Annotated in this window: 193 protein-coding genes and 2 pseudogenes (1 of these 195 cut by a window edge); 102 read left to right on the top strand and 93 right to left on the bottom strand. The window is 70.3% G+C overall.

What is annotated here, in order from left to right; translation table 11 throughout:
• Nucleotides 1-33 precede the first annotated feature (33 nt).
• Nucleotides 34-475 (bottom strand): annotated as a pseudogene (locus AB0I69_RS14420) (DJ-1/PfpI family protein); the annotation flags it as partial.
• Nucleotides 476-525: 50 nt separating this feature from the next.
• Here AB0I69_RS14420 and AB0I69_RS14415 point away from each other — a divergent pair.
• The 3 genes from AB0I69_RS14415 to AB0I69_RS14405 all read left to right on the top strand — a co-directional run bounded on the left by AB0I69_RS14415 (nucleotide 526) and on the right by AB0I69_RS14405 (nucleotide 4,629).
• Entirely contained in the window at nucleotides 526-1,395 is an 870-nt protein-coding gene (locus tag AB0I69_RS14415) for a hypothetical protein (protein ID WP_363095937.1), read from the top strand.
• Nucleotides 1,396-1,488: 93 nt separating this feature from the next.
• Nucleotides 1,489-3,882: a Tex family protein gene (locus AB0I69_RS14410; protein ID WP_363095936.1), complete on the top strand. Its 2,394-nt coding sequence runs from the start codon at nucleotides 1,489-1,491 to the stop codon at nucleotides 3,880-3,882.
• Between the two features lie 159 nt (nucleotides 3,883-4,041).
• On the top strand, nucleotides 4,042-4,629 hold the full coding sequence (locus AB0I69_RS14405; protein ID WP_363095935.1) for a DinB family protein: 588 nt from the start codon (nucleotides 4,042-4,044) through the stop codon (nucleotides 4,627-4,629).
• On the opposite strand, the gene AB0I69_RS14400 is transcribed toward AB0I69_RS14405, so the two are convergent.
• Nucleotides 4,626-6,269, bottom strand: a complete 1,644-nt coding sequence (locus tag AB0I69_RS14400) for an ABC-F family ATP-binding cassette domain-containing protein (RefSeq protein ID WP_363095934.1) — start codon at nucleotides 6,267-6,269, stop codon at nucleotides 4,626-4,628. The two genes, AB0I69_RS14405 and AB0I69_RS14400, sit on opposite strands and share 4 nt — an antisense overlap.
• A gap of 48 nt (nucleotides 6,270-6,317) precedes the next feature.
• The gene (locus tag AB0I69_RS14395) at nucleotides 6,318-7,343 is read right to left on the bottom strand and encodes an oxidoreductase (RefSeq protein ID WP_363095933.1); all 1,026 of its coding nucleotides are present in this window, start codon (nucleotides 7,341-7,343) and stop codon (nucleotides 6,318-6,320) included.
• 66 nt (nucleotides 7,344-7,409) lie between these two features.
• Between AB0I69_RS14395 and AB0I69_RS14390 the strand changes: the two genes are divergently transcribed.
• Complete coding sequence (locus tag AB0I69_RS14390) at nucleotides 7,410-8,363, top strand: FAD-dependent oxidoreductase (RefSeq protein WP_363095932.1); 954 nt, start codon at nucleotides 7,410-7,412, stop codon at nucleotides 8,361-8,363.
• A 112-nt stretch (nucleotides 8,364-8,475) separates the two neighbouring features.
• Here AB0I69_RS14390 and AB0I69_RS14385 read toward each other — a convergent pair whose 3' ends face one another.
• Nucleotides 8,476-10,425 carry a Xaa-Pro dipeptidyl-peptidase gene (locus tag AB0I69_RS14385; protein WP_363095931.1) on the bottom strand — a complete coding sequence of 650 codons (1,950 nt, stop codon included), beginning with the start codon at nucleotides 10,423-10,425 and terminating at the stop codon, nucleotides 8,476-8,478.
• Between the two features lie 193 nt (nucleotides 10,426-10,618).
• Between AB0I69_RS14385 and AB0I69_RS14380 the strand changes: the two genes are divergently transcribed.
• Complete coding sequence (locus AB0I69_RS14380; RefSeq protein ID WP_363095930.1) at nucleotides 10,619-12,112, top strand: M1 family metallopeptidase; 1,494 nt, start codon at nucleotides 10,619-10,621, stop codon at nucleotides 12,110-12,112.
• Nucleotides 12,113-12,234: 122 nt separating this feature from the next.
• Here the strand turns inward: AB0I69_RS14380 and AB0I69_RS14375 are convergent, their stop codons facing one another.
• The gene (locus tag AB0I69_RS14375; protein WP_363095929.1) at nucleotides 12,235-12,597 is read right to left on the bottom strand and encodes an Appr-1-p processing protein; all 363 of its coding nucleotides are present in this window, start codon (nucleotides 12,595-12,597) and stop codon (nucleotides 12,235-12,237) included.
• Between the two features lie 80 nt (nucleotides 12,598-12,677).
• On the opposite strand from AB0I69_RS14375, the gene AB0I69_RS14370 reads away from it, so the two are divergent.
• Entirely contained in the window at nucleotides 12,678-13,409 is a 732-nt protein-coding gene (locus AB0I69_RS14370; RefSeq protein WP_363095928.1) for a MerR family transcriptional regulator, read from the top strand.
• On the opposite strand, the gene AB0I69_RS14365 is transcribed toward AB0I69_RS14370, so the two are convergent.
• Entirely contained in the window at nucleotides 13,395-14,120 is a 726-nt protein-coding gene (locus tag AB0I69_RS14365) for an SDR family oxidoreductase (protein WP_363095927.1), read from the bottom strand. The two genes, AB0I69_RS14370 and AB0I69_RS14365, sit on opposite strands and share 15 nt — an antisense overlap.
• Nucleotides 14,121-14,255: 135 nt before the next feature.
• Here AB0I69_RS14365 and AB0I69_RS14360 point away from each other — a divergent pair, with 135 nt between their 5' ends.
• The 3 genes from AB0I69_RS14360 (at nucleotide 14,256) to AB0I69_RS14350 (ending at nucleotide 17,939) form a co-directional block, all read left to right on the top strand.
• The gene (locus AB0I69_RS14360; protein ID WP_363095926.1) at nucleotides 14,256-15,326 is read left to right on the top strand and encodes an ABC transporter permease; all 1,071 of its coding nucleotides are present in this window, start codon (nucleotides 14,256-14,258) and stop codon (nucleotides 15,324-15,326) included.
• Between the two features lie 68 nt (nucleotides 15,327-15,394).
• Entirely contained in the window at nucleotides 15,395-16,462 is a 1,068-nt protein-coding gene (locus AB0I69_RS14355) for a sugar ABC transporter substrate-binding protein (RefSeq protein WP_363095925.1), read from the top strand.
• A gap of 1 nt (nucleotide 16,463) precedes the next feature.
• A complete protein-coding gene (locus AB0I69_RS14350) occupies nucleotides 16,464-17,939 on the top strand; it encodes a sugar ABC transporter ATP-binding protein (protein ID WP_363095924.1) in 1,476 nt (491 codons plus the stop codon).
• Nucleotides 17,940-17,954: 15 nt separating this feature from the next.
• Here the strand turns inward: AB0I69_RS14350 and AB0I69_RS14345 are convergent, their stop codons facing one another.
• From AB0I69_RS14345 to AB0I69_RS14325, 5 genes are all read right to left on the bottom strand, one after another.
• Nucleotides 17,955-18,695: an IclR family transcriptional regulator gene (locus AB0I69_RS14345; RefSeq protein WP_363095923.1), complete on the bottom strand. Its 741-nt coding sequence runs from the start codon at nucleotides 18,693-18,695 to the stop codon at nucleotides 17,955-17,957.
• Between the two features lie 97 nt (nucleotides 18,696-18,792).
• A complete protein-coding gene (locus AB0I69_RS14340) occupies nucleotides 18,793-20,424 on the bottom strand; it encodes a thiamine pyrophosphate-binding protein (protein ID WP_363095922.1) in 1,632 nt (543 codons plus the stop codon).
• A gap of 97 nt (nucleotides 20,425-20,521) precedes the next feature.
• Nucleotides 20,522-22,699 (bottom strand): 3-hydroxyacyl-CoA dehydrogenase NAD-binding domain-containing protein, encoded by a 2,178-nt coding sequence (locus tag AB0I69_RS14335; protein WP_363095921.1) that lies wholly within the window; start codon nucleotides 22,697-22,699, stop codon nucleotides 20,522-20,524.
• A 98-nt stretch (nucleotides 22,700-22,797) separates the two neighbouring features.
• The gene (locus tag AB0I69_RS14330) at nucleotides 22,798-24,012 is read right to left on the bottom strand and encodes an acetyl-CoA C-acetyltransferase (RefSeq protein ID WP_363095920.1); all 1,215 of its coding nucleotides are present in this window, start codon (nucleotides 24,010-24,012) and stop codon (nucleotides 22,798-22,800) included.
• 24 nt (nucleotides 24,013-24,036) lie between these two features.
• Nucleotides 24,037-25,206 carry a CaiB/BaiF CoA-transferase family protein gene (locus tag AB0I69_RS14325; RefSeq protein WP_363095919.1) on the bottom strand — a complete coding sequence of 390 codons (1,170 nt, stop codon included), beginning with the start codon at nucleotides 25,204-25,206 and terminating at the stop codon, nucleotides 24,037-24,039.
• Between the two features lie 316 nt (nucleotides 25,207-25,522).
• Between AB0I69_RS14325 and AB0I69_RS14320 the strand changes: the two genes are divergently transcribed.
• Nucleotides 25,523-26,701, top strand: a complete 1,179-nt coding sequence (locus AB0I69_RS14320; protein ID WP_363095918.1) for a saccharopine dehydrogenase NADP-binding domain-containing protein — start codon at nucleotides 25,523-25,525, stop codon at nucleotides 26,699-26,701.
• Nucleotides 26,702-27,023: 322 nt separating this feature from the next.
• Here the strand turns inward: AB0I69_RS14320 and AB0I69_RS14315 are convergent, their stop codons facing one another.
• The 3 genes from AB0I69_RS14315 to AB0I69_RS14305 form a co-directional block, all read right to left on the bottom strand.
• On the bottom strand, nucleotides 27,024-27,161 hold the full coding sequence (locus tag AB0I69_RS14315) for a hypothetical protein (protein ID WP_199824137.1): 138 nt from the start codon (nucleotides 27,159-27,161) through the stop codon (nucleotides 27,024-27,026).
• Nucleotides 27,162-27,248: 87 nt separating this feature from the next.
• The gene (locus tag AB0I69_RS14310; RefSeq protein WP_363095917.1) at nucleotides 27,249-27,938 is read right to left on the bottom strand and encodes an endonuclease V; all 690 of its coding nucleotides are present in this window, start codon (nucleotides 27,936-27,938) and stop codon (nucleotides 27,249-27,251) included.
• 83 nt (nucleotides 27,939-28,021) lie between these two features.
• Nucleotides 28,022-29,116, bottom strand: a complete 1,095-nt coding sequence (locus AB0I69_RS14305; RefSeq protein ID WP_363095916.1) for an oxidoreductase — start codon at nucleotides 29,114-29,116, stop codon at nucleotides 28,022-28,024.
• 240 nt (nucleotides 29,117-29,356) lie between these two features.
• Here AB0I69_RS14305 and AB0I69_RS14300 point away from each other — a divergent pair, with 240 nt between their 5' ends.
• Nucleotides 29,357-29,773 carry an SsgA family sporulation/cell division regulator gene (locus tag AB0I69_RS14300; RefSeq protein WP_363095915.1) on the top strand — a complete coding sequence of 139 codons (417 nt, stop codon included), beginning with the start codon at nucleotides 29,357-29,359 and terminating at the stop codon, nucleotides 29,771-29,773.
• 1 nt (nucleotide 29,774) lies between these two features.
• Here the strand turns inward: AB0I69_RS14300 and AB0I69_RS14295 are convergent, their stop codons facing one another.
• Nucleotides 29,775-30,608 (bottom strand): isocitrate lyase/phosphoenolpyruvate mutase family protein, encoded by an 834-nt coding sequence (locus AB0I69_RS14295; RefSeq protein WP_363095914.1) that lies wholly within the window; start codon nucleotides 30,606-30,608, stop codon nucleotides 29,775-29,777.
• Nucleotides 30,609-30,946: 338 nt separating this feature from the next.
• On the opposite strand from AB0I69_RS14295, the gene AB0I69_RS14290 reads away from it, so the two are divergent.
• The 3 genes from AB0I69_RS14290 (at nucleotide 30,947) to AB0I69_RS14280 (ending at nucleotide 34,671) form a co-directional block, all read left to right on the top strand.
• The gene (locus tag AB0I69_RS14290; RefSeq protein ID WP_363096144.1) at nucleotides 30,947-32,569 is read left to right on the top strand and encodes an ABC-F family ATP-binding cassette domain-containing protein; all 1,623 of its coding nucleotides are present in this window, start codon (nucleotides 30,947-30,949) and stop codon (nucleotides 32,567-32,569) included.
• Nucleotides 32,570-32,704: 135 nt separating this feature from the next.
• Entirely contained in the window at nucleotides 32,705-33,481 is a 777-nt protein-coding gene (ddaH, locus tag AB0I69_RS14285; protein WP_363095913.1) for a dimethylargininase, read from the top strand.
• 215 nt (nucleotides 33,482-33,696) lie between these two features.
• Nucleotides 33,697-34,671: an acyl-ACP desaturase gene (locus AB0I69_RS14280; protein ID WP_033281713.1), complete on the top strand. Its 975-nt coding sequence runs from the start codon at nucleotides 33,697-33,699 to the stop codon at nucleotides 34,669-34,671.
• Nucleotides 34,672-34,742: 71 nt separating this feature from the next.
• On the opposite strand, the gene AB0I69_RS14275 is transcribed toward AB0I69_RS14280, so the two are convergent.
• On the bottom strand, nucleotides 34,743-34,991 hold the full coding sequence (locus AB0I69_RS14275; protein WP_363095912.1) for a WhiB family transcriptional regulator: 249 nt from the start codon (nucleotides 34,989-34,991) through the stop codon (nucleotides 34,743-34,745).
• A gap of 273 nt (nucleotides 34,992-35,264) precedes the next feature.
• On the opposite strand from AB0I69_RS14275, the gene AB0I69_RS14270 reads away from it, so the two are divergent.
• Nucleotides 35,265-36,056 (top strand): VOC family protein, encoded by a 792-nt coding sequence (locus AB0I69_RS14270; RefSeq protein WP_363096143.1) that lies wholly within the window; start codon nucleotides 35,265-35,267, stop codon nucleotides 36,054-36,056.
• A gap of 25 nt (nucleotides 36,057-36,081) precedes the next feature.
• On the opposite strand, the gene AB0I69_RS14265 is transcribed toward AB0I69_RS14270, so the two are convergent.
• The 3 genes from AB0I69_RS14265 to ligD all read right to left on the bottom strand — a co-directional run bounded on the left by AB0I69_RS14265 (nucleotide 36,082) and on the right by ligD (nucleotide 39,235).
• The gene (locus AB0I69_RS14265) at nucleotides 36,082-37,128 is read right to left on the bottom strand and encodes a LacI family DNA-binding transcriptional regulator (RefSeq protein WP_363095911.1); all 1,047 of its coding nucleotides are present in this window, start codon (nucleotides 37,126-37,128) and stop codon (nucleotides 36,082-36,084) included.
• Nucleotides 37,129-37,236: 108 nt separating this feature from the next.
• A complete protein-coding gene (locus AB0I69_RS14260; protein WP_363095910.1) occupies nucleotides 37,237-38,166 on the bottom strand; it encodes an ornithine cyclodeaminase family protein in 930 nt (309 codons plus the stop codon).
• A gap of 4 nt (nucleotides 38,167-38,170) precedes the next feature.
• On the bottom strand, nucleotides 38,171-39,235 hold the full coding sequence (gene ligD, locus AB0I69_RS14255; RefSeq protein ID WP_363095909.1) for a non-homologous end-joining DNA ligase: 1,065 nt from the start codon (nucleotides 39,233-39,235) through the stop codon (nucleotides 38,171-38,173).
• A 75-nt stretch (nucleotides 39,236-39,310) separates the two neighbouring features.
• Between ligD and AB0I69_RS14250 the strand changes: the two genes are divergently transcribed.
• Together AB0I69_RS14250 and AB0I69_RS14245 are read left to right on the top strand one after the other, a co-directional pair.
• Complete coding sequence (locus tag AB0I69_RS14250; protein WP_363095908.1) at nucleotides 39,311-40,390, top strand: ATP-dependent DNA ligase; 1,080 nt, start codon at nucleotides 39,311-39,313, stop codon at nucleotides 40,388-40,390.
• A gap of 127 nt (nucleotides 40,391-40,517) precedes the next feature.
• On the top strand, nucleotides 40,518-41,513 hold the full coding sequence (locus AB0I69_RS14245) for a DUF3048 domain-containing protein (RefSeq protein WP_363095907.1): 996 nt from the start codon (nucleotides 40,518-40,520) through the stop codon (nucleotides 41,511-41,513).
• Nucleotides 41,514-41,530: 17 nt separating this feature from the next.
• Here the strand turns inward: AB0I69_RS14245 and AB0I69_RS14240 are convergent, their stop codons facing one another.
• A complete protein-coding gene (locus tag AB0I69_RS14240; protein WP_363095906.1) occupies nucleotides 41,531-41,995 on the bottom strand; it encodes a MarR family transcriptional regulator in 465 nt (154 codons plus the stop codon).
• 210 nt (nucleotides 41,996-42,205) lie between these two features.
• On the opposite strand from AB0I69_RS14240, the gene AB0I69_RS14235 reads away from it, so the two are divergent.
• The 8 genes from AB0I69_RS14235 (at nucleotide 42,206) to AB0I69_RS14200 (ending at nucleotide 49,516) form a co-directional block, all read left to right on the top strand.
• On the top strand, nucleotides 42,206-42,967 hold the full coding sequence (locus tag AB0I69_RS14235; protein WP_363095905.1) for a CoA transferase subunit A: 762 nt from the start codon (nucleotides 42,206-42,208) through the stop codon (nucleotides 42,965-42,967).
• The gene (locus tag AB0I69_RS14230) at nucleotides 42,967-43,611 is read left to right on the top strand and encodes a CoA transferase subunit B (protein ID WP_363095904.1); all 645 of its coding nucleotides are present in this window, start codon (nucleotides 42,967-42,969) and stop codon (nucleotides 43,609-43,611) included. Before AB0I69_RS14235 ends, AB0I69_RS14230 begins: the two co-directional genes overlap by 1 nt.
• Nucleotides 43,608-44,810, top strand: coding sequence for a thiolase family protein (locus AB0I69_RS14225; RefSeq protein WP_363095903.1), 1,203 nt, complete (start codon nucleotides 43,608-43,610; stop codon nucleotides 44,808-44,810). Before AB0I69_RS14230 ends, AB0I69_RS14225 begins: the two co-directional genes overlap by 4 nt.
• A gap of 8 nt (nucleotides 44,811-44,818) precedes the next feature.
• Nucleotides 44,819-45,592, top strand: a complete 774-nt coding sequence (gene pcaH / locus AB0I69_RS14220; protein WP_363095902.1) for a protocatechuate 3,4-dioxygenase subunit beta — start codon at nucleotides 44,819-44,821, stop codon at nucleotides 45,590-45,592.
• A 6-nt stretch (nucleotides 45,593-45,598) separates the two neighbouring features.
• Nucleotides 45,599-46,204, top strand: coding sequence for a protocatechuate 3,4-dioxygenase subunit alpha (gene pcaG, locus AB0I69_RS14215; protein ID WP_363095901.1), 606 nt, complete (start codon nucleotides 45,599-45,601; stop codon nucleotides 46,202-46,204).
• Complete coding sequence (pcaB, locus tag AB0I69_RS14210) at nucleotides 46,201-47,535, top strand: 3-carboxy-cis,cis-muconate cycloisomerase (protein ID WP_363095900.1); 1,335 nt, start codon at nucleotides 46,201-46,203, stop codon at nucleotides 47,533-47,535. Before pcaG ends, pcaB begins: the two co-directional genes overlap by 4 nt.
• On the top strand, nucleotides 47,532-48,650 hold the full coding sequence (pcaD, locus tag AB0I69_RS14205) for a 3-oxoadipate enol-lactonase (protein WP_363095899.1): 1,119 nt from the start codon (nucleotides 47,532-47,534) through the stop codon (nucleotides 48,648-48,650). The genes pcaB and pcaD overlap by 4 nt, the downstream gene beginning before the upstream one ends.
• A gap of 74 nt (nucleotides 48,651-48,724) precedes the next feature.
• Complete coding sequence (locus tag AB0I69_RS14200; RefSeq protein WP_363095898.1) at nucleotides 48,725-49,516, top strand: SDR family NAD(P)-dependent oxidoreductase; 792 nt, start codon at nucleotides 48,725-48,727, stop codon at nucleotides 49,514-49,516.
• 64 nt (nucleotides 49,517-49,580) lie between these two features.
• Here the strand turns inward: AB0I69_RS14200 and AB0I69_RS14195 are convergent, their stop codons facing one another.
• Nucleotides 49,581-52,265 (bottom strand): AAA family ATPase, encoded by a 2,685-nt coding sequence (locus AB0I69_RS14195; protein ID WP_363095897.1) that lies wholly within the window; start codon nucleotides 52,263-52,265, stop codon nucleotides 49,581-49,583.
• A gap of 158 nt (nucleotides 52,266-52,423) precedes the next feature.
• On the opposite strand from AB0I69_RS14195, the gene AB0I69_RS14190 reads away from it, so the two are divergent.
• The 3 genes from AB0I69_RS14190 to AB0I69_RS14180 all read left to right on the top strand — a co-directional run bounded on the left by AB0I69_RS14190 (nucleotide 52,424) and on the right by AB0I69_RS14180 (nucleotide 56,103).
• A complete protein-coding gene (locus AB0I69_RS14190) occupies nucleotides 52,424-53,800 on the top strand; it encodes an MFS transporter (RefSeq protein WP_363095896.1) in 1,377 nt (458 codons plus the stop codon).
• Nucleotides 53,721-54,875 carry an anhydro-N-acetylmuramic acid kinase gene (locus AB0I69_RS14185; protein WP_363095895.1) on the top strand — a complete coding sequence of 385 codons (1,155 nt, stop codon included), beginning with the start codon at nucleotides 53,721-53,723 and terminating at the stop codon, nucleotides 54,873-54,875. The genes AB0I69_RS14190 and AB0I69_RS14185 overlap by 80 nt, the downstream gene beginning before the upstream one ends.
• A 190-nt stretch (nucleotides 54,876-55,065) precedes the next feature.
• On the top strand, nucleotides 55,066-56,103 hold the full coding sequence (locus AB0I69_RS14180; protein ID WP_363095894.1) for a DUF2510 domain-containing protein: 1,038 nt from the start codon (nucleotides 55,066-55,068) through the stop codon (nucleotides 56,101-56,103).
• A gap of 286 nt (nucleotides 56,104-56,389) precedes the next feature.
• Here AB0I69_RS14180 and AB0I69_RS14175 read toward each other — a convergent pair whose 3' ends face one another.
• Nucleotides 56,390-57,049, bottom strand: coding sequence for a TetR/AcrR family transcriptional regulator C-terminal ligand-binding domain-containing protein (locus AB0I69_RS14175; RefSeq protein ID WP_363095893.1), 660 nt, complete (start codon nucleotides 57,047-57,049; stop codon nucleotides 56,390-56,392).
• Nucleotides 57,050-57,273: 224 nt separating this feature from the next.
• Here AB0I69_RS14175 and AB0I69_RS14170 point away from each other — a divergent pair, with 224 nt between their 5' ends.
• Both AB0I69_RS14170 and AB0I69_RS14165 read left to right on the top strand, forming a co-directional pair.
• Entirely contained in the window at nucleotides 57,274-58,071 is a 798-nt protein-coding gene (locus tag AB0I69_RS14170) for a phosphatase PAP2 family protein (protein ID WP_363095892.1), read from the top strand.
• Nucleotides 58,068-59,033: a hypothetical protein gene (locus AB0I69_RS14165; protein ID WP_363095891.1), complete on the top strand. Its 966-nt coding sequence runs from the start codon at nucleotides 58,068-58,070 to the stop codon at nucleotides 59,031-59,033. The genes AB0I69_RS14170 and AB0I69_RS14165 overlap by 4 nt, the downstream gene beginning before the upstream one ends.
• Before the next feature lie 6 nt (nucleotides 59,034-59,039).
• Here AB0I69_RS14165 and AB0I69_RS14160 read toward each other — a convergent pair whose 3' ends face one another.
• The 6 genes from AB0I69_RS14160 to AB0I69_RS14135 form a co-directional block, all read right to left on the bottom strand.
• Nucleotides 59,040-59,885 carry a phospholipid scramblase-related protein gene (locus AB0I69_RS14160; protein WP_363095890.1) on the bottom strand — a complete coding sequence of 282 codons (846 nt, stop codon included), beginning with the start codon at nucleotides 59,883-59,885 and terminating at the stop codon, nucleotides 59,040-59,042.
• A gap of 52 nt (nucleotides 59,886-59,937) precedes the next feature.
• The gene (locus AB0I69_RS14155; RefSeq protein ID WP_363095889.1) at nucleotides 59,938-61,992 is read right to left on the bottom strand and encodes a phosphocholine-specific phospholipase C; all 2,055 of its coding nucleotides are present in this window, start codon (nucleotides 61,990-61,992) and stop codon (nucleotides 59,938-59,940) included.
• 158 nt (nucleotides 61,993-62,150) lie between these two features.
• Entirely contained in the window at nucleotides 62,151-63,389 is a 1,239-nt protein-coding gene (locus AB0I69_RS14150) for an ABC transporter permease (protein ID WP_363095888.1), read from the bottom strand.
• Complete coding sequence (locus AB0I69_RS14145; RefSeq protein ID WP_363096142.1) at nucleotides 63,386-64,072, bottom strand: ABC transporter ATP-binding protein; 687 nt, start codon at nucleotides 64,070-64,072, stop codon at nucleotides 63,386-63,388. The genes AB0I69_RS14150 and AB0I69_RS14145 overlap by 4 nt, the downstream gene beginning before the upstream one ends.
• A 35-nt stretch (nucleotides 64,073-64,107) precedes the next feature.
• Entirely contained in the window at nucleotides 64,108-65,322 is a 1,215-nt protein-coding gene (locus AB0I69_RS14140) for a hypothetical protein (RefSeq protein ID WP_363095886.1), read from the bottom strand.
• Nucleotides 65,319-65,894 carry a hypothetical protein gene (locus AB0I69_RS14135; protein ID WP_363095885.1) on the bottom strand — a complete coding sequence of 192 codons (576 nt, stop codon included), beginning with the start codon at nucleotides 65,892-65,894 and terminating at the stop codon, nucleotides 65,319-65,321. Before AB0I69_RS14135 ends, AB0I69_RS14140 begins: the two co-directional genes overlap by 4 nt.
• Nucleotides 65,895-65,985: 91 nt before the next feature.
• Between AB0I69_RS14135 and AB0I69_RS14130 the strand changes: the two genes are divergently transcribed.
• Both AB0I69_RS14130 and AB0I69_RS14125 read left to right on the top strand, forming a co-directional pair.
• A complete protein-coding gene (locus tag AB0I69_RS14130) occupies nucleotides 65,986-66,684 on the top strand; it encodes a response regulator transcription factor (protein ID WP_363095884.1) in 699 nt (232 codons plus the stop codon).
• Between the two features lie 109 nt (nucleotides 66,685-66,793).
• Nucleotides 66,794-68,488: a HAMP domain-containing sensor histidine kinase gene (locus AB0I69_RS14125; RefSeq protein WP_363096141.1), complete on the top strand. Its 1,695-nt coding sequence runs from the start codon at nucleotides 66,794-66,796 to the stop codon at nucleotides 68,486-68,488.
• Between the two features lies 1 nt (nucleotide 68,489).
• Here the strand turns inward: AB0I69_RS14125 and AB0I69_RS14120 are convergent, their stop codons facing one another.
• From AB0I69_RS14120 to AB0I69_RS14110, 3 genes are all read right to left on the bottom strand, one after another.
• Nucleotides 68,490-69,548 carry an NAD(+)/NADH kinase gene (locus AB0I69_RS14120; RefSeq protein ID WP_363095883.1) on the bottom strand — a complete coding sequence of 353 codons (1,059 nt, stop codon included), beginning with the start codon at nucleotides 69,546-69,548 and terminating at the stop codon, nucleotides 68,490-68,492.
• Nucleotides 69,549-69,576: 28 nt separating this feature from the next.
• Entirely contained in the window at nucleotides 69,577-70,542 is a 966-nt protein-coding gene (locus AB0I69_RS14115; protein ID WP_363095882.1) for an NADP-dependent oxidoreductase, read from the bottom strand.
• A 90-nt stretch (nucleotides 70,543-70,632) separates the two neighbouring features.
• Nucleotides 70,633-71,481 (bottom strand): helix-turn-helix transcriptional regulator, encoded by an 849-nt coding sequence (locus AB0I69_RS14110; protein ID WP_363095881.1) that lies wholly within the window; start codon nucleotides 71,479-71,481, stop codon nucleotides 70,633-70,635.
• 193 nt (nucleotides 71,482-71,674) lie between these two features.
• On the opposite strand from AB0I69_RS14110, the gene AB0I69_RS14105 reads away from it, so the two are divergent.
• Nucleotides 71,675-72,553: a helix-turn-helix transcriptional regulator gene (locus AB0I69_RS14105; RefSeq protein ID WP_363095880.1), complete on the top strand. Its 879-nt coding sequence runs from the start codon at nucleotides 71,675-71,677 to the stop codon at nucleotides 72,551-72,553.
• A gap of 12 nt (nucleotides 72,554-72,565) precedes the next feature.
• On the opposite strand, the gene AB0I69_RS14100 is transcribed toward AB0I69_RS14105, so the two are convergent.
• Nucleotides 72,566-73,030, bottom strand: coding sequence for a MarR family winged helix-turn-helix transcriptional regulator (locus AB0I69_RS14100; protein ID WP_363095879.1), 465 nt, complete (start codon nucleotides 73,028-73,030; stop codon nucleotides 72,566-72,568).
• Nucleotides 73,031-73,205: 175 nt separating this feature from the next.
• Here AB0I69_RS14100 and AB0I69_RS14095 point away from each other — a divergent pair, with 175 nt between their 5' ends.
• The 3 genes from AB0I69_RS14095 to AB0I69_RS14085 all read left to right on the top strand — a co-directional run bounded on the left by AB0I69_RS14095 (nucleotide 73,206) and on the right by AB0I69_RS14085 (nucleotide 75,568).
• The gene (locus AB0I69_RS14095; protein ID WP_363095878.1) at nucleotides 73,206-74,048 is read left to right on the top strand and encodes an SDR family NAD(P)-dependent oxidoreductase; all 843 of its coding nucleotides are present in this window, start codon (nucleotides 73,206-73,208) and stop codon (nucleotides 74,046-74,048) included.
• A 42-nt stretch (nucleotides 74,049-74,090) separates the two neighbouring features.
• Complete coding sequence (locus AB0I69_RS14090) at nucleotides 74,091-74,873, top strand: SDR family oxidoreductase (RefSeq protein WP_363095877.1); 783 nt, start codon at nucleotides 74,091-74,093, stop codon at nucleotides 74,871-74,873.
• A 143-nt stretch (nucleotides 74,874-75,016) separates the two neighbouring features.
• A complete protein-coding gene (locus tag AB0I69_RS14085; RefSeq protein WP_363095876.1) occupies nucleotides 75,017-75,568 on the top strand; it encodes a dinucleotide-binding protein in 552 nt (183 codons plus the stop codon).
• Between the two features lie 22 nt (nucleotides 75,569-75,590).
• Here AB0I69_RS14085 and AB0I69_RS14080 read toward each other — a convergent pair whose 3' ends face one another.
• Entirely contained in the window at nucleotides 75,591-76,430 is an 840-nt protein-coding gene (locus AB0I69_RS14080; protein WP_363095875.1) for a GntR family transcriptional regulator, read from the bottom strand.
• Nucleotides 76,431-76,711: 281 nt separating this feature from the next.
• Between AB0I69_RS14080 and AB0I69_RS14075 the strand changes: the two genes are divergently transcribed.
• The 9 genes from AB0I69_RS14075 to AB0I69_RS14035 all read left to right on the top strand — a co-directional run bounded on the left by AB0I69_RS14075 (nucleotide 76,712) and on the right by AB0I69_RS14035 (nucleotide 87,259).
• Complete coding sequence (locus tag AB0I69_RS14075; protein WP_363096140.1) at nucleotides 76,712-77,968, top strand: extracellular solute-binding protein; 1,257 nt, start codon at nucleotides 76,712-76,714, stop codon at nucleotides 77,966-77,968.
• Between the two features lie 29 nt (nucleotides 77,969-77,997).
• Complete coding sequence (locus AB0I69_RS14070) at nucleotides 77,998-78,987, top strand: sugar ABC transporter permease (protein WP_363095874.1); 990 nt, start codon at nucleotides 77,998-78,000, stop codon at nucleotides 78,985-78,987.
• Nucleotides 78,984-79,823 carry a carbohydrate ABC transporter permease gene (locus tag AB0I69_RS14065; protein ID WP_363095873.1) on the top strand — a complete coding sequence of 280 codons (840 nt, stop codon included), beginning with the start codon at nucleotides 78,984-78,986 and terminating at the stop codon, nucleotides 79,821-79,823. Before AB0I69_RS14070 ends, AB0I69_RS14065 begins: the two co-directional genes overlap by 4 nt.
• Before the next feature lie 43 nt (nucleotides 79,824-79,866).
• A complete protein-coding gene (locus AB0I69_RS14060; protein WP_363095872.1) occupies nucleotides 79,867-81,399 on the top strand; it encodes a beta-N-acetylhexosaminidase in 1,533 nt (510 codons plus the stop codon).
• An 88-nt stretch (nucleotides 81,400-81,487) separates the two neighbouring features.
• Nucleotides 81,488-82,915: a cellulose binding domain-containing protein gene (locus AB0I69_RS14055; protein WP_363095871.1), complete on the top strand. Its 1,428-nt coding sequence runs from the start codon at nucleotides 81,488-81,490 to the stop codon at nucleotides 82,913-82,915.
• 76 nt (nucleotides 82,916-82,991) lie between these two features.
• Nucleotides 82,992-83,657 (top strand): response regulator transcription factor, encoded by a 666-nt coding sequence (locus tag AB0I69_RS14050; RefSeq protein WP_363095870.1) that lies wholly within the window; start codon nucleotides 82,992-82,994, stop codon nucleotides 83,655-83,657.
• Entirely contained in the window at nucleotides 83,654-84,940 is a 1,287-nt protein-coding gene (locus AB0I69_RS14045) for a HAMP domain-containing sensor histidine kinase (RefSeq protein ID WP_363095869.1), read from the top strand. Before AB0I69_RS14050 ends, AB0I69_RS14045 begins: the two co-directional genes overlap by 4 nt.
• Entirely contained in the window at nucleotides 84,937-86,859 is a 1,923-nt protein-coding gene (locus AB0I69_RS14040) for a glycoside hydrolase family 9 protein (RefSeq protein ID WP_363095868.1), read from the top strand. Before AB0I69_RS14045 ends, AB0I69_RS14040 begins: the two co-directional genes overlap by 4 nt.
• 64 nt (nucleotides 86,860-86,923) lie before the next feature.
• A complete protein-coding gene (locus AB0I69_RS14035; protein ID WP_363095867.1) occupies nucleotides 86,924-87,259 on the top strand; it encodes a hypothetical protein in 336 nt (111 codons plus the stop codon).
• A gap of 54 nt (nucleotides 87,260-87,313) precedes the next feature.
• Here AB0I69_RS14035 and AB0I69_RS14030 read toward each other — a convergent pair whose 3' ends face one another.
• The gene (locus AB0I69_RS14030; RefSeq protein WP_363095866.1) at nucleotides 87,314-90,196 is read right to left on the bottom strand and encodes an alpha-L-rhamnosidase; all 2,883 of its coding nucleotides are present in this window, start codon (nucleotides 90,194-90,196) and stop codon (nucleotides 87,314-87,316) included.
• A gap of 342 nt (nucleotides 90,197-90,538) precedes the next feature.
• On the opposite strand from AB0I69_RS14030, the gene AB0I69_RS14025 reads away from it, so the two are divergent.
• Nucleotides 90,539-92,416: a glycoside hydrolase family 76 protein gene (locus AB0I69_RS14025; RefSeq protein WP_363095865.1), complete on the top strand. Its 1,878-nt coding sequence runs from the start codon at nucleotides 90,539-90,541 to the stop codon at nucleotides 92,414-92,416.
• An 88-nt stretch (nucleotides 92,417-92,504) separates the two neighbouring features.
• Nucleotides 92,505-93,149 carry an Atu4866 domain-containing protein gene (locus AB0I69_RS14020; RefSeq protein ID WP_363095864.1) on the top strand — a complete coding sequence of 215 codons (645 nt, stop codon included), beginning with the start codon at nucleotides 92,505-92,507 and terminating at the stop codon, nucleotides 93,147-93,149.
• Nucleotides 93,150-93,153: 4 nt separating this feature from the next.
• Here the strand turns inward: AB0I69_RS14020 and AB0I69_RS14015 are convergent, their stop codons facing one another.
• Genes AB0I69_RS14015 through AB0I69_RS13995 form a run of 5 tightly spaced genes read right to left on the bottom strand, consistent with a single transcriptional unit; the run spans nucleotide 93,154 to nucleotide 98,689 of the window.
• Nucleotides 93,154-94,149: a BadF/BadG/BcrA/BcrD ATPase family protein gene (locus AB0I69_RS14015; RefSeq protein WP_363095863.1), complete on the bottom strand. Its 996-nt coding sequence runs from the start codon at nucleotides 94,147-94,149 to the stop codon at nucleotides 93,154-93,156.
• A complete protein-coding gene (locus AB0I69_RS14010) occupies nucleotides 94,149-95,396 on the bottom strand; it encodes a 6-phospho-beta-glucosidase (RefSeq protein WP_363095862.1) in 1,248 nt (415 codons plus the stop codon). Before AB0I69_RS14010 ends, AB0I69_RS14015 begins: the two co-directional genes overlap by 1 nt.
• Complete coding sequence (locus AB0I69_RS14005) at nucleotides 95,393-96,295, bottom strand: carbohydrate ABC transporter permease (protein ID WP_363095861.1); 903 nt, start codon at nucleotides 96,293-96,295, stop codon at nucleotides 95,393-95,395. The genes AB0I69_RS14010 and AB0I69_RS14005 overlap by 4 nt, the downstream gene beginning before the upstream one ends.
• A gap of 40 nt (nucleotides 96,296-96,335) precedes the next feature.
• On the bottom strand, nucleotides 96,336-97,298 hold the full coding sequence (locus AB0I69_RS14000; protein ID WP_363095860.1) for a sugar ABC transporter permease: 963 nt from the start codon (nucleotides 97,296-97,298) through the stop codon (nucleotides 96,336-96,338).
• 5 nt (nucleotides 97,299-97,303) lie between these two features.
• Entirely contained in the window at nucleotides 97,304-98,689 is a 1,386-nt protein-coding gene (locus tag AB0I69_RS13995) for an ABC transporter substrate-binding protein (protein WP_363095859.1), read from the bottom strand.
• Between the two features lie 169 nt (nucleotides 98,690-98,858).
• Between AB0I69_RS13995 and AB0I69_RS13990 the strand changes: the two genes are divergently transcribed.
• Together AB0I69_RS13990 and AB0I69_RS13985 are read left to right on the top strand one after the other, a co-directional pair.
• Nucleotides 98,859-99,686: a GntR family transcriptional regulator gene (locus AB0I69_RS13990; protein ID WP_363095858.1), complete on the top strand. Its 828-nt coding sequence runs from the start codon at nucleotides 98,859-98,861 to the stop codon at nucleotides 99,684-99,686.
• Between the two features lie 81 nt (nucleotides 99,687-99,767).
• The gene (locus tag AB0I69_RS13985; protein ID WP_363095857.1) at nucleotides 99,768-100,841 is read left to right on the top strand and encodes a glycosyl hydrolase family 18 protein; all 1,074 of its coding nucleotides are present in this window, start codon (nucleotides 99,768-99,770) and stop codon (nucleotides 100,839-100,841) included.
• 90 nt (nucleotides 100,842-100,931) lie between these two features.
• On the opposite strand, the gene AB0I69_RS13980 is transcribed toward AB0I69_RS13985, so the two are convergent.
• The 5 genes from AB0I69_RS13980 to AB0I69_RS13960 form a co-directional block, all read right to left on the bottom strand.
• Entirely contained in the window at nucleotides 100,932-102,323 is a 1,392-nt protein-coding gene (locus AB0I69_RS13980) for an amidohydrolase family protein (protein ID WP_363095856.1), read from the bottom strand.
• A gap of 61 nt (nucleotides 102,324-102,384) precedes the next feature.
• Nucleotides 102,385-103,932 (bottom strand): Na+/H+ antiporter, encoded by a 1,548-nt coding sequence (locus tag AB0I69_RS13975; protein ID WP_363095855.1) that lies wholly within the window; start codon nucleotides 103,930-103,932, stop codon nucleotides 102,385-102,387.
• Nucleotides 103,933-103,944: 12 nt separating this feature from the next.
• A complete protein-coding gene (locus tag AB0I69_RS13970) occupies nucleotides 103,945-104,193 on the bottom strand; it encodes an Atu4866 domain-containing protein (RefSeq protein ID WP_360073063.1) in 249 nt (82 codons plus the stop codon).
• 77 nt (nucleotides 104,194-104,270) lie between these two features.
• A complete protein-coding gene (locus AB0I69_RS13965) occupies nucleotides 104,271-105,911 on the bottom strand; it encodes an MFS transporter (RefSeq protein ID WP_363095854.1) in 1,641 nt (546 codons plus the stop codon).
• Nucleotides 105,912-106,038: 127 nt separating this feature from the next.
• Entirely contained in the window at nucleotides 106,039-107,937 is a 1,899-nt protein-coding gene (locus AB0I69_RS13960; protein WP_363096139.1) for an amidohydrolase, read from the bottom strand.
• 139 nt (nucleotides 107,938-108,076) lie between these two features.
• Between AB0I69_RS13960 and AB0I69_RS13955 the strand changes: the two genes are divergently transcribed.
• From AB0I69_RS13955 to AB0I69_RS13945, 3 genes are all read left to right on the top strand, one after another.
• On the top strand, nucleotides 108,077-109,015 hold the full coding sequence (locus tag AB0I69_RS13955; RefSeq protein ID WP_363095853.1) for a LysR family transcriptional regulator: 939 nt from the start codon (nucleotides 108,077-108,079) through the stop codon (nucleotides 109,013-109,015).
• Between the two features lie 171 nt (nucleotides 109,016-109,186).
• Nucleotides 109,187-109,924 (top strand): YoaK family protein, encoded by a 738-nt coding sequence (locus tag AB0I69_RS13950; RefSeq protein ID WP_363095852.1) that lies wholly within the window; start codon nucleotides 109,187-109,189, stop codon nucleotides 109,922-109,924.
• Nucleotides 109,921-110,709, top strand: coding sequence for an aquaporin (locus tag AB0I69_RS13945; protein WP_363095851.1), 789 nt, complete (start codon nucleotides 109,921-109,923; stop codon nucleotides 110,707-110,709). Before AB0I69_RS13950 ends, AB0I69_RS13945 begins: the two co-directional genes overlap by 4 nt.
• Before the next feature lie 44 nt (nucleotides 110,710-110,753).
• On the opposite strand, the gene AB0I69_RS13940 is transcribed toward AB0I69_RS13945, so the two are convergent.
• Nucleotides 110,754-111,467, bottom strand: coding sequence for a class I SAM-dependent methyltransferase (locus tag AB0I69_RS13940; RefSeq protein WP_363095850.1), 714 nt, complete (start codon nucleotides 111,465-111,467; stop codon nucleotides 110,754-110,756).
• Nucleotides 111,468-111,493: 26 nt separating this feature from the next.
• Nucleotides 111,494-111,982: a TetR family transcriptional regulator gene (locus tag AB0I69_RS13935; protein WP_363096138.1), complete on the bottom strand. Its 489-nt coding sequence runs from the start codon at nucleotides 111,980-111,982 to the stop codon at nucleotides 111,494-111,496.
• 194 nt (nucleotides 111,983-112,176) lie between these two features.
• Here AB0I69_RS13935 and AB0I69_RS13930 point away from each other — a divergent pair, with 194 nt between their 5' ends.
• Both AB0I69_RS13930 and AB0I69_RS13925 read left to right on the top strand, forming a co-directional pair.
• Nucleotides 112,177-113,619, top strand: a complete 1,443-nt coding sequence (locus AB0I69_RS13930; RefSeq protein ID WP_363095849.1) for an aldehyde dehydrogenase — start codon at nucleotides 112,177-112,179, stop codon at nucleotides 113,617-113,619.
• Between the two features lie 121 nt (nucleotides 113,620-113,740).
• Complete coding sequence (locus AB0I69_RS13925; RefSeq protein WP_363095848.1) at nucleotides 113,741-114,931, top strand: winged helix DNA-binding domain-containing protein; 1,191 nt, start codon at nucleotides 113,741-113,743, stop codon at nucleotides 114,929-114,931.
• Between the two features lie 81 nt (nucleotides 114,932-115,012).
• On the opposite strand, the gene AB0I69_RS13920 is transcribed toward AB0I69_RS13925, so the two are convergent.
• From AB0I69_RS13920 to AB0I69_RS13910, 3 genes are all read right to left on the bottom strand, one after another.
• Nucleotides 115,013-115,669 (bottom strand): DUF6417 family protein, encoded by a 657-nt coding sequence (locus AB0I69_RS13920; protein ID WP_363095847.1) that lies wholly within the window; start codon nucleotides 115,667-115,669, stop codon nucleotides 115,013-115,015.
• A 226-nt stretch (nucleotides 115,670-115,895) separates the two neighbouring features.
• Entirely contained in the window at nucleotides 115,896-117,545 is a 1,650-nt protein-coding gene (locus AB0I69_RS13915; protein ID WP_363095846.1) for an alkaline phosphatase family protein, read from the bottom strand.
• 390 nt (nucleotides 117,546-117,935) lie between these two features.
• Entirely contained in the window at nucleotides 117,936-118,844 is a 909-nt protein-coding gene (locus AB0I69_RS13910; RefSeq protein ID WP_363095845.1) for a hypothetical protein, read from the bottom strand.
• 434 nt (nucleotides 118,845-119,278) lie between these two features.
• On the opposite strand from AB0I69_RS13910, the pseudogene AB0I69_RS13905 reads away from it, so the two are divergent.
• Nucleotides 119,279-119,475, top strand: a pseudogene (locus AB0I69_RS13905) (transposase); the annotation flags it as partial.
• 25 nt (nucleotides 119,476-119,500) lie between these two features.
• Here the strand turns inward: AB0I69_RS13905 and AB0I69_RS13900 are convergent.
• Nucleotides 119,501-120,175 (bottom strand): ankyrin repeat domain-containing protein, encoded by a 675-nt coding sequence (locus tag AB0I69_RS13900; protein WP_363095844.1) that lies wholly within the window; start codon nucleotides 120,173-120,175, stop codon nucleotides 119,501-119,503.
• Between the two features lie 515 nt (nucleotides 120,176-120,690).
• On the opposite strand from AB0I69_RS13900, the gene AB0I69_RS13895 reads away from it, so the two are divergent.
• Genes AB0I69_RS13895 through AB0I69_RS13885 form a run of 3 tightly spaced genes read left to right on the top strand, consistent with a single transcriptional unit; the run spans nucleotide 120,691 to nucleotide 122,881 of the window.
• Nucleotides 120,691-121,755, top strand: a complete 1,065-nt coding sequence (locus AB0I69_RS13895) for an aromatic ring-hydroxylating dioxygenase subunit alpha (protein ID WP_363095843.1) — start codon at nucleotides 120,691-120,693, stop codon at nucleotides 121,753-121,755.
• A complete protein-coding gene (locus AB0I69_RS13890; protein ID WP_363095842.1) occupies nucleotides 121,752-121,949 on the top strand; it encodes a hypothetical protein in 198 nt (65 codons plus the stop codon). The genes AB0I69_RS13895 and AB0I69_RS13890 overlap by 4 nt, the downstream gene beginning before the upstream one ends.
• Nucleotides 121,946-122,881 carry a PDR/VanB family oxidoreductase gene (locus AB0I69_RS13885; protein ID WP_363095841.1) on the top strand — a complete coding sequence of 312 codons (936 nt, stop codon included), beginning with the start codon at nucleotides 121,946-121,948 and terminating at the stop codon, nucleotides 122,879-122,881. The genes AB0I69_RS13890 and AB0I69_RS13885 overlap by 4 nt, the downstream gene beginning before the upstream one ends.
• Here the strand turns inward: AB0I69_RS13885 and AB0I69_RS13880 are convergent.
• Nucleotides 122,832-123,647 carry an IclR family transcriptional regulator C-terminal domain-containing protein gene (locus tag AB0I69_RS13880; protein WP_363095840.1) on the bottom strand — a complete coding sequence of 272 codons (816 nt, stop codon included), beginning with the start codon at nucleotides 123,645-123,647 and terminating at the stop codon, nucleotides 122,832-122,834. The two genes, AB0I69_RS13885 and AB0I69_RS13880, sit on opposite strands and share 50 nt — an antisense overlap.
• A gap of 198 nt (nucleotides 123,648-123,845) precedes the next feature.
• Here AB0I69_RS13880 and AB0I69_RS13875 point away from each other — a divergent pair, with 198 nt between their 5' ends.
• The 4 genes from AB0I69_RS13875 to AB0I69_RS13860 are packed head-to-tail and all read left to right on the top strand — an operon-like array spanning nucleotide 123,846 to nucleotide 127,208.
• Nucleotides 123,846-124,814: an ABC transporter substrate-binding protein gene (locus AB0I69_RS13875; RefSeq protein WP_363095839.1), complete on the top strand. Its 969-nt coding sequence runs from the start codon at nucleotides 123,846-123,848 to the stop codon at nucleotides 124,812-124,814.
• Nucleotides 124,811-125,584 carry an ABC transporter permease gene (locus AB0I69_RS13870; RefSeq protein WP_363095838.1) on the top strand — a complete coding sequence of 258 codons (774 nt, stop codon included), beginning with the start codon at nucleotides 124,811-124,813 and terminating at the stop codon, nucleotides 125,582-125,584. Before AB0I69_RS13875 ends, AB0I69_RS13870 begins: the two co-directional genes overlap by 4 nt.
• Nucleotides 125,581-126,360: an ABC transporter permease subunit gene (locus AB0I69_RS13865; RefSeq protein ID WP_363095837.1), complete on the top strand. Its 780-nt coding sequence runs from the start codon at nucleotides 125,581-125,583 to the stop codon at nucleotides 126,358-126,360. Before AB0I69_RS13870 ends, AB0I69_RS13865 begins: the two co-directional genes overlap by 4 nt.
• Before the next feature lie 20 nt (nucleotides 126,361-126,380).
• On the top strand, nucleotides 126,381-127,208 hold the full coding sequence (locus AB0I69_RS13860) for an ABC transporter ATP-binding protein (RefSeq protein WP_363095836.1): 828 nt from the start codon (nucleotides 126,381-126,383) through the stop codon (nucleotides 127,206-127,208).
• Here the strand turns inward: AB0I69_RS13860 and AB0I69_RS13855 are convergent.
• From AB0I69_RS13855 to AB0I69_RS13800, 12 genes are all read right to left on the bottom strand, one after another.
• On the bottom strand, nucleotides 127,177-129,357 hold the full coding sequence (locus AB0I69_RS13855) for a discoidin domain-containing protein (protein ID WP_363095835.1): 2,181 nt from the start codon (nucleotides 129,355-129,357) through the stop codon (nucleotides 127,177-127,179). The genes AB0I69_RS13860 and AB0I69_RS13855 overlap by 32 nt on opposite strands.
• Before the next feature lie 142 nt (nucleotides 129,358-129,499).
• Nucleotides 129,500-131,101: a glycoside hydrolase family 13 protein gene (locus AB0I69_RS13850; protein ID WP_363095834.1), complete on the bottom strand. Its 1,602-nt coding sequence runs from the start codon at nucleotides 131,099-131,101 to the stop codon at nucleotides 129,500-129,502.
• 40 nt (nucleotides 131,102-131,141) lie between these two features.
• Entirely contained in the window at nucleotides 131,142-132,017 is an 876-nt protein-coding gene (locus AB0I69_RS13845; RefSeq protein ID WP_363095833.1) for a carbohydrate ABC transporter permease, read from the bottom strand.
• A complete protein-coding gene (locus tag AB0I69_RS13840; RefSeq protein ID WP_363095832.1) occupies nucleotides 132,014-132,970 on the bottom strand; it encodes a sugar ABC transporter permease in 957 nt (318 codons plus the stop codon). The genes AB0I69_RS13845 and AB0I69_RS13840 overlap by 4 nt, the downstream gene beginning before the upstream one ends.
• 4 nt (nucleotides 132,971-132,974) lie before the next feature.
• Entirely contained in the window at nucleotides 132,975-134,321 is a 1,347-nt protein-coding gene (locus AB0I69_RS13835) for an extracellular solute-binding protein (RefSeq protein WP_363095831.1), read from the bottom strand.
• A 110-nt stretch (nucleotides 134,322-134,431) separates the two neighbouring features.
• The gene (locus AB0I69_RS13830; RefSeq protein ID WP_363095830.1) at nucleotides 134,432-135,430 is read right to left on the bottom strand and encodes a LacI family DNA-binding transcriptional regulator; all 999 of its coding nucleotides are present in this window, start codon (nucleotides 135,428-135,430) and stop codon (nucleotides 134,432-134,434) included.
• Nucleotides 135,431-135,511: 81 nt separating this feature from the next.
• The gene (locus tag AB0I69_RS13825) at nucleotides 135,512-136,207 is read right to left on the bottom strand and encodes a GntR family transcriptional regulator (RefSeq protein ID WP_363095829.1); all 696 of its coding nucleotides are present in this window, start codon (nucleotides 136,205-136,207) and stop codon (nucleotides 135,512-135,514) included.
• Nucleotides 136,208-136,280: 73 nt separating this feature from the next.
• Nucleotides 136,281-137,282, bottom strand: a complete 1,002-nt coding sequence (locus tag AB0I69_RS13820) for a proline racemase family protein (protein ID WP_363095828.1) — start codon at nucleotides 137,280-137,282, stop codon at nucleotides 136,281-136,283.
• A gap of 51 nt (nucleotides 137,283-137,333) precedes the next feature.
• Complete coding sequence (locus tag AB0I69_RS13815; RefSeq protein ID WP_363095827.1) at nucleotides 137,334-138,230, bottom strand: dihydrodipicolinate synthase family protein; 897 nt, start codon at nucleotides 138,228-138,230, stop codon at nucleotides 137,334-137,336.
• Nucleotides 138,231-138,304: 74 nt separating this feature from the next.
• Nucleotides 138,305-139,744, bottom strand: coding sequence for an FAD-dependent oxidoreductase (locus AB0I69_RS13810; RefSeq protein WP_363095826.1), 1,440 nt, complete (start codon nucleotides 139,742-139,744; stop codon nucleotides 138,305-138,307).
• Complete coding sequence (locus AB0I69_RS13805) at nucleotides 139,737-140,039, bottom strand: (2Fe-2S)-binding protein (protein ID WP_363095825.1); 303 nt, start codon at nucleotides 140,037-140,039, stop codon at nucleotides 139,737-139,739. The genes AB0I69_RS13810 and AB0I69_RS13805 overlap by 8 nt, the downstream gene beginning before the upstream one ends.
• Entirely contained in the window at nucleotides 140,036-141,190 is a 1,155-nt protein-coding gene (locus AB0I69_RS13800) for an FAD-binding oxidoreductase (protein WP_363095824.1), read from the bottom strand. The genes AB0I69_RS13805 and AB0I69_RS13800 overlap by 4 nt, the downstream gene beginning before the upstream one ends.
• A gap of 48 nt (nucleotides 141,191-141,238) precedes the next feature.
• On the opposite strand from AB0I69_RS13800, the gene AB0I69_RS13795 reads away from it, so the two are divergent.
• A complete protein-coding gene (locus AB0I69_RS13795) occupies nucleotides 141,239-142,681 on the top strand; it encodes an aminopeptidase P family protein (RefSeq protein WP_363095823.1) in 1,443 nt (480 codons plus the stop codon).
• Between the two features lie 41 nt (nucleotides 142,682-142,722).
• Here AB0I69_RS13795 and AB0I69_RS13790 read toward each other — a convergent pair whose 3' ends face one another.
• From AB0I69_RS13790 to AB0I69_RS13775, 4 genes are read right to left on the bottom strand one after another with little or no spacing between them, the layout of a single operon-like run.
• Nucleotides 142,723-143,538: an ABC transporter permease gene (locus tag AB0I69_RS13790; protein WP_318020019.1), complete on the bottom strand. Its 816-nt coding sequence runs from the start codon at nucleotides 143,536-143,538 to the stop codon at nucleotides 142,723-142,725.
• A gap of 36 nt (nucleotides 143,539-143,574) precedes the next feature.
• Nucleotides 143,575-144,438: an ABC transporter permease gene (locus tag AB0I69_RS13785; protein WP_033281641.1), complete on the bottom strand. Its 864-nt coding sequence runs from the start codon at nucleotides 144,436-144,438 to the stop codon at nucleotides 143,575-143,577.
• Between the two features lie 3 nt (nucleotides 144,439-144,441).
• Entirely contained in the window at nucleotides 144,442-145,635 is a 1,194-nt protein-coding gene (locus AB0I69_RS13780; protein WP_363095822.1) for an ABC transporter substrate-binding protein, read from the bottom strand.
• Nucleotides 145,636-145,679: 44 nt separating this feature from the next.
• Complete coding sequence (locus tag AB0I69_RS13775) at nucleotides 145,680-146,717, bottom strand: ABC transporter ATP-binding protein (protein ID WP_363095821.1); 1,038 nt, start codon at nucleotides 146,715-146,717, stop codon at nucleotides 145,680-145,682.
• Nucleotides 146,718-146,848: 131 nt separating this feature from the next.
• On the opposite strand from AB0I69_RS13775, the gene AB0I69_RS13770 reads away from it, so the two are divergent.
• A complete protein-coding gene (locus AB0I69_RS13770; protein WP_363096137.1) occupies nucleotides 146,849-147,574 on the top strand; it encodes a GntR family transcriptional regulator in 726 nt (241 codons plus the stop codon).
• Nucleotides 147,575-147,613: 39 nt separating this feature from the next.
• Nucleotides 147,614-148,375: a cache domain-containing protein gene (locus AB0I69_RS13765; RefSeq protein WP_363095820.1), complete on the top strand. Its 762-nt coding sequence runs from the start codon at nucleotides 147,614-147,616 to the stop codon at nucleotides 148,373-148,375.
• Between the two features lie 53 nt (nucleotides 148,376-148,428).
• Here the strand turns inward: AB0I69_RS13765 and AB0I69_RS13760 are convergent, their stop codons facing one another.
• On the bottom strand, nucleotides 148,429-149,091 hold the full coding sequence (locus AB0I69_RS13760) for a hypothetical protein (protein WP_363095819.1): 663 nt from the start codon (nucleotides 149,089-149,091) through the stop codon (nucleotides 148,429-148,431).
• Between the two features lie 224 nt (nucleotides 149,092-149,315).
• On the opposite strand from AB0I69_RS13760, the gene AB0I69_RS13755 reads away from it, so the two are divergent.
• On the top strand, nucleotides 149,316-149,972 hold the full coding sequence (locus AB0I69_RS13755; protein ID WP_363095818.1) for a helix-turn-helix transcriptional regulator: 657 nt from the start codon (nucleotides 149,316-149,318) through the stop codon (nucleotides 149,970-149,972).
• 33 nt (nucleotides 149,973-150,005) lie between these two features.
• On the opposite strand, the gene AB0I69_RS13750 is transcribed toward AB0I69_RS13755, so the two are convergent.
• Nucleotides 150,006-151,031, bottom strand: a complete 1,026-nt coding sequence (locus AB0I69_RS13750; RefSeq protein ID WP_363095817.1) for an alpha/beta fold hydrolase — start codon at nucleotides 151,029-151,031, stop codon at nucleotides 150,006-150,008.
• A gap of 218 nt (nucleotides 151,032-151,249) precedes the next feature.
• Between AB0I69_RS13750 and AB0I69_RS13745 the strand changes: the two genes are divergently transcribed.
• Nucleotides 151,250-151,477, top strand: coding sequence for a hypothetical protein (locus AB0I69_RS13745; protein WP_363095816.1), 228 nt, complete (start codon nucleotides 151,250-151,252; stop codon nucleotides 151,475-151,477).
• 6 nt (nucleotides 151,478-151,483) lie between these two features.
• On the opposite strand, the gene AB0I69_RS13740 is transcribed toward AB0I69_RS13745, so the two are convergent.
• Nucleotides 151,484-152,164: a 4'-phosphopantetheinyl transferase superfamily protein gene (locus AB0I69_RS13740; protein ID WP_363095815.1), complete on the bottom strand. Its 681-nt coding sequence runs from the start codon at nucleotides 152,162-152,164 to the stop codon at nucleotides 151,484-151,486.
• Complete coding sequence (locus AB0I69_RS13735; RefSeq protein ID WP_363095814.1) at nucleotides 152,112-153,020, bottom strand: metallophosphoesterase; 909 nt, start codon at nucleotides 153,018-153,020, stop codon at nucleotides 152,112-152,114. Before AB0I69_RS13735 ends, AB0I69_RS13740 begins: the two co-directional genes overlap by 53 nt.
• A 303-nt stretch (nucleotides 153,021-153,323) precedes the next feature.
• On the opposite strand from AB0I69_RS13735, the gene AB0I69_RS13730 reads away from it, so the two are divergent.
• From AB0I69_RS13730 to AB0I69_RS13720, 3 genes are all read left to right on the top strand, one after another.
• On the top strand, nucleotides 153,324-154,478 hold the full coding sequence (locus AB0I69_RS13730) for an ATP-grasp domain-containing protein (RefSeq protein WP_363095813.1): 1,155 nt from the start codon (nucleotides 153,324-153,326) through the stop codon (nucleotides 154,476-154,478).
• Between the two features lie 153 nt (nucleotides 154,479-154,631).
• Nucleotides 154,632-156,317, top strand: a complete 1,686-nt coding sequence (locus AB0I69_RS13725; RefSeq protein WP_363095812.1) for a carbohydrate binding domain-containing protein — start codon at nucleotides 154,632-154,634, stop codon at nucleotides 156,315-156,317.
• A gap of 138 nt (nucleotides 156,318-156,455) precedes the next feature.
• Nucleotides 156,456-157,193 carry a hypothetical protein gene (locus AB0I69_RS13720; protein ID WP_363095811.1) on the top strand — a complete coding sequence of 246 codons (738 nt, stop codon included), beginning with the start codon at nucleotides 156,456-156,458 and terminating at the stop codon, nucleotides 157,191-157,193.
• 7 nt (nucleotides 157,194-157,200) lie between these two features.
• Here the strand turns inward: AB0I69_RS13720 and AB0I69_RS13715 are convergent, their stop codons facing one another.
• The 4 genes from AB0I69_RS13715 to AB0I69_RS13700 all read right to left on the bottom strand — a co-directional run bounded on the left by AB0I69_RS13715 (nucleotide 157,201) and on the right by AB0I69_RS13700 (nucleotide 163,802).
• Nucleotides 157,201-158,451, bottom strand: a complete 1,251-nt coding sequence (locus AB0I69_RS13715; protein ID WP_363095810.1) for an alpha-L-fucosidase — start codon at nucleotides 158,449-158,451, stop codon at nucleotides 157,201-157,203.
• 90 nt (nucleotides 158,452-158,541) lie between these two features.
• Complete coding sequence (locus AB0I69_RS13710; protein ID WP_363095809.1) at nucleotides 158,542-161,601, bottom strand: glycoside hydrolase family 38 C-terminal domain-containing protein; 3,060 nt, start codon at nucleotides 161,599-161,601, stop codon at nucleotides 158,542-158,544.
• A gap of 102 nt (nucleotides 161,602-161,703) precedes the next feature.
• Entirely contained in the window at nucleotides 161,704-163,041 is a 1,338-nt protein-coding gene (locus AB0I69_RS13705; protein ID WP_363095808.1) for a 6-phospho-beta-glucosidase, read from the bottom strand.
• Complete coding sequence (locus tag AB0I69_RS13700) at nucleotides 163,038-163,802, bottom strand: DeoR/GlpR family DNA-binding transcription regulator (protein WP_019058991.1); 765 nt, start codon at nucleotides 163,800-163,802, stop codon at nucleotides 163,038-163,040. The genes AB0I69_RS13705 and AB0I69_RS13700 overlap by 4 nt, the downstream gene beginning before the upstream one ends.
• 150 nt (nucleotides 163,803-163,952) lie before the next feature.
• Between AB0I69_RS13700 and AB0I69_RS13695 the strand changes: the two genes are divergently transcribed.
• The 8 genes from AB0I69_RS13695 to AB0I69_RS13660 all read left to right on the top strand — a co-directional run bounded on the left by AB0I69_RS13695 (nucleotide 163,953) and on the right by AB0I69_RS13660 (nucleotide 175,561).
• Nucleotides 163,953-164,966, top strand: coding sequence for a carbohydrate kinase family protein (locus AB0I69_RS13695; RefSeq protein WP_363095807.1), 1,014 nt, complete (start codon nucleotides 163,953-163,955; stop codon nucleotides 164,964-164,966).
• 98 nt (nucleotides 164,967-165,064) lie between these two features.
• On the top strand, nucleotides 165,065-166,351 hold the full coding sequence (locus AB0I69_RS13690) for an extracellular solute-binding protein (protein WP_363095806.1): 1,287 nt from the start codon (nucleotides 165,065-165,067) through the stop codon (nucleotides 166,349-166,351).
• Nucleotides 166,351-167,310 (top strand): sugar ABC transporter permease, encoded by a 960-nt coding sequence (locus AB0I69_RS13685; RefSeq protein ID WP_363095805.1) that lies wholly within the window; start codon nucleotides 166,351-166,353, stop codon nucleotides 167,308-167,310. Before AB0I69_RS13690 ends, AB0I69_RS13685 begins: the two co-directional genes overlap by 1 nt.
• 13 nt (nucleotides 167,311-167,323) lie before the next feature.
• Nucleotides 167,324-168,187 carry a carbohydrate ABC transporter permease gene (locus AB0I69_RS13680; protein WP_363095804.1) on the top strand — a complete coding sequence of 288 codons (864 nt, stop codon included), beginning with the start codon at nucleotides 167,324-167,326 and terminating at the stop codon, nucleotides 168,185-168,187.
• The gene (locus tag AB0I69_RS13675; protein WP_363095803.1) at nucleotides 168,187-171,108 is read left to right on the top strand and encodes a glycoside hydrolase family 2 TIM barrel-domain containing protein; all 2,922 of its coding nucleotides are present in this window, start codon (nucleotides 168,187-168,189) and stop codon (nucleotides 171,106-171,108) included. Before AB0I69_RS13680 ends, AB0I69_RS13675 begins: the two co-directional genes overlap by 1 nt.
• Nucleotides 171,109-171,160: 52 nt before the next feature.
• Nucleotides 171,161-173,002, top strand: a complete 1,842-nt coding sequence (locus AB0I69_RS13670) for a LamG-like jellyroll fold domain-containing protein (protein WP_363095802.1) — start codon at nucleotides 171,161-171,163, stop codon at nucleotides 173,000-173,002.
• Nucleotides 173,003-173,045: 43 nt separating this feature from the next.
• Entirely contained in the window at nucleotides 173,046-174,719 is a 1,674-nt protein-coding gene (locus AB0I69_RS13665) for a PHP domain-containing protein (RefSeq protein ID WP_363095801.1), read from the top strand.
• Entirely contained in the window at nucleotides 174,719-175,561 is an 843-nt protein-coding gene (locus AB0I69_RS13660; RefSeq protein ID WP_363095800.1) for a hypothetical protein, read from the top strand. The genes AB0I69_RS13665 and AB0I69_RS13660 overlap by 1 nt, the downstream gene beginning before the upstream one ends.
• 49 nt (nucleotides 175,562-175,610) lie before the next feature.
• On the opposite strand, the gene AB0I69_RS13655 is transcribed toward AB0I69_RS13660, so the two are convergent.
• Genes AB0I69_RS13655 through AB0I69_RS13640 form a run of 4 tightly spaced genes read right to left on the bottom strand, consistent with a single transcriptional unit; the run spans nucleotide 175,611 to nucleotide 179,404 of the window.
• Nucleotides 175,611-176,066, bottom strand: a complete 456-nt coding sequence (locus AB0I69_RS13655; RefSeq protein WP_363095799.1) for a MaoC family dehydratase — start codon at nucleotides 176,064-176,066, stop codon at nucleotides 175,611-175,613.
• 14 nt (nucleotides 176,067-176,080) lie between these two features.
• Nucleotides 176,081-177,607, bottom strand: coding sequence for a long-chain fatty acid--CoA ligase (locus AB0I69_RS13650; RefSeq protein ID WP_363095798.1), 1,527 nt, complete (start codon nucleotides 177,605-177,607; stop codon nucleotides 176,081-176,083).
• A gap of 10 nt (nucleotides 177,608-177,617) precedes the next feature.
• Complete coding sequence (locus tag AB0I69_RS13645; RefSeq protein WP_363095797.1) at nucleotides 177,618-178,487, bottom strand: amidohydrolase family protein; 870 nt, start codon at nucleotides 178,485-178,487, stop codon at nucleotides 177,618-177,620.
• Nucleotides 178,487-179,404 (bottom strand): SDR family oxidoreductase, encoded by a 918-nt coding sequence (locus tag AB0I69_RS13640; RefSeq protein ID WP_363095796.1) that lies wholly within the window; start codon nucleotides 179,402-179,404, stop codon nucleotides 178,487-178,489. The genes AB0I69_RS13645 and AB0I69_RS13640 overlap by 1 nt, the downstream gene beginning before the upstream one ends.
• A gap of 251 nt (nucleotides 179,405-179,655) precedes the next feature.
• On the opposite strand from AB0I69_RS13640, the gene AB0I69_RS13635 reads away from it, so the two are divergent.
• The 4 genes from AB0I69_RS13635 (at nucleotide 179,656) to AB0I69_RS13620 (ending at nucleotide 182,898) form a co-directional block, all read left to right on the top strand.
• Entirely contained in the window at nucleotides 179,656-180,081 is a 426-nt protein-coding gene (locus AB0I69_RS13635; protein ID WP_363096136.1) for a MarR family transcriptional regulator, read from the top strand.
• A 23-nt stretch (nucleotides 180,082-180,104) separates the two neighbouring features.
• Nucleotides 180,105-180,932, top strand: a complete 828-nt coding sequence (locus tag AB0I69_RS13630) for an IclR family transcriptional regulator (RefSeq protein WP_363095795.1) — start codon at nucleotides 180,105-180,107, stop codon at nucleotides 180,930-180,932.
• 98 nt (nucleotides 180,933-181,030) lie between these two features.
• Nucleotides 181,031-182,233, top strand: a complete 1,203-nt coding sequence (locus AB0I69_RS13625; RefSeq protein WP_363095794.1) for a sensor histidine kinase — start codon at nucleotides 181,031-181,033, stop codon at nucleotides 182,231-182,233.
• Nucleotides 182,230-182,898, top strand: coding sequence for a response regulator transcription factor (locus AB0I69_RS13620; RefSeq protein WP_363095793.1), 669 nt, complete (start codon nucleotides 182,230-182,232; stop codon nucleotides 182,896-182,898). Before AB0I69_RS13625 ends, AB0I69_RS13620 begins: the two co-directional genes overlap by 4 nt.
• On the opposite strand, the gene AB0I69_RS13615 is transcribed toward AB0I69_RS13620, so the two are convergent.
• On the bottom strand, nucleotides 182,895-183,623 hold the full coding sequence (locus AB0I69_RS13615) for a TetR/AcrR family transcriptional regulator (RefSeq protein WP_363095792.1): 729 nt from the start codon (nucleotides 183,621-183,623) through the stop codon (nucleotides 182,895-182,897). The two genes, AB0I69_RS13620 and AB0I69_RS13615, sit on opposite strands and share 4 nt — an antisense overlap.
• 135 nt (nucleotides 183,624-183,758) lie before the next feature.
• On the opposite strand from AB0I69_RS13615, the gene AB0I69_RS13610 reads away from it, so the two are divergent.
• The gene (locus AB0I69_RS13610; RefSeq protein ID WP_363095791.1) at nucleotides 183,759-184,460 is read left to right on the top strand and encodes an NAD(P)H-binding protein; all 702 of its coding nucleotides are present in this window, start codon (nucleotides 183,759-183,761) and stop codon (nucleotides 184,458-184,460) included.
• 265 nt (nucleotides 184,461-184,725) lie between these two features.
• Nucleotides 184,726-186,825, top strand: a complete 2,100-nt coding sequence (locus tag AB0I69_RS13605; protein WP_363095790.1) for an MMPL family transporter — start codon at nucleotides 184,726-184,728, stop codon at nucleotides 186,823-186,825.
• Nucleotides 186,826-186,830: 5 nt separating this feature from the next.
• On the opposite strand, the gene AB0I69_RS13600 is transcribed toward AB0I69_RS13605, so the two are convergent.
• A complete protein-coding gene (locus AB0I69_RS13600) occupies nucleotides 186,831-187,040 on the bottom strand; it encodes a hypothetical protein (protein WP_363095789.1) in 210 nt (69 codons plus the stop codon).
• Between the two features lie 60 nt (nucleotides 187,041-187,100).
• Nucleotides 187,101-188,615, bottom strand: coding sequence for a ferric reductase-like transmembrane domain-containing protein (locus AB0I69_RS13595; protein ID WP_363095788.1), 1,515 nt, complete (start codon nucleotides 188,613-188,615; stop codon nucleotides 187,101-187,103).
• Nucleotides 188,616-188,873: 258 nt separating this feature from the next.
• Between AB0I69_RS13595 and AB0I69_RS13590 the strand changes: the two genes are divergently transcribed.
• Together AB0I69_RS13590 and AB0I69_RS13585 are read left to right on the top strand one after the other, a co-directional pair.
• Nucleotides 188,874-189,569, top strand: a complete 696-nt coding sequence (locus tag AB0I69_RS13590; protein ID WP_363095787.1) for a response regulator transcription factor — start codon at nucleotides 188,874-188,876, stop codon at nucleotides 189,567-189,569.
• Nucleotides 189,570-189,954: 385 nt separating this feature from the next.
• Complete coding sequence (locus AB0I69_RS13585) at nucleotides 189,955-191,349, top strand: HAMP domain-containing sensor histidine kinase (RefSeq protein ID WP_363095786.1); 1,395 nt, start codon at nucleotides 189,955-189,957, stop codon at nucleotides 191,347-191,349.
• A gap of 75 nt (nucleotides 191,350-191,424) precedes the next feature.
• Here AB0I69_RS13585 and AB0I69_RS13580 read toward each other — a convergent pair whose 3' ends face one another.
• Nucleotides 191,425-194,088 (bottom strand): FAD/NAD(P)-binding protein, encoded by a 2,664-nt coding sequence (locus AB0I69_RS13580; protein ID WP_363095785.1) that lies wholly within the window; start codon nucleotides 194,086-194,088, stop codon nucleotides 191,425-191,427.
• 341 nt (nucleotides 194,089-194,429) lie between these two features.
• Between AB0I69_RS13580 and AB0I69_RS13575 the strand changes: the two genes are divergently transcribed.
• Nucleotides 194,430-195,677: an Ig-like domain-containing protein gene (locus tag AB0I69_RS13575; RefSeq protein WP_363095784.1), complete on the top strand. Its 1,248-nt coding sequence runs from the start codon at nucleotides 194,430-194,432 to the stop codon at nucleotides 195,675-195,677.
• Between the two features lie 191 nt (nucleotides 195,678-195,868).
• Nucleotides 195,869-197,272: a glycoside hydrolase family 16 protein gene (locus AB0I69_RS13570; RefSeq protein ID WP_363095783.1), complete on the top strand. Its 1,404-nt coding sequence runs from the start codon at nucleotides 195,869-195,871 to the stop codon at nucleotides 197,270-197,272.
• Nucleotides 197,273-197,300: 28 nt separating this feature from the next.
• Here AB0I69_RS13570 and AB0I69_RS13565 read toward each other — a convergent pair whose 3' ends face one another.
• Nucleotides 197,301-198,410, bottom strand: coding sequence for a hypothetical protein (locus tag AB0I69_RS13565; protein WP_363095782.1), 1,110 nt, complete (start codon nucleotides 198,408-198,410; stop codon nucleotides 197,301-197,303).
• 3 nt (nucleotides 198,411-198,413) lie between these two features.
• Nucleotides 198,414-199,313, bottom strand: coding sequence for an AraC family transcriptional regulator (locus tag AB0I69_RS13560; RefSeq protein WP_363095781.1), 900 nt, complete (start codon nucleotides 199,311-199,313; stop codon nucleotides 198,414-198,416).
• Between the two features lie 146 nt (nucleotides 199,314-199,459).
• Between AB0I69_RS13560 and tkt the strand changes: the two genes are divergently transcribed.
• From tkt to AB0I69_RS13520, 8 genes are all read left to right on the top strand, one after another.
• A complete protein-coding gene (gene tkt / locus AB0I69_RS13555; RefSeq protein WP_363095780.1) occupies nucleotides 199,460-201,535 on the top strand; it encodes a transketolase in 2,076 nt (691 codons plus the stop codon).
• A gap of 19 nt (nucleotides 201,536-201,554) precedes the next feature.
• The gene (gene tal, locus AB0I69_RS13550; RefSeq protein WP_363095779.1) at nucleotides 201,555-202,700 is read left to right on the top strand and encodes a transaldolase; all 1,146 of its coding nucleotides are present in this window, start codon (nucleotides 201,555-201,557) and stop codon (nucleotides 202,698-202,700) included.
• Nucleotides 202,697-204,298, top strand: coding sequence for a glucose-6-phosphate dehydrogenase (gene zwf, locus AB0I69_RS13545; RefSeq protein ID WP_363095778.1), 1,602 nt, complete (start codon nucleotides 202,697-202,699; stop codon nucleotides 204,296-204,298). The genes tal and zwf overlap by 4 nt, the downstream gene beginning before the upstream one ends.
• Nucleotides 204,295-205,230: a glucose-6-phosphate dehydrogenase assembly protein OpcA gene (gene opcA / locus AB0I69_RS13540; RefSeq protein WP_363095777.1), complete on the top strand. Its 936-nt coding sequence runs from the start codon at nucleotides 204,295-204,297 to the stop codon at nucleotides 205,228-205,230. Before zwf ends, opcA begins: the two co-directional genes overlap by 4 nt.
• A complete protein-coding gene (gene pgi, locus AB0I69_RS13535; RefSeq protein ID WP_363095776.1) occupies nucleotides 205,223-206,890 on the top strand; it encodes a glucose-6-phosphate isomerase in 1,668 nt (555 codons plus the stop codon). The genes opcA and pgi overlap by 8 nt, the downstream gene beginning before the upstream one ends.
• 1 nt (nucleotide 206,891) lies before the next feature.
• Nucleotides 206,892-207,767: a phosphogluconate dehydrogenase (NAD(+)-dependent, decarboxylating) gene (gene gnd, locus AB0I69_RS13530; protein ID WP_363095775.1), complete on the top strand. Its 876-nt coding sequence runs from the start codon at nucleotides 206,892-206,894 to the stop codon at nucleotides 207,765-207,767.
• A gap of 7 nt (nucleotides 207,768-207,774) precedes the next feature.
• Complete coding sequence (locus tag AB0I69_RS13525) at nucleotides 207,775-208,362, top strand: histidine phosphatase family protein (protein ID WP_363095774.1); 588 nt, start codon at nucleotides 207,775-207,777, stop codon at nucleotides 208,360-208,362.
• 100 nt (nucleotides 208,363-208,462) lie between these two features.
• A complete protein-coding gene (locus tag AB0I69_RS13520) occupies nucleotides 208,463-209,926 on the top strand; it encodes a membrane-associated oxidoreductase (protein ID WP_363095773.1) in 1,464 nt (487 codons plus the stop codon).
• On the opposite strand, the gene AB0I69_RS13515 is transcribed toward AB0I69_RS13520, so the two are convergent.
• Together AB0I69_RS13515 and AB0I69_RS13510 are read right to left on the bottom strand one after the other, a co-directional pair.
• Entirely contained in the window at nucleotides 209,913-211,712 is a 1,800-nt protein-coding gene (locus tag AB0I69_RS13515; RefSeq protein WP_363095772.1) for a TIM barrel protein, read from the bottom strand. The genes AB0I69_RS13520 and AB0I69_RS13515 overlap by 14 nt on opposite strands.
• A 32-nt stretch (nucleotides 211,713-211,744) precedes the next feature.
• Nucleotides 211,745-212,647, bottom strand: a complete 903-nt coding sequence (locus AB0I69_RS13510; protein ID WP_363095771.1) for a shikimate dehydrogenase — start codon at nucleotides 212,645-212,647, stop codon at nucleotides 211,745-211,747.
• 168 nt (nucleotides 212,648-212,815) lie between these two features.
• Here AB0I69_RS13510 and AB0I69_RS13505 point away from each other — a divergent pair, with 168 nt between their 5' ends.
• The 3 genes from AB0I69_RS13505 to AB0I69_RS13495 all read left to right on the top strand — a co-directional run bounded on the left by AB0I69_RS13505 (nucleotide 212,816) and on the right by AB0I69_RS13495 (nucleotide 217,020).
• Nucleotides 212,816-213,481 (top strand): TetR/AcrR family transcriptional regulator, encoded by a 666-nt coding sequence (locus AB0I69_RS13505; protein WP_363095770.1) that lies wholly within the window; start codon nucleotides 212,816-212,818, stop codon nucleotides 213,479-213,481.
• Nucleotides 213,482-213,678: 197 nt separating this feature from the next.
• Nucleotides 213,679-215,019, top strand: coding sequence for an MFS transporter (locus tag AB0I69_RS13500; RefSeq protein ID WP_363095769.1), 1,341 nt, complete (start codon nucleotides 213,679-213,681; stop codon nucleotides 215,017-215,019).
• Between the two features lie 714 nt (nucleotides 215,020-215,733).
• Nucleotides 215,734-217,020 carry a hypothetical protein gene (locus AB0I69_RS13495; protein WP_363095768.1) on the top strand — a complete coding sequence of 429 codons (1,287 nt, stop codon included), beginning with the start codon at nucleotides 215,734-215,736 and terminating at the stop codon, nucleotides 217,018-217,020.
• Here the strand turns inward: AB0I69_RS13495 and AB0I69_RS13490 are convergent.
• Both AB0I69_RS13490 and AB0I69_RS13485 read right to left on the bottom strand, forming a co-directional pair.
• A complete protein-coding gene (locus AB0I69_RS13490; RefSeq protein ID WP_363095767.1) occupies nucleotides 217,017-219,083 on the bottom strand; it encodes a tetratricopeptide repeat protein in 2,067 nt (688 codons plus the stop codon). The two genes, AB0I69_RS13495 and AB0I69_RS13490, sit on opposite strands and share 4 nt — an antisense overlap.
• A gap of 122 nt (nucleotides 219,084-219,205) precedes the next feature.
• Nucleotides 219,206-219,655, bottom strand: coding sequence for a PPOX class F420-dependent oxidoreductase (locus tag AB0I69_RS13485; RefSeq protein ID WP_363095766.1), 450 nt, complete (start codon nucleotides 219,653-219,655; stop codon nucleotides 219,206-219,208).
• 92 nt (nucleotides 219,656-219,747) lie between these two features.
• Between AB0I69_RS13485 and AB0I69_RS13480 the strand changes: the two genes are divergently transcribed.
• From AB0I69_RS13480 to AB0I69_RS13470, 3 genes are all read left to right on the top strand, one after another.
• Nucleotides 219,748-220,335: a TetR/AcrR family transcriptional regulator gene (locus tag AB0I69_RS13480; protein WP_363095765.1), complete on the top strand. Its 588-nt coding sequence runs from the start codon at nucleotides 219,748-219,750 to the stop codon at nucleotides 220,333-220,335.
• 23 nt (nucleotides 220,336-220,358) lie between these two features.
• Entirely contained in the window at nucleotides 220,359-221,711 is a 1,353-nt protein-coding gene (locus AB0I69_RS13475; RefSeq protein ID WP_363096135.1) for an MFS transporter, read from the top strand.
• Between the two features lie 65 nt (nucleotides 221,712-221,776).
• Complete coding sequence (locus AB0I69_RS13470; RefSeq protein ID WP_363095764.1) at nucleotides 221,777-223,006, top strand: serine hydrolase domain-containing protein; 1,230 nt, start codon at nucleotides 221,777-221,779, stop codon at nucleotides 223,004-223,006.
• A gap of 25 nt (nucleotides 223,007-223,031) precedes the next feature.
• On the opposite strand, the gene AB0I69_RS13465 is transcribed toward AB0I69_RS13470, so the two are convergent.
• The 4 genes in view from AB0I69_RS13465 to AB0I69_RS13450 are tightly spaced (each overlapping or abutting the next) and all read right to left on the bottom strand, a layout consistent with a single transcriptional unit that may run on beyond the window.
• Nucleotides 223,032-224,180, bottom strand: coding sequence for a saccharopine dehydrogenase family protein (locus tag AB0I69_RS13465; protein ID WP_363095763.1), 1,149 nt, complete (start codon nucleotides 224,178-224,180; stop codon nucleotides 223,032-223,034).
• Nucleotides 224,173-225,252 (bottom strand): saccharopine dehydrogenase, encoded by a 1,080-nt coding sequence (locus AB0I69_RS13460; RefSeq protein ID WP_363095762.1) that lies wholly within the window; start codon nucleotides 225,250-225,252, stop codon nucleotides 224,173-224,175. The genes AB0I69_RS13465 and AB0I69_RS13460 overlap by 8 nt, the downstream gene beginning before the upstream one ends.
• The gene (locus AB0I69_RS13455; RefSeq protein ID WP_363095761.1) at nucleotides 225,249-226,394 is read right to left on the bottom strand and encodes an FAD-binding oxidoreductase; all 1,146 of its coding nucleotides are present in this window, start codon (nucleotides 226,392-226,394) and stop codon (nucleotides 225,249-225,251) included. The genes AB0I69_RS13460 and AB0I69_RS13455 overlap by 4 nt, the downstream gene beginning before the upstream one ends.
• A protein-coding gene (locus AB0I69_RS13450; RefSeq protein WP_363095760.1) for an ornithine cyclodeaminase family protein crosses the window boundary here: on the bottom strand, nucleotides 226,391-226,917 show its 3' portion. Its footprint extends 445 nt past the window's final position; 527 of the gene's 972 nt are visible here — the last part of the coding sequence; its start codon lies off the right edge, out of view; its stop codon occupies nucleotides 226,391-226,393. The genes AB0I69_RS13455 and AB0I69_RS13450 overlap by 4 nt, the downstream gene beginning before the upstream one ends.

The raw sequence follows: 226,917 nt of genomic DNA, 5'->3' as shown, positions 1-226,917 counted from the left end.
GACCTGGGCGTGTTCGTCGCCCGCGATCCGGCCGAGCAGGGTGAGGCCCATGTCGATGCCGGAGGAGACATCGGCCGCGGTGGAGACGGGCCCGTCACGGACGTAGATCGGGTCGGGGTCGACCGTCACGGTGGGGTGGTCGCGGGCGAGTTTGGCGCAGTACGCCCAGCAGGTGGTGGCCCGGCGACAGTCCAGGAGGCCCGCCTCGGCGAGCAGGATCGCCCCGGTGCACACGGAGACCAGCCGCTCGGCGCGCGGCCCGTACGCGCGCAGCCAGTCGGTCACGCGCGGGTCCGGGGCGCGGGTCCCCGGGCCGCCGTCCAGGGAGGCCGTACGGATGCGACAGGTCCCCGGGGCCGGTGACGTCGAGGCTCTGGACGTCGTCGAACAGGACCACCAGCACGGTTCGCGTGCCGTCGATTCTTCGCGTTCCTCGTGACGGCCGCAATGACGGGCACCCCACCTTTCCTGCCATCCCGTGCCCACCCCTGGAGACCGTACCGACCAGTCGGTAACGTGGTCGTCATGACTACTGCCGCCGTCGATCCCCGTGCCGGGCGCCGCTGCCACAACGCGCTCAACTCCCTGCACGCCACGCTCTACTTCTCGCCCGACCTGGGGCGGGAACTGTCGGCTCTCGGAGTCAGGGACTCCAAGGCCGTCAACTTCGCCGTACGCGCGGCGGCGATGGGACCGGTCGGTCCTGGCACGGTGACGGCGACCTTCTACAACTACAAGTACGAACTCGTGGCCCGACATGTACCCGCCGTGTGGGAGACCGTCTCCCCGGAGCAGGTCCTGCACGCACGCGCGCGTGCCGTCGACGCCACCCTGCGCCGCCTGCTGGGCGACGACGTGGTGGCGTCGGAGGAGATGGCCGAGGCGGCACGGCTGGCCCTGCGGGCCGCCGAGGCGTGCACACGCTCCGCCCGGCCCCTGTATGCCGCCTACGCCGATCTGCCGGTCCCCGATGAGCCGCATCTGGCGTACTTCCACGCGGCCACGCTGCTGCGCGAGCACCGCGGCGACGGTCATCTGGCCGTCCTGATGTCCGCCGAACTCGACGGTCTGGAGGCCGTGGTCACCCACACCGCGACCGGCAAGGGCATGACCCCGAAGTGGGTGTTCGGCACGCGCGGATGGAACCAGGAGGAGTGGGACGCCGCATCGGGACGACTCCGGGAGCGCGGGCTGCTCGACGGGGACGGCGAGTTGACGGAGGCGGGCATCGCGCTGCGCGCCGGGATCGAGGCGGAGACCGACCGGCTGGACCGGGCGCCGTACCAGCACCTGGGGGCCGAAGGCGTCGTACGACTGACCGAATTGGCGACCGGCTTCGCGCGGCGCGCACTCGCCGCCGGGGCGTTTCCGCGGGATCTGGTCGGCAAGGCCTAGGGATCGGACCCGCAGGACAGCGCCCTGATCCCCGACTGTCGGTGTCACCTGCCACAATTGCCGCGCAACCTCAGTGGAGAAGGCGGTACGGGCGTGACGACACCCCTCGTAGGGTCCATCGAAGGCAGGATCGCCGAGGAGCTCGGCGTACGGGAGCGGCAGGTGAAGGCTGCCGTCGAGCTGCTCGACGGCGGTTCGACGGTGCCCTTCATCGCCCGCTACCGCAAGGAAGCGACCGAGATGCTCGACGATGCGCAGCTGCGCACGCTTGAGGAACGGTTGCGTTATCTGCGGGAGCTGGAGGAGCGGCGGACCGCGATCCTCGAATCGGTGCGTGAGCAGGGCAAGCTCACCGAGGAGTTGGAGGCGCAGATCCGGGCCGCCGAGACCAAGGCGCGCCTTGAGGACATCTACCTGCCCTTCAAGCCCAAGCGGCGGACGAAGGCCCAGATCGCGCGTGAGGCCGGCCTGGAGCCGCTCGCGGAGGGGCTGTTGGGCGACCCGTCCGTGGAACCGCTGGCCGCGGCTGCCGCGTTCGTCGACGCCGACAAGGGTGTCGCCGATCCACAGGCCGCCCTGGACGGTGCCCGGGCGATCCTCACCGAGCGGTTCTCCGAGGACGCCGACCTGATCGGCGAGCTGCGTGAGCGGATGTGGGGGCGCGGGCGCCTCGCCGCGAAGGTGCGGGACGGCAAGGAGGAGGCGGGCGCCAAGTTCGCCGACTACTTCGACTTCTCTGAGCCGTTCACCGCGCTGCCCTCGCACCGCATCCTCGCGATGCTGCGCGGCGAGAAGGAGGACGTCCTCGATCTCGTCCTGGAGCCCGAGGAGGCCACCGAGGGGCCTTCTTCCTACGAGGGGATGGTCGCCCACCGCTTCCAGGTCCTCGACCGCGGCCGGCCCGGCGACAAGTGGCTTCAGGACACGGTCCGTTGGGCCTGGCGCACCCGCATTCTCGTGCACCTCGGCATCGACCTGCGGCTGCGGTTGCGCACGGCGGCCGAGGACGAGGCGGTCAACGTCTTCGCCTCGAACCTGCGTGACCTGCTGCTCGCCGCCCCGGCCGGCACGCGCGCGACGCTGGGCCTCGACCCCGGTTTCCGTACGGGGGTGAAGGTCGCCGTCGTCGACGCCACCGGCAAGGTCGTGGCCACGGACGTGATCTACCCGCACGTCCCGGCCAACAAGTGGGACGACGCCCTCGCCAAGCTGGCCCGCCTCTCCGCCCAGCACTCGGTCGAGCTGGTCGCGATCGGCAACGGCACGGCGTCCCGCGAGACCGACAAGCTCGCCGGTGAACTCATCACCAAGCACCCGGAGTTGAACCTCACCAAGGTGATGGTGTCCGAGGCCGGCGCGTCCGTGTACTCGGCGTCCGCGTTCGCCTCGGCGGAACTGCCCGACATGGACGTGTCGTTGCGCGGAGCCGTCTCCATCGCGCGCCGACTCCAGGACCCTCTTGCGGAGTTGGTGAAGATCGACCCCAAGTCGATCGGTGTCGGCCAGTACCAGCACGACCTGTCCGAGGTGAAGCTGTCGCGTTCGCTGGACGCGGTGGTCGAGGACTGTGTGAACGGCGTCGGTGTCGACGTCAACACGGCCTCCGCGCCGCTGCTTTCACGCGTCTCCGGCATCACCTCCGGCCTCGCCGAGAACATCGTGTCGCACCGTGACGCCAACGGCCCGTTCAAGTCGCGCACCCAGCTGAAGAACGTCGCTCGGCTCGGCCCGAAGGCGTACGAGCAGTGTGCGGGCTTCCTCCGCATCCGGGGTGGCGACGACCCGCTCGACTCGTCCAGCGTGCACCCCGAGGCGTACCCGGTGGTGCGGCGGATGGTGAAGACGGCGGGCAGCGAGGTGGCCTCGCTGATCGGCAACACGTCGGTGCTGCGCTCGCTGAAGCCGACCGAGTTCGTGGACGAGACGTTCGGTCTGCCGACGGTGACCGACATCCTGAAGGAGCTGGAGAAGCCGGGGCGCGACCCGCGGCCCGCGTTCAAGACGGCCACCTTCAAGGACGGCGTCGAGAAGATCTCCGACCTGGCGCCCGGGATGGTCCTGGAGGGTGTCGTCACGAACGTCGCCGCGTTCGGGGCGTTCATCGACGTCGGTGTCCACCAGGACGGTCTTGCGCATGTCTCCGCGCTGTCGAAGACGTTCGTCAAGGATCCGCGGGACGTGGTGAAGCCGGGTGACATCGTCAAGGTGAAGGTCCTCGACGTCGACATCCCGCGCAAGCGGATCTCGCTGACGCTGCGGCTGGACGACGAGGCGGCGGCCTCCGGCGGGGAGCGGGGACAGCAGGGTGGGGGTGCCCAGCGCGGGCAGCGGAGCGGAGGGCGTCCTCCTCAGCAGCGCCAGCAGCAGCGGCAGGGCGGCCAGGGTGGTGGGTCGCGGCAGGCGGCTCCGCCGCCGGGTAACAGTGCGATGGCTGATGCTCTGCGGAAGGCGGGATTGTTGGACCCGGGGAGGAAGGGCAAGCGCTGACGGCTTCGCCGGTCAGGTGGTGGGGAGCTGCGGGCCGGTGGGGGCTGGTCGCGCCCACGCGGCGGAGCCGCATATCGACTCAGCCCCGCGCCCCTGGGGTATGAACGCTGAGCAGCGAAAATGGGTGGACGTCGATCATCTCGCCGACAGACTGGGGGCATGATCTCACCGGACTTCAAAGCCGACCTGCGCGTCTTTCTGCAGGACTCCCGTGACGCACTGTTGTGGAAGCTCGAAGGGCTGTCGGAGTACGACATCCGGCGGCCGATGACGCCGACCGGTACCAATCTGCTGGGGCTGGTCAAGCATCTGGCCGGGGCCGAGGCGTTCTACTTCGGGACGGTGTTCGGGCGGCCGGTCGACGCGCCGGAGTTGTGGATCGCGGGGGACGCCGAGCCGAACGCGGATCTGTGGGCGACGCCGGGCGAGACGCGTGAGCAGATCGTCGGGGACTACCGGCGGGTGTGCGCGCACTCGGACGCGACGATCGAGGCGCTGCCGCTGGACACGGTCGGCCGGATTCCCGGTGAGCGGGGCAACGACATCACCCTGCACCGCACGCTCGTCCACATGATCTACGAAACATCCCGGCACGTCGGCCACGCCGATGTCGTACGAGAACTCGTCGACGGGTCGGTGGGACAGCGGGCCGGGGGCGACAACATGGCCCCCGGCGACGCGAGTTGGTGGGCGGAGCACCGGGACCGGGTGGAGCGGGCGGCGAAGGAAGCCGAGCGCGGTCTCTAGCGTTGCTCCGTCACCTTCCCGTCCGCCACCCCCAACCGCCGCGTCACCTGCACCGCGTCCAGCATCCGGCGGTCATGCGTGACCAACAACAGCGTGCCCTCGTAGGCATCGAGCGCCGACTCCAACTGCTCAATTGCCGGCAGGTCCAGGTGGTTCGTCGGCTCGTCCAGGACCAGGAGGTTCACCCCGCGGCCTTGGAGAAGGGCCAGCGCAGAACGGGTTCGCTCACCCGGGGACAGGGTCCCCGCCGGACGCATCACGTGGTGCGCCTTGAGCCCGAACTTGGCCAGCAGTGTGCGGACTTCGGCGGGCTCGGTGTCCGGTACCGCCGCGCAGAACGCGTCGAGCAGGGACTCCGTGCCGTGGAACAGCTGCCGGGCCTGGTCGACCTCGCCGACCAGGACACCCGAGCCGAGCGAAACCTGTCCCGCGTCCAATGGGATACGGCCGAGCAGCGCGCCCAGGAGGGTCGACTTGCCCGCGCCGTTCGCGCCGGTCACGGCGACCCGGTCCGCCCAGTCGATCTGCAGGGACACGGGGCCGAAGCTGAAGTCGCCCCGCCGTACCTCCGCGTCCCGCAGGGTCGCGACGACCGCGCCGGAGCGGGGCGCGGACGCGATCTCCATGCGCAGTTCCCACTCCTTGCGGGGCTCCTCGACGACATCGAGGCGTTCGATCATGCGCTGGGTCTGGCGGGCCTTCGCCGCCTGCTTCTCGCTGGCCTCGCTGCGGAACTTGCGGCCGATCTTGTCGTTGTCGTTGTTCGCCTTGCGGCGGGCGTTCTTGACGCCCTTGTCCATCCAGCCGCGCTGCATCTGCGCGCGGTCCTGGAGCGCGGAGCGCTTGTCGGCGTACTCCTCGAAGTCGTCGCGGGCGTGCCGGCGGGCCACGTCCCGTTCCTCCAGGTAGGCCTCGTAGCCGCCGCCGTAGAGGTTGATCTCCCCCTGGGCCAGGTCGAGTTCGAGGACCTTGGTGACCGTGCGGGTGAGGAACTCCCGGTCGTGCGACACGACGACCGTGCCGGCGCGCAGGCCGGAGACGAAGCGTTCGAGGCGCTCCAGGCCGTCGAGGTCCAGGTCGTTGGTGGGCTCGTCGAGCAGGAAGACGTCGTAGCGGGAGAGCAGCAGCGAAGCCAGGCCCGCTCTCGCCGCCTGGCCGCCGGACAGGGACGTCATCGGCTGGTCGAGGTCGATCGCCAGGCCGAGGGTGTCGGCGATCTCCTCGGCTCGCTCGTCGAGGTCGGCGCCGCCGAGGTCGAGCCAGCGTTCCAGGCTCGTCGAGTAGGCGTCGTCGGCGCCGGGAGCGCCGTCCACCAGTGCCTGGGTGGCCTCGTCCATCGTGCGTTGCGCCTCGGCGACTCCCGTGCGGCGCGCCAGGAACTCGCGCACGCTCTCGCCCGGGCGCCGCTCCGGCTCCTGCGGGAGGTGTCCTACGGTCGCGGCCGGCGGGGAGAGACGCAGCTCGCCCTCCTCGGGGGCCAGCAGCCCGGCGAGCATCCGGAGCAGGGTGGACTTGCCCGCGCCGTTGGCACCGACAAGACCGATCACATCGCCGGGGGCGACGACGAGGTCGAGCCCGGTGAAGAGGGCGCGGTCGCCGTGTCCGGCGGCGAGATTCTTGGCGACGAGAGTGGCAGTCATCAGACCGCCGATCCTAATCGGTCCCCTTCCCCGCCCGCGCCGCGGTATTCAGCGCGCCATCGCCTCCACCAGCACGCTCCCCGTGGTGCGGGCCACGACGAAGGACTCGCCCTTCACCGCCTTCGCGTCCAGGGCGATGCGGTGGCGGCCGGGTTCCAGGACGCCGTCGAAGACCTCCTGGGTGTGGCTGCGGTAGAGGCGGTCGAGACGGTACGCCGTCACGCGCACCCGGCACGGGGAGGTGACCTCGATGCCCGCCTCGCCGTCGGCGGCGACCAGGCGGGTCAGGCGGTGCTGCTCGGCGGGGCGGCGGTCCAGGGCGTGCTCGATCTGGGCGACGAGGAGCGGGACGATGGGGGCGAGGCCGTCGACGTGGGCCACCTCCACCCCGGCGCGGTCGAAGGCGGCCCGTACAGCGGCACGCTCCTCCTGGGTGACGGCCCGGCCGAAGGCCACGGCGCCGTAGCCGCGCAGTTCGTCGGCGGGGACGTGGGTAGCGTCGCCGGTGATGTCGGCGCCGATGCCGATGGCGCGGAGGGCTGCGGCGAGCTTGGCCAGGACGGCGACGCGGGCGCCGATCAGCAGGACGCGGCGTTTGGCGGCCGGGGTCTCGGCGCTGTCGATGAGGGAGTCGAGTGCCGCGCGGTACTCGGCTCCGGCGAAGCGGAAGGGCCCAATGCCGTGGTAGCCGTTGCGCTCCAGGTCGGCGTGCCCGTCGGTCTGCCAGGCGAAGTCCCGCCAGATGTAGTCGGTGCCGTCCCGCTGGATGACTGCGGTGACGGCGCCGCAGGCCAGGTCCGCGCACTCGGGGCAGCCGTAGATGATGTGGCGTCCGCCCTCCAGCGGTGCGTCCGCCTCCAGGAGGAGGCTGCGGACCTGTGCGGTGAAGATCGCGGGTGGGACGTCGGAGGCGAGTGGGGAGACGGCGTCGAGGTCGGTGAGCTGGAACAGCAGCGGACGTCCGTCGACGATGAAGTCGACGAAGTCGCGGTGCACCTGGTAGCCACCGTCCGCCAGGACTTCACCGGCACGCATCGCCGGTGCCAGGCCGAAGGTCGCGTATTCGGCAGACATGGTGTGAGTATCCCCAGAGCGATGGACATATGAGCACTGCATGACATATTCCGCTAACGTCCCGGCATGGAGAGCAACGGGCGTGGCGAAGTGATCGTGGTCGGCGGGGGCATCATCGGGTTGACGACGGCCGTCGTGCTGGCCGAGCGCGGCGCCCGTGTCCGGGTGTGGACGCGGGAGCCCGTCGAGCTGACGACCTCGGCGGTTGCGGGCGGGCTGTGGTGGCCGTACCGAATAGAGCCGGAGGCGCTCGTCGGCGAGTGGGCGCTCCAATCGCTCGTCGTGTACGAGGAGTTGGCGGCGTGGCCCGAGGAGACGGGCGTACGCATGGTCGAGGGTGTACAGGGTGAGACGCGGCTGGACGAGCTGGGGCCGTGGGCGGCCCGGGTGCCGGGGCTGCGGGCGGCGCGGGCCGAGGAGTACGCGGGCGGCGGGCTGTGGGCGCGGTTGCCGCTGATCGACATGTCGACCCATCTGCCGTGGCTGCGGGAGCGGTTCCTGAAAGCGGGCGGGACGGTTGAGGAGCGGTCGGTGACGGATCTCTGGGAGGTTCCGGCGGCCGTCGTGGTCAACTGCACGGGGCTGGACTCCCTGGACCTGGTGCCGGATCCCCTGATGCGGCCCGTGCGCGGTCAGCTGGTCATCGTGGAGAACCCGGGGATCACGACATGGCTGACGTCGGTCAACCACGCGGCGGACACGTCCACGTACTTCCTCCCGCAGCCGGGTGGGCTGATCCTCGGCGGTACGGCCGAGGAGGACGCCTGGTCGATGACACCCGACCCCGCGACCGCCGAGGCGATCATCGCCCGGTGCGCGGCGATCCGGCCGGAGATCGCCGGGGCGCGGGTGCTGGAGCACCGGGTGGGGTTGCGGCCGACGCGGCCCTCGGTGCGCCTGGAGCGTGAAGTACGGCGCGACGGGCGGGTGTTGGTGCACAACTACGGTCACGGTGGCGCGGGGATAACGGCGGCGTGGGGGTGCGCGCGGGAGGCGGCGGCGCTGGCGGGGGTGGCCTGACCGATCGCCGGCGCAAGCTCCGGCCGAGTCCTGTACGAGATGTCGGCGATCGGCGTGCTCGGGGTGGGGCGGCGGAGCGCACTCGCGCCGCCGCCCCACCCGGAGCCGGTGATCAGTTGCCGGGGACCCGCTGCGCGGTGCGCGGTGCGCGTACGCCGTCGAGGGTCTCGGCCGTGGGTGTCGTGGACCTGCTGCCCGCCGTGGCCTTCGCGAACGCCGACGCACCGCCGACGAGCGGGAGTTGGGCCGAGGTGCGGGACAGGTTCAGGCTGAGGGTCGGGGTCGTGGACGGCGGGTCGATGAGGTCCTTGTCCGTGCCCGCGACGATCAGGGCGAGGCGGTGGCCCGCCGGGACGACATGGTCGGTCGCGGCCAGGTCGAGGGTGATGGTGTACGCCTTGCCCGGGGTGAGCGGTACGCCCTTGAGGTCGGAGGCGTAGTTGCCGAGGTCGGCCCAGCCGCGGCTGAAGACGGTGTAGTCGACTGCCGTCGTCTTGGCCTGAGTTGCCAGGAAGCAGGCGCTGTCGCCCGCCGTGCTGTCGCCCCAGCAGGTGCGGTTGGTGAGCGTGGTGATGCCTTCGGCCGAGTCGGCGTAGTCACGGATGGTGTCGGGGCCCAAGTCCACCAGGACGGCGGAGAGATGGGCCGTGGACGTGGTGGGCGTCGCGGTGATCGTCACCTTCGAGGAACCCGACAGCCGCAGGTCTTTGGTGAGGGGCCCGGTGACGAAACCGGCCTTGTCCGCAGTCGACTTGTCGATCGCGGCTGCCCAGTCCGTCTCGCTCTCCTGCGGGTTGTCCGTGAACGTCTCGGTGCCCGCGCCCGTGCCGAGGCCGAGGGTGCCGACGCCCGCCTGTGTGCCCTGCGCCGGGTGGAGGGTGGTGGTCGCGGTGCCGCTCGGCGGCCAGGTCGCCGACGTCACCCACTGGTCCGGGTGGCGCTCGACGTCGGCCATCGGCTGCCGGTCGATTCCGTTGTCGTAGCCGAGGAGTTCGTGGTCGAACCAGCGGTGCAGGGTGTCGACCCAGGCGCCGCGCCGGTAGTCGAAGGGGTCGACGTGGCCGGTCTGGGAGAGCCAGATCTTGCGGTCGACGCCGTTCTTGGCGAGGGCGTCCCACCACTGGCCGAAGTTCTTGGTGCGGACGTTGAGGTCCTGCATGCCGTGCACGAGGAACACACTGGCCCTGACCTTGCTCGCGTCCTTCACGTAGTCGCGTTCGGTCCAGAACGGCGTCCAGTCGCCGGTGCGCGGAGCCCCGTCGACGATCCTCTGCTGGACGGCGGCGCACTTGGCCTGCGCGTCGGCGCTCTCGACCACGTTGGACAGCCAGTCGGGGCCGGAGTCGTAGAGCGGGGCGCCCTTGGCGAAGTAGTAGTCGTACCAGGAGGAGATGGCGCTGATCGGGACGATCGTCTTCAGGCCCTTCACGCCGGTGGCGGCGACGCCGTTGGCGATGGTGCCGTCCCAGCTCTTGCCGATCATTCCGGTCTTGCCGTTGGTCCAACTCGCTTGCGAGGAGACGTTTCCGGTGCGGGTGGTGTACGCCTTCGCGCGTCCGTTCAGCCAGTCGACGACGGCCTTCGCGGACTGGATGTCGGAGCGACCGCCGACGTCGACGCAGCCGTCGGAGCGGTTGGTGCCGGCGAGGTCGACGCCGACGAAGGCGTAGCCGCGGGGCACGAAGTAGTTGTCGTAGAACAGCGGCATCTGGACAACGTTGCCGCTCGCGTCGTACGTCTTCAGCTGGCTCTCGTTGCCGCGTCCGCAGCAGGAGTAGTAGGGGCTGGCGTCCATGATGACGGGTACTTTTCGGCCCTGTCGGGCGGGTTCGCTCGGCCGGACGATGTCGACGGCCACCCGGTCCGCCTTCCCGTCTCCGTCGCCGTCGAGTCCGGTGTCCACCCAGACGGCCTCGCGGATGGCGTTCGCGTAGGAGTAGACGGGTTGGCTTTCCTGCGGGGCGCTCTGGGCCACTGCCGGGGTGAGGAAGGTGGCCAGGAGGGCGGCAATGGCCGCCGTCGCGAGCGATCTCCAGATCGTGAAGCGCGTGCGTTTCGGCATGCGCGGACGGTACATCGGTCAACTCCCGTGCAGGAAGGGGCACTCGGCGGCTCGTGACGGCCGAATGGCGATCGTGTGACAGGAGGTGCCGTGGACAGGCGTGGGAACACAGGGGGTGAATAGGCTCCGTACAGACTTCGTGGACCCCCACGGCTCCCCGGCTTCTCGTGGAGCCCTACGACTTGGAGTTCTCGTGCACCGCAGACTCATCGCGCCGGGCGCACTCGCGGCAGCCTCCGTCCTGCTGGCGATCCCGGCATCGGCGGCAAGCTACTCCCCCGGCGCTCCGGGCATCGGAGACCCCTATTACCCGTTCTACGGCAACGGCGGATACGACGTCTCGCACTACGACCTCAGGCTTCAATACCAGCCCGCGACGGACGAGTTGGCGGGCACAGCGACGATCCTCGCGAAGACCACGCAGGATCTGTCCCGCTTCAACCTCGACTTTCTGCTGGACGTGAGCGAGATCCGGGTCAACGGCGCCGCGGCGACGTTCGCGACCTCCGGCCAGCACGAGCTGGAGATCACCCCGAAGACTCTGCTGCCGAAGGGCACGCCGATCACGGTCGTGGTCCGCTACAGCGGGGTGCCGTCCACGAAGAGCGCGTACGGCTTCAACACCTGGCACCGCACCCCGGACGGCGCGGTCGCGGCGGACGAGCCCGAGTCCGCGTGGTGGTGGTTCCCGAGCAACGACCACCCGAGCGACAAGGCGACCTACGACGTGTCGGTGGCGGTGCCCAACGGCACCCAGGCCATCTCCAACGGCACGCTCCAGTCGACGAGTTCGCAGCTCGGCTGGACCCGCTACAACTGGCGCCAGAACAAGCCGCAGGCCACCTATCTGGCCACGCTCGCGCTCGGCAAGTTCGACATCACGACCAGCACCTCGGAGGGTGGCGTCCCTGTCATCAACGCGTACAGCAAGGATCTCGGCGACAACGACGGCTCCGCGCGGGCGAGCGTCGAACGCACCGGGGAGATCGTCGACTGGCTGAGCGGCTACTTCGGGCCGTATCCCTTCAGCAGCGCCGGCGGGTACGTGCCCAACACGACCACCGGGTATGCGCTGGAGACCCAGACTCGCGTCTACTACAGCCAGAAGCAGTTCGCGAACGGCGCCAACACCTCTGTCGTCGTACATGAGTTGGCGCACCAGTGGTACGGCGACGACGTGTCGCTGAAGGGCTGGAAGGACATCTGGATCAACGAGGGCTTCGCGCGGTACGCGCAGTGGCTGTGGTCCGAGCACGAGGGCGAGGGCACGACACAGCAACTCGCCGACTACGTCTACGCCTCGCACCCGGCGGACGACGCGTTCTGGACGATCGCGCCGGGTGACCCCGGTCCGGAGAACCAGTTCGAGCTTCCGGTCTACGACCGGGGCGCGTTGGCCATCCAGGCGTTGCGGAACGAGATCGGTGACGATGCGTTCTTCGCCGTTCTGAAGGGGTGGCCGAAGGAGCACGCGTACGGCAACGCGTCTGTCGCGGACTTCCGGGCTTACGCCGAGCAGGTGTCGGGGAAGTCGCTTTCCGCGCTCTTCGACACGTGGCTGTTCCAGCCCACGAAGCCGGCGGCTCCGGCGGCGCGGAGCGCGTCGATCGCGAGGGCCGGTGCGGGTGTGGCTCCGGTGCAGCCGAAGTCTTGGAAGAAGATCGCGGCTACGAACGACGTGCACTGAGCGTCTGCCGGGTTCGGTGGTGTGGGGGCTGCGGGTCCGTGGTGGCTGGTCGCGCAGTTCCCCGCGCCCCTAAAGGGGCGCTCTCCCGGCCGCGTGGGCGTGGCGGCTCATGAACCTCCCTCTCAGTCTCCGTGGTCGTACACCGTCACCGCGATCCCCCGCCGCACCAGCCGCTCGGTGATGAGCGGTTCGACCCGTGACCACTTGCCGCCCGCGAGGCCGCACCCTATGCGGGGCAGGTGGACGGAGGCGTCGAGTTCGGCGGCCCTGTCGGCCAGGTGCGACAGGGCCGTGTCGATCGCCTCGTAGCGCACGGGGACGCCCTTGCTGCCCGTGCGTATCCCGCGCTGGCCGATCATGTTGGCGACCCACACGCACGAAGCCCTTCCCCAGCCCCCGATGTCGTTGCAGACATGCGCGATCACCTTGACGCCCTTGACCGACGGAACGGTCGCGTCACCCCGGACATAGTTGATCCCCGACATGGCATCCACCGTAGGCGGCACCACTGACAACGGCCTTCCGGTGGTTTCACAGTGTTGGTGAGACAGCGATACTGCTGCACATGACGACCGACACCGGGGAGCCGACGCTCACGATCGACGAACTCGCGGCGCGGGCCGGTACCACGGTCCGCACAGTCCGGTTCTACGGCACCAAGGGGCTGCTTCCGCCGCCGGTGATCGGAGCGCGGCGGGTCGGGCACTACGGGCAGGAACACCTGTCCCGGCTCGCGCTGATCGAGGAGTTGCAGCACCAGGGCATGACGCTGGCCGCGATCGAGCGCTATCTGGAGCAGTTGCCGCCTGACCTCAGCGCGCACGACCTCGCGATCCACCGTGCGGTGGTGGCGTCGTGGGCGCCGGACGGCACGGAGACCCTGGACCGGCGGGAATTGGACCGGCGGGCGGGCCGGGCGCTGAGCGAGGAGGACGTGGAGCGGCTCGTCGCGATGAACGTGGTCGGGCTCGACGGTGCCTCGTACCGTGTCGACTCCGGTCTGCTGCGGCTCGGCGTGCGACTGCTCGACGTACCGGTGTCGCAGGAGGCGATCCTCGCGTCGCGGAACGTACTGATCGAGCACTCCCGTGCGGCGGCCCACGAGTTGTCGCAGGTGTTCCGCGGGGAGGTCTCCCAACGTGCGGCCCAGGACGTGAAGTCGCTGTCCGCGCACATGCAACCCCTCGTGGTGCAGGCCCTCCTGACGGCCTTTCAGCGGTCGCTGCGCGAGGAACTCCGCGAGTGGCTCAAGGAGCCGGAGGAGTCGGAGGAGTTGCGGGAGTCAGAGGAAGGCTGAGCCGCCCGACACGTTCAGCGTCTGCCCGGTCAGGAATCCGCTGCCCTCGTCGACCACGTACAGCAGGGTCGAGACGAGGTCGCACGGCCGCTGTGTCCTTGGCACCACCTGCTGGTCCCGTACGTGCTCGAAGCCGCCGTCCGCGCCGACCGTCCGCTCGGCCGTCGCGGTGCGCACCATGCTGGGCGCGATCGCGTTGACGGTGATGTCGTACGGTCCGAGCGCCGCGGCGAGTGACCTGGTGAAGCCGATGAGGCCCATCTTCGAGGCGACGTACGGCACCATCGTGGGCGGTGCGGTGAGGACGGCCGCCGAGACGATGTTGACGATACGGCCCCGGCCGGCGGCCTTCAGATACGGCAGGGCGGCGCGGGTCAGCAGGAACGGCGCCTCCAGGTTGACGCGCATGACCCGGCGCCACTCCTCGGGTGTGATCTCCTCGAAGGGGCGTGCCGGGTAGACGCCGGCGTTGTTGACCAGGACGTGCAGGGTGCCGAACCGGTCGATGACGTGTTCCAACGCCCCCTGGATCTGGTCCTCGTCGGTGACGTCGCCGATCAACTCCACGTAGTCCAGGACCTTTTCGGCGGTCTCCGGCTGCGGGACGAGGTCGAGTCCGGCGACCCGGTAGCCGCGCCCGGCGAGCGCGACGGCGAACTCCTGTCCGAGGCCCTGTGCCGCTCCGGTCACCAGGGCGGTACGCGTCTCCATGGGGCGAGTGTGACGACCCGTCAGGCGTCCGGCAAGAGCACATTCCACTCGCTGAAACGCCTCGGTTGCCGCTCACGCCCGGTGGGCCCACCCTGCGTGACGACCCCAGCACCAGCCGTACGGGAGCCGTGCCCGATGACCGAGACCGAGCGTGCCGTGGACGACGCCGAGCGCGCCCGCGAACAGGGCGGCGGGCAGGGCCGGTTGACGCGCTGGTGGCGTCGACTCACGCCGTCTGCGCTTGGGTTGGAGCCGGTGCCGCGTCGGTGGGTCCGGGACGAGTTCGGTGTGCTGCTCGTGCTGGGGTTGCTGATCGCCGGAATCGGCATCCCCTACCCGGACTTCCTCGGCACGAACAACCTCCTCTCCACCGCCCACAACTCCGTCTACATCTCGCTGATGGCGTGCGGCATGGTCTTCGCGCTGTCGATGCGCGAGGTCGATCTGTCCGTGGGCGGGACCTACGCGATGTGCCTGGTAGTCGGGGCGTTGTTGATCCGGGACGGCACCGCGCCCTGGCTGGCGGTGCCGGTGATGCTCGTCACCGGGATCGTGCTGGGGGTGTTCAACGCGCTGGTGACGACGCTGCTGGCGCTGCCGTCGTTCATCGTCACGCTGGGCACGTTGATGCTCTTCCGGGGTGTGGGGCTGGCGTTGGCGGACGGCAAGCAGATCACCGATCTCCCGCTGAACGACTCGTTCTTCACGTTCGCGGGCGGTGATCCGGGCGGGGTGCCGTTCGCGCTGTGGGTGCTGCTCGCCGTGATCGTCGTGCTGTCGGTCGTGCTGTCCCGGACGCGCTTCGGGGCCCGGGTGCGGGCGATCGGGTCCAACCCCGACGCCGCCGCGTTCAGCGGCATCCCGGTCGTCCGCACCCGTATCCAGGCGCTGGCCCTGTCCGGCCTGACCACGGCCTGCGCCGCCTCGCTCGCGCTCGCGTTCTACGGCGCCGGCGATCCGACTCTGGGCCAGGGCTACGAGTTGCAGGCGATCGCCGCGTGCATCATCGGCGGCACTCCGCTGGCCGGGGGCCGCGGCTCGGTGGTCGGCGCGGTGGCCGGGGCGATGATTCTGTCGGTCGTCGCCTCCGGCCTGGTGTTCTTCGAAGTGCCCATCAACTGGACGTCGTTCGCGACCGGCGGGGTGATCCTCGTCGCCGTCGCGGCCGACAGCGCGCTGCGCCGCACCGGACGCCGTCGCAGGTGAAGTCCTCCCCCGTCGTCCATGTCCCCCGTGGTCAAGTCCCCCTGTGGTCCAGCCTTTTGGAGGCCGTGATGCACTCCCGTTCGCGTACCTGGTCCGCGGCGCTCGGCGCCCTGGTCCTGCTGGCCACCGCAGGCTGCGGCAGCGGCGGAGGCTCCGGCGGCAAGAACGGCAAGCTGGAGATGGGGATTTCGGTCGCCAACATCTCCCTGAACTTCGCCCACGAGATGGTGCTGGGCGCGCAGAGCGCGGCGAGCCACGCGGGGAAGGTCGACTTCAAGGCCGTAGGGCCGCCCAACACGGACGGGCCCGCCGAGGTGCAGCTGTTCCAGAACCTCACCGCCGTCGCCAAGGACGGCATCGTGCTGGAGAACCTCGATCCGCCGATCTTCACCCGGCCCGCCGCACGCGCCGTCGACCAGGGCGTCCCGATCGTCGCCCTGGACACCTCCCCCACCGACGGCAGCAAGGTCAACTTCTATGTGGGCAACGACAATTACGCGCTCGGCGAGCTGATGGCGAAGGAGGCGCTGAAGCGGCTCGGCAGCAACCCGAAGGGGCAGGTCGTGATCGGAGTGCCCAACCCGGGGACGCCCGTGCTCGACAACCGCGCGAAGGGGATCTCCGACACGTTCAAGAAGGAGGCGCCCGGCGTCAAGATCCTCGGCCCCTTCCAGACGTACAGCGATCCCGGCCAGAACTACAGCTCCTGGTCGGCGCAGGTGAACGCGCACCCGGACGCGCTGGCCTTCCTCGGTGTCGGTGACGCCGACAGTTACAACCTCGCCAAGATCAAGAAGGCGGAGAACGGCAAGTGGCTGACGGCCGGCTTCGACGTCGACCCGAAGACTCTGGACGCCGTGAAGGACGGCTCCAACTTCGTCACCATCGACCCGCAGCACTTCCTGAAGGGCTATCTGTCCACGGCGATGCTGATCGCGGCCGTGCGCGACAAGAAGGGCAAGCTGCCGGACGGTTGGTTCCTGTCCCCCGGCGGGGTCGTCGACTCCTCGAACATCGACGAGATCATCGCCCGGCAGAAGTCGGCGCAGGCGGCGTACGACTGGTACAAGCCGACGATCGACAAGCTGCTCGGCGACCAGGCGGCCAACCTCAAGCCCTTGAAGGACGCGCGCTGAGATGGCTCACGACGACATCCTCGTGGCGGAGGAGCTGGTCAAGTCCTACGGCGGGGTACGGGCGTTGGACGGCGCGTCGATCCGGCTGCGCGGTGGCGAGGTGCACGCGCTGGTCGGTGAGAACGGTGCCGGGAAGTCCACGCTGGTGCGCATCCTGTCGGGGACGCTGGCCGCGGACGCGGGGACGGTGCGGTCGGCCAGGGACGCCCGGATCGCCGTCGTCTCCCAGGAGTTGAGCCTCTTCCCGGACCTCACCGTGCGCGAGAACCTCTTCCCGCACCACCCGCCCCTGCGTCTGGGCCTGTTGGACCGGAGCGCCATGGACCGAGCGGCCCGGCCGGTCCTCGCCGAACTCGGCCTGGAAGTGGACCCCCGCACCGAACTGGGCGAACTCCCCCTCGCGGATCAGCAGTTGACGGAGATCGCCCGGGCTCTGCTACGACGCCCCAAGCTGCTGATCCTCGACGAGCCCACGTCGGCACTCCCTGCCGCCGCCGTCGACCGCCTCGAAGGCGTCCTGCGCACGCTGACGGACCGGGGCATCGCCGTCCTGTACGTCTCCCACTTCCTGGACGAGGTGATGCGCTTCGCGCAGCGCGTGACGGTGCTGCGGGACGGGCGGGTCGCGCTGGCGGGTGCGGAGCGGGCCGAGGTCGATGTGCCGGAACTGGTGTCGGCGATGCTGGGCGGCCGGCCGGAGCAACCACCGCGCCGGGCCCGGTCCTTGGCCGCCGACCGGCCGCCGCCCGTGGTGCTGTCCGAGGTGAACGTGGACGGGCGGCTGACCGACGTGACCTTCACCGTGCGGGCGGGTGAGGTGGTCGGGGTCGCCGGGCTGCAAGGGGCGGGCCATCTCGACGCGTTGGCGGTCGTGTGCGGGCGTACGGCGATCTCCTCGGGCCGGGTCGATGTCGGCGGCCGGGGTCTGCCGCGCTCGTTGCGAGGCGCGGTGCGCGCGGGCGTCGCCTTTGTGCCGAGCGATCGCAAACGGTACGGGCTGATGGTGGACCGTACGGTGTGGGAGAACACCACGGCGGTCAGCTGGCTGGCGCTGGGCCGGGGCGGGATCGCCCCCGCCCGCTCCGAACTGGTGCGCCGCACGGCCGAGTTGACCGGGCGGCTGCGGCTGCGCGGCGGGCCGTACGACCAGGTCGCCCGGTTGTCCGGCGGCAACCAGCAGAAGGTCGTCTTCGCCAAGTGGCTGGCGACCGAACCGAAGATCGTCGTCCTGGACGATCCGACCCGGGGTGTCGACGTCGGCGTACGCGCCGAAATGCACCGCATCGTGGGCGAGTTGGCGGCGGGCGGTGCGGCCGTCCTGGTCGCGTCGACCGACCTCGCGGAGCTGACGGAGATCTGTGACCGGGTGCTGGTGTTCGTGCGCGGGCGGGTCACCGAGGAGGTGCGTGGAGAGCGGTTGACGGAGCACGGGCTGGCGGTGGCGATGCAGCGGCCGGAGGTGGCGGCGTCAGAGTGACAGGCTCCGCGGGCGTCAGACTGACAGGCTCCGCGTGATCGCCCGCGCCGCCGCGCACAGCCGTGCCCCGATGCGGTCCACGTCCAAGCGGCGCGTACCGCCCGTGACGGAGATCGCGGCGATCGGGCGGGGGCCGAAGTCATGGGCGTAGACGGGGGCCGCAACGGCGGAGATGCCGATCTCGGCCTCCTCCAGGTTGACGCCGTAGCCGCGGGCCCGGGTGCGGGCGAGGTCGCGGGCGAGCTGGCCGGGGAGGACCAGGGTGCGCGGCGTGAGGCGGGGCAGGGTGCGGTGGGGCGGGCGTGGGTCCTGGGCGAGGAAGACCTTGCCGGTGGCGGTGCAGTGGGCGGGGAGGCGGCCTCCGGTGCGGGAGACGATCGGGGTGGCGCGGTGGCCGGTGATCTTCTCCAGGAAGAGGGTGTCGGTGCCGTCCGGGACGGCCAGGTGCACGTTCTCGTGGGTCGCCTCGTGCAGATCTCCCAGGTAGGGCAGCGCCACGTCCCGCAACTCCCGTACGGAAGGCGACGATTGGCCGAGGACGAAGAGAGCGAGCCCGATGCGGTAACTGCCCTCGGCGGTGCGGTCCACCAGGCCGAGACGGACCAGTTCGCCGATCAACCGGTGCGCCGTGGGCTTGGGCAGCCCTGTGCGCAGGGCCAGTTCGGCGAGGGAGAGCGCGGTCCCGGCGTCGCCGCAGGCGCGGAGCAGCAACACCCCGCGTGCGAGCACCGACTTCGGCAGCGGCCCGTCCGTCATGGACCGATGGTGGTCGCTCGCGGGCGCGGGTGACAAGGTGTGGGTGACGGTGAGTCAGGAACCGCAACCGAAGCGGTACCTCCACGAGGTCGCCGCGTCACGACGTCCGCAGCGGTACGTCCACCAGCATCGGGCGGGACAACTCGCCCACCCCGGCGACCAGTTCCCCCAGGTGTTCCGCGCTGTCCGCCCGCACCGCGTCGACCCCGAAGAATTGTGCCGCCCGCGTGAAGTCCAGTGCCCCCAGTTCGGTGCCGGGGCAGACACCCCGGCCGCCCATGGCCCCGTAGGTGTCCTGAAGCGTGCGGTAACTGCCGTTGCCCATCACCACGAACAGCACCGGCACTTGCTGCCGCGCCGCGCTCCACAGGCCCTGGAGTCCGAACAGTGCGCAGCCGTCCCCGAGGACCGAGACGACCGGCCGCCGGGGTTCGGCGAGCGAGCGGCCGACGGCGGCGCCGATGCCCCAGCCCAGTCCGCCGCCGACGGTGTGGGTGTAGCTGCCGGGGCGGTCGAGGCGTAGCAGCCGACGGAGCAACAGGCCCACGGTGATGGCCTCTTCGACGACCACGGCGTCCGGCGGCAGACCTCGCGCGACGGCGTGAGCGGCGGCCCAGGGTGCGAGCGGTGCCGCCGAGTAGGCGGCGCGGGCCGCGGACTCGGCGCGGTTGCGTTCGGCGGTGTGCCGTTCGCCGGCGCGCAGCATGCGGGCCTTGGCGGTGTGGTCGGGCACCTGCTCACGCAGCAGTTCGGCGAGCCGCTGGAGCGAGGGTGCGAGCGAGCCGACGAGCCCGAGGTCGGCGGGGAAGTTGCGGCCGACCTCGTCGGCGTCCGAGTCGAGTTGGACGACGGTGATACCGGGCGGCAGGGCGGGCCCGGGGCTGTAGTGGTGGGGCGTGAAGGCGTGGGCTCCGACGATCAGGACGGTGTCGTACGAGGCGAGGGCGGCCCGGATCGCGTCGTGGCGGGGTGGCAGCATCCCGGCGTAAAGGGGGTGCGTGGCAGGGAAGTTGAGGCAGTCGGCCATCGGCTGGTGGTGGACGGTCGCGCCGCAGGCCTCCGCCGTGCGGACGAGCTCGGCCACCGCGTCCTCGCGGCCCACTCCGTCCCCGGCGACGATCACGGGGCGCGCGGCGCGGCCGAGCAATACGGCAGCCCGGTCGAGTCCGGCGGCGGGAGTCGGCCTGGGCGATGCGGTGCGGGCGGGGACCTCGATCTCGGTGTCCTCGGCGAGCAGGTCCATGGGGAGGGACAGGAACACCGGCCCGGCAGGCGGCCGTTGGGAAAGGGCGAAGGCGCGGCGCAGGGCGAGGGGCAGGTCGCGGGCGTGCTGGATGTCGTACGTCGCCTTCACCGCGGGGGTCGCGAGGCCGAGCAGGTCGCCGGAGAGCATGGGGTCCTGCTGGAGGTGGCGGCGGTCCTGCTGGCCGGCCGTGACGACGAGCGGGGTGCGTGAACGGCGGGCGTTGAGGAGGCCGATGAGGCCGTTGGCGAGTCCGGCGGCGATGTGCAGGCTGACGAAGGCGGGGCGGCCGGTACCGCGCGCGTAGCCGTCGGCCATGGAGACGACGGCGCCCTCGTGGACGCCGAGGACGTACTCGGGGGCGTCCTCGGTCGCCGACAGGGCGGCCAGGAACGGGAGTTCGGTGGTGCCGGGGTTGCCGAAGATCCGGTCCACGCCCTCGCCGCGCAGGATGTCGAGGAAGGCGAGGGCGGGACGGTGACCCATGGGGGCTCCTCGGGGGACAGGACCGGTGACCGGTTCGCCGGTCAGCGTCGGGGTCCCGTCCCCCGAGGGCAAGGGCAGCGTGTCGCTCAGCGATACGTCAGCGCGCGTCGGTGAACCGCAGCCCCTTCTCGGCCTTCTCTACGAGCAGCGCGGGCGGCGTGAACCGCTCCCCGTAGCGCTCGGCGAGCGCACGCGCGCGTGCCACGAAGCCGGGCAGGCCGCCCTCGTAGCCGTTGATGTACTGGAGGACACCGCCGGTCCAACCGGGGAAGCCGATCCCGAAGATGGACCCGATGTTGGCGTCGGCGACGGACGTCAACACGCCTTCCTCAAGGAGCTTGACCGTGTCGAGCGCCTCGGAGAAGAGCATGCGTTCCTGCATGTCCACGAAGGGGATCTCGGCGCCCTCATGCGTGAAGTGCTCGCGCAGGCCCGGCCACAGCCCGGCGCGCTTGCCGTCGTCGCCGTAGTCGTAGAAGCCAGCGCCGCCGCTGCGGCCGGTGCGGCCGAACTCGTCGACCATGCGGTCGATGACGGCCTCGGCGGGGTGCCCCGGCCAGGTGCCGCCCGCTTCCTCGACGGCCCGCTTGGACTCGTTGCGGATCTTGCGCGGGAGGGTGAGCGTCAACTCGTCCATCAGGGAAAGGACCTTGGCCGGGTAGCCGGCCTGCGCGGCGGCCTGCTCGATAGACGCGGGTTCGATGCCCTCGCCGACCATCGCGACGCCCTCGTTGATGAACTGGCCGATCACGCGTGAGGTGAAGAAGCCGCGCGAGTCGTTGACGACGATCGGCGTCTTCTTGATCTGCCGGACCAGGTCGAAGGCGCGGGCAAGGGCCTCGTCGCCGGTGCGCTCGCCCCTGATGATCTCGACGAGGGGCATCTTGTCGACCGGCGAGAAGAAGTGCAGCCCGATGAAGTCGACCTGTCGCTCGACGCCTTCGGCGAGGGCGGTGATGGGGAGGGTGGAGGTGTTGGAGCAGAGCAGCGCGTCGGGTTCGACGATGTGCTGGATCTCCTGGAACACCTTGTGCTTGAGCGAGGTGTCCTCGAAGACGGCCTCGATCACCGCGTCGCAGCCCGCGAGTTGGTGCGGGTCGGCGGTGGGGGTGATGCGGGCGAGCAGCGCGTCCGCCTTCTCCTGGGTCGTACGTCCGCGGGAGACGGCCTTGGCGCAGAGCTTCTCGGAGTAGGCCTTGCCCTTGGTCGCCGCCTCCGCGGTCACGTCCTTCAGGACGACGTCGATGCCCGCGCGGGCGCACGAGTAGGCGATGCCGGCGCCCATCATCCCGGCGCCGAGGACGGCGACCTTGCGGACCGGGCGCGATGCGATGCCCTTGGGGCGGTTGGCACCGGAGTTGACGGCCTGGAGGTCGAAGAAGAACGCCTGGATCATGTTCTTCGAGGTCTGCCCTGCCGCCAGCTCCACGAAGTAGCGGGCCTCGATGACCTGCGCGGTCTCGAAGTCGACCTGGGCGCCCTCGACGGCGGCGGCGAGGATGTTGCGCGGGGCCGGGTAGGGCGCACCGTTGGTCTGCTTGCGCAGGGAGGCCGGGAAGGCGGGCAGGTTGGCCGCGAACTTGGGGTTGGCCGGGGTGCCGCCCGGGATGCGGTAGCCGGGCTTGTCCCAGGGCTGCTGCGACTGCGGGTTGGCGTCGATGAAGGCGCGGGCCTTGGCGATCAACTCGTCCGGGGTGGCGGCCACTTCGTGGACGAGGCCGTTCTCCTGGGCGCGGCGCGGACTGTACTGGGTGCCCTGAAGCAGCACCTTCAGCAGCGCGTCGGTGATGCCCAACAGCCGTACCGTACGGACGACTCCGCCGCCTCCGGGGAGCAGGCCGAGGGTGACCTCGGGGCAGCCGATCTTCGAGCCGGGCGCGTCGAGGGCGACCCGGTGGTGGCAGGCGAGGGCGAGTTCGTAACCGCCGCCCAGGGCCGCGCCGTTGATCGCGGCGACGACCGGCTTGCCGAGGGTCTCGATACGGCGCAGGTTGCGCTTGATCGCGAGACCGCCGTCGAGCAACTCCTGCGCGGTGTCCGGGGTGACGCGGATGAGGTCGCGCAGGTCGCCGCCCGCGAAGAACGTCTTCTTGGCGGAGGTGACGATGATGCCGCGGATGGAGTCCTGCTCGGCCTCCAGGCGCTCGGTGATGGCGGCGAGGGAATCGCGGAAGGCCGCGTTCATGGTGTTCGCGGACTGGTCGGGGTCGTCGAGGACGAGGGTGACGACGCCGGTGTCGTCCTGTTCCCAGCGGATGGTGGTGCTCTCGGTCATGAGGGGTTCTCCGTAGAAGTCTCTGGTCGCCGCGGAAGCCTCGGGTGGCCGCGGAAATCCCTGCTCGCAGCAGCGATCTCCGATGGCCGCCGGGGTCTTCAGAGGCGCTCGACGATCGTCGCGATGCCCATGCCGCCGCCGACGCACAGCGTGGCGAGGCCGTAGCGCTTGTCCTGGCGCTCCAGTTCGTCGACGAGCGTGCCGAGGATGATCGCGCCGGTGGCGCCGAGCGGATGGCCGAGCGCGATGGCGCCGCCGTTGACGTTGACCTTGTCCAGGGACAGGCCCATGTCCCGCACGAAGCGCAGGACGACCGCGGCGAAGGCCTCGTTGATCTCGACGAGGTCGATGTCGTCGATGGTCAGCCCGGCCTTGGCGAGGGCCTTGCGGGTGGCGGGCGCGGGCCCGGTGAGCATGATGGTCGGCTCGGAGCCGGAGACGGCGGCGGAGACGATCCGCGCGCGCGGGGTGAGGCCGTAGCGGTCGCCGACCTCCTTCGAGCCGATGGCGACGAGCGAGGCGCCGTCGACGATGCCGGAGGAGTTGCCCGCGTGGTGGACGTGGTCGATCTTCTCCACCCAGTGGTACTTCTGCAGGGCCACGGCGTCGAAGCCGCCGAGTTCGCCGATGTCCGCGAAAGACGGCTTCAGCCGGGCGAGGGAGTCGGCGGTGGTACCGGGCCGCAGGTGCTCGTCTTGGTCGAGGACGACGAGACCGCTGCGGTCGCGGACCGGGACGACGGACCGCTCGAAGCGGCCCTCCTTCCAGGCGGTGGCCGCCCGCTCCTGCGAGAGCGCCGCGTACTCGTCCACATCGCGCCGCGAGAATCCCTCGATGGTGGCGATCAGGTCGGCGCCGATGCCCTGGGGCACGAAGTTGACGGCTAGGTTCGTCATCGGGTCGTTGAACCAGGCGCCGCCGTCCGAGGCCATCGGCACCCGTGACATGGACTCGACGCCACCGGCGAGGACGAGGTCCTCCCAGCCCGAACGCACCTTGGCGGCGGCCATGTTGACGGCCTCCAGACCCGAGGCACAGAAGCGGTTCTCCTGTACGCCGGCCACCGTGTCCGGCAGTCCGGCGGCCACGGCCGCGATCCGGGCGATGTCGGAACCCTGGTCGCCGACCGGGCCGACGACACCGAGCACGATGTCGTCGATCGCGGCCGGGTTCAGGTCCGGGAAGCGGTCACGGAGTTCGTGGATGAGTCCGACGACCAGGTCGATGGGCTTCGTCCCGTGCAGGGATCCGTTGGCCTTGCCGCGCCCACGCGGGGTGCGGATCGCGTCGTAGACATACGCTTCGGTGCTCACTGCCAAGCCTTTCGATGAGGGTGTTCAAAGACTCGCCGAGGGGTTTCCTGGCTGAGGGTCGTCAACGGCGTCGAGAAGTCCGGGGAGATCCCAGTCCCGGGCCACCTCGTAGGCGTCCGCGCCGGGCCGGGCGGGCCCGCCGCGCACCGAGGTGGGCGTCGCGGAGAACCGGGGTGCGGGGGCGGGTTGGGTGATCCCGCCGTGCTCGGTGAACGTCCCGCGCGCGGCGAGGTGCGGATGGTGCGGGGCCTCGCGCAGCGACAGCACGGGCGCCACGCACGCGTCCGTGCCCGCGAAGACGGCGGTCCACTCGTCTCGCGTACGGCTCCGGAAGCGGGCCGCGACCGCCTCGCGCAGCTCGCCCCAGCGGGTCCAGTCCCGGCGGGCGTCGGCGAAGTCCGCGAGGCCGAGCAGGTCCACGAACTCGTCGTAGAACTGCGGCTCCAGGGCGCCCACCGCCATGTGCTTCCCGTCGGCGGTCTCGTAGGTGCCGTAGTACGGGCAGCCGCCGTCGAGGAGGTTGGCGGCGCGCCGGTCCTGCCAGCCGCCGGCGGCGAGCATGCCGTGGATCATCGCGGAGAGGTGGGCGGTGCCGTCGACGATGGCCGCGTCGACGACCTGGCCGGTGCCTGTCACGCGCGCGTGGTGCAGGGCGGCGAGGACGCCGACGACGAGGTAGAGCGAGCCGCCCGCGTAGTCGCCGAGCAGGTTGGCGGGGGCGGGCGGGGGCTCTCCGGGGCTGCCGATCATGCCGAGGGTGCCGGTGAGCGCGATGTACGCGATGTCGTGCCCGGCGCGCTGGGCGAGGGGGCCGTCCTGGCCCCAGCCGGTCATCCGGCCGTAGACGAGCCGGGGGTTGCGGGCGTGGCAGGGCCCGGGGCCCACGCCGAGGCGCTCGGTGACGCCGGGGCGGTTGCCCTCGATCAGGATGTCGGCGCGTTCGACCAGGTCGAGCACGCGCGCGGGGCCGTCCGGCGCCTTCAGGTCGACGAGGACCGAGCGCTTGTTGCGGTTGGTGATGTCGTACTCCGGGTTGACGCCGAGTGCGACGCCGCCGGGCCGGTCGACGCGGACGACGTCGGCGCCGAGGTCTGCGAGGAGCATGGCCGCGAAGGGGCCGGGGCCGATCCCGGCCAGCTCGATCACGCGCACGCCGGAGAGCGGGCCGTGCCCGGGCGTCGTTGCCGCTGTCATCCAGCCCCCACATGTGACACAACTGATGTAACACCGATGATGCTAAGAACGTGTTCCACTCGACACAAGGCCTGGGCGAGCAAGCGCTTAGCCAAGTTACCCGCCGTCAACCGCGACCGGCCGCGTCCGGCTCCGCCTCCACCCCGTCGCACAGCAGCCCGGCGGCCCGAGGGCGAACTCGCGTACTTTCGCCCACTTCTTCAGGGCGTTCCTGGGCACGGCCACCTGATACCTCCGGGCTCGTCGTCGGGCACCGCACTCTTCACGCTAGCCTCAGCCACCGACAGCGGCGCGGGCTGCGGGACCCAGGAGTGTCATGAGCAGGCTGAACAGGACAGACCGTCCCTACGACATCGTGCTCTTCGGAGCCACGGGCTTCGTAGGCGTGCTCACCGCGGAGTACCTCGCCGCGCACGCACCCGTGGGCCTGCGCTGGGCGATCGCCGGCCGGGACGAGCTGAAACTGAAGCGGCTGCGCGAACGACTGCCCGGCGGCACGGCGGTGGGCGTCCTGCGGGCCGACGTGTCCGACCCGGCCTCCCTGCGCGAACTCGCCGAGCACGCGCGCGTGGTGGCCACGACGGTCGGCCCGTACGTCAGCTACGGCGAGGACCTCGTCGCCGCCTGCGCGGACACCGGCACCGACTATCTCGACCTCAGCGGTGAGCCGGAGTTCGTCGACCTGACGTACGTCCGCCACGACGCACGCGCGCGTGAGACCGGCGCAAGGCTGGTGCACTCCGCGGGCTTCGACTCGGTTCCGCACGACCTGGGCGCGTACTTCACCGTCCAGCAGCTGCCGGAAGGGGTGCCCCTGACGGTGGACGGCTTCGTGACCGCCGACGCGATGTTCTCCGGCGGTACGTTCGCCACGGCACTGACCCAGCTCGGGCGCGGCCGGCATGTGCTGTCCGCGGCCCGGGAGCGGCGCCGCCACGAACCACGGCTGGTGGGCCGCCGGGCCGACGCGCCCATGGGGGCACCGCGGTTCGCCGGGGAGATCGGCTCCTGGGCGGTGCCCCTGCCGACCATCGACCCGCAGGTCGTCCGACGATCCGCGAAGGCCCTGGACCGCTACGGCCCCGACTTCCGCTACCGCCACTACGCGGCCGTACGACACCTCCCCGTGGCCCTCGGCGGGATCACGGCGGTCGGCGCACTGGCCACGGCCGCCCAACTCCCGCCCGCCCGGCGCTGGTTGTCGGACCGCCTCAAGCCGGGCGACGGGCCGAGCCCGGAGAAGCGCGCGAAGAGCTGGTTCTCCGTGAAGTTCGTGGGCGAGGGCGGCGGCCGACGGGTCTTCACGGAGGTCGCGGGCGGCGACCCCGGCTACGACGAGACGGCGAAGATGTTCGCCGAAGCGGCCCTCTCCCTCGCCCTCGACGAACTCCCGCCGACAGCAGGGCAGGTGACGACGGCGGTGGCGATGGGCGACGCCCTCATCGAACGGCTCCGCACCGCCGGCATCACGTTCCGGGTGGCGGCGAGCCGGTGAGCGTGTCGGAGCCGCGGGTCACGATGGACTCCATGGACTACATGGAGACGCCGAACACCGACTGGATCACCATCGCGGCCCGCACCGTGAACTGGGCGCACTGATCGGGGAGTTCAAGGAGCTCCACAGTGTGCGCTATCCTGGATCTTGAGCCGGTCGCCGGAATTCCCGGAGTCTGGTCGCGCGTTGGTGGTCCAAGGAAAGACGTCCCGCTTCCTGCGGGGAGATGCAGGTGCAAGGCCTGCCCGGCGCTCAAGTCCGAGCCCCACACCGCTACTTGCGGGGTGGGGCTCGACCGTTTCCCGCACCGCCGCCCCCGACCTCACGGCCACAGCGTGTAGATCATGCCGCCTATCCAGGCGAGGCCCGCCGCCACGGACAGGACGAGCGCGATGGTCACGGCGCGCTCGACGGGCTGGCTCGGGTGGGCAACGGGCTTGGGGGAACGGTGCGTTGTCATGCGGCACAGCCTGCCGATCATCCGGACCCGGCCACATCCGTACACGTACTCAGATCAGGTACTCAGAACACGACCCGCCACAGACACTCAGGCGGTCGCCTCGCGCAGCGCCCGCCGGCACAGCGCGTCCGCCCTGCGCGTGGTCTCCGGGAGGCGGTACCGCGGGGTCAACGCGAGGGTGTGGGCGCAGGCGTTGTCAAGGGTCACCCGGTGCCCCACGGAGACGAACACCGGCTTCACCGCGTCCCGGGTGCGCAGCGCGCGGCCGACCTCGTCGGCGTCCGCACGGAGCGGGGACGCGGAGCCGCGCGGGGTGCCCGGGTCGTCGTAGGTGAAGGTGAAGGGGTTCTTGGCGACGCCGATCGTGGGCAGGCCGGTGAGGACGCCCAGGTGGCTCGCGAGGCCGAAGCGGCGGGGGTGGGCGAGGCCGTAGCCGTCGCACACGACCAGGCCCGGCGGGCAGGGCAGGGCTTCCAACGCGGCCAGCACCGTGGGGATTTCACGGAAGGCGAGCAGACCCGGCACGTACGGGAAGGAGACCCGGCCGACGGCCGTGGCCTCGGCGACGACATTCAGTGTCGCCGCGTCCAGCACGACCGCCGCGGCCACCACCACGTCCCGCTCGTCGTCGTAGGCGACGTCAACTCCGGTGACGTGCCCCGCCCTTGGCGGCGGCCCCGGTTCGTCGGTCACCACCCGTTCCCGCAACTCGTCCTGGACGGCGCGGGCTTGCTCCTCGGTCGCGGGCCAGCCCGCGGGAATACGTACGGTCGTCATCGTGGTGCCGAGCGTACGGGGATCTTGCGGAACGCGAAAAACGGCGGGGACAATGATGGCCCCCGCCCCCTCCCCCTGCCTCCTCAGTCCTCCAACCGCGCCACGCGCCCCTTCTCCCCCGCGGCCCAGCAGCCCAGGTCGGCCGCGCAGTCCACGGTGTCGTACGAGCCGGTGTCGACCGTCTTCCAGGTGCGGCCGGCGTCGGTCGTGAGGTCGGTGCCCGTGGGGCCGACCGCGAGGGCGGTGGTGCGGCTGCGGGGCAGCCAGGTGACGCCGGAGCGGTAGGCGGGCGGCGGGATCGTGGCGGAGTGCCAGGTGCGACCGCCGTCTCCGGTCACGGCCGCCGCCAGCGGTGACGGCCGGCCGGCGGTGTAGTCGCCGCCGACCGCGAGGCCGTGCGTACGGTCGCGGAAGGCGAGAGCGAACACTCCGCGCGCGGGGTCACCGGCCGGGACGGGCGTGTCGGTCGCCGTCCAGGTGAGGCCTCGGTCGGCGGAGTGCAGGACACGCGCGCGTGCACCCCCGCCGGTGGCCAGCCAGACATCCCTCGGCCCGGAACTCACCAGACACTGGCCGCTCGCCGCGAACCCCGCCTCGCCGTCGAGCGCGGCCGGCATCCCGGTGTTGGGCAGCACCTTCCAGGAACGGCCGCCGTCGCCGGTCGACAGGATGCGGAACCTGCCGTCCACCGGGTCGCTCATCGCGAGGCCGTGCCGGCTGTCGAAGAAAGTCATGCAGTCGTAGAAGGCGTTCGCGTCGGTGTTGCGGAAGGACTCCGTCCAGGTCGCCCCCGCGTCGTCGGTGCGGTAGACGCGGGACGCCTCCCCCTCCCCGATCGCCAGCACCACCGCGCGCCGCGCGTCGAACGCCTCGATGTCCCGGAACTGCAGGTCGGCCGCGCCGGGCGGCGAGACGTTCCGCCAGCTCGCCCCGCCGTCGGTGGTGCGCAGCACCGTGCCCGCGGTCCCGGCCACCCACGCGGTGTTCCGGCTCACGGCCGACAGCCCCCGGAACCGCACCTCCGCGGCCCCGCTGTCCTTGAGCTCCCAGTGCGGAGCCCGGTACGCCGTGTCCCGCGCCTGCGCCGGTACGGCGGTCAGCACCGCCAGCGCCGCCCCGCACATCACCCCAGCCGCCAGCCTGCGGTACGTACGTCCCACCTGTCGCGTCTTCCCCATGCGCCTCATGGCGGGCGAAGCTAGCCCACTCCCCCGGGGCCGTCCAGATGCCAATGCCCACCATGAGCGCATATGGGCGGCGGTGACAGAGGTCACTCGAAATCGGTGTGCACGGATGGGGTGGTTCCGACGTCTCTTCCAGTGCGGACCCATCCACTCGGGGGTCCGTTCCGGAGTCTTTTCGGGAGTCCGTCCGGTCGTCAAGCAGTCCGCACCGCCGTCACACAAGGGAGCAAGGCGTTGTCCATCGTCATCGAGCAGCCCGTAGAGGCCCGTCTCGTCGCCGCCGCACCGCGGATGCCGAGCATTCCCGCCACCCTGCACTACGACCGACGGGACCCCTTCGCCGTCCGGATGACCTTCCCGGCGCCGGCCACCCTGGAGGGCGTCGAGGTCTGCTGGACCTTCGCCCGGGAACTCCTCGCGGCCGGTCTGCACGGCGCCGAGGGCCATGGCGACGTGCGGGTGCGGCCGTACGGCTTCGACCGCACCGTCCTGGAGTTCCACGCCCCCGAGGGCACCGCCGTCGTGCATGTCCACTCGTCCGAGGTGCGCCGCTTCCTGCAGGCCACCGGCGAGCTGGTGCCCGTCGGTCTCGAACACCTCCAGCTCGACCTCGACCACGACCTCGCCGAGCTGATGCGGGACGCCTGCTGAGCTAGTTCCCCCGCGCCAGCAGGGAGTTGAGCTCGCCGTAGCCGAGCCCTCCCGTCTGCGCGCCGTAGGTACCCGTGTCCAGCAGCTCCCGCGCGGCACGGCGGACCACGGCGTACGCGGCCAGCGCGACGCTGGAGCCCGCGCTCACGCGCGCGACGCCCAGCGCGGCCAGTTCGGCGACCGGCGGTGCGCCGGGGCCGACCAGCACATTGAGCGGCGCGTCGATCCCGTCGGCGAGTTCCTTGACCGTCCCCGGCTCGACGGCCCCGGGGACGAAGATGCCGTCGGCGCCCGCGGCCCGGAACGCGGCGGCCCGCTCCAGGGTCGCGTCCACTCCCCCGGCTCCCCGCAGATACGTGTCGATGCGGGCGTTGATGAACAGCGGCACGCCCTCCGCGTCGGCGGCCGCACGAGCGGCGGCAATGCGCTCGACCTGCTCGACGACGGGCCGCAGGACGCCCTCACCGCCGTAGAGCGCGTCCTCGATGTTCACCCCCACCGCGCCCGCGGCGAGCACCGCGCGGACCGTGTCGGCGACGCCCTCCGGATCCTTCGCGAAGCCGCTCTCGATGTCGGCGCTCACCGGTACGGCGACGGTCGCGGTGATGCGGACGAGCGCCTCCAGGGCCCGCTCGCGGTCCAACTGGTCCCCGTCCGGGACGCCGAGGGCCCAGGCGAGCCCCGCGCTGGTGGTCGCCACGGCGGACGCGCCCGCGTCCTCGACGATGCGGGCGCTCGCGGCGTCCCAAGCGTTCGGGAGGACGAGCGGACGCCCCGGCACATGCAGCGCGCGGAAGGCCAGAGCCCGGTCACGGAGGGTGTTCTGGTTCGTCATACGCCCCACTCAAGCAGCCGCGGGCGCGCCCTGGCTGGCAGGAATCCGACATCGGCGTGAGGGGCGCGGGCTGCCGTTTAATGCGTTGACAGCCCCCCGAGACCGTTCGTAGCGTTGCCCTTGCTTCTGTTGCCGTCGATCGGAGTAGGACGTTGCTCGTCTGAGGTTCTGAGACACCGCGTCACACACCCCTGAGGTGTGTCCGCCGTGTACGACCTCGGCGTCCGAGCCGTCCTCCGGAACAGGGCCTTTCCCCTCTGCCCCGGGACCACTCTCCCGCCTCGCGGTGTCTCGATACGCGTCCGCCCATGACCGCATCAAGCAACCGCGAGGCCCTCATGCATACCTCCGTCACCTGTACGTCCCTCTCCTTCGCGTGGGCCGACGGCACCTCGGTCTTCGAGGACCTGGACGCCGCCTTCGGACCCGGCAGAACCGGGCTCGTCGGCGTCAACGGATCAGGGAAATCAACCCTGTTGAAGCTCATCGCAGGCCAACTCGCCCCGGCCGACGGCACTGTGCGGGTCGCGGGCGAGGTCGGCTACCTCCCGCAGAACGTCACACTCGACACCGCCCTGCGCGTCGACGAGACACTCGGCATCGCCGCTCAACGCGCCGCCCTGCACGCCATCGAGGCCGGTGACGCGGCCGAGGAGCACTTCGAGACACTCGGCGACGACTGGGACGTGGAAGAGCGCGCGCTCGCCACACTCGGTGAACTCGGGCTCGGGCACATCGACTTGGACCGCACCATCGGCGAGGTGTCGGGCGGCGAGTCGGTACTGCTGCGGCTGGCCGCGCTGTTGCTCAGCAGGCCGGACGTCCTGCTCCTCGACGAACCGACCAACAACCTCGACCTGTACGCGCGCAGGCGGCTGTACTCGGCCGTCGCGTCCTGGCCGGGAGTGATGATCGTGGTCAGCCACGACCGCGAACTCCTCGACCTCGTCGACCAGATCGCCGACCTGCGCTCCGGCGAGATCACCTGGTACGGCGGCAACTACTCCGCCTACGAGGAGGCCCTCAGCACCGAACAGGACGCCGCCGAACGGATGGTGCGCGTCGCCGAGGCGGACTTCCGCAAACAGAAACGCGAACTGTCCGACGCCCAGGTCAAGTTGGCCCGCCGCAAGAAGTACGGACAGAAGATGTTCGAGCAGAAGCGCGAGCCGAAGATCGTCATGGGCGCGCGCAGGCGGTCCGCGCAGGAGTCCGCCGGCAAGCACCGCATCCTGCACGAGGAGCGGCTGGCCGAGGCGAGGGAACGGCTCGACGAGGCGGTGGAGGCCGTACGGGACGACGACGAGATCCGCGTCGACCTGCCGTACACGGCCGTACCACCGGGTCGTCAGGTCCTGACCCTCCTGGACCTGGAACTCGCGTACGGCGCGCGGGTGGGCGGCGGCCTCGATCTGCGCGGGCCGGAGCGGATCGCGCTGATCGGGCGCAACGGCGCGGGCAAGACGACCCTGCTGCGCACGATCGCCGGGGAGCTGGAGCCGGTGTCGGGCGAGGCGGTGACACATGTCCCGCTGCGCTTCCTGCCGCAGCGGCTCGACGTGCTCGACGGTGAGCTGACCGTGGTCGAGAACGTGGCCCGGTTCGCACCGGGCGCCACCAACAACCGGGTCCGGGCGCGGCTGGCGCGCTTCCTGTTCCGGGGTGCCCGCGCCGACCAGAAGGCGGCGACCCTGTCCGGCGGCGAACGCTTCCGGGCGGCGCTGGCCGCGCTGATGCTGGCGGAGCCAGCCCCGCAGCTGCTGATGCTGGACGAGCCGACGAACAACCTCGACATGGCGAGCGTGCGGCAGCTCACCACGGCGCTGGAGTCGTACGAAGGGGCGTTGATCGTGGCCAGTCACGACCTGCCGTTCCTCGAATCGATCGGCATCACGCGCTGGCTGCTGCTGGACGGGGAGCTGCGGACGATCACACCGGAGGAGGTCGCCGACCCGGCCTGAGGTCCCTCGCGCGCATCTCAGGAGGGCCACATCCTCACGGCAGGGGTTTTGTCGGCACGGACGGGTGACGCATGATGGCCAACCGGTGCCGTGACACCAGCGCCGAAACGATCCCGCCGATACGGAGTCCCGCTCGTGCCCAGCCAGAAGGCCCTCGTCCGCCGCCCCAGCCCGCTCCTGGCCGAGGGGCTGGTCACGCACATCGAGCGGGAGAAGGTCGACGTCGAGCAAGCCGTCGAGCAGTGGGAGGCGTACGTCCAGACGCTCCGGGTGCACGGCTGGGAGACGATCGAGGTGGACGCGGCCGACGACTGCCCCGACTCCGTGTTCGTCGAGGACGCGGTGGTCATCTACAAGAACGTGGCGCTGATCACCCGTCCCGGCGCCGACTCCCGGCGCGAGGAGACCGGCGGGGTCGAGGAGGCGGTGGCCCGGCTGGGCTGCTCGGTGAACTGGATCTGGGAGCCCGGCACCCTGGAGGGCGGTGACGTGCTCAAGGTCGACGACACGATCTACGTCGGCCGGGGCGGTCGTACGAACGCGGCCGGCATCCAGCAGCTGCGGGCCGTGTTCGAGCCGCTCGGGGCGCGTGTGGTGACGGTGCCCGTGAGCAAGGTGCTGCATCTGAAGTCGGCGGTCACCGCGCTGCCCGACGGAACGGTGCTCGGGCACATCCCGAAGGTGGACCGGCCCTCGCTGTTCCCGCGTTTCCTGTCGGTGCCCGAGGAGGCCGGTGCGCATGTGGTGCTGCTCGGCGGCGACAAGCTGCTGATGGCGGCGAGCGCGCCCAAGACGGCCGACCTGCTCGGCGATCTCGGCTACGAGCCGGTCGTGGTGGACATCAGCGAGTTCGAGAAGCTCGAAGGATGTGTGACGTGCCTCTCGGTCAGGCTCCGGGACCTGTACGCCTGACCGGGTGATCGAACCACCCGTTCGGCGCCGGGACCTGCGGTCCTCGCACTGTTCGGGATTTCCCGGGAATACGGCCTGAACAGCGATCTTTACAGCGCCCTTAACCTACGGTCTCGTAACCTACGGTTTCGTAGCCTACGATTCCGTAAGTTGCACAGACCCCGGCACCGCTCGCCGGTTTGTTCAGTTTTGCACCACGTCCCCCTGGAGTCCCCGTGACGATCACTTCACCGCACCTCGGCAGCCCCGCAGTCTGGACCGACGCCAAGCTGCTGTACGCGTTGGAGGAAGTCGTCGAGACGGAGCTCAACCGGCACCTCAAGGTCACCAAGGACTGGATGCCGCACGAGTACGTGCCGTGGAGCGACGCCCGGAACTTCCCCGGCTTCTTCGAGGACGGCGAGGCCTGGGGCAAGGAGCAGTCCAAGGTCACCGAGATCGGCCGCATCGCCCTCGTCGTGAACCTCCTTACGGAGGACAACCTCCCCAGCTACCACCACGAGATCGCCTCGCTCTTCGGCCGGGACGGCGCCTGGGGCACCTGGGTGCACCGCTGGACGGCCGAGGAAGGCCGGCACGGCATCGTGATGCGGGACTACCTGCTCGCCTCGCGCGCGGTCGACCCGGACAAGCTGGAAGCCTTCCGCATGCAGCACATGAGCGAGGGCTTCGAGTCGGACAACCGGCACTCGATGCTGCACTCCGTCGCGTACGTCGCGTTCCAGGAGCTGGCCACGCGCGTCTCGCACCGCAACACCGGCCACCAGTCGGGCGACCCGGTCTGCGACCGCATGCTGGCCCGTATCGCGACCGACGAGAACCTCCACATGGTCTTCTACCGCAACCTCCTGAAGGCCGCGTTCGAGCTCGCCCCCGACCTCACCATGCAGGCCGTGCGCGACGTCCTCGTCAACTTCCGGATGCCCGGTCACGGCATGCCCGGCTTCGAGCGGTTCGCCGCCCAGATGGCCATCGGCGAGGTCTACAACCTGCGCATCCACCACGACGACGTCATCCAGCCCGTGCTGCGCTTCCTGAAGGTCATGGAGATCGACGGTCTCGGCCCCGAGGGCCAGCAGGCCCAGGAGGAGATCGGCCTGTACATGGGCGGCCTGGACTCCGAGGCCTCGAAGTTCGACGAGAAGCTGGCGACCCGCAAGGCCCGCATGGCGGCCCGCGCGAGCGCCTGACCGGCAGACGGTCACCAAGGCGGACCGGCACCGCCTGCTGGGCGGTGCCGGCGCGGCTGAGCCGACCCCGTTCAGCGGGAGTTGGTGCGCCTGATCTCCAGGCGTTCCTTCTCCGAGAGACCGCCCCACACGCCGAAGCGCTCGTCGTTGTCGAGGGCGTACTCCAGACAGGCCGAGCGGATCGGGCACATGCCGCAGATCCGCTTCGCTTCCCTCACGGAGCTCCCGGGCTCGGGGAAGAAGAAGTCCGCCCCGGTCTGCGCGCACAACGCCTCCTGCTGCCAGTCCAGGTCGGGCGAGGTGATCGTGTCGATGTGCATGGCCAGGATCGTGCCGCCCGGCGAAAAACGTTCGATCAACGCCCGATCAACGCCGCGCTCCGAGGCCTCCGGCCGCCCCGATGATGGCCCCGCGCCCGGCACCGGCGCACGGCGGCGCGCGGAACCGCATGAAAACACGGAGAACTTCAGCCGTCACCGAGGGTAACCGCCGCCGTGTCCCCGCTCCGCCGCGGCACTGCGGCAGCGATTGTCAGTGGGCGGTGCAAGACTCGGCAGTGCAGAGAACGGGACCCTTCAACAAGGAGGGCAATGATGCTCACCACCCGTTTCGTCAACGGCGCTCCGAACTGGCTGGATGTCGGCTCGCCCGACATCGACAGCGCCATCTCCTTCTACGGCGGACTCTTCGGCTGGCAGTTCCAGTCGGCGGGACCCGAGGCCGGCGGCTACGGCTTCTTCCAACTCGACGGCAAAACAGTCGCCGGCGGCATGCCACTGCCCCCGGAGCACGACGCGTCCGCCTGGTCCGTGTACTTCCAGAGCCCGGACGCGGAGGCCACGGCCAAGGCGGTGGAGCAGGCGCACGGCGCGGTCCTGTTCCAGCCCATGGACGTGATGGGCGAGGGACACATGGCGGTCCTCAGGGACCCGGCGGGCGCTGCGTTCGGCGTCTGGCAGCCGGGGCGGACCAAGGGTGTCGACGTCGCGGGCGTCCCCGGATCGCTGACCTGGGTGGAGTTGTACACACCCGACATCGCCGCGGCCGCCGCGTTCTACAACGCGACGCTGGGCCTGGAGACTTCGGCCGTGCCCTTCCCCGGCGGCGACTACACCTGCCTCAACCCGGCCGAGGGCGGGGAGGACGCGATGTTCGGCGGTGTCGTCCCGCTCGACGTCGATCCGACGGGCGCGCCCTCGGGGGCGTACTGGCTGGCGTACTTCGAGGTCGCCGACGTGGACGCGACCGTGGCCAAGGCGCAGGAGACGGGCGGCGGGGTCGCCGTGCCCGCCGCGACCATGGAGGGCGTCGGCCGCATGGCCCAGCTCACCGATCCGCACGGCGCCCGTTTCGCGGTCATCAAGAGCGAGCCGCCGCAGGGCTGACGCGGCTCCTGCGCCGGGACCAGGCTTACGCGGAGGCGCGGTGGATCAGTGTGGTCGGCAGGATCACGCTGGACGGCGCGCCTCCGATGCCGTCCCGGACCCCCCGGGGGTCGAGGCCGCGCAGCAGCAGGCGGGCCATCAACCGGCCCATCTCCTCGATGTCCTGGCGGACCGTCGTGAGCGGCGGCTCGGTCTGCTCGGCGACCGGGAGCATGTCGTCGAAGCCGATCACGGCCACGTCCTCGGGCACCCGCAGCCCCTCCTCGCGCAGCACCTTCATGGCGCCGTAGGCGGTGAGGTCGTTGGCGGCGAACACGGCGTCCACGTCGGGGCAGCGGTCGAGGAGTTCCCGCATCGCGCGCTCGCCGCCGCCCGGCGTGAAGTCGCTCTCCACGATCAGCCGGGGGTCGACGTCGACCATGACGTCCCGGAACCCGTCGAGCCGGTCCACCGCGGACGTCTGGTCGAGGGCGCCGGTGATGTGCGCGATCCGGGTCCGGCCGAGCCCGACGAGGTGCCGTACGGCCTCACGGGCGCCGCCCCGGTTGTCGCAGTCGACGTACACCGTGGGTCCGGACGCGCGTGTCCCCTCGCTCCAGGAGGGCCGGCCGCCGAACACCGTCGGGACACCGGCCCGTTGGATCAGCCCGGGCAGCGGGTCGTCGAGATGCAGCGAGAAGACGAGCGCGCCGTCCACATGGCCGCCGGCGAGATAGCGGCCGACGCGGGCGTGGTCGGCGCGTCCTTCCGTCAGCAGCAGCACGAGTTGGGAGTCGTGGGACGTCAACTCCTTGCTGATACCCCTGAGTTGCATGGCGAAGAAGGGGTCGGCGAAGACGCGGGTCTCCGGTTCGGCGATCACCACGGCGATGGCGTCGTGCCGCCTCGTCACCAGGCTGCGGGCCGCCTGGTTGGGGACGTACCCGAGTTCCTCCACGGCCTGCCGGACGCGCTCGACGAGCGATTCCCGTACCCCGTCCCCGCCGTTGACCACCCTGGACACGGTGGCCCGCGACACCCCCGCCCGCGCGGCCACGGCCTCCAGCGTGGGACGCGGTGCTGTCTCGGTCACTTCTGGGCCCCTCCTCGACGATGCGGATCAGGATAGCCGCGGCCGAACCCGATGGTGAGAGCGCTCCCAAGACTGGGTGGCCTCCTCGAACTCGACCGCCCCCGTCACTCACCCCAGCAGATCCACCCGCCGCCCGATCCCGTCCCGCTCCGCCCGCTCGTACGCCAGCCAGGCGAGCGCCAGGTCCTGCCACGGCAGCCCGACGGGGGCGTAGACGGAACGGGAGGTGGGGTCCGTCCGTCCCGGGTGGTCCCCGCGCAGTACGTCGCCGAGTGTCGCGTCGATGTCCGTCGGCTCCAAAGCGCCCACGGACGCGACCAGTTGGCGGTCGTCCACGACGACGAGTGCCGCGCCGAGCAGGTCGTCGGCGAGTTCCCGTTTGCCGGGCTCGTCGGCGCCCAGGCTCGTGAAGTGCTGTCCCTTCCGGGTGTCCGCGAGGGACAGCAGCGGTGTGCGGGACCAGGTCGCCAGCAGGACGATGTCGGCGGCCGAGGCGATCTCCGTCGCCGAGCCCAGCACCCGGCCGCCGTGGCGCTCGGCGAACTCGGCCGCGCGGTCGAAGTCCGTGTCGTGGACGACGAGTTCGCCGTGGGACCGCAGCGCGCCCAGCCCCCGCACCATCAACTCGGCCTGCGCCCCGGCGCCGATCACCCCCACCACCGCGCCCTCCGCCGCTCCCGCCAGGACATGGGTGCCGAGCGCCGCCGCCAGTCCGGTACGCCACGCGGTCACTGTCGCCGAGTCCAGCAGGGCGAGCAACGTGCCGTCCCTGCCGCTGTGCAGACAGAGCACCCCTCTCAACGCGGGCCGCGCGCCGGGGAACTTGGCGTTGACCTTCACCGTGTAGGCCTCGATCCCGGGCAGCAGTCCGGGCAGCAGGGCGGTGGCCGTACCGGGGAACGGCAGGTCGGTGCGCACCCGTTGGCCCGGGATCGCCGACGCGGCCCCCGTGGCGAGGAAGCCGTCGCGCAGCGCGGCGAGGCAGGCCGAGGGTTCCAACAGGCCACCGAGGTCGCTTCGTGTCAGTAGGCGAGTCATTCGCTCATGGTGCGTCGGAGTCGGGGCCGGCGGCGGAGTCAGGAGCAGGGGCGGGAGCAGGGTCCTTCTTCGCCCGGCTCGGCTGCACCCGCTTCGGCTCCCCCGGCATCTTCGGGTACTCCGGCGGGTACGGCAGATCACCGAGTCCGTGGTCGTGTTCGTCGCGGCGGGCGAGTTCGAGGAGGGCGTCGAGGGAGAAGCGGTGGTCGTCCATGTCGGCGTGCACATCGCCGAGTTCGGCGAAGCGGGCCGGCATGGTCGCCAGGTCGAAGTCGCGGGGGTGCGCGGTATCGACCTCGTCCCAGCGCAGGGGTGCCGAGACGGGGGCGTGCGGGCGGGGTCGTACGGAGTAGGCGGAGGCGATGGTGCGGTCGCGGGCGGTCTGGTTGTAGTCGACGAAGATGCGCTCGCCGCGCTCCTCCTTCCACCACTTGATCGTCACCCGGTCGGGCATCCGGCGTTCCAGTTCACGTCCGACGGCAATGGCCGCGCGGCGGACCTGGGTGAAGGTCCAGCGCGGCTCGATGGGTACGAAGACGTGCAGGCCGCGCCCGCCGGAGGTCTTCGGGAAGCCCTTCAGGCCGCCGAACTCGTCGAGTACGGCGCGCAGTTCGTGGGCGGCGCGGACCGCGTCGTCGTAGTCGGTGCCGGGCTGCGGGTCGAGGTCGATACGGAGCTCGTCGGGGCTGTCGACGTCGTCACGGCGCACGGGCCACGGGTGGAAGGTGAGCGTCCCGTACTGGGCGGCCCACAGGACGGCGGCCTCCTCGGTGGGGCACATCTCGTCGGCGCTGCGCCCGCTGGGGAAGGTGATGTGGGCGGTCGGGATCCAGTCGGGCATGTTCTTGGGCGCCCGCTTCTGGAAGAAGTTCTCGCCCTCGACGCCGTCCGGATAGCGCTCCAGGGTGGTGGGGCGGTCTCGCAGGGCGCGGAGGATTCCGGGGCCGACCGCGATGTAGTACCGGGCGAGGTCCAGCTTGGTGAAGCCCCGCTCCGGGAAGAAGATCTTGTCGGGACTGGACAGCCGTACGGTCCGGCCGCCCGCCTCCAGTTCCACCGCTTCGCCCATGCGAGCCACGGTAGGCCCGCCGCACAAAGCTCGCACACCGGGCGACAAGCGGCGCACGAGAGCAGAATCGAGGGCATGGATCTGCCGGTGATGCCGCCCGTGAAGCCGATGCTCGCCAAGTCGGTGGCGAGGATTCCGCCGGGCATGCACTACGAGGCGAAGTGGGACGGCTTCCGGGCGATCGTGTTCCGTGACGGCACGGAGGTCGAGCTGGGCAGTCGTACCGGAAAGCCGCTGACCAGGTACTTTCCCGAGCTGGTCGAGGCGCTGAAGGTACGCGTGCCGCAGCGGTGTGTGCTGGACGGGGAGATCGTGATCGCGAGGGACGGGCGGCTCGACTTCGACGCGCTGACGGAGCGCATCCATCCGGCCGACTCGCGGGTGCGGACGCTGGCCGAGCGGACTCCGGCCTCGTTCGTGGCCTTCGACCTGCTGGCCCTGGCCGACGAGTCCCTGCTGGACATGGAGCTGGGCGACCGCAGGGCGCTCCTGGCCCGGGCGCTGGGCGACGCGACCGCACCCGTGCATCTGGCGCCCGCGACGACCGACATCGAGGTGGCGCAGCGGTGGTTCGAGCAGTACGAGGGGGCCGGGCTCGACGGTGTCGTCGCCAAGCCGCTGGACCTGCGCTACCGCCAGGACGAGCGCGCGATGTTCAAGATCAAGCACGAGCGGACCGCTGATGCCGTCGTCGCGGGCTACCGCCTCCACAAGAGCGGCCCCGTCGTGGGCTCGCTCCTTCTCGGCCTCTACGACGATCACGGCGCCCTGCAGCACGTGGGGGTGTCCGCCGCCTTCACCATGAAGCGCCGCGCCGAACTCATCGACGAGCTGGCGCCGCTGCGCATGGACGACCCGACGGGACATCCCTGGGCGGCCTGGGCGGAGGAGGCCGCCCACGAGACGGCCCGGCTGCCGGGGGCGCCGAGCCGCTGGTCGGGCAAGAAGGACCTCTCCTGGGTGCCGCTCAGGCCGGAGCGGGTGGCCGAGGTGGCGTACGACCACATGGAGAACGGCGCACGCTTCCGGCACACGGCGCGTTTCCGCCGCTGGCGCCCGGACCGGACGCCCGAGAGCTGCACCTACGCACAGTTGGAGGAGCCCGTCCGCTACGACCTCGCGGAGATCCTCGGCCCGCGGGATACGCCGGACTGACCCCCTCCGCATCTCGTGGTGGGCCGATCGGCGCAATCAGCGCGCACAAACACAACCGAGCGGGTATGGCCATCAATGAACTTATAAGAGCACAATCGAAAACACAGACTTGGTGGCAACGGTGGGCATGGGACGAAGAACGCCTCGGCGGCGCGGCGTGACGAGAGCGGCGCTGCTGGCCGCCACGATGACGGCCTCCCTGGCGGTCGGCTGCACGGCACGGCACGGCGGCCCCGTCGACGACGGGCGCGGACAGAGCCAGTCCCCGACGCAGAGCCCGAGCAGCAGCGGCGGCACGGTCGCCCCCGCCGCCGGTCCGCTCCTCGCGGTGAAGATCGACAATGTGCCCGCGGCCCGTCCGCAGACGGGTCTGGACTCTGCGGACATCGTGTACGCAGAGCAGGTCGAGGGCGGACTGAGCCGGCTGATGGCGGTGTTCGCCACCAAGCTGCCCAAGTCCGTCGGACCGGTGCGCAGCGCCCGCGTCTCCGACCTGGAACTGCTGCGCCAGTTCGACGACCCGACGCTCGCGTTCTCCGGGGCCCAGCACAAACTGCTGCCGCTGATCGCCAAGGCGCCGCTGCGCTCGGCCTCTCCGGACGAGGTGTCCAGCGCCTACTACCGGGGTGTCGACAAGTCCGCCCCGCACAACCTCTACCTCCGCCCGAACAAGCTGCTCTCCTCCGCCCCGGGCGCGGCGGCCCTGACGACCGGCTTCCACTACGGCACGGCCCCCGCGGGCGGCACGGCCACGGCCGCCCGCACCGTGCGCTATCCGGCGGCCCGCTTCACGTTCACCTGGTCCGGGAGCAAGCACCGCTGGCTGGTCACCGAGGACGGCACGCCCACCGTGACGACCGACGGCAAGCGGGTGGCCCCGGCCACTGTCGTCATCCAGTACGTGAAGATCCGCAAGTCCAAGTACCACGACGTCCTCGGCAACAACACGCCGTACACCGAGACGGTCGGCTCGGGGAAGGCGGACGTCCTGCGTGACGGCCGTACGTACAGCGTCGACTGGAAACGGCAGAAGGCCACGGACGGAACCGCGTTCACCGCTTCGGACGGAACACCGGTGAACTTCGCGAAGGGCCAGGTCTGGGTGGTGTTCGCGAAGGCATGACGCTCGGCGGCGAAGGCCTAACCCTGGGCAGCGAGGGGCTCCGTGGGATTGCGGAGCCCCTCCGCCGCGTCCGAGACCCGTTGGATGAGGTCGAAGAAGACGGTCTGTTCCGCGGCGGAGAGGGGGGCCAGGAAGACCTGGTTCATCCGGGCCGTGCGCACGATCAGTTTGCGGTGGGTGCGGATGCCGTCGTCGGTGAGGCACAGCAGGAAACGGCGGCCGTCCTGCGGATCGCGCACCTTGTCGAGGAGCCCGCGGCGGCTCAGCCGGCTGATCACCTCGGCGATGGTGGACCGGTCCAGGCCCACCCGCTCCCCCACCGTGCGCTGGTCGAGCCCCGGCTCGTCGACGAGCGCGTTGAGCACCGCGAACTGCGGCGAGGTGATCTCCTCGGAGACCATCGTGTTCCACAGCAGATAGTGCGCCTGCTGCAGTCGCCGGGCGAGGTGCCCGGGGTGGGTGGTGAGGTCCACCGCGGCCATGTGCCCTCCCGAAGTCATATTCATCCGTGCACTGAACGATACCGGGAGGCCCTACGGCCGAGTCCAGCCCTGTGCACCGAGCTGACCTCGCCCTTCTCCTGGGCCTTGACGCGGGGCTGCCACAGTGACAGCGTGAAGGAAACTTCACCGAAATGCTCAGTGCCCTGATGAACTGCTGACCGGGCGCTCGAACGGGACGGAGCTTCACGGATGGACAAGGTGGTCGCCACAGCCCTGGAGGCTGTGGCTGATGTGCCGGACGGAGCGACACTCGCGGTCGGCGGTTTCGGGCTGAGCGGTGTCCCCAACGTACTGATCCAGGCCCTCTACGAGCGCGGGGTCGACGGTCTGGGTGTGGTCTCCAACAACTGCGGGGCGATGGAGTCCGGTCTCGCCGTGCTGCTGGCCGCCGGACGGATCGCGCGGGTGACCGGCTCCTACATCGGCGCGAACAAGGAGTTCGCGCGCCAGTACCTGGCCGGGGAACTGGAGGTCGAGATGATCCCCCAGGGCACCCTCGCGGAGCGGTTGCGCGCGGGCGGTGCGGGGATTCCCGCCTTCTACACACCGGCAGGGGTCGGCACGCAGGTCGCGGAGGGCGGACTGCCGTGGCGCTACGACGGCTCGGGCGGCGTCTCTCTCGCCTCGCCGCCGAAGGAGGTACGGGAGTTCGACGGCACCGAGTACGTGCTGGAGCGCGGTATCCGTACCGACTTCGCGCTGGTGCGGGCCGCGAAGGGTGACCGGCACGGAAACCTGGTCTTCAACAAGTCGACCCGGAACTTCAACCCCCTCGCGGCGATGGCGGGCCGGGTGACGATCGCCGAGGTGGAGGAGCTGGTGGAGCCCGGCGAGATCGACCCGGACGCGGTGCACCTGCCGGGGATCTTCGTGCAGCGGGTGGTGGCCCTCACCCCCGAACTGGCCGCCGACAAGCGGATCGAGCAGCGAACGGTGACGGTGAGCGGCTGATGGCCTGGACACGGGAAGAGATGGCCGCGCGTGCGGCGCGCGAACTTCAGGACGGGCAGTACGTCAATCTCGGCATCGGTCTGCCGACCCTGATCCCCAACTACCTCCCCCCGGGCGTCGAGGTCATCCTGGAGTCGGAGAACGGCATCCTGGGCACCGGCCCGTATCCGACCGAGGACCAGGTCGACCCGGATCTCATCAACGCCGGCAAGGAGACCGTGACGGTCCTGCCGGGTGCCTCCTTCTTCGACTCCTCGCTCTCCTTCGGGATGATCCGGGGCGGGCACATCGATGTCGCCGTGCTGGGCGCGATGCAGGTGTCGGCCGGGGGCGACCTGGCGAACTGGGCGATCCCGGGGAAAATGATCACCGGGATCGGCGGGGCGATGGACCTCGTCCACGGCGCCCGCACGGTCATCGTCGTCATGACGCATGTGGCGAAGGACGGCTCCCCGAAGATCCTCCAGGAGTGCGCGCTGCCGCTCACAGGCAAAGCGTGTGTGAACCGAGTCATCACCGATCTCGGCGTGATCGACGTGTCACCCGAGGGTCTCGTGTTGATCGAGACCGCGCCCGGTGTGGGCGTCGAGGAGATCGTCGCCAAGACCGACGCGAAACTCACCGTCACGGAAGGCCTGCTGTGAACACGGTTTACATCGTCGACGCCGTCCGCACCCCGTTCGGGAAGTACAGCGGAGGTCTCGCCTCTGTCCGCCCCGACGACCTCGCCGCCCACGCCATCCGTGAACTCCTCGCCCGCACGCCCGACTTGGACCCCTCCCGGATCGAGGACGTGTACTTCGGCAACGCCAACGGTGCCGGCGAGGAGAACCGCAACGTCGCCCGCATGGCCGGCCTCCTGGCCGGCCTGCCCACCTCGGTGCCGGGAGTGACGGTCAACCGCCTGTGCGCCTCCGGTCTCGAAGCGGTCATCCAGGCGGCTCGCGCCATCGCCGTCGGCGACGCGTCGATCGCCGTGGCCGGCGGGGTGGAGTCGATGACACGGGCGCCGTACGTCCTGCCCAAGTCGGACCGGCCGTTCCCCGCCGGGCACACCGAGCTGTACTCGACCACGCTCGGCTGGCGCATGACCAACCCGGCCATGAACCCGGAGTGGACCATCCCGCTCGGCGAGAGCGCGGAGTTGATCGCCGACAAGCACAAGATCGGCCGCGAGCAGCAGGACGAGTTCGCGCTCGCCAGTCACCAGAAAGCGGCCGACGCGCAGGCCGCGGGTCTCTTCGACGGCGAGATCGCCCCCGTCCCGGTCCCACAGCGCAAGGGCGACCCGGTCGCTTTCGCCGCCGACGAATGCGTACGACCGGACGCCTCCCTCGCGGCCATGGCCAGGCTCAAGCCGTCCTTCCGCACCGAGAACGGAACGGTGACCGCAGGCAACGCGTCCCCGCTCAACGACGGTGCCGCAGCACTGTTGTTGGTGGACGAGGAAGGCCTGAAGGCCACCGGCCGCCAGCCCCTCGCCCGTATGTCCGCCACCGGCGTGAACGCGCTCGACCCGCAGTACTTCGGACTCGCCCCCGTCGAAGCCGTCAACCGCGCACTCGCCAAAGCAGGCAAGGGATTTGACGACCTGTCAGTCCTCGAACTGAACGAGGCCTTCGCCGCGCAGGTGCTCGGATGTGTCGCCGAATGGCCCGAGTTCGACCCCGCGATCCTCAACCCCCAGGGCGGTGCCATCGCGCTGGGCCACCCCCTCGGCGCCTCCGGTGCCCGGCTCGCCGGCACCGTCGCCCACCAACTCGCCCGCAAGGGCACGGGAGTTGGAGTCGCCACCCTCTGCATCGGCGTGGGCCAGGGCCTCGCCCTCGTCCTCGAACGGTAGGAACCCCCATGGCTCTCACCCAGCACGACATCGACCTCGAAATAGCGGCCGAGCACGCGACGTACGAGAAGGGGGTCGCCGACGGTGCGCCGGTCGAGCACCACCCGCGCCGCGACTACGCGCCGTACCGTTCCTCGCTGCTCCGCCACCCGAAACAGCCGCCGGTCACCATCGACGTGTCGAAGGACCCGGAGTTGGTGGAGCTGGCCTCGCCCGCGTTCGGCGAGCGGGACATCACGGAGATCGACAACGACCTGACCCGGCAGCACAACGGGGAGCCGATCGGCGAGCGGATCACCGTCTCCGGGCGGCTGTTGGACCGGTCCGGGCGGCCGATCCGCGGCCAGCTGGTGGAGATCTGGCAGGCGAACTCGGCCGGCCGCTACGCGCACCAGCGCGAGCAGCACGACGCCCCGCTGGACCCCAACTTCACGGGCGTAGGCCGCACGTTGACCGACAACGAGGGCAACTACCACTTCACCACCGTCCAGCCGGGCCCCTACCCCTGGCGCAACCACGTCAACGCCTGGCGCCCGGCGCACATCCACTTCTCGATGTTCGGCACGGCGTTCACGCAGCGGCTGGTCACGCAGATGTACTTCCCGAGCGATCCGCTGTTCCCGTACGACCCGATCATCCAGTCGGTGACGGACGACGCGGCCCGGCAGCGGCTCGTCGCGACGTACGACCACAGCCTGTCGGTGCCCGAGTTCTCGATGGGCTACCACTGGGACATCGTGCTCGACGGCCCGCATGCCACCTGGATCGAAGAAGGACGCTGACCCACCATGACGAAGATCGACACGAGCCGCCCGGAGTCCGTGCTGCCGACCCCTTCGCACACGGTCGGCCCCTTCTACGGCTACGCGCTGCCGTTCCCCGGCGGCGGTGACATCGCGCCCGTCGGACACCCGGACACGATCACCGTCCAGGGGTACGTCTACGACGGCGAGGGCAAGCCGCTGCCGGACGCCTTCGTCGAGCTGTGGGGGCCCGACCCCGAGGGCAACCTCTCCACGACCGACGGCTCGATCCGGCGCGACCCGGCCAGCGGCGGCTATCTCGGCCGCAACGGCGTGGAGTTCACCGGCTGGGGCCGCATCCAGACCGACGCCAACGGCCACTGGTACGCGCGGACGCTACGGCCGGGCGCACGCGGCCAGAACGCCCCCTACCTGAGCGCGTGCGTCTTCGCGCGCGGGCTGCTGGTGCACCTCTTCACCCGGATCTACCTGCCCGGCGACGAGGCCGTGCTCGCCGCGGACCCGCTGCTGTCCGGGCTGGACGCGGCGCGGCGCGGCACGTTGATCGCGCAGGACGACGGCAGGGGCACATACCGTTTCGACATCCGCCTTCAGGGCGAAGGCGAAACGGTCTTCCTGGAGTTCCAGTGACAGCTGCCGACCCGTCGGACACCGGCCTGCTCGCCCCCGGGTGGGCCGGCTCCCCCGCCGCGTCCGCGACGAGCGACACCGCGTATCTACGGGCCCTGCTCGACGCGGAGGCCGCGCTCACCCGTGCCCAGGCCACGCTGGGTCTCGCGCCCGCCGAGGCGGCGACGGCGGTGACGGCCGCGGCCGACGTGGACCGCTTCGACGTACGGTCCCTCGCGGAGCGGGCGCGCGGCGGCGGGAACCCGGTGATTCCACTGGTCGCGGATCTGACGAAGGCGGTCGGCGAGGAGTACGGCCCGTACGTCCACCGGGGCGCGACCAGCCAGGACATCATGGACACGGCGACGATGCTGGTCGCGTCCCGCACCCTGGACCTGGTCCTGACCGACCTGGCCCGCACGGAACACGCGCTCTCCCGACTGGCCGCCGACCACCGCGACACCGCGATGCCGGGCCGGACACTCACCCAGCACGCCGTACCGACGACCTTCGGGCTGAAGGCCGCCGGGTGGCGGTCGCTGGTGCTCGACGCGCGGGATCGGGTGCGTGTCGTACGGGACGGGCTGCCCGCCCAACTCGGGGGCGCGGCAGGCACGTTGGCCGCCTTCACGGCGTACGGCGCGGAGGACGCGCTCGCCCTGCCGGACACGTACGCCGGTGAACTCGGCCTGACGGCACCGCTGTTGCCCTGGCACACGTTGCGGACGCCGATCGCCGATCTCGCCGGGTGCCTGGCCTTCGCGGCGGGCGCGCTCGGCAAGGTCGCCGCCGACGTACTCGTCCTGTGCCGTACGGAGATCGCCGAGGTCTCGGAGGGCAGCGGCGGGGGTTCGTCGGCCATGCCGCACAAGGCGAATCCCGTACGGTCCACCCTGATCACCGCCGCCGCGCGACGGGCACCGCAGCTCGCGGCCGTCCTCTACGGCTCGCTGGTCGCCGAGGACGAGCGGCCGGCCGGGGCCTGGCATGCCGAGTGGGAGCCGCTGCGGGAGCTGCTGCGGCTGGTCGGCGGGGCAGCGCGCGATGCCGCCGAGCTGACCGAAGGACTGCGGGTGCACCCGGACGTGATGCGTGAACACCTGGGTCTCACCCATGGGTTGATCGTCTCCGAGCGGCTGTCGGCCGAACTGGCACCGCTGCTGGGCAGGGACCGGGCGAAGGAGCTGCTCACTGAGGTTGCCCGGCGGACGTACACAGAGGGCCGTCCACTGGCCGAACTGCTCGCCGAGGAGCCGGAGTTGAAGGATCTCGACCTCTCCGCGCTGACCGACCCCGCCCGTTACACGGGTTCCGCCGGAGCCCTCACCGACCGTGCGCTGGAGCGACGTTGACCGAGACACTTCTCAACTTCCGTGCCGAGGGGCCCGATTCCGCTCCCCCGCTGCTGCTCGGTCCCTCGCTGGGTACGTCGTACGCCCTGTGGGACAAGGTCGCGCCCGAACTGTCCATCACCCACCGGGTGATCCGCTGGGATCTGCCTGGGCACGGCGGTTCGGCGGCCGGTCTGATCGGTCCCGGGGCCACCGTGGGCGACCTCGCCGACCTGGTGCTGGCGCTCGCCGACTCCCTCGGGATCGAGCAATTCGCCTACGCGGGTGTGTCGTTGGGGGGCGCGGTCGGTCTGCACCTCGCCGTGCATCACCCCGAACGGGTCTCGTCGCTCGCCGTCATCTGCTCCTCGGCGCACTTCAACGGGTCGAAGCCGTGGGAGGAACGGGCCGCACGGGTACGCAGCGAGGGGCTCGCCTGGCTCGTCGAGAGCGCCGACTCCCGTTGGTTCACACCCGGGTTCACCGTCCCGGAGCTGGTGGCCGACCAGCGCGACGCCGACCCGGACGCGTATGCCGCGTGCTGTGACGCGCTGGCCGCGTACGACCTGCGTGAGCGGCTCCCCGATATCGGCGCGCGGACACTGGTGATCGCCGGCCGCGAGGATCCGGCGACCCCGCCCGCCCAGCTGCGGGAGATCGCCGACGCCGTGCCGGGCTCGGCCCTCGTGGAGATCCCGGGTGCTTCCCATCTGGCCCCCGCGCAGTGCCCGGAGGCCGTCCTCACCGCGCTGCGCGCGCACCTGGACGGGGGTGCCAAGCGTGGGATGGAGGTACGGCGGGAGGTGCTCGGCGACGAGCACGTGGACCGGGCGCAGTCCCGGCAGACCCCCTTCACCGCCCGCTTCCAGGACTTCATCTCGCGGTACGCGTGGGGCGAGATCTGGACCGATCCAACGCTGACGCGCCGCGAGCGCAGCATGATCACGCTCACCGCGTTGATCGCGCACGGGCACTACGACGAGCTCGCCATGCACGTGCGCGCGGCGCGCCGCAACGGGCTCACGCCGGAGGAGATCGGCGCCGTACTGCTGCAGAGTGCCGTGTACTGCGGGGTGCCTGCGGCGAACTCGGCGTTCGCGGTGGCGCAGCGAGTGCTGGCGGAAGAAGAAGGGTGACCCTGGCAGTCGTAGCTTCAGCAGCACCTCGTTCGTGCCTCCGTCCCGTGTCCCGCCGTGCCTAGGCTGGAGGCATGTCCACTGTTCTGATCACCGGTGCCACCTCCGGTCTCGGCCGGTACCTCGCCTTCGAACTGGTCCGCTCCGGGCACCTCGTCCTCGCGCACGGGCGTGACCCGGGCCGCACCGGGCGGCTCGTCGACGAGCTGCGCACCGAGGGCACGGCCGAGGGGTTCGTCGCCGATCTGGCCTCGTTGGCGCAGGTGCGGGAGCTGGGCGACCGGGTCGCGGCCGCGCATCCCCGGCTCGACGTGCTGATCAACAACGCGGGCGTGGGCGGGGGTTCACGTGGTTCAGGCCGTGAGCTGAGCGTCGACGGGCACGAACTGCGGCTGGCGGTCAACTACTTGGCGCCGGTCGCCCTGACCCGTGCCCTGTTGCCGGCGCTCCGTGCGGGCGCCCCGTCCCGGATCGTCAACGTCGGCTCGGCCGGGCAGGAACCCCTCGACTTCGACGACCCCGAGCTGACCCGCGGCTACAGCGGCGTCTCCGCGTACTGCCGCAGCAAGTTCGCGCTGGCCGCCCATACGTTCACGCTCGCCGAGGAGTTGACGGGCACCGGCATCTCGGTGAACGTGCTGCACCCGGCGACGTACATGGACACGGCGATGGTGCGGGAGGGTGGCATCACGCCCTGGAACTCCGTGGCCGACGGTGCGCCGGGTGTACTGGCCCTGGCTACAAGGGACTTGGGCACGGGCGGCTATTTCGACGGCACGAGTCCCTCGCGGGCGCACGAGGCGACCTACGATCCCGAGGTGAGGAAGCGACTGGCGACGGTCACTGAACAACTACTGGCGCTGTAGGCGCCCCGAAGGGGCGCGGGGAACGGCGCGACCAGCCACGACGAACCCGCAGACGAAGAACAACTCACCGCAGCCCCCTCCCCGTCTCCAACACCTCCCGCGCCTGCGCGACCAGTCCATCCGCTCCGCACGAACGCGCCAGCGTCAAGCCCCTGTTGATCTCGGACACCGACCTCGCCGCGATGCCGTACTCGACCCGCGCCGCCGCGTGTTCGTACTGGCAGGGCGAGGACTCCAGGTAGGCGACGGCCTGCGCGGCGAGCCGTACCGCGCGCTGTCCCGTTTCCAGCGCGGCAGCACACCGCAGGGCCTCGCCGATGGCGGTGTCCGTGCCGAAGTGTTCGGCCTGGCGGCGGGCGTCGGAGGCGAGTTGGGCGGCGCGGGTCGGGTCCTGGGTGGCGAGGGCCCTGGCGAGGTCGAGGGCCCACGGGACCATCACCGGGTTGTGGTGGCCGCGAACGGCCGCCGCCTTCGCGGCCTGCTCCAGTTCGTTGATGCCGTCCTCGGTGCGGCCGACGGCGATCAGCAGCCGGCCGCGCACGCAGCGGGGGTCCGGCAACACGATGGGCGACGGGTACGGTGGGGTGAAGCCGTATTGCTCGGCAGTCTCCCAGGCCTCGTCCACATGGCCCCGGGCGAGCAACGTGTCGACGAGGTTGCAGATCGCCGTCCAGTACAGAGGCAGTCCGCGACCGACTCGTTCGGCGAGGCGCAGCGCCTCACGCAGGGAGACCTCCGCCTCCCGCAACCGGCCACGCCTGCGGTGCCCGACCCCGACGTACGCCTTGGCCAGAGCGAGGTGGCCGCCGCTCCAGCCCGCGCTCTCGTAGGCGCCCACAGCTTCCGAATACAGGCTCTCCGCCCGGTCCAGCCGGTCCGTGAACACGTACACGGTCGCCAGCAACAGCGGCAGTTCGAGGCCCCACTCGGTGTCGGTCCAGCCGAGCCCCGGTGGCAGGCGGCCGTTGACGAGGGCGCGGTCGGACAGGTCCACGACCTCCTCGGCGCTCTCGCCGTGCGTCAGGGCGTCGAAGCCGCGCAGGATCATCAGGGCCCGCTCGGAGTTGTCGCGGCCGGTGCAGATGGCGGCGAGATCGGCGAGGCGCTCGGATCGTCCCGGCGAGATGGCCTCGCCCGCGTGGATGCCCTCCCACATGTACTGCACGGCCTGCAGCCGCATCCTGGCGGCGCCCGGTTCGTGCCGGGCGGCCTCCGCCTCCACGGTGCGGATGCCCTCCTCCAGCTGGTCGTTGTGGAGCAGGGCCTGGGACAGCCGGATGACGGCGTCCACGCGTGCGTGGCCGTCGAGGCCCGGCATGGCGAGCGCGGTCTGCAGATGGCCGATGGTGACAGCGGGCGCGGTCAGCAGCGTGGCGCAGCCGAGTTCGTAGAGCACGCTCGCGTGGATCTCGGCGAGCGGCGGCTCCAGGAGGGCCCGCTCCAGACAGCGGCGGGCGGCGTCCGGGGCGCCGATGGAGAGGTGCTCGCGGGCTGCCTCGCGCAGCTGCTCGACGAGTTCCTGGTCGTCGTCCGGGTGCACCTGGAGGAGGTGCCGTGAGGCGGACGCGGCGCCGCGCCCGGAGTCGGTGACGACCTGGGCGGCGATGCCGTGCATCGCCGTACGCGTGCCGTCCGGGATGGACTTGTAGACGGCGCTGGCGATCAGCGGGTGCACGAACTCCAGGTCACCGGCGCCGGCTTGGGACGCGGCGGGGTCCGGCGCCGTGAGGATACGGGCGCTGCGGAGCAACTCGGCGCAGCGGGCCGCGTCGTCGCGGCCCATGGTGGCGAGCCTGGCGACCAGCTCGACGGAGATGCCGGTGCCGAGGATGGCCGCGGCCCAGGCGAACCGGGTGGCCTCGGTGCCCAGCCCGTCCAGGCGGGCGACAAGGCCGCCGCCGCGCGAGGAGCGGTTCAGGGCGCGCAGTTCGGCGGCCGAGGCCTCGATCGGATCGAGTTGGCTGTCCAGCACCTTGGCGAGGAGTTCGACGGTCTCGTACGGGTTGCCGCCGGTGACCGCCCACACCTCGCGGCAGAACGGGGCGTCGGCCTGCGGGCCGACGGTGGCGCGGGTGAGGCCGGCGGTCGCCTCCGGGGTCAGCGCGCTCAGGTTGGTGATGGCGTGGCCGGCGAAGCCGGCGATGGCGTCCAGGTGGCGGGCGCTCTCGTCACTGGCCTCGCCGGGCCGACGGGCGACCACGACGAGGACGGACAGGTCGTCGAGGCGTTCGGTGAACGCGGAGAGCCAGCGCAGGGTCTCCTGGTCGGCCCAGTGGGCGTCGTCGATCAGCAGGACCAGGGGCCACTCCCGTTTGGCGAGCCTGCGTACGGCGGCGACCAGGCCGTCGCACACGCCCTGCGGGTCGGCCTGTCGCTCGCCCGGTTCGGTGACGCCGAGTGCGGGGCCGGCGATATCGTACCAGTCGCCGAGGTACTCGCGTGCCTCCTCGGGCATCAGCGAGACCAGGGCGGGCTGCAGCAACTGCCGTACGACGTTGAAGGGGACGGACTTGAGGGTCTCGCCGCCGCGGGCCTGCCAGACCGTGCAGTTGCGGGCCTCGGCGATGCGGCGGGTCTCCGCGAGGAGTGCGGTCTTGCCGAATCCCGCCTCGCCGCGGACGACCAGCAGGCTGCCCGAGGACGACTGGTCCGCGCACAGCGCGTCGATCGCCTGCGCCACACCGGCGACCTCCTCGTCTCGCTCCCACAGGGAGGCCGAGGTGGCCTCCGGAGGCCGTTCCTCCGTCATCCCGATTCCTCCCCGAGTAGCCCGAACGACGTACGGACCTTGAGCGTAGCCGTCCGGATGCCGAAGTGGAGGCCGGTCCGGGCAGCTGTGGCCGCATCGGGTGACAAGGGCCCGCCGACAGGGTTTGTGGACATGACGAACGGTCAAGAGGCGTTGAAATGAAGGTGTTTTCCGATCAATCCCGACCCGTCTCGGACAGGCCTGCCGTACGGGCTCTGGTAGCCGGGTCGGTGGGCAACTTCATCGAGTGGTACGAGTTCGGTGTCTACGGCTACTTCGCGACGGTGATCGCGGAGCGGTTCTTCACCCCGGAGGGCGGCGGTGCCGGCGAGGGGCTGGTGCGGACGTACGCGTCGTTCGCGCTGGCGTTCTTCTTCCGGCCGGTCGGCGCCGCCGTGTTCGGCCGGCTCGGTGACCGGGTGGGACGGCGTCCGGTGCTGATCCTGGTGATCGCGCTGATGACCGTCGCGACGACGCTGATCGGCGTGCTGCCGACGTATGCGACGGCCGGTGCTGTCGCGCCCTGGCTGCTCACGTTTCTGAGGGTTGTTCAGGGACTGTCCGCGGGTGGGGAGTTCGGGGGCGCGGTGGCGGTGCTGACGGAGTTCGCGCCGCCGGGGCGGCGGGGGCTGTACGGGGCGTGGCAGTCGTTCACGGTGGCGCTGGGGCTGTTGGGCGGGGCGGGGGTCGCAGCGCTGCTGGCGACCGTGCTCGACGCCGGTCAACTGGGCGACTGGGGCTGGCGGTTGGCGTTCCTGCTGACGCTGCCGATGGGGCTCGGCGCGCTGTGGCTCCGGCTGCGGCTGGAGGAGACGCCGGCGTTCCGGAGTGGTCCGGCACGGGAGGTGCCGCCCGCGCGTGAGGTCCGTGCGGCCGTCGCGCTGGGCGCCGGGCGGGTGATGGGGTGGGCGGCGGCCGGTTACACCTTCCTCGTGGTGCTGCCGTCGTATCTGCAGCACACGCTGGACGCGAGCTTCCGGCAGGCGCTGCTGGCCACGGTCCTGGCCAACGTGGGTTTCGCGGTCAGCATCCTTCCGGCGGGCCTGCTGAGCGACCGGGTGGGTCGGCGGCCGGTGATGCTGACGGGGGCCGCGCTGGTGGTGGCGCTGTCCGTGCCGTTGCTCAACCTCCTTCAGGACGACGGGACTTCGACCACGGTGAAGGGTGCGTGGGTGTTCGGTGCGGGTGCGGTGGTGGGGCTGATGGCGGGGCCCGGCCCGGCGATGCTCTCGGAGATGTTCCCGACGAGTGTGCGCCACACCGGTCTGGGACTCGCCTACGCCCTGTCCAATGCCGTCTTCTCGGGCTGTGCCGGGCTCATCATCACTGGGAGCGTCGAGCGGACCGGGAACGCGGACATCCCCGCGTACTACGCGGCGGCGGCCTGCGCGGTGAGCGTGCTCGCGCTGGCGGTGTCCAGAAGCCCTGCGGGACAGGCGAGTTGGGAGGAAGCGGATGCGGGTGATCGGGCTGATGTCCGGGACGTCGTACGACGCGATCGACGCGGCGGCGGCCGGGCTGAGCCTCGTCGGTGACAGTGTCGTACTGGAGCCGCTCGGGATGGTGAGCGCGCCGTACGACGAGGAGTTGCGGGAGGCGCTCGCGGCGGCGCTGCCACCGGCGGCCACCACGCTGGCCGAGGTGTGCCGGCTGGACACCCTGATCGGGCAGGCGTTCGCCGCGGCGGCCGTCCGCGCGAACGGCGAACTGTGCGACGGGCGGGCCGAGTTGGTGGCCTCGCACGGGCAGACCGTCTACCACTGGGTGGCGGACGGCGCGGTGCACGGCACGCTGCAACTGGGGCAGCCCGCCTGGATCGCGGAGGCGACCGGGCTGCCCGTGGTCGCCGACTTCCGGCCGCGCGACATCGCCGCCGGGGGCCAGGGCGCGCCGCTGGTCAGCCTGGTCGACCTGCTGTGGCTGCGCGGCCGTTCCGGCACACCGGTCGCGCTGAACCTCGGCGGGATCGCCAACCTCACCGCCCCCGACGGCACGGCCTTCGACACGGGACCGGCGTGCGCACTGATCGACGGGGCGGCACGGGGGTTCAGCGGCGGACGTCTCGCCTACGACGCGGAGGGCGCCCTCGCGGCCCGTGGAACGGTCCACGAGCCGCTGTTGCAACGGCTGTCGGGCGAGCCGTACTACGCGCTGCCCGCGCCGAAGACGACCGGCAAGGAGTTGTTCCACCTCGGCTATCTGCAGGACGCGTTGGCCGGCTTGGGCACCCTGCCGGCCGAGGACGTCATCGCGACCCTCACCCTGCTCACGGCGCGTACGGTCGCGGACGCCGTGCGGTCGGTGGCCGCGACGGAGGTCGTCGTCTCGGGCGGCGGCATCCGCAACCCGGTCCTGATGGCCCTGCTCGCCGCCGAGCTGCCGGGCGTCCCGCTGCGCACCTCGGACGAACTGGGCCTGCCGTCCGCCGCAAAGGAGGCGTACGCCTTCGCCGTCCTCGGCTTCCTCACGGCACACGGCCTGCCGGGCACCGTGCCGACGAGCACCGGCGCCCGGCATCCGAGCATGCTCGGGTCACTGACGCCGGGGCGACGGGGACTGCGGTTGCCTCCGGCGGCCGAACGGGGGCCCGTACGGCTCGTGTTGGGGTGAGCGGAAGAGGGGGACCGTACTGCGGGGGCGTCCCTGTGCCGGAGGCGGACGGGCGCCGCGATGACCGCCCTCCCGCCCGCGGTTGCGGCGCCGAAGAACGGTCCGCTCCCCGACCGCCGTTCCACGCCGTCCACCGATTCGGGCCGGATCCTCTCATCCCGCTTTCACCGACGCCTCATACGGTAGGTACATGACGCAGGTGACTCCCCCCGGGTGGTACCCCGATCCCGGGCAGACGAATGACGGTCCCACCGCCGAGCGCTGGTGGGACGGCAAGGCATGGACGGACCGGACCCGCCCCGCCGGGTCGGCCGCCGAATGGGGTCCCCCCACGGAGCCGGCGTACGGCGGGGCGTACCCGGCGTATCCCGCCGTGCCCCCGGCCGCGCCGCGCCGCAATCTGCGCACGGGCATAGCCGTGGCGGTGGCGGTGGCGGTCCTCACGGCCATCGGTGTCGGCGCCTACGCGCTGTCCGGCAACGACAGCGGGAACGGCAACCAGGCCGGTAATCAGCAGGCACCGAACGGACAGGGCGGCTTCGGCGGCCAGGGCGGCACGGAGGGGCAGGGCGGTACCGGCGGTTCCGGTGGTACCGGCGGCCAGAGCGATCCCTTCGGCGGTTCGGGTGGCACGGGTGGTTCCGGTGGTACGGGTGGTGCGACGCCCGCCCCCAGCCAGTCCGCGCAGCCGAAGGTCGCGGCCGGCGGCAACGTGACCGACTCGCTCGACGGCATCAGCCTCCCCGTGCCGGCCGACTGGTACGGCCAGGTCATCCAGGGTGGCGCGCAGGTCACGTCGAACGACTCGTACAAGTGCCCCGGCGACACCTCCAAGTCCTGCACCAACGGCGGGGCGTACTCGGCTCCCGCAGTGGTGCTGGGCACCAAGGGCAGCACGGCCGAGGCGGTCGCGAAGGCGGACATCGCCGCCAACGCCAAGGAGTCCTACGGCGGCACGACCTACGGCAGCATCACCTCGCACGAGGTGCTGGCCTCCAAGGCCGTGACCGTCGCCGGGCAGAAGGGCTACCTGGTCCGCTGGAAGGCGGTCACCAGCAAGGGCGCCGACGGCTACGTCGAGTCGCTCGCGTTCCCGTCGCCGGCCAGCGCCCAGCAGATCGTCGTGGTCCGCTTCGGCGTCGACGTCGGCCAGAAGCAGTCCGTCATCGACGAGATCACCTCGGGCATCAAGGTGGCCTCGGGCGGCGGCGACGGCCAGACGATCTGACCCTCCCCGCACACCGGTCGGCCGGGTGGGGATCCTCTCCGCTCAAGAGGAACCCCACCCGGCCGGGGGGTGCGCGCCGCCCCCGTCCCCACGGTGCGGCGCGAGCAGGTCACCGTCCAGTCATCCCACGGACGGCGGCCTGGTTCTCAGTGAGACCTGGGGCCTCCCCGGCGGATCATGCCGCAGACGCGGGGTCTGGCACGCACATCTGCCGCGTTGTCGTCACTCGCCATGGCTCCGCCATGACTCCCTCCTCCGCCTTGCAGCTGCACGCACCAGACCCCGCTCACGTCGGCTGTCCAGTCGCCGTTGCTTCACTGCGACCTGATCCGCCGGACAGGCCCAGTGCCGGCAGCACCGCGGCCTCCACGAATCTGACCAAGTAGTCGGGGTCGGCGTAACAGCCCTCCAGGACGGGCCTGGCCCGCAGGACGCCGAAGATCTGGGCCGGGACGTACGGCAGTGCCGGATGGTCGGCCGCGATCTCGCCGCGTTCGACGCCGCGGCGCAGGATGTCCTCCAGCGCGGCGATCTCGGGATGGACGAGCGCCTCACGGACCGCCTGGGCGAGTTCGCTGTCCTGGATGACGGCGTGGCCGAGGGCCGAGACGAGCTTGGTGTCCTTCGCCGACCAGGCACCAGCCGCCCGCGCGGCCTGCCGCAGGTCCTCGGCGAGTGATCCGGTGTCGATGCCGGTGAAGTGCACCCGGCGGTTGGCCCGCAGTGCGGCCGCGACGAACTGGGGCTTGGTCCCCCACTGCCGGTACAGCGTGGACTTGCTGCACCGGGTGCTGGTGGCGACGCCCTCCATGCTGACGGAGTCGTAGCCGCATTCCCGGATCTGTTCGAGCACGGCGTCGAAGAACTCCCGCTCACGCTCGGGCGTGATCTTGGAGCGGCGCGAGGCGGCGACCGTGTCCGGTCCGTCCTCAGCCTGCGACGTCATGGCTCTTCTCCTCGCTCGGTCCGCGGCCCCGGGGCCGCCTCTCCAGTGTGTCTCGTTTCGCTATCGATACGCCAGTGTACCGGTACTCTGCCGTATCGGTACACGCGCGTATCGGTACACTGTCGTATCGGAACGGACTCGTACCGATGAGTTCGGTCCGCCGGAAGGGTCACAAACCCAGCCAGCACCACCACACGCACCACCGTCAGCGAAGGGGCCGGGGGATGAATGCCCGAACCGAGCCTGCAGAGCAGGAGACCGGCGCGATAGCGCGGCCTCCGCTCGTCCGTGAGCTCCTGCTCGTCGCAGGGCTCTTCCTCGTCTACAAGTTCGGCCGCCAGCTGGCGACGGGCCACACCGGTGAGGCCCTGCACAACGCCCGGCGCGTGTGGGACCTGGAGCGGACCCTGCATCTCCCCGGCGAGGGCTCGGTGCAGTCGGTGCTGCTGCACGACGACACCTTCGTACACATCGCGAACACCTTCTACGCGACCGTCCACTTTCCGGCCACCGTGGCCTTCCTGGTCTGGCTGTACCTGCGGCGCCCGGCGCACTACGTCTGGGCCCGCCGCGTCCTGGCGACGGTCACCTCGGCCGCCCTGGTGCTGCCCTTCGTGTTCCCCCTCGCACCCCCGCGCATGCTGGCCGCGACGGGCCTGGTCGACACCGCCAAGGTCTACGGCCCCTCCGTGTACGGCCCGCCGTCCAGCGACCACCTCTCGAACCAGTTCGCGGCGATGCCCTCGCTGCACTTCGGCTGGGCGCTGATGGTGGCGGTCGGCCTGATCGTGGCGACCCGCTCACGCTGGCGCTGGCTGTGGCTGCTGCACCCGCTGGTCACCCTGATCGTGATCGTGGGCACGGCGAACCACTACTGGCTCGACGCGATCGTGGCCACCGCCATGCTCGGCATCGCCCTCGCGCTGATCCACCCCCCGCACCGGACGGCGACGACCGCCGGCCGCGGCCAGCCCCGACTCGTCCCCGAAGAACAGCCGGTTCTCGTCGGAGCGGGCCGATGAACGCCACGCTCGTCGCCGTCGTCCTGTCCCTGTTCTCGGCCGTCGCCTACGCGGCGGCGGCCGTGGCCCAGGAACGCCTGGCGTCCCGGAACTCCGACGCGGGCATGCTCCGGCTGCTCGCCACCGGATCGTGGTGGTGGACGGTCGTCCTGAACGCGTCGGCCGCGCTGCTGCACGTCGTGGCTCTCAAGTACGGCCCGCTGACGGTCGTACAGCCGCTCGGCGCGCTCACTCTCGTCGCGGCTGTGCCGATGGGCGCGCGGGTCGCCGGGCGACGGGTCACCACGGTCGAGTGGCGCGGCACCGCGCTCACCCTGCTCGGCCTGTCGGCCCTGCTGGTCACGGCGTCGGGCCCGCAGCCCGACCAAGTACTCACCGTCCCCCAGGCGTTGGCGGTCGCGGGCGCGACGTCCGCACTGATCGGCCTGCTCGCACGGCGCGGTGCCCGGCCCGGTCTACGGCACGCTTCGGCGTCCGGCGTCGCTTCGGGTGTGGCCTCGGCGCTCACGCAGACCGTGACGGTCGCGGCGACGGACCGCTCGGGCCCGCTGCTCAGCGCACAGGTGGTCGGAGTCGCGCTGCTGGTCGCGGTGTTCGCGGCGGGCGGGCTGCTGCTCTCGCAGACCGCCTACCGGGGCGGTCTCGGTGCTCCGCTCGCGGTGGTGACCCTGGCGAACCCGGTGGCCGCCGCGGCGATCGGCCTCGCGCTGCTGGGCGAACGCCTCCAGGGTGGCGCGGCCGGGATACTCCTCGCGCTGACGGGGGCCGGCATCGCGTCCTGGGGTGTGGTCCTGCTGACCCGGGTGACACCCGCCGTACCGCTGCTGCACGAGTACGACGACCACGATCATCCCGTGGCCGCCGTGCTGGCGCTGGAGCCTCAATCGGCTTCGGCCGAACCGGCGTTGCTGCCCCGGCAGCCGGACCGGAAGTCCGCGCCGGGGCACCTCACCGCGCTCTGAGCGGGATCAGCCCAGGCCGCGCGAGTCCTGCTTGAGCGCGGTGTCGACGGTCAGGGCCGTCGCCACCACCAGGCTCAACAGCGGCTCGGGCAGCTGGTAGTGGATCTGCAGGACGTAGTTGTCCGCGGTCGTGAACATCGTCTTGGCGAGACCTTCCCAGGTCTTGGTGATCCGGGCGACCTCGTTGTCCGCGTGGTCGACGATCGCGAAGTTCCAGGCCCGCCAGTTCTCCGCCTTGATCGCGCCGATCTGCTGACCGTTCGCGGTCAGCGCGAAGTTGATCTTCCCGATCATGTTCTGCTGCACGATCTCGCCCACCGGCGAGCCGTCCGGACGGGACACGATCACCTTGGACTTGATGAACTTCGCGGGCCGGGTCAGCACCAACTGCGGCTGCCCGTGCGCGTCGCGGATCTCCAGCTTGTGGGTCATGTACTGATCGAGGCTGGAGACGAAGCGCAGGGCCTTCTTCAGCGCGCTCTGGCCGATCTCGGTGACCGAGCCGATCAGATTGCCGTTCTGGTCCATGACCGTGTACTCGTTGGTCAGCTCGATCAGCTTGGCCTTCTGGTTCACCACGAGGACCGGCTCGCTGAACAGGCTGCCGCCGCCGGGGCCGCCACCGGCGACCCCGGCCTGCTGCTGAACCTGCTGCTGCACCTGGCGCTGGGCCCGCGGATCCGGCCCGGCCTGCTGCTGCGGCACGGCCTGCGGCTGCTGCTGGGCGGCCTGGCCCTGCTGGTCCGCGTTGGTGTGCTCGGTCCACTTCGCGCCGTCCCAGTACCGGAGGGTCTGGGGCGCTCCGTGCGGATCCGGGTACCAGCCTGCAGGTGTGTTCGAATGCGTGGTCACCGGGGCACACTACCGCGAGTGCCCCGGAAAACAACCGGTCTCACAAAGCCCCTCAGACGGTGATGATCGCCGGGTCGCTGACCCCCGGCCGGCCGTTCTCGACATGTCCGGCGAATCGCCGCAGGAACGTCGCGTCGCCGTCGGAGGTGACCGTCAGGTCGTACCACCGCTTGCTCGCGCCCAGGTCGAAGGTGTGCCGTACGGTGGCGCCCGCCCGTACCTTGAAGGTCTGGGCCCGGCCGCCGTAGCCGTTGGCGACCTTCAACTGCACTGTCCCGGAGCCCTTGTTGGTGAAGGTCAGCTCCACGTCGTCGCCGCAGCTGCGGGCGGTGACCTCAGGTCCGGCGGTCTTGCCGGGGCCCTTGAAGACGCGCAGGAAGCCGTTCGGTCCGTGCACGGTCAGGTCGTACGAGCCGTTCGAGTACGCCGAGTTCCAGGCGTCCGAGACGGTCTTGCCGGCCTCGGTGGTGTAACTCCAGGGCCCGTCCGTGCGGTTGGCGGAGGTGACCAGGAAGTTGGCGCCGGCCTTCGCGCCGGAGGCGAAGGTGAGCGTGAACTTCCCGGCCGCCGTGTCCGCCGAACCGTCCACCGTGGCGGCGTACTTGAGCGGCCGGGCCGGGCGCAGTCCGGGTTCCTGCTTGGGCAGCGCCGGGTTGGCGGGCGGGGTCGGCACGTAGTCGGGGTGACGGTTCTTGTCCGGCGGCTGGTAGCCGTCGGTGGCCGGGAGCGGGACCTTCTTGACGTCCTTGTGGGAGAAGTCGAAGGCGGTGGTCAGGTCGCCGCAGATCGCGCGCCGCCAGGGCGAGATGTTGGGCTCGTGGACGCCGAAGCGGGTCTCCATGAACCGGATGACCGAGGTGTGGTCGAAGGTCTCCGAGCAGACGTAACCGCCCTTGCTCCAGGGCGAGACGACGATCATCGGCACCCGCTGGCCCAGCCCGTAGGGACCGGCCGGGTGACTGGCGTCGCCCTTGAAGAGGTCGGGGCCGACGTCGACGGTCGACTTGCCCTGCGCGGCCGAGCCCGGCGCGAACGGCGGGAGCAGGTGGTCGAAGAAGCCGTCGTTCTCGTCGTAGGTGATGAACAGGGCCGTCTTCGCCCACACCTTCGGGTCGGAGGTCAGCGCGTCCAGGACCTGGGAGACGTACCAAGCGCCGTAGTTCGCGGGCCAGTTGGGGTGCTCGGTGAAGGCCTCGGGGGCGACGACCCAGGAGATCTTCGGCAGCGTGCCGCCCTTGACGTCGGCCTTCAGCCGGTCGAAGAAGCCCTCGCCCTTGGTGGCGTCGGTGCCGGTGCGGGCCTTGTCGTAGAGCGGGTCGCCGGGCTTGGCGTTCTGGAACTGCTTGAAGTAGAGGAGCGAGTTGTCGCCGTAGTTGCCGCGGTAGGCGTCCTGGATCCAGCCCCAACTACCGCTCGCGTCGAGGCCGTCGCCGACGTCCTGGTAGATCTTCCAGGAGACACCGGCCTTTTCGAGACGCTCGGGGTACGTCGTCCAGCTGTAGCCGGCCTCGTCGTTGCCGAGGACCGGGCCGCCGCCGACGCCGTCGTTGCCGGTGTAACCCGTCCACATGTAATAGCGGTTGGGGTCGGTGGAGCCGATGAACGAGCAGTGGTAGGCGTCGCAGATGGTGAAGGAGTCGGCGAGCGCGTAGTGGAACGGGATGTCCTCGCGGGTCAGGTACGCCATCGTCGTGGAGCCCTTGGACGGCACCCACTTGTCGTACTTGCCGCCGTCGAACGCGGCGTGCCCGTCGTTCCAGCCGTGCGGGAGGTCCTGGATGAACTGCAGGCCCAGGTCGTCGGCCTCGGGGCGGAACGGGAGGATGTCCTTCGTGCCGTCCGACTGGTACCAGACCGGTTTGCCGTCCTGCCGGGTCACGACCGGACGCGGGTCGCCGAAGCCCCGGACGCCTCTGAGCGAGCCGAAGTAGTGGTCGAAGGACCGGTTCTCCTGCATCAGGACGACGATGTGCTCGACGTCCTCGATGCTCCCGGAACGGTGGTTCGCGGGGAGCGCGGCGGCACGCTCGATGCTGTTCGACAGTGCCGTGAAGGCCGTGGTGGCACCCGCGAGTTGGAGAAAGCGACGTCGATTGACTTCGGACATGGGTGAGGCACCTCTCATCCTGACGCGCGGCCGGCCGGAACATGGCGAAATGCGCGCGGTGCGAGTGTTCCAAGAGCAACAAACGTCAGGGAAGGGTCTGGTGGCGCCCATGTGAAACTCGTGCGTACGTGCGGGGGCGGGCCGGCGGGACGGACCGGTCAGGCTGTCGCCAGTGCCTCCGTCGGGGTGAGGCGGGAGGCCCTGATGGAGGGGTAGACACCGGCCGCCATGCCGATCAGGACCGCTCCGCCGAAGCCGCCGGCCAGCGCCGGGAGCGGGATGACCGGGGGCCAGCCCTGGTAGGTCGCGTAGCCGACGGTCGCCAGGACTCCCAGTACGGTGCCGGCCAGGCCGCCGAGGCAGGACAGGGCCACGGACTCGGTGAGGAACTGGCCCCGGATCTGCCCTCTGTTGGCGCCCAGTGCCCGCCGTAGGCCTATCTCGCGGCGGCGTTCGAGGACGGAGATGACCATGGTGTTGGCCACGCCGATACCGCCCACCAGCAGGGCGACTCCGGCGAGACCGAGGAAGAGCGCGGAGAACGTCGTCTCGGTGGCGCGCTTCGCGGCGAGGGCGTCGGACGGGCGGCTGACCTGCACCAGGCCGGGCACTTCGGGATAGATGGTCGGGGCGAGGACGCTGCGGACCGCGTCCATGTCGTCCTCCCTCGCCTTGACGTAGATCACGGTGGGATGGCCGGTGAAGTTCAGCTGGGTGCGTGCCGCGTCCCAGCCGACCAGGACCGAGCGGTCGATGTCGGGCGAGAGCGGGGTCCGGGCGAGGACGCCGATGACCGTGAACCAACGGTGGTTGACGTAGATCTGCGGCGCGGGCTGTCCCGGCACCACCTTCGCCACTCCCATCCGCGTGGCGGCGACCGACCCGAGGACGGCCGTGGGGAACTTCTCGGTGCTCGCGCTGAGGTAACGCCCGGACTGGACCTCGGCGTTGATCGCCTTCAGCAGGTTCGTCCTGCTCGCCAGGACGGTGAGGCCCGCGTAGTCGTCGGCGTCGACGTGGTCGTTGCGGAACACCTCGGCGTGGGTGTTGGCGACCGCGCTGGCCACCGTGACCGGACCGATCCGGCGGACCATGTCCACGGACTGGGGCGGGAGTTCCACCGGCGGGGTCTGGTTGGGCATCGGTACGGCTTGGAGCATGTTGGTGCCCAGTGCGGAGAGCTGGTTCATCAGCGCCTTCTGGCTGGACGCCGGGATCCCGGTCACCACGATCATCGTGGCGATGCCGATCGAGATGCCCAGCGCGGACAGCGCCGCCCGCACCTTGCGGGTGTGGATGCCGAGCAGGCCGAGGCGCAGGATGTCCAGCGGGGCCAGTCGCACCGGTTTGGTGTCGCCGACGGCTCGGACGGCGGGCCGGTCGAGTGTGGTGGTCATGGCCGGGGTTCCCCAGGGGTGTCGGTGGAGGTGTCCGTACGGAGGGCGAGGGTGTCGGCGACGAGCCGGCCGTCGAGGATCTCCACCCTGCGGGGCAGCCTTTGGGCGATGTCCCGGTCGTGGGTGATGATCGCGATGGTGGTGCCCTCGGCGTTCAGCGTGGTCAACAGCTCCAGTACGGCACGGCCGTTGGCGGTGTCCAGGGCGCCGGTGGGTTCGTCCGCGAGCACGAGGGCCGGGCGGTTGACCAGCGCGCGGGCGATGGCCACGCGTTGGCGTTCGCCGCCGGAGAGCTGATGGGGCAGATGCCCGGCGCGGCGCGCGAGGCCGACCCGGGCCAGCGCCTCGCGGGCCAGCGGTTGGCGCTGCCGGCGCGGAACTCCGGCGTAGAGCAGCCCTGTTGCGACGTTCTCGGTGGCGGTCAGTCCGTCGGTGAGGTGGAACTGCTGGAAGACGAAGCCGAGTCGGCGTCCGCGCAGTGCGGAGAGCCTACGGTCGGAGAGCGTGGCGACGTCGTGGCCGTCGATCTCCACGGTGCCGCTGGTCGGCCGGTCCAAGGTGCCCATGATGTTGAGCAGGGTCGACTTGCCGGACCCGGACGGGCCGACGATGGCGAGGAGTTCGCCCTCCTCGATGGCGAGCGAGACACCGTCCAGGGCCTTCACTCCGCCCGGGTACGCCATACTCGCGTCGATCACGGCCAGTACCGGTCGGCTCCTCACGAGGTGGTCACCACCTTCGTCCCGGCCGCGACGCCGGTGCCGCTGACCTCCACCAGCCCCTTGGCGAACATCCCGGTCCTCACCGCGATCAGCCGGCCGCCGGGAAGCTGGACGGCGTATCCGCCCTCGCTCAGCGCCAGCAGCGCGCCGACCGGTACGGCGAGCACACCCTTGTGGCTCTCCGAGGTGAACGCCACCTGCACCGGTGCGGAGGTCAGTCTCCGTACCGCCCCGGTGTCGCGCACCGAGACGGTGACCGTGAGCTGGGCGGGGGCCGAACCGCCGCTGTCGCCCTGGGAGTTGTCGGTGGAGGCGGTGGCGCCGACCACCTCGACGGTGCCCTTGACCGTGGAGTTGTCGGGCAGGGTGACCGTCACCCGGTCGCCCCGGGACACCGTGCCGACCTGCGTCGCGTCCATCGGTACGGACACCTTCTTGGTGGTGGAACTGACCGTCATCAGGCTCTCGGTGGCGTCGTCGCCGGTCTGGGCCTGCACCGCACCGACCCGGACCGCACCGGTCTGCACCGTGACGTCGCCGATGCCCAGGACCCCGGTGGCGGGCATCCCGACGTGGGTCTGCCAGCGCCTGATCGCGGCGGTGAGATCGGCGGTGAGCACCCCGTCGCCCTCCTTGACCTCGACCGCGGTCGCGGTGGGCGTGGGAGTGGGGGCGGCGCTCGCGGAGGGGGCGGCCGTACCGTCCGGCTTGTCGGACGTGCCGGTGGCGGTCGGGTCCGTGGCGGCCGGGTGCTGAGTGACCCAGGTCCCTGCCCCCGGCTGGACTCCGATGTCGTAGCCGAGCTTCTTGAGGTTGTCGGCGATCACCCGCACGTCGGGTCCGGTGGTGCCCCGCGCGTTCAGCGTGCGGTAGAGGGGCGTGGCGCCGTAGAACACCGGTACCGGGACGTTGTCGACCTTGTACAGGGTGCGGCCCCGGGAGACCGTTGCTCCGGGGGCGGGCAGCCAGGTGACGAGTCCGGCCCTGGCGCCCTTGACCGGTGCCGCCCTGCTGTAGCCGAGGGTTCCGCTCAGGGTCTGGGCGTCGGACAGGTCGGTCCTGGTCACCGTCGCGGTGCCGACCCGTGCCGCAGCGGTGGCCGTAGTGCTCGGTTTCGCGGTCCCGTCCTGCCATACGGTGACGCCGAGCGCGGTCGCCGTGACGCCGGCCAGCGCCACGGCCCCGATCTTCAGCCGCCGTTTCCCGCTCACCGGTACGCCTTCAGCGTGCACTTCCGGTCGAGCTTGTCCTGCTCGGACTGGCTCAGGGTCGGGGTGCCGTCGTAGTTCCAGCCGGAGCCGTCGGACAGCCCCGTGACCTTCAGGCCGCCGGCGTTGAGGCACCGGATGTACGTGCGGAAGTCGTCCATGTAGTGAGGGTTCGTCGCCGGGTCCTCCTCGGGTGGCTCGATCGGCCGCTTGGAGAGACACGCGCTGGTGGCGGCGGGGTACTTCTTGATGTCTCCGGAGAGGGACCATGCCGTCGAGCCCGGCTTGTGCGCGGCGGGGACACCGTGGTCGTGCAGACAGTCGGTCCAGATCTGGTACAGCCGCCCCCGCTCCGCTTCGGTGGTGTCCACCCGCAGTTGGGGACGGCCCGACTCGGCGGCGGCACTCACCGACGCCGCCGTGCCGCTCGCGCTCGGGCTGTCGATCGAGGCGACGCCCTTGTTCTTGGACGCGGTGTCTCCGTCGCCGCCGCAGGCCGCGAGGAGGGCGAGCGCCGCTGCCGCGCCGAGGCCCGCGAGGACGGCGGACCGGCTTCGATGCGTGAGGTTCGACATGGCGGCACCGTGGCCGGAGGATATGAAGATCCTGTCAGGCCACCGTCAGACTCCTGTCTGGTGTCGCGGCCGTGACCTTAGGGTGAGCCGCGTGAGCGCATATGTCCTGGTGGCCGAGGACGACGTCAAACAGGCCGAGGTGATCCGCCGTTATCTGGAACGCGAGGGCCACTCCTCCCTGGTCGTCCACGACGGGCGCGCGGCCATCGACGAGGTGCGACGAAGGCAGCCGGATCTGCTCGTCCTCGACGTCATGATGCCCCTGGTCGACGGTCTGGACGTGTGCCGTGTGCTGCGCCGGGAGTGCGAGGTGCCGGTGCTGATGCTGACCGCGCGCAGCACGGAGGAGGACCTCCTGCTCGGCCTCGACCTGGGCGCCGACGACTACATGACGAAGCCGTACAGCCCCCGGGAGTTGATGGCCCGGATCCGTACCCTGCTACGGCGGACGCGCGGCACGTCCGGGCCTGACGATCCCGTGCAGCGGATCGGCGCGATCAGCATCGACCCGGTCCGTCGCACCGTCGACCTCGACGGGCGCCAAGTGGTGTGCACACCCGGGGAGTTCGAGATCCTCGCGGCGATGGCCGCCGAACCGGAACGGGTCTTCACCCGCCGCCAACTGCTCGCCCTGACACGGGGGTTCGACCGCTACATCACCGAGCGCACGATCGACGTGCACATCCTCAACCTGCGCAAGAAGATAGAGGCGGTCCCCCGGCAACCGGCCTATCTGCAGACGGTGTACGGCGTCGGTTACAAGCTCGTCGACGGCAGCCGTGCGCGCTGAACCGGAGTTGGAAGCTACGGAAGGCAGCGGCACGAAGGCCGGGGCGCGCGTCCGGGCCAAAGTCCCCCTGCACAGAAGCCTGTTGGTCCGGCTGCTGGCCACCTCCGTGATGATCGCCGTGTGCTCGGTCGCGGCCACCGCCTGGCTGGCGGCGCGCACCACCAGCAGCGCCATCCAGCAGGAACAGGGCCAACTCCTGTCCTCCGACACCGACATCTACGACACGCTGGTCGGCTACGCCGCCGTCCATCCGAACTGGAACGGCGTCACCCCCACCCTGCGCCGCCTCGCCGAACTCACCGGCCGCCGCATCACGCTGACCACCCAGAGCCGCCGTACCCTCGCCACCTCGTCCACCGCCGCCACCGCCCTCCCCACCAGGGCGTCGGCGGTCGTCGACCCGCTGCGCACCGACCCGGCGCTGCTGCCGAGCGCCGGGGCCAACCGCATCGACCCCCGCGCCGTCGGCCCCTACCGGCTGACCGCCACCGAGCGCGAGACCTTGTCCGGCCGGGCGAAGAAACTCCTCGCCTGCCTGGGCGGCACGGGCAGCGGCGCCGCACTCGTCCTCGGGCCCAGCGGTCGCCCCTCCGTCAAACTCACCAACAGCGCCCTGGACGGAACCGCCAGGGACCGCGGATGCGGCCTGGCCGGGCTCGACTTTCCCATGCCGACCGAACGCGAGCCGCTGGCCCGGCTCATCACCATGGTCAACAGTTGTCTGCGGCTCCAGCACCTGGAGCCCGTGAAGTTCGGCATCGACTTCGTCATCGTCTACGGCGGCCCGCCCGCGCAGACCTGCCTGGACACCGCCCGCCGCGACCAGCTCACGCCCTATGTGGCACCGGCCGCGCTGCTGTTCGTCGCCACCCCGGCGGGATCGACGCGCGCCCCCGCCTTCCACTTCTCGTCGGCCAACACGGCGCGCGTCGCCGGTGTCGCCGGGCTGGTGCTGCTGGTCACCGTGGCCGTCACCGTCGTCGTCGGCACCCGCCTTGTCAGGCCGCTGCGCGCACTGGCCGACGCCGCCCGCCGTCCCGTGGCGGAACACCAGCGGGTGCCGGTGACCACCAACGACGAGATCGGCTATCTCGCCGCCGCCTTCAACGACCTCTCCGAGCGCCGCGAACGTCTGGAGGGCCAGCGCAAGGCCATGGTCAGCGATGTCGCGCACGAACTGCGCACCCCGCTCAGCACCATCCGCAGCTGGCTGGAAGCCGTCCAGGACGGCATCGCCACCTCCGACCAGGCTCTCGTCGACTCCCTCCTCGAAGAGGCGCTGCTGCTCCAGCACATCGTCGACGACCTGCAGGACCTCGCGGAGGCCGACGCGGGCCAGCTGCGGATCCACCCCGAACCCCTCCGCGTACGCGAGCTGCTCGACCAGGTCGCCACCGTCCACCACGGCCGCGCCGGGACCGCGGGCGTGGCCCTCACCACCCGCACCGAAGGCGATCCCGAGCTGTGCGGCGACCCGGTACGGCTGCGGCAGGTCGTCGGCAACCTGGTGTCCAACGCGCTGCGGCACACCCCGCCCGGCGGCAGTGTCACCCTGCGGGCCCGCCGGGTCGGGGACCTGGTGACGATCGAGGTCGCCGACACCGGTACCGGTATCCCCGCCGAGGATCTGCCCCGGGTCTTCGACCGCTTCTGGCGTGCCGAGAAGTCCCGCAGCCGGCGGACCGGCGGCAGCGGTCTGGGCCTGGCCATCGTCCGCCGGCTCACTGAGGCGCACGGCGGGACGGTGACGGTGGCCAGCACGGTCGGCACCGGCACGGTCTTCACCGTCAGTCTTCCCGTGTGAGCTACTCGGGGGCCGGCGGCAGGCGCATCCCGGCGAGGTCCGGCGGGACCGGGGTGTCCGGGCGGAAGAACGGTTCCGAGGGGCCGTCCTGGGCGTTGGCGGGGGCGTCCGTGAGCCGGAACCGGTCGCGCAGCCTGCCGTAGAAATCCGTCGGGCGGAGGCGGACGAGGCGAACGCGCTGGGGGGCTCGGAAGACGCCGATCCAGTCGCCGGGGTCGAGGACGCCGCGGAGTTGGCCGTCGACGGTGACGATGGCCTGGCCGGAGTGGGGCAGGACGCGCAGGCCGACCGGCTCGTCGGGGGCGGCGATCACGCTGCGGTTGAACGTCATGTGCGGGGCGATCGGCGTGAAGACGACGGCGTCCATGTGGGGCGAGAGGACGGGTCCGCCGGCGGCGAAGCTGTAGGCCGTGGAGCCGGTCGGGGTGGCGACGGCGAGCGCGTCGGCCGAGTAGGTCGCCAGCAGTCGGCCGGCCAGGTAGACGCCGACGCCGACCTGCCGGTCGCGGGCGAGTTTCTCCAGTACGACGTCGTTGAGCGCGGTGACGTCCAACGCGCAGCCCCAGCCACCCCCTTCCGTGGTCTCCGGCCGGACCTGCGGCGGCGGCAGGGCGGGACCGCGGCCGTAGCGCAGCAGGGCCTCCATCTCCTCGGGGATGTCCAGCGGGCGGGAGGCACGCATGGTCAGCGTCATGCGCTCCTCCACGGTGGCCCGCCCCTCGTGTACGGCGTCGAGGGCGTCGCCGATGTCGCAGGCCGGGACCTCGGTGAGGAAGCCGACCTTGCCGAGGTCGACGCCGAGCACGTCGGCTCCGCTCTTGACGGCGATGCGGGCGCCGCGCAGGAAGGTGCCGTCGCCGCCGAGGGTGACGACGAGGTCGGGGTTGCCCGCGGCCTCGGCCTCCTCGCGTCCGGCACGGCGGTGGTGGTCCTTGGCCCAGACGTCGATCTCCGTGCAGCGGACGCCGTGTGCCTCGCTCCAGGTGTGCACGGCGCGTGCCGCGTCCAGGGCGGTCGCGCGTCCCTGGTGGACGACGAGGCCGATACGACGTACGGGCATGGGGTCCTCCGTGGAATGCGGTGAGGAGTCAGGGGGTGCTGGGTTCGGCGGCCGGTGCGGGGCGTTCGTCGGGCGGGACCAGGCTGAGCACGATCTTTCCGCGCGTGTGCCGCCGCTGCACCTGCCGGTAGGCCTCCTGGACCTGTTCCAGCGGATACACCTCGCTGACGGTGACGGTGAGCTGCCCCTTGGAGACCAGGGCGGCCAGTTCGGCGACCAGCCGCGGGGAGAACGCGTCTTCCTGGGCCTTGTGGCGTACGCCGTAGCGGGCGACGGCCCGGCCGTCGGCGAGGGTGTTGATGCGCTGCGGGGCCACGCCGAGCGCGAGGGCGGTGTCGACGTTGCCCTGCCCGAAGGTGTCGACGAAGGCGTCGATCCCGTCGGGTGCCGCGGCCTTCAGCCGGTCGGCGAGGCCGGGGCCGTGCTCGACGGGGACGACACCGAGCGAGCGCAGGTAGTCGGCGTTGTGCGGTCCGGCGGTGCCGATGACGGTCGCGCCCCGCAGCCGGGCCAGCTGCACGGCGAGGGAGCCGACCCCGCCGGCCGCGGCGGACACCACGACGGTGTCCCCGGCCGCCGGTGCTACGGCGTCCACGGCGGCCCACGCCGTCACCCCGACCGCGGACAGGGGCGCTGCGGCTTCCCAGCTGATGTCGGCGGGCTTGGGGGTGAGGAGGTCGGCGGGCGAGACGACGTAGTCGGCCTGCGCGGCCCGGGGGAGGTAGCCGATGACCTCGTCGCCGACGGCGAACTCGCTTACGCCGTCGCCGAGTTCGGCGACCCAGCCGGCGAAGTCGTTGCCCTGGCCTTCAGGGAAGACGGCCGGCCACATGTCCGCGAAGACGCCCTGCCGGATGCCGGCCTCGCCGGGATTGACCCCGGCGACGACCACCCGGACGAGCACCTCCCCGGGGCCCGGCTTCGGTCGCGGCACCTCGACGACCTCCAGCACCTCCGGGCCGCCGTAGCGCGAGAACTTCACTGCTCGGGGCATGGTCGAGTCTCCAGTGTCCAGAGGATCCACGGGCTCGGAGAAGGTACTGCCACTTGGTCATCCGGTTCTTCAGGTCGACGGTCGGGCCGGTTACGTGGTCGCGTTCGCCCGGGCCCTCTTCGGCTCGGTGGCCAGTGCCCTCAGTGTCTCGAAGGCGGCTGCCGTCGGGCTGGCCGGTTCGGCTTGATAGACGACCAGTTGCTGATGCGGGGCGCCGTTGACCGTGAAGGCGGCGAACGCGATGTGGAGGTCGCCGACGTCCGGGTGCCTGAGGTGTTTCCCTTCCTGGGACTTGCTCTTGACGTCGTGGAGTTGCCAGATGCCGGCGAACTCCTCGCTGGCCGCGGAGAGTTCCTCAACCACCTCGGCGATACGGGGGGATTCGGGATCGTGGCCGAACGCGGCCCGGAGTTCGGCGACACAGGAATGCGCGGCGCGCTCCCATTCCTGGTAGAACTCGCGTCCCGCCGGGTCGACGAACACCATGCGGGCGAGGTTGTCGAACCCGTCGAATCCGCTGTGCAGGGCCGTGGCAAGGGAGTTGCCCGCGAGGATGTCGAGGGCCGGGCCGAGAACGAAGGCCGGGGTGTGCTCCCAGCCGTCCATCAGCTGCAGCAACTGCAGGCCGACGTCCGCCTCGCCCCGGTCGTGCGGGCGCTGCGAGGGCGTCAGGCAGAGGCGGTTGAGGTGGTCGGCGGACTCCGCGTCCAGCTTCAGTGCCTGCGCCACGGCTTCCAGGACCTGCGGGGACGGGCTGTTCTCGCGCCCCTGCTCCAGCCTGATGTAGTAGTCGGAGCTGACTCCGGCGAGCAGCGCGACTTCCTCCCTGCGCAGTCCCGGCACCCGGCGTCGGCCGTACTCCGGCAGACCGACGTCCTGGGGCTTGAGGGCCTCGCGGCGGGCCCGGAGGAAATCTCCCAAAGGGGTCCCATTGCTCATGCCGCAAGACTAAATGCTTTCCGGCGGTTGAGAAGGTCCGGTCATCCACCATTGCATCAGGTTCCCCGCTCTTCACACAGCGTGATTCGCCGCCGTTCGACCACCCGGATCACCCGGGGAGCCGTGGTCCTGGGTGCGATGCACCCACCGTCGACAGGGCTTCTCCGGACGTTTTCCGCCTAGCCTCGACGATATGGACAACGACACGCGCCTCGACCCGGTTGAAGGGCTGGGTGGGTTCCTCCGCTCCCACAGGGCACGCGTCAGCCCCACCGACGCGGGACTGCCCGGCTCCGGCCGCCGAAGGGTGCCCGGACTGCGGCGCGAGGAGGTCGCGGCGCTCGCGGGGGTCAGCCCGAGCTACTACAGCCGACTTGAGCAGGGCCGTGAACTCGGCCCCTCCGTGCGGGTGTTGGAGGCCGTGGCCCGTGTGCTGCGGCTCGGGGAGGTGGACCGGCGCGAGCTGTTCCGGCTGGCGCGGCCCACGGCCCGTCGTACGAAGTCGCCCTCCCGGGTCGAGCGGGTCCGCCCGCATCTGCGGCAGCTGATCGAGAGCTGGACCAGGACGCCGGCCTTCATCATCGGCCGCGCCCAGGACCTGCTGGCCGCCAACGTCCTGGCCGACGCCCTCTACCGTGACTTCGCCCAGCACGACAACGTGCTGCGCATGCTCTTCCTGGACCCCGCGGCGAGGACGTTCTACCGGAACGCGGAGCGGGCCAAGCACCGCGCCGTCGCCGATCTCCAGCAGACCGCCGCGAGCACCCCCGAGGATCCCCGCATCCTGGAGCTCGTCGGTGAACTCTCGGTGCGCAGTGGCGAGTTCCGCTCCCTGTGGGCGCGTGAGTACACCCGGGTGCCGCCCTACGAGGTCAAGCAGCTGCGCCATTCCGTGGTGGGGGACCTGGAGTTGCGGCACGAGGCCCTCACCATCCGCAGTGCGCCGGGGCAGCAGCTCATCATTCTGCAGGCGGAGCCGGGCTCTCCCTCCGCGGACGGCCTGGCCCTGCTGGGCTCGCTCAGCGCACCCGAGGTGCCGCACCGGGAGAATCCGGCACACGGCGCCCAGTAAAAGCCCGATCGATTACCGGATTTCTCTCCGGACTGCACCCAGAATTCGGTCCAGAACATCGCCGAAAAGACGTATCTCGTCGGGTGTCAGCGGATCGAAAACAAGCCGCCGCACATTGTCCGCATGCGCGGGCGCGGCGGCCTCGATCGCCTCCCGGCCCTTCTCCGTCAGCCGCACCATGGAGCCGCGGGCGTCGTCGGCGCAGGCCTCGCGAGTGACGAGACCGCGCTTCTCCATACGGCTGATCTGGTGGGACAGCCGGCTGCGCTCCCAGCCGACCTCGGCGCCGAGCTCCCGCGCCCGCAGCACACCGTCGGCGGACTCCGACAGGGGCGCCAAGAGGGCGTAGTCCGCCGCCGAAAGGCCTGAATCCCGCTGCAACTGCTGGTCCTGGGCCCGTTGCAGTTCGCGGCGCAACCTCCGGTACTTCGCCCAGACTTCGGACTGGTCGGGGGTGAGCCATCGGGGTTCGGACATGCCGTCACCGTACCAGCTTGTTGACATGTCACCGACTTTGCGGGTCGCCGCCCGTTCCTGGGTGTGGGACTCCCAGGAAAACCGCTGCCTTCATAGCTCCGGCGCGGAGGAACAGACTCATTCACGTCAACAGAAAATCCCCCCGCACGGGGAATCGACGAAAGAGGTTTTTCCCATGGCTACGTGGTTTGTCACCGGCGCCTCCCGCGGAATCGGCGCGGAAATCGCCCGGGCCGCGCTGGCAGACGGTAACGATGTCGTGGTCGCCGTACGGAATCCGGAGCGGGTGCCGGACGATCTGAAGAAGTCCGAGCAGGTCTTCGCGGTCGCCCTGGACGTCACGGACAACGACAGCATCCCGCGGGCGGTCGAGGCCGCCGTGGAGCGGTTCGGCGGTATCGACGTCCTGGTGAACAACGCGGGCCGCGGTCTGCTCGGCGCGCTGGAGGAGATCACCGACGCGGAGGCCCGCTCACTGTTCGACCTGAACGTGTTCGGCCTGATCAACGTCACCCGCGCCGTCCTGCCCGTCATGCGCGGGCAGGGCTCGGGCAGGCTCGTGCACATCGGCTCCCGCTCGGGTTTCGAGGGCGAGCCCGGGGTCAGCCTGTACTCCGCGTCGAAGTTCGCGGTGGCCGGCATCAGCGAGGCGCTCTCCGCCGAGATGGCGCCGTTCGGGATCCAGTCGATGGTGGTCGAACCAGGCGTCTTCCGCACCGACTTCCTCGACTCCAGCTCCCTGTCGGTGGCCGCGAACCGTATCGCCGAGTACGACGACACCCCCGCCCATGTGACGCTTGACTGGATCGACCGGGCCAACCACGCGCAGCTCGGCGACCCGGTCCGGGGCGCGGCGCTCATCGTCGAGGTCGCCGGCACCGAGAAGCTGCCCACGCATCTCTACCTCGGGCGCGACACCCTGGAGCGGCTGGAGGTCAAGTACCGGCAGGTGCAGGACGACCTGGCCCCGTGGCGCGAGAAGTCCGCGGCCACCGCGCACGACGACGCCACCGCCTGACAGTTCGTCAAACACCCTCCCCTGCAACGAGATCGAGGTTTTGTGATGTCTGCTGCCCTGCTCACCGGAACCCCCCTGGCCGGTCGTGTCGCCGTCGTCTCCGGCGCCTCCAGCGGCATGGGTGCCGGGACCGCCGAACGCCTCGCCGAACTCGGCGCCACCGTGGTCGTGTTGGCCCGTCGCAAGGAGCGTCTCGACAGCCTGGTCAAGAACATCGAGGCGGCCGGCGGCACCGCGCTCGCCCTGGCCGTCGACGTCACCGACCGTGCCGCCGTGCAGGCCGCGGCCGATCAGGTCGACGGGCGCTTCGGCAAGGCCGACCTGGTGTTCAACAACGCCGGTGTCCAACTCATCTCCGGTATCGAGGAGTTGAAGGTCGACGACCGGCAGCGCCAGATCGACCTCAACATCAGCGGGCTGATGAACGTCATCGCCGCGTTCCTCCCCCACCTGACCGACTCCGCCGCCGCGGGCAGGCCGGCCGACCTGATCAACACCTCGTCGATCGCGGCCACCCGCATCCTGGCGAAGTTCTCGATCTACTCCGGCACCAAGGCCTACATCAGCCATCTCACCCGGCTGCTGCGGGTCGAACTCGGTCCGAAGATGGTCCGCGTGGCCACGATCGAGCCCGGCATGGTCGACACCGAGCTCCCCGACCACGTCAGCGACCCCGACGCGTCGAAGCTGATGGCCGACCTCATCCACGACATCGACGTCCTCCGGAGCGCCGACATCGCCGAGACCGTCGCCTTCATGGCCGCCGTGCCGCGCCACGTCAACCTCACCGAGATCACCGTCCTGCCCACCGCGCAGGCCGTCTGAGAACCGTCCCGTCGGGGTGGGGAAGGGCCGGCCGGGTGCCGACTCTCCGCCACCCCGACGCCATTGGTTGACACGACAACATGCATGCTGTTTTGTTGATACGTCAACGATGTCACGTAGCTCCAGGCATGCGGAGGCCCGACATGAACATCACGGTGATCGGACGAGGACACGTCGGCGGCGGCCTGGCCCGCCTGTGGGAGAAGGCCGGACACGAGGTCCGGACACTGGGCCGCGACGGAGGCGACGCCTCGGACGCGGACGTGGTGGTCGTGGCAGTCCCCGGCAACCTCATCGCCGAGGCACTCCGTGGCGTGACCGGCCTGGACGGCCAGGTGACCATCGACGCGACCAACCTCTACACGGAACGCGACGCGGCCTTTCCCTCCCTCTCCCACCAGGTCAAGTCGATCATCGGGGGCCCGACCGCGAAGTCGTTCAACACGGTCTTCGCCTCCGCGTACGACCGGATCGGCACCCAGCGAGTGACCCCGAGCAACCTGTACGCCGCCGAACCGGACGCGAAGGACATCACGGCCCGCCTCATCACCGACGCCGGCTTCGACCCCCTCTACATCGGCGACCTCACCCCGGGCGCCCGCCTCCTGGAGGACAGCTCCGGCCTGACCCGCGCACTGGCGGGCCAACTCGACGGCCCGTTCTTCTACCGGTACGGCAGGCCCGGCGAGCTGTAAGTACGGGGCATCAGGCGGTAGTTCACGGTGCCGACTGGATGTCCCCCCGCGTGGACGACGCGATCGTGTCGCGGTGGGCGAAGTCGCCCGGGGGGATGCCGGGGTGGTGGCCGAGGGGCGTCGAGGGGGCCGTGACCGAGGGACCGAGGGTGAGGCGGGAGACGATGCGGTAGCGGTCGCCGCGGTAGATCGAGTGGACGTACTCGACGGGCCGGCCTGTCGTGTCCGAGGTGAGGCGTTCGAAGAGCAGGGCCGGGGAGAGTTCGGGGACGTCGAGGAGTTCGGCCTCGGCTCGCGTGACGACGGTCGGCTCGATCGCCTGGACCGCCTCCTGGACGTGCACACCGTGCTGTTCCCGGAGGTGCTCGTACAGGTCACCGGCCTCCAACTCCTGGGCGGACAGGGTGGGTACGAGGTCGGCCCTGATGTGCAGGTGCTCGATGGCCATCGGCGCGCCGTCGACCAGGCGCAGCCGTGCCACGTACACGATCTCGGCGGCGGGCGAGAGGCGCAGCCTGCGGCCCACGCGGGCGCCGGCCGGGATGGTGGTGAACTCCAGCAGGCGACTCGACCAGGTCCCGGAGGCCTGAGGCGCCGTCATGGTCTGCTGGCCGGAGACGAGTTCCTGGGTGATCTTCGCCGGTGCCACGAACATGCCGCGGCCGTGCTCCCGCACCAGCAGCCCCGCGGCAACGAGTTCGTCGACCGCCGCGCGCAACGTCGGCCGGGACACGCCCAGTTGGGCACAGAGGGCACGCTCGGAGGGAATCGCGTCCCCCGGGTGCTGCGACTCGACGAGGTCGAGGATGAAGTCGCGGACCCGCTCCCGTTTGAGCACCGCACCTGGCGCGTCGGCCTTCATGTCGCACTCCCTCATGCGCGGAATCCCGGGTCAACCAGTTGACCAGTTGACCAGCGGTCGTCCGCAGTCGCCCTCTTGACCAGGGAAGTGTAACCACCACCCGGCGTTGATCATCCGCATCCCGACCGATATACGCGCCAAATCCCTTCGCAGCAGGAGGGGTTGACGCGTGCATTGGTCTATGCCACCTTCATCCCCACATCGAGAGGTGAGCTGTCCAGTGGGCTTCACTGGTCAGGTGGTCAGTTCATGTCCTCCAGGGGTGAACCGTGCAGCTCCGTATGTTCGCCGGCGTGTCCGTGCTCGTGATGACGGCCGGGCTGAGTGCCTGCAGTAGCTCTTCCGATACCTCCGACTCCAGCTCCGGCGGGAGCACCACCATCGACGTCTGGCTGATGCGGGACAGTGTCTCGGCCCAGTTCCAGAACGAGTTCGTAAAGGGCTTCGAGACCGCCCACCCGGACATCAAGGTCAAGGTGCAGATCCAGGAGTGGGACGGGATCGGCGAGAAGGTCACGGCCGCCCTGGCCAGCAACGACGCACCGGACGTCATCGAGACCGGCAACACCCAGGTCGCCCAGTTCGCGCAGAGCGGGGGGCTGCTCGACCTCAGCGGCAAGGTCGACGACCTAGGCGGGAAGAGCTGGCTCAAGGGCCTCGCGGAGCCGGGCGCCTACGACGGCAAGCAGTACGGCATTCCGTACTACGCCGCCAACCGCGTCGTCATCTACCGCACCGACCTCTTCAAGCAGGCCGGCATCGACGCGTCCACCATCAAGACGCGTGACCAGTGGGTCGCCGCCACCAAGAGGCTCAACTCCGGTGGTACACAGGGCATTTACCTGCCCGGGCAGAGTTGGTACACCCTCGCGGGCTTCGTCTGGGACGAGGGCGGCGACCTCGCCACCCAGTCCGGCGGCAAGTGGAAGGGCGCGCTGGACACGCCCGAGGCGATCCGCGGCATGCAGTTCTACGAGAAGCTCCAGGCCCTCGGCAAGGGCCCCAAGGACTCCGACGAGGCCAACCCGCCGCAGGCCGACGTCATGGCCAAGGGGAAGGTCGCCCAGGTCATCTCGACCCCGGGCGGTGCCAACGTCGTCGTCCAGGACAACCCGGCACTGAAGGGCAAGTTGGGCTTCTTCCCGATCCCGGGCAAGACCGCCGCCACCCCCGGCGCAGTCTTCACCGGCGGCTCCGACCTGGTCATCCCGACGGCGTCCACCAAGCAGGGCGCGGCCTACACCTTCGTCAAGGAACTCACCGGCGACGCCTGGCAGAAGAAGCTCGCGCTCGCCATGAGCTACGTCCCGAACAAGACCACCCTGGCCTCCGCGGTCGCCTCCGACCCGGGTGCCGCGGCCATGGCGGTCGGCGCCGCCGAGGGCCACGCGACGCCCAACACCCCGGGCTGGGCCGCCGTAGAGGCGAAGAACCCGATCAAGGACTACATGACGGCCGTGCTCACCGGGGGCGACATCCAGAAGAAGGCCGCCACCGCGTCCGACGCCATCACCGCGGCGATGAACTCCGGCTCCTGAACCGTCCACGCACCGGAAGGAGGAGCGCCGTGTCGGCCGTCCGAGAGCAGACCGCCCCCCGTCCCCCACTCGGTACCGACCCGCCCCGGCGCTCCACCGGACCGGGAGCGCGCCGCCCGTCGAAGTCCGCCGGTCGCGGGATCTGGCCGTACGTCCTGATCGCGCCCGCTGTCCTGGGCACGCTCTATCTGCTCGTGTACCCGCTGGTCCGTGCCGTGGTGATCTCCATGCAGGACTTCGGGCTGCGCCAACTCATCCTGGGGCACGCGCGGTTCGTCGGGTTCAAGAACTACGGGACGCTGCTGGGCGACAGTCACTTCTGGGAGGTCGTGCGGCGCACCTTCCTCTTCATGGCGATCAACGTCGTACTGATCATGACGCTGTCCACGCTGGTCGCGCTCATGGTCGAGCGGCTCGGCCGGTTCGGGCGGACCACGGTGCTCAGTGCGCTCGTGCTGACCTGGGCGATGCCGGTGATCTCGGCGACCACCGTCTTCCAGTGGCTGTTCCACTCGGAGTTCGGGATCGTCAACGCGGTGCTGACGAAGCTGGGCTTCGAGTCCTTCGACCGCTATCCCTGGTTCGCGCACGGCCCGGCCGCCTTCGCGATCGTGGTCGTCCTCATCGTGTGGCAGTCCGTGCCCTTCGCGGCGATCACCCTGTACTCGGCGCTCACCACCGTCCCCACCGAGTTGTACGAGTCGGCGCGGCTCGACGGGGCGTCGGGACCGCGGATCTTCCGCTCGGTCACCTTCCCGATGGTCCGGCCGATCTTCCTGCTGGTGTTCTCGCTCGAAGTGATCTGGACGTTCAAGGCGTTCGTGCAGATCTGGGTGATGACCAACGGCGGGCCTGGTGACGCCACCACGATCCTGCCCGTGTACGCGGTGCAGACCGCCCTGTCGAGCCAGCGCTACGACCTCGGTTCGGCGGCCTCCATGGTCACCGTCATGCTGATGTCGGGCGTGCTGGTCTTCTACTTCCGTCAGATGTTCCGCCAGGAGGACGAGCTCGCATGAGCACCACCCGGCCCCGGATCCGCCGTCTGCCCCTGAACATCGCCGCCGTCGTCACGGTCGTGGTCTGTCTGTTCCCGGTGTACTGGATGGTCGCGACCGCGTTCACCCCGACCCGTGACATCCAGTCCGACAACCCCCGCTTCGTTCCCGAGAGTTGGACGCTCGACCACTTCCGTACCGCCGTCGGCGCCGCCGGTTTCGGACTGTTCTGGCGCAACAGTCTCCTCGTCACGCTGAGCGCGGTCCTGCTCGCCCTCGTCATCGCGCTCGGCTCGGCCTACGCGGTCGCCCGGATGAAGTGGAAGGGGCGCCGGCAGTTCATGCTGATGGTGTTCGTCGCGCAGATGGCGCCCTGGGAGTCGCTGATCATCCCGGTGTACATCATCTCCCGGGACACCGACATGCTGGACCGGCTGCCGACGCTGACGCTCGTCTACTTCATGATGACGCTGCCGTTCACGATCATCGTGCTGCGCGGCTTCATCGGCACGATCCCGCCGGAGCTGGAGGAGGCCGCGCAGGTCGACGGCTGCACCCGGTTCGGCGCGTTCCGGCGGGTGGCGTTCCCGCTCCTCGCGCCGGGTCTGATGGCCACCTCGCTGTTCGGCTACATCACGGCGTGGAACGAGTTCACGTACGCCAACTTCCTGATCATCAAGCAGCAGGACCACCGCACGCTGCCGGTGTGGCTGTCCTCGTTCCAGAACGTCTTCGGCACCGACTGGGGCGCCACCATGGCGGCGTCAACTCTCTTCGCCGCCCCCGCACTTGTGGTGTTCCTGCTGCTCCAGCGCCATGTCACCTCCGGCTTCGCGGCCGGCGCGGTCAAGGGCTGACCTTCCGCACCACCCCCACACGCCCCCGTCCCGGAGACGATCCATGCCCGCACTGCGTTCCGTGCACACCCTCGTCCCCCGTCCCACCAAGTCGGCAGTCCGGCCGGGGCAGTTCACGCTCGATGCCGACACATCCCTGCACATCGGGGCGGGCGCCGAACCGGCCGCGGACCTGCTGCGCACCCTGCTCGCCCCCGCGACCGGGCTGCCGCTACCGGCCTCCCCCGACGGGCAGTTCGCCCTGACGCTCGACCCCGGGTTGGCCGGCCTAGGCGAGGAGGGGTACGGGCTCACGGTCTCCCCGCACGCCGTACTGCTGCGCGCCGCGCACCTCACCGGTCTGCTGCGCGGCATCCAGACGGTCCGTCAACTCCTGCCCCCGCAGGCCCTGTCGGAGTACCCGCAGCGCGGTGCGGCGTGGCTGCTGCCGTGCGTCGAGATCACCGACCTCCCCCGTCACCCCTGGCGCGGCGCGATGCTGGACGTGGCCCGGCACTTCCAGCCCGTCTCCTATCTGCGTCGGTACGTCGACCTGTTGGCCCTGCACAAGATCGGCGTGTTCCATCTGCATCTCACGGACGACCAGGGCTGGCGCATGCCGGTGTCCGCCTACCCGAAGCTCACCGAGATCGGCGGCCACCGCGCCGAGTCCCAACAGGGCCCCGCCGGGGGCGACTTGTACGACGGGGTCCCGCACGGCGGCTCGTACACGCGGGCCGAACTCGCCGACCTGGTGACCTATGCGGCCGCTCGCGGAGTCACCGTCATGCCGGAGATAGAGATGCCAGGGCATGTCCGTGCCGTCCTCGCCGCCTATCCCGAACTGGGCAACAACCCGGAGCGCACCCTCGACGTCTGGACCCGGTGGGGTGTGTGCGACACCGTCCTCGGTGTCCACGACGAGGTCCTCGACTTCTGCCGTACCGTCCTCGACGAGGTCATGGACGTCTTCCCCTCGCCGTACATCCATGTCGGCGGCGAGGAGTGCCCCACCGCCGAGTGGACGCACAGCGTCGCCGCACGCGAACGGGCCGTGGCGCAGGGCCTATCGAGCCCCGCGGAGCTGCACGGCTGGTTCCTCGGGCGGATCGGCGACTTCCTCGTCCGGCACGGGCGCCGCCCGGTCGGCTGGGCCGAGACCGGCGCCGAACTGCCCCTGGACTTCACGGTGATGACCTGGCGCGACGCGGCGCACACCCTGACGGCTGCCCGCCGCGGCCACCCCGTGATCAGCGCCTACCACCGGGCGACCTACCTCGACTACGCCCAGTCCGAGGACCCGCACGAGCCTGCGGCCCAGCCGGGAGGCGTGGTCGACCTGCGTGCCGTCCACGACCACGCGCCCGTACCCGAGGACGCCGAACGGGCCGCCGCCGAGCGGGTGTTGGGGACCCAGGCCCAGTTGTGGACCGAGTTCGTCACGACGCCCGAGCGCATCGAGTACCTCACCTACCCACGCCTGTGCGCCCTCGCCGACCGGGCCTGGAGCGGTGCGACCGAGTGGGCCGACTTCCGTTCCCGGCTCGCCGAGCACACGGCCCGACTCGACGCGCTCGGCGTCAAGTACCGCCCCTGATCCGTCCCTTACCTCCCCTGACCTGTCCCGAACCACCCCCGACCCTGTCCCGTTCCGGAATCACCCCACCTTCTGGAGAGGCACAACAATGAGATTCGCGAAGAACAGGCTGCGCGCCGCCGCGTCCGTCGCCGTCGCGGTGGCCATGGGCGCCGCCGCGCTGACCGCCATGCCGTCCACCGCGAGCGCGGCGGGCGACGGACTGAGCGTCCAGTACCGTACGAGCGCCACGGGAGCCACCGCCGACCAGTCCGAACCCTGGTTCAAGGTGAAGAACACCGGCTCCAGCACTGTGCAGTTGGCGAACGTCAAGCTCCGCTACTACTTCAAGGCGGACTCGGCGAGCGCGAGTTACCGCTTCGCCTGTTCCTGGGCCGTCAAGGGCTGTGCCAACGTCACCGGCACCTTCGGCACACTCGCCAACCCGACCGCCACGGCCGACCGTTACCTGGAGATCGGCTTCACCTCCGGCGCGGGCACCCTCGCGCCCGGCGCCGACACCGGTGACATGCAGCTGCGGTTCTACCAGTCGACGTGGCAGTCGCTGAACCAGAGCGACGACTACTCCTTCGGCGCCTCCCAGACGTCGTACGCCGACTGGTCGAAGGTCACCGCGCAGCTGGCCGGTGCCACCCTGTGGGGTCAGGCGCCCGCGGGCAACGACCCGACGGACCCGCCCACCGACCCGCCGACCGATCCCCCGGCCACCGGCGCCACGCTGTTCGACGACTTCAACTACAGCGCCTACAACGACCCGAAGATCTCGGCGCACGGCTGGAGCGTCCGCTCCACCTCCGGCGGTCCCGGTGTCTCAGGCGCCACCTGGGCACCCGAGAACGTCACCTTCGCCAGCACGAGCGGCAACTCCGTGATGAACCTGGAGACGTCGACGGCGGGCACCGGCGAGAGCACCAAGCAGACCGAAGTCGTCACCAACACACGGAAGTTCAAGAACGGCACCTACGCGGCCCGGGTCAAGTTCAACGACGCGCCCAGGTCCGGTCCGGACGGCGACCACCTCGTGCAGACGTTCTTCACCATCAACGACCTCACGGCCCCGATGGCGGACGACTACTCCGAGTACGACTTCGAGTACCTCCCCAACGGCGGCTGGGGCGAGACCTCCAACATCCTCTACACGACGTCCTGGGAGACCTACCAGCCCGACCCGTGGATCGCGGTCAACCAGCACACCGAGGGCCGGCAGAGCTACAACGGCTGGCACGACCTGGTGCTGACCATCGACAACAACAACATCAAGTACTACATCGACGGCCAGCTCTTCGGCACCCATGACGCCGCTTACCTGCCGGAGCGGCCGATGTCGATCAACTTCAACCAGTGGCTGATCGACTTCGGCGGCCTGACCAGCTCCACCGCGCGGTCCTACGACGAGCAGGTCGACTACGTCCTGCACGTCAAGGACCAGGTCCTCACACCGGCGCAGGTGGCCGCCAAGGTCGCGGCGTACCGCGGCGCGGGCACCACGTTCGAGGACACCGTGCCCAGCAGTTGAGCACCCAGGGCGGCGGGCCGCGCACTCGGCGTACAGCGTCCGGGTGCGCGGCACGCCGTCGCCTAAGCTCCGGGCCATGCGCGTAATGGTCTTGGAGGACGACCCCGAGCTGGGGCCCGTCGTCGCTGCTCGGCTGCGGGACGCGGGGTTCGCGGTGGACCTCGCGTGCACGCTGGCCGAGGCGGATCTCAAACTCTCCGTCAATCGCTACGACTGTGTCGTGGCCGACCGCTCGGTCCCGGACGGCGACTCCCTCACGCTGCTCGCCGCACAGCGCGCGGCGGGATCGGTGCTGCCCTTTCTGCTGCTGACGGCGCTGGACGCGGTCAGCGACCGGGTGGCCGGCTTCGAGCACGGGGCGGACGACTACCTGGTGAAGCCGTTCGCCTTCGCCGAACTGGTCGTACGGGTAAGGGCGTTGTGCCGCAGGGAGCGGCCCTCGCGGCCGTCCGTCCTGCGGGCGGGTGACCTGGAGCTGGACCTGCCGCGGCGCCGGGTGACCCGGGCCGGGGTGCTGCTCAGCCTCTCGGCCAAGGAGTTCGCGGTGCTCGAACTGCTGATGCTGCGCGCGGGCGAGGTCGTCACCCGCAGCGAGCTGATCGAGAGCTGCTGGGACGAGGCGAGCGAGCCGATGTCCAACGTGGTGGACGTCCTGATCGGCCAGTTGCGCAGGCGCCTGGGACCGCCCGACCCGATCGCGACGGTGCGTGGTGTCGGCTACCGGCTGGGCGGCGAGGCGTGAGCCGCCGCGACACCTCGCCCGCCGTCGCCCGGCTGCGGCGCACCCGCCGCCTGATGACCCTCCTGTTCGCCTCGACGACCGCGGCCTGTCTCGTCGTACTCGCCGTGGTCGCCATCCGCATCGACTCCGCGTCCCGCCGCTCCGGCCTCGACCACGAGGTCGGCAGCCGCGCGGCGGGGCTCTCGCGGGCGGTCTGGTTCGACGCGGGCGTACTGCACCTGGAGCCGCTCCGCGAGGACGAACTCGCCCAGGGCGCCCAGGTGTTGGCGGTGCTCCAGGCGACGCCCGGGAAGACACCGACGGTACGGAACGTCGTACCCGGGCGTTCGTCGCTGCCCGACAAGGACCAGCTGGACGAGATCTGGCACAGCGTCCTGGACGAGCAGGGAACGGTCCAAGTCAGCGCCTCCGCCGCCAAGGGCGGGCGACTGCGGTGGGCGGCGGCGCCGGTCTGGGACGACGACCGGATCGGGGCGGCCGTACTGGTCGGCACGGAACTGGCGCGCAGCGAACGCGATCACGACCTCCTGGTGCGCTGGCTGGCCCTCGGCTGCACGGCACTGGTCTGCTGCGCGGCGGCCGTAGGACACCTCCTGTCCGGGCGGGCCATGCGGCCCGCGCTGCGCGGCCTTGGCCAGCAGGAGCAGTTCCTGGCCGAGGCCGCGCACGAGTTGCGGACGCCGCTGGCGACCTTGCGGCTGGTGGTGGAGCGGGGTGGTTCGTCCGACGAGGCGCTACGGCTGGTGGACCGGCTGAGCCGGCTGGTCACCGGGCTGCTCGCCAGGGCCCGGCTGGAGTCGGGTGCGCAGCGGGTCGAGCTGGTACCGCTACGGCTGGACCAGCTGGTGGAGACCACGGTAGAGGAGCTGCCGGACCACGGCAGCGTCACGGTGACGTCCGAGCCGGTGGTGGTGCTCGGCGACCCTGACCTGCTGGCGCAGGCGGTACGGAACCTGGTGGAGAACGCCCAGCGGCACGGCGGCCCGGCCGGTTCGCCGGTGGAGGTCAGCGTGGCGCCGGGGCTGGTCACGGTCCGCGACCACGGGGACGGTGTACCGCTCGCGGACCGGGAACGCGTGTTCGCACGTGGTGTCACAAGGACCGGTCCAGGAACCGGCGCGGGCCTCGCCATCGTCCGCTGGGTCGCCGGTCTGCACCACGGCACCGCCCGCCTCACGGACGCTCCCGGCGGCGGCCTGCTCGCCGAGCTGCGGCTGCCGACGGACGTGCCCCCACCGCCCTCATCTTCATCTCATGAAGGTCCCGGCACCGTGGGCGCATGAACGCATTGCGCAGCCCTGTCGTCCTGGTCACCACCACCGCCGTGAGCATCGCCGTGCTCGTCGGCCTGAATGTCTACGGCGAGGCCGCCGCACCGTCCGCCGCCAATGTGGCCGTCCGGGTCGACCAGGTCGGCTATGTGCGCGGCGAGACGAAACAGGCGTACGTCATGGGGCCCACGAAGGCGCTCGCGGGGGCGCGCTTCAAGGTCGTCGACGGGAAGGACAAGGTGGTCACGGCGGGCCGGCTCGGTGCCGTCACCGGCCACTGGAACGCCAAGTTCCCCTCCGTGCGGATCGTCGACCTCTCCGCGCTGGACAAGCCCGGCACCTACCGCATCGTCCTGTCCGGCAGCGCGGCTGGCCGCTCCCCCGCCTTCCGGATCGCCGACGCGAGCGAGCTGATGACCCCGCTCGTCCGGGACAACGTGCGCTTCCTGCAGGCGCAGCGCGACGGGGCCGACGTGGTTCGCGGCACGTTGTCCCACGGGCCCTCCCATCTCGCCGACGAGGACGCGACCGTCTACGCCGACCCGCACTACGACGCGGCGGGTGAGGAACTGCTCGATGAGCACCTGATCCCGACCGGCGTGAAGGTCGATGTCGCGGGCGGCTGGTTCGACGCGGGCGACTTCCTCAAGTTCACCGGCACCACCTCCTACTCGACCGCCGAACTCCTGCTCGCCGAGCGGGACTTGTCGGACATGAAGACGCTGTCCGCCGAGGCCGAGCACGGGCTGGAGTGGGTGGACAAGATGTGGGACGGGGACAGCGAGACGCTCTACGCCCAGGTCGGCATCGGCGCGGGCAACGACGCCGTACGGACGGACCACGACGTGTGGCGGCTGCCGGAGGCCGACGACCGGCTCGACGTGTCGCCCGGTGACCCGGACTACACGATCAAACACCGGCCGGTGTTCCGCGCGAACGAGCCGGGCGAGCCGATCACGCCGAGTCTGGCGGGGCGGGTGGCCGCGGTGTTCGCCCTCGCCGCGCAGCGCACGGCCGACTCCGCCCCGGACCGGGCGCGGGAGTGGCTGGAGAAGGCCGCCGCCGTCTACGACCTGGCCGACACCGACCACGACCCCGACAAGCCGCTCGTCACGGCCTTCCCGAGCGCCTTCTATCCCGAGGACTCCTGGCAGGACGACATGGAGTTCGCCGGTGCCGAACTGGCGCTTGCCGCGCGGGACTTGGGTGACGACCGGGAAAGCGACTGGACGGCCGACGCGGCCCGCTCGGCCCGCGCCTACCTGGACTCCGACGTCAAGGGCACCCTCAACGTCGCGGACGTCAGCGCCCTCGCCCACGTCGACCTGGCCACCGCTCTGGACGGTGCGCGCAGCAACGGAGTCGGGGCCGGGGACCTGAACAAGGACCTGCGCCGCCAGTTGGAGGAGGGTGTCGATCACGCCGGGCACGACCCGTTCGGAGCGGGCGCCGTCTACAACGACTTCGACGCCGTACCGCACACCTTCGGGCTGGTGGCCACCGCCCGCCTCTACGCCAAGGCCACCGGGGACACCCGCTACGCGGCCTTCGCCGGCCGGCAGCGGGGCTGGGCGCTCGGCGCCAATCCGTGGGGAACGAGCTTCGTGATCGGCGCGGGTGAGGTCTACCCGCACTGCCCGGAACACCAGTTGGCCAACCTCCGTGGCAGCCACGACGGGAAGGGTGCGATCCTGCGGGGCGCGGTGGTCAACGGCCCCAACGCGGCGGAAAAACTGGCCGACTTGAACGGCTTCCCGACCATGAAGAAGTGCACCGCCGCCCCGCCGTCGGGAGCCTGGACCGACTTCGACGGCAAGGGCTCGCGGTACGTGGACGACGTGGGTGCCTGGCAGACGGTGGAGCCTTCGCTGGACTTCACCACGACGGCGTTGCTGGCCTTCGCGCTGACGGCGCGGGACGAGGACGCGTAGCCGAGCCTCTGAGCCTGCTCAAGTCGCTTGGCGCGCACGGGACATGACGGTCAGGCTGAGCCCCATGACTGGAATCACGGGACTGAGCAAGAAGAACACCTTCGTGCTGACCATCCGGGACGCCGACGTGATCGCTGCGGCCCTGCAGCAGGCAGTCGCCGGGGCCTCCCCCGAGGAGCGCCCCGGCCTGGACCGCGCCACCGCGCTCGTCGAGTCCACAGCCGCCGCCAACGAAGGTCAATTGCGCGCCCGTTGGGTACGGTCCCGGCTGGCGGAGACCGGGTTCACCGGGGACCTCGGCTCGGTCGCCGCGGTACGGGCGCTACGCAAGGCGGAACCGCGACTGAGCCTGCTGGCCGCGGTGCACCTGCAGAAGGAGGCAGTGACCCATCCCGAGTGATCCGGCAGCCCCCGGTCACGCGGGGAGTGGAGGCTGCCGGGTGCGTGGGGCCGCTCAGGACGTGAGGTAGCAGGACTTGCTCACGTTGGGCAGCGGGTCGGAACCGAAGGCCGCCGTCGTGCAGCTCGCGCCGCCGCTGAACGCCTTGTAGAGGAAGCGACCCCGGGCGCCGTAGGCGACGGTCTGCTGTCCGCTGAAGCCACAAGTGCCGCCTTCTGCAGAGCAGTTGCCGGCGTAGCCGACCGGGCCGCCGGTGGCGGTGTAGCAGGCCTTCGACTCGTTGGGGATCGGGTCGCCGAACGTGGCGTCGGTGCACGCGGTGTCGCCGGTGGCGGTGGCCGTGGTGAACGCTCCGTAGGCGCCGTACGTCACCGGCTGTCCCGCCGCGGCGGAGCAAGTGCCGTTCTGGTCGGCGCACTTGGTCCAGCCACCGGCCGGAGCGCCTGCGGGCGGCAGGTAGCAGGACTTGGCGACGCCGTCGATGGGATCGCCGAAGTGGGCGTTGGAACAGTCCACGGAGCCGTTGGTGACCTGGTGGACGAAGTTGCCGTTGGCACCGTAGGCGACGTCACGGTTGTAGCCGGGCACGGAGCAGGTACCGCCCTCGGCCGCGCATGCGGTGTATCCGGGCGGGCCGCCCGCGTCGGCGACGTAGCAGGACTTGACGAGGTTGGCCGCCGGGTCGCCGCCGAAGGAGTCGTTCGAGCAAGCGGTGCTGCTGGTCACGGTCTTGTACGTGTACGTCCCGGCGCCGTAGGCCACCGAGCGGGTGCCGCTGAAGGAGCAGGTGCCGCCCTCGCCGGCGCACCGGGTGTAGCCCGCGCGCAGGGCGCCGGTGCCGGGTTCGGTGGGCGCCGACGGGTTGCCGAGGCCGCTGGCGGAGACGGTGTAGCTGCCGGGGGCGACGCCGGTGAGGTAGACGTAGGTGTCGTCCTGGCTGCCGCCGGTGATGCCGGAGGTGGGCGTGAAGGTTCCGTTGCTCCAGACGGTCGCGCCGTTCACGGTCACCGTGATGTTGCCGCCCAGCTTCGGGACGCCGATACGGCCGGTGCTGCCGGACGGGCTGGAGAGGGTGGCCGAGTAGGTGCCGGCCGACGGGTTGCGGGACCAGGACGCGTTGATGGCGCCCTGCGGTGTGGTGATGCGGCCTTGGGCACTGGTCAGGTCGCCGGGGTGCGGGACGAAGCGGTAGGCGCCGGTCGCCGACTCGGGGGCGGTGCCGAGCACGTCGAAGGTGAGCGTGGAGGTGGGCGCCGTGGACCAGCCGTGCGCGAGGCTCATGAACGAACCGCCGTACGCCAGGCCGCCGTCGGACTGGATGCCCTCCCAGAACGTGCTCTTGGTCCCGATGTCGCTGTCGAGCATGTGGCCCCAGGTCCGGCGGATCTGGTCCAGTGCGGTGAAGTCGTCGTTGGCGGTGAAGCGGGCGTTCAGCTCCATGCCACCGGCGAACGGCGAGACGTTGCCGCCCCATTCGGGGGTGGTGGGGCCGTAGATGCCCCAGTTGTTGCCGAGCCCCGTGATGATGCTCTTCGACTTGGCGGTGGAGTCGCTCAACCCGTACCAGACGGCTAGGGAGTTGCCGTCCTGCGGATACAGACCGCTGCTGGGGTTGTCCTTGTACATGCCCTTGGAGGCCTCCCACAGCAGGGAGTTGGCCGCGGTCTTGATCGCGGCGGCCTTGCTGTTCCAGCTCGCCGCAAGGGCGCTGTCGCCCTCGACCGTGGCAAGGGTGGCGCCGCCCTTGAGGGCGCCGTACAGCAGCGCGTTGGCGGAGATGTTCTCACCGCCCTGGCCGACCCGGGCCCAGTCCTGGGTGCGGGTCACGTCGAGGAGGTTGTTGCCGTCGATCTTGTTCGTGATGAAAGTCATCCCGCGCTTGTAGTTGGCCCATTCGGAGTCCAGCCACGACCGGTCGGCGGTGTACGTGTAGTACGTGGACGTCCCCAACAGGGTCCACGTGTGGTACGTGTCCGAGCCGGTGAGGTTGAACGGCGGCCCGGACCAAGGGATTTCACCCGCCGACGACTGCGCGTTGTACATCGTGGTGAGCGCGTTGCGGGTCGAGGTGAGGTCGTTGGAGTACGCGTACTGCGTGGGGACGGCGATGCCCATGTCGCCGGGCCACACCGTACGGTCGCGCTTCGCGCCGTCGACCAGGACGGAGTCGCCCACGCCGACGGTGGCGCTGTTGTCCCAGGCCGAGGAGGGCGGGGGCCAGGCGCGGCCCTGGTTGGAGGCGATGGTGTTCAACTGCACGGTGTACGCCCCGGCGTACCAGATGCGGTTGAGCAGGTCGTCGCTGGAGGTGAAGTAGTTGGGGTAGTCGGCCGGGTTGGACTTCCCCGGGGCCGCGGTGAAGTTGAGGCTGACGCCGTTGAGGTCCACCCAGCCCGAACTGTCGAGGAAGACGGTCAAGTAGCGGAATCCGCCCCGGAGTTGGGCGGTGGGCACGGTGTACGTGCCGTTGGCGGAGGGCGTGGCGTAGAGGGCGCCGTCCTCGCCGTCGCGGCCGCTGCTGCGGTCGCTGTTGGTGCCCACGTACAGGGACGACTCGCTGAAGGCCAGGCCGACGCGCTGCCCGCTGGAGCTGGTGCTGCCGAATGACAACGTTACCAAGCCGCCGACCTCCTTCCCGAAGTCGAGCGTGATGGCCGACTGCGAGCCGGAGATCCGTGTCGCCTGCCCGTTGAGGACGTTCGTCGGGTTCGCGACGCTGCCGGAGGTGCGGTAGACGGCGGTCGGCTTGAGGGTGCGCGAGGTCGGCGAGTAGTTCACGGCGTCAAGCGCCGCCTTGGGAGCGGGCGTCGCAGCCGTCGGCGCCGCCCCGGCGGACAGGGCCGGGGTCACGGCCAGCGCGGCGGCCACCACCACGGTGAGCCCAACTAGGCGCCCTGGTCTGGGCTTTCGGTTCAGCGCTGGCCTGCGACGGCGCATGAGTGCCTCCCGGATCGGTGGGGGAACCAGCCGCACAACTGGACAACCAGGCGAGTGAATCGATTCAAGTCGAGCGATCACGGAAGCCTGGAGTTTGAGGAGCGACGGGTGCGCGAGATGACTCGCCAAAGTTCGCACCGATGATGGGCGCCGAGAGCGCGGGTGTCAACCCATCTCGGCAGCCGTCAACTCCCTCGAAAAAAGCGCGCCTTGCGACATTGACAGGGTCGCACCAAGCCGGTTCACTGCGTCGAGGACGGTAGAGGTATGGACCATTGATCCAGAGCTGAATCCATTCACAACCGGCGTCCCCCCCCCATCGTGAAATCGAGGCGAGTTCCGGTGTCCCTACGTAGCTTCGACATCGTTGTCAGAGTACGCGTTGCCAGACCGCGGTTCCTCAGTTTTCTACTGACGGCCGCTCTCGCGTTCGTGGCGCTGGTCCCGGCCGCGACGCCGGCGTCCGCCGCCCCCCAGGTGTGTGTCCTGGCCTGCGACACGCTCGACCCGTCGCAGGCGAAACAGGAAACGTTTCCAGTGCCGGACAAGACGCTCAACGGACGGGTCGTCCGGCTCCATGTGTCCGACGCGGACGACATGGCGTGGGCCAGCATCGACAACGGCACGAGCGGCGACGCGGTGTGGTTGGACCGGTCCTGGGACGGCGGCGCCACCTGGGACGGCCTGCTCGGCAAGGCGAGCATCCCGAGCACATGGACCGGTACCAGGACGCTGATGTACAACATCACCGACCCGCGCAACCACAAGCGCGGCCTCGTCCGCGCCTGTGGCGACGCGGCCGGCGTCGGCTGCACGAACTGGGTCTACCCGACGGCCTGCGACACCGTCTGCGACGGCACGAGCGCCGGCCAGGCGGCGGGCGACGACCAGCCGATACCCTCAACCACCCTCTACGGCCGCACGATTCGGCTCCACGTCGACCAGAAGAACGCGATGGCGTGGGCGAGCATCGACACCGGTGGCGCCGGTGACGAGATCTGGTTGGACCGTTCCTGGGACGGCGGCTCGACCTGGCCGGACGGTTCCTCCCTCGGCCGTACGAGCACCCCGTCCGGAGCGACCACGACCCGTACCGCGATGTACGCGACCCGCGATCCGCGCGGTCTCCTCTACGGCGGGGCGGTTCGCGCCTGCGGTCGGGAGGCGAGCCACAACGAGGGCAGCTGCACGGCGTGGTACCGGCCGGTGCCGACCAGGGCGCGTGCCGCGGCGGACGCGCTGATGTCGTCGTACGACCCCTACAACGGCTGGTGGCCCAGCAGTTGGTGGAACTCGGCGGCCACCCTCACTTCCGTCATCGACGTCGCGAAGACGACCGGCACCCACGACTACGACTGGATCATCGCCCGCACCTTCGACCAGAACAAGGGCGTCTTCCCGGCCGGGACGCGGAGTTCGGACGCGATCGAGGGCGACTTCATCAGCCGGTCGATCGACGACTCGGGCTGGTGGGCGATCGCGTGGATCGACGCGTACGACTACACACACGACGCGCGTTACCTCAACGAGGCCGTCACCATTGCCAATTACGTCCAGCAGTACTGGGACACCAGTACCTGCGGCGGCGGTGTGTGGTGGGACCGTGAGCGAACCTACAAGAACGCGGTGACGAACGGGCAGTACCTGTGGCTGACCACCGCGCTGCACCAGCGCATCGCCGGTGACACGGTCTGGCTGCAGCGGGCGAAGACCTCGGCGGCCTGGTACAGGGCCAGCGGGATGATCAACTCCTCAGGGCTGGTGAACGACGGGCTCTCCTCGTCCTGCGCCAACAACGGTTCCACCGTGTGGAGTTACAACCAGGGTCTGGCCATCGGCGCTTTCACGGAGCTGTGGAAGACGACCGGCGACAGCTCGATGCTGACCACGGCGCGGACGCTGGCGGATGCCGCGATGAGCAGTTCGCAGCTGACCGTCGGCGGAGTGCTGACCGAGTCCTGCGACGTCGGCTCGGCGTCCTGCGACGACAACCAGAAGCAGTTCAAGGGCATCTTCATGTGGAACTTCGCCGACCTGGCGCAGGCGACCGGCTCGACCAGCTACCGGACGTACATCCAGAAACAGGCCGACACCCTGTGGGCGTTGGACCGGTCCACCCTCAACGCCCTCGGTGAACGCTGGGCGGGCACCAGCCCGAACCAGACCGACTGGCGTACGCAGGCCAGCGCGCTCGGCGCACTCACGGCCGCCACGGGCTGAACGCAGGGTGGGTGCCTGACACCTGGGTGAACGGCAGCCTGGTTGCGTTCCAAGGGCGCGACCAGGCTTGCCGTACAGCACCGCCGCCGTGACAATGCCCGGGCCGACGCCCACCAACAGGGCACCGACCAGCAGGACGTCAGCGCCCCGCAGGGTTCCGATCACGGCGGACGACAACACCATCGTCGTCGACTGCACGGGCATGACCGTGGTCCCGGCCGTGGTGGACACGATCGCCCTCGTCGGCGGGCGCGGCCACCGCTCGGAGTACGTCGCGACGTTGACGCCGGGCAACACGGGCGACCTGCTCGTCGTACCCGACGCACTAGCCCCGGACGTGGCGGGCGCGGTGGCCATACTGCTGACCCGGCCGGAAGAGGTCCGCGCCCTGGTGACGGCCGGGAAGCCTGTCCTCTGGTCGGGCACGGACGCCCCCTGCCGTGCCACCGCGCCCGAGGCGGGCATCCCGGCCGCCCAGGACCTGACCGGCAGCCCGCGCGTCGGCGTCTGGATCGACAGGAACGACTTCCTGCACCAGGAGTTGACCGCCACCGGCCGCTACGACGAGACCCAGGGTGGCCGCCCGCACGCCTACGAGGGCCAGTACTGGATCGACGGCGACCGCATCGACTACCTGGACGACCTCGGCTTCTGGGCCTTCGGCGAGTTCCGGGGCGAGGAGCTGCACCATGCGGGGTATGCGATGCGGCTCGGGCCGCGCGCTTGGTCGTAGCGGATCACTGGCCGCCACTCCCCCGGAACCCGGCACGCAACCGGACCTCCGCCCCAGGGTCCGCTCGCGGATGCAGGTCCAGGGCGGCCAGGGCCGCGCCGAGCAAGGGCGGGTCCGTGCACACCACCGGGCGGACACTCGGCACCGCCCTGGTGAGGCGGTGTTCGACGTCGTCCAGGAGGGCGCGGTGGCCGGCGGCCAACACGCTTCCGCCCAGGACCACTTCGGGGTCCGGGGCGACGGCGAGTTGCAGGCGGCACAGGACTGTCAGCGCCATTCTCGCTATCTCCGCCGCGAGGCGTTCGACCAGTTCGGCCGCGATCTCGTCGCCTTCGTCGCGGGCCGTGAAGACCGCCGGGCAGAGTTCGCTCAGGCGGAGTGCGGGCAGGTCGCCGTTGTGCAGGGCGGCGGTGACGTCGGCGATCGTGGGCAGGGCGAAGTGGTCGATCACCGCCGCGCGAAGGGCTGTTCGCGGGCCGCGGCCGTCCTCCGCCCGCGCCGCGTGCCACAGCGCCGACGTCCCTACGTCGATGCCGCCGCCCCAGTCCCCCGAGATCCGGCCGAGCGCGGCGAAGCCGGTGGTACGGCCGTCGGGGGCGACGCCGACGCAGTTGATGCCGGTGCCGCAGACCACGCCGACGCCCCAGGGGCGGCTGGCGCCGGCGCGCAGGACGGCGTAGGAGTCGTTGTCGACGCGCTGGGTGACCGCCCAGCGGCGGGCGCCGACGGCCTCGCGCAACGCCTTGATCTCGTGCGGCAGATCGGCTCCGGCGAGGAAGGCCGTAATGCCGTCCACCTCGACGTCGGCCGCCACACCTGCCGACGCCATCGCCTCGGCGCGCAAGGCCGCGAGTACGTCCATCGCCGCGTCGACGCCGACCGCCTGCGGACGGAATCCGCCGCCCCTCGCGCGGCCCAGGATCGTGCCGTCCGTCCTCAACACGGCAACATCCGTCTTGGAGTTGCCGCCGTCGACGGCCAGCAGCAGACCTGAACTCATCACGCCCACCACAGATGTTCGCGGTTGGCGGCGACGAGCTTCGCCGCCAACTCCTCGGCGACCGAGACCTGGCCGATGAGCGGATGCGCCAGCAGCGCCGTGGCGACCCGGTCGACGCCGCCGTGCAGGGCTGCTTCCAGGGCCAGTTCCTCGTAGGCCGTCACATGCGCGACGAGTCCGGCGAAGAGGGGTTCTACGGCCGTGACGGGCAAGGGAGTTGCACCGTGCGCGTCGATGCGGGACGGGACCTCGATGACGGCGTCGTCGGGGAGGAAGGGCAGGGTGCCGTTGTTGCGGACGTTGGCGACGCGGACGTCACCGGTGTCGGCAGTGAGGGCGTGCACCAACTGGACGGCCGCCTCGGAGTAGTAGGCGCCGCCGCGCTTGTCCAGCAGGGCGGGCTTCTCCGTCAGGGCCGGGTCGGCGTACATCTTCAGCAACTCGCCCTCCATGCCCGCGACTTGTTCGGCGCGGGAGGGCTCGGTGAGTTGCTCGCGGAGGACCTCGTCGTGGGCGTAGAAGTAGCGCAGGTAGTAGGAGGGGACCACGCCCAGCCTGCGGACCACGTCGAGCGGCATGCGCAGGCGGTCCGCCAGAGCCTGGCCGTGTTCGTCGAGGATGCGCGGGAGGACGTCCACGCCGTCGAGCCGCACCGCCCGTTCCCAGGTGAGGTGGTTGAGGCCGACGTGGTCCAGGGCGATCCGCTCGTGGTCGACGCCCAGCCAGTCGGCGAAGGTGCGTTGGAAGCCGATGGCGACGTTGCAGAGGCCAACTGCCTTGTGGCCGGCGTCCAGTAGGGCGCGGGTGACGATGCCGACGGGGTTGGTGAAGTCGACGATCCAGGCGTTCGGTGCGCGCTTGGCGACCCGTTCGGCGAGGTCGAGGACGACCGGTACGGTGCGCAGGGCTTTGGCCAACCCGCCTGCGCCGGTGGTCTCCTGGCCGATGCAGCCGCACTCGTGCGGGAAGGTCTCGTCGACGTGCCGGGCGGCCTGGCCGCCTATGCGGAGTTGGAACAGGACGGCGTCGGTGCCGTCGATGCCCGCGTCCGGGTCGGCGGTGGTGGTGATTTTCGCGGGGCTGCCCTGGCGGGCCAGGATGCGGCGGGCGAACGGGGCGATGACCGCGAGCCGCTCCGGGTCGGGGTCGACCAGGGCGATCTCGGTGACGGGGAGTCCCAACCGGGCGAATCCGTCGACCAGTTCGGGGGTGTACGTGGATCCGCCACCGACAACGGTGATCTTCAACCTTTGACTCCTGTCAGTGTGACGCCCTCGATGAAGGCCTTTTGCGCGAAGAAGAAGACGATGATCACCGGCGCCATCGCGATGAGGGTCGCCGCCATGGTGAGGTTCCACTGCACCGCATGGGAGGTCTTGAAGGTGGCCAGGCCCAGGGCCAGGGTCCAGTGGGCGGGCGTCTCGCCGGTGTAGATGAGGGGGCCGTAGTAGTCGTTCCAGGCGTTGAAGAAGGAGAAGAGGCCGACCGCGACGAGCGCGGGGCGCATCATCGGCAGCACCACCCGGGTGAGGACGCGGAGTTCGCCGCAGCCGTCGATGCGGGCCGCGTTGAGGTAGTCCTCGGGGACGGTGAGCAGGAACTGCCGGAGCAGGAACACCGAGAAGGCGTCCCCGAAGAGGGACGGGAGGACCAACGGCCAGATGGTGCCGGTGAGATGGAGCCTGGCCCACATCAAGTACATGGGGATGACCAGGACTTGGGGCGGCAGCATCATCATGGTGATGACGCAGAGGAACGCCACGTTGCGGCCCCTGAAGCGGAGGCGGGCCAGCGCGTAGGCGATGGGGACGCTGGAGAGCAGGGTGGCGGCGGTGGCGGCGACCGCGTACAGCACGGTGTTGACCAGCCAGGTGCCGACCGGTGCGGTGGTGAAGACCGTGCGGTAGTTGGACCACTGCCAGTGGTGGGGCCACAGGCTGGTGGTGAGGGACTGGCCGTCGGACATGACGGAGGTCAGGAAGATGAACACGATCGGGCCGATGAAGGCGCAGGCCAGGCCGACGGCGACGGCGTGTTCGGCGATCCAGACCAGGGTCCTGCGGCGGCCGGCCCGGCCGCGCGCGGCGCGGTGGGGCGAGGCGGCGCGGGTCTGTCGGGCGGGTGCCGGGGCGTAGGTGGTCGTCATCGCGGCGGCTCCTCGGTGCGGAGGATCTCGGCGTCGTACGTCATCGCGGTGACTCCTCGATGTCGAAACCGGAGGCGCGGCGGAGCAGGACGACGGTGAAGGCCATCGACACCACGAAGAGCACCACGGCGAGGGCGCAGGCGTAGCCCGCGTGGAACTGGTTGAAGCCAGCGATGTAGAGCTGCTGGGGGAAGGTGAGGGTGGAGCCGTCCGGATAGCCGGGCAGGGGCTGGATGTTGCCGTTGGCGACCTGCGAGGCGACCATCGCCTGGGTGAAGTACTGGAGTCCGGCGATGACCCCGGTGACGGTCGCGAAGAGGACGACCGGGGAGATCGTCGGCAGCGTGACGTAGCGGAAGCGGTGCCAGGGACCGGCGCCGTCGAGTTCGGCGGCCTCGTACAGTTCGGCGGGTACTTCGAGGAGTGCCGCCAGGAAGATGACCATCATCGTGCCGCTGCCCCACAGGGCGAGCAGGGTCAGGGCGGGTTTGGACCAGCCGGGCGAGTTGAACCACAGCGGGCCGTGGATGCCCAGCAGGCCCAGGATCCGGTTCACCGGCCCGGAGTTGGGGTTGAACATGCAGACGAAGGCGACGGTCGCGGCGACCGGCGGGGCCAGCGCGGGCAGGTAGAACAGGGTGCGGAAGACGCTCGCTCCGGCCTTGAGGCGGGCGGTGACCATGGCCACGCCGAGGGCGAAGAGCACCTGTGCCGGGACCATGACAGCCACGAGCCAGCCGGTGTTGCGGATCGCGTGCCAGATCTGCGGGTCGCCGTCGAGCAGGTAGCGGTAGTTCCGCAGGCCCACGAACTGGGCCTGGGAGATCATGTTCGAGTTGGTGAAGGACAGCCAGACCGTCATCACCAGCGGGTAGACGAGAAAGACGGCGAAGCCGACGAGACCGGGTGCCAGGAAGAGCAGGACGCGCAGCCGGTTGCGGCGCAGCCTGGCCCGCAACGGGGCGCTGGTGAGCGGCAGTTGAGCGACTTGGTGAGTGGCCATGACGGTCACTGCCCCAGCTTGAGCGCGGCGTTGTTCTGCTTGTCGACCGCGTCCAGTCCGGCCTTCAGGTCGGTCACGGAGCCGCTCTGCCACTTCTCCACGAAGTGACCGAAGTTGGTGAGGTAGGAGCCGCCGTCGGCGCTCGCCGGCGTGGTGGTGGTGAGCGGGTTCTTGAAGACCTGGAGGAACGGCGCGAAGTGCGGGTCCTTGGAGAGCCCCAGCGAGGGTGAAGCGAGGGCCGCCTTGGTGGTGGGGACGTTGCCGATAGCGTCGGCCAGCGTGGTCAGCGCGTCGGTGTCGGTGGTGAGGAACTTGATCAACTTCCAGGCGGCGCCCGGGTGTTTGGCGCCGCGCGGCATGCCGATCACGTTGCCGCCGACGTAACCGGCGCCGTAATATTGGGACTTGCCGTCGGCGGCCGGTACGACCGCGGTGCCGTAGTCGACGTTCGACTTGTCGGTCTTGATGAACGAGTTGCGCCACTCGCCGTCCACCATCATGGCCAACTTGCCGGTCTCGAAGGCGTTCTGGGCGGAGAACTCGTCCCCCATGCCCGCCTTGAACGTGACCAGCTTCTTCGCGCCGAACCAGTCGAGCAGGCTCTTCTGCCAGGTCAGCGCCTGCGCGAAGGCGGGATCGCCGCCGACGTTGGACTCGCCGTCGGCGGTGAGCCACTTGCCGCCCCAGCTGGGTACCAGGTGCTCGGTGAGCATCTGGTAGGCGCCCAGGTAGGGCATGAACCCGGCGGTCTTGATCGAGCCGTCCGCGTTGAAGGTGGTCAACTTCTTGGTGTCGGCGGCCAGTTCGGACATGGTCTTGGGCGGGGAGGTTATCCCGGCCTGGGCGAACAGCTTCTTGTTGTAGTACAGGCCGAAGGTGTCCGCGAGCCAGGGCATGGTGCAGCGCTTGCCGCCGAAGGCGGTGTACGACTGGACGGCCTTCGGGATCTGGGACATGTCCACGTGGTCGGCCTTGATGTCCGGCGTGAGGTCTTGGAACGCTCCACTGGTACACCAGCCGCCGACGTTCGCGGCGTTGAACGAGGACGCCACGTCGGGGGCGGTTCCGCCGCGGATGGCCTGGTTGACCTTGTCGTCGGTCTGCGCGGCGACGGCCTTGACGGTGATGTAGGGGTATTTCTTGTGGAACTTGGCCAGCACGGCGTCGACCGAGGCGATCTCGTGCGGGGAGCTGAGGCCGTGCCAGAAGGTGATGGTGACGGGCGTGGTGTCGTCGGCGCCGGTGTCCGCCTTCGACGCGGCGCCGCCGGTGGTGCATGCTGCGGCCAGCAGGGCCGTGGCCGCGATCAGCGACGTGGCGACGGTACGGCGGGCGGTGCGGCGGGGGCGGCGGGTGGTGCGGGTGACGGGTCCGCCACGGGACTCGGACATGGAACCTCCGGCGAATTCGCTTACCACTTATTGACCAGTGGCCACATGTTGGGGCACCATTTGGTCACTGTCAAGGGAAGCCATGGCAAGAAAGTCGCTGGAGGTAAGGCATCAAACCGTTATATTGCGGCAACTCAAGATGGACCACTGGTAAGGAAAGTTGGTAGGCATGGTCAGCGGTGAGAGCCGTTGGGAGAAGCGGGAACGCATCCGCACCCACCTCCTCGACCTCGTCGAGGAGACCGGGACCGGACGCCCCCTCCCCGGCGAACGGCAGCTGTGCGAGGAACTCGGCGTGTCCCGGCCCACCCTGCGGGCGGTGGTCGACGACTTCGTCCGCGACGGCCTGCTGGTGCGGGAGCACGGCCGCGGTGTGTTCGTCGCCCGGGCCAAGGTCGCCCAGCACCTCAGCGGCTCCCCCGGGCAGGCGCAGGGCCTGGGTGTCGGCGGCGTGGACGGGACCTGGGCCAGCCGCACCCTGGACTTCAAGACCGTCGCCGCGGGGCCCAGGATCGGCCGCCGGCTGGGCATCGCGCCCAGTGAGCAGATCCTGCGGATCATCCGGCTGCGCACGGTGGACGGTGACCCGATGTGTGTGGAGACGCTGCACGTCCCGCACGCACTGGTCCCCGGACTGACCGCCCGCGACCTGGAGACCGACTCCTTCTACCGCCTGCTGGGCCGCCGTTACGAGATCCTGCTGACCGACGCCGCGCAGAGCATCGAACCGACCGTGGTCGACGAGTGGGAGGCCGAACTCCTCGGCGTGTCCGTGCACACCCCCGCCCTGCTCTTCGAACGGGCGGCCAGGGATGCCGGCGGCCGGGTCGTGGAGTTCACCCGCTCCGTCTACCGGGGCGACCGCTACCGCATCTTCACCAGGCTGTCGTTGGCGGGCCGGCCGGACGGCGGACGCGTCGTCGACGGCTCCTGGTCGGCGGCCACCACCGTCCCCGGCGCCGACACCCTGGTCTTCGACCCCTACTGGAGCAACTAGCCACCCTCATCCCCCAGTCCACCGCGCCGGCCCTCCGGCCGACGCGGCGATCCCGCACGCCCCCCACCGAAAGGACCGCTCATGTTCCGCCATGCACTCACCGTGAGCGGCGTCGTGGCCTGTACGGTCACCACGCTGCTCGCCTGTACGGCCTCGGTCCCGGCCGGCGCCACCCCGTCCGCCACCTCGGGCGTCCAACTGCAGACCTGGCTCTACCCCGGCTCGAACGGCGACTCCACCTGCACCGCCAAGAGCGAGTACGCCGACAACCGGGTGAAGAACGGCGCCCTCAACCCCGAGTACTGGTCGGTCAACGGCGACGGCTCGGTGACCCTGGAGACCACCGCCAACGGGACCTGCAACACCTACAGCGCGGCCAACGTCGCCGACCTCAAGGCACACTCCACGTACCAGTACCCGACGCTCTCCGGCATGACCACCGCCGACGTCCACGCCTTGGTCAGCAGCAACAGCAGGCGTACGGCGGCCGTTTCGAAGGTCACCTCCCTCGTCAGCGACGCCGGGCTCAGCGGCGTCGACGTCGACCTGGAGGACTACTGGTCCTGGAGCGCCGCCGACTTCACCAACTACAAGACGTTCCTCGGCCAGTTGGCCACCGCCCTGCACGCGAAGGGCAAGCGCCTCCAGGTCGACGCACCGGCGATGACCGAGGACGCCTCGTTCTACGACTACGCGGCCGTGGCCGCCACCGGCGTCGACGACCTGGTGATCATGGCGTACGACGAGGAGTTCGACACCGCCGCCGGCGCCCGCTGCCTGCCGATCAGCCCCTACGACTGGCTGAAGAAGGTCACCAAGTACGCGCAGAGCAAGGTCCCCGACCCGAACCGCCTGATCATCGGCGTGCCCTCCTACGGCTACAGCGCACCCGACCCGTGCGACCTCAACTCCGTGACGGGCAACATCCAGTTCAGCGACATGAAGAAGAGCCCCGGCTTCTCGTCCAACCCTGCGACCACAGAGAGCCGCCGGGACGCCTCCTCCGGCGAGATCCGCTGGACCTCCGGCGGCGTCCTCTACGACTACGTCGACAGCGTCGCCATGGACCGCAAGCTCGCGGTCCTCAAGGGCCTCGGCGTCACCAAGGTGTCGGTGTGGTCGCTGGGCGGCGGGAACCCCTGGTTCTCCAACTGACCCGCCTGATCCCCCGATCCATCTGATCCACCCACGGCACTGATGCGGCGGGCACCCTCGGGTTCGGGTGCCCGCCGCGTCCAACCATCCTTACTTCACAGGTGTGTTGAGCACGTGGTCGCGGGAGGCGCTGACCTCGGCACGCAGTTCGGCAAGGTTCACGTCGAGCACGCGGCCGTCCCACTTACGCGGCTGCCCGTTGACGAACACGGCGGTGATGTTGCGGGCGTCGGAGCCCAACACCAGTGTGCCGATGGGGTCGTTGAGGGGCATGTTGTTGAGATCCTCGGCCTGCACGACCAGCAGGTCGGCCTTCTTGCCGGGGGTGAGGGAGCCGGTGACGTCACCGAGACCGTTGGTCCGGGCGCCCTGGAGGGTGGCGAAGTCGAGGACGTCGTGCGTGGTGATGCGGGAGAGCTCGCCATCGGTGCCGTAGGCGGCGTTGATCGCGCGCATCCGCTGGATCGCGAGCAGGGCCCGCATCTGGGTGAACAGGTCGCTGGCGAGGGCGACTTCGACATCGATGCTCAGGCCGGGACGGATGCCGACGGCGAGCGCCTCGTCCACCGCGGGGATCGCCGTCTCCAGGCCGATCTGCGCGTCCGAGGTGGGGGCCAGTGCGACCGTCGTACCGGACGCCCCCATCGCTTTCCAGGCCTCGACGGTCAGACCAGTGGAGTGGATCAGGGTGACGTCGGGGCCGAGGATGCCGTGCTCGGCCCAGGACAGCACGGCCTCCGACCCGGAGGCGCCGAAGACCGCGTCGACGCTGACACCGATACCCAAGTCGGCGGCGGTGCGGGCGAGTTCGGGGCCGTAGGCGAGGGCGGGTCCGGCGATCTCGTCGGTGGCCAGGGTCGCCAGGCGCAGCGTGAGGAGTTGGTCGTCGCTGCTGAAGTACTGGTTCCTGAGGCGCTTCAGGTCGGCCGGCCACTGGCGGTCCCAGTCCCCGAAGTGCGGGCCCATGGACGCGTGGACGCCACGGATACCGGTGTCGCGGAGGGCTTCGATCGCGGCGTCGGAGTGCTCGCGGGTACGGGAGTTGTGCGAGAAGTCGAGCATGGTGGTGATGCCGCTGTCGAGCGCGGTCAGCGCCGCCAGTCTGGTGCCGATGTACATGTCCTCCGGCCGGTAGACGGTGGCGTAGCCGGCGAGGGTGGCCGTCACATAGCCGCCGAGGTCGTCGACGTCGGGCATGATCCGGCGCAACTGCGTCTCCCAGGCGTGCCGGTGGGTGTCGACGAGGCCGGGGGCAAGGATGGTGCCGGAGGCGTCGACGAGCACCGCGCCGTCCGCGTCCAGGCCCGGCCCGATCGCGGCGATGGAGTCGCCCTCGACGAGCAAGTCACCCTGGAGGATGCCGAGTTCCGGGTCCATCGTGACGATGGTCGCGCCGGTGAAGAGGATGCGTCGGCGCGGATCGGCGGACTGGCGGCGGAGTTGTTCGAGGACAGCGGCGCCGGTGGTGTCACGGGGGTTCATGAGGGGCCCCTTTCGGGCGGGTCGAGACGATGTCGAGTTGGCTTCGAGTGCGGGATTCGGTTCAGGGCCTGCCGAGGCGGACCTCCTCCACGTCGAGGACTTCCTGCACGCTGCGCAGGACGATGTCGTCGATACGGCCGCTGTCCCGCAGGTCGGTGAGGGTGTCGCGTTCGATCTGGAGCAGGGCGAGTCGGAGGCGTCGTAGGCTCTCGCGGCGGTGCGCGGAGCCGGGTGCGGGGGCCGTACGGTCCTCGATGTCCTGGATCATGCGCAGGGTGTCCTCCTCGGGCACCCCGAAGCGCTCGGCCAGCTCGGGCAGGGCCTGCAGTGCGGCGCCGCTCAACCGGCAGCGGGCGAGGGTGAGTTCGGCACTCTTGTCCTCGTCGGCCGGGAAGCGGGCCCGGCGGACCATGGCCGGCAGGGTGGGGCCGAGGAACGTGAGGGTGACGACGATGACGACCGTGGTGAGGAACACGACGGCGTCACGCTGCCCGACGAGATGCCCCTCGCTGGTCGTCGCGGGCACGGTCGACGCCGCCGCCAGCGAGATCGCGCCGCGCATCCCCGCCCAGGCCAGCGGCAGCCGTTGCGGGGCGGTGATACGGCGGTCCCGCTGCTGGGGGCGCCGGTCCAGGAGCCTGACCAGATAGGGCACCGAGTAGAACCAGAGCAGCCGGGTCCCGAGCACGGCGACGCTCACGGCGAGGCCGGCGATCGTCGCCCGCAGGAGCGAGACGGAGGTCAACGCCCGCACTGCGGCGGGCAGTTGGATGCCGACGAGGACGAACAGGGCGCCGTTGAGCAGGTAACTGGCCACCTCCCAGAAGGCGACGGCCTGGATACGGGCCTCGGAACCGATGACGCGCGGCCCGAACCAGGCGGACACCAGACCGCAGACGACGACCGCCAACACACCGGACACATGGAGGAGTTCGGCGGGCAGATAGGCGAGGAAGGGGGTCGCGACGCTCAGCACGCTGTGCAGCAGCGGCTCGGGCAGCCGTCGCCTGACCGGGATCAGGAGGAGGGCGACCGCGGCGCCGATCAGGATGCCGCCGGCGTAGGACTCGACGAAGGCGAGTGCCGTGCCGGACCAGGAGAAGGGGTGCTCGTCGGTGACGACGTCGATGGTCACGGCGAGCAGCACCAGCGCGGTCCCGTCGTTCAGGAGGCTCTCGGTGCGCAGCACGGTCAAGATGCGGCGCGGCATGGCCCTGGCGACCGTGGCGACGGCCGCCGCGTCCGTCGGAGCCAGGACGGCGCCGAGGACGAAGGCGATCGGCCAGCCGTAGCCCAGTGCGTGGGCCACGGCGGCGACGGCCACGGCGGTGGCGAGGACCAGCCCGGTGGACTGCAGCGCGATGCTGCGGAAGTTGTTGCGGATCTCCCGCACCGAGGAGGTCAGCGCCTCCCAGTACAGCAGCGCGGGCAGGAAGAGGAACAGGACGACGTCCGGGGGCAGCGAGAACGACGCGAAGGACGGTGTCAGCCCCACGACAGCACCCACGGCGAGCAGCAGCAGGGGTTCGCTCAGGCCGGTGCGCCTCGACAGCCGGCCCATGAGCAGGACCGCGACCGCGACGACGACGATCAGTTCGAGGCTGTCCATGCCCGTACCGGGTTACGCGCGGTACAGGACGAGGTGCTCGTGGAAGAGCACGCCGTCCCGGACGTCACCGGTGGCGGTGAAGCCGGTGTCGTCGACGTAGTCGATGTGGTTGCCGGTGACGGTGTAGCTGCCGGTGTAGGCGCTCGGCCGGTTCCCTCGGGCCTCGTCGTAGCGGCCGTTCGGGAGGAGTTCCTGCCGGATGTGGCCGTCCGCCGTCACCCACATACCGACGAAGGGGTGCGGTGCTGCGTTCGTGTTCATGGCTCCACGGTCGCGTTCCCGCGCGGGGGTAACCAGGCCACGTCTCTCCTGGGTGTCCGGCACCCACCTTCAGGTCTTCAGGAAGTTTTCTCCGAGGTGGGCAGGACCGGTCCAACGGCGGCGTCGAAGGCGTGGGTCACTTCGGGGGCGGTGCCGGGCAGGAGCAGGGCGCGGGCGCGGTCCTCGAAGCCGCGGTCGGTGGTGCTGAGTCGGCTGTGGTGCTGGGCGAGGTGTTCGGCCCAGGAGCCGACCAGGTAGTTCTCGATGAACCGGCCGGGTTCGTTGCCGTCCTGGAAGAGGCCCCAGGTGAGCGCGCCGGTCCGGCGGCGGGAGTGGGCGACGCGGTCCATGGCCTTGATGAACGCTGCCCTGTCGTCCGGTGCGACGCGGTAGACGACGGACACCAACACGGGTCCGTCGGAGGGGCCGGGGACGAAGACCAGGGGCGGGGTGGGCCAGTGGTCGGAGAGTGTGGGGTCGATGCCCTCCATGCCGTAGAGCCGCCACCGGTAGAGGGTGAGTGCGCTCAGCAGCATGACGGCGGTGCCCGTGAGGAGGGCGGGGGTCAGGCCCAGCCACTGGACCAGGGCGCCCCAGAGCGGGGCGGCGAGGGCCTGGCCGCCCTGGAAGACCAGCAGGTAGACGGCGAGTCCGCGGGCCCGGACCCAACCTGGCAGCCGGGTCTGCATCGCCGCGTTGAGCGTGGAGAGCACCCCGATCCAGGCCACTCCCGCGGGCAGCAGGACGAGGACCGCGACCCAGGTGACGTGCACGGTCGCGAGGACCAGCAGGACGAGGGCGAACATCATGGCGCCGGCGGCCAAGATGCCGTTGATGCCCAGGTGTTGGCGCAGCCACGGCAGTGCGAACGCGCCCGCCACCGCGCCGATCCCGACCGCGCCGAGCAGCAGGCCGTAGCCGCCCGACCCCAGTCCGAGCGAGTCGGCGGCGATGAGGGGGAGCAGCGACCACAGTGCCGCCGCGCCGGGGATGAACAGGGCGGTGCGCAGCAGGACGCGGCGGATGCCTGGAGCGTTCCAAACGTAGCGGCGGCCCGCGTACAGCGCGGTCAACAGCCGTTCCTGCTCGGCGGCGGGGACGGTGGTCCTCGGGCGGTGCCACAGCACCAGTACGGCGGCGATCCCGAGAAATGACACCGCGTTGAAGCCGAACACCCAGCCCGCGCCGGCCGCCGCGACCACGACACCGCCGAGCGCCGGACCCACCGCACGCGCGAGGTTCATGTTCACCGCGCCCAGCGCGGACGCCTGCCCGAGCTGCTCCCGCTCCACCAGTTCCGGCTGGATGGCCTGCCACGACGGCCCCATCAGGGCGGTCCCGCAGCCGAGGAGGAAGGTGAGAGCGAGCAGGGGTACGGCGGACAGCGCGTCCGCGAAGGCCAGCACGGTCAGCACTGTTGACACGGCGAACATCGCGACCTGCGCCACCAGCAGCAGCCCGCGCCGGTCGAACCGGTCCGCGAGGACACCCGAGGGCAGCGCCAGCAGCACGATCGGCAGGCTCGACGCCGTCTGGACCAGCGTCACCATGGTCGCCCCGTGCCCGAGCAGCAGCCACTGCGCGCCGACCGTCTGCATCCAGGTGCCGATGTTCGACACGAACTGGGCGATCCACAGGGCCCGGAACACCGGTCGGGCCAGCGGCGCCCAGGCGGAGGCGGACCGCGAGCCGGTCCCCGACGTCGTCTTCGCGTTCATGCTGTGGCTCCCGGGGCAAGGGGTGCGGTCGAGAAGAAGGTACGGCAGCTCAGTGGCGGTCGGGCCACCAAGCTGCCGTAAAACCGGAGCCTCGGTGGTACTGCCGTAGGACCGGTCCAGCGGCCGGTCAGAAGCAGCCGTCCAGCGGGTCGAGCGCACCGCCGACCTGGTGCGGGACGCGGTCGAGGTCGCCGCGCCGGTCACGCCAGGCGCGCTGCTCCTCGGAGTCGGCGGCGGCGTCGACGAAGGCGCGGGCCTGCCGTGCGCCCGATGCCTCTGACGCCCCTGTCGCCGCCTGGAAGCCCCCGAAGCGGGCGACCGGGCTCCAGGCCGGGCTGATCTCCGGGAGCGGGGCGGCGATGTTCTCGTAGTCGCCGACCGCGTGCACGACCTTGCCGCCTGCCACGGTGAGCAGGGACTCGATACGGTCGATGTCCTCGTCGGCGACGGAGAAGTAGTCGGCGGACAGGACGGCCAGGTCGCCGTACTTGCCCTCGGTGATGGTGCCCTTCACATCGGCCTCGCCGGTGAGGTGGGCGCCCGCGGTGGTGTACATCTCCAGGGCGGTGGAACGGTCCACGCGGTTCTCGGCCGGGTAGAGGAGGATGTCGCCGACAGTGCGGCCGGTGACCAGCCAGGACAGCGACAACCACGGGTTGTAGCTGGAGACGCGGGTGGCGTCGGTACCGGCCGCGACCAGCAGGCCGGTGTCGCGCATGGCGCGGATCGGAGGCGCGGTCGCGGCGCGCTCGGCGCCGTAGCGGTCGATGAAGGCCTTGCCCTGGAACATCATGCGGTTCTGGACGGAGACGGCGCCGCCGAGGGCCTTGATCCGGTCCAGGCTCTCCTGGCTGACGGTCTCGGCGTGGTCGAACAACCACCGTGTCCCGTCCGGGAATCCGCCGTCCGCGGCGATCTTCTCGAAGACGTCGAGGTCCTGGCGGATCGTCTCGTCGTAGGTGGCGTGGAGGCGGAAGCCCCAGCCGTTGTCGAGCAGCAGCCGGGCCGCCGCCTCCAGGTCCTGGCTTGCGCGGGCGGTGAGTTGGGGGCGGGGTTCGGCGAAGTTCTCGAAGTCGGCCGGGGACCAGGCGAGGTTCTCACCGGCGCCGTTGCACCGCAGCCACTCGTCGCCGTCGCCCGGGCTGACCATGCCGATCCAGCGGCGCAGGTCGTCGAGTTCCTGTCCGGCGGTCTGCGGGAACAGGTGGTAGGCGATACGGACGGTCAACTCGCCGCGCTCCGCCAGCTCGGTGACGGCCGCGTAGTTGTCGGGGAAGTTCTGGAAGCCGCCGGCGGCGTCGATGGCGCTGGTGATGCCGAAGCGGTTCAGTTCGCGCAAGTAGTGGCGGGTGGAGCCGAGTTGGTCCTCGGGGGCGAGGATCGGACCCTTGGCGAGGGTGGAGTAGAGCAGCCCGGCGGCGGGCGCGGCCAGCAGCACGCCAGTGGGGTTGCCCGCGAAGTCACGGACGATCTCGCCGCCGGGCGGGTTCGGGGTGTCCCGTGTGAAGCCGACGGCCTCCAGCGCGGCCCGGTTGAGGATCGCCGACTGGTACAAGTGCAGGACGAAGACAGGGGTGTCGGGCGCGGCGGCGTTCAACTCGGACACGGTCGGCAGCCGCTTCTCCGCGAACTGCTCCCCCGTCCAGCCCCCAACGACTCGCACCCACTGGCCTGTTGGCGTGCGCTCGGCCTGCTCCCGCAGCATGCGCAGGGCGGTGCGCAGCGACCGTACGCCGTCCCAGCGCAGTTCGAGCAGGTAGTTCAACCCGCCGCGGATGACGTGCAGATGGGAGTCGTTGAGACCGGGGATCACGCGTCGGCCGAGTGCATCCACAACCCGGGTGGCGGGGCCGATGTGCGGGGCGACGGTCGCGTCATCTCCTACGGCGGTGAAGATACCGTCGGTGATGGCCACGGCGGACGCGGCCGGGCGGGCGGGGTCGCCGGTGTGGATGCGGGCATTGCGGACGACGAGCTGGGCGGGGTCCTCGACCCCGTCGTGCGGGCGTATGCCACCCACGGGCATGGTGCTGCTGGACACGTCGGCTCCTCGGTCGGTCGGCTGGCGGCACCGACGACGCTAGGTTTGCGACAATGGATCGGTCCAACACATGGTTCTTGTTGTACCGATCGGTCATGCAGATCAGTAGGGAGAAGAGCGCGGGATGGACCTGAGGCACCTGAAGTACTTCCTCGCCGTCGCCGAGACCCGTAACTTCACGCAGGCGGCGGCCAGTTGCTACGTCGCGCAGTCCGCCCTGAGCCAGCAGATAGCCCGGCTGGAGAAGGACGTGGGCGCCCGGCTGTTCAGCCGCACCAGCCGTTCCGTACGGCTGACGGCCGCCGGGGAACTCCTCGAACCGCTGGCCCGCCGCGTCCTCGCCGACGTCGACAACGCCCGGGCGGCCCTCGACGCCCTGTCCGGACTGCGGCGCGGGCGGCTGCGCCTCGGCCTCGTCCAGACGCGCGCCTCCTCGGTCGACCTCGTCGAGGTGATGGCCGACTACCACGCCCGCTACCCGGGCATCGACTTCCACGTGACCAACGCGCCCAGCGCGGAGATGGCCGCGTCGGTCCTGGCCGGGGACCTCGACATCGCGGTCGTGGGCCTCGGTCCGCGGCAGATCCCGGAAGGGCTCGACCACCAGGTCCTGGCGAGCGACCCGCTCGTCCTGATCGTGCCAGCCGACCACGCGCTGGCCGACCGCGAGACCGTGGACCTGGCCGATCTGCCGGAGAGCCACCAGCTCATCCAGTTCACCCGGGGCAGCGGCCTGCGCCGCCAGGTCGAGGCCGCCTTCGCCCGTGCCGGGGTGGAACCGGGCCAGCACTTCCAGGTCGGCCAGATACAGGACATGATCCGGCTGGCCGCACGGGGCATCGGCGTGACGGTCGTACCGCGGTCGTCGGTGTTCCTCGACCCCGTCGACCCCGCCCCAGGCAAGAGCCAGCAGGACACCACCCTGCCGTACGGCGCCCGCGCGCTCCGTCTCGCGGACGAGGCGGCCGTGCACACCATCTGCGCGGTCCACGACAGCAAGCGGCTGGCGCCGGCCGCGGCCGCGTTCCTCGAAGTGGTCGAGCGGCACGCGATCAGGGATTGAACCGGTCCAAGCGATCAATCGATCGCTCATACCGATTGCTGCACCCGCATCCATATGTTGGACGAGGCGCTCCCGTGGCGCGAGGCTCGGAATCGGAAGAGAAGAAGCCGGGAGAGAACAAGCCGGGAGACCGGGAGCCCTCCAGCGAATGGGAGCAATGCCATGTCTGCCATGTCTGCCGTAGTGCGGGACGCGTGGACCACGGTCGTCCCCGACATGGAGGACCGGCACGGTCCGCTCCCTCCCCTGATGCTCGCGCTGACGGTGGTGACCGGCCTCGTGGACGCCTTCAGCTATCTCGTCCTGGGCCATGTCTTCGTCGCCAACATGACCGGCAACGTCGTCTTCTCCGGCTTCGCCATCGCCGGCGCGGCCGGCTTCTCCCTGGCCGCCTCCCTCTCCGCACTCGCCGCGTTCGCCGCGGGCGCCCTGTTCGGCGGCCGGCTCGCGCACGGGGCCGGCGCCCACCGAGGACGGGTCCTGCACCTGGCGCTGCTGCTGGAGACGGCCCTCGTGCTGGCGGCGTACGTCATCGCCCAGGTCACCGACACCTCGCACGTGAGCACAGTCGTCCAGTACGCCCTGATCGTCCTCCTCGGCCTCGCGATGGGCGTGCAGAACGCCACCGCCCGCGCCCTGGCCGTACCCGACCTGACCACGACCGTGCTGACGCTCACCATCACCGGAGTGGCCGCGGACAGCCGTCTCGCGGGCGGCAAGGGCAGCAAGGTCGGCCGTCGGCTGCTCTCGGCCGCGGCGATGTTCGCCGGCGGGCTGGCCGGTGCCGTCGCGGTCCAGCACGGCGGGCGGGCCCTGCCCCTGCTGTTCGCCGCCGTGCTCCTGGTGGCGGCCTCCGGCACCGCGTTCGTGCTGACCCGCTCCGACGCCTCGTGGACGAAGCCGCTGTGACCCGGCCGACCCGGTCCGGTTGGCGGCGCAGTTTCCACTCCGCGCTCCTCGAACTCGCCCTGACCGCGCTGATGTTGTTCGCCGTGGCCACCACGGTCCGCTGGCTGATGGGCACCCTCGACCCGGCGTCCGGTGGCTGGTGGAACACCCCGGAGGGCAGGCTGACCGCCGTGGCCCCACTCTCCGGCTACACGGTCACCGCCGTCATGCTCTCCCCCTGGGGCAAGGTGACCGGGGGCCACATCAACCCGGCGATCACCCTCGCGATGTGGCGCTACGGCCGCACACCGGGCCGCGATGTAGCTCCGTTCATCGCCGGACAACTCATCGGATCGCTGCTCGGCATCGCGGCCGGACGACTGGTCTGGGGCCCGGTGTTCGCCTCCCCGGGCGTGGACTTCGCCGTCATCCGGCCCGCCCCCGGCTGGAGTTGGGCCGCGGTCGCCGTGATCGAGGCCGCCACGATGTTCGTCATCGTCGCCGTCGCCGGAATCGGCGTCTCCAGCCGGGGACTCGGCCCGTTCACCCCCTGGGCGGTGGGCACGATGATCGCCGCGCAGATCGTCGCCTTCGGCACTCTGTCCGGCGGAATCGCCAACCCGGCACGGGAGTTCGGGCCGGCCCTGCTCGCCGGCGATCCCTCGCTCCTGCCGGTCTATCTGCTGGCCCCGCCACTGGGAGCGCTCGCCGCGACGGTCGCGATCAACCGGATCAACGCCCGCCGCCGCACCGGCACTCAGGCGCCGGCGGGCAGGGTCCCGGAGCCGACTCGCCGCCTGGCCTGAGTCCGGAAGGGGATCAACAGTGGGGTCGGGTCGGGTAGTTCACCTCATCCCGTCCGGCCCACGACGAGCTGGTAGAAGATCGGCTCGCCGGTCGTCGTCACCCGGTGCTGGAACCGGGTTCGTTCCAGCACGGCAAGACGTCCGTCGGCCACCAGCCGCTCGACCCCGGCGCCGAACCCGTCCGGATCCGACTCGTCCATCCACCGTTCGTCGATCGTGAAGGCCACGGGAGCGCCGGGCGGCAGGACCGCGAGTGCGTTGTCGAGCGCCCGCGGTGTGGCGTGCGTACCGCCGAACGCTCCCGCCGACACCAACCCGCCGAGCGGGTACGGGCGTAGGGCCTGACGAAGTGCGTCGGGGTGCAGGAAGTCGCCGACCACGTAGTCGGCGTAGACGCCCGGCCGGTCGCGCAGACTCGCCATGCGCGCTGCCGGCAGCGAGTCGACCCCGACGACCCGGGCCACGCCCCCGCGACGCACGAGTTCGCCGACCAGTCCCGTGCCGGCGCCGACGTCGAGGACAGTCATCGAGCCCGGCTCCAGCCCGAGGCGCGCGGCGGCGCGCAGGAAACCGTCGGCCGCGACCTGCGGCGATGTGCACCGCAGCCGTTCCTGGACGACGTGCTCGTAGAGGCCGGGCACGGCGTAGATCCGCGTGTACTCGTGCAGGTGCACCGTCTCGTGCTCGCTCAGCGCGATGTACTCGCCGTCGGTCTCCGGCGGGCCGAGCAGGCGGACGCCCGCAAACACATCTGTCATGTCCGCGAGGCTATGCGACCTGATCCTCACTGCCCGCCGAGTCCCCGCAGAAAGGTGTCGACGACCATGTCGGCGGCTCGGGCCGCGCTGAGATCGGGCAGCTGTTGGGAAGCCAGGTGCATGAGCTGCGGCAGCAGTGAACTCGCCCATGCGGTCGGGACATCGCCGCGCAGGAGCCCCTCGTCGGTGGCGCGCTTCAGGAAGGTGTCGACCTCCCGGATCAGGCCGTCACGCCGTTCGCGGATCGTCTCGTCGGCCCGCATCCGGGTGAGCTCCACGGGCCACTTGCGATTGACGCCGATGATCCCTTCGACGTACCGGTGGAGGGCCACGGCGACGGGCGCCTCGCGCAGCCTGGAGTCCTCGGTGGCCCGTTCGATCGCGTCGACGCGGGCCTCGTAGATGGCCGCGAGCAGTTCCTCGCGGGACGCGAACCGCCGATAGACGGTGCGCCGGTCGACGCCGGCCTCGGCGGCGATGGCGGCGATGCTCGCGCCCGGATCGGCGGCGAGCATGCGCGCTCCGGTGGTCAGGACCGCTTCCAGGTTGCGTACCGCGTCTGCTCTCACGCCACGAAGCATAGACCGGCGTGTGGTACCTAGCACACTTACAGACTCACGACTGAGGCCACACTCCACATAACTGCTACATTGAAGTGACAGATAACCGACTACCAGGGCTGCCCCCTCAGCCCTTCGGGAGAGAGCACATGATCACCTACGACCGACTCTTCATCGCGGGATCCTGGACCACGCCGAGCAGCCCGGAGCTGCTCGACATCCCGTCGCCGCACGACCGGACGGTCATCGGCCGCGCGGCGCAGGCGCGGCCCGCCGACGTGGACCGGGCCGTGGCCGCCGCCCGCGCCGCGTTCGACGAGGGCCCCTGGCCGCGTACGGCACCGGCGGAGCGCATCGCCGTGATCCGGCGCCTCAACGCGCTGCGCGAGGCGGACGCCGAGAAGATCGCCGCCCTCATCTCCGCCGAGAACGGTTCGGCCGGGTGGTTCACGCTGGCCGGACAGCCGGGACTCACCCGACAGGCGGGCGCCTACCTCAAGGCGGCCGAGGAACTCGGCTGGGAGGAGACCCTGACGCCCTCCGACCCCGACTCCCCCACCCGGAGCGTGCTGCGCCGCGAGCCCATCGGTGTCGTGGCCGCCGTCATCCCGTGGAACTCCCCGTTCTCCGCGGCCCTGGCCAAGATCATCCCCGCTCTGCTGGCCGGCAACACGGTCGTACTCAAGGTGTCCCCGGAGAACTCGCTGAGCATGGGGTTCCTGGCCGAACTGCTGGAGCGGGCCGGTCTGCCGGAGGGCGTGATCAGCGTCCTTCCCGCCGACCGGGAGACCAGTGAGTACCTCGTGTCGCACCGGGACGTGGACAAGATCGCGTTCACCGGCTCGACCCGGGCCGGCCGCAGGATCGCGTCCATCGCGGGCGAACAACTCAAGCGGGTCAGCCTGGAGTTGGGCGGCAAGTCGGCCGCCGTCGTCCTGGACGACGCCGACGTCGAACAGGCCGTGCAGGGGCTGAAGTTCGCCTCCCTGCTGAACAACGGCGAGGCGTGCATCGCGCAGACCCGCGTCCTCGCCCCGCGCAGCCGCTACGAGGAGGTCATCACCGCCCTCAAGAACCTCGTGGAGTCCCTGAAAGTCGGTGACCCGGCCGACCCCGACACGTTCATCGGCCCGATGGTCCGCCGCGACCAGCAGCAACGCGTGCGCGACTACATCGAACTCGGCGTCAAGGAAGGCGCCCGACTCGTCACCGGCGGCCCCCAGATCCCGCCGGGCCTCGAACACGGCAACTACGTCACCCCGACCGTGTTCGCCGACGTCGACAACTCCATGCGGATCGCGCAGGAGGAGATCTTCGGCCCGGTCCTCGTCGTCATCGCCTACGACGACGAGGACGACGCCGTACGCATCGCCAACGACTCGGAGTACGGCCTCTCCGGCGGAGTCTGGTCCGCCGACCAGGCCCGCGCGCTCGATGTCGCCCGCCGCCTGCGCACCGGCACGGTCACCGTCAACGGTGCGCCCATCGCCTTCGACGGTCCCTTCGGCGGCTACAAGGCCAGCGGGATCGGCCGCGAGTACGGGGCCGTCGGGCTCGCCCAGTACGTCGAGTACAAGACGGTCACCCTGTGACCCGACGTCGCCCTCGGCATCGTCACCGCCGCCACCGGCCGATTCCGCGGATCCCTGACACCTGGTCGATTAGGGTCCGACTCGCGGACAAGCGGGCCGGTGGCAGGGAACAGGAGGCCCGATGCGCGGCATCGACGTGACGGAGCGACGGGCCAGGCTGGCACAACGGCATCGGCTTGCGGTGCACGCCAGGTCGGACGACCCCGTCGAGGTGGCGCGCGGCATGGTGGCGCTGCACGGCACCGATCCGTCCTCCGTGTACGTGTCGAGCTGGGTGCGCATGCGCGACGGCGACGTGGCCACGATGGACCGCGCCCTGTACGAGGACCGCTCACTGATCCGTCTGCTGGGGATGCGCCGGACCGTCTTCGTGACCTCCCTCGATGTCGCACCTGTGATCCAGGCCGCGTGTTCTCGCGCCGTGGCCGCGCGGGAGCGCCGCAAGCTCCTCGGGTACCTGGCCGAGTCCGAGGTGGCCGCCGACGAAGCCGGGGTACGGCACTGGCTCGCGGAGACCGAGAAGGTGGCGCTGCGTGCCCTGGAGGCCCGCGGCGTGGCGACGGCGGCCGAACTGGCGGGCGACGACCCGCGGTTGAGCACCCAGGTGGTACTGGCACGCGGCAAGAGCTACGAGGGCAGACAGAACGTGGCCAGTCGGCTCCTGCTGCTGCTCGCCGCCGAGGGCCAGGTGGTGCGCGGCCGGCCGCGTGGCTCCTGGACGTCCCACCAGTACCGCTGGTCGCCGCTCTCCGACTGGTGCCCCGGCGGTTTCGAGGACTGGGACACGCAGGAGGCGGAGACGGAACTGGCCCGGCGCTGGCTGCGGACCTTCGGCCCCGGCACCGCGGAGGACCTGGGTTGGTGGGCCGGGTGGACCAAGACGCAGGTGAAGCGGGCGCTCACCCGGCTCCGACCGGTCGAGGTGGACCTGGACGGCAGGACCGGACTGCTCCTCCCCGACGACATGGAGGAAACGCCCGAGCCGGAGCCGTGGGCCGCGTTGTTGCCGGCGCTGGACCCCACGCCGATGGGCTGGCAGGAGCGCGGCTGGTTCCTGGGCGACCACGGACCGCGGCTCTTCGACCGTGCCGGGAACATCGGCCCGTCACTGTGGTGGAACGGCCGCGTCGTCGGCGGCTGGGCGCAGGACGGGGACGGCGAGTTCGTCTGCCGGTTCCTGGAGGACGTCGGCGCCGAAGCGAAAGCCGCGGTGCGGACCGAGGCCGAGCGGCTGGCGCCGCGCCTGGGCGGCGTCCGCCTGGCCGCCCGCACCCGCGGCCGCACCTGGCTGGAGGAGGAGCTCGCCACCTGACGCCTCGCATCAGGTCCGGTGCGGAACCGGTCGAGCGGTGACAGCCAACTCCTCTGCCGGCAGGCGCCGTTCGTACGGTCCTCAGGCCTGCTCAGCCCGTGGACCCGAGACACGAGGCATACGGGGCGCCGGGGTGAGGTCCACCGCCGTAGGCACACCCGTTTCCGGGCACGGCCGGAAGATGACGTTGTAGTCACGGGCGAAGCGGTAGCGCTCCGCCTCGGAGCAGGTGTTGCCGTGCAGGTAGAGGCCGTAGGCGACCGACGTGATCTGCTGCCGCGTCAGGCAGAGCAGCCAGCGGTTGTCCGTACGGCTGAAGTACGCGGCGCGCACCCGTTCGGCGAGTCCTTCGGCGGGCGGGGCTGCCAGTTCGGCGGCGAGGGAGACGAATCGACGCAGGGCGTCCATCTGTGCCGGGCGCAGGTGCACGTGCTGCTCGCCGGGGGCGGGTTCATCCGGTTCCGACTCCGGGAGGGGCAACGCACGTGCGTAGACCAGGGCGTCGCGCCCGTACGGGGTCAGACGCGCGGCCCACGGTACGGGCCGCGAGCTGAGCGCGGAGAGCTCGGCGCGGGCAGCCTGGTCGGCCAGTTCGGCGAGTCCTTCACGCACGACCCGTTCGACACTGGACCGACCTTCAGCGGGGACCTGGTCGTCCAGGACCCAGCCGTGACGGGCCGTCCGCTCTCCCGTGTCGAGCATGTCCAGTACGGCGAGCCGCTTGTCCCTGTTGCGCATGCACGGCCTCGTTCCGGTCCGGTCCAACACCTGGTCATCATTGTCGGGTTGGGCGGACCAGGCTGTCTCGGTGTTCGGCACGGTTCATGCGGATGCTTGGACCGGTCCCATACCGGCCGGCGGTCCCAAGACCTCCGACCGGGCCGAACGGCTGAGCCCGCGCCATGCACGAGGCCGTCCAGCCGACTGTCGGCTGGACGGCCTCCCGGTTTTCCTGACGAACCGGTCAGCGGACCGGCAGCGCCGTGGTGTGCTCTTCGCGGACGGCCTGGAGGGAGCGGGGGTCGAGACCGAGCAGGCTCAGGATCGTCGGTGCGATCTGCTTGGTCTGCACGCTCGCGGAGTCGCGCACGCCGTCCGGGACGGAGGCGCCGGACACGACGAGGGGGACGGCGAGGTCGTCGGAGTGGCCGCCACCGTGCTCGGCGATCTTCTTGGTGCCGCCCGTGTAGACGACGCCGTACTGGGCGACACCGAACAGGTCCGGGACGCGGGCGTCGCCGGCCTTGACGTGGAAGTAGTCGGCGGCGGCCTTGCCGGCGTAGACCTTGCTGAGCCCGCTGTGGGTGTAGTCCTTGGGCGCCTTGTTGATGTCGGTGCCGGTGCCGTTCTGGGCGAGCAGGTACTTCTTGGCGAAGGCGGTGGCGGTCGCGGAGCGGTCGGAGAGCCACAGCAGCATGGCGTCGTCATCCACGGCGTGGGTCACCAGGTCGGCGGCACCGGGGTGGAGCTTCTTCCAGGCGGCGTTGAGGCCGTCAAGGAGCGGGCCGTCGTCGACGCGGGTGAGCGCGGCGGGGTCGGTGGGCGACTGGCCGTGCTTGGCGGAGAGGATCACCGTGGTGCTACCGGAGAGGTGCCGTTTGCCGATCTCGGCGGTCAGGGCGCCGATCTCCGTGTTGACGAAGTCCAGGTTCTTCACCAGCAGCGGGCCCGGGATGTTCTTGGCGGTGTAGCCGCCGGGGAGGCCGTCCGAGGCGGGCAGCTTCTGCGCGGTGGAGACCGACTGGAAGTTGAGGCCGAAGATCGCCGGGGTGCCGACCTTGTGGGTGCGGCTGTGGTCGTAGCCGTCGATCTCGTTGAGGACGGCCTTCACCTTGTAGGTGTCGTACTGCTCCGTGGCCTTGTTGTCCGTGGTCCAGTCGTTGCCGGCGGCGTAACCGAGGGCGTCGCTGTTGATCTCCGGGGTGAACAGGTCCTGGACGCCGGTGCCCGAGGGGCCGTTGAGGATCTCGTAGGCGGCGTGCTTGTCCGACCAGGCGGTGCGCAGTCCCGCCTGGCGGGCCACCTCGAAGATCGTGTTCACCTTGAGGTAGGAGTGCGGGTACACCGGCTTGCAGGTCTTCGGGTCGACGGGCAGCTTCGACGCGTTGATCAGGCTCTCCGGGTGGCCGGTCATCGACAGGATGCTGTCCGGCAGGCCCGTGAGGCCCTGACCGGCGTCGAGGGAGGCCTGGTTCTTGTCCAGGTCCTCGGTGAGGTCCACCTCGACTCCGGGCTTGACGCCCTTGCAGCTGGTGGTTCCCGCCGGGAGGAGCGCGGCGTTGTAGGTGTCGTCGTAGTAGACGCCCGTGGTGCCGGGGCTGCCGCCGGTCGCCTGGGCGACCATGCCGGGGAAGGAGTCGGACGGCGTGGTGGTGGCGGCATGGGTGTACTCCACGCCGCCGCCGACCAGTCGGGCCAGCGCGGACTTCGGGTGCCGGGCGGTGTACCAGGCCAGGTCCGACTGGTGCAGCCCGTCGACAGACACCAGCAGGACGTGTCTGGTGGCGGCCGGATGGTGGGAGGCGGCGAACGCGGCGGGCTGGGCGGCGGTCACCCCGGTGAGAACTCCGGTCGCGGCGAGGACGGCTGCGGGACTGACGTAGCGTCTGGACATCTGGTCTCTCCCGGGTGTTCGGGGCGGGCTGCGGGTGCCGGGCCCATCAGAGGCCCGCCTTGTGTACCGGAAACGGCGTATGTGTGAACACACCGGGAAGGGGCGGTCGGGGCTTCACCAAGCAGGCCTGGTTTTCCCCAAGTGGAGAGACGCCCGCAGCCCCGGCGAGCAGCCCAGGGTCACCTCCGCCGGAGTGGAGCCGGCTGTTCCTGAACACCGGACCACTTTCTTATGACGCCCTCACATCATCCGCCCGTCGGGCGGGACGCCCTTCGCACCACTCAAGGCACCCGGCCGAAGGCGCCCTCCGGCCGGGTGACGGTCTTTCGCGTGACGGCCAGACGCACCGAACTCGCACACCCGAACAGGTCAGTCCGTCCGCCGAGTGGCTCAGCCGCGCCCGCCAGGCCGCGGAGGCGACGACGGAGACGGGGCGGGGCGCCGACGCTCCTGGACATGGGCGTACCCCATCAGGCCGATCAGTACCGCCAGGAGCACGGCCGACGAACCCGGCGTACCGAGGTCGAGGCCGCCCTTGGCGACCGGCTTGGTGAGGAAGTCACCTGCGGTGGCGCCGAGCGGACGGGTCAGCACGAAGGCGATCCAGAACAGCAGCACGTTCGGTACCGCGGGTGCCTTCATCACGGCGACGAGCACCAGCAGCACGCCGGTCACGAGCGCCGCCCCGCCTGCGTAGCCGAGGCCCGAACTGTCGGACAGGAAGTCGCCCATGGAGGTGCCGAGGGTGTTGGAGACGAGGATCGCCGACCAGAACAGCGCCTCCCCGCGGAAACTGACGATGTCCCGGATGACGAACGTCATCCCGGTCAGCTTCCACACGGCGAAGATGACGACCAGGATCGAGATCAGGATCGCCGCGCCGGTCGGGTAGCCGAGGCCGAGACCCTGCGGCCCCCAGCCCAGTGAAGTGGCGCCGTTCGAGAGGTACTTGGTGCTGGCATCGCGGTTCATGAAGTCGGACATCGTGGTGCCGGCCATGCTGGTCGACAGAATGACCGTCCAGTAGAAGAACGGGTTGTAGCGCCGGGAGCGCAGCTGCACCACCAGGGTCACCACGAAGATCAGGAACAGCGCGATCGTGGTGAGGAAGTAGCCGAGCTTCAGGGTCTGGGCGAAGAGGTCGCCGGCCGTCTCGCCCAGAGTCGTCGCCGCGATCTTCATGATCCAGAAGGCGAGGGTGACCTCGGGCAGTTTCTTCACCACCGACTTGGCGGTGGCCACGGTCCGCTGGTGCGTACGGGCGGTGTCGGTGTCGGTGAGGGCTTCCGGAATCTCCAAGGTGCCGGACACTCCTGTTCGGTGGGGGGTATCGGTGGGGGGTATGGGAGGGCGCCCGTTCCCGTGAAGGAACAGGCGCCCTGTCAACGCATGGTCCGGCCGCGGAAGACGGCCGTAGTGTCCGACTCTGTCGATCACTTCCTGAACGGTTCCTGAACGCCTCCCACGCTGTTCAGGCGGCCTGTCCCGCGACGGGCTCGCGGTCGATGACGTCTTTGCGGGTCACCGTCAGATTCACCACCATGCCGAGGATGAACGCCGAGATCCAGGGCCAAGGAGGTCTTGTTGCCGTGGCTGTACACGCCCGCACCGTCGGAGTTCAGCTCAGCCTCCTCGGAGTGCGATTGCGTCGCTCACCGGCTCGGGAATGCGGCCGACCGCCCGGAACGCGCTCGGCGATATCCGTGATATCCGTCGGACATGACGGACCCGGACTCTACGTGGACCGGACCGGGATCCCGTGGCTCTATTGCCGCACGACTTCGCGCCGCGAGAGACCGTCTATGGATACTTCGCGGCATGGCAGAAGGATGGCATCTTCGGTCAACTCAACCGCATCCTGCGTCAGTTGGTGTGCCAGGCCGAAGGCAGGGACGCCGATCCGGGCGCCTATGTGCTCGACGCCCAGAGCCCTTTTGGCCTGGCCCGTCCGTCGGTCAGGACGTGGGGCGCTGCGGGGCGGGCGGAGGCGGCGGCGGTACACGTGGGGATTTGATCTTGGACCAGCTGTCGGGGGTTACGCGGTAGTGCTCCCCGTCGTCGGCGTCCATCCGTGAGTGGAAGTGCACGTACAGATGATCCTCTTCGAGACGGTAGGTGACGCCGCCCATCATGCCGAATACGGCGAAGGTGATTTCTACGGCTGGTGCTTCCGTCAGCGGCGCCAGCGGTGGCAATAGGTGCTCGGTCTTCTCGAAGCAACTGCCGGTTCTCTCCCGTAGCAGCGCGTGGAAGCGGTGTTCCAGCATCTCGGGCGGGAACGGGAGTGGCCGCACCACGACCGGTTCCAGGAGCTCCAGCAGATGCGTATGCCCCTGCTTCCGTGCGACGTCCACAGCGCGCTGCCCGTCCCGGGTGCGCTGTGTGCGCCAGGCGCCGTGCGCGATCAGCCGGGAGACGACGGGGAAGTCCGCGCCGTGCCAGGCTGCCTGATGCAGCGGGGCGTAACCGGTGCGGTTCCCGATCCGGGGGAGGTTGGCCCGCTCCGGATGCTTCCTCAACTCCTCGAACAGGCCGCTCCAGTTGGCGTCCCGGGCCGTGTCCGAGAGCCGGTCCCGCTCCTCCCGGTACCACGCGTTGGGCTCACGGTCGGTGAGGGCGTCCCATTCCATCCAACTCCTGATCACCCGGACACGTTAGTCCACCCCTTCGGAGCCGGGCTGATCCCGGCGGACATTGCCCCGGGATCCCGGGGCCCCTGGGCTCGTTGCCGCAGGTCGCCCAACGCGGACTCCGGCGTCACGTCCGATCCTGCGTGGCTACTCGACTCCACCTGACTCGGGACAGTCCGGAGCCACCTCCGCCGCCACCTTGCACCGCATCAACGACACCCTCAGCTCAGCACTGCCCTGGGGGATCAAGCGCGAGCAGGCCTTCGCCAAGTCGCCAGAAAGAAACCAAATCGGCCACCCTCCGCAATGCATCGAAGCTGCAGCGACACGGATCGCAGGCGAAGAACAGAAAGCACGGCTGCGCGTTCCACTTGCGTCGAACACCGAGGCACATCCAGACCAACCCACTGAACAGGCCTGTTACATCGAACCTTCCGTGAGGCGGAACCAGTGTTGCGCCCCCGCGACCCCCTTCCGGACGATGTCGCCACCACCCAACGACGGGAGCCGCAGCCATGCCGCACATGACCGCCTTCGCCAGGAACCAGTGGTACGTCGCCGCCTACAGCCACGAGGTCGGCCGCGACCTGCTCGGCCGGACGATCCTCGGCGAACCCCTCGTCTTCTACCGCACCGAGGACGACGGCACCGCCGTGGCACTGCACGACCGGTGTGTGCATCGCCGGTTCCCGCTCTCCGAGAGCCGGCTCGACGGGGACCGGATCGTGTGCGGCTACCACGGCTTCACGTACGACACGACGGGCAGCTGCGTGTACGTGCCGGGGCAGAAACGCATCCCCCGCACCGCCCGCGTCGCCTCGTATCCGGTGGTCGAGCAGGACGCGCTGGTCTGGGTGTGGATCGGCGACCCGGCGCTCGCGGACCCGCAGGTCATTCCCCGGGCCCCGCATCTCGCCTCCCCCAAGTGGGTCACCGTCAGCGGTATGGAGCCGATCGACGCCGACTACGGCCTCCTCGTCGACAACCTCCTCGACCTCTCCCACGAGACGTATCTGCACGGCGGTTACATCGGGTCCCCCGAGGTCGCCGAGACACCGATCACCACGGAGGTCGACGAGGGCGCCGGCATCGTACGGGTGAGCCGGCACATGGATGACGCCGAGTGCCCGCCGTTCTACGCCAAGTCCACGGGAATACAAGGGCGGATCACCCGCTGGCAGGACATCGAGTACCACGCGCCGTGCCTGTATCTGCTGCACAGCCGTATCGCCCCGGTCGGCGTACTCCCCGAGGCGGACGGCAGCGATCCGAACGGCTTCCACACCGAGATCACGTACGCCATCACGCCCTCGTCTGACGGCAAGGTGTACGACTTCTGGGCGGTCTCGCGGGATTGGGCCACGGACGACGCCGAGGTCACCGAGTTCCTGCGGGGCAACAACCACACGGTCGTCATGCAGGACGTGGACGCGCTCAACCTCCTTCAGAAGACGCTGGGTTCGGAGCGCGGCGGCTACCAGGAGCTGAGCATCAACATCGACACCGGCGGCCTCGCCGCCCGCCGTATCCTCGCCCGGCTGGTCGAGGAGGGCGCCAAGCCCGTGGAGAGGGTCCAGTGACCGCTCCGACGGGCGAGGTCTACCGCATCGACTGGCTGCCGGGCACCGATGTCCTGCACGGCACCTGCCACTGCGGCCGCGAGCACACCTCTCAGGACCCGATCGAGATGTGGGAGTGGATGCTCGCCCACCCCAGCGGCCACTCGGTAGGTCCGGCCGACTCGGTCGACGATCCGCAGGGAGCCGGCGCATGACCACCTACGAGGCCGAACTCATCGTGGCGGAAAAGGAGTTCGCGGCCGAAGGCGTCCTCGCCCTCACCCTGCGCCACCCGCTCGGCGAGCAACTCCCCGACTGGGAACCGGGCGCCCACATCGACGTCCTGCTCGGCCCCGACCTTGAACGCCAGTACTCGCTGTGCGGCGACCCCGCCGACCGTACGGCGTGGCGGATCGCGGTGCTGCGGGAGCCGGACGGGCGCGGCGGATCGGCGTATGTGCACGAGCAGTTGGGGCGGGGCGACAAGGTGCGGGTACGCGGGCCGCGCAACCACTTCCGACTGGAGCCCGCACCCGGATACCGCTTCGTCGCGGGCGGCATCGGCATCACGCCCCTCCTCCCGATGCTGGCCGCGGCCGAGGCGGCGGGCGCGGAGTGGAGCCTGCTCTACGGCGGTCGCACCCGCAACTCCCTCGCATTCACAGAGGAGTTGGGCCGTTACGGCGACCGCGTCACCGTCGCTCCGCAGGACGAGGTCGGGCTGCTCGACCTGCCGTCGGTGCTGGACGGCGTACCGGACGGCACTCTCGTCTACTGCTGCGGTCCGGGGCCGCTGCTCGACGCGGTCGAGGAACGGTGTCCCGGCGGCATCCTGCATGTGGAGCGGTTCCAGCCGAAGGTCCAAGAGGTGGGCGCCGACAGCGAGTTCGAGGTCGTCCTGGAGCAGAGCGGCAGGACGGTCACCGTCCCGGTGGGCGTGTCCGTCCTCGACACCGTGCGCGCCGCCGGTGTCGAGGTGCTCTTCTCCTGTACCGAGGGCACCTGCGGGACCTGCGAGACCGATGTCCTCGAAGGCACCCCGGACCACCGGGACTCAGTGCTGAGCGAGGAGGAGCGCGCGGCCGGCGAGACGATGCTCATCTGTGTCTCGCGCTGCCTGGGGAAGCGGCTCGTGCTGGATCTGTGATCCTCAGGTCCGCCTCGATCGCGGCCACGGCGCTGAGCAGTTGCGGCAGCAACTCGCGGCGGACCGAGTCCAGGGAGGTGCGGCCCGCGTGCACGGGGATGTTCACGGCCGCCACCACCACGCCGTCCCGGTCCCGGACCGGGGCGGCGACCGAGCACAGTCCCTCCTCCAACTCCTGGTCCACGATGGCGTATCCTTGCCGTCGCACCCTGCGCAGTTCGGCCCGCAGCAGCGTCGGCGAGGTGAGCGTGTGGGCGGTCAGGGGGCGTAACTCCGCGCGGGCGAGCCGTACTTCGATCTCCTCGTCCGCCAGGTCCGCCAGGATCACCCGGCCGACCGAGGTCAGATGGGCCGGGAAGCGGGTGCCGACGGTGATCGCCGCCGCCATGATGCGGCGCGTGGGCACCCGGGCGACGTAGACGACGTCGTCGCCGTCGAGGATGCAGAGCGAGGACGACTCCCTTGTGGCGTCGGCGAGTTGCTCCAGGTGGCGTTCCGCGATCTGAGGGAGTGTCAGTCCGGCGAGGTAGGCGTAGCCGAGTTCCAGTACGCGCGGGGCGAGCCGGAACATGCGGCCGTCGGTGTGGACGTACCCGAGGTCGGCCAGGGTCAGCAGGAAACGGCGGGCCGCCGCGCGGGTGAGGTCGCAGCTGCGGGCTACCTGACTGAGCGTCAACTCCGGGTTGTCGGCGTCGAAGGCGCGGATCACGGCGAGGCCGCGTTCCAGCGACCGGACGAAGTGGGGCTCGCGAGCGGCTGCAGGCATCGCCACCTCCGGAGGACGCGCCAGGTGCACTCCTGGGGCACGCTAAGAGCGCACTTCGATAACTGTCAACAATATTGTGAGCATTAGGCATTGACCCGGCCGTGCCGGGGCTCTACGTTCCCGCTCAGCACCAATTGAGCACCACTGTGCGGTGTGCGCACAGCCTGTCGGAACAACGTCGTCTGCACAGGAGTTGCCATGCGTCGTCTGCTCGTCGGCCTCGCGGCCGGAACAGTGCTGGTCGCCGCGTCGGCCTGCGGTTCGTCCGGCAACGGAGCGTCGGACAAGAACAGCTCGTCCACCGGCACCACCACGGTCAAGGTGGGGGTCATCCCCATCGTCGATGTCGCCCCGCTCTACCTCGGCCAGAAGGAAGGCTTCTTCAGCAAGCACGGCCTGAAACTTTCGATGACGCTCGCGCAGGGCGGCGCGGCCATCGTGCCGGGTGTGGTGAGCGGCCAGTTCCAGTTCGGTTTCTCCAACATGACCTCGCTGATGCTCGCCCAGTCCAATGACGTCCCGGTGAAGGCCATCGCCAACGGCGTCGCCTCAACGGGCGTGTCGGGCAAGGACTTCGGTGCCCTCGTCGTCAAGAAGGGCAGCAGCCTGAAGTCGGCGAAGGAGCTGGAGGGCAAGAAGGTCGCGGTCAACACGCTGAAGAACATCAACGAGACGGCCGTACGCGAATCCGTCCGCAAGGCCGGCGGCGACCCGGACAAGGTGAAGTTCGTCGAGCTGGCCTTCGACCAGATGCCGGCCGCGCTCGACAAGGGCCAGATCGACGCCGCCATGGCCGTCGAACCCGCCCTGACCACCATGTTGAACCAGGGCGCCACCCAGATCGCCTGGCCGCTGGTCGACGTCGCGCCGAACCTCACCGTCGCCATGTACTTCACGTCGACGGCGTACGCGACCAAGAACCCGGACGTGGTCAAGAAGTTCCAGGAGGCCACCGCCGAGTCCCTGGCCTACGCCGACGCCCACCCGGACGAGGTCCGCCAGATCGTCGCCACCTACACCAAGGTCCCGTCGAGCGTGCTGGCCAAGGTGATCCTGCCCAAGTGGCCTGCGGATGCGAACCGTTCGTCGATCGAGGCGCTGGAGAAGCTGAGCGAGACGGACGGACTCTTCAAGAAGACCCCCGACCTGAACACGCTGCTCCCGTGAAAGGTCTGAACACCGCACTGGGTGCGGCCGGACTCGCGGCCTTCCTCGCCCTCGGCGAGGTCGTGCCGCGCGTCGGCATCGTCAAGGAGGCCTACTTCCCGCCGACCAGCCGTATCGCGTCCGCGTTCTGGGACGAGCTCAAGGACGGCGCGTTCTGGTCGGCGCTCGGCGACACGCTCACCGGCTGGGCCCTGGGCCTGGCGATCGCCGTCGGCGCGGGGATCGTCGTCGGCGTCCTGCTCTCCGTGGTCCCTCACCTCCGCGAGGCAACCGCCTCGACGATCGAGTTCCTGCGCCCGATCCCATCGGTCGCCCTCATCCCCCTCGCAGTGCTGTTGTACGGCACCGAACTGAAGTCGGTGCTATTGCTCGTCGTCTACGCCTCCTTCTGGCAGATCCTGATCCAGGTCCTCTACGGCGTCCAGGACGTCGACCCGGTCGCCGAGGAGACGGCACGGTCGTACGGTCTCGGCACCTGGGCCCGGGTCCGACACGTGCTGTGGCCGAGCGCGCTGCCCTACGTCATGACGGGGGTCCGACTGGCGGCGGCCGTAGCGCTGATCCTCACCATCACCGCCGAACTGGTCATCGGGGCACCGGGGTTGGGCGCCACCATCGCCGTCGCGCAGGCCTCGCAGGCGGTACCCGAGATGTACGCCCTGATCGTGGTGACCGGTCTGCTGGGGCTGCTCATCAACGTGGGCGCGCGTACGGTGGAGCGGCGGGCGCTGGCCTGGCACCAGTCGGTGCGCGGGGAGGTGGCGGTGTGAAGCGCACTCTGCTCCGAGTGCTGTTCGCGGTCGCGCTGCCGGCCGTACTGGTCGCCCTGTGGTGGCTGGCCTCGGACGGCAGCACCGACGTGTACTGGCCGCCGCTGCGCACGATCCTCAAGACCTTCCCGGACGTGTGGACCGGCGACCGCCTCAAGACGGACGTACTGCCCAGCGTCCTACGCCTCGCTGCCGGTTACGCCACGGCGGCCGTCGTCGGGGTCGCGCTCGGCACGGTCATCGGCTCGTACCGGCGGGTGCGCGCGGTGTGCGAACCGGTCCTGGAGTTCCTGCGCGCCGTACCGCCGCCGGTCCTCGTCCCCGTCATCATGCTGTTCGCGGGCATCGGCGACACCATGAAGATCGTGGTCATCGCGAGCGGCTGCGTCTGGCCCGTCCTCCTCAACACCGTCGAGGGCGTCCGCGCCGTCGACCCGGTCATGAAGGAGACGGCCCTCTCCTACGGCGTCACGGGCGTCGCCCGGCTGCGCACGCTGGTGCTGCGCTCGGCGAGCCCGCAGATCTTCGCGGGGCTGCGCCAGGCGCTGTCCATCGGGATCATCCTCATGGTCATCAGCGAGATGTTCGCGGCCACCGACGGCCTGGGTTACACCGTCGTCCAGTTCCAACGCAGCTTCGCCATCCCCGACATGTGGACCGGCATCCTCGTCCTCGGGCTGCTGGGGTTCCTGCTCTCCGTCGTCTTCCAGGTGGTCGAGCGGCGCGTGCTCGGCTGGTACCACGGCCTGCGCGCCGCCTCCCGCCGGTCCCCGTGAACATCGTGAAAGGGCGGTCCATGCACGCGCTACTCGACGTATCCGGCCTGCACAAGGTCTACGAAGGTTCCGGTCGCCGGGTGGAGGCGGTGCGGGACCTCACCTTCACCGTCGACGCCGGCGAACTCGTCTGTCTCGTCGGCCCGTCGGGCTGCGGCAAGACCACCCTCCTGAAGTGCATGGGCGGACTGCTCACACCGACAGCGGGCGAAGTCCTCCTGCGCGGACAGAAAGTGAGCGGTCCACCGCCCGGGATGGCGTTCGTGTTCCAGGAGTACGGGCGCAGCCTCTTCCCCTGGATGCGGGTCGGCGAGAACGTCGAACTGCCTTTGAAACAGAAGGCGTTGAGCAAGGCGCGACGCCGTGGACTCGTCGCGGACGCACTGGAGTCGGTGGGGCTCACGGATGCCGCGGGAGCGTATCCGTGGCAACTGTCCGGCGGGATGCAGCAACGGGTCGCCATCGCCCGCGCGCTGGCGTACGAACCCGATGTCCTGCTCATGGACGAGCCGTTCGCCGCGGTCGACGCGCAGACCCGCGCCGATCTGGAGGACCTCGTACGGGGGTTGTGGCGGGAACGCGGCATCACGATCCTCTTCGTGACGCACGACATCGACGAGGCCGTGTACCTGGGCGAGCGCGTGGTCGTGCTGTCCGCGTCCCCGACCGTCGTGCAGGAGCAGCTGAAGGTCGATCTGCCCGTGGAGCGCGACCAGTTGCACACCCGGGTCGCCCCGCGCTTCGCCGAACTGCGGACCCATGTGTACGAACAGATCCAGGCGGCGAAGCGTGGGACGCTCCCGGTTCAGGACCGGCTCACGAAGACAGATACGCCTCCACTTCGCTGAACTGCGCTGCCGGCCAACCCGTGTTGGCGGTGACGTTGAGCCGCAGATAGCGCAGGTTCGTGCTGCTCGGCAGGGCCACGGTGACCGCGTTCCCGGTCGCCGGGTCGAAGCGGTAGCCGCTGGAGCCGACGACGGTCGAGTAGGTCGAGCCGTCGGTGCTGCCCAGCACGGACAGCGTCTGCGTGCGTGCACCCCACGCGGAGGACGGCGGCAGCTTCAACACCACCCTGCGCAACGCCTGGTTGGAGCCCAGGTCGACCGTCCAGGCCTGAGGGAAGGCGTTGTTGGCGGACTCCCAGTAGGTGTTCGCGTCGCCGTCTACCGCCTTGCCCGGTGTGTAGACGTCCTGCGAGCCAGTCGCGGTGGCCGGACGGCCCTTGGCGAGGTTGGCGTTCTGGTCCGGGGGCGGGTTGCCCTGACCGGGCTGCGGCCAGGTCGAGCAGTCCGACCAGGTGCTGCTCAAGCCGGAGTTGCCGCCGCCGTCGGAGAGGGTGAAGACCCCTGAGCCGGACGGATAAGGGCAGTTGTAGATGCCGGCCACACCGACGCCGGTGGCCTGCACGTTGCTGAACTTGGCCGCGCCCTGTGCCTCGGCCTGGACGACGATCGTGCCCGTGTTCTGCACGCTCGCACCGCTCACGGTGACGTTGCCTGTCGAGTACCCGTGCCCGCCTCCCGACACGAACTCGAAGGCGCTGTAAGGGCTGTTGGTGATGGTCGTGTTGGTGATGTTGACGGTGGCGTTGACCGCGCTGTCGTAGGAGTCGACGCGCAACGCGCCCATGGGATGGCCCCAGTTGGGGTTGATCGCGCCGGTGCGGACGAGGGTGTTGCCGTCGACCGTGATGGTCCCGGCGAGTGGCGAGAAGGGGTCGAGGAACTTCTGGTTGGAGATCGCGATGCCGCTGCCGAGTGCGTTGGTGTCGGAGACCAGGTTGTTCCTGACCGCGATGTTCGTGCCGCCGTAGATCGCGATGCCGTTGGCGAGGTTCGGCTGCGAGATGGTGTTGTTCTCGAAACTGCTGTTGGTGTCGGGGGAGTTGAGCGACCACATGGCGAGGGAGTCGTCGCCCTGGTTGCGGAGGAAGTTGTTGCGGACGATCACGCCGTGGGCGGTGCCGTTGAGGTTGAGGCCGTCGGCGGTGGTGTCGAGGACGCGGTTGTTCTCGACGACGAGGTTGTCGTTGTTGCCCGTCAGCCAGAAGCCGCACTTGAGGTGCTGGATCCACATCCCGGAGACCGAACTCCCGGGACCGAGTGTCCCGTTGACGAAGTTGTCCGGGTTGGAGTCGACGCGTTCGGTGACCTCGCCGATGACCGCGAAGTCCTTGATGTGGACGCCGCCCGAGGAGCTGGACTGGTCGATGAAGCGCGAGGAGTGCACGACCGAGTACCACTGGCCTGCGCCCTGGAGCGTCACGTTCTGCACGCCGCTGAGGGAGGAGGTGAGCCGGTAGTCGCCCGGCGGGATCCACACCACTCCCCCTTGGGCGGCGGAGATGGCGTCCCGGAAGGCCTGGGTGGAGTCGCCCGCGCCGCTGGGGTCGGCACCCTTGGAGACCACGGACACCGAACCGGCGGGCTGCGCGGCGGCCCCGGCGACCTGCTCGAAGTCGGCCACGTCGACGGTGACTTGGGTACCGGTCGACACGAAGGCGACCTTGTCGCCCTGCTGGACGTTCTGGCCGAGCAGGAGCCGGGAGTTGTCGAAGAAGTGGTGCGTCTTGGCGCCGGCGATCCAACTGGTGTCGATGTACGAGTACTTGGACGTCACGGCGAGCGTCCTGCTGATCTTGACGCCATTGACGTACACGTCGAGGCTGCCGCTCTGGCCGTCCGGCACGCTGTAGGACACGTTCACGGCGTTGGCCGCACGCGGCACGGTGAACTCGACCCGCTGCCCGGAGTCGAGCCGTACGGCCTGGCGTCCGGAGGCCTCGGAGGCGAGGGTCCCCTGGGTGTAGTCAGGGCCGATCTTGGTGCCGGTCGTGCCGGCCGACTCGGCCTCGACGGAGGTGAACGGGAGGGAGGCGCCCGAGGCCGCGTGGGCGGCGACGGGGGTCAGGGCGACGAGCATGCCGGCGGCGAGGGCGACAGCCGTACCTATGATTGGCATGTGCCTGACAGATCTGAACAGGGTGCTGTGCATGTGCCGATCCCTTCAGGGTGGGGGTAAGGGGATAGCGGATGCGGGGCGGCGGTCGACAATTACCGGCCTACGGTCGGCTGTCGGCGGTGGACGGTCGACACCCGCCGGTCTCCGGTCGACAGCCGACAGTCGCCGGCCTGCGTTATGCGGTCTGCAGCCAGACGGCCGTGTCGCGCGGAAGGCGGCCCTGGTCGTCCAGTGGGCCGCTGGTCAGCAGGAGTCGGGTGTGGGCGGGGAGGTCGGCGGGTGTGTCGGAAAGGTTGACCACGCAGATCGCGCCCTCCGCGCGGGTGAAGGCGAGGACGCCTTCGGGGGCGGGCAGCCAGGTGAGGGGGCCGTCGCCGAGGGCCGGTCGGAGGCGGATCGCCTCGCGGTAGAGGTTGAGCATGGAGTCGACGGTCTGCTGCTGACGGTCGACCGCATACGATGTCCAGCCGGCCGGCTGCGGAAGCCACGGCTCGCCGCGCGAGCCGAATCCCGCATACGGTGCGTCGGCGACCCAGGGCAGCGGCACCCGGCAGCCGTCGCGGCCCGGGTCGGTGCCGCCGGACCGGAAGTACATCGGATCCTGTATGCGGTCGACCGGCAGCTCGACCTCGGGCAGTCCCAGCTCCTCCCCCTGGTAGAGGTAGACCACTCCGGGCAGGGCCAGCGACAGCAGCGCCGCCGCCCTGGCGCGCCGGGTGCCGAGGGCGAGGTCGGTCGGGGTGCCGAAGGCCTTGGTGGCGAAGTCGAAGCCGGTGTCGGTGCGGCCGTAGCGGGTGACCGTGCGGGTCACGTCGTGGTTGCAGAGGACCCAGGTGGCGGGCGCGCCGATCGGGTCGTGCTCGGCGAGGGTCTCGTCGATCGAGGTGCGCAGTCGGTCCGGGTCCCAAGGGCAGGACAGGAAGGAGAAGTTGAAGGCGGTGTGCAGTTCGTCGGGGCGGAGGTAGCGGGCGAAGCGTTCGGTGTCGGGGAGCCAGACCTCGCCCACGAAGACGGCGCCGTACTCGTCGGCGACGGCCCGCCAGTCGCGGTAGATGTCGTGGAGTTCGTCGCGGTCGACGAAGGGGTTCGGGTCGCGGCCCTCGACGAAGTCGGGCAGTGCGGGGTCCTTGGCGAGCAGTGCCGCCGAGTCGATGCGCACCCCTGCGACGCCGCGCTCGAACCAGAAGCGCAGGATGTCCTCGTGCTCCTGACGCACCGCCGGGTGGGCCCAGTTGAGGTCGGGCTGCTCGGGGGTGAACAGGTGGAGGTACCAGTCGCCGTCGGGGAGGCGGGTCCACACGGGTTCGGTGGAGCCGGCGAACTGGGACCGCCAGCCGTTGGGCGGGAGTTCGCCGTGCGCGCCGCGGCCGGGGCGGAAGTGGAACAGGTCGCGTTCGGGGCCGCCGGCGAGGGCGGCACGGAACCACGGGTGCTGGTCGGAGACGTGGTTCGGCACGATGTCGACGATCGTGCGGATGCCCAACTCCCTTGCCTCGGCGATGAGTTTCTCGGCCTCGGCGAGCGAGCCGAAGGCCGGGTCGATGGCGCGGTAGTCGGCGACGTCGTAGCCGCCGTCCTTCATCGGTGACAGGTACCAGGGGCTGAACCACAGGGCGTCCACGCCGAGTTCGGCAAGATAGGGCAGTCTGGAGCGGACGCCCGCGAGGTCGCCGGTGCCGTCGCCGTCACCGTCCGCGAAGCTGCGGACGTACACCTGGTAGATGACGGCGGAGCGCCACCAGTCGTCCTGGCTGAGGGCAGGGGTGGGCTGTCCCACGGTGCTGGCCTTTCTGTCGAGGAGCGTCGAGGGGGCGGCGTCAGCCCTTCGTGCTGCCTGCGCTGATCCCGGCGATGATGTGCCGCTGGAAGACCAGGAACATCGCGACCATGGGGATGCTCGCGATCACCATCGCGGCGATGAGCACGGTCAGTTGGATGTTCTGCGACAGCTGGACGAGTGCCACGCTGATCGGCTGTTTGTCGGTGTCGGAGAAGACCATCAGCGGCCACAGGAAGTCCTGCCACACGGCGACCAGGGCGAAGATCGACACGACGCCGAGGACGGGCCGGGACATGGGCAGCACGATGGACCACAGGATGCGGAGTTTTCCGGCGCCGTCGATCTCGGCGGCCTCCATGACGTCGCGCGGGAGTTGGTCGAAGAACCGCTTGAGGAGATACAGGTTGAAGGCGTTGGCGACGGCGGGGAGCCAGATGCCGAGGGGGCTGTTGAGCAGGCTGGTGTGGATCAGCGGGAGGTCGGCGACGGTCAGGTACTTCGGTACGACCAGTGCCTGCGCGGGAACCATCAGGGTCGCCAGGATGCCGCCGAGGATCAACTTGCCGAAGGCGGGCTTCAGTTTGGACAGGGCGTAGGCGGCGGCCGTGCACAGGACCAGTTGGAACGCCCAGGCGCCGGCGGCCTGGACGACCGTGTTCCACAGGTGCTGCGGGAGCTGCATCAGGTCCCAGGCGTCGGTGTAGCCGCTGAGGTGCCAGTGCTTGGGGATGATCGTGGGCGGGGTCTGCGCGATCTCGTCCGGCGACTTCATCGCGCCGGTGACCATCCAGTAGACGGGGAAGAGGAAGGCGAGGGCGAAGAGCACGACGACGCCGGTGAAAACGGTCCAGTAGACGGCCCTGCCGCGGGGGCGGGCGAGCGCCGCCGGGGAGAGCAGCGTGCGGGTGGTCACAGGTCGTCCTCTCCGGAGCGGGTCAGCCGCAGATAGAGGGCCGAGAAGACGCCGAGCAGCACGAGGAGCATCACGCTGAGCGCGCAGGCGCCGCCGAAGTCGTTGTAGAGGAAGGCGTATTTGTAGATCAGGTAGAGGACGGTGACGGTGGCGCTCTCCGGGCCGCCTCCGGTGATGACGAAGGGTTCGGTGAACACCTGCATCGTGGCGATGATCTGAAGGAGCATCAGCATCAGGATGACGAACCGGGTCTGAGGGATCGTCACGTACCGGACGCGTTGCAGCAGGCTCGCGCCGTCCAGCTCGGCGGCCTCGTACAGCTCGCCGGGGATGGACTGGAGCGCGGCCAGGTAGATCAGGACGGTGCCGCCCAGGTTGGCCCAAGTGGCCACGATCACCAGGGAGATGAGGGCGGTGTCGGTGCCGTTGGACCAGTTCGAGGTGGGCAGGTGCAGGAAGCGCAGCGTCTCGTTGGCGAGGCCGGCTCCCGGGTCGTAGAACCACTTCCACAGCAGGGCGGTGACCACCGGCGGGATCATCACCGGGAGGTAGACGACGACTCTGAAGAAGGCCTTCCAGTGCCTCAACTCGTTGAGGACCAGGGCCAGTACGAACGGGATCGCGAAGCCGATGAGCAGGGCCAGCAGGGTGAAGACGAGGGTGTTGCGCCAGGCGGCGGTGAACTCGGGGTCGTGCCAGACCTGGGTGAAGTTGGCGGTGCCGACCCACTCGGGTGAGGAGCCGGGCGTGTACTTCTGGAAGGCGATCACGACCGCGCGGATCGCCGGGTACCAGGAGAACAGGGCGAAGCAGATGAGGCCGCCGATGAGGAACGCGTAGGCACGGGCCTGGTCGAGGAGGCGGCGCCGCCCCCGGCCCCCTACCAGGGGCGGCGCCTCGACCTGTCGTACCGTCGTCGGCTCGACGGGACTCCGGGTGGCCGTCCGGGTCATCGGGTCAGCCCCGGGCCAGGATGCCGTCGATCTTTCCGGAGGCGTCCTTGAGGAGTTGGTCGATGTTCGCGTCCTTCTTGGTGAGGACGGCGGAGACGGTTCCGTCGAGGACGGAGTAGATCTGCTGGGCGTCCGGCGGCTCGATCTTCATCTGGAGCGACTGGTTGCCGTCGAGGAAGGCCTGGTAATTCGCCACCGGGACATTGGAGTTGGCCTTCTTGACCTGCTGGTCCTTGGCGTCCGCGGCGCCGGTGAACAGGCGCGGTTCGGGCAGTCCGACGGGTGCGTTGGCCTTCTTGGCGCGGGCGTAGTCGCCGAGGAAGCCGCTTCCCGGGGTGAGGAACATGCTGTCGAGCCACTTGAGGCCGGCGCGGATCTGGGCGGGCGTGTCGTGCTTGTTGAACATGTAGCCGTCGCCGCCGATGAGCGTGCCCTGGCCGCCGGGCATCGGGCCGAGGGCGAGGTCGTCGTAGTTGCCGCCCTTCTCCTTGACCAGGATCGGGATGTTGTCCGGCGCGGAGAGGTACATGCCGAGCTTGCCCGAACCCATCAGCTGCTGCACGTCGTTGATGACGAGGAGCTGCTTGCTGCCCATCGAGTTGTCGGTCCAGCGCATGTCGTGCAGGTTCTGCAGGACGGCGTGGCCTTGCGGGGTGTCGATGGTGGCCTTCTTGCCGTCGGCGCTGACGACGTCGCCGCCCTGTGAGTACATCTCGGCGGTGAAGTGCCAACCCCCTTGGTTCTGGGCGCTGTAGTCGGCGTAGCCGATGGTGCCGTTGCCGAGCGCGGCTATCTTCTTGGCGTCGGCGCGGACTTCGGCCCAGGTCGTCGGTGCCTTGTCGGGGTCGAGACCGGCCTGTTGGAAGAGCTTGCGGTTGTAGATCAGGCCCATCGAGTAGCCGGTGCGCGGGATGCCGTAGATCTTGCCGTCGACGGTGTAGATGTCACGCAGCTGCTTCTGCAGCGTGTCGTAACTCTTCAACTCCTTGATGTACGGCGTGAGATCGGCGGCCTGGTTGATGTTCACGACGTGCTTGGCGTCGGTGAAGTACGTGTAGAACACGTCCTCCATCTGGCCGCCGGCGAGTTTGGCGTCGAAGGTCTTCGGGTCCTGGCAGGGAAACGCGTCGTGGGTGACGACGTCGATGTCGGTGTTCTTCTTCTCGAAGGCCGCGACGTCGGAGTCGAAGAACTTGCGGTCGACCTTGGCGCTCTTGGGTGGCTCGCAGTTGACCGTGATGCGCGTCTTGCCGCTCGCCGAGTCGCCGCCGGACCCGCAGGCGGCGGCAGTGAGCGCGAGAGAACAGACGCCGATCGCGGCGAAGGTGCGGCGGAACCCGGTGCTTCTCATCGGTGGACCCCTCTGGGCAGGAGCGGTGGGCGCCGCACACTCAAGCACCGCCGACACCTGTCCGCAAGATGTCGCGCAGAATCTGTAATTATTCGACAGCTCGATGACTCTCAGCCGCGCGGGGCTTGCGCGGTGGAACCCCTGACTACCAGTTCGGGTTCGAAGAGCAGTTCCTCGGCGGGTACGGCGGCGCCGCCGATCTGTGAGTTCAGGAGTTCGACGGCCGCGCGCCCCATGGCCTCGATGGGCTGGCGGACGGTGGTCAGCGGGGGCTCGGTGCAGTTCATGAAGGCGGAGTCGTCGTAGCCGACGACGGAGATCTGTGACGGTACGTCAAGTCCCTTGCGGCGGGCCGCCCTTACCGCTCCCAGGGCAAGGGGGTCGCTGGCGCAGATGATGCCGGTGACGCCCCTGTCGATCAGCCGGGAGGCCGCGGCGTGACCGCCCTCGATGGAGAAGATGGCGCGCGAGACGAACTCGTCGGGCAGGTCCGCCGCGAGGGCCCGGGCGGCGGCCAACTTCCTTGCCGACGGCATGTGGTCGGCGGGTCCGAGGACGAGCCCGATGCGCTCGTGACCGAGGGAGGCGAGGTGCCGCCAGGCCTGCTCGACGGCGACCGCGTCGTCGCAGGACACGGCCGGGAAGCCGAGGTGGTCGATGGCCGCGTTGACCAGGACTACCGGGATGTTGCGCTCGGCGAGCAGCCGGTAGTGGTCGTGCGGCGCGTCCGCCTGCGCGTACAGCCCGCCGGCGAACACGACCCCGGAGACCTGCTGTTGCAGCAGCAGCGTCACGTAGTCGGCCTCGGAGACCCCGCCCTTGGTCTGGGTGCACAGCACCGGGGTGAGGCCGAGTTGGGCGAGTGCGCCGCCGATCACTTCGGCGAATGCGGGGAAGATGGGGTTCTGCAGCTCGGGCAGCACCAGGCCCACGAGCCGGGCGCGTTCGCCGCGCAGCTGCGTGGGCCGTTCGTAGCCGAGGACGTCCAGGGCCGACAGCACCGACTGCCGGGTCGAGTCGGAGACTCCGGGTTTGCCGTTGAGTACCCGGCTGACCGTGGCCTCGCTGACCCCGACCTTCTTCGCCACCTCAGCAAGTCGTCGCGTCATGAGCGCAAGAATAGCGCAAGTTATGCAAGTGGTTTGCGTTATGGGAGAGCCGAATGAGTCGGGCCCGGTTCCCCGTGCCGGTCAGTCGTGGGCCGCCCACAGGCCGCGGACGTGACCCAGGTGACGGGTCATGATCTCACGCACGGCCCGCTTGTCACGGTCCAACAGCGCATCCAGGAGCTCCAGATGCTCCTGGGCGGAGGCCAGCAGGCGGCCTGCCTCGACGAGTGCGGTGAGCCCGTAGAGGCGGGACCGCCCGCGCAGATCACCGACGACCTCGACGAGGTGCGCGTTGCCGGCCAGGGCGAGCAGTCCGAGATGGAAGCGGGTGTCGGCCTCGACATACGCGATGAGGTCGCCGGCCACGGCCGCACCGACGATCTCCCGGGCGGCCGGGCGCAGCGCCTCCAGCGAGACAGGGTCGGCGGTCCCGGCCAGCCCCACCACCGTGGGGATCTCGATCAGGGCGCGGATGTGGGTGTACTCGTCGAGCTGCTTCTCGGAGACCGCGGTGACCCGGAACCCCTTGTTCGGGACGGTGTCGACCAGTCCCTCCTTGGCCAGGTCCAGCATGGCCTCGCGCACCGGGGTCGCCGAGACCCCGAAGCGGGCGGCGAGCGTCGGCGCGGAGTACACCTCGCCCGGCCGCAGCTCCCCCGCGATCATCGCGGCCCGCAGGGCGTCGACGACCCGTTCGCGATAGCTGCTCTTCCTGCCGCCCAGCGTGGGCAGATCCGGAGCGGTGGTGGGCGGGGCGCTGGCTCGCTGGACGGCCATCGAATCTCCTAGTCGTGCAATGTCACGCGTGACCCGCCATTATCCCTGAGCCGGAGGACTGATTGTCCCCGAGCTAAAGGACGAATCCGCCCGGGAACGGGTCGGTGGGATCGAGCAGGTACTGGGCGGTGCCGGTGATCCAGGCGCGGCCGGTGAAGCTGGGCAGGACGGCGGGGACACCGGCGACCTCGGTGGTGTCGAGGAGCCGTCCCGTGAACCGCGTGCCGATGAAGGACTCGTTGACGAACTCGGTGTGCAGCGGGAGTTCGCCGCGCGCGTGGAGTTGCGCCATACGGGCGCTGGTGCCCGTGCCGCAGGGTGAGCGGTCGAACCAGCCGGGATGGATCGCCATGGCGTGCCGGGAGTGCAGGGCGGTGGCACCGGGCGCGTACAGGTGGACGTGATGACAGCCGCGGATCGAGGGGTCCTCGGGGTGGACGGGCTCGTCCCGGTCGTTGATCGCCTCCATGAGGGAGAGGCCCGCCTTGATGATGTCGTCCTTGCGGGACCGGTCGAAGGGCAGCTCGAACTGGTCCAGCGGCAGGATGGCGTAGAAGTTGCCGCCGTACGCCATGTCGTATGTCACCGTCCGCCCGTCGGCGAGGGTGATCTTGCGGTCCAGGCCGACGGAGAAGGACGGGACGTTCTTTAGGGTGACGTGCTTCGCCGCGCCGTTCTCGACGGCGACCTCGGCGACGACCAGTCCGGCCGGGGTGTCGAGCCGGATCGTGGTGACCGGCTCGACGACCTCGACCATGCCCGTCTCGACGAGCACGGTGGCCACGCCGATGGTGCCGTGCCCGCACATGGGCAGATAGCCGGAGACCTCGATGTAGACGACGCCCCAGTCGCAGTCGGGGCGGGTGGGCGGCTGCAGGATCGCGCCGCTCATCGCGGAGTGGCCGCGCGGCTCGTTCATCAGGAACTGCCTGATGTGGTCGCGGTGTTCGCGGAAGTACAGCCGCCGCTCGTTCATGGTCGCGCCGGGGATGGTGCCGACGCCGCCGGTGATCACGCGGGTGGGCATGCCCTCGGTGTGCGAGTCGACGGCGTGCAGGACGAGTTTGCTGCGCATGACGCTCCTGAGGAATCGGGACCGGCGGCCACGGGGTCGATACGAGACTGCTTACCCGAGTCCGGCCGCGACGGCCTTCTCGGTGGCGGCGCGGACGGCGGCCTCCTGCTCGGGCAGCAGCGGGACGCGCGGCGGACGGACCGGGCCGCCGTGCCGGCCGACGATGTCCATGGACAGCTTGATGGCCTGCACGAACTCGACCTTGGAGTCCCAGCGCAGCAGCGGGTGCAGTTGCTCGTACAGCTTCTTCGCCGTGGCCAGGTCGCCGTCGACGGCCGCGTGGTACAGCTCGACGGACGCGGCGGGCAGCGCGTTCGGGTAGCCGGCCACCCAGCCCTTGGCGCCCGCGAGCGCGAGTTCCAGCAGGACGTCGTCGGCGCCGATCAACAGGTCGAGTTCCGGGGCGAGTTCGGCCAGCTGGTAGGCGCGGCGGACGTCGCCGGAGAACTCCTTGACGGCGTGGATGTACCCCTCGCCGTGCAGCTTGGCGAGAACTTCCGGCACCAGGTCGACCTTGGTGTCGATGGGGTTGTTGTAGGCCACGATCGGCACGCCGGCCTTCGCGACCTCCGCGTAGTGCGCGAGGACCGAACGCTCGTCGGCGCGATAGGCGTTGGGCGGCAGCAGCATCACGGAGGCGCAGCCGGCGTCGCGGGCCTGCTCGGCCCAGCGGCGGGACTCGGCGGAGCCGTAGGCGGCGACACCGGGCATCACGCGCGCGCCGCCGATCGCGGCGACCGCCGTCTCGACGACCTTGGCGCGCTCCTCGGGGGTGAGTACCTGGTACTCGCCGAGCGAGCCGTTCGGCACGACGCCGTCGCAGCCGTTGTCGACCAGCCAGGAGCAGTGTTCGGCGAACTTGTCGTAGTCGACGGCGAGTTCGTCGGTCAGCGGGAGCGCGGTGGCGACGAGGACGCCGCGCCAGGGACGGTTCGCATTGGTGGCCATGTGGAGCCTCTTTCAATAGGGTGTGACATTTTACTGATGAACAGGCGGTTCGGTCAGTGGTGGAGGGTGGTCGGTCAGTCGTCCTCGGCCTCTCCGGCGCGGGCCAGTACTCCCAGCGGCACCGGACGCGCGAACGGCCGCCGGGACGCGGTGGGCGCGCACCCGGCCAACCCCGCGACCGCGGGCCCGCACATCCGGCCCTGGCACCATCCCATCCCGGCCCGCGTCAGGAGTTTCACGGTGCGTACGTCACCGGCGCCGAGCCCGTCCAGGGCCTCGCGGATCGCGCCTGCGGTGACTTCCTCGCAGCGGCAGACGACGGTGGCGTCGGTGACGAGATCGGTCCAACCGGCGGGCGGTGTGTACACGGTGTCGAGTGTGGCGAAGAACTCCCGCAGACCTGTACGGGACTTGGCAGCCGTCGCCCAGGTGCGCGGGTCGGGTGCGGCGCCGGTCAGGCGTGCGGCGGCGGAGCGTCCCGCGATGTGGCCCTCGGCGAGGGAGAGGGCCGCACCGCCGATGCCGGTGGTCTCGCCGGCCGCCCAGACGCCGGGGACGTCGGTGCGCTGTTCGTCGTCGACGTGGACATCGAGCCCGTCGAGTCGGCAGCCGAGGGTCTCGGCGAGGTCGGTGTGCGGGAGCATGCCGTGGCCGACAGCGAGGGTGTCGCAGGCGATACGGCGTTCGGTGCCGGGCCGGACGCGCCCGTCGGTGTCGAGAGCGGCGACGGTCACCGCCTCCAGCCGCTCGTCACCGTGCGCCTCCACGACGACGTGCCGGGTGAGCAACTTGATCCGGTGGCGCAGGAGTTGGGCCGCGTACTGGGCGCCCTCGGCGACCTTGCCGGGCTGTGCGGCGAGCGCGCGGGCCCGTCGTACGAACGCCTTGGGGTCGGCGGACTCGACCAGCGCGGCCACGTCAACACCGGCCGCCGCGAGGCCGGTTGCCACGGGGAGGAGGAGCGGGCCGGTGCCGGCGACCACGGCGGTGCGTCCGGAGACGGCGAGGGTGCCCTTGAGCATGGCCTGGGCGCCGCCCGCGGTGAGGACGCCGGGAACGGTCCAACCGGGGAAGGGGAGGACCTTCTCGTAGCCGCCGGTGGCGAGGAGGACGGCGTCGGCACGTACCTCCACCGGGTCCTCCTGCGCGGGACCGAGCAGGGCGTGCACGGTGAACGTGCCATGAGGGCCGCCTCGACCGGCAGCACCGGCCTGCTGGTTCGACCGCCGCTCCACAAGCCAGACATGATGGTCCGTCAAGTACGTGACGTGGCCTGCCTTCACGTGCTCTTCGAGGGCGTCCCGCAGCCGCTCCCACGTCCGCCACTGGTGGTGCAGGGCCTGGGGGCGTCCGGCGTTCAATTCGGCGGCGGGCTGTCGGTAGAACTGGCCGCCCGCCTGTGCCGCCGAGTCGATCAGCGTGACGCGGACGCCGTGGGCCGCGGCGGCCACGGTGGCGGCGAGTCCCGCCGGGCCCGCGCCGATCACGGCGAGGTGCGGTCGGTCGTCAGTCATCGTGGCCCGTTCCCTCCTGCGTACGGATGGCGTCTCCCGGGTGCAATGGCACCAGGCAGGCCCGTTGGTTCGGGCGGTCGTTGACGGTGACGAGGCAGTCGTAGCAGACGCCGATCCCGCAGAAGATGCCGCGCGGCCGTCCCTCACCCCGGGTGGTGCGCCAGGCGGTCACGCCCGCCGCCCACAGTGCGGCGGCGACGGTCTGGCCGGGGAGAGCCTCGATCTCACGGCCGTCCAGGGTGACCGCGAAGGCCGGGCCCGGGTGGGCCTCGGCGAGGTCCAGTGGGGATCTCACGCGGTCTCCTCGTCGGGGAAGCGGTCGGGCCGGAAGGGAGTCGGGTCGAGGTCCGGAGTTCTGTCGCCCAGCAGCTGGGCGATCAAGTGCCCTGTGCCGGTGGCGAGTCCGATGCCCGCGCCCTCGTGCCCGCAGGCGTGGACGAGGCCGGGGACTCGGGGGTCGGGGCCGATGGCGGGGAGATGGTCCGGCATGTACGGGCGGAAGCCGAGGTAGGAGCGCATCGCGTGGACGTCGGACAGGAACGGGAACAGCTTCGTCGCGCCCGCCGCCAGCGCCCGTACGACCGGCAGCGAGAACTCCTGGTCGAAGCCGACGCGTTCACGGCTCGCGCCGATCAGGACCGGTCCAGCGGCCGTACCCTCCACGACCGGCGAGGTCTGCAGGGCGGCCGAGTCGCTGGCCACGTCGGCCACGTAGTCGGCGGCGTACACCTTGTGGCGGACCAGGCGCGGCAGGGGTTCGGTGACGAGGACGAAGCCGCGACGTGGGAGGACGGGGAGGGTGACTCCGGCGAGGGCGGCTAGTTCCCCGCCCCAGGTGCCGGCGGCGTTGACGAGCGTGGGGGCGAGGATGTCACCCCGGTCGGTGCGGACGCCTTGGACCGTTCCATCTGCCTTGAGGAGTACGTCCGTCACCGTACGGCCGGTGAACAGGCGGGCGCCCGAGGCCCGGACGAGGTGGGCGGCGGCCAGGGCGGGCATCACCTGGCAGTCCTGGGGGTAGTACACGCCGCCCGGGAGGCCCGGGGCGAGGTGCGGTTCGAGGGCGTACAGGCCGTCACCGCCGACCGGCTCGGCGACGACTCCGGCGGCGCGCTGCTCCTCGGCGAAGCGCTCCAGCGCGGTGAGCCCGCCGGGCGTGGAGGCGACGACGAGGCCGCCCTTCGCCTCGTACTCGACGAACTCCCCGATTCCCTCCGCGAGTTGCGCCCACAGACGGCCGGAGAGGAGGGCGAGGTCGAGTTCGGGACCGGGTTCCTTGTCGGAGACGAGCAGGTTGCCCTCGCCGGCGCCGGTGGTGCCGCCGGACACCGGGCCTCGGTCCACGATGATGACGTCGAGGTCCGCCCGGGCCGCGTAGAAGGCGCAGGCCGCGCCCACCATTCCGGCTCCGACGACCACGACATCGCAGGTCAGTCGCTTGCTCACAGCAGTACTATGTCACATGTTTCTCTCGTCGGGTATGTCCCGACGCGAATGTCACCACACACGGAAGAGGTGCCCGACGTGGTCAAGGGCCGAAAGAACGGTCTGTACCGAGGAATCTCCGACGAGCTGTCCGCCCTGATGCGGACCGGCTGGGCCGACACGGAGCGCACGGACCTGGAGCCGACCGAGCAGGCGCCGCACGCGGCCCGCCGCCGGGCCGCGCTGTCCGCGCTCTTCCCGGGCGAGCGCCTGGTCGTGCCGTCCGGGAACCTCCTGATCCGCTCGAACGACAGCCACCACCCGTTCCGCCCGCACTCCGGCTATGTGCATCTCACCGGCGACCAGGCGCGCAACGGCGCCCTGGTCCTGGAGCCCCGCCCCGACGGCGGCCACGACGCGCACTGCTACCAACTCCCCCGCGACAGCCGGGACAGCGACGAGTTCTGGACCGGCTACACCGCCGAGCTGTGGATGGGCCGCCGCCGCTCACTGGCCGAGTCGGCGCTGGTGCTCGGGCTGCCGTGCCGTGACATCCGCACGATCGCCGACGACCTGGCGAAGACCGCCGGGACACCCACCCGCATCGTCCGCGGAGTCGACCCGGCCCTGGACTCCGCGCTGGACACCGACGAGGAACGGGACGACGAGTTCGAGTCGGCCGTGTCCGCGCTGCGGCTCGTCAAGGACGAGTGGGAGATCGGTGAGATGCGCCGGGCCGTCGACTCCACGGTGCGCGGATTCACCGATGTCGTACGGGAGTTGTCGCAGGCGGTCGCCACCTCGGAGCGCTGGATCGAGGGCACGTTCTTCCGCCGGGCCCGCGTCGAGGGCAACCATGTCGGCTACGGCTCGATCTGCGCCGCCGGTGAGCACGCCACGATCATGCACTGGACGGACAACGACGGCCCGGTCCGCCCCGGTGAACTCCTGCTGCTGGACGCGGGAGTGGAGACGCACAGCCTCTACACCGCCGACGTCACCCGCACGCTCCCGATCGACGGCACGTTCTCCCCGGTCCAACGCACGGTCTACGACGCGGTGTTCGAGGCTCAGGAGGCCGGCATGGCGGCGGTGAAGCCGGGTGCCAGGTACCGGGACTTCCACGAGGCGGCCCAGCGGTCCCTGGCCGAGCGGCTGGTGGAGTGGGGTTTCATCGAGGGGCCGGCCGAGCGGGCGTACGAGCTGTCGCTGCAGCGGCGGTTCACGATGGCGGGCACCGGGCACATGCTGGGGCTCGACGTCCACGACTGCGCCCAGGCGCGCAACGAGGAGTACGTGGACGGGGTCCTGGAACCCGGCATGGTGCTGACCGTCGAGCCGGGCCTGTACTTCCAGCCCGACGATCTGACGGTGCCGGAGGAGTGGCGCGGCATCGGCGTCCGGATCGAGGACGATCTGCTGGTGACGGCGGACGGCTACGAGAACCTGTCGGCGGGGCTGCCTCGCTCGGCCGACGAAGTCGAGGTGTGGATGCGGGAGTTCGCGGGCTGAGTGCGTCGACCGGTCACCCCGGCAAGCGGGGTGACCGGTCGTCAGACGCGGCTCGCGGTGGCCGTGTCGGCGGACAGTCGCTGGGCGACGTAGATCGGCAGCACGGAGAGCAGGACGAGTACCGCGGCCACCACGTTGACCACCGGGGCCTGTTGGGGCCTGGTCATGTTGTTGAAGATCCAGATCGGCAGGGTCTCGATGCCGGGTCCGGCGGTGAACGTGGTCACCACGATCTCGTCGAAGGACAGCGCGAAGGCGAGCAGTCCGCCCGCGAGGAGCGCCGAGCGCACCAGCGGGAAGGTGACGTCGACGAAGGCACGGAAGGTGTCTGCGCCCAGGTCCATCGCGGCCTCCTCGTACGAGCCGGAGGTGCGCCGGAGGCGGGCGACGACGTTGTTGAAGACGACGACGATGCAGAAGGTGGCGTGCCCGACGATCACCGTGAACAGGCCGAGGCCCACGCCGAGCGGCTCAAGTACCGTACTGAACGCCGAGTTGAGGGCGATGCCCGTGACGATGCCGGGCAGCGCGATCGGCAGGACGACCACGAAGGAGATGGCGTCGCGGCCGAAGAAGCGGTACCGGGCGACCGCGAAGGCGATCAGCGTGCCGAGCACCAGGGCGATGGCGGTGGCGCCGAGGCCGGCCTTCACCGAGACCCAGAGGGCAGCGCGGGCACCCGAGTTCTGCCAGGCGACCGACCACCAGTGCAGGGTCAGGGTGGACGGTGGCCAGCTCGCGCTGCGGTCCGGGTTCAGGGAGTTGACGAGGACGAGCAGCAGCGGGACGTAGATCACCGCGAAGCCGAACCCGGCGGCCACGCGCAGTGCGATACGCGCGGAACGGGAGAGTTGCATGACATGTCACCCCCTTCAGAGGCGGTCGGGAATCATCTACAGGCTGCTCAACGCGCCCGTGCGGCGCATCGCGAGCAGGTACACCACGATGACGACGACGGGGACGGTGCCGAGGGCGGCGGCCATGGGCAGGTTGAGTTCGATGTTGGAGTAGACGAGGTTGCCGATGAGCTGGGTCTTGCCGCCGACGATCTGGACGGTGATGTAGTCGCCGAGGCTGAGCGAGAAGGTGAAGATCGACCCGGCGGCGACGGACGGCAGCACCATCGGCAGTACCACCGACCGGAAGGTCCGGCCCGCCCGCGCGCCCAAGTCCGCCGACGCGTCAAGGAGGTTGGCGGGGAGCTGCTCCAGCGCGGTGTGGATCGGCAGGACCATGTACGGCAGCCAGAGGTAGGTGAGCGTGAGGACGGTGGCGGGCAGCCCGAAGCCGGGTCCGCTCAGGCCGAACGGCTTCAACATCCAGTCGGCCAGGCCGCCTTGGGAGAGGATGAGCCGCCACGCGTACACCTTGACCAGGTAACTGGCCCACAACGGGGTGAGGATGGCGACCACGAGCAGCGGACGCCACTTGGCCTTGGCGACGCGGGCCGTGTAGAAGGCGAGCGGGAACGCGATCACGGCGCACAGGACCGTGACGGCGAGTGCGACGCCGATGCTGCGCAGGATGACCTGCCGGTACACGGGCACCGTGAACAGCTCGTGGAAGTTGTCGGTCGACCAGACCTTCACCACTTCGGAGGTGAAGGAGTCCGTCGTCCAGAACGCGGAGACGAACAGCACGCTCAGGGAGCCGAGATAGAGCACGGCGAGCCAGAGCAGCGGTGCGGTGAGCAGCAGGGAGAGCCGCAACCGGGGGCGCCGGTACAGCGCCCCCGCGGTCCGGTTCAGCAAGGACATGTCTCAGCCCTTGATCTCGGTCCAGGCCTGTACCCACTTGGCGTACGGCACGCACTTGACGTCGGTGCGGCCGTCGAGGCACTGCTCGATGGGCGTGTTCCAGAAGGCGATGTTCTTCCAGTACGCGGTGTCGGCGGCGTGGTAGGTGGCGCAGAAGTTCTTGTCGCTGGTCTCGGCGCAGGCCTTGGCGTTGGCGGGGGCCTCGCCGAAGTACTCGGCGACCTGGGCGTTGACCTTCGGGGAGACGATCCAATTGAGCCACTGGTAGGCGCAGTTGGGGTGCTTGGCCTTGGCGGAGATCATCCAGGTGTCGGACCAGCCGGTCGAACCCTCCTTGGGGACGAAGGCCTTGATCTTGGTGCCCTCGTCGGCGGTGAGGTTGGCGATGACCTGCCAGGTGGTGCCGACGACGGAGTCGCCGCTCTTGAAGGCGGAGATCTCCTTGAGGTAGTCGCTCCAGTACTCGCCGATGTCCGCGTTCTGCTTCTTCAGCAGGGCGACGGCGGCGTCGAACTGTGTCTGGTCGAGGGCGTACGGGTCCTTGATCTTCAACTCGGGCTTGGTGGCCTTGAGGTAGAGGGCCGCGTCGGCGATGTAGATCGGCGAGTCGTACGCGGTGACATGGCCCTTGTACTTGGAGGCGCCGTCGAAGACCGCGGCCCAGGAGGTCGGGGCGGGGGTGACCTTCTGGGTGTTGTACATCAGGAGGTTGGCGCCGCGACCGTGCGGGATGCCGTAGGCCTTGCCCTTGACCGAGTTCCAGGCCTGGAGCTTCAAGTCGGGGAAAATGTCCTTGTAGTTGGGGACGAGGTTCGTGTTGACGGGGGCGGCGTCGCCGGAGGCTATGAGGCGCAGGGAGGCGTCGCCGGAGGCGGAGACGGCGTCGTACTCGCCGGTCTTCATCAGCTTGACCATCTCGTCGGAGCTGGCGGCGACCTTGGAGTTGACCTGGCAGCCGGTCTGCTTCTCGAAGTCGCTGACCCAGTTCACCTTGGGGTCGTTGGAGCCGTCCTCGACGTAGCCGGCCCAGGCGATCAGGTTGACCTCGCCCTCGCTCTTGCCGAGCTTCGACTGGGCTTTGAGGTCAGGGGGGTTGAGGCCGCCGCCCGACGAACTGCTGTCGGAGGAGCCGCAGGCGGTGGCGGCGAGCAGGACGGCGGAACAGGCCGCCACCTGGAGGGTTCGGGTGAGACGCACGGCGTTCTCCATGGGTGGAGGAGATGGGTGGAGGAGCGAGCGGGTCAGCGGGGGTCGGGAACGTGCACCGTGTGGCGCCGGTGCCATTGCAGTCGCACCCGGCTGCCGCGGTAGGCGGCCGCGTCCTCGGCGGAGGTCTCCAGGTTCTGCTGGAGTGCGGTGAGCCGGCCGCCGGCGTCGAGGTCGACGAGGAAGCGGGTCGAGTCCCCGAGGTAGACGACCTCCGCGACGGTGCCCGCAGCGGTCTCGTGGTCCGGGTCGGCGGGCTCGGCGGAGTCCTTGAGGACGCGGATCTTCTCGGGCCGGATGCTGTAGGTGCCCGCGGTGCCGACGATCCGCTGGGCGGACTCGCCCTCCAGCAGGTTGGAGGTGCCGACGAAGGAGGCGACGAAGGGGGTCGCGGGGCGTTCGTAGACCTCGGCGGGGGTGCCGATCTGTTCGATGCGGCCCTGGTCGAAGACGGCGATGCGGTCGCTCATCGTCAGGGCCTCCTCCTGGTCGTGGGTGACGAAGACGAAGGTGATGCCCACCTCTCGCTGGAGCGCCTTGAGTTCGACCTGCATCTGCTCGCGCAGTTTCAGGTCGAGGGCGCCGAGTGGCTCGTCGAGCAGCAGCACGCGGGGGCGGCCGACGAGGGCGCGGGCGAGGGCGACGCGCTGCCGCTGCCCGCCGGAGAGCTGGGCCGGGCGGCGGGTGCCGTAGCTCTCAAGTCGTACTTCCGCGAGGGCTTTTCGGGCGCGGACGAGCCGTTCGGCCTTGGGAACCTTGCGGACCTTGAGGCCGTAGGCGACGTTCTGTTCGACCGTCATGTGCGGGAAGAGGGCGTAGTCCTGGAAGACGGTGTGGACGTCCCGTTCGAAGGGGGCGAGTCCGGTGACGTCCTGGCCGGCGAGTTCGATGGTGCCCCCGGTGGGGCTCTCGAAGCCGGCGATCATGCGGAGCACGGTCGTCTTGCCCGAGCCGGACGGGCCGAGCATCGAGAAGAACTCGCCGTCCCTGATCTCCAGGTCGACCCCGGCCACCGCGGTCGTCTCCCCGAACGATTTCCGCAGATCCCGCAGCCGGATCGCAATCCCCTCCATGGGCGGGAACCTTTCTGGTGCTCTGTAACGTTGCACGAAAACATATGAAGTCATAGTTCAAATCTCAAGACCCCTTTAAGGTAAAGCTTGAGTCAACGTGCAAGGTGGTGGCCGTGAACCAGCAGCAGCACATGAACGGCGGCGCCCGGAAAGCCGTCTTCGCCCCGGTCGACAACCGGGCGCGGGTCGACGCCGTCGTCAGCAGGCTCGGGGACGCCATCGAACTCGGACTGCTCTCCGACGGCGAGCAGCTCCCGGGCGAGAGCGAGCTGGCCGGGCAGCTCGGGGTCTCCACGGTGACCCTGCGGGAGGCGCTGATGGCGCTGCGCCAGCAGGGCCTCGTCACCACCCGCCGGGGGCGCGGCGGCGGCAGCTTCGTCTCGCTGCCCGAAGTCCCCGGCGAGGAGCGGCTGAGGGTCCGGCTGCGCGGCTGGAGCACCGAGGAGCTGCGCGACCTGGGCGACCACTGGGCGGCCCTGTCCGGCACCGCGGCCCGGCTCGCCGCACAGCGCACCGAGCCCGAGGATCTGGTCCAACTCCGGCGTACGGCCGAGGAGTTGACGCAGGCCGAGGACGCGGCGGCGCGCGGCCGGGTGTACGGCCGTTTCCATGTCGAACTCGCCGCCGCCGCACAGTCCGCCCGGCTCACCCGCGAACAGGTCGCGTTGCAGACCGAGGTCGGCGCACTGCTGTGTCTCGTGCTCGGGAGTGACGAATATCGTGAAGAAGCCGCAGCCCGTCACCGCTCCGTAATCTCGGCCGTGCAAGATGGGGCCCACGATTCGGCCAGGGAGTTGGCCGAGCGGTGCGTGCAGGAATCGACGGCCCGGCTCATCGCCGAACGTCTGGCCCTGTAGCCGCCACCGCGTCCGCTCCCCGTCTGCTGGAGGGCACGCATGAGCCTCGCGACGGCAACGCCGGCCACGGCACCCGAGCAGTCCGTCGCGGCAGGGGTCCGCTCGGCCCTGGAGTCCGTGTTCGACGCCGTGGCCACCACCCGCGCCGACACGACGGCCCTGCTGGCCAAGGTGGCCGCACAGGGCCGCCGCCCGGCAACCGTGGACCTGGCGGCACTGCGCCCGGGCCTCCATCTCCGGCTCGCCCGCCACGAGTTGGTGTCCGGCGTCGGCTTCGTCGCCGCGCCTGGCCTGCTGAGTGACGTACCGGCCTGGCTGGAGTGGTGGCAGTCCACGTCCGACGGTGGCATACGACCGCTGCTGCTCGACCTCGACCCCGAGCACTCGGCGTACGCCGACTACACGCACTGGGACTGGTTCGCGCTGCCCCGCGACACCGGGGAGCGGGCGGTCGCCGGGCCGTACGTCGACTACCTCTGCTCGGACGAGTACAGCCTGACGCTGTCCGCGCCGGTCCATGTGGAGGGACGGTTCGCCGGGGTGGCCGCGGCAGACGTGTACCTACGGCACTTCGAGGCGGCCGTGATGCCGATGCTGCACCAACTGCCCGGGCCGGCCCGGCTGGTGAACGCGCGCGGCCGGGTCGCCGCGTCCACCGATCCCCGGCACCTGGTCGGTTCGCTCAGCAAGGGACCTGCCTTCGCCGAGGCCCTCGCGACGGGCCGGGCGGGGTACGCGCAGGGTTCGCGGTTGGTGCCGTGCGACGGGGTGCCGTTGGTGCTGGTCGTCGCGGAGCGGTGACCGAACTCGCGTATCTGCGGCCCGAGTTGAGGCGGTCGGGGCGGAGCCGGCACTCACTCGGCCGCGGGGACCACCCTCAGATGCCCGGCACCACGTCCCACCCGGCGAGCCCTGGCCGGCGGGATGCGGCGGGCCTCACGGAGGACCAGTGTCAGGCGCGTATAGCCCATGTTCTCAAGGGTCTTGGGGGTCTCTCCGACGACACGGCAGTCGGTGGCGCCCCAGCGCGGGTCGGGATGCAGTACCGGGCGGACGGCGCCGTCGTGCTCCACGGCCTCCTCGCCCACCGCGCGGATCCAGTGCGGCAGGCCCTGCCGGTAGGCGGCCTCCATGATCGGGTCCTGGGCGATGTCACGGCGGATCGCCTGCAGGCCGTGGTCGTGGCCGTGGCTCTCCACGGCGGAGGCGAAGTGGGCCAGCATCGGCAGGCACCAGCTCGACTCGTGCTCACCGAGAACGGTGCTCGCGTCGGGGTGGAAGAGGACGAAGCGAAGGAAGTTGTCGCCCGGCATGGCCGTCGGATGCGGGCCGACCGCCCGGAAAAGTGACTTGAACGCGCCGTTGGTCAACACCACGTCCCAGCGGTGGTCCATGACGACGGAGGGGAAAGGGACGGCCTCCAACAGCGTGGCGTAGTCCAGCAGATACGCCTGGGCTTCGGGACTCTCGGGGACGGGCCGCGGTGCGGACCGCTGCCCACCTGCCTGATATGCCATCGGGAGGTCACCCCTCTTGCCTATGCGGCCTTCTCGCGGCGCCTTGATCCTGCTGCCCCGGCACTTGCCGTGTCAACTATCGTGGCATTTCATGCTGGTTGACGGCTGAAATTGGCCACAGTTGTGGCGAGACCTGGATGCGAGTTCGAACGAACCGCTACTCTCCGGGATGTTCACGGCCCCCCGTTTGTGAGAAGCCTGTGAGAGACGTAGGAGATCTGTCGGTGTCGGATGGCTTCGAGGTACCGGGTGCGACGGCGAACACTGTGCTGCCCGCTGTCGTCGAGCGCGTCAGCGCGCTCGCCGAGCGGCTCGACGTTCCGCAGCCCGAGGTCTTCCAGGTGGGCCGGCTGTCCGTCGCCTCCGGCGTCCCGGAGTCCGTGGTCAGAGCCCTGTTGAGCGGTCGCCCCGCGGGCGAGCCCGATGTGCAGGCGCGGTTCCTGCAACGTCTCGACCTGCTGCGCCGCACCAGACTCAAGCCCAACGGGCGCAAGTACACCCAGCAGGAGATCGCCGACGGCGCGGGCATGTCCCGCCAGCAGGCGGGCGCGCTCATCAACGGCGACCGGCGTCCCACCATGGAGCACTGTGACGCGCTCCAGCGCTTCTTCCGTGTGCACGCGGGATTCCTCACGGCCGAGGACCCCGAGGCCCTCGCGGGCGCCCTCCAGCGCAGCGAGCAGGAGCTGTTGCAGAAGCTCGCCGACCGCGAGCGGGCGGCGGCCGAGGCCGCGGGGGACCCGCTGGAGCGGCTGCTGCAGGACCACGGAGTGCGCGGAATCGCCTGGCGGGCCGCGCAGTTGCCCACCGACCAGCATCGCGACAAGGTCGCCGAGTGGCTGGACATGCTGCTGGAGAGCGTGAAGCGCCCCGAGTCGTGATCCGGGGCCGCACGACCGAGGGTTGACGGAGCGTCAGGTCGCGCTGCGTTCGCTCGCCTCCCGCAGGTCCCGCTCCATCGCGCCGCTCTGGGCCGTGACGCCGGGGCGGCCCTCGCACAGGAGGTCGCGCCAGTGCTCGCGGCTCCAGTGGGCGGGAGTGGTGGTGGCGGTGAATTCCCCTACCAGGGCGAGGAATCGGGCCGGGTCGGTGTGGAACGGGAAGTGCCCCGCCCCTTCGAAGATCTCCAGTCGGCTGCCCGGCATCGCCTCGTGGGCGCCGTGGGCGTGCCGTACCGGTACCACACTGTCCCGGTCGCCCCACAGCAGCATGGTCGGCATGCCCTCGGTCAGATAGCAGCGGTCGAGCATGGTCACCACCTGGCCCCGCCAGTCGACGACCGCGCGCAGGGTGCGGATGAAGGCATTGCGGGCGGTCTCGTCCGGCAACGCGTCGACGAGGGTGAGCAGTTCGGGGGCGTCCCGGCCGAGGTCGGTGTCGAGGAGCCTCAGCAGCCCTACGGTGAGGCCGACTTGGAATCGCATGCCGGGCAACCGCAGTGCGGACAGGGCCAGATGGGAACCCGGGAGCGAGACGAGCCGTAGCACCGGATTGACCTCGCGGCCGACGCCGCCCGCGCTGACGAGGATGAGGCGTTCGGTGCGCTCGGGGAACTGGTAGGCGAACTGCATCGCCACTCCCCCGCCCAGCGAGTGCCCGAGCAGGGTCGCGGACTCGATGCCGAGGGTGGTGAGCAGATCGCGCACGCCGTTCGCGTAGGCGGCGACCGAGTAGTCGGCCCGTGGTTTGTCGGAGGCGCCGTGGCCGAGGAGGTCGGGCGCGATGACGGTGTGGGTGCGGGCGAGGTCGGGGATCAGGTCGGCCCAGGTGGCGGAGGAGTCGCCGATGCCGTGGATGAGGACCAGGGCCGGGCCCTCGCCGGCCATGCGGAAGGCACGGCGGTATCCGTGCACGACGCGGTACTGCAGCTCAAGTTCTCCGTCGCCCACCGAGCGCAGTCGTGCGGCGCGCGCCGGGCGCCGTGCCGGGACGTCCTCCACGCACTCGCCTCCCGTTCACCTGGCCGCCCGGAGACGGCCGAAAGCCCTTCCTCTCAGCGTAGGGCCGCTGTCCCACCGGGGATTTCGGTGACGTTTCGCCTCCGCTAAGCGGGCGAACCGCAGCCCGGGGAAACGGGATTGTCAGTGGCAGGCGGCAAGCTGGAGTCGTGCCACCGCCGTGCGGGGGCGCATGACGTCGACCAGGGGAGAGCCGTCCTATGCAGACCGCAGTGATGACCGACCGTGAACGCGCGGCCGTCCAGGCCTATCTACGGCTGCTGCACACGGTCCGAGCAGCCTTCGACGGTCCGCCGGGCGACCCTCGACCGGTCCTCGTCCCACCTTCGGTACTGGCCGAGGCGGACCAGGCACTGACGGACGCAGGGCTCGCGGGCAACGAGGAGGCGTTCTTCGGGCTGCTGCAGAGCTGGTGCCCGAAGGGATGAGGAGGTTCACGGATGCGGGACCGTGACCGCTGTGGCGACCAGTCCGCGTGCGACGGTCCAGCGGCCCGCGAAGAAGTCGAGGCGTTCGCCGTCGACCACCGGCCCGGGGACGAGGAGGCGGGCGCGGAGGCTGCCGCGTGTCTCCTCGCCGGGGTCCGTGAAGACCTCGATGTCGGCCTCCGAGAAGTCCAGCCACTTTCCGGTGAGGGGGAACCACGCCTTGTAGACGGACTCCTTGGCGCTGAAGAGGAGCCGGTCCCAGTGCACGGTGGGCCGCTCCGTCGACAGGCGCGCCAGGCGTTCCCGTTCGGCGGGCAGTGCGACGGCGGTGAGGACGCCGTCCGGGAGCGGGGCGTGGGGTTCGGCGTCGATGCCGAGACTCGCGAGGTCGCTACCGCGGGCCAGGGCGGCGGCGCAGTAGCCGTCGCAGTGGGTCATGCTGCCGATGAGACCGGCAGGCCAGGTCGGCGCGCCGTGGGCACCGGGCAGGATCGGCTGCGGGGGCACGCCGAGCTTGTCCATGGCGCGCCGGGCGCAGGCCCGTACGGCGGTGAACTCGCGGCGGCGCTTGGGCACCGCCCGGGCGATGCGTGCCTCTTCCTCGGGGTACAGCGGGGCGTCCTGGAGCCCCTCGTCACCGTGTGTCTCCACGGTCACCACGGAGTCCGGGAGCAGCTCCTCGATCACCGGTTGCGACCTCCATCGGCAGGATGCGGCGCAGTCGGCCCGGGGGTTCCGGGCGCTTCTGCCACTCGCGGGGGTATCCCACGGACACCTCTTCGAAGCGGACCCCCTCGTGGTGGGTGGTCCGCGGGATGTGGAGATGGCCGTAGACCATGGTGTCCACGCGGAATCTGCGGTGCCAGTCGGCGGTCAGGGTGGTGCCGCACCACATGGCGAACTCGGGGTACCACAGAACCTCGGTGGGGTGCCGGTCCAGGGGGTAGTGGTTGATCAGGACCGTGGGCAGGGTGTCGGGGATCCCGGTGAGCCGGCGTTCGGTCTCGGCGACCCGGGCCCGGCACCAGGCCTCGCGGCTGGGGTAGGGGTCGGGGTGCAGCAGGAACTCGTCGTTGCAGACGATGCCGGTGCCGTGCGCGTACGTCAGTCCCTCGTCCTTGGTGGCGCAGCCGGCCGGCAGGAACGAGTAGTCGTAGAGCAGGAAGAGGGGAGCTACGACGACCGGGCCGCCAGGACCCTCCCAGACGGGGTAGGGGTCCTCGGGGGTGAGGACGCCCAGCTCGCGGCACAGGGCGACGAGGTGGTCGTAGCGGGCGACGCCGCGCAGGGTGACGGGGTCCTTGGGGTGGGTCCACAGTTCGTGGTTGCCGGGGGCCCAGAGGACCTTGCGGAAGCGGCCGGCGAGGAGTTCGAGGACCCAGCGGATGTCGGCCACGGTCTCGGCGATGTCACCGGCCACGATCAGCCAGTCGTCGTCCGTGACGGGGCGCATGTTCTCGACCAGGGCGCGGTTCTCGGCGTACCCGATGTGCAGGTCGCTGATGGCCAGCAGCTGTCCGGCACCACCGGCCGTCGACTCCACCCTCGCCCCCTCAGCGCACCCGAATGAGCCCACGAGATCACATCCCGCCGTTCCGCGACAAGACGGCCGGACGGACGACGGAGGCGGGGCGGCGCTGTGGCAGGAGTTCATCCGTCGGGTTGGCAGCGTCGGGAAATCCGTAACATGGGTGTTGCACGCGGCACCCTTTGAAAGCCGTATGATCGCCCCAACACCACCGCCACGAACGCCTCTTCGCCGAGGGCGGTTTGGTGTACCTCCAACCACCCTGGCCGGGCACGGCCTCGCTCCGCCGTGCCCGCGAACCCGAAAGGACGGCCCTGCATGGTCTCTCGCGTACGCGTCTGGCTCAACCGCACGTACGCGGAGAACGTGTTCTTCATGGATCAGCTGCGGAGAAATCCCAGCGATCGGGCCGTCGAGATCCATGCCACGCACGGCGACGCGGACTCCCCCGTACTGGCCGCCGCCGACACCGCCGACCTGGAGCCCGAGGGCCTGTCCCCGGCCGCGTACGTCGAGTACGCCCTCGACCAGTGCGCCCGCCGCGGCATCGACGTGTTCGTGCCCCGGCTGCACCAGTCGGAGATCGTGGCGCACCGCGCGGACTTCGCGGCGGTGGGTACGGCGCTGCTGGCGCCGACCCCCGAGGCGGTCGCCGTCTTCCACGACAAGGTGATCGCGTACGAGGCGGTCCAGGCGATCGGCGTGCCCGTACCGCCGTGGTGGCGGGTCCGCACGGCGCCCGAACTCGTCGCCGCCGTCGAGGAGTTGGAGGACGCCGGGCACAAGGCGTGCTTCAAGCCGGCGTCCGGTGCGGGCGGGGTGGGCTTCCGTGTGGTCACGCGCGCCCCCTTCTCGCTCATGCACCTCAACGGATTCCCGAGCCCCTACGTCCCGCTCGACACGGTCGTCGAGGCGCTGGAGCAGGCCGACGAGCAGGTCGACTGGCTGGTCATGCCGCGCCTGGAGGAGCCGGAGGTGTCGGTGGACTGCCTGACCGGTCCCGACAACCTGGTCCGGCTCGCCGTGGGCCGCACGAAGAACGGCCGCCGTCGCGGTTTCACCCTGCACGAGCAGTGGCTGGAGCCGGCCCGCCGGATCGCGGAGGGCTTCGGGCTGCACTACCTCTCCAACATCCAGTTCCGGATGTTCGGCGACCACCCCGTGCTGATGGACGTCAACACCCGCCCCGCGGGCGGCCTGCACCAGCTGTCGCTGTGCGGGGTCAACGCCCCTTGGGCGGCAGTGCAGTTGGCGCTCGGCGAGGACCCGGGCACCATGGAGCCGCCGTTCCTGGGCGCGGACTACGCGGTGGTCTCGGGCCCCCGTCAGCTGCGTCCCGTGTCGCTCCCGCACCAGCGCGCGGAGGAGTCGGAGCCCCTGCTCCCGACGGTTCCGGCGCAGGCCGAGGCGGAGACGGAGAGCGAGAGCGCCCGGACGCCCGAGGTCGGCAGCCGGGCCGCCGCCCGGGCCTAGGCTCCCGGATCAACTCGACCCGAACGGCACCACAATTTCATACCGGTCTGGACCAATCATGGCACCGCATCTTGACACCGTGATTGGTCCATACCAACTTGGTTGCGCACCTTCCTGCACTCCCGAACACCCCCATTCCTTCAGGGAGATCGCGTGCGCAACACACTCAGACGTTCCAGACGTCGGTTCCTTGCCCTGCTCGGTACCGCCGCCCTGGCCATGGCCGGGGCCATCGCGCTGCCCGGCACCGCGCAGGCGGCCAACGTCCTGACCAACCCCGGCTTCGAGTCGGGTTCCGTCTCCCCCTGGTCCTGCACCGGAAACCTCGGCTCGGTGGTCTCCTCGCCGGTGCACGGAGGCTCCAAAGCCCTTGCGGGCGCGGTGAGTTCGAGCGACACCGCACAGTGCTCCCAGACGGTCGCCGTGCAACCGAACACGGCGTACTCGCTCAGCGGCTGGGTGCGTGGCAACTATGTCTACCTCGGTGTCAACGGCGGTTCCTCGACGTGGACTTCGTCCCCGTCGGCGTACAGCCAGCTGACGACGTCCTTCACCACCAGCGCCTCGCAGACCAGTGCCACCATCTACGTCCACGGCTGGTACGCGCAGGGCACCTACTACGCGGACGACATCAGCCTGGACGGCCCGGGCGGTGGCGGCGGTGGCGACACCCAGGCCCCGACCGCCCCGACCGGACTGACCTCCACGGGCAAGACGTCGTCGAGCGTGTCCCTGTCGTGGGGCGCCTCGACGGACAACGTGGGCGTCACGGCGTACGACATCTACAGCGGTGCGAACCAGGTGCTCAGCGTCTCCGGTACGAGCGGCACGGTCAGCGGGCTCTCGTCCAGTACCGCCTACACGTTCACCGTGAAGGCGCGGGACGCGGCCGGCAACACCTCGGCGGCCTCCAACTCGGTGAGCGTCACCACGAGTGCCGGCACCGGTGGCGGCACCGGGTTCACCCAGGCCGCGCCGTATCTCTACGAGGGCTGGGGCGATCCCCCGAGTCCGAGCACGGTGATGAGCGCGACCGGCATCAAGTGGTTCACGATGGCGTTCGTGCTGGACTCCGGCGGCTGCACCCCCGCCTGGGACGGCAGCCGGGCACTGACCGGTGGCGTCGATCAGACGGCCATCAACCAGATCCGCGCCGCGGGCGGTGACATCGTCCCCTCCTTCGGTGGCTGGCAGGGCAGCAAGCTCGGCGCCAACTGCTCCTCCGCGAGCGCACTCGCCGGGGCGCTGCAGAAGGTGATCGACGCCTACGGCCTCAAGGCGATCGACATGGACATCGAGAACACGGACGAGTTCGAGAACGAGGCCGTCCAGGCGAAGATCCTGACCGCGCTGAAGACCGTCAAGGCCAACAACGCCGGCCTGAAGACGATCGTCACCTTCGGCACCTCGACCACCGGCCCGACGTACTACGGCAACCGGCTGATCGAGCAGGCGCAGTCGCTCAACGCCAACATCGACGTCTTCACCATCATGCCGTTCGACTTCGGTGGCGGCTCCGACATGTACGGCAACACGGTCGCCGCGGCCGAGGGCCTGAAGACCAAGCTGAAGTCCACGTTCGGCTGGGACGACGCGACGGCGTACTCGCACATCGGTATCTCCGGCATGAACGGTCTGTCGGACCAGTCGGAGACCACAACTCCCGCTATCTGGACCTCGATCCGTGACTGGTCGAACTCGCACCACATCGCGCGGCTCGCGTTCTGGTCGGTCAACCGTGACCGCGGGTGTGCCGGTGGCGGAGTGGTGAGCAACTGCTCCGGCATCAGCCAGAACAACTGGCAGTTCACGTCCATCACGGCCGGCTTCACCGGCTGAAAAGAGTGAGCGGCTGAAGAAGGTACTGGTGCCGGACCCCCGCGGCGGGAAGAATCTTGACCCGATCCGCCGCGGGGGTCTTTCCGTGGCCCAATGACACGGAATCCGGGAGCAGTTCATGACCAGCACGGCTCAACAATGAAGAACAGAGCCGCTGCAGCCGGATGTCTGTCGCTCCTCCTGGTCCTCGCCTCCTGCGGCACCGGAGACAGGGGTTCCGCCCATGTCCCGCCGAGCCAGGCGGACTTACAGGCCTCGGTCCTCGACGACCGCAGACACCTCTTCGCCGGATCCCTCTCGTACGCCACATCGGTCGCGGTGTCCGTCGACGACACCGTGACCTACGACGTCCGCCTCACCGCCCGGGCGAAGAACGCGTCGCCCGGCACGACGCAGCCCGTCGCGGCGACCCGTGCCTTCCGGGTGGGCGGAGTCGAGGGCGCCGCCCTGACCTCGGCGAGCCAGGACGTGCGGGTGGTTCTGCGGGGCGACCGGAAACCGGAGCAGGTCATCGCCCGGCCGGGAGAAAAGGCCGCCTGGCGATGGAGTATCTCCGCGAGCGAGCCCGGCGACTACGACCTCGGGCTCACCGTCACCACCTACCAGGGCCGGTCGGACCTCGCCCTCGACACGCTGGCGCCGCCCCTCACCGTGCGTCTGAGAGTGCGCGACACCTGGTCGCACCGCTGGAACTCGACGCTGGACTCGGTGGAGACCTGGGGCGGAATCGCCGCCGCGCTGGTGACGATCACCGGAGTGATCGTCGCGTGCTGGGGCAGGCTGACCCCGTTGCTGCGCGCCCGCCGGGACTCCTGGCGAGCGCGCGGACAGCGGGGTGACGGAAGCACGGACGAAGAGCGGGACGGGTACCTGTGACCGACCGTCAGAAACGGCCGGAGCCTCGGTAGAGCGCCAACTCCCCATCGAGTTCGACCCGGAGAACCGTGGCGTGCGGATCGAGGTCGGCCGCGGCCGGCGGTTCGATCCACAGCACTCCTACGGCCTCGTGCAGCCCGCCGACGACCCGGTGGGCGAGCTCGGTGCCGGTGCCGAGCACGGTGACCCTGCGGACCGGGGTGACCAGGCCGCGGACGCCGATCTCGGAGCGCGGGATGTCGTACAGGGTGAGATAGAGGGTGCGGCCGTCGGCGGAAAGGGTGCTGGGCCCGTAGTGGTGCCCGGCCGGGAGCCCGCGCACCGTGCCGTACACGGCGTCCGCGTGCCGGCGGATCCACTCCCCCAGCCCTTCGAGGCGCTCGACCTGTGGCCGCGGGATGGTGCCGTCCTCCATCGGGCCGACGTCCAGGAGGAGGTTGCCGCCACCACCGATCGTCTCCGTGAAGTAACGCACCAGCTGGCTCAGCGACTTGTGGTTGTCGTCGTGGTGCTGGTATCCCCACGAGTCGTTGATGGTGAGGCACAACTCCCAGGGCCCGTCCGGGGGTTCGATGGGGGCGCCCTGTTCGGGTGTCGCGTAGTCGCCCTCGCTGAGCATGCGGGCGTTGAACACGACGTGCGGTGAGTACGAGCGGATCAGCGCGGCGAGTTCCCTGATGCGCCACTGTTCCTCGCTGCGGTCCCACTCGCCGTCGAACCACATCAGGTCGGGCCGGTAGCGGGAGGCCAACTCCCGTATCTGGCCGTCCCGGTAGAGGATGAACCGCTCCCAGGCCGCCAGGTCCTCGTCCTCGGCGGAGCACTCGGAGTAACGGTTGTCCTCCTGCTCCGGCGGGCGGCCCGGCTTGCGGGTGGTGGCGTAGTCGGGGTGGTTCCAGTCGGAGTGCGAGTAGTAGAGGCCGACCTTCAGGCCCTGCTCGCGCAGCGCGTCGGCGTAGCCGGTGAGGTAGTCCTTGCCGAGGTTGAGGTCGCCGAACTCGGTGTCCCACAGGGCGACACCGTCGTGGTGCCGGCTGGTGAGGACGGCGTACTTGGCGCCGGCGCGGGCGAACAGGTCGGCCCAGACGCGCGGGTCGTACTTGGCGCCGGTGAAGCGGTCGAGCTGGGACATGTACCGGTCGTGCGGCACGATGTCGTCGTAGAACGACCAGGACTCCTGGACTCCGTCGACGGCGTAGATCCCCCAGTGGACGAAGATCCCCAACTTGGCGTCGGTGAACCACGGTTGCATGGGCACGGCTGAACTCCCCTTACGTACAAGGTCAGTTGGGGGATGAAGAGGGCGGGCCCCGGCGCGCGATCGCCAGGGCCCGCCCCTCCGGGTGTGCTACTGGCCTGCGTCCGCCCGCTTCAGACGGAGCGTCAGGATCTGGAAGGGCCGCAGGGCGACGGCGACCGAGTCGCCGTCGACGGAGACCTCTTCCTCAAGCGGTCGCTCCAGCAGGTCGGTGATCCGGGCGCCCGCGAGGGGGAAGCCCGTGCTCAGTACGCCCTGGGCCCGGCCGCCGCTCGACTCGTAGAGGCGGACCACGACATCGCCGGACTCGTCGTCGGCGAGCTTGACCGCCTCGACGGTGATGCCGTCGCCGTCGACGGAGACGACCGGTTCCGGGGCGCCGCCCGAATCGGCCACGCGCAGCGGGAGGTTGAGGGCGTAGCCCTCGGCGACCGCGTCCTCGATGCTCGCGCCGGGCAGCAGTGAGTAGGTGAGGCGGTGCTTGCCCTGGTCGGCGCCCGGGTCGGGGATGCGCGGGGCGCGCACCAGGCTCAGGCGGACCGTGGTCGTCGTACCGCCGTCCTCGCGGACCGTGCGGGAGACGTCGTGGCCGTACGTCGAGTCGTTGATGACGGCGACGCCGTAGCCGGGCTCGGCGAGGTGTACCCAGCGGTGGCCGGAGACCTCGAAACGGGCCGCCTCCCAGCTGGTGTTGGTGTGCGTGGGCCGCTGGATGTGGCCGAACTGGATCTCGGCGGAGGAGTGCGCGGCCCGGATGTCCACCGGGAAGCCGGCCTTGAGGAACTTCTCGGCCTCGTGCCAGTCGATGTCGGTCTCGAAGTCGATCCGGGGGCTGCCCGCGCGGACGGTGATCGTCTGCACGATCTTCGAGCCCTTGCCGAAGGACCGCTCCACACGGATCGCGCCGAGCAGCGGGTCCTGCTCGACGACGGTGATGGAGTCGGCGTCCAGGAGGTCGGTGAAGCGGTTCTTGTAGTGCTTGTCGACGTCCCAGGCGTCCCAGTAGTTCGGGAGGTCGGTGTGCAGGCGCAGCAGGTTGCCCTGGTCCGCGAGGACTTCACGGCCGCCGTGGCGCAGGTCGCGTACGGAGGCGAGGGTGCCGTCGTCGGCGAGTTCGACGCGGACGATGCCGTTGTCGAGGACGCGGTCGGTGACGGTCACCGCCTGCGGGACGTACTCGGCGGCCAGCGGGGCGCTGCCGTTCGCGGGGACCGTCGCGTACATCGGCACGCCGGTCGCCGTGCGGATGACCTCGGCGCGGTCGTAGGGGCTGGTGTTGAAGACGCGGGTCCCGCTGCCGCCGAGCGCGGCCACGGCCGCCGCGGTCAGCTCCTCCAACTCCGTTGCCACGCGGGCGTATTCGGCCTCGGCCTCGCGGTGCACCCAGGCGATCGAGGAGCCCGGCAGGATGTCGTGGAACTGGTGCAGCAGCACCGTCTTCCACAGCTTGTCGAGCTTCTCGTACGGGTACGCGTAGCCCGGTGCGTGCAGCGCGGCCGTGGTCGCCCACAACTCGGCCTCGCGCAGCTTGTGTTCGCTGCGGCGGTTGCCCTGCTTGGTGCGGGCCTGGGAGGTGTAGGTGGCGCGGTGGAGTTCGAGGTACAGCTCGCCGACCCAGACGGGGGCGTCGGGGTACTCGGCGCGGGCCTTGGCGAAGAACTCGTCGGGGTGCTCGACGACGACCTTCGGTGAGCCCTCCAAGTCGGCGAGCCTGCGCGCCCGTTCCATGATCTCGCGGGTCGGGCCGCCACCGCCGTCGCCCCAGCCGAAGGGGGCCAGGGAGCGGGTGGCGTTGCCCTTCTCCTGGTAGTTGCGGACCGCGCGGGACATCTCCTCGCCGCTGAAGCGGGCGTTGTAGGTGTCGACCGGCGGGAAGTGGGTGAAGATGCGGGTGCCGTCGATGCCCTCCCACCAGAAGGTGTGGTGGGGGAACTTGTTGGTCTGGTTCCAGGAGATCTTCTGGGTGAGGAACCACTCGTTGCCGGCGAGCTTGGCGAGCTGCGGGTAGGCCGCGTTGTAGCCGAAGGAGTCGGGCAGCCAGACGCCCTTGGTCTCGACGCCGAAGTGTTCGATGAAGAACCGCTTGCCGTGGACGAGTTGGCGGGCGATGGCCTCGCCGCCGGGCAGGTTGCCGTCGGACTCGACCCACATGCCGCCGACCGGCGCCCACTGGCCGCGCTTCACGGACTCCTGGATCCGGGCCCACACCTGCGGGTAGTTGTCGCGCACCCACTCGTACTGCTGGGCCTGCGAACAGGCGAAGATGAAGTCCTCGTACTCGTCGGCGAGCGACGTCACGTTCGAGAAGGTTCGGGACGTCTTGCGCTTGGTCTCGCGGATCGGCCACAGCCACGCGGAGTCGATGTGCGCGTGCCCGACACCGGAGACGATGTGCGCGCTGGCGTTGGCGGGCTTGGACAGCACCGGCTTCAGCGCGGCCCGTACGTCGGCGGCCGTACCGGCGACGTCGTCGAGGTCGAGCAGGTCCAGGGCACGGTCGAGCGCGTGCATGATCTCGTGGCGGCGCGGGTCGTGCTCGCCCAGTTCCAGCATCAGTTCGCGCAGCACCTGGACGTCCAGGTCGAGGTGGAAGACCTCCTCGTCGAGGACGGCGAGGTCGGCACGGCGGAATGTATACAGTGGACGGTCGCCCGCCGTCAGTACATCACCGAGGGGTGTGGGCTCCGCGAAGTCGTTGGCCAGGATGTCGGGGTTGGAGGCCGCCTCGACCAGGTAGTCGATCTCCTCGCCGCCCGCGGCCGGGTTGGCGATCGCCACGTACTGGTTGAGCGGGTTGACCGCCTTGAGCGGAGTCCCGTCCGTGAGGTGGACCAGGGCCTCGGCCTGGTTGCCCGGCCAGTCCCCCACGAAGCCGAGGTCGATGACGGCCTCGACGCGCTTCCCGGCCCACTCCTCCGGTACCTGCCCGTGCATCCGGAACCAGGTGGTGCCCCAGGGCGGGCCCCACGGGGTGTCCATCGCGAACGGCTTGTACGGCGCCGCCGCGGCCTCCTCGAAGGGGACCGGCTCACCGGGGGCCTGCCAGGCCTCGACCGTGAAGGGCGCGGTGGCCGCGTAGATCGCGGGCTTGATGCGCTGGTTGTGGGCGCGCTCGACGCGCTCCTCGATCCGGCGGCGTTCGTCGTGCATGGGAGGTCTCCAGGGAACCAGGGAGCTGCTGAGAACTTGGGGAGCTGTCGAGAAACTCGGTGAGTCGCCGAAAGCTCGGGGAAAGCGCTTACCGAAGGGGGCCTACTTAAGGTACGCCAGGCCCGGGTGGACCTCGGTGTAGCCCTCGACCAACCGGCGTGCGACGTTCACGGAGTCGACCAGCGGGTGCAGCGCGAAGGCCTTCACCGCCGTCGTACGGGAGCCGTTCTCGGCCGCCGCGAGGACCTCGCGCTCGACGCCCTTGACCGCGCAGACCAGGCCGGTGGCGTGGTCCGGCAGCGGGTCGACGGCGACGGGGTGGGCACCGTTGGCGTCGACCAGGCACGGGACCTCGATGACGGCGTCCGCGTCGAGGACGGACAGGGCGCCTTGGTTGCGGACGTTGAGGATGAGGGTGGTGCGTTCGTCGCGGGCGATGGCCCGCATCAGGGCGAGGGCGACCTTCTCGTACCCGCCGGAGAGGTCGTCGGCGTCGCGTTCGCCGGCGCCGGCCGTCTCGCGGTTCTCCGCCATGTAGGTCGCCTCGCGCTCGGCGCGGGTGCGGTCCCAGGCGGTCAGCGCGGCCGTGTCGGGACGCTTCATCTCGTCGTAGAACTGGGCCTGTTGGTCGCGGAGGAAGGCGCCGCGGGTCTTCTCGACCTCGCTGTAGGCGCGGACCGTCTCGCGGTTGAAGTAGTAGTAGTGCAGGTACTCGTTCGGGATCGCGCCCAGCGACTGGAGCCAGTCGGTGCCGAAGAGCTTGCCCTCCTCGAAGGAGCCGAGCAGGTCCGGGTCGGCGAGCAGGCGCGGGAGTTCGTCGCGGCCGGCGACGCGCAGGCCGCGCACCCAGCCGAGGTGGTTGAGGCCGACGTAGTCGATGAAGGCCTCGCGCGGGTTGGCGCCGAGCACCGTGGCGATACGGCGGCCGAGGCCGACCGGGGAGTCGCAGATGCCGATGACGCGGTCACCGAGGTGGCGGGACATGGCCTCGGTGACCAGGCCCGCCGGGTTGGTGAAGTTGATGACCCAGGCGTCGGGGGCGAGGCGGGCCACGCGCTGGGCGATGTCGACGGCGACCGGCACGGTTCGTAGGCCATAGGCAATACCGCCGGCGCCGACCGTCTCCTGGCCGAGGACGCCCTGCGCGAGCGCCACCCGCTCGTCGTTGGCGCGGCCCTCCAGGCCGCCGACGCGGATCGCGGAGAAGATGAAGTCGGCTCCGCGCAGGGCCTCGTCGAGGTCCGTGGTGGCGGTGACCGTGGGGGCGTCGGGCACGGTGGCGGCCTGTTCGGCCAGTACACGGGCGACCGCATACAGTCGACTGTCGTCGAGGTCGTGCAGCACCACCTCGGTGACCCGGCCCTCGCCGCGGTCCGTCAGGAGCGCCCCGTACACCAGCGGCACCCGGAACCCGCCGCCGCCCAGAATCGTCAGCTTCACGCTTTCACCTTTCCTGCCACGACGACCTCGACGCCCGCTTCCTCCAGGGAGGAACGGGTCACCGGGTCGACCGGGGCGTTCGTCACCACCGCGTCCAGGTCCTCGGGACCGCACACCTTCGCCATCCCCGTCCCCGGGAACTTCTGCGCGTCGGCGAGCAGGACGACCTTGTCGGCGGCCTTGATCATGGCCCGTTTCACCGGCACCTCGACGACCGTCGTGTCCATCACCTGGCCGCCGGGCCGCACTCCGCTGGTGCCGAGGAAGAGCCAGTCGGCGTGCAGCTGGCGCAGGTTGTCCTCGGTGAGGAAGCCCACCAGGGAGCGGTACTCGCGCCGGACCATGCCGCCGAGCAGCACCAGTTCGATGCCCTCGTCGTCGGCCAGCTCCTCGTAGACCACGAGGTTGCTGGTGATCACGGTGAGCCGGCGGCCGTGCAGCTGGCGGGCCAGCCGGTAGGCGGTGGTGCCGATGTCGAGGAGGACCGACTGGCCGTCCGCGACCATGGCGGCGGCGCGCGCGGCTATCGCGTCCTTCTCGGCCACCCGCACCTCGGCGACCTCGGCGAAGGGCTGGTCGCCCTCGTCGGCCACGGCACCGCCGTGGACACGCGTGAGCAGTCCGTCCTCCTCCAGTTTGAGCAGATCACGCCGGATCGTGGCGGGGCTCACACCCAGCTGCTCGGAGAGATCGGTCACGGCCGCGGGGCCCCCGGAGCGCAGGGCCCGCAGGATGAGTTGATGTCGTCGTTCTGCCAGCACGCCGCGAACACTACTCGTCATCTTCAATCATTTCTATGCTCAGTTCTGCTTGGGTATTGACCAATCTCGTCGAGCAGCGCACGATTCCGGTCACCGAAATGAAGAGTTTTGACGAACTCTCCAGCGACGTGCCGACGAGAGGATGCGCGCGTGGACGACCCCCGGCCCGATGTGCTGCTGACCGGGCTGCTCTTCTACGACCTCGTCCTCACGGGTCTGGGGCAGCCGCCGACGCCCGGCGAGGAGATCTGGACGGCCGGCATGGGCTGCGGCCCCGGCGGCATCGCCAACCTCGCGGTCGCCGCGTCCCGCTTCGGCCTGAGGACCTCCCTGGCCACGGTCTTCGGCGACGACTTCTACGGCGCGTACTGCCACGAGGTCCTCGCCGGCCAGGAGGGCGTCGACCTCTCCCTGTCCCGCACCGCGAACGGCTGGCACACCCCCGTCACCGTCTCGCTCGCCCACGGAAACGACCGGGCGCTGGTCACCCACGGCCAGGAACCGCCGTACTCGCAGGACGTGCTGATGGGCGACCCGCCCGAGGCGCGGACGGCGCTGGTGCACCTGGAGGCCGAGCCTCGCGGGTGGCTCGCCAAGGCGTCCGCGAACGGCACGCAGATCTACGCCGACGTCGGCTGGGACCCCACCGAGCAGTGGTCCCGTGACCTGCTCGACCAGCTCGCCCTGTGCCACGCCTTCCTCCCGAACGAGGCCGAGGCGATGGCCTACACCCGTACCGACAGCGCGGTCGCGGCGCTCGGCATCCTCACCGAACTGGTGCCGGTCGCGGTGATCACACGGGGCGGGGACGGGGCGATCGCCGTCGACCAGACGACCGGCGAGTACGCGGAGGTCCCGGCCCTGGCCGTCGACGTCCTGGACGCTACGGGTGCCGGTGACGTGTTCGGCGCGAGCTTCGTCGCGGCCTCGCTCGGCGGCTGGCCGCTGGAGGAACGGCTGCGGTTCGCGGTGCTCGCGGCCGGGCTGTCCGTCCAGCACCACGGCGGCGCGCTGGCGGCGCCCGGCTGGTACGGCGTCGACCGTTGGCTGCATACAGTCCGCGATCCGGAACTGCGGCGTGCATACAACTTCCTGGCCGACAGGATCCCGGCGGACCCCGGTCCTCCCGTCGCGTACGCGCCCGTCACTCCCCCCGCACGGTAGTAGCCCCCACCTCTCAAGTCCCTTATGAATCCCCCCACTTGAGTCCCTCGTATGCACGACCCGAACAGATCGAACAGATCCGAAAGGCGGTGGGAGCTGTGCGGCTCTCACGAAGAGGCCTGCTCCGTGCGGGCCTGGCCGGTACGGCCGCCACGGCGCTCGGCGGCCTGACGTCCGGCTGCGCCGTGCCGACCGGTTCCACCGGCCGGAACATGGTCCTGTGGTACTGGGACGGCGGCCTCGGCGACACGGTCGTCAAGAACGCCAAGGCGCGTTACGACAGTACGGTCGACCTCCAGGCGATCAAGATCGGCGGCTACTACCGGTCCAAGCTGATCACCACGATGGCCGGCCGGGCCCACATCCCCGACATCGCCGGCCTCAAGGGCGAGGACATGGCGTCCTATCTGCCCAACGCCGACCAGTTCGTGGACCTCAGGACACTCGGCGCGGACAAGTACAAGAGCCAGTACCTGACGTGGAAGTGGGAGCAGGGCATCGCCGACGACGGCACGATGGTCGGCTTCCCCATCGACTGCGGTCCGGTGGCCCACTTCTACCAGTACGCCGTGTTCCGCAAGGCCGGGTTGCCGTACGAACCCGCCGACGTGTCACGGGAGTTGAACACCTGGGAGAAGTTCTTCGCGGCGGGCGAGCAGCTCAAGAAGCGCGTCCCCGGGGCGTCTCTGGTCACCGACGTCAACAGCATCTTCGAGAACGTGGTGAACCAGGGCTCCAAACGGTACGTCGACAAGGACCGCCACTTCATCGGCGACCAGGAACACGTGCGCAATGCCTGGGCGTTGGCGGTGGAGGCCAAGCGGCGCAAGATCGTCTCCGACCTGGTCAGCGGCACACCGGACCAGCTCTCGGCCGTGCAGGACGGCAAGTTGCCCAGTCAGCTGGGTGCTTCCTGGGCCACCAGTGACCTCAAGACCGGCGTGCCGAAGACCAAGGGCAGATGGCGGGTCGCCGACATGCCGGTGCGGCCGGCCAACAACGGCGGCTCGTTCCTGTCGATCACCAAGGCGTGCCGCGAGCCCGAGCAGGCCTTCCGGATCATCACCTGGATGATGAACGCGGCCAACCAGGCCCAAGGCTTCGTCGACGCGGGCCTGTTCCCCTCCACCCCTGCCTCGTACGACCTGAAGACAGTGCGTGTGCCGGACCCGTTCTTCGGCGGCCAGGACACGATGGACATCTTTGGACCGGCCGCGCAGAAGATCACGGTCGCCTACAACAGCCCGTTCGACATCGCGCTCGGGCAGCCCCTCAAGGACGAGATCAAGAACGTCGGTGTCCTCGGCAAGGACCCCAAGAAGGCCTGGAGTGACGCCATGAGCAAGTGCCGGCGCATCGCGGACCACCTGGGGGTGAGCTACTGATGGCCACCGCACTGGACAAGCCCCCGGCCGCCGTGGGCAGTTCGTCCGCCTCCTCGCAGCCCAAGAGCGGGTTCCGCAAGTACTGGCATCTGTATGCCGCGATCTCCCCGTTCTATCTGCTGTTCCTCTGCTTCGGGTTGATCCCCGTCGGGTTCTCGTTCTACCTCTCCCTCCACCGCTGGGACGGCCTCGGCTCGATGGAGTGGGCGGGTCTGTCGCAGTACAAGTACCTGCTGAGCGACACCGACTTCTGGAACTCGATCGGCAACACCCTGATCATCTGGGCGCTGGCGACGTTCCCCATGATCTTCCTCGCGATGATCACGGCCGTGATGCTCAACTCGGCGGTCCGCTTCAAGAACGTGTATCGCTTCGCCTACTTCCTCCCGAACGTCACCTCGGTGGTGGCGATCGCGATCGTCTTCGGCTCGGTGTTCTCCACCAACTTCGGCCTCGTGAACGCCCTGTTGCAGGCGGTGGGCATCGACCAGATCGCCTGGCTGAACACCCCGTGGGGCATCAAGATCGCTATCGCCACGCTGATGACGTGGCAGTGGACCGGCTACAACGCGATCATCTTCCTCGCCGGTCTGCAGACCATCCCGAGCGAGGTGTACGAGGCGGCCCGGATGGACGGCGCTGGACCGGTCCAAACCTTCTTCCGGATCACGCTGCCGATGATGCGGCCGGTGCTGCTCTTCGTCCTCGTCATCTCGACGGTCACCGGTCTGCAGAGCTTCTCCGAACCACAGGTGCTGCTTCAGAACACCTCGAACGACTCGACGTTCGCGGGCGGTCCGGGCCACTCCGGCCAGACGATGGTCCTGTACTTCTTCCAACAGACCTTCGACAACAACGACTTCGGTTACGGCGCCGCCGTGGCCTGGGGCATCTTCCTCGTCGTCATCATCTTCTCCATCGTCAACTGGCGCCTGGTGCAGCGCCGGGGCGAAGACTAGGGAGCCGGTCACCATGGCATTCTTCCAAGGCACACGGCGACCGAAGGCGATCCGGGGCACCCGGAGCCGCGGCGTCGCCCTCCATGTCTCCCTGATCCTGGGCGTGTTGCTCTCGGCCTTCCCGTTCTACTGGGCCGTGATCATGTCGACGCACACCTCGTCGGAGATCTTCTCCTACCCGCCGAAGCTGCTGCCGGGCACGCACTTCCTGGAGAACGTGCGCAGCCTCTTCGACAACATCGACTTCTTCGGCTCGATGTTCAACTCGGTACTCGTGGCCGGGTCGGTGACCTTCCTGGTCCTGTTCTTCGACTCGCTGGCCGCGTTCGTCTTCGCCAAGTTCCACTTCCCGGGCAAGAACGTGCTGTTCGCGCTGCTGATGGTCATCTTCATGGTGCCGGCGCAGCTCGCGGCCATCCCGCAGTTCGTGATCATGGCGAAGCTCGGCTGGATCGGCTCGATGACCGCGCTGATCGTGCCGGCGGCGGCCAACGCGTTCGGCATCTTCTGGATGCGCCAGTACATGAAGAGCGCGATCCACGACGAACTCCTCGACGCCTCCCGCATCGACGGCGCGAGCTTCCTGCGCCAGTACTGGCACGTAGCCCTCCCGGTGGTCCGGCCGGGCCTCGCCTTCCTCGGCATCTTCACCTTCATGGGCCAGTGGAACGACTACGCCTGGCCCCTGATCGCCCTCACCAACCCGAACAACGTCACCCTCCAGGTGGCCCTGTCCCAGCTCAACGGCACCCACGGCACCACCGACTACGGAATGGTCATGACCGGCGCGCTCCTCGCCCTCGTCCCTCTGCTGATCGTGTTCGCGGTCGGCGCCAAGCAGATCATCGGCGACCTCGGCAAGGGAGCCATCCGCTGATGACCGACCCGCTGCTCGCGCTCCGCCCCTGGGAGTCACCCGAGGTGACCTCCTGGGGGCGGTTGCCCATGTCCGCCGTCGACCGTCGCGCGGGTGCCCTCTCCCTCGACGGCGACTGGCGCTTCCAGCTGCTGCCGGCGCCCGACGCACCTTTGGCGGAGGCCTGGTCGTCGTCGTACGTGCCCGGTGTATGGACCATGCAGGATACGGACGACCTTCCGCAGTACACGAACGTCCGTATGCCGTATGCAGAATTCCCTCCACTGTCGCCGGTCGACAATCCGACGGGTGTCTACGAGCGTGAGGTGGACGTCCCGGCCGACTGGGCCGGGCGGCGGATCGTGCTCCAGGTCGGGGCCGCCGAGAGCGTGCTGCTCGTGCACGTGGACGGGCGGCCCGTCGGCATCTCCAAGGACTCCCACCTGGCCGCCGAGTTCGACCTCTCGGAGGTCGTACGCCCCGGCGAGCGGGCCACCGTACGGCTGACCGTGGTCAAGTGGTCGGACTCCTCGCACATCGAGGACCAGGACCAGTGGTGGCACGGGGGCATCACGCGCTCGGTGCTGCTGTACGCGACCGATCCGCTGTATCTCGCGGACGTGACCGTGCGGGCGCGCTACGACGGCGATCTGCGGGTCGACTGCCGGGTGCGGGACACGGGCGGCGCACTGCCCGCCGGGTGGTACGTCAGCGGCGCTCTCGACGGTCAACTCCTCACCCAGGACGAGGAGTTCGACCGGTTCAACACCGAGGACGACCGGGTCTCCGACTTCCTCGGCGAGGCCCGCATGCGCGCCACGGTCCCCGAGGTCCGCACCTGGAACGCCGAGACGCCCGAGCTGTACGGCCTGACGGTCCGGCTGCACCGCGCCGACGGAACGGTCGCCGACTCGTCGTACCGGCGCATCGGATTCCGTGACGTGGAGATCGTCGGGCGGGACCTGCTCGTCAACGGCGAGCGCGTGTTCATCCGGGGCGTCAACCGGCACGACTTCCATCCGCTGACCGGCCGCACGGTGTCGTACGACGACATGCGCGCGGACCTCGTGCTGCTCAAGCGGTTCGGCTTCAACGCGATCCGCACCTCGCACTACCCGAACGACCCGGCGCTCTACGACCTCGCCGACGAGCTGGGCTTCTACGTCGTCGACGAGGCCGACATCGAGTCGCACGACCACGCCCACGAGATCGCGGACGACCCGCGCTATCTGAACGCGTTCGTGGACCGGGTGTCGCGGATGGTGCTGCGGGACAAGAACCACCCCTCGGTGATCATCTGGTCGCTCGGCAACGAGTCCGACTACGGCGCGAACCACGACGCGGCGGCCGGCTGGGTCCGGCGCCACGACCCGACTAGACCGGTCCAATACGAGGGCGCGGCCAAGCGCGGCTGGGCCGACCCGGGCCTCGCCTCGGACATCGCGTGTCCGATGTACGCGTCGCTGGAGGACTGTGTCGCCCATGCGCTGTCCGGTGAGCAGACAAAGCCGTTGATCCAGTGCGAGTACTCCCATGCGATGGGCAACAGCAACGGAACCCTCGCGGACCACTGGGCTGCCATCGAGTCAACCCCGGGTCTTCAGGGCGGCTTCATCTGGGAGTTCTGGGACCACGGAATCCTGCAGCGTGTGAGCGACGGAAGACCCACCGGCCGCGCGGGCGCCGGACTGTATGACAACGGTGTCGCCGCGCCCGGTCACCGCTGGGCGTACGGCGGTGACTTCGGCGAGTCGATCCACGACGGCGCGTTCATCGCGGACGGTGTGGTGTTTCCCGACCGTACGCCCAAGCCGGTGATGTTCGAGCACCGGGAGATCGCGGCGCCGGTGCGCATCGAGTGCTTCCGGCACGAGGGCATCGTCCTCGGCAACCACCAGCACTTCCGCGGCCTCGAATGGCTGTCCGGTACTTGGGAGTTGGCCCTCGCGGACGGCCGCACGCTGACCGCTCCGGCCGAACTGCCCGCCCTGTGCCCGGGTGAGACGGTGGCCGTACCGCTGCCGTTCGAGCTGCCGGAGGACGGCGGCGAGGCCTGGCTGACGCTGCGGGTGACGACGGCCGAGGACGAGGCGTGGGCACCGCGCGGCACGGACGTGTGCGCGCCCCAGGTACGGCTGCGGGCGGCAACTCCCGTGACACCGCCGGTGGTTGGCGGTGGCCGGGTCGAGGTCGACGGTGAGGGCCTGCTGCGCCACCCGCTGTTGACGGTCGCCCCGACGCTGTCCCTGTGGCGGGCGCCCACCGACAACGACGAGTTGGGCGGCATGGCGGCGCGCTGGCGGACCTGGGGGCTCGACTCGCTGGTCCGCAAGGTCGTTTCAGTACGGTGTGACGGTGACCGGGTGACGACGGTCGCCGAGTACGCCGGGGCCCCGGGTGTGGTCCGGCACTGTCAGGTGTTCACGCCGGTCGAGGGCGGGGTCCGGGTCGAGGAGTCGGCGGAGTTGCCCGAGGAGTTCGACGACGTGGCCCGGGTGGGCACCGTGTTCGAGACGGTGCCGGGGCTCGATCTGCTGGAGTGGTTCGGCCGGGGTCCCTGGGAGTCGTACCCCGACCGCAGCACGGGCGCGCCCGTGGGCCACCACTCGGTCCCCGTCGACGAGTTGTTCACTCCGTACCTGCGGCCGCAGGAGAGCGGCGGCCGGCACGGGGTACGGCGGTTCACGCTGTCGGCACCGGACGCCACCGGTCTCGCGGTCGATCTCGACGAGCCCCGCCAGGTCTCGGTGACCCGCCATCGTGCCGCGGACCTGACCGCCGTACGGCATCACGACGAACTGGTGCCGCGCGCTTCCTGCGTGGTGCAACTCGACGCGGCTCACCGGGGGTTGGGCACGGCTTCGTGCGGGCCCGACACGTCACCGAAGTATCTCGTCACACCGGGTGTCCATCGCTGGAGCTGGACCCTGCGCGTTCTCTGAACTCCCCAGTTCTCAGCAGCTTTCACGAGCACTCACCCTGTACGGAGCACACGTGTGCACTTCGCATGAGCACGACTATGAGCACGATCAGTGCGAGACGGCCCAGGCCGGCGCCGGACGGCGCAGTTTCCTCCGCGCGACGGCCCTGCTCGGCGCCGCCGCAACGGCCGGCGTCGCGCTGCCGACCACCGCTGAAGCGGCCCCGGCGACGGCGAGTTGGCGGCCCGACACCGACAGTCGGCGCTTCACGTTCGCCGTGATGCCGGACACCCAGTACCTCTTCGACGGGCCGAGCATCGACAAGGCGCCGATCGAGGCCTCGCTGCGCTATCTCCTGGAGCACGGCAAGGACGAGAACATCGTCTTCCTGTCCCACCTGGGCGACCTGACGCAGAACGGGGCCAAGCCCGAATTCGCGGCGATCGGGGAGGCGTTCGGGCTGCTGGACCGGCGGGGTGTCGGCTACAGCGTGCTGGCGGGCAACCACGACATCAAGTCGTCGACGGACGACCAGCGCGGCTCGTCGCCCTACCTGGACACATTCGGCCCGCAGCATTTCACGTCCAAGTCCACGTTCGGCGGCGCTTCTTGGGACGGCTACAACACGTATCACGTGTTCAAGGCGGCCGGGCGGGAGTGGCTTGTGCTGGCGCTGGACTGGCGGCTGTCGGCGAAGGGCTACGCCTGGGCGAAGGACGTCATCGCGCGGCATCCGAAGACGCCGGTCATCCTCACCACGCACGAACTGGTCGTGGACGACGACACGTTGTCGGACTACGGGCAGCAGTTGTGGGACCAGCTGATCGCGGACCACGACCAGATCTTCCTGACCCTGAACGGCCACTACTGGCCGGCTCGCCGGGCGACGCGCAAGAACGCGGCCGGCAACGACGTGCACCTGCATCTGACGAACTATCAGAACCGCTACTTCGGCGGCGCGGCGATGATCCGCCTCTACCACTTCGACCTGGACCGCGATGTCATCGACGTGGAGACGGTGTCGCCGTGGATCCTGGGCCGGGCCGCGAAGGGCCTCAACGAGCTGGAGCGGCAGGAGATCGAACTCAGCGGCGACGCCGACCGGTTCTCCGTCGACATCGACTTCAAGGACCGCTTCGCGGGCTTCGACCCGGTGCCGGTCCGCGCGGCGCGCCCCGCGTCGAGGATGCTGCTCCCGGGCACGGCGGCCTACTGGCGTTTCGAGTCACCCGTCTCCGGCACCGTCCGTGACCTGTCCGGCCGCGGCAACGACCTCACCGTGGTCTCCGTGAACGGCGGCACCCTCGGCTGGTCGGCCGACCACCACCCGGACCAACCGGGCCACGGCAGCCTGGAGTTCACGGGCTACAAGTCCCCGCTGAAGGGCGCCTACCTGCGGACCGTCGACGGTGCGCCGCTCAACTCGGCGACGTTCAGGGACGGTTACACCATCGAGGCGTTCTACTGGCTGCCCGCCGACTGGAACGCCTCGCACAACGCCTGGGCCGGTCTGGTCAGCCGTACCGGCCGCAACGGCTCCGTCGGCACGGTGACGGACGACCCCGACGAGCCGCTCGCCACCCTGTCCCTGTCCGACGGGCCGGGCCCGCAGTGGGCCGTACACCCCCTGAACCAGCAGCAGTTGGCCACCAACTGGGGTGACGAGACCGACCCCGAGATCTGGTGGCACCTCGCCGTCGTCAACGACGGACGGCACACCACAATGTACGTCCAGGGCTGCCCCGTGGCCCGCAACCCGCACGCCCCCGCGATCGGCATCGCATCCTCCGGACAGCCGTGGCTGCTCGGCGGATACGAGTACGCGGACAAGATCGACCAGATCCTGCACGGCCGCCTCGGCGACGTCCGGATCGTCTCCCGGGCGCTGCCCGTCTCCTCATTCATGACCCACTGAGTTCATGAGCCACTGACAGCCCTGCAGAGGACTTCCAACCATCATGGCCGAGCAACAGCTGCCCACCTGGGCCGATCCGTCCATCTCCCCCTCCGCCCTCGACGCGCAGGGCGTATCCCGACGCCAACTCCTGCGCCGCGCGGGCCTGTTCGGTGCCGCGTTCACCCTCGCTGCGGGTCCGCTCGCCACGTCCGCGTCGGCGGCGGGCCGGGGCTACGGCGGTAACGACCCGCGCCTCGCCTACCTCGTCGGGGACCACCACGTGCACTCCGTGTACAGCCACGACGCCAAGTACACGTTCTCCCAGCAGGCCAAGGCCGCCGCGCAGTACGGCCTCGACTGGATGGTGTTCAACGAGCACTCCAACTTCGGACACGCCTCCTACGGCGCCGAGTTGGAGCACGCCGAGATCCTCAAGGCCCGCGCCGAGAACCCCCGCCAGCTGATCTTCCAGGGCCTGGAGTGGTACATCCCGGCCGCCGAGCACTGCACGGTGTTCGCCGCTCCGGGCCGCCACGAGGTGGACCTGCTCACGCAGTTCGAGCTGGCCTACGACGGCAAGCTGCTGGGCTACACCGAGGGCTCGGCCGGCGCCACGGACACCGCCCGCAACGAGGCCCACGCCGTGAAGGCCATCAAGTGGCTGGCCGAGCAACGCCGTTCGGGCTATGTCGACGACGTTCTCGTCCTCGCCAACCACCCGCTGCGCCTCGGCATCGACTCCCCGCACGAGATGCGCGCCTGGCGGGACGCGGCCCCCGAGATCATGATCGGCATGGAGGGCGCACCCGGCGCCCAGGGCGCGGCCCTCCCCGGCTGGCGCGGCGCCACGTCGATCCGCGGCGAGTACGAGAACAAGCCGTCGGCACAGTCCTGGGCCGGGTATCCGGCGGACGCGTATGTGACGTACGGCGGCTTCGACTGGGCGACGGCGACCGTCGGCGGGCTGTGGGACTCGATGCTGGCCGAGGGCCGGCTGTTCTCGATCACCACCAACTCCGACAACCACCGTACGGTCTACGACACTTGGGCCAACGGCACCTGGCCCGACGGGCAGAACTTCGACAACACCGGCAAGCTGCCCGACCCGGTGCAGACCGACACCCCGCAGCCCGGCAGCGACTTCTGGCCCGGCGAGTTCAGCCGCACCCATGTGGGCGTGACCCGATACGGCTACGGCGCGGTGATGGCGGGGATGCGCGCGGGCCGGGTCTGGGTCGACCACGGGCATCTGCTGGACGGGCTCGACGTACGTCTGAAGCGGGACTGCGACCACGGCCAGGGCGTCACCCTGGGCGGCCGGCTGCGGGTCCGCAAGGGCGACCGGCTCACGCTGAACATCACCGTGACGACCGCCTCTCGGCCCAACGCCCAGGGAATCCTGCCCGAGTTGGCGCACGTGGACGTGATCCGGGGCGCGGTGCGCGGTGCGGTGTCCGACCGGGACGTGTGGCGGGCGCCGGACACGAAGGTCGTACGTACGGCGGACGTCAGCGGCCGCAAGGGGACGTACACGTTGCGCATCCCGGTGACCGCCGGCGACGAGTCCTTCTATCTGCGACTGCGCGGCAGCGACGGCAAGCGACACGGCACGGGCTACCTCGGCGCCTCGGTCGACCCGCACGGCCCGATCCCCCACGAGCCCGGAAACGGTGACCCGTGGGCCGACACATGGTTCTATTCCAACCCCATCTTCGTCGACCTGGCAGGTATCTGATGAAGCGTCAACTCACTGTCCTCTCTGCCTTATTGGGCGCCCTCACGCTCGGCGTGAGCACCTCCTCGGCCGCCGCCTCCACCACCTGGGTGGAGACCGGCACGGCGTACACCGACAGCCTCGGCGGCGGTGAGGGCGTCGCCAGTCAGGCGGACGGCTCGCTGCTGTACCGCGGGCTGGCGTCCATCCCGCTGGATCTGCGCGCCCAGGGCTGGAACCACATCGGTGACCCGGACATCGCGAACGGCTACGTCTTCGACGCCTACCAGGCGGCCGACACGGGCACATCCAAGATGTTCGCGGTCACCACGCCGTCCGGGACGCGCTACACGTACGTCCACCCGCTCGACTCGGGCGAGAAGATCAACAACTCGTTCGACGCGATCTCGCCGGACACGCAGTGGATGGTGTCGGGCGAGTGGGGCGACCAGTCCAGACTCCAGGTCTTCCCCACTCCCCTGCTCAACCCGTCGACTCCGGCGACGGGCGGGACGCTGGCGCAGGCCGGGCAGATCACCCTGGACAAGACGGTGAACGACATCCAGGGCTGCGACTTCGTGACGGACACCCGCCTGGTGTGCGTCTCGGACGACGCGTCGGGGACCAAGTTCCCCGAGATCCGCCCGCTCCTCCAGGTCGACCTGCCGCACAAGCTGGACGGCCAGCCGATCACCGGCACGGTCACGAGCCTGTTCGCGCTGCCCCAACGCAGCATCTGCACGGGCACGTTCGAGGCCGAGGGCGTCGACTACGACGTGAACAGCGGGACGTTGCGCGCCGAGGTCGTCCAGCCGGGCGTGTGCGTGGTCTCGACCAGCGTCTACTCGTACAAACGGCAGTAGACAAACGACGGTCGGCAGTCGGTCGTAGACAGACGGCAGTAGCCGCCGGTCAGGCGTAGAACCGCGAGAGACTCTGCAGGACGGCGGCGGGCTTCGGCCCGCCGTCGATCTCTATCGTCCCGTCGACGGCGATCTGCACCCCGCCCGGCACGTCCTCGACCGACGCGAGCTTCGCGACCAGCCGGATGCGCGAGCCGACCTTCACCGGCGCCGGGAAACGCACCTTGTTCAGGCCGTAGTTGACCTTCGTCGACACGCCCTCGACGTCCAACAACTCGGTGAAGAGCGGGATGAAGAGGGAGAGGGTCAGATAACCGTGCGCGATGGGCGCGCCGAAGGGGCCTGCCGCCGCCTTCTCCGGGTCGACGTGGATCCACTGGTGATCGCCCGTCGCATCGGCGAAGGTGTTGATGCGTTCCTGGGTGACCTCGATCCACTCGCTGGTGCCGAGGTCGCTGCCCGCGAGCTTCTTGAGTTCGTCGAGGCCGTTGACGGTGATGCCCATATCGCTTTCCCTACTTAAGAGTTGATGCCGAAGCGCTTGCGCACCCGGGACTTGAGGAGCTTTCCGGAGGCGGTGCGCGGGAGTTCGTCCGCGACCACCATCGACTTGGGGATCTTGTACTTGGCGAGGCGACCGGCAAGCGAGGCGAGTACCTCGTCGGGGTCCAACGAGGCACCTTCGCGCGGCACGACGACCGCTCGCGGCACCTCGCCCCATTTGTCGTCGGCGACGCCGATGACCGCGCACTCGACGATGTCAGGGTGGGCGAGGAGCAGGTCCTCGATCTCGGCGGGATAGATGTTCTCCCCACCCGAGATGATCATGTCCTTCATACGGTCGACGATGTACACGTACCCGTCCTCGTCGGTCCGTGCCGCGTCCCCGCTGCGGAACCAGCCGTCGGCGAAGACCGCGGCCGTCTCCTCGGGCAACCCCCAGTAACCGGGCATGACATGGGGCCCGCGCACCACGACCTCGCCGGTCTCGCCGACGTCGGCGGGGGTGAGGTCGGGCCGTACGACCCGTACGTCGCTGAAGAAGTGCGGTACGCCCGCCGAGCCCGCCTTGCTCACCGCGTGTTCGGCGTCCAGGAACAGGGTCCCGGGCGCGGCCTCCGTCATGCCGTAGCCCTGGAGGAAGGTCAGCCCGCGCTCCTGGTAGGCGGCGATGAGCGGTGACGGGACCGGGGAGCCGCCGCAGGTGAGGATGCGCAGCGAGGACAGGTCGGCGTCGGCCCAGCGGGGGTGCCGGGCCAGCTGGTCGAACATCGTCGGCACCCCGAACATGAAGGTGATCCGGTGCTGTTCGATCAGGTCGAAGGTGGCGGCCGGGTCGAAGGCCTCGACCAGGACGCAGGTACCGCCCTTGAGCAGCACCGGCAGAGTGAGCATGTTGAGGCCGGCCGTGTGGAACAACGGGGCGGAGACCAGGGCGCGTTCGTCGGCGATCAGGTCGGTGTCGACGAGCACGTTGATGGCGTTCCAGGCCAGGTTGCCGTGGGTGAGCATGGCGCCCTTGGGGCGGCCGGTCGTGCCCGAGGTGTACATGATGATGCAGGTGTCGTCGGCCGTGACGGGCTCGTCGATCGGTTCCTCGGAGGCCGCGGCGAGCAACTCCTCGTATTCCGGGCCGACTTCGAGGTACGTACGTACGTCGGTGCTGCCCGGGAGTCCGGCGACGAGGCCGGCGTGTGTCGGGCCGTAGACGAGGATCTTGGCGCCGGAGTCGGCGAGTTGGTGGGCGATCTCGGGGCCGACGAGGCGGGTGTTGAGGGGGACGAAGACCGCGCCGAGGATGCCGGCCGCGAACAGGGCCTCCAGGTAGGAGGGGTGGTTGGGGCCGAGGTAGGCGATGCGGTCGCCACGGCGGACGCCTCGGGCGCGCAGGGCGTGGGCGAGGCGGGTGGTTCGTGTATGCAATGTGCCGTAGTCCATCGACGAACCGCTGCCGACCGTAGACAATCCGCCGTGGACCAATGCCGTGCGGTGCGGGGTCTTGCGGGCCCGGCGTGCGGGCCACGACCCCAGTCCCTCGTTGCGCATCCGGTGTCCCTTACGTCAGTCCGAGCAGGCGGGCGGCGTTCTCCTTGAGGATCTTGGGCTTGACCTCGTCCTTGATCGGCAGCTTCTCGAAGTCGGCGAGCCAGCGGTCCGGGGTGAGGACGGGGTAGTCGGAGCCGAAGAGGACCTTGTCCTTGAGCAGGGTGTTGGCGTACTGCACCAGCTGCGGCGGGAAGTACTTCGGCGACCAGCCGGACAGGTCGATGTGCACGCCCGGCTTGTGCGTGGCGACGGCGAGGGCCTCGTCCTGCCAGGGGAAGGACGGGTGCGCCAGGATGATCTTGAGGTGCGGGAAGTCGGCGGCGACGTCGTCCACGTGCAGGGGGTTGGAGTACTTGAGGCGGATCCCGCCGCCTCCCGGTACGCCCGCGCCGATGCCCGTCTGACCCGTGTGGAAGAGGGCGATCGTGCCCGTCTCCTCGATGACCTCGTACAGGTCGTAGGCGACGGCCCGGTCGTTGGGGAAGAAGCCCTGGATGTTGGGGTGGAACTTGAAGCCCTTGACCCCGTACTCCTCGACCAGGCGCCGCGCCTGCTTCACGCCCGCCTTACCCCGGAACGGGTCGATGGACGCAAAGGGGATCAGCACGTCCGCGTTGGCGGCGGCGGCCTCGGCGACCTCCTCGTTCGGGACGGGCTCGGTGCCCGTCGCGGACTCGGCGTCGACGGTGAAGATCACGGCGGCCATCTTCCGCTCGCGGTAGTACGCGGCGGTCTCCTCCAGGGTCGGCTTCCGCTTGCCCTCGACCTTGAAGTAGGCGGAGGAGGCGTCGTGCAGGTCGTCGTCCAGGGAGGAGTGCCCCTTGGAGGACACCTCCGCGTGGGTGTGGACGTCGATCGCGACGAGTTCACTCAGGTCCATCACGCCTCCGGCAGCTTCGGTGCGGGGATGCCGACCGACTGGAGTTCGGCGCCGACCGAGGTGGGGAAGGCGTCGGCCAGGGTGTCAGGGGTCCAGCCGCCATCGGCGTAGGCCGCGCTGATCTCCTGGGGGTGGGACCAGAGTGCCACCTTGTCGCCGCCGATGCCGATGGCCTGGCCGGTGATGCCGCGCGCGGCCTCGGAGGCGAGGAAGGGGACGAGGGCGGCGCAGTCCTCGGGGGTGCCGAAGCCCTCGCCCTTGCGGAGGAAGTCGGGCAGCGGGGCGCCGTTCTTCATGGCCTCGATGTACGGGGCGAACGCGGGGATCGTCTCGGTCATCGCGGTCGCGGCGACCGGCACGATCGCGTTGACGGTGATGCCCGCGCGGCCCAGCTCCATCGACCAGGTGCGGGCGAAGGCGGCGATGCCCGCCTTGGCGGCCGAGTAGTTCGTCTGGCCGAAGTTGCCGCGCTGGCCGGCCGGTGAGCCGACCAGGACGAGGCTGCCGCCCTCGCCCTGCTCGCGCATCCGTACGGCGGCGGCGCGGGCGCAGGTGAAGGTGCCCTTGAGGTGGGTGGTGATCACCGCGTCGAAGTCCTCGTCGGTCATCTTCCAGAGCACCTTGTCGCGCAGGATGCCCGCGTTGGTGACCAGGATGTCGAGCCGTCCGAACTCCTCGACGGCACGGTTCACCAGCCGCTCGGCGGCCTCCGTCGTGCCGACCGGGACCACCTCGGCGACGGCGGTGCCGCCCGCTTCGGTGATCGACTTCACGGCCTGCTCGGCCACCGTCTCGTCGATGTCGTTGACGACCACGGACGCGCCGTGGGCGGCCAGGGCGTGCGCGTAGGCGAGGCCGAGGCCCCGGCCACTGCCGGTGACGACGGCGACCTTGCCGGTCAGATCGATGCTGGGCACGAGCGGGTCCCTTCACAAGGCGATACGGCTGCGAAGCCCACCGGGACGCGAAGACGAGCGGCACCGGTGCTGCTACGAGATCGAAGCTAAGAGCAATAATTGTTGACGTCAATAGTTGTTGCCGATGGACCATGTGCGTCAGACTGGCCCGGAACCACCGCAGGCCCCGCCCGGGGCCTCGACCCAGGGAGCCCGCCATCGCCCGCCAGCAGCACGCCGCGAACCCCCCGATCGACGCGCACGAGCCGTGGATGCGCGGGCTGCACGCGGACACCGGTTACCTCCTGTACCGGCTGGGCCTGCGCTCCGGCCAGCTCTTCAACACGTTCCTCCAGGAGTCGGGCCTGCGCCTGCGCCACTACGCGCTGCTCCGCTTCCTGGCCACGTCCGAGGGCGCCCTCCAGCGCGAGCTGAGCACGCACCTCGGCTACGACCCGAGCGCGATCGTCGGCCTCGTCGACGACCTGGAGAAGCTGGGATTCGCCGAGCGTCGCCCTTCCCCCGACGACCGTCGCAGCCGCATCGTGGTCCTGACCGAGAACGGCCGCGGCTTCCTGCGCGACACCGACGAGGCCGGCCTGCGGGTCACGAACGAACTGCTGGGCCCGCTCGACGCCACCGAGCGGGAGACCCTGCACACGCTGTTGCAGCGGGTCGCCGAGGACGGACTCGCCTGACCCTGGACGGAGGAGGCCCGGCCATGACCACCACCCGGTCCGCGACGACCACCGGGTCCGCGCCCACCACGCGGTCCGCGGCGATCCCCCGGTCGGCCGCGCCCGCGACGCGGTCCGCGCCCGACCGGCTGCTCGCCGTGCTCGCCGCCTTCGACCACGAGCACACGGCCCTGTGCCTGTCCGACATCAGCCGCCGGGCCGGCCTCACCCTGACCACCACGCACCGGCTCACGGGCGCCCTCACCGAGTGGGGAGCGCTGGAGCGGGACGCGTCGGGCGTCTACCACGTCGGCCTACGGCTGTGGGAGATCGCGACCCTCGCACCCCGCGGCCTCGCCCTGCGCCAGCTGGCCCTGCCGTTCCTGGAGGACCTGTACGAATCGACGCACGAGAACGTGCAGTTGGCGGTGCGGGACGGCACGGAGGTCGTCTACACCGAGTGGATCTCGGGCCGTTCGGCGGTCGGTGTGCACATCCGGGTGGGCGCGCGCTGGCCGCTGCACGCCACGGGGGTGGGGCTCGCCCTGCTGGCACACGGCGACCCGGACCTCCAGGAGGCCTACTGCGCAGGGCAGTTGGCGTCGTTCACGCCGTACACCATCACCGATCCGGTACGGCTGCGGCGAGTGCTGGCCGAAGTGCGGCACACCGGCGTCGCGGTGAGCAGCCGTCAGATCACGGACGACGCGCTGTCGGTGGCCGCTCCGGTGTACGGGCCCGGCGGTGCGGTGGCGGCCGCGGTGTCGGTCGTGGTGCCCCAAGTGGACGCCCAGGTACCGGCGTTGGTCCCGGCCGTGCGGCTGGCGGCGCGCGGGATCTCGCGGGCGCTGGGGTGGCGGCCGGAGCAGTGACGACCGCTCGGTCACCGCTCGGATATCCCTCTCACCGGTGAGGTCGGGCCGGTGGTCGCCTCGCGATACTGGAACGGTCCATGCCCGAGGAGCCGCTCATGTCCGTATCGCACTGGTTCACGCCGGTCGTCGCCCGGCTCAGGACGGCCAATCCGTACGCCGTCGACTCGGCACTCGCCGCGCTCGTCCTGTTCGCGGTGTCATTGCAATGGCTCTTCCCCGACGAGGGCGGCGATCCGCTCAGTTGGCAGGGCTGGCTGCTCGGGGCCGGTACGGCGGTCCCGCTGGTCTGGCGGCGCAGGGCACCGTTCGCGACGGCGTGGGTGGTATCGGCGGCCACGCCCGCGATGGCGGTCTACCACGCGCCACCACCGGACGTGATGTACGGCGGACTCGTGGCCGTCTACACCGTCGCGGCCCGGTGCCTCCCCTGGCAGCGACGTCTGATGCTCGCGGGCTGGCTGGTCGGCGTGTCCGTGGTCATGCAGCACAAGGAGCACGCCCAGCCCTTCGAGTACGCCTTCCACCTGCTGAGCCTGCTCTGCGCCTACGGCTTCGGAACCCTTGGACGGGTCCAACGCGCCTACACCGCCGCCCTGGAGGACCGCGCCCGGCGTCTGGAACGGGAGCGCGCCGCCGACACCGCGCGGGCCATGGTCCAGGAACGGGCCCGCATCGCCAGGGACATGCACGACATCCTGGCCCACGCGGTGAGCCTGATGGTGGTGCAGGCGGAGGCCGGGCCGGTGGTCGTGCGCAGCGATCCCGAGCGGGCCGAGGCCGCGTTCGACGCCATCGCGGGGGCCGGACGCGACGCGATGACGCAGCTGCGGCGCATCCTCGGGGTGCTCAAGGAGGAACAGCGGGCGGGCAGTTCGGGACACCGGCCGCAGCCGGGCGTCGGCGCCCTGCCCGGTCTGCTGCGCCAGGTCGCCGAATCCACGGGCCTGCGCGTCGAGTTGGGGACGAGCGGGGAGCCGCGCCCGCTGCCGCCCGACACCGAGGTCGCTGTCTACCGGGTGGTCCAGGAGGCCCTCACCAACACGGTGAAGCACGCGCACGCCTCGTCCGCCACCGTCGAACTCGACTGGACGGAGACCGAGTTGGCGCTGACGGTGACGGACGACGGAAGAGGCCCGGCGGGCCCGGCAGGCACCGTCGGCGGGCACGGGCTGATCGGCCTGCGGGAACGGGCGACCGCCTGCGGGGGCTCGGCGGAGACCGGCCGCGGACCCGACGGCGGCTTCCGGGTCGTCGTGCGCCTGCCTGTCGCGACGGACCGGCAGGCGGCCCTGGGATGAGCATCCGGGTGGTGGTGGCCGACGACCAGGAGCTGGTCCGCAGCGGGTTCAGCATGATCCTGGAGGCCCAGCGGGACATCGAGGTCGTCGCGGAGGCCGGGGACGGTGCCGAGGCGGTCGCCGCGGTGCGCCGGCACGCGCCCGACGTCCTGCTGCTCGACATCCGCATGCCGGTCATGGACGGTCTGGAGGCGGCCCGTCAGGTGTGTGCGCAGTCCAGCTGCAAGGTCGTCATGCTGACCACGTTCGACCTCGACGAGTACGTGTACGAGGCGCTGTACGCGGGCGCCAGCGGTTTCCTCCTCAAGGACGTGCGCCGGGACGACCTCGTGCACGCCGTACGCGTGGTCGCGGCCGGCGACTCGCTGCTCGCGCCGACGGTGACCCGGCGGCTGGTCGCGGACATCGTGCGCCGGCGCCGCGAGGAGGCCGCCTCCGAGGTCACGCCCCAGCGTCTGGAGCTCCTCACCGCGCGCGAGGAGGAGACCCTTCGGCTGCTGGCCCGCGGTCTGTCCAACGCCGAGATCGCGACGACCCTGTTCGTCAGCGAGCACACCGTGAAGACCCATGTCAGCAATGTGCTGGGCAAGTTGGGGCTGCGGGACCGGGTGCAGGCGGTGATCTGCGCGTACGAGACGGGGCTGGTGACGCCGGGGGCGCCCTAGGGCCGGGGCGCTTGCGGTGTGATGCCCAAGGACCGGGTGAGCTGGGCCAGTTCTTCGCGGAAGAGCTTCTCCGGGCTGACGGCCTGGGTCTGGAGGTGGCCGTAGATCTCCAGTGACACCAGGCCGTGCAGGTGGCTCCAGATACGCAGGGCAAGGGCCACGGCGGCCGGGGGCAGGTCGGGGAAGGCCGGGCGGACCTTGTCCAGCAGACCGGGGTCGAAGTCGGACCACTCGAAGTCACCGTCCGCGTAACGGAGTTCGGCGTGCGGCCAGGCCGTGGCCGCGAGTGCGGTGATGCCGGTGCAGACACGGCGGGCGGCTTCCGGAGCGGCGCCACCCTCGGGCGGGCGGTAGCCGGGGACGGGGTCGCCGTAGATGAGGCGGAAGCCCTCGGGGTTGGCCAGCGCCCAGTTCCTGAAGGCGTGGGCCCATGCCTGGATCCGGGCGGCCGGGTCCTGGGCGGGGGTGGCGTCCCAAGCGGCGTCCACGGTGTCGGCGAGCGAGGTGTAGACGTTGTTGATCAGCGTGGTGACCAGGTCGTCGCGGGTGGCGAAGTAGCCGTAGATGGCGTTGGCCGTCATGCCCATCTCGCGCGCGATGGCCCGCAGCGTGATCGCGTCCGGTCCGCCCGAGGCCATCAACTCCAGCGCGACCTTCTTGATCTCCGCGGTCGTCTCGGCCCTCAGCCGCTCGCGGCGCCCCTTGGTGCTTCCCACGCGTTCCATGACCGCCGACTCTACAGCGTCACAATATTGTGTGCCGTATTAAAACTGCACGCCGTATAGTCTCCGCATGCCGTGAAGGCAGTCGGCAGGAGTCAGCGGTAGACGGCTGTACGAGCAAACCACCCAGGGAGAGCCATGCACATCGGAGTCATCGGGGCCACGGGCGGCATCGGCAGTCGCGTCGTCACCGAGGCCCTCGACCGGGGGCATCACGTCACGGCCTTCAGCCGCGACGCCACGCGGATCGACGAGGACCGCGAGAACGTCGTCTGGAAGAGCGTCGACGTCCTCGACGCCGACGCCGTCACCGCCGTCATCCCCGGCCTCGACGTGCTGATCAGCGGATTCCAGCCCGGCAACGCCGCCGAGGACATCGCCGACACCGTGGCCCGCTCGATCGCCGATCCCACGGTGTACGCCGCCGCGGCGAGGGCACTCCTGAAGGCGCTGGAGCGCTACCCGCGGACCCGGCTCCTCGTCATCGGCGGAGCGGGCAGCCTGGAGATCGAGCCCGGAGTCGTGCGGGCCGACTCCGACGAGCTCCTGCACGAGACCCTCGACGCGATCGGCCTGCCGAGGGAGTACGCCGCCGCGGTGCGCGGCCACCGCGACGCCCTGAACGTCCTGCGCACCTCCAACCGGCTATGGACGTATTTCAGCCCCGCGGAGGACATCGCACCCGGCGAACGTACGGGCCGGTTCCGTATCGGTGGCGACCAGCCGGTACTCGACGCGGACGGGCGCAGCCGTGTCTCCATGGAGGACGCCGCCGTCGCCCTTGTCGACGAGGCCGAACTGCCGCGCTTCGTCCAACGCCGTTTCACCATCGGCTACTGACCGACACCACCACCGACACGGACAGGGCGAGGCCGCGTCTGCCGGACGGCCCTGCATGTGCGCGCCATCGCTGTGTGTGTTGGGGGGACTCGGTGCCCTCAACTCCGTTAGCGGCAGGGCGGATTCCTCCCCCGCACGAGCGAGGAACGCCTCCGCCTCCCCCGTATGACCGAGCCCCCGAAACCCCCCGCCCCGGCGATCCGGCGACACCCCCTTCCGCACGAGCCTGGGAGGAATGTCATCCGATGACCCGCCGGGAGGGACCATGCTCTCCACACTCGCCCGGGCGGCTACCCGCCGCCCGCTGACCGTGATGCTCGTTTGGGTGCTCTTCCTGCTGCTCGGCTTCGGGCTCGGGACGGGCGTGTTCGGTCGGCTGTCCGACAACGTGCCCGAAGTCCCGGGCACCGAATCGGAGTTGGCCGCCCAGTATCTCGACCGTGTCGATCCGGCCGGTGAGACCGTCACCGGTGTCGTCGAGGGCGTCGCGGTCTCCGACCCTGCCCTGCGCGCCCAGGTTGAGCGGGCCGTGGCCGACGTGCGCCGCCTCGCCGGGATCGCCGCCGTACCGGACCCGTACACGACCCGCGGCCTCACCTCGCGGGACGGGCGGGCGCTGCTGATCCCCGTCACGCTCGACGGCGGCCTGGGCGACGACGCCGAGAAACACGCGGTGGACGCGGCGGCGGACCGGATCCGGCAGATCGACGCACCCCAAGTGCACGTCAGCGGCGGCCCGTTGCTGGGCCAACAGCTGGGCGAACGCGCCCAACAGGACGTGCAGCGCGCCGAGTTGATCTCCCTGCCGGTCGTACTGGCGCTGCTGCTCGTGGTGTTCGGCGGGCTGCGTGCCGCCGCGCTGCCGCTGGTGATCGCGGTGAGCGGGATCGCGGGGGCGTTCCTGGCGCTGTTCGGCTTCAGTCAGGTCACCGACATCTCCGTGTACGCGATCCAGGTGACCACGATGCTGGGGCTCGGACTCGCCGTGGACTACGCCCTGTTGATGCTGGTCCGCTTCCGCGAAGAGCGCCGGCACACGGAGGACGTGGTGGAGGCCGTGCATCGCACGGTGGCGCAGGCGGGCCGGACCGTGCTGTTCTCCGGACTCACGGTCGCCGTCAGCCTGACCGGTCTGCTGGTCTTCCCGAGCACGTTCCTGCGCAGCATGGGCCTGGCGGTGGCGGCCGTGGTCGTCGTCGACATGCTGGCCGCGCTCACTCTGCTCCCCGCCCTGCTCACCAGGTTCGGTGCCAGGATCGCCCCGGCACGCGGCACCCCGGAGGCCGAGGAGGGCCAGGTCTTCGCCCGCCTGGCCCGCTTCGCGGCGCGCCGCCGGATCACCGTCCTGGCCGTCGTCGTCCCGGCCCTGCTCGTCCTGGCACTGCCGGTCACCGGCCTGAAGATCGGCATCGGCGACGCCCAGCAACTCCCGAAGAGCTCCGAAGCACGGCAGTTGTACGACACGGTAGACGCGCACTTCCCGGCCGGGACCGGGGTCTCGCCGGTGACCGTCGTCCTCGAACCGGGCACCGACGCCGCGACCGCCGACCGTGTCCGCGCCCTCTCCCCCACCGCCACGTCCCGCGCCCTGCCCGACGGCGGCACGATCGTGTCCCTGCAGCCGTCCGGCAGCCCGGACGGCGAAGCGGCGACCGACCTCGTGCACAGGGTCCGCGAGACGCGGGGCGCTGGACCGGTCCAAGTCACCGGTACGGCAGCCCGGTTGGTCGACTTCCGCACGATGCTCGCCGACCGGGCCCCGTGGGCCGCCGCGACCGTCCTGGCCGGAATCTTCCTCCTCCTGTTCGCCTTCACCGGCTCGGTGCTGATCCCGCTGCGCACGATCGCGACGACGCTGCTCAGCCTGGGGGCCGCGCTCGGCGCCGTGGTGTGGGTCTTCCAGTACGGCCATCTCGCGGGCGCCCTCGGTGGCCAGGGGCTGGGCGCGTTGAGTCTGACCGCGCCGCCGCTGATCGTCGCCATCGCCTTCGGACTCGCCATGGACTACGAACTGTTCATCCTGGCCCGTATGCGCGAGGCCCGGCGCCGTACAGGCGACGACCGCGAGGCCGTGGTGACCGGCCTGCGCCGTTCGGGCCGCGTGGTCACCTGCGCCGCCCTGCTCCTGGCGGTCGTCTTCGGCGCCTTCATGACGGGCGGCTTCTCCCCCATCCTCCAGATCGGCCTCGGCCTCACGCTCGCGGTGCTGATCGACGCAACTGTCGTACGGATGCTGCTCGTTCCGGCGACCATGGCGCTGCTCGGGCGTCGGGCTTGGTGGGCGCCGAAGCCGTTGCGCCGGGCGCACGACAGGTTCGGGGTGCGTGAAGAGGCTTCCTCGGAGCGGGAGTTGGCGAGCCGGTGACGCAACTACTTGTTCTCACCGGGCTTTCCGACGTGGTCGCCGTCGCCGGAGGTGCCGTCCCCGGGTTTGGCCGAGGCGGTGGAGCCGGCGGCGGGCGGCATGTGGTCGCCGCCGTCTCCGGACTTGCCGGTCGCGCCGGAGGCGTTGAGCTGGAAGGCGAGGAGAAACGCGGCCACGGCGAGGGTGGCGGTGAACCAGAGGGTGATGCGTCGCACGGTGTGCTCCTGTCTGACGGGGTGGGGGCTGCTGGGGCGACGGGGGCCGCTGGAGGGCTGCTACCAGGCGAACTCTTCGGTATGGATGCTGTCGCGGTGCGCTCCGGCGCCGCGTGCGGCCTTGCGGACGGCGGTGATCCAGGCGGGCGGACCGCAGACGTAGACGTCCCGTTGGGCGATGTCGGGGACGAGGTTCCTGAGGGCCTGGGCGTCGTTGTCGAGGCGGGCGGAGCCGGTGGCCCGGCCGGGAGTGTTGGCGAAGTGGGCGGGAGCTGCGGCCTGCCGGGCGGGGTGGACCGGTCCATCGGACTGCCAGGGCGTGCCGTCGTGGTGCGCTGAACCGGCCGCCTGCCATGACCTGTCGGCGCGGCGCGGGCCCGGGAGGAGAATCAGCTCGACGCCGCGGTGGGTGGCGATTTCGCGGAGTTCGTCGGCGAACACGGCGTGCTCGTCGGCGCCGTAGCGATAGATGAGGGTGGCCTCGCCGGGGGCGTAGGGGGTGTCCTCGATCAGGGCGCGCATGGGGGTGATGCCGATTCCGGCGGCCATGAGGAGCATGCCGGGCCGGGTGCGGTGGCGGGCGGTGAGGGTGCCGTAGGGGCCCTCGATCAGGGCGCGGGTGCCGGGGGTGAGGCGGGCGGCGCGTTCGCTGCCGTCGCCCGCGGCCTTGATGGTGATGCGCAGCCGGTCGGGGGTGGGGGCGGCGGAGAGGGTGTAGGGGTTGCCGCGGGACCAGCCGGGGCCGTCGAGGAAGCGCCAGACGAAGAACTGGCCGGAGGCGGTTCGCATCCGGTCCAGGCGATGCCCCGTAAGCGTGACCGAGACCATACCGGGCGCTTCGGTGACCACGGACTTCACGCGCAGGCGGTGCCGGAAGGAGCGCCAGGCGGGCAGGGCCACGCGGTAGAGGAGCGTGGCGGCGAACGCGAAGCCGTACAGGCACCACCAGTAGACGCGGGTCCAGGTCTCGTGGAAGTCGGCGCCGTCGGTGAAGGTGTGCGGGAAGGTGGCCGCGATGCCGGCGTAGGAGTACAGGTGCAGCAGGTGCCAGGACTCGTAGCGCAGCCGGCGGCGGGCCGCCCGGACCGAGGTGACCACGACCATGATCAGCAGGAGCGTCCCCACGGTGGCGAACAGCATCCATGAGTCGGTGACGAACAGGCTCAGGAGTGCGTCCGGTATCGCCGTGGGTTCGCGAGTGGACCGTTCCACGGCGAACAGGGTGACATGGGCCGTCATCAGCCAGAACGAGGCGAAGCCGATCAGGCGGTGGCGGCGGGTGAGCAGGTCGTGGCCCCAGGAACGTTCCACCCAGGGGATCCGGGCGAGGAGGACGACCTGGAGGATCATCAGGTCGGAGGCCAGCAGGCCGGCGAGCAGGCCGAGGGAGCCGGTCGCCCGGTCGGAGCTGGTGAGGGAGACCGGGCCGCCCTGGTTCATCACCCACAGGGCGGCGACCGCGACCACGGAGAGGATCGCGAGCGCGCCGAGCGGGTCGGCGAGCGTGAACCGCCCGCCGCGGGGCCCGGCGGGCGGCTTGTGGTGCCCGCGGGGCAGGGTGGTGGACAGGGTCATCGGCGGGCTTCCTTCGTCGCAAGGTCCGGGGGTGCCCCGGTGGCCAGGGCGTGTGCTCACCCTTGCGACGCTCTTTGTGGCCGCCTTAAGAAACCCGGCGGACGGGAGCGGCGGGCGCGCCGCTGACCTGGGTCGACACCGGCTCGGTGGGAGGACGGGCCCGCGTGGTTCTTAGACTTCCTTGTCGTTCGCCGCCGATCCTGGGGGCAGGCGACGGTGCCCGTTCCGCGGGTGCCGGTGAGGAAGTCGAGGTGCTGCATGGCGGCGGTGGGCCGGAAGCCGGAGGTGCTGGTGGTCGACGACGATCCCGGCGTGCGCGCGGCCCTGGACCTGGGGCTCGGTCTTGAGGGCTTCACGGTCCGGCTGGCCGAGGACGGCGAGGCGGCACTGGACGAGGTCGCCGGCCGGCCGCCGTCGGTGATCGTCCTGGACGTGACGATGCCGGGCCTGTCCGGGGTCGAGGTGGTCCGTGCCCTGCGCGCCCAGGGCCGGACGCTCCCGGTGTGCATGCTCTCCGCCCGCGACGAGGTCGACGACCGAGTCACCGGGCTCGCGGCGGGCGCGGACGACTACGTCGTAAAACCGTTCTCCGTCGCGGAGTTGTCCGCTCGCCTGCACGCGATGGTGCGACTGCACGAGTCGACCACCGAGCGGTCCCTGGTCGTCGGCGATGTCGCGATCGAGCCCGCGCGCCGCGTGGCCTCCCGGGCCGGACGCGAACTCCGGCTCACCACCCGCGAGTTCGACCTGCTGCTCGCCCTCGCCCACCGGCCCGGCCAAGTCCTGTCCCGGGCCCAGCTGTTGGAGCAGGTCTGGGGATACACCTGGGACGTGGACACCAACGTGGTGGACGTGTTCATCGGCTACCTCCGCAAGAAACTGGAGGCCGACGGCGGCCCCCGGGTACTGCGAACCGTCCGCGGGATCGGCTTCGTCCTGCGTACTGGCCCGTGAGGGGGCTGCGGCGCGGCCCGCGCTCCGTTCACGGCCGTGGTCGTCCCTTGCACCGGTCCATGACGTGGCTGCCCCGCGGCCCACAGCCCCGGATCACGGCCCTGGGCGGCCGTATCCACCCGCCCCTGACGGGGCTGCCCCGCAACCCACACTCCCAGGCCACCGCCTTGGGCGGTCCTGCCCACCCGCCCATGACATGGCAGTCACGGGGCCTGTGCTCCGATCACGGTCGCGATCGTCCCGCGCACCGGCCCACGACGTGGCTGCCGCACGGCCCGCGCCCCCGGAACACGGCCACGGGCGGTGCCGCCCACCCGCCCATGACATGGCAGCCGCGCTGCCTACGCCCCCGGATCACCTCCGGAGTCCGCCCGTGGACCGGTCCATGACCTGGCTGCCGCGCAGCCTGCGCTCCCGGATCACGGCCGCTGTCGTCCTGCTGGTGACCGTCGTGGTCGCACTCGCCGGGCTGGTCATCGTCTCCCGGATCGACCATCGCGACCGCACCGACGTGGACCGTCAACTCGCCGCGCGCGCCGAGAAGGGTGACCAGGACGCCGACAAGCTCCGCGACCAGGGCAACCATCCGAGTACCGACGAGGAGAACGGGGACGACTACGGCGGTCTGCTGGCCGGCAGCCAGAGCCTGGTGCGGCTGATCTCCGGCGGGAAGGTGATCGCCCAGCACGGTGAGACGCCGACCGCCCCGCTCCCCGTGCCCACACGCGACGGCTACCGCACGATCGACACCGACGGGCAGACCTGGCGCTCACTCACCCGGTCCCTGAGCACCACCGGGGAGCGCCTCGAAGTCCTCCAGGACATCGACCCCATCGAACGGCGGCTGACGGACAACACCGCGATCGTCGCCGCCGTCACCCTCCTCGCCGCCCTCGCCACGGCCGGGGGCGTCTGGCTGCTCACCCGGATCATCCTCCAGCCGCTCGAACGCCTGCGGACCGGCGCCCTCGCGATCAGCGCGGACACGGCCGGGCCCCAACTCCCCGCCGTCACCCGCCCACAGGAGGTCGCGGACCTCTCCCACGCCCTGAACAGCATGCTGGACCAGTTGCGCGTCAGCATGGACTCCACCCGCCGTTTCACCGCCGACGCGGGCCACGAACTGCGCACCCCGCTCACCAGCCTCGGGGTCACCCTGGAGACCCTCCAGCGCAACCCCGACCTCCCCGCTCCCCAACGGGCCCGCGCCCTGGAGGCGATGGGCGCGGAGCACCGCCGTATCACCGCGCTCCTCACCGGTCTGCAGACCCTGGCCCGCGGCGACGCGCACGCCCTGCCCGAACGCACCCCTGTCGTACTGAGCGAACTCCTCGACGAGGCCGTCGCCCACGCGGCACACCGCCACCCCACCACCACCTACCGGCTGACGGCCAACTCCCCCGCGACCGTGCACGGTTGGCCCGTCGGCCTGCGCCTGGCCGTCGACAACCTCCTCGACAACGCGGCCCTCCACGGCCGCCCCGAAGGCACCGTGGACGTCCAACTCACCCACGACACCGACACAGTTCGGATCACCGTCGGCGATGACGGCCCCGGCATCCCCGCCGACCGACGCCAGGCCATGAAGGACCGGTTCACCCGCGGCGCCCGCACCCGCTCCCCCGGCTCAGGCCTCGGCCTCGCCCTCGTCGACCAGCAGGCCCACCTCCACCACGGCACACTCCACCTCGGCGCCGCCCCCGCCGGGGGCCTGGAGGCCACCCTCAGCCTCCCCTCGACACCCGAGGACGAGCCCCAGGAACGGTCCACTCCCGACTGACCACGACATCGCACACAGACACGGACACGTACCTACGACGGGACACACGTCCGGCGCCCACTCGTCCCACCCGTCTCACCCGGGCAACCCCGCCAACATCCGCCGATCCCGAGGCGCCGCCTTCCGGTCCAGCCGGGCGTCCAGCAACCGGCGTGCCGCGTCGCACCGCCCCGCCGACACCAGCGCGTACAGCAACGTCTCCTCGACGACCTCGCGTTGGGCCGCGCTGCCGCCCACCTTGCGCAGGACCGGCAGCAGTGCGTCGAGGCCGTGGGCGGCTTCGTGGAAGCGGTGTTCGACGAGCGCGGCGAAGGCGTCGCAGAGCGGGGCGATGACCTCGCGCTGCACCGGGTCGGCGCCCGCCGCGTGGTCGCGGAGGCGGCGCAGGGCGGGGAGGTCACCGGCGGCGGTTAGGGCCACCGCCGCGTGCAGGGCGGTGAACGCGGTCGCGGGCCGCTCCAGCACCTCACAGGCCACCGAATCCAGGAGGTCCGAAGTCGGCAGCTCCCCTTGCCAGTTGCCGCTGAGCCGGGCCCGCCACAGCAGGGACCCGGAGTCGACCAGTGCGCGCACCCCGGTCACCCGCCCCGGCGCCAACTGGGCGAACCAGCGCTTTCGTACGGCGGCCGGGTCGTCCAACGCGAGTTCGTGCAGGGCGATGTGCCAGGAGAAGTGGGCCCGGTGGACGGCGCCCCGGCCCTGCCCGGACACCCAGCCGTCGAGCCAGTCCCGGCCCGCCTCGTGGGCGCCGGACTCGTAGTGGACGTGGGCCAGCGCGTGCACGGCGTGGCCGGATGCGGGCTCAACTGCCAGGGCGCGGTGGGCGAGTTCGCCCGCCTCGTGCAGTCGGCCCTGTTCCTGGCGGAGGAACGCGAGCAGCGAGGTGTGGAACCAGTGCCCGTCGTAGGCGGGGGACGTGTGCTCGACGAGCCGTAGCGCGTAGTCGTCGTCCAGGTCGGTGACGCCGGAGAAGGCGATGGTGGGTACGGCGGCGGCGAGGGCGAGCGCATCGGCGGGGTGGGCGTCGAGGTGTCGTATCAACGCGCGGTCCCCGTCGGCGGATTGGACGCGGCGCGTGATCACGTCCACGAAGGAGCGTTCGCGTTCGTCGGCCCGTTCCTGTGCGGAGCGCTGGGCGTCGGCGAGCGCCCTGGGTACGTCGACGGCGGCCCCGCACTCGTGGCCGAGCAGCGCCAACGCCGCGTGTCCCAGGGCGAATCCGGGGTCCAGGGCGACCGCGCGGGCGAAGGCGTCCTCGGCTCCGGCGCGCACCTTGAGGACCCGGTCGAGCCCGTTGCGGTACGCGGTGGCGGCCTCGGCGTGGGTCGACAGCGGGAGTCCGAGTCCGTCGACAGGCCTGCGGCGGGCGGCGCGGCGTGCCGGTGGCACCAGCAACTGCTGAGCCAGGGCAGCGGCCTGGACGCGGATCTCGGGGATCGCGGTGGTCTCCCAGAGTTCGCCGCGCCTGGGGGCGCCGAGCGTGAACAGGGGCCGTGCGGAACGGCCTTGGGCGTCGAGGAGACGTCCGTCGCGGGTGGTCACCCCCATGCCGAGCGGGCCTGGCACGGCCGCCCCGCTCTCGAACAGGCCACGCCACAAAGGGTCTTCGAGCCGCTGCCCCGGTCCCGTGCAGTCCACCACCCAACCCACGCACACCGTACGGCCGTTGGAGAGCGTGACAACCAACTGCCCACCGGACTCCACCGCGTCGGCGATCGTGCCCGCATGCACCTGGAGGCGCCGGGCGGTGCGGGCCCGGGTCACCGACTCGGCGGTGGTGGGCGCCATGCGATGGCGGTGGGTGTTCCAGACGGCACCCTCGTGGGCGAGGAACTCCCCGCGTTCTTCGGGGGTGAGGCTGCGCCAGAGTCTCGTGGTGTGCGGGCGCATGCTGTCGAGTGCGGGGCGCCAGTCGCCGTGGGTGCGGACGGAGCGGCTGACGTGTCGGTAGACGGTTCGGCGCAGGCCGCTCAGTGTCAGGTCGCGGGGCCAGCTCGGCGCCTCCATCGCACCTGCCGGTCCCAACGCGTGCGGCTGCGGCAGGAGTCCGCTGCGGGAGACGGCGTGGACGGTGCGTTCGGGGCGGTCGAGGGTGAGGGCGAGGTCCACGGCGGTGAGGCCCGTGCCGACGAGGAGGATGTCGGCGGTGTCCTCGTGTACGGCGTCCAACGCCCCGGGTGTCCAGGGCGAGTTGACGAAGCGGGGCGAGGTGCGCAGCGCGGGCGGGGCCCAGGCGGCGGTCGGGGCGGCGGGGCCCGTGGCCAGGACGGCGCTGTCGGCGGTGAGGAGTCCCCCGTCGGCGAGGTGGAGTTCCACCGGGCCTTCGGGGGTGCCGGTACAGCTCTCCGCGCGGGTGCGCAGCCGGCGTACGGAGACCGTGCCCTGGGAGCGGACGACGGCCTGGGCGAGGGTGTCGGCGAGGTAGGCGCCGTAGCGGTAGCGGGTGGCGAAGTCGGTGCTGTTGACGGTGGGTTCGCCGTGCCGGCAGAGCCAGCGGGTGAAGTGGCCGGGGTCGTCGGGGTAGCAACTCATGCCGCCCGCCGGGACGTTGAGCCGGTGGCGTGGATCGGGGGTGGCGTAGGCGGTGCCGCGGCCGGCTTCCGGGGCCGGGTCGACGAGCACCAGGTCGAGGGGGGTCCGGCGGCGGGTGGCCGTCTCGCACAGCTGGACGGCGGTCAGGGTGCCTGCCGCTCCGGCTCCGACGATCGCCACGGTGGGCCGCTTGCGGACTTCGGTCACGAATACCTCCGGCGTGGTCTGCCGCGGAGCCGCCGAAGCGGAACTCCGCCTTCAGTTCCTTCCTCACTATTCCGACCGGACAGGTGGGGAAACCATGGCGGGACGGGGATCTCACCGGATACTCAGGGCACCGGTCGGCGCCTTCATACTCTGTTCACACTCGCGCGGCGTCCGGCAACCGTGGTTTCAGGCCTTCCTTCAGGCTCTCTTCACAGGAATCTCAGGTGGAGCCCCTGGGATTCAAAGATTCAATCCAGGGAAGTGGCGCAGGATGCAACGGCACTGGTGATCTCGTCGCGTACGGCCAGGGGGTGTGCGCGACATGCGGAGGAAGGCGTGCCGTGGGCGTGTCGCACATATCCAACCGGTCCGAGGAGAAGTCGGAGAGGTGGTCCCGTCGCGGGGTCCTCACCGTGCTCGGGGTGGTACCGGCCGCCGCCGTTCTGACCGGCTGCAGCGGCTCGGCGGGCGCCGCGGAGGGCTCGTCCTCCGGCGGTTCGTCGGCGACGGCGTCCGTGAAGGCCGCGAAGGCGCCGACCGTCACGGTCTCGCCCGCCGACGGCACCAAGAAGGCCGACTTCACGACCCCGGTCACGGTCAGCGTGGCCGACGGCACGCTCACCACCGTGAAGGTGACCGGCAACGACGGCTCCACGCTGGCCGGGACGTTCAACGACGCGAAGACGAAGTGGACGTCCGCGAAGAACCCGTACTCGGGCACGAAGTACACGGTCGCGGCGCAGGCACAGGGCGCCGCCGCGAAGACGGTGACCTTCACCACGAAATCACCCGGCGAGACCTTCGTCGGCTACTTCACCCCCGAGGCGAACTCCACCTCCGGAGTCGGCATGCCCGTGTCGATCAACTTCACCCACGCGGTCAAGGACCGGTCCAAAGTCCAGAAGGCGATCACGGTCACCGCCGAACCCGCCGTCGAGGTGGTCGGACACTGGTTCAGCGACACCCGGCTCGACTTCCGCCCCGAGACGTACTGGGCAGCCGGCACGAAGATCACCCTCAGCCTGCGCCTGAAGGACATCGAGGGCCAGGACGGTATCTATGGCGTCCAGTCCAAGGACGTCACCTTCACCATCGGCCGCGAGCAGATCAGCACGGTGGACCTGTCCAGCAAGGAGATGGTCGTCAAGCGGGACGGCAAGACCCTCGCCACCTACCCGGTCAGCGGCGGCAACGCCCAGCACACCACCTGGGCCGGGATCATGGTGATCAGCGAACGGTTCAAGCAGACCCGCATGGAGTCCTCCACGGTCGGGCTCGGCGACGAGTACGACATCTCCGACGTCCCGCACGCCCAGCGCCTCACGACCTCCGGCACCTTCGTGCACGGCAACTACTGGGCGTCCACCTCGGTGTTCGGCAGCGAGAACACCAGCCACGGCTGCGTGGGCCTGCACGACGCCAAGGGGGCCGACAACAGCTCCGTCGCGGGTTACAAGTTCTACGACAGCTCGATGCTCGGTGACGTGGTCATCGTGAAGAACTCCGGCGACAAGACCGTCGCGGCGGACAACGGCCTCAACGGCTGGAACCTGTCGTGGGCGGACTGGAAGGCAGGAAGCGCTCTCTGACCCCTCGGGGGCGACATCTCGGAAACCTCCCTCTTTCACCGTCTGAACTCCCGTACACCGAAAGTACTTTCACGGCTTCACCTCTTGACGGCCGGAGTGGCTGAGAGCACATTGACCGCGCACCCACTGCGTGAGAGCGCTCTCAACCAGCTGGGGCACCCGCATCCCCACTCCGTATCCGAGAGGCACCCATGAGTGAAACCTCCGGCACGCAGCGCAGACCCCGTCCCCTCAGGCGCGTCCTGATCGCCGTCCTCAGCACCCTCGGCCTGGCGGCCGCCACTGCCACGGCCTTCACCCTGCCCGCGAACGCGTCCGCGCCCACGCCCCCGTCGGGCTGGACTCAGGTCTTCCTGGACGACTTCAACGGCTCCGCGGGCACCGGTGTCTCCACCACCAACTGGCAGTACGACACCGGGACCTCGTACCCGGGCGGCGCCGCGAACTGGGGCACGGGCGAGGTCGAGTCGATGACCTCCTCCACCAACAACGTGGCACTCGACGGCAACGGCAACCTGCTGATCACCCCGCGCCGGGACGCCTCCGGCAACTGGACCTCGGGCCGTATCGAGACCAACCGCACCGACTTCCAGCCGCCGGCCGGCGGGAAGCTGCGCGTCGAGGCCCGTATCCAGATGCCGAACGTCACGGGCTCGTCGGCCCTCGGCTACTGGCCCGCCTTCTGGATGCTGGGCGCGCCGTACCGGGGCAACTACCAGAACTGGCCCAGCGTCGGCGAGTTGGACATCATGGAGAACGTCCAGGGTCTCAACACCGACTGGGCGACCATGCATTGCGGCACCAGTCCGGGCGGTCCCTGCAACGAGACGACCGGCATCGGCGGCAACACCGCCTGTACCGGGACCACTTGCCAGGCCGGCTTCCACACCTACGCCATGGAGTGGGACCGGTCCACGAGCCCCGAGCAGATCCGCTTCTACCTCGACGGCGTCAACTTCCACACCGTGAACGCCAGCCAGGTCGACGCCACCACCTGGGCCAACGCCACCAACCACGGCTTCTTCATCATCCTGAACGTGGCGATGGGCGGCGGCTTCCCGGCGGCGTACGGCGGCGGCCCGACCAGCGCCACCGACCCGAACCACCCGATGACGGTGGACTACGTCCAGGTGCTCCAGTCCACGGGCAGTGGGAGCGGTACCACGACCCCGCCGACCGGCAACCGGGACGCCTACAGCGCCATCCAGGCCGAGTCGTACGACAGCCAGTCCGGCACCATCGCCGAGACCACCACGGACACGGGCGGCGGCCAGGACATCGGCTCGATAGCCAACGGCGACTGGGCGCTCTACAAGGGCGTCAACTTCGGCTCCACGGCGGCCACCCAGTTCTACGGCCGGGTCGCGAGCGGTGCCGCGAGCGGGGTGAGCGGTCTGGTGCAGGTACGCCTGGACAGTCCGACCGCGACGCCGATCGGCAGCTTCTCGCTGGCCAACACCGGGGGCTGGCAGTCATGGCAGACGGTTCCGGCGAACATCAGCTCGGTCACCGGCACCCATGACGTCTATCTCACCTTCAGCAGCGGCCAGTCGGCCGACTTCGTGAACGTGAACTGGTTCGACTTCGGGCATTGATCCCGACTCGCCACGGGGGCAAGGGGCTTCACGCGTGCGCGTGGGGCCCCTGCTCCTTTCCCGCCGGCGCGATCATGCGGTGCATGACGGCCACGGGGAGGGCCGGATTCCGGGCGGCGTCCAGGGCGCTGCGCTCGTCGAGGAGCAGCGGCACCAGGGACGCCGAGGGCAGGGCCGGGTTTCGCCGGGCCGGGTGGTACACCTCCCAGGCGCTGTCCTGGGCCAGCCTGACCGCGGAATCGGGGGACAGTCGCCGGTCTTCCGCCGCGCGCCCTCGCACCTCGTTGTCGGGATCTCGGCTGAACCGTTCGACAAGGTCTGCGCTCGACGCGGGATCGTCGAGTGCGAGAAGGCGCAGGCGCGGCTGGGGGGCGTCGGCGAAGCGCAGCAGGCCGTCGCGGGGGAAGTTGGGGTGGTTGCGGGGGCGGCCGGGGAACGAGAAGCTGCCGGACCACCAGGTCCACACGTCGAGGAGCAGGTCCGCGGGGGCGTCGTCGCAGGACTCGGTGAGGAAGAGCCGCACGACTCGGTCCTCGTCGTGGGCCAGCAGGTCCACGACGTCGAGGGGAAGGTGTAGGGCGCGGGCCACGCTGCGGCGGATCAACAGGTTGGCGGATGAGGCCAGTTGCCTCATCGCGGCCGGGTCGTCGTGCAGGGCCGCGACCCACCACAGGGCGTAGCTGCGGTCGTCCGCCGTGATGTCGGGGACAGTCTCGGCCATGGCGGCGATCTCGGCCGGTGTGGCGGGCGGGCGGGAGTCGGGTGACGGCGGGCGGTTCACACCGACGCGCGCGCCGCGTCGTCGGCTGTCGTCCTGCTCCTCCGCCATCTCGGCCAGCACCCCGTGAAGGGCCAACTCGGCGGTGGCGGCCAGGAGTCGGTCCCACTGGTCGCGTGAGAGCCTCCCGCTCTCCGCGGCCCTCCCCCAGACACGTCTCGACGGATGGACCACGGCCGCATCCAGGACGCCGGCCGGAAGATCCGCACGGTACAGAAAGCTCGCTTCCCCTGCGTCGAAGAGGCTGACCAGCACCTCCGCCGGGGCGGCCGGGTTCAGGCCCAGACCCGACAGCCAGTCCCGGGCGACGCGCTCGGTGGGCCGGAAGCCCTCGGACAGCGCGGACCAGGCATCACTCATGCGTCACCGTAGCTCCGCCCGAAACCCCGCCGGCGTCAGATCCGTGTGCTGATGGAAGAACTTGGAGAAGTTCGCCGCGTCCGGGAAGCCAACTGCCGCCCCGACGCGGCCGATCGGCAGATCCGTGTGGGCCAACAGCCGCTTCGCCTCCAGGACGACCCGCTTGTCGATGAAGCCCTTGGGAGTCTCACCGGTCGCGGCCCGGACCGCGCGGACGAGGGTACGGCGGGAGTAGCCGAGGGCGTCGGCGTAGGCGCTGACGCTGTGGTTGGTGGCGAAGCCCTTCTCGACGGCGTCGCGGAAGAGCGTGAACGTCGTGTCGGCCTGTTGCCTGGCCGCCTCCGCCGAGCTGGCCGCGAGATGCGCGAGCCGTAGCAGGAACGCCGTCAGGGAGTGTCGTAGGACCGAGGTGTGCAGGCTCAGCGGGAGTGTCTCCGTGTCCTCGTACTCGCGTTGCAGCTGGGCGAGCGAGGACCGGAGAGCGGCGAGCCGGGGTTCGTCGGGGTGCAGCAGGGGCGGGAGGTCGTAGCGGTACAGGCCCGTCGCCTCGACCGTGGCGCGGGGCAGGAAGCCGGGCTGCATGGTCAGGACGGTGCCGTGGTACTCGTCGAACCGCGAGAAGCGGTGGACCTGGCCGGGGCGGATCCACAGGACGTCGCCCGCCGTCACCTCGTACTCGGCGAAGTCGATCATGTGGCGGACCGGGCCGCCGGAGAAGAGCATCACCACATGGAAGTCGATGCGGTGGACGCGGTGCAGGGGCGCGTCGGCGTGCCAGGTGCGGTCGGTGCCCATCGAGCCGACCTGCATGCCGACGCCGCAGACACTCAGATCGACAGGGAAGGGAAACGTTCTGATCACGTCGCCGTCACCGCCGACGTCTTGGATAGTTCTGTCCGTCATGTCCTTCTCGTGCCGCCTCAGCGTTGCTACCGGTGTCCCAGTTTCACCACAGGCTGGCACACCGGCACCTTCCCTCGTAAAAGTCAGACTTTTAGATTTGAAGACGTCCGAGCAGTTCTTCCGCTCTTACCGAGGACTTCTTGAAGATGAACGCGCACACACCTGACAGCTTCGAGTGGACCGATCTCGACCGCCGAGCCGTCGACACCGCCCGCGTTCTGGCCGCTGACGCGGTACAGAAGGTCGGCAACGGCCACCCCGGCACCGCGATGGCCCTGGCTCCGGCCGCGTACACGATCTTTCAGAAGGTGATGCGTCACGACCCCGCCGATCCCGAGTGGACCGGCCGTGACCGCTTCGTCCTCTCCCCCGGCCACACCTCGCTGACGCTGTACACGCAGCTGTACCTCGCCGGGTACGAGCTGGAGCTGGACGACCTGAAGGCGTTCCGGACGCACGGTTCGAAGACGCCTGGTCACCCCGAGTACGGGCACACGGCCGGTGTGGAGACCACGACAGGACCGCTCGGACAAGGTGTCGCCAACGCGGTGGGCATGGCCATGGCCGCCCGCTACGAGCGCGGCCTCTTCGACCCCGAGGCCCCCGCGGGCGAGTCGCCGTTCGACCACACCATCTGGGCGATCGTCTCCGACGGCGACCTGGAGGAGGGCATCTCCGCCGAGGCCTCCTCCCTCGCCGGCCACCAGAAGCTCGGCAACCTCGTCTTCGTCTACGACGACAACCACATCTCCATCGAGGGCGACACCGCGACCGCCTTCTCCGAGGACGTCCTGAAGCGGTACGAGGCCTACGGCTGGCACACCCAGCGCATCGAGCCCGCCGCCGACGGCGACATCGACCCCCACGCGCTGTACACGGCGCTGAAGACCGCGCAGGCCGAAACCGGGCGCCCCTCGATCATCGCGATGCGCACGATCATCGCTTGGCCCGCTCCAAACGCCCAGAACACCGAAGCCGCCCACGGCTCCGCGCTCGGCGCCGACGAGATCGCCGCCACGAAGCGCGTCCTCGGCTTCGACCCGGAGCAATCCTTCGAGGTCGCCGACGAGGTCATCGCCCACAGCCGCCGGGCCCTGGACCGGGGTGCCGAGGCGCACTCCGCCTGGGACAAGCAGCTCGACAAGTGGCGCGGCGCCCAGCCGGAGCGCGCGAAGCTCTTCGACCGGATCGTCGCCGGTCAGCTCCCCGAGGGCTGGGAGGACGCCCTCCCGGTGTTCGAGGCGGGCTCCTCCGTCGCCACCCGCGCCGCCTCCGGCAAGGTCCTCCAGGCGCTTGGACCGGTCCTGCCCGAGCTGTGGGGCGGCTCCGCGGACCTGGCCGGCTCGAACAACACCACCATCGACAAGACGTCGTCCTTCCTCCCGAAGGGCAACCCGCTGCCGGAGGCCGACCCGTACGGCCGTACGATCCACTTCGGTATTCGCGAGCACTCGATGGCGGCCGAGATGAACGGCATCGCCCTGCACGGCAACACCCGTGTCTACGGCGGCACCTTCCTGGTGTTCTCCGACTACATGCGCAACGCCGTCCGCCTCTCCGCGCTGATGCAGCTCCCGGTGACGTACGTCTGGACCCACGACTCCATCGGTCTCGGCGAGGACGGCCCCACCCACCAGCCGGTCGAGCACCTCGCCTCGCTGCGCGCCATCCCGGGCCTGAACATCGTCCGCCCCGCCGACGCCAACGAGACCGCCATCGCCTGGGCCGAGATCCTCAAGCGGCACGCCACGAAGCCCGCCCCGCACGGCCTCGCGCTGACCCGCCAGGGTGTGCCGACGTACGAGCCCAACTCCGATGCGGCGCGCGGCGGTTACGTCCTCAAGGACTCCTCCACCGAGACCCCGGACGTCGTCCTCATCGCGACCGGTTCCGAGGTCCACCTCGCCGTCGAGGCGCGGGAGCGGCTGGAGGCCGAGGGCGTGGGCACCCGGGTGGTGTCGATGCCGTCCGTGGAGTGGTTCGAGGAGCAGTCGCGCGAGTACCGCGACAGCGTCCTTCCGCCGTCCGTGAAGGCCCGCGTTGCGGTCGAGGCCGGGATCGGTCTCACGTGGTACCGGTTCGTGGGTGACGCAGGACGCATCGTCTCCCTCGAACACTTCGGCGCCTCCGCCGATGCCAAGACCCTGTTCGCCGAGTTCGGCTTCACCGCCGAGAACGTCGCCGCGACAGCCCGGGAATCCCTTGCCGCCGCCCGCGGTTGATCCGATCGCCAGAAAGAAGATGATCACAGTGACCGAAGTGACCGCCACCGCGGGAGCACTCAAGCGCCTGTCCGACGAGGGCGTCTCCATCTGGCTGGACGACCTGTCGCGCAAGCGGATCGAGTCCGGCAATCTCGCCGAACTCGTCGACACCAAGAACGTCGTCGGTGTCACCACCAACCCGTCCATCTTCCAGGCCGCCATCGGCTCCGGCGAGGGATACGAGGAGCAGCTCGCCGACCTCGCCGTGCGCAAGGTGACGGTCGAAGAGGCCGTACGGATGATGACCACCGCCGACGTCCGCGCCGCCGCCGACATCCTGCGCCCGGTGTACGAGGCGACCGGTGGCCAGGACGGCCGGGTGTCGATCGAGGTCGACCCGCGGCTCGCCCACAACACGGCGGCCACCATCGCCGAGGCCAAGCAGCTCTCCTGGCTGGTGGACCGTTCCAACGTGATGATCAAGATCCCGGCGACGAAGGCCGGTCTTCCGGCCATCACCGAGGTCATCGGCGAGGGCATCAGCGTGAACGTCACGCTGATCTTCTCCCTGGAGCGCTACCGCGAGGTCATGGACGCCTACCTGGCCGGCCTGGAGAAGGCACGCGCCGCGGGCATCGACCTGGCGACCATCCACTCCGTGGCCTCCTTCTTCGTCTCCCGCGTCGACTCCGAGATCGACAAGCGCCTGACGGCGCTCGCCACGGACGGGGCCCTCGCCCTCAAGGGCAAGGCGGCGCTAGCCAACGCGCGGCTCGCCTACGAGGCGTACGAGGACGTCTTCTCCTCGGACCGTTGGACCGTTCTCGCGGGTGCGAAGGCCAACAAGCAGCGCCCCCTGTGGGCCTCGACCGGCGTGAAGGACCCGTCGTACAAGGACACCCTGTACGTCGACGAGCTGGTCGCGCCCGGCACGGTCAACACCATGCCCGAGGCGACGCTGAACGCCACCGCCGACCACGGTGACATCCACGGCGACACGGTGACCGGCGGCTACGCCCAGGCGCGCGCCGACCTGGACGCCGTAGAGCGGCTCGGGATCTCGTACGACGTGGTCGTCAAGCAGTTGGAGGACGAGGGCGTCGCCAAGTTCGAGGTGGCCTGGCAGGACCTGCTGGACGCCGTCGCGCAGTCGCTGAGCAGCAAGGGGGTCGACGGGGAATGAGCGAGGAGCTTCCCGAAACGAAGACAGCGGAGAACGGGTCACTGACCGTCGAGGAACTCACCGACGCCCTCACCGCCGACTGGGACAACCCGCTGCGTGACCCCCGCGACCGCCGGCTCCCCCGTATCGCGGGCCCGTCCGGGCTGGTCATCTTCGGTGTCACCGGTGACCTGTCCCGCAAGAAGCTGATGCCGGCCGTCTACGACCTGGCGAACCGCGGCATGCTGCCGCCGGGCTTCTCCCTCGTCGGGTTCGCCCGGCGGGACTGGGAGGACCAGGACTTCGCGCAGGTGGTGCACGACTCGGTGCGCGAGCATTCCCGGACCGAGTTCCGCGAGGAGGTCTGGCAGCAGCTCGCCGAGGGCATGCGGTTCATCCCGGGTGACTTCGACGACGACACGGCGTTCAAGCAACTGCGCGCGGCTGTCGACGAGTTGGACGGATCCCGCGGTACCAGCGGCAACTACGCGTTCTATCTCTCCGTACCGCCGAAGTTCTTCCCGAAGGTCGTCCAGCAGCTGAAGAAGCACGGCCTCGCGAACTCCCCGGACGGTTCCTGGCGGCGCGCGGTCATCGAGAAGCCGTTCGGCCGTGACCTGAAGAGCGCGCGTGAGCTGAACAAGATCGTGCACGAGGTGTTCGACCCGGACCAGGTGTTCCGTATCGACCACTACCTCGGCAAGGAGACCGTCCAGAACATCCTGGCGCTGCGTTTCGCCAACCAGATGTACGAGCCCATCTGGAACCGGTCCTACGTCGACCACATCCAGATCACGATGGCCGAGGACATCGGCATCGGCGGGCGCGCCGGCTACTACGACGGCATCGGTTCGGCCCGTGACGTCATCCAGAACCACCTGCTCCAGCTGATGGCGCTGACCGCCATGGAGGAGCCGATCGCCTTCGACGAGGAGGCGCTGCTCACCGAGAAGCTGAAGGTGCTCAAGTCGGTGCGGCTGCCCCGGGAGCTGGGCGAGCACACGGTGTTCGGGCAGTACGCGGAGGGCTGGCAGGGCGGCGAGAAGGTCGTCGGCTACCTGGAGGAAGACGGCATCGACCCCAAGTCGAAGACCGACACCTACGCGGCCGTCAAGCTGGAGGTCGACAACCGCCGCTGGGCGGGCATCCCCTTCTACCTGCGCACCGGCAAGCGGCTCGGGCGGCGCGTGACGGAGATCGCGGTCGTCTTCAAGCGCGCCCCGCACTCCCCCTTCGACTCCAGCGCCACCGAGGAGTTGGGCCAGAACGCGATCGTCATCCGCGTCCAGCCCGACGAGGGCATGACCGTCCGGTTCGGCTCCAAGGTGCCGGGCACGTCGATGGAGATCAGGGACGTGTCCATGGACTTCGCCTACGGCGAGTCGTTCACGGAGTCGAGCCCGGAGGCGTACGAGCGGCTCATCCTGGACGTACTGCTCGGCGACGCCAACCTGTTCCCGCGCCACCAGGAAGTGGAAGAGTCCTGGAAGATCCTCGACCCGATCGAGGAGTACTGGGCGCAGAACGGCAAGCCCGCGCAGTACCCCTCGGGCAGTTGGGGTCCCGAGGAGGCGGACGAGATGCTCGCACGAGACGGACGGAGCTGGCGCAGGCCATGAAGATCGACCTGAGCGACACCACGGCAAGCAAGATCAACAAGGCGCTGGTGCAGGGTCGCCGCGACATCGGCACCCCTGCCGTGGGCATGGTCCTGACGATGGTCATCGTCACGGACGAGGAGAACGCCTACGACTCGATCAAGGCGGCCGAGGAGGCCTCGCACGAGCACCCCTCGCGCACCCTGGTCGTCATCAAGCGGCACGCCCGCACCCCGCGGGACCGTACCAATTCGCACCTCGACGCCGAGGTCCGGGTGGGCGCCGACGCCGGCACCGGCGAGACGGTCGTGCTGCGGACCTACGGCGAGGTGTCCGACCACGCCGACTCCGTGGTGCTGCCGCTGCTGCTGCCGGACGCGCCGGTCGTCGTGTGGTGGCCCGGGGACGCCCCCGAGATTCCGGCGAAGGACCCGCTGGGCGCCCTCGCGCAGCGCCGGATCACCGACCTGTACGCGGCGGTGAACCCCATCGAGGCCCTCAACGCCCGCGCCCACTCCTACGCGCCCGGCGACACCGACCTCGCCTGGACCCGGCTGACCCCGTGGCGCTCGATGCTGGCGGCGGCCCTCGACCAGGCCAAGTCGAAGATCACCTCGGGTGCCGTGGAGAGCGAGGCCGACAACCCCGCCGCCGAGCTGCTGGCCCGCTGGCTGGAGGCGCGGCTGAAGGTGAAGATCGACCGCGTGGTCACCGCCGGACCGGTCGTCACGGCCGTGCGCCTGGGTACCGCGGCCGGCGAGGTCGTCATCGACCGCCCCGACGGACCGCTTGCCACGCTGTCCCTGCCCGGGCAGCCCTCCCGCACCCTCGCGCTGAAGGTCCGCACGACCTCCGAACTGATCGCCGAGGAGCTGCGGCGCCTCGACGCCGACGAGATGTACGCCATCGCCCTCCGGGCCGAGGGCACCAAGGAGACCCCCCGTCATGTCTGACTCCCCCAAGCTCACCCGGCGACCGGAGTGGGCCGCGCTGGAGGACCACCGCGCGGGTCAACTGCACCCGCAGTTGCGTGAGTTGTTCGCGACGGACCCGGGGCGCGCGGAGCGGTACGTGGTCACCGTCGGCGATCTGCGCATCGACTACTCCAAGCACCTGATCACGGACGAGACCCTCGCCCTGCTCCAGGAACTGGCCACCGCCACCGGTGTGTTCGGCCTCCGGGACGCCATGTTCCGCGGCGAGAAGATCAACGTCACGGAGGACCGCGCGGTCCTGCACACCGCGCTGCGCGCCCCGCGCGACGCGGTCATCGAGGTCGACGGCGAGAACGTCGTGCCCCAAGTCCACGCCGTGCTCGACAAGATGGCCGCCTTCGCGAACCGCGTCCGCTCCGGCGAGTGGACCGGCCACACGGGCCGTCGTATCCGCAACGTCGTCAACATCGGCATCGGTGGCTCGGACCTGGGTCCGGCGATGGCGTACGAGGCGCTCCGCGCGTTCACCGACCGCTCGTTGACGGTCCGCTTCGTGTCGAACGTGGACGGCGCCGACCTGCACGAGGCGGTCCGCGACCTGGACCCGGCGGAGACGTTGTTCATCGTCGCGTCGAAGACGTTCACCACGATCGAGACGATCACCAACGCAACGTCTGCCCGGACATGGCTCCTTGAGGGTCTCGGCGGTGACGACAAGGCCGTGGCGATGCACTTCGTGGCGCTGTCGACGAACGCCGGGAAGGTGTCGGACTTCGGCATCGACACGGACAACATGTTCGAGTTCTGGGACTGGGTCGGCGGCCGTTACTCGTACGACTCGGCGATCGGGCTGTCGCTGATGATCGCCATCGGGCCCGACCGCTTCCGGGAGATGCTCGACGGCTTCCACCTCGTCGACGAGCACTTCCGCACCGCACCCGCCGAGTCCAACGCACCTTTGCTGCTCGGCCTGTTGGGTGTCTGGTACGGCAACTTCTTCGACGCCCAGTCGCACGCCGTACTGCCGTACTCGCACTATCTCTCCAAGTTCACCGCCTACTTGCAGCAGCTGGACATGGAGTCCAACGGCAAGTCGGTGGACCGGGACGGGAATCCGGTGGAGTGGCAGACCGGGCCGGTGGTCTGGGGCACGCCCGGGACCAATGGCCAGCACGCCTACTACCAACTCATCCACCAGGGCACGAAGTTGATCCCGGCGGACTTCATCGGCTTCGTCAACCCGGTCGCCGAGTTGAGTGACGGGCTCAAGGCGCAGCACGACCTGCTGATGGCCAACTTCTTCGCCCAGACACAGGCGTTGGCGTTCGGCAAGACGCCGGACGAGGTCCGGGCCGAGGGTGTGCCCGAGGAGCTGGTGCCGCACAAGACGTTCAAGGGCAACCACCCCACGACCACGATCCTGGCCCGCGAGCTGACCCCGTCGGTGCTCGGACAGCTCATCGCGCTCTACGAGCACAAGGTGTTCGTACAGGGCGCCGTCTGGAACATCGACTCCTTCGACCAGTGGGGCGTGGAGTTGGGCAAGGTCCTCGCCAAGCGCGTCGAACCCGCCCTCACCGAAGGCGCGGACGTGCCCGGGCTCGACCCCTCCACCGCCGCGCTCGTGGCCACCTACCGGACTCTCCGTAATTCCCAGGATTCTCAGGAAGTGAACTGACATGCAGCTCGGACTGATCGGCCTCGGCAAGATGGGCGGCAACATGCGCGAGCGGATCCGCCGCGCGGGCCACACCGTCATCGGCTACGACCGCAACCCCGAGATCTCCGACGTGAGCGACCTGGCCGAACTGGTCAGCAAGCTCGAAGCCCCGCGCACGGTCTGGGTGATGGTCCCGGCCGGTGCCCCGACCCAGTCGGTCGTCGACGAGCTGGGCGACCTGCTCCAGGCCGGCGACACGGTGGTCGACGGCGGCAACTCCCGCTGGACGGACGACGAGAAGCACGCCGAGGAGCTGGGTGCCAAGGGCATCGGCTTCGTCGACGCGGGTGTCTCCGGCGGTGTGTGGGGCCTGAAGAACGGCTACGCCCTGATGGTCGGCGGCGACGCCGAGAACATCGCGAAGGTCCAGCCGATCTTCGACGCCCTCAAGCCGGAGGGCGAGTTCGGCTTCGTGCACGCCGGCAAGGTGGGCGCGGGCCACTTCTCGAAGATGGTTCACAACGGCATCGAGTACGCCATGATGCAGGCGTACGCCGAGGGTTGGGAGCTGCTGGAGAAGGTCCACTCCGTCACGGACGTGCGCGAGGTGTTCCGCTCCTGGCAGGAGGGCACCGTCATCCGCTCGTGGCTGCTCGACCTCGCGGTCAACGCCCTTGACGGTGACGAGCACTTGGACAAGCTGCGGGGCTTCGCGGAGGACTCCGGCGAGGGCCGGTGGACCGTCGAGGCGGCCATCGACAACGCGGTGCCGCTGCCCGCGATCACGGCCTCCCTCTTCGCGCGGTTCGCGTCGCGCCAGGACGACTCGCCGCAGATGAAGATGATCGCGGCGCTGCGCAACCAGTTCGGCGGTCACGCCGTCGAGTCCAAGTAGGCGCGCCGTGGGGGATCTTCTGCTGGTCCGCCACGGCGAGACGGAGTGGAGCGTGTCGGGCCAGCACACCAGCTGGACCGACCTGCCCCTCACCCAGCACGGCGAGGAACAGGCCAAGTCCCTCGCTCCGCTCCTCTCGGGCCGGACCTTCGCTCTCGCACTCACCAGCCCGCTCGGCCGCGCGATACGCACCGCCGAACTCGCGGGCATCACCGGGGCCGTACCCGACCCCGACCTGCACGAGTGGGACTACGGCGCCTACGAGGGCGTCACCACCGTCGACATCCACCAAGCCCGCCCCGACTGGTACTTGTGGACCGACGGGGTGCCGCCGGGCCCGGCCGGACACCCCGGTGAGTCCCCGGACCGGATCAGCGCCCGGGCCGACCAGGTGCTGAAGCGGGTGGACGCGGCGCTCGGGGACGGTGACGTGATCCTCGTGGCCCACGCCCACTTCCTGCGTGTCCTCACGGCCCGCCGACTGGGCCTGACGGCGGCGGACGGCCGCCTGTTCCAACTGGCGACCGGCACGGTCAGCCGCCTCTCCACCGAGCACGACCGCCCGGTCATCGCGGAGTGGAACACCCGACCGTAACAACGGCACAACTCACCGGCCCGGCCCGCGCGTTGACGTGCGGTCCGGGCCGTTGTCGTCCCCTGTGCCCACGGCCTCCGCGCGGCTAGAGTCCCGCTTGATGGAGATCAACGATCTGACACCGGCCGAGGAACAGGTGTGGCGGGCGTTCCCGCTGGGCGAGTCCGTGGACTTCCGTACGGCGGAGGACGAGGACGTGGCCCTCGGCGACGACTGGGGACCCGAACGGACCGTCCGCGCCGAGGTGTTGCGGGCCCTGCTGCTCAACGTGCCGCAGGAAGCGGGCGAGATACCGTCGCTGAGCCTGGCGGGCGCCCGGATCAGCGGCAGGCTCGATCTGCAGTACGCGACGATCGACCCCCCGGTCCGGCTGCGGTACTGCCACTTCGACGAAGTGCCTCGCCTCTACGCCTGCCGACTCCGCGAACTCAACCTCGGCGACTCCGTCCTGCCCGGGCTGACCGCCCACGCGATGCGGGTGGACGGCGTGCTGCGGCTGACCCGGGCCCGGTTCCGCGGAGTGGTGCGGCTGGCCGGGGCGAAGGTCGCCGGGAGCCTGTTCATGGAGGGCTCGGAGATCATCGCTCCGGACGCCGAGGAGCCGGTGCTCCAGCTCAACCAGGCGGCCGTCGGCGACGATCTCCGTGCGGCCGGGCTGCGCACGCGAGGTCAGATACGGCTCAGCGGGGCGAGTGTCGCCGGGTCGGTCAACCTCAACACGGCCCAGCTCTCCAACCCCGGAGACTCCGCCGTCGACGCCGAGATCCTCACCGTGGAGGGCAACGTCCTCGTCCGGGAGGCCCGCGTGGACGGCTGGATCGGTCTGCGCGGAGCCCGGATCGCGGGTCGGCTCGACCTGTCGTACACGACCCTGTCAAACCCCGGCGGCCAGGCGCTGCTGGCGAGCAGCACCACCATGGGGGAACTCTGGCTGCGCCAGAGCCCGCCCGCCCAGGGCGGTGTCGTACTGCGAAGTGCCCAGATCGACGTCCTGCTGCTGGAGCCGGAAGTGCTGCCGGACCAGGTCTTCCTCACCAGCTTCGCCTACACCTCCCTCATCCCCCACGAGCCCGCCGAGCGCCGGCTGACCATGCTGGAACGCGACGGCGACGGCTATGTCCCGCACGCCTACGAGCAGTTGGCCGCCGCCTACCGCCGGATCGGCGACGACGGCGCCGCCCGCCGCGTCCAACTCGCCAAGCAGCGCCGCCTGCGCGGCACCCACCCCTGGTACGGGCGCGTGTGGGGCTACGTCCAGGACGCCACCGTCGGCTACGGCTTCCGCCCGCTGCGCGCCTGCGGCTGGCTCCTGTCGCTGCTGGCCATCGGCTCCCTGGCCTACGGCCTGCACCACCCGCACGCCCTCAAGGCGTCCGAGGCCCCGCACTTCAACCCGGTGTTCTACACCCTCGACCTGCTGCTGCCGGTGATCTCCTTCGGCCAGGAGGAGGCGTTCGCGCCGGACGGCGGGTATCAGTACCTCGCCTACGCCCTGATCATCACCGGCTGGATCCTGGCCACGACGGTCGTCACCGGCGTGACCAGGACCGTCAGCCGCCAGTGAGGCGCTTCGCCGTGTGCTGGGCGGCCAGCCGCACGGGCGCGTTCTGGGCGCCGTAACCGCGGTAGCCCGGCTCCCGCTGGACCAGTTCGAAGAAGACCCGCCCGACCGTCCGGGTGTAGCAGTGCCGGAACTCGCCGCCCGCGTCCCGGTCGTAGAGGATGCCGAGGTCCTGGTACGTCTCCAACTCGCCCTCGGTGAAGTCGAATCGGGCCGCGAGGTCGTCGTAGTAGTTCGCGGGCATGCGCAGGAGTTGCCCGCCGGAGTCGCGGAAACGGCGGGCCGCGGCGACCACGTCCTCGGTGGCGAGGGCGATGTGCTGGGCGGGGGCGCCGTGCTCGGTCGGGGCCGCGCCGACGCTCAGGGCGATACGGACGCTGCCGTCGGGGTTGGTGACGGCGCGGCTGCGCAGCAGGCCGTAGGGGTCGGCGACGTCGACGCTCTCCTGCGCCTGGAGCCCGAGGACGCTGCGGTGGAAGAGCGTTGCCTCGTCGAAGTGGTGCCAGGGTTGGGTGAGGGCCAGGTGGTCGATGCGCTGGACGCCTGTCCCTGCGGGCAGTTGACCGGTGGTGTCGGTGAAGTCGGCCCGCCAGCCCGGGTGTTCGGGGGTGGTGCGGGCGCAGAAGAAGAGTTCCGTGCCGTCCGGTGCGGCCACGGCGTCGAGTTGGGCGTCCGCAAGTGTGCGGCGGCGGGGCAGGACGGGCGCGAGGAGGGCTTCGGCGCGGCGGGCCGCGCCCTCCGGGTCGGGTGATTCCAGGCCGATCGCAGCGAGGGCGGTGCCGTCCCGTCGTAGGGCGGAGCCGGTGTTGACCAGGATGCGGGCCTCGCCCTGCTGCCACAGGTCCACCGGTTTGCCGTGGTGGCGGGCCGTGCGGGCGAAGCCGAGGGCGCCGAGCAGGGCCGAGACGGGTTCCGCGTCGGGGGTGACGAGTTCGGCGAAGGCGATGCCCGTGGGGACGACGGGAGTTGGGGGTTCCAGTACGCCGACCGTCTCCTGCAGGACCAGCAGGGAGCGTTGGGCGTCGACCGCTGTCGGGCCGGCTTCCGCCTGCCGGAACACGTCGTTGAAGACCTCCAGCGAGAGCGGGCCGTCGTAGCCGGCGGTCAGGACGTGCCGTACCAGTCCGGCGACGTCGAAGCCGCCCTGGCCCGGGAAGCAGCGGTAGTGGCGGCTCCACTGCAGGACGTCCATGGCGAGCAGCGGGGCGTCGGCGAGCTGGAGGAAGAAGATCTTCTCGCCGGGGATGTCTTCTATGCCCTTGGGGTCCGAGCCGCGCGACAGGATGTGGAAACTGTCGAGGCAGGTGCCGAGTGCCGGGTGGCCGGCCGCCTCGACGATGCGCCAGGCGTGGTCGTACGTGCTGACGTGCCGTCCCCAGGCGAGTGCCTCGTAGGCGACGCGGACGCCGAACTCCTGTGCCAGGTCCGCTAGTTGGCTCAGCTGGGCGGCGGCGAGCGCGTCGTCGTCCTCGGCGAGGGGAGAGACGCTGGAGCAGACGAGGACGGTGTCGGTGCCGAGCCTGCGCATCAGCTCGAACTTGTGGCGGGCGCGGCGCAGATTGCGGGCGAACTCGGCCTCGGGCACCGCCTCGATGTCCCGCATCGGATGGTAGAGGTCGATGGTCAGGCCGAGGTCGGCGCACCTGGCGCGGATCTCCTCGGGCGTGAGGGGGCTGGCGAGCAGGTCGTTCTCGAAGATCTCGACACCGTCGAAGCCGGCCCGGGAGGCGGCGGTGAGTTTCTCGGTGAGGGAGCCGCTGAGGGAGACGGTGGCGATGGACGTGCGCATCGGGGTACCTCTCAATGTCGCTGCGGGCACGGCTACTTCGGTGCGGGCACGGCACCGGCCAACTCGGCGATGTCCGCGAGCATGCGGGCATTGTCGGGTTCCCGGCCGGTGAACAGGCGGAACGCGTCCGCCGCCTGGAAGACGGCCATGCCGCCGCCGTCGAGGGTGGCGCAGCCCAACGCGCGGGCGGTGTTCAGCAGTTGGGTCTCCAGCGGGCGGTAGACCACTTCGGCGACCCAGAGTCCGGAGTGCAACAGCCGTGCGGGGAAGGGCAGTCCGGGGTGGGCGGCCATCCCGGTGGGTGTGGCGTGCACGATGCCGTCGGCGGCGGCGAGCAGTTCGGGCAGCCGGTCGGGAGTGGCACCGGCGGCGCGGTCCGGGCCGAAGTGGCGGTTCAGGGAGTCGGCGAGGGCGTTGGACCGTTCCGGCAACGCGTCGACGACGGTGACGCGCTCGGCGCCGAGGGTGAGCGTGGCATGGGCGACGGCCGCGCCCGCGCCGCCCGCGCCGAGCTGGACGACGCGTTCCATGGGCGCGTCGGGCAGTCCCCGTGCGAAGGAGGCGGCGAAGCCGGTGACGTCCGTGTTGTGGCCGATCGCGCGGCCGTCCGCCTCGAACACGACGGTGTTGACCGCCCCAAGTGCCTCAGCCTGCGGCGAGAGCCCGTCGAGGTGCTCGATGACGAGCTGCTTGCACGGGTGGGTGATGTTGAGCCCGTCGAAGCCCAGGTCACGGGCGGCCCGCACCAGGTCGCCCACCGCTTCCGGGCCGACGCCGAGCACGTCGATGTCGATGAGCCGGTACAGATAGCGCAGCCCCTGCCGGTCGGCCTCGCGTTCGTGCAGGGCCGGGCTGAGGGAGGGCCCGATGCCGGAACCGATCAGCCCGACGAGATACGAGTCGACGAGAGACGAGTCCTTGAAGACGTCGGCCACGATGGCCCTCCTGAGCGGCTCACTAATGTACGAACTAGTACGTTAGCTATATCAGGATCGCGGACCTGCGGGAAGGCCCCGGCCGAGAACTCGACCACGTACCGCCAGTCCCTCCTTCTACAATCGGCCGCACACCGCGCGCACGCCCGAAGGAAGCCAAGGAACCCGATGACCAGCGTCGAAGAACCGGCACGACCGAACGGGCGCATCCGTGACGCGGCCCGCACCAAGGCCGAGATCCTCGACGTCGCGACCCACGAGTTCGCCCGAGCCGGCTACGACGGCGCCCGCGTCGACGAGATCGCCGCCCGCACCCGCACCACCAAGCGGATGATCTACTACTACTTCGGCGGCAAGGAACAGCTCTTCACGGCCGTCCTGGAACGGTCCTACGGCGTGATCCGCGAGGCCGAACGCGGCCTGGACGTCGAGCACCTGGACCCGGTCGCGGCCATCCGCCGACTCGCGGAGCTGACCTTCGACCACCATGAGCAGCACCCGGACTTCATCCGCCTGGTGTCCATCGAGAACATCCACGGCGCCGAGCACATCGCCGCCTCCGAGAAGCTCGGGAAGATCGGCTCGCCCGCCCTCGACGTGATCCGCCGCATCCTGGAGTCGGGCCAGAAGTCCGGTCTGTTCACGGCCGACGTGGACGCCGTCGACCTGCACGCGATGATCAGTTCCTTCTGCTTCTTCCGGGTCGCCAACCGGCACACCTTCGGCGCCCTGTTCGGCCGCGACCTGGTCGCACCGGACCGGCGCGAGTACTACCGGACCATGCTGGGCGACATGGTGATCGCCTATCTGACGGCGGAGCGGGCGACGGACTGAGCCGCGAGATCCTTCGGTACGACCTCTTGACACCCGGGAAACGTGAGCGCAACATCCGTAGCCAACCGCTACTAACTACCCAGTGGGTTAATTAGCCGGGCAGCACCCGGCACGGCCGTCCCGTCACCCCAGGGATCCGGCACCTCTCCCCCGCCGCTCACTCCGCCTACGGTGGAGTCCCCCCGAAGGAGCAAGCCGTGTCCGTCCCCGCCAAAGCCGTCGGGCAACCGAAAAAGGCCGCCACCGCCGCCTGGATCGGCAGCGCCCTGGAGTACTACGACTTCTTCATCTACGGCAGCGCCGCAGCCCTGATCTTCCCGAAGGTCTTCTTCGACGACTCGGACCCGGCGACGGCGACCCTGCTCTCCCTCGCGACCTTCGGTGTCGCCTACGCGGCCCGGCCGGTCGGCGCGCTGTTCCTCGGGCACTTCGGCGACCGGGTCGGCCGCAAGAAGATCATGATCTTCACGCTGCTGCTGATGGGCCTGTCGACGTTCCTCATCGGCTGTCTGCCCACGCGGGGCCAAGTCGGCACGCTCGCACCGGTGTTGCTCGTGCTGTGCCGGGTCCTCCAGGGCATCTCGGCGGCGGGCGAGCAGGCGAGTGCCAGTTCCATGACGCTGGAGCACGCGCCGGCGAACCGGCGCGGCTTCTTCACCAGTTTCACGCTGAGCGGCACCCAGGGCGGCCAGCTGATCGCCACTCTCGTGTTCCTCACCGTCGCCCAACTCCCGGACAAGCAACTGCTGTCGTGGGGTTGGCGCGTTCCATTCTGGGCGAGCGTGCTGGTCGCGGTCGCGGGGTACTTCATCCGCCGCAACCTCCAGGAGACCCCGGCCTTCGCCGAGCAGGCGGCAACCGAGGGAGTCGTGAAACTGCCGCTGGTGGTACTGCTGCGCGAGCACTGGGCGGACGTCCTGCGGGTGATCGCGGGCGCGCTCATCGCCTCCGTCTCCACGATCTTCACGGTGTGGGCGCTGGCCTACGCGACCAGCGACTCCGTCGGTATGTCCCGCTCGTCGATGTTGTGGGTGGGCGCGCTCGCCAACCTCGTCGCCCTCGCCGCGATCCCCCTGTGGGCCACGCTCTCCGACCGCGTCGGCCGTCGCCCGGTGTATCTGATCGGCGCGGTCGGCAGCGCGATCACGATGTTCCTCTACCTCTGGGCGATCTCGACGGGCTCCTACGCGCTCATCCTGATCCTCGGCATCGTCGCCTTCGGCGTGGTCTACAGCGCCGCGAACGGCGTATGGCCCTCCTTCTACGGCGAGATGTTCTCGACCCGCGTCCGGCTGTCCGGCATGGCCATCGGCACCCAGATCGGCTTCGCCGTGGCCGGGTTCGCGGTCACGTTCGCCGCGCAGATCGCGGGTCCGGACGGCACGGACTGGTCGTCGGTGGCCCTCTTCACGGCGGCGCTGTGCGTCCCGCCGGTGATCGCCGCGCTCACGGCCCGCGAGACCCACACGGTCCCGACGGAACTGCTCGGCACACGGTCACCGCGGGAGACGTCGCAGCCGGAGACGGTGACGGCCTGACCGTCGCTCCCCAAGTACCGCACCCCCGGGCTCCGTTGCCCGGGAGTTTCGGCTTCGGGGGCGTTTGGACCGGTCCGGGCTTTCACCGTACGCAGACACCCCGTTGACAGATGACGTTTCGCGCAAGAACATCGGCCGGAACGAGCAGAAAAGAACAGCGCCGCTACCGCCGAGGGAGGGGCCTCCGCGTGCCCCGGCCGATTTCAGGGGCGGCCGGTGCACGCGGGCCCGGGGCTGACTATCGTTGCCCGATCACACGTGCGAAAGGTGGTCGAGGGGCGTGGCGGGGGCCGAGGAGTGGATACGGGTGCCGGTTGGCGCCGACGCCGGGCGGTGGACTACGCGGGGGCGCAGCCGCAAGGTGCTGTTCGTCGTGCACAACGTGACGTCCGCGACTCGACTGCTCGACGTACTGCCGCTCTTCCACGACGACTTCCGGGTGCAGTTGCTCGTGACGTGCACGGGGTCGTCGGCATTTCGTGCGGGGGTCGCCGAGTTGCTGGCGGAAACCGGGGTACCGGTGGTGCCCTGGGACCAGGCCGTTCAGACACCGGTCGATTTGGCGGTGTCGGCGAGCTTCGGCGGTCAACTCCGGGCATTTTCCGGTGTATTGGCCGTGTTGTCACATGGTGTCGGATATACTAAGAGGCTGGGGACACCCAACACCCAACACCCGGCGGCGAGGCGGCGGAAGCGGCGGCTCCGGTTTTCGGGTTGTCTCCCGAGTGGTTGCTCGACGAAAGCGGACGGCCCGTCGCGGACGCGCTGGTGCTGTCGCATCCCGAGCAGGCGGAGCGGCTGCGTGCCGTCTGCCCCGAGGCCGCGCCCACGGCCGTACTGGCCGGTGATCCCTGCTGGGACCGCATGCTCGCGGCCCGCCCGTACCGGGAGCGCTACCGGCGGGCGCTCGGCGTCGGGCGTGCGCAGCGGCTGGTGGTGCTCAACTCCACCTGGAACCCGGAATCCCTGTTCGGCGACGACGTCCTGCCCTCCCTCCTGCCCCGGCTGACCTCCGAACTCCCCGTCGACGAGTACCGTCTCGCGGCCGTCCTGCACCCCAACATCTGGTACGGCCACGGCCCCGGCCAGATCCGCGCATGGCTCGACCGCGCGCGCCGCGCCGGCCTCACCCTCGTCGACCCCCTGCACAACTGGCGCCAAGCGCTGCTCGCCGCCGACGTCGTCATCGGCGACCACGGCTCGGTGACCTACTACGCCGCCGCACTCGGCACCCCCGTCCTCCTCGGCGCCGCACCCCTCGCAGGCCTCGCCCCCGACGCCCCCGTACACGCCTTCGTCCGTACGGCCCCCCGCCTGGACCCCACGCTCCCGCTGCGCCCCCAACTGGTCCGGCTGATCGACACACACAGCCCCTCACCCGAGCCCGCCGCCTTCACCAGCTCCGTACCGGGCGAGTCGGCGACCCGCCTCCGGCACCTCTTCTACGACCTCATCGGCATCCCCGAACCGGACGCGCCCGCGCTGCTCGAACCGCTCCCGCTCCCGCCGTTCGAGCCCGCGGCACACATGGTCCCGCTCCAGGTGCTGACCGGGTTGTTGGGCTCGGGCGAGGTCTCGGTCGTCCGGTACGCGGGTCCGCACCCGGCGCCCGACAGCACGGGCGAGACCCACATGGCGGTGCCCGAGGACACCCGTGAGCAGTCCCAACTCGCCCTCGCCGACGTGGTGTTCCGCCACGGCACGGCCGACGACCCGCGCTTCGGGTCCCCCGCGCTCTGGACGACGGAGACGCTCGCCCGGTACCCACAGTGTGCCCTCGCCGCGTACGTCACCGGCCCCGGCACCTGCACGGTCCGCACCTCGGACGGCACCCTGCTGCACCTGCGCGCCGAGCCCGGGGCTGACGCCGACCCCGCCGCCCATGTCTCGGCCCTGCATGCCTGGCTCGCGTCCGGCAAGTCGCTGCAGGAGGTTTTCGAGCAGGGGCTGACCGTGCACACGGGAGGGGCCGTGCACCGGGTGCGGGTCACCCGTGGTTAGCCGTCGCAGCGTTCGCGCAGGCTGCGCAGATAGGCCAGGTGCTGTTCGGCCTTCTCGTCGCGCAGGGTGGCTGTCGCCTCGTCGATCAAGGCGCGGGCGGCCGTGAACTCGCCGCCGGTCAGGCGGGTTTCGGCGAGGTCGGTGAGGGTGCGGGCCGTGTTGTAGGCCTCGCCGGCGGCGCGGAAGAAGGCCAGCGCGCGTTCCAGGCGTTCGACGGCCTCGGCACGGCGGCCGAGTCCGCGCAGGGCCCGGCCGCGGTGGCGTTCCAACAGGGCGCGGGCGCGCGGCAGATCGGCGGCGCCCTCGTCGGCGGGACCGATGCCGTCCAGGATGCGGTACGCCTCGTCGAAGGCCGCGTACGCCTCGTCGAACCGCCACTGGCGCAGCCGCAGCAGTCCGAGGAACTCGACGGCGGAGGCCTGGCCGCGCACATGCCCTCCCGCCCGTTCGTCCCGTGCCGCCGCGAGGGCCTCGGGTTCCGCCTCGTCCCAGCGCCGCAACTCCATGAGGCTGTGGGCGAGTTGGGCGTGGAGGGCGCCGGCGATGCGGGTGCCGGGGAAGTGGGCGTCGGCCGTACGGACTCCGGCCTGCAGGGCGGGCAGCAGTATGTCGTGGTGGCCGGCCTTGAGTTGGAGCGGCCACAGGGCCTGGCCCAACAGGACGACGGTGCTCCAGTCGCCGAACTCCTCGGCGGCGTGCACCGCTTGGACCAGGTTGGGGGCCTCGGCGGCCAGTGCGGCGACGCCCGCGCCCCGGTTCTCGTACGACAGCGGTGTGGCCTCGGACGGGACACGCCAGCTCTCGGGCAGTGCCGCTCGGGCGGCGGCGAGCGCGAGGTGCAGATAGCCCTCGACGGTGCGGGACACGGCGGCGGAGCACGCGGCGATCCCGTCCGTGGCGGCGGCCGTCCGTTCGGCGTGCGCGCGGACGGCGGGCCGGTAGCGGTAACGGCCGTGGTCCGCACGGTCGATGAGCAGGGCGTCGGCCAACTCGTCGAGGAGCCGGGCGGCCTCGGCCTCATCGATATTGGCGGCGCGGGCAGCCGAGGGGGCGTCGAGGGCTGGCCAGTCGTACAGGCCGGTCAGGCGGTAGAGGCGGGCGGCGTCCGGGTTCAGCAGGCGGTACGAGTCCTCGACTGCGGAGATCAGCGGGTCGCTCTCGGGCCCGACCGGCGTCTCCGGCGGTGCGGTCAGCCGGGGTGCGGCGGCGCGCAGCGCGTAGGGCGAGCCGGCGCAGCGGTCCAGTACGGCGGGCAGCGTGGCGCGGGCTGCACTGACCGCGGGTTTGCCGACCAGTTCGGTGAGCAGCCGTTTCGCGTCCCGGCGGCCCAGCGGGCCGACCGGGATCCGCAGGGCGTCGAGGCCGATGAGGGGATTCCGCGCGACGACGAGGGTGACCACGTCCGGAGCCGGTGCCAGCAACGGCTGCACCTGGGCGGCGGACCGGGCGTGGTCGAGCACGACGAGAGCGCGGCGGTCGGTCAGGGCGCGCCGGAACAGGGCGGCCCGGTCGGCGGCCGAGGGCGGTATGTCCTCGTCGGGCAGGCCGAGTTGGCGCAGCAGGGTGGCCAGGACCGGTTCGGGGCCGAGCGCGCGCAGGTCGGCGTAGAGCTGGCCGTCGGGGAAGTGGTTCGCCTGTCGTGCGCCCCAGTGGAAGGCGAGGGTGCTGGTGCCGATGCCCTCGGGTCCGTGGAGGAGCGCGAGCCGTGGGCGTCCGCCGTAGGCGCGGGTCGCCTCCTTGTCCAGGAGTTTCAGGGCGTCCTGACGGTCCGTGAAGGAGCGGGGTGCCGGTGGGAGGCAGTGGCGTCCCGGCCCGGCGGCGGGGTCCGGGATGCGCACGCCTCGCGCGAACCGGGTCCAGACGAGGGCGAGTTCGGGGTCACCGTGGACGCGGTCGTGGACCATGCGGGCGACCGCGTCCAGTTCGTCCGGGGTGGCCGGTGCGGTCACCTCGCGTCCGGCGAAGCGGCGGACCATTCCGCCGACCGACTCCCAGGCCAACTTTCCGGCCTCGCTCGCCATCCCGGAGCCGACGGCTCCGAACACCGCACCGATGGCGCTCATGGACACCGGATCCATCACTTCGTGCACTCCCCCGTCGTCCGCCCGCCACGCAGCGGATCAACCTTAGCGCCGGTGAGGGATGGTGACGATGGGTCACCCCTGGTCGGCCTGCGGGCAAGGGGTCATCCCCGGTTGGCCCCTGCCGGAATCCCGTACGCCCGCTCCACCCGCAACCGCAGCACCAGCCGCCGGTCCCGCACCATCGCCGCCCGGTAGTCGTCCCAGTCCGGATGCTCGCCGAGAACGTCCCGGTACAGCTGGATGAGTTCCTCGACCGTGTCGTCGTGCGGGTCCTTCGCGACGGGTGTGAGGTCGGCCGCGCCCTCGGCGACCGTGTACGCCCACCGGTCGGGGCTGGTCACGTGGTAGGAGGCGCGGGGGTCCCGGCGCAGGTTGCGGGTCTTGGCGCGGTCGTCGGTGATCGACACCCGGATGACGCGCTCGTCGGGGTAGTAGACATGGCTGACGTTCGACAGCTGGGGTCGACCGTCGCTCTTCAGGGTGACGAGCACTCCACCGTGGCCCTCCGCGAGCAACCGGAGCAGTGCGTCCTGCGTGGCGTCGTGAGTCATACATCCGTCAACCGTGTGAACCACGTCACGCATTCCCCGAGCGGGCGGCCAAAGAGTAGACACTGTCTACTAAGTCTTGGTAGACAGTGTCTATGAGCATGAGTGAACCGGACGTGGGACTACGCGACCGCCTGGTCGACGTCGGCGTGGCACTGGTGGCCCGCGAGGGGGCGCAGGCCCTCACCCTGCGCGAGATCGCCCGGCGGGCCGGTGTCTCGCACGGGGCGCCGCGCCGTTACTTCCCCACCCACCTGGAGCTGCTGTCCGCCATCGCGCGGCGCGGCTTCGCCGCCTTGGGCGAGCGGGCGACAGGGGTGATCGGTGACGGTACGGCGAGTCCGCGGGCGCAGCTGACGGCGTTGGGGCGCGTCTATCTGGAGTTCGCGCTCGACAACTCCGGCATGTACGAGTTGATGTTCCGTCACGATCTGCTGGAGAGTGGCCACTTGGGGCTGCGGGGCACCAGCCTGCCGTTGTTCGGCGTCCTGGTGGACCTTGTCGGCCGGGCCCGTCCCGACCTGGACGCCCGCCTGGTCGCGGGCACGCTGTGGGCGAACCTGCACGGCGTCGCCCAGCTGTGGCGCTGGGGCAGCCTCCAACTCGCCACCGGCGCCGACGACTTCGCACCCCTGCTGCGGTCCGTCCTCGACGCGCACCTCGGTCCGGAGGCCGCCGTATGACAGCACATCCGACAGGGCATCGCATGCATCGGCGGCTCGTGCTGGCGAGCAGTGTGGCGGGCGCGGCGATCGTCGCGCTGGACGGGACCGTGCTGACCGTCGTGCAGCCCACGCTGCAGCGGGAGTTGGGGGCGTCGTTGGCGCAGGTCCAGTGGACGAGCACCGCCTATCTGGTCGCCGTGGCGAGCCTGTTGGTGTCGGCCGGGCGGATCGGTGACCGGTACGGGCATCAGCGGGTGTTCGGGCTCGGCATGCTCGGCTTCGGTGTCGCCTCGGCCGGGATCGGTCTGGCGCCCGGGGTCGGCTGGGTGATCGGACTGCGGGTCGTCCAGGGCGTGTTCGGCGCGCTGCTCCAGCCGGCGACGCTCGGCATGCTGCGGGCCGCGTTCCCGCCCGACCGGCTCGGCATGCCCATCGCCGTACGGACGAGCGTGATCGGTCTCGCGGCAGCCGTCGGACCGCTGGTGGGCGGGGCGTTGGTGACCGCGGTGGGCTGGCGGGCCGTGTTCTTCCTCAACGTCGTGCCCTCGCTCGTGTTCGGCGTGCTCGCGCTCACCGTGCGAGAGCCTCACCGAAAAAGAGCATCAGCGGTCCAATTCGACCTGCCGGGCGCCCTGCTCCTCGCGCTCTCCCTCGCCTCTCTCATCCAGGCGCTGGTGGACCTCCCCGGTTCGGCCGCCGGGCTGGCCGTGTCTGCGCTGGCAGGCCTCGCCTTCGTACGCCATGAACGTCGTACCGCACATCCGCTCCTGCCACCGGACGTCATCGGCTCGGCGGCGATCCGCGGGGCGCTCGGGATGCTGCTCGCGGCGTCGGCCGCCTTCTCCGGGACGCTGTTCGTCGTCACCTATTTCCTGCAGGACACGATGGGACTTGGCCCGTTCCAAAGCGCCCTCCGAGGCCTGCCATTGGCCGCCGCGATGGTCCTCGCGGCACCCGCGACCGCCGTGGTGCTGCGCCGCGTCGGGGCGCGTCGTACGGCCGGCGTGGCGATGACGGTCGTAGCCCTGGCTGTTCTCGTGTTGTCCCGGGCCTCCGGCGCAGTCGCGGTATGCGGGGGTTTCGCCCTGCTCGGGGCCGGGTTTGGAACGGTCCTGGTGGCGGCGACCCAAGTGGTCGTGCGGGAGGCGGCCGTGGAGTCGGCCGGGGTGGCCGGCGGGCTCAAGCAGACCGCGGTGCACGTGGGTCCGACGCTGGGCGTCGCCGCGGGCAGCGCGCTGATGGCCGCGAGCGGCCGGGAGTGGGCGCTCGGTGTCCTCGCAGCGGTGGCCCTGACCGGTGCTCTCACGTGTCTCGTACTGCCCGGTCGGACAGTCGCGTCGCTCACACATCCCCCCGTTACAGGAGACCGCGCAGGTGTTCCTGCGCGACGATGAGTTCCGAGGTGTCCGGGGCCGGGTATGCGGGACCCCACCTCGTGAACGCAATTCGGAGGAGAGCCATGGCACAGCTGCGACAAGAGGTCGACCCGGACGAGGTCGGACTGGATCACAAGGCGTTGGACCGCCTGGACCAGCACTTCGCCCACTACGTCGACGTGGAGCGCCTGCCGGGCTTCCTGGTGTCCGTGGCCCGCCGCGGCCGTGTCGCCCACCTCACCACCCACGGGTACCGCGATGTCGCGGCCCGACTCCCCGTCGCACCGGACACGCTGTACCGGATCTACTCCATGACGAAGCCGGTCACCGCGGTCGCCGCGCTGATCCTGATGGAGGAGGGCAAGCTCTCCCTGGACGACCCGGTCGGCCGTCACCTGCCGGCCTTCGCCGACATGCGGGTCTACGACAGCGGTTCCGGCGCCGACGTCAGGACGCGGCCGGTGGAACAGCCGATGCTGATCCGGCACCTGATGACCCACACCTCGGGCCTGACCTTCGCCTTCTACCACTCCCACCCGGTCGACGCCCTCTACCGGGACGCGCACCTGGAGTCGTCCGTGCCGCCCGGCGCGAACCTCGCCGAGACGATCGACATCTACGCGAGTCTGCCGCTGCAGTTCGAGCCGGGCACGCAGTGGAACTACTCCGTCGCCTCGAACGTGCTGGGCCGGGTCGTCGAGGTGGTGTCCGGGCAGCGGCTCGACGAGTTCTTCGCCGAGCGGATCTTCCGGCCGCTCGGGATGCCGGACGCCGGCTTCCAGGTCCCCGACGAAAAGGCCGACCGGCTATCCGAGTTGTACGGCGACTCCGACGGCGGCGGTATCGAGCCGATCGCCGGGCTGCCGCTGCGGGGCGGCCGGCCGCGGTTCCTGTCGGGGAGCGGGGGGATGGCGGCGAGCGCGTACGACGTGCACCGGTTCGCGGAGTTCCTGCGGCGCCGGGGCGAACTCGACGGCACCCGGCTGCTGTCCCCCGAGACGGTCGACCTCATGACCAGCAACCACCTCCCCGGCGGCGCCGACATGCGCGCCTTCGGCAGCCCCGCGCACCAGGAACCGGGCAACGACGGCATCGGCTTCGGCCTCAGCGTCTCCGTCGTCGTCGACCCCGAGCGCACCCAGTCCCCCACGGGACTGGGCACGTTCGGGTGGAGCGGCGCGGCGACGACGACGTTCTGGGTTGACCCGAGCCGGGACCTGACCGTGCAGTTCATGACACAGCTGCGGCCGAAGTCCTCCCTGAAGATCATCCCCGAGCTGAAGCAGCTGGTGCACGAGGCGGTCACGGACTGAGGCTCGGCCTCTCCCCCTGCTACTGCTACTGATCAACTCGCAGTGTGAACTCCAGCCCCTCCCCCGCCAGTTCGCTCAGCCACTCCCGGGACCGTTCCAACGTCTCCGCCGCCCGGTTCAGGCCGGACGGCAGGTCGTCGGACAGGATGTGGCGGACGGCGAGGGAGAGCGGACGGGAGACACAGCGGGCCATCGCGCTCTCCTCCTCGTCACCGACCAGGTCGAGGAGGTAGCTGCCGGACCAGGTCTCGCCCGTGTCTCCCCGGACATCCAGGGACACCGCGAGGACGACACGGTCGTGGTCGGCGTCCGTGGTGGGGTAAGTCGCCGCCAACTCCCTTGCCAGCGCGGCGATCCGGGTGTCGTCGCCCGCCTTCAGTTCCTCGAACACCGCGTCCCAGGCCCGCAACCAGCCCTCAAGACGCAGCGTGCCCCGCACGAACGTCCGCGGCTTCCAGCCCGCCGGGAGCCCGTACTGCTCGATGAACGGCACGCTGTCCCGGTTCGGATAGACCTCGAAGGTCTCGCCGTCCACGACATGCGGCCGGGTCGCCTCCCAGGGCCGGCCGGCCGTGGTCTCCGCGCCGTCCTCCAGGTATCGCGCGGGCGAGCGCAGCGCGCCCAGCACTCCGGCCGGCGCCCAACTGAAGCGGTACCGGAAGTCGTTGGGTACCGCGGGGACACCGCCGCAGTACGAGGTGAAGCGGTAGGTGGCCGCAGCGCCGATCGCCTCCCGGGCGCGGGCGACGAGGCTGTGGGCGAAGAGGTGGTCGATGCCGGGGTCGAGACCGGCCTCGGTGAGGACGACGATCCCTGCCTTCTCGGCCGCCGGTACCTGTTCCAGGACGGCGTCCGAGACGTAGCTGGAGCAGGCGAAGTGTGCCTGCCGCCGTACGCAGACGGCCAGCAGCGCGGTGTGTTCGGGCGCGGGCAGCATGGACACCACGACGTCTCCGGGCGCCAGTTCGGCCGTGAGCGCGTCGAGGGTGAACGCATGTGGTTCGGCGCGTCCCGTCAGGCCCAGGTGGTCGAGGGCCTGTGCCGCACGCTCCTCGGTGCGGTGCCACAGTCGTACCCGCTCGGCGCTGTCGCAGAGCAGGGCGAGACCGCTGCCCGTGGACAGTCCGGCGCCGATCCAGTGGACGGTACCGCTCGCGCGCACCACGTCAGACATGGCCCAACTCCCCTTCCACGACGGCGACACCGGTGTCGATGCCGAGTTCACGGCACTTCGTGCGGAACAGGTCCTGGCAGCGCGCCCACGCCCCGCCCGTTCCGAAGTCCAGCAGCTGGGGCAGCAGCGCGGCCGAGAAGTCGGTGCTGGACTCCCTCGGCAGGAGGGACGGCAGGTTGTCGATCGCGATGAGGTCGAGCGGGGGCCGCTCGTGCAACTGCCGTACCGGGTCCGTCCATTCGGTCGTACGGTCGTAGACCGGCAGCACGTTGAGGGGTGAGCCCACGTCGCAGGTGACGTCGGAGACGGTGCGGAGCCGGCGGGTCGGGTCGTCGAGGTCCTCCTCGCGGAGGAAGGGCGGGACGGGGGTCGTAGCCAAAACGCAGTTGACCAGGACGTCGTGGGCCAACAGGGCCGGGCGGTCCAGGTTCTGGGTCTCCGGCAGGTCCCAACAGGTCGGTTCGACACCCGCCGCGGAGAAGGCCACGCGCGCTCCCCGGCCGCTGCGGCCGAGCGCGCCGATCACCAGTGCGCTGAACTCCGCGTCCCCGGCGGCGGGTTGGAGCGTCCTGTCCAGCTCCTCCTTCGAGGTGGGCGTCAGCGGCGCGACGAGGCGGCCCCGGTGCTGGAGCACGGCCAGCGCCGCGCCCAGGTAGCCCGCCCAGAAACCGAACGCGGCGAGTCGGCGTCCGTCGTCGTCCACCAGGTATTCCAGGTCGAGCAGCGCCCCTCCGCCGGCCGCGAATCGGCCCAGCAGGTCCGTCGCCCCTGGCTGGCCCTTGTAGGCGTGCCCGAAGAAGATGTGACGGTGCGTCAACTCGTACGGTTCGTCCGGGAGTTCCTTGAGGCCGAGGATCACCGCGTCCTTCGGCGCCGACACCCAGGAACCTGCGGGCGTCACCCGGGCGCCGACCGCCTCGTACTCCTCGATCGGGAAGATCCGTTGCGGGGACTCCTCGATCGTGAGGGTCACCCCGCTCTCGACGAGTCGGCGGGCGTCGGAGGGGACGACCGGGGTGCGGCGTTCGGTCGTTCGGGGCTCGTGGCGCAGCCACAGATGGAGCTCGGTCATACCAGGTTGACCTCCGGACGCGGGGCGTCGGCCGCGAACCGGCCGGCGCTCAGGGGGCTGACGTCCACGAAGGGTACGTGGCCGAGGTACAGGTCGCGGACGACCTCGCCGACGGCCGGTCCCTGGAGGAAACCGTGGCCGGAGAAGCCGGTCGCGTAGAGGAAGCGGGAGACCGAAGTGGCCTCGCCGATCAGGGCGTTGTGGTCCGGGGTGTTCTCGTACAGGCCCGCCCAGCCGCCGGTGCGCCGCAGGTCGAGGAGGTCGGGGGCGCGCAGTCGCATGGCCTCGGCGAGGCGGGGGATCCAGCGGTCGTGGGTGTCGGTGGCGAAGCCGGGACGCTCGTCGGGGTCGGACATGCCGACGAGGAGGCCGGGGCCCTCGGTGTGGAAGTAGAGGCTGGTGGTGAAGTCGATCGTCATGGGGAGGTTCGGCGGCAGTCCCGTCACCGGTTCCGTGACCGCGATCTGGCGGCGCAGCGGCTGTACGGGGAGGTCCACGCCCGCCATCGCGCCGATCGCCTTCGACCAGGCGCCCGCAGCGCAGATCACCGAGTGGGTGTCGATGCGGCCCAGGGTCGTCACCACCGCGGTGATGGTGTCGCCGTGTGTCTCGATGCCGGTGACGTCGGTGTGGCGCAGGATCGTCGCGCCGTGAGCGCGGGCGGCGGACGCGTAGCCATGGACTACCGCCTCGGGGGTGCAGTGGCCGTCGTCGGGCGAGTAGGCGGCGGCGAGCAGGCCTTCGGTGCTGATCAGCGGGGAGAGGCGGCGGGCTTCGGCGGGGTCGATCATGCGGCTGGGCACGTTGAGGGAGTTCTGTAGCCGAACGCCCGCCTCGAAGGACGCGACGTCCTCGGGTGTGGACAGCAGGAACAGATAGCCGACGCGATGTAACCCGATGTCGTACCCGGTGTCCTCCTCGAAGCGGGCGAAGGCCTTCAGACTGCGGGCGCCCAGCTGCACGTTGAGCCCGTCGGAGAACTGCGCCCGCACTCCGCCGGCCGCCTTGGAGGTGGAACCGGCGGCGAGTTCGTCCCGTTCGACCAGGATGACGTCTCGGACGCCCGCGCGGGCGAGATGGTAGGTGATGCTGGTACCGATGACCCCGCCGCCGATGACGACGACCTCAGCCTGACGCTTCACGGGCGCTCCTTCTTGGCCGCGTCGATGACGGCCCAGGCCGCTGCGGCGTCCTGGATGCCGAGTCCGACGCTGTTGTAGTGGACGATGTCGTCGGGTCGGGTGCGTGCGCCGCGGCGGCCGGTGAGTACGGCGCCGAGCGGGATCAGGTCGTCGTAGGTGAACAGGCCGTCGCGCAGGGCGTCGACGATCGGCCCGGCGTGCTCCGCGGCCGTCTCCGGGTCGTCGACCACTACGGCCGCCGATCGCCGTAGGACCTCCAAGTCGACCTCGCGGCGGGTGGGTTCGAACGAGCCGACGCTGACGACCGTGCAGCCGGGTGTGAGCCATGCGCCGTGCACCACGGGTGTGGTGCTGAGCGTGCAGGTCGCGATCACGGAGGCGCCGGTGACGGCTGCCTCCGCGGTGGCCATCGCCTCGACGGGGAAGGGCAGTTCGGCGGCCAGGGTGTCGGCGGCGCGAGCGCGGCGCTCGGGGGTCGGGCTCCACAGGCGTACGGACTTCAGGTCACGGACCCGGGCGATCG

Source organism: Streptomyces sp. NPDC050508 (genome assembly GCF_040655155.1).
GTDB lineage: Bacteria > Actinomycetota > Actinomycetes > Streptomycetales > Streptomycetaceae > Streptomyces.
Note: the sequence above shows the minus strand (reverse complement) of the source record. Positions and strands in the feature narration are given on the sequence as shown.

Excerpts from the sequence above, each read along its gene's own strand:
- AB0I69_RS14415 (WP_363095937.1), top strand. The coding sequence starts at position 526 with ATGACTACTGCCGCCGTCGATCCCCGTGCCGGGCGCCGCTGCCACAAC.
- AB0I69_RS14405 (WP_363095935.1), top strand. The coding sequence starts at position 4,042 with ATGATCTCACCGGACTTCAAAGCCGACCTGCGCGTCTTTCTGCAGGAC.
- AB0I69_RS14400 (WP_363095934.1), bottom strand. The coding sequence starts at position 6,269 with ATGACTGCCACTCTCGTCGCCAAGAATCTCGCCGCCGGACACGGCGAC.
- AB0I69_RS14395 (WP_363095933.1), bottom strand. The coding sequence starts at position 7,343 with ATGTCTGCCGAATACGCGACCTTCGGCCTGGCACCGGCGATGCGTGCC.
- AB0I69_RS14390 (WP_363095932.1), top strand. The coding sequence starts at position 7,410 with ATGGAGAGCAACGGGCGTGGCGAAGTGATCGTGGTCGGCGGGGGCATC.
- AB0I69_RS14385 (WP_363095931.1), bottom strand. The coding sequence starts at position 10,425 with ATGCCGAAACGCACGCGCTTCACGATCTGGAGATCGCTCGCGACGGCG.
- AB0I69_RS14375 (WP_363095929.1), bottom strand. The coding sequence starts at position 12,597 with ATGTCGGGGATCAACTATGTCCGGGGTGACGCGACCGTTCCGTCGGTC.
- AB0I69_RS14370 (WP_363095928.1), top strand. The coding sequence starts at position 12,678 with ATGACGACCGACACCGGGGAGCCGACGCTCACGATCGACGAACTCGCG.
- AB0I69_RS14365 (WP_363095927.1), bottom strand. The coding sequence starts at position 14,120 with ATGGAGACGCGTACCGCCCTGGTGACCGGAGCGGCACAGGGCCTCGGA.
- AB0I69_RS14360 (WP_363095926.1), top strand. The coding sequence starts at position 14,256 with ATGACCGAGACCGAGCGTGCCGTGGACGACGCCGAGCGCGCCCGCGAA.
- AB0I69_RS14355 (WP_363095925.1), top strand. The coding sequence starts at position 15,395 with ATGCACTCCCGTTCGCGTACCTGGTCCGCGGCGCTCGGCGCCCTGGTC.
- AB0I69_RS14350 (WP_363095924.1), top strand. The coding sequence starts at position 16,464 with ATGGCTCACGACGACATCCTCGTGGCGGAGGAGCTGGTCAAGTCCTAC.
- AB0I69_RS14345 (WP_363095923.1), bottom strand. The coding sequence starts at position 18,695 with ATGACGGACGGGCCGCTGCCGAAGTCGGTGCTCGCACGCGGGGTGTTG.
- AB0I69_RS14340 (WP_363095922.1), bottom strand. The coding sequence starts at position 20,424 with ATGGGTCACCGTCCCGCCCTCGCCTTCCTCGACATCCTGCGCGGCGAG.
- AB0I69_RS14335 (WP_363095921.1), bottom strand. The coding sequence starts at position 22,699 with ATGACCGAGAGCACCACCATCCGCTGGGAACAGGACGACACCGGCGTC.
- AB0I69_RS14325 (WP_363095919.1), bottom strand. The coding sequence starts at position 25,206 with ATGACAGCGGCAACGACGCCCGGGCACGGCCCGCTCTCCGGCGTGCGC.
- AB0I69_RS14320 (WP_363095918.1), top strand. The coding sequence starts at position 25,523 with ATGAGCAGGCTGAACAGGACAGACCGTCCCTACGACATCGTGCTCTTC.
- AB0I69_RS14315 (WP_199824137.1), bottom strand. The coding sequence starts at position 27,161 with ATGACAACGCACCGTTCCCCCAAGCCCGTTGCCCACCCGAGCCAGCCC.
- AB0I69_RS14310 (WP_363095917.1), bottom strand. The coding sequence starts at position 27,938 with ATGACGACCGTACGTATTCCCGCGGGCTGGCCCGCGACCGAGGAGCAA.
- AB0I69_RS14305 (WP_363095916.1), bottom strand. The coding sequence starts at position 29,116 with ATGGGGAAGACGCGACAGGTGGGACGTACGTACCGCAGGCTGGCGGCT.
- AB0I69_RS14295 (WP_363095914.1), bottom strand. The coding sequence starts at position 30,608 with ATGACGAACCAGAACACCCTCCGTGACCGGGCTCTGGCCTTCCGCGCG.
- AB0I69_RS14290 (WP_363096144.1), top strand. The coding sequence starts at position 30,947 with ATGCATACCTCCGTCACCTGTACGTCCCTCTCCTTCGCGTGGGCCGAC.
- AB0I69_RS14275 (WP_363095912.1), bottom strand. The coding sequence starts at position 34,991 with ATGCACATCGACACGATCACCTCGCCCGACCTGGACTGGCAGCAGGAG.
- AB0I69_RS14270 (WP_363096143.1), top strand. The coding sequence starts at position 35,265 with ATGCTCACCACCCGTTTCGTCAACGGCGCTCCGAACTGGCTGGATGTC.
- AB0I69_RS14260 (WP_363095910.1), bottom strand. The coding sequence starts at position 38,166 with ATGACTCGCCTACTGACACGAAGCGACCTCGGTGGCCTGTTGGAACCC.
- ligD (WP_363095909.1), bottom strand. The coding sequence starts at position 39,235 with ATGGGCGAAGCGGTGGAACTGGAGGCGGGCGGCCGGACCGTACGGCTG.
- AB0I69_RS14250 (WP_363095908.1), top strand. The coding sequence starts at position 39,311 with ATGGATCTGCCGGTGATGCCGCCCGTGAAGCCGATGCTCGCCAAGTCG.
- AB0I69_RS14245 (WP_363095907.1), top strand. The coding sequence starts at position 40,518 with ATGGGACGAAGAACGCCTCGGCGGCGCGGCGTGACGAGAGCGGCGCTG.
- AB0I69_RS14240 (WP_363095906.1), bottom strand. The coding sequence starts at position 41,995 with ATGGCCGCGGTGGACCTCACCACCCACCCCGGGCACCTCGCCCGGCGA.
- AB0I69_RS14235 (WP_363095905.1), top strand. The coding sequence starts at position 42,206 with ATGGACAAGGTGGTCGCCACAGCCCTGGAGGCTGTGGCTGATGTGCCG.
- AB0I69_RS14230 (WP_363095904.1), top strand. The coding sequence starts at position 42,967 with ATGGCCTGGACACGGGAAGAGATGGCCGCGCGTGCGGCGCGCGAACTT.
- pcaH (WP_363095902.1), top strand. The coding sequence starts at position 44,819 with ATGGCTCTCACCCAGCACGACATCGACCTCGAAATAGCGGCCGAGCAC.
- pcaG (WP_363095901.1), top strand. The coding sequence starts at position 45,599 with ATGACGAAGATCGACACGAGCCGCCCGGAGTCCGTGCTGCCGACCCCT.
- AB0I69_RS14200 (WP_363095898.1), top strand. The coding sequence starts at position 48,725 with ATGTCCACTGTTCTGATCACCGGTGCCACCTCCGGTCTCGGCCGGTAC.
- AB0I69_RS14195 (WP_363095897.1), bottom strand. The coding sequence starts at position 52,265 with ATGACGGAGGAACGGCCTCCGGAGGCCACCTCGGCCTCCCTGTGGGAG.
- AB0I69_RS14190 (WP_363095896.1), top strand. The coding sequence starts at position 52,424 with ATGAAGGTGTTTTCCGATCAATCCCGACCCGTCTCGGACAGGCCTGCC.
- AB0I69_RS14185 (WP_363095895.1), top strand. The coding sequence starts at position 53,721 with ATGCGGGTGATCGGGCTGATGTCCGGGACGTCGTACGACGCGATCGAC.
- AB0I69_RS14180 (WP_363095894.1), top strand. The coding sequence starts at position 55,066 with ATGACGCAGGTGACTCCCCCCGGGTGGTACCCCGATCCCGGGCAGACG.
- AB0I69_RS14175 (WP_363095893.1), bottom strand. The coding sequence starts at position 57,049 with ATGACGTCGCAGGCTGAGGACGGACCGGACACGGTCGCCGCCTCGCGC.
- AB0I69_RS14170 (WP_363095892.1), top strand. The coding sequence starts at position 57,274 with ATGAATGCCCGAACCGAGCCTGCAGAGCAGGAGACCGGCGCGATAGCG.
- AB0I69_RS14165 (WP_363095891.1), top strand. The coding sequence starts at position 58,068 with ATGAACGCCACGCTCGTCGCCGTCGTCCTGTCCCTGTTCTCGGCCGTC.
- AB0I69_RS14155 (WP_363095889.1), bottom strand. The coding sequence starts at position 61,992 with ATGTCCGAAGTCAATCGACGTCGCTTTCTCCAACTCGCGGGTGCCACC.
- AB0I69_RS14150 (WP_363095888.1), bottom strand. The coding sequence starts at position 63,389 with ATGACCACCACACTCGACCGGCCCGCCGTCCGAGCCGTCGGCGACACC.
- AB0I69_RS14145 (WP_363096142.1), bottom strand. The coding sequence starts at position 64,072 with ATGGCGTACCCGGGCGGAGTGAAGGCCCTGGACGGTGTCTCGCTCGCC.
- AB0I69_RS14135 (WP_363095885.1), bottom strand. The coding sequence starts at position 65,894 with ATGTCGAACCTCACGCATCGAAGCCGGTCCGCCGTCCTCGCGGGCCTC.
- AB0I69_RS14125 (WP_363096141.1), top strand. The coding sequence starts at position 66,794 with ATGATCGCCGTGTGCTCGGTCGCGGCCACCGCCTGGCTGGCGGCGCGC.
- AB0I69_RS14120 (WP_363095883.1), bottom strand. The coding sequence starts at position 69,548 with ATGCCCGTACGTCGTATCGGCCTCGTCGTCCACCAGGGACGCGCGACC.
- AB0I69_RS14115 (WP_363095882.1), bottom strand. The coding sequence starts at position 70,542 with ATGCCCCGAGCAGTGAAGTTCTCGCGCTACGGCGGCCCGGAGGTGCTG.
- AB0I69_RS14110 (WP_363095881.1), bottom strand. The coding sequence starts at position 71,481 with ATGAGCAATGGGACCCCTTTGGGAGATTTCCTCCGGGCCCGCCGCGAG.
- AB0I69_RS14105 (WP_363095880.1), top strand. The coding sequence starts at position 71,675 with ATGGACAACGACACGCGCCTCGACCCGGTTGAAGGGCTGGGTGGGTTC.
- AB0I69_RS14100 (WP_363095879.1), bottom strand. The coding sequence starts at position 73,030 with ATGTCCGAACCCCGATGGCTCACCCCCGACCAGTCCGAAGTCTGGGCG.
- AB0I69_RS14095 (WP_363095878.1), top strand. The coding sequence starts at position 73,206 with ATGGCTACGTGGTTTGTCACCGGCGCCTCCCGCGGAATCGGCGCGGAA.
- AB0I69_RS14085 (WP_363095876.1), top strand. The coding sequence starts at position 75,017 with ATGAACATCACGGTGATCGGACGAGGACACGTCGGCGGCGGCCTGGCC.
- AB0I69_RS14080 (WP_363095875.1), bottom strand. The coding sequence starts at position 76,430 with ATGAAGGCCGACGCGCCAGGTGCGGTGCTCAAACGGGAGCGGGTCCGC.
- AB0I69_RS14075 (WP_363096140.1), top strand. The coding sequence starts at position 76,712 with ATGTTCGCCGGCGTGTCCGTGCTCGTGATGACGGCCGGGCTGAGTGCC.
- AB0I69_RS14065 (WP_363095873.1), top strand. The coding sequence starts at position 78,984 with ATGAGCACCACCCGGCCCCGGATCCGCCGTCTGCCCCTGAACATCGCC.
- AB0I69_RS14060 (WP_363095872.1), top strand. The coding sequence starts at position 79,867 with ATGCCCGCACTGCGTTCCGTGCACACCCTCGTCCCCCGTCCCACCAAG.
- AB0I69_RS14055 (WP_363095871.1), top strand. The coding sequence starts at position 81,488 with ATGAGATTCGCGAAGAACAGGCTGCGCGCCGCCGCGTCCGTCGCCGTC.
- AB0I69_RS14050 (WP_363095870.1), top strand. The coding sequence starts at position 82,992 with ATGCGCGTAATGGTCTTGGAGGACGACCCCGAGCTGGGGCCCGTCGTC.
- AB0I69_RS14040 (WP_363095868.1), top strand. The coding sequence starts at position 84,937 with ATGAACGCATTGCGCAGCCCTGTCGTCCTGGTCACCACCACCGCCGTG.
- AB0I69_RS14035 (WP_363095867.1), top strand. The coding sequence starts at position 86,924 with ATGACTGGAATCACGGGACTGAGCAAGAAGAACACCTTCGTGCTGACC.
- AB0I69_RS14030 (WP_363095866.1), bottom strand. The coding sequence starts at position 90,196 with ATGCGCCGTCGCAGGCCAGCGCTGAACCGAAAGCCCAGACCAGGGCGC.
- AB0I69_RS14015 (WP_363095863.1), bottom strand. The coding sequence starts at position 94,149 with ATGAGTTCAGGTCTGCTGCTGGCCGTCGACGGCGGCAACTCCAAGACG.
- AB0I69_RS14005 (WP_363095861.1), bottom strand. The coding sequence starts at position 96,295 with ATGACGACCACCTACGCCCCGGCACCCGCCCGACAGACCCGCGCCGCC.
- AB0I69_RS14000 (WP_363095860.1), bottom strand. The coding sequence starts at position 97,298 with ATGGCCACTCACCAAGTCGCTCAACTGCCGCTCACCAGCGCCCCGTTG.
- AB0I69_RS13995 (WP_363095859.1), bottom strand. The coding sequence starts at position 98,689 with ATGTCCGAGTCCCGTGGCGGACCCGTCACCCGCACCACCCGCCGCCCC.
- AB0I69_RS13990 (WP_363095858.1), top strand. The coding sequence starts at position 98,859 with ATGGTCAGCGGTGAGAGCCGTTGGGAGAAGCGGGAACGCATCCGCACC.
- AB0I69_RS13985 (WP_363095857.1), top strand. The coding sequence starts at position 99,768 with ATGTTCCGCCATGCACTCACCGTGAGCGGCGTCGTGGCCTGTACGGTC.
- AB0I69_RS13980 (WP_363095856.1), bottom strand. The coding sequence starts at position 102,323 with ATGAACCCCCGTGACACCACCGGCGCCGCTGTCCTCGAACAACTCCGC.
- AB0I69_RS13975 (WP_363095855.1), bottom strand. The coding sequence starts at position 103,932 with ATGGACAGCCTCGAACTGATCGTCGTCGTCGCGGTCGCGGTCCTGCTC.
- AB0I69_RS13970 (WP_360073063.1), bottom strand. The coding sequence starts at position 104,193 with ATGAACACGAACGCAGCACCGCACCCCTTCGTCGGTATGTGGGTGACG.
- AB0I69_RS13965 (WP_363095854.1), bottom strand. The coding sequence starts at position 105,911 with ATGAACGCGAAGACGACGTCGGGGACCGGCTCGCGGTCCGCCTCCGCC.
- AB0I69_RS13960 (WP_363096139.1), bottom strand. The coding sequence starts at position 107,937 with ATGCCCGTGGGTGGCATACGCCCGCACGACGGGGTCGAGGACCCCGCC.
- AB0I69_RS13955 (WP_363095853.1), top strand. The coding sequence starts at position 108,077 with ATGGACCTGAGGCACCTGAAGTACTTCCTCGCCGTCGCCGAGACCCGT.
- AB0I69_RS13950 (WP_363095852.1), top strand. The coding sequence starts at position 109,187 with ATGTCTGCCGTAGTGCGGGACGCGTGGACCACGGTCGTCCCCGACATG.
- AB0I69_RS13940 (WP_363095850.1), bottom strand. The coding sequence starts at position 111,467 with ATGACAGATGTGTTTGCGGGCGTCCGCCTGCTCGGCCCGCCGGAGACC.
- AB0I69_RS13935 (WP_363096138.1), bottom strand. The coding sequence starts at position 111,982 with ATGCTCGCCGCCGATCCGGGCGCGAGCATCGCCGCCATCGCCGCCGAG.
- AB0I69_RS13930 (WP_363095849.1), top strand. The coding sequence starts at position 112,177 with ATGATCACCTACGACCGACTCTTCATCGCGGGATCCTGGACCACGCCG.
- AB0I69_RS13925 (WP_363095848.1), top strand. The coding sequence starts at position 113,741 with ATGCGCGGCATCGACGTGACGGAGCGACGGGCCAGGCTGGCACAACGG.
- AB0I69_RS13920 (WP_363095847.1), bottom strand. The coding sequence starts at position 115,669 with ATGCGCAACAGGGACAAGCGGCTCGCCGTACTGGACATGCTCGACACG.
- AB0I69_RS13915 (WP_363095846.1), bottom strand. The coding sequence starts at position 117,545 with ATGTCCAGACGCTACGTCAGTCCCGCAGCCGTCCTCGCCGCGACCGGA.
- AB0I69_RS13900 (WP_363095844.1), bottom strand. The coding sequence starts at position 120,175 with ATGGAATGGGACGCCCTCACCGACCGTGAGCCCAACGCGTGGTACCGG.
- AB0I69_RS13895 (WP_363095843.1), top strand. The coding sequence starts at position 120,691 with ATGCCGCACATGACCGCCTTCGCCAGGAACCAGTGGTACGTCGCCGCC.
- AB0I69_RS13885 (WP_363095841.1), top strand. The coding sequence starts at position 121,946 with ATGACCACCTACGAGGCCGAACTCATCGTGGCGGAAAAGGAGTTCGCG.
- AB0I69_RS13880 (WP_363095840.1), bottom strand. The coding sequence starts at position 123,647 with ATGCCTGCAGCCGCTCGCGAGCCCCACTTCGTCCGGTCGCTGGAACGC.
- AB0I69_RS13875 (WP_363095839.1), top strand. The coding sequence starts at position 123,846 with ATGCGTCGTCTGCTCGTCGGCCTCGCGGCCGGAACAGTGCTGGTCGCC.
- AB0I69_RS13860 (WP_363095836.1), top strand. The coding sequence starts at position 126,381 with ATGCACGCGCTACTCGACGTATCCGGCCTGCACAAGGTCTACGAAGGT.
- AB0I69_RS13855 (WP_363095835.1), bottom strand. The coding sequence starts at position 129,357 with ATGCACAGCACCCTGTTCAGATCTGTCAGGCACATGCCAATCATAGGT.
- AB0I69_RS13840 (WP_363095832.1), bottom strand. The coding sequence starts at position 132,970 with ATGACCCGGACGGCCACCCGGAGTCCCGTCGAGCCGACGACGGTACGA.
- AB0I69_RS13835 (WP_363095831.1), bottom strand. The coding sequence starts at position 134,321 with ATGAGAAGCACCGGGTTCCGCCGCACCTTCGCCGCGATCGGCGTCTGT.
- AB0I69_RS13830 (WP_363095830.1), bottom strand. The coding sequence starts at position 135,430 with ATGACGCGACGACTTGCTGAGGTGGCGAAGAAGGTCGGGGTCAGCGAG.
- AB0I69_RS13825 (WP_363095829.1), bottom strand. The coding sequence starts at position 136,207 with ATGGCCGTCCAGCGAGCCAGCGCCCCGCCCACCACCGCTCCGGATCTG.
- AB0I69_RS13820 (WP_363095828.1), bottom strand. The coding sequence starts at position 137,282 with ATGCGCAGCAAACTCGTCCTGCACGCCGTCGACTCGCACACCGAGGGC.
- AB0I69_RS13815 (WP_363095827.1), bottom strand. The coding sequence starts at position 138,230 with ATGGCCACCAATGCGAACCGTCCCTGGCGCGGCGTCCTCGTCGCCACC.
- AB0I69_RS13810 (WP_363095826.1), bottom strand. The coding sequence starts at position 139,744 with ATGACTGACGACCGACCGCACCTCGCCGTGATCGGCGCGGGCCCGGCG.
- AB0I69_RS13795 (WP_363095823.1), top strand. The coding sequence starts at position 141,239 with ATGTCACCACACACGGAAGAGGTGCCCGACGTGGTCAAGGGCCGAAAG.
- AB0I69_RS13790 (WP_318020019.1), bottom strand. The coding sequence starts at position 143,538 with ATGCAACTCTCCCGTTCCGCGCGTATCGCACTGCGCGTGGCCGCCGGG.
- AB0I69_RS13785 (WP_033281641.1), bottom strand. The coding sequence starts at position 144,438 with ATGTCCTTGCTGAACCGGACCGCGGGGGCGCTGTACCGGCGCCCCCGG.
- AB0I69_RS13775 (WP_363095821.1), bottom strand. The coding sequence starts at position 146,717 with ATGGAGGGGATTGCGATCCGGCTGCGGGATCTGCGGAAATCGTTCGGG.
- AB0I69_RS13770 (WP_363096137.1), top strand. The coding sequence starts at position 146,849 with ATGAACGGCGGCGCCCGGAAAGCCGTCTTCGCCCCGGTCGACAACCGG.
- AB0I69_RS13765 (WP_363095820.1), top strand. The coding sequence starts at position 147,614 with ATGAGCCTCGCGACGGCAACGCCGGCCACGGCACCCGAGCAGTCCGTC.
- AB0I69_RS13760 (WP_363095819.1), bottom strand. The coding sequence starts at position 149,091 with ATGGCATATCAGGCAGGTGGGCAGCGGTCCGCACCGCGGCCCGTCCCC.
- AB0I69_RS13745 (WP_363095816.1), top strand. The coding sequence starts at position 151,250 with ATGCAGACCGCAGTGATGACCGACCGTGAACGCGCGGCCGTCCAGGCC.
- AB0I69_RS13730 (WP_363095813.1), top strand. The coding sequence starts at position 153,324 with ATGGTCTCTCGCGTACGCGTCTGGCTCAACCGCACGTACGCGGAGAAC.
- AB0I69_RS13720 (WP_363095811.1), top strand. The coding sequence starts at position 156,456 with ATGAAGAACAGAGCCGCTGCAGCCGGATGTCTGTCGCTCCTCCTGGTC.
- AB0I69_RS13710 (WP_363095809.1), bottom strand. The coding sequence starts at position 161,601 with ATGCACGACGAACGCCGCCGGATCGAGGAGCGCGTCGAGCGCGCCCAC.
- AB0I69_RS13685 (WP_363095805.1), top strand. The coding sequence starts at position 166,351 with ATGGCCACCGCACTGGACAAGCCCCCGGCCGCCGTGGGCAGTTCGTCC.
- AB0I69_RS13680 (WP_363095804.1), top strand. The coding sequence starts at position 167,324 with ATGGCATTCTTCCAAGGCACACGGCGACCGAAGGCGATCCGGGGCACC.
- AB0I69_RS13675 (WP_363095803.1), top strand. The coding sequence starts at position 168,187 with ATGACCGACCCGCTGCTCGCGCTCCGCCCCTGGGAGTCACCCGAGGTG.
- AB0I69_RS13665 (WP_363095801.1), top strand. The coding sequence starts at position 173,046 with ATGGCCGAGCAACAGCTGCCCACCTGGGCCGATCCGTCCATCTCCCCC.
- AB0I69_RS13660 (WP_363095800.1), top strand. The coding sequence starts at position 174,719 with ATGAAGCGTCAACTCACTGTCCTCTCTGCCTTATTGGGCGCCCTCACG.
- AB0I69_RS13655 (WP_363095799.1), bottom strand. The coding sequence starts at position 176,066 with ATGGGCATCACCGTCAACGGCCTCGACGAACTCAAGAAGCTCGCGGGC.
- AB0I69_RS13650 (WP_363095798.1), bottom strand. The coding sequence starts at position 177,607 with ATGCGCAACGAGGGACTGGGGTCGTGGCCCGCACGCCGGGCCCGCAAG.
- AB0I69_RS13645 (WP_363095797.1), bottom strand. The coding sequence starts at position 178,487 with ATGGACCTGAGTGAACTCGTCGCGATCGACGTCCACACCCACGCGGAG.
- AB0I69_RS13635 (WP_363096136.1), top strand. The coding sequence starts at position 179,656 with ATGCGCGGGCTGCACGCGGACACCGGTTACCTCCTGTACCGGCTGGGC.
- AB0I69_RS13630 (WP_363095795.1), top strand. The coding sequence starts at position 180,105 with ATGACCACCACCCGGTCCGCGACGACCACCGGGTCCGCGCCCACCACG.
- AB0I69_RS13625 (WP_363095794.1), top strand. The coding sequence starts at position 181,031 with ATGTCCGTATCGCACTGGTTCACGCCGGTCGTCGCCCGGCTCAGGACG.
- AB0I69_RS13620 (WP_363095793.1), top strand. The coding sequence starts at position 182,230 with ATGAGCATCCGGGTGGTGGTGGCCGACGACCAGGAGCTGGTCCGCAGC.
- AB0I69_RS13615 (WP_363095792.1), bottom strand. The coding sequence starts at position 183,623 with ATGGAACGCGTGGGAAGCACCAAGGGGCGCCGCGAGCGGCTGAGGGCC.
- AB0I69_RS13610 (WP_363095791.1), top strand. The coding sequence starts at position 183,759 with ATGCACATCGGAGTCATCGGGGCCACGGGCGGCATCGGCAGTCGCGTC.
- AB0I69_RS13605 (WP_363095790.1), top strand. The coding sequence starts at position 184,726 with ATGCTCTCCACACTCGCCCGGGCGGCTACCCGCCGCCCGCTGACCGTG.
- AB0I69_RS13595 (WP_363095788.1), bottom strand. The coding sequence starts at position 188,615 with ATGACCCTGTCCACCACCCTGCCCCGCGGGCACCACAAGCCGCCCGCC.
- AB0I69_RS13590 (WP_363095787.1), top strand. The coding sequence starts at position 188,874 with ATGGCGGCGGTGGGCCGGAAGCCGGAGGTGCTGGTGGTCGACGACGAT.
- AB0I69_RS13585 (WP_363095786.1), top strand. The coding sequence starts at position 189,955 with ATGACCTGGCTGCCGCGCAGCCTGCGCTCCCGGATCACGGCCGCTGTC.
- AB0I69_RS13570 (WP_363095783.1), top strand. The coding sequence starts at position 195,869 with ATGAGTGAAACCTCCGGCACGCAGCGCAGACCCCGTCCCCTCAGGCGC.
- AB0I69_RS13565 (WP_363095782.1), bottom strand. The coding sequence starts at position 198,410 with ATGAGTGATGCCTGGTCCGCGCTGTCCGAGGGCTTCCGGCCCACCGAG.
- AB0I69_RS13560 (WP_363095781.1), bottom strand. The coding sequence starts at position 199,313 with ATGACGGACAGAACTATCCAAGACGTCGGCGGTGACGGCGACGTGATC.
- tkt (WP_363095780.1), top strand. The coding sequence starts at position 199,460 with ATGAACGCGCACACACCTGACAGCTTCGAGTGGACCGATCTCGACCGC.
- tal (WP_363095779.1), top strand. The coding sequence starts at position 201,555 with ATGATCACAGTGACCGAAGTGACCGCCACCGCGGGAGCACTCAAGCGC.
- zwf (WP_363095778.1), top strand. The coding sequence starts at position 202,697 with ATGAGCGAGGAGCTTCCCGAAACGAAGACAGCGGAGAACGGGTCACTG.
- opcA (WP_363095777.1), top strand. The coding sequence starts at position 204,295 with ATGAAGATCGACCTGAGCGACACCACGGCAAGCAAGATCAACAAGGCG.
- pgi (WP_363095776.1), top strand. The coding sequence starts at position 205,223 with ATGTCTGACTCCCCCAAGCTCACCCGGCGACCGGAGTGGGCCGCGCTG.
- gnd (WP_363095775.1), top strand. The coding sequence starts at position 206,892 with ATGCAGCTCGGACTGATCGGCCTCGGCAAGATGGGCGGCAACATGCGC.
- AB0I69_RS13520 (WP_363095773.1), top strand. The coding sequence starts at position 208,463 with ATGGAGATCAACGATCTGACACCGGCCGAGGAACAGGTGTGGCGGGCG.
- AB0I69_RS13515 (WP_363095772.1), bottom strand. The coding sequence starts at position 211,712 with ATGCGCACGTCCATCGCCACCGTCTCCCTCAGCGGCTCCCTCACCGAG.
- AB0I69_RS13505 (WP_363095770.1), top strand. The coding sequence starts at position 212,816 with ATGACCAGCGTCGAAGAACCGGCACGACCGAACGGGCGCATCCGTGAC.
- AB0I69_RS13490 (WP_363095767.1), bottom strand. The coding sequence starts at position 219,083 with ATGAGCGCCATCGGTGCGGTGTTCGGAGCCGTCGGCTCCGGGATGGCG.
- AB0I69_RS13485 (WP_363095766.1), bottom strand. The coding sequence starts at position 219,655 with ATGACTCACGACGCCACGCAGGACGCACTGCTCCGGTTGCTCGCGGAG.
- AB0I69_RS13480 (WP_363095765.1), top strand. The coding sequence starts at position 219,748 with ATGAGCATGAGTGAACCGGACGTGGGACTACGCGACCGCCTGGTCGAC.
- AB0I69_RS13475 (WP_363096135.1), top strand. The coding sequence starts at position 220,359 with ATGCATCGGCGGCTCGTGCTGGCGAGCAGTGTGGCGGGCGCGGCGATC.
- AB0I69_RS13470 (WP_363095764.1), top strand. The coding sequence starts at position 221,777 with ATGGCACAGCTGCGACAAGAGGTCGACCCGGACGAGGTCGGACTGGAT.
- AB0I69_RS13465 (WP_363095763.1), bottom strand. The coding sequence starts at position 224,180 with ATGTCTGACGTGGTGCGCGCGAGCGGTACCGTCCACTGGATCGGCGCC.
- AB0I69_RS13460 (WP_363095762.1), bottom strand. The coding sequence starts at position 225,252 with ATGACCGAGCTCCATCTGTGGCTGCGCCACGAGCCCCGAACGACCGAA.